Source organism: Cupriavidus basilensis OR16 (assembly GCF_000243095.1).
Classification (GTDB): domain Bacteria; phylum Pseudomonadota; class Gammaproteobacteria; order Burkholderiales; family Burkholderiaceae; genus Cupriavidus; species Cupriavidus basilensis_D.
On sequence record NZ_AHJE01000016.1, the window covers coordinates 57,672 to 238,362 of the forward strand.

General features: G+C 65.2%; 157 protein-coding genes, 1 tRNA gene and 13 pseudogenes. 88 read left to right on the plus strand and 83 right to left on the minus strand.

What is annotated here, in order from left to right; all coding sequences use genetic code 11:
• Positions 1-140: 140 nt before the first annotated feature.
• The 5 genes and pseudogenes from OR16_RS05905 to OR16_RS05925 all read right to left on the minus strand — a co-directional run bounded on the left by OR16_RS05905 (position 141) and on the right by OR16_RS05925 (position 3,392).
• Positions 141-1,378 (minus strand): annotated as a pseudogene (locus OR16_RS05905) (RNA polymerase sigma factor).
• 11 nt (positions 1,379-1,389) lie between these two features.
• Complete coding sequence (locus OR16_RS05910; RefSeq protein ID WP_006157052.1) at positions 1,390-1,797, minus strand: VOC family protein; 408 nt, start codon at positions 1,795-1,797, stop codon at positions 1,390-1,392.
• Positions 1,798-1,855: 58 nt separating this feature from the next.
• Positions 1,856-2,392 carry an SRPBCC family protein gene (locus OR16_RS05915; RefSeq protein ID WP_006157053.1) on the minus strand — a complete coding sequence of 179 codons (537 nt, stop codon included), beginning with the start codon at positions 2,390-2,392 and terminating at the stop codon, positions 1,856-1,858.
• A gap of 60 nt (positions 2,393-2,452) precedes the next feature.
• On the minus strand, positions 2,453-2,866 hold the full coding sequence (locus OR16_RS05920; RefSeq protein WP_006157054.1) for a YciI family protein: 414 nt from the start codon (positions 2,864-2,866) through the stop codon (positions 2,453-2,455).
• 172 nt (positions 2,867-3,038) lie between these two features.
• A complete protein-coding gene (locus tag OR16_RS05925) occupies positions 3,039-3,392 on the minus strand; it encodes a YciI family protein (protein WP_006157055.1) in 354 nt (117 codons plus the stop codon).
• Positions 3,393-3,618: 226 nt separating this feature from the next.
• Between OR16_RS05925 and OR16_RS05930 the strand changes: the two genes are divergently transcribed.
• The 6 genes from OR16_RS05930 to OR16_RS05955 all read left to right on the plus strand — a co-directional run bounded on the left by OR16_RS05930 (position 3,619) and on the right by OR16_RS05955 (position 9,242).
• Positions 3,619-5,136 carry a DKNYY domain-containing protein gene (locus OR16_RS05930; RefSeq protein ID WP_006157056.1) on the plus strand — a complete coding sequence of 506 codons (1,518 nt, stop codon included), beginning with the start codon at positions 3,619-3,621 and terminating at the stop codon, positions 5,134-5,136.
• A 176-nt stretch (positions 5,137-5,312) separates the two neighbouring features.
• Entirely contained in the window at positions 5,313-6,257 is a 945-nt protein-coding gene (locus OR16_RS05935; RefSeq protein WP_006157057.1) for a helix-turn-helix domain-containing protein, read from the plus strand.
• 28 nt (positions 6,258-6,285) lie between these two features.
• On the plus strand, positions 6,286-7,464 hold the full coding sequence (locus OR16_RS05940; protein ID WP_006157058.1) for a SpoIIE family protein phosphatase: 1,179 nt from the start codon (positions 6,286-6,288) through the stop codon (positions 7,462-7,464).
• 28 nt (positions 7,465-7,492) lie between these two features.
• Positions 7,493-8,062, plus strand: a complete 570-nt coding sequence (locus tag OR16_RS05945) for a SiaB family protein kinase (protein ID WP_043418714.1) — start codon at positions 7,493-7,495, stop codon at positions 8,060-8,062.
• Between the two features lie 30 nt (positions 8,063-8,092).
• Positions 8,093-8,482, plus strand: a complete 390-nt coding sequence (locus tag OR16_RS05950; protein WP_006157060.1) for a DUF1987 domain-containing protein — start codon at positions 8,093-8,095, stop codon at positions 8,480-8,482.
• A gap of 7 nt (positions 8,483-8,489) precedes the next feature.
• Entirely contained in the window at positions 8,490-9,242 is a 753-nt protein-coding gene (locus OR16_RS05955) for a GGDEF domain-containing protein (RefSeq protein WP_006157061.1), read from the plus strand.
• A gap of 73 nt (positions 9,243-9,315) precedes the next feature.
• Here OR16_RS05955 and OR16_RS05960 read toward each other — a convergent pair whose 3' ends face one another.
• The 3 genes from OR16_RS05960 to OR16_RS05970 all read right to left on the minus strand — a co-directional run bounded on the left by OR16_RS05960 (position 9,316) and on the right by OR16_RS05970 (position 12,044).
• On the minus strand, positions 9,316-10,266 hold the full coding sequence (locus OR16_RS05960) for an ABC transporter substrate-binding protein (RefSeq protein ID WP_043418650.1): 951 nt from the start codon (positions 10,264-10,266) through the stop codon (positions 9,316-9,318).
• A gap of 20 nt (positions 10,267-10,286) precedes the next feature.
• Entirely contained in the window at positions 10,287-11,396 is a 1,110-nt protein-coding gene (locus tag OR16_RS05965) for an LLM class flavin-dependent oxidoreductase (protein ID WP_006157063.1), read from the minus strand.
• A gap of 240 nt (positions 11,397-11,636) precedes the next feature.
• Entirely contained in the window at positions 11,637-12,044 is a 408-nt protein-coding gene (locus OR16_RS05970) for a hypothetical protein (RefSeq protein WP_006157064.1), read from the minus strand.
• Positions 12,045-12,304: 260 nt separating this feature from the next.
• Here OR16_RS05970 and OR16_RS05975 point away from each other — a divergent pair, with 260 nt between their 5' ends.
• The 9 genes and pseudogenes from OR16_RS05975 to OR16_RS06015 all read left to right on the plus strand — a co-directional run bounded on the left by OR16_RS05975 (position 12,305) and on the right by OR16_RS06015 (position 21,526).
• The gene (locus tag OR16_RS05975; RefSeq protein ID WP_006157065.1) at positions 12,305-13,168 is read left to right on the plus strand and encodes a hypothetical protein; all 864 of its coding nucleotides are present in this window, start codon (positions 12,305-12,307) and stop codon (positions 13,166-13,168) included.
• A gap of 233 nt (positions 13,169-13,401) precedes the next feature.
• A complete protein-coding gene (locus OR16_RS05980) occupies positions 13,402-14,118 on the plus strand; it encodes a hypothetical protein (protein WP_006157066.1) in 717 nt (238 codons plus the stop codon).
• Between the two features lie 80 nt (positions 14,119-14,198).
• Positions 14,199-15,518 carry a Rieske 2Fe-2S domain-containing protein gene (locus tag OR16_RS05985; protein WP_006157067.1) on the plus strand — a complete coding sequence of 440 codons (1,320 nt, stop codon included), beginning with the start codon at positions 14,199-14,201 and terminating at the stop codon, positions 15,516-15,518.
• A 54-nt stretch (positions 15,519-15,572) separates the two neighbouring features.
• Entirely contained in the window at positions 15,573-16,562 is a 990-nt protein-coding gene (locus OR16_RS05990; protein ID WP_006157068.1) for a hypothetical protein, read from the plus strand.
• Positions 16,563-16,612: 50 nt separating this feature from the next.
• Positions 16,613-17,473 (plus strand): carboxylating nicotinate-nucleotide diphosphorylase, encoded by an 861-nt coding sequence (gene nadC / locus OR16_RS05995; protein ID WP_006157069.1) that lies wholly within the window; start codon positions 16,613-16,615, stop codon positions 17,471-17,473.
• A gap of 12 nt (positions 17,474-17,485) precedes the next feature.
• Positions 17,486-18,478 (plus strand): PDR/VanB family oxidoreductase, encoded by a 993-nt coding sequence (locus OR16_RS06000; protein ID WP_006157070.1) that lies wholly within the window; start codon positions 17,486-17,488, stop codon positions 18,476-18,478.
• Positions 18,475-19,685: pseudogene (locus OR16_RS06005) on the plus strand (Gfo/Idh/MocA family protein). Before OR16_RS06000 ends, OR16_RS06005 begins: the two are co-directional and overlap by 4 nt.
• A 31-nt stretch (positions 19,686-19,716) precedes the next feature.
• Positions 19,717-20,708 (plus strand): annotated as a pseudogene (locus tag OR16_RS48110) (Bug family tripartite tricarboxylate transporter substrate binding protein).
• A gap of 320 nt (positions 20,709-21,028) precedes the next feature.
• On the plus strand, positions 21,029-21,526 hold the full coding sequence (locus OR16_RS06015) for a MarR family winged helix-turn-helix transcriptional regulator (protein ID WP_043418654.1): 498 nt from the start codon (positions 21,029-21,031) through the stop codon (positions 21,524-21,526).
• A gap of 161 nt (positions 21,527-21,687) precedes the next feature.
• Here the strand turns inward: OR16_RS06015 and OR16_RS06020 are convergent, their stop codons facing one another.
• Positions 21,688-22,734, minus strand: coding sequence for a Bug family tripartite tricarboxylate transporter substrate binding protein (locus tag OR16_RS06020; protein ID WP_237716946.1), 1,047 nt, complete (start codon positions 22,732-22,734; stop codon positions 21,688-21,690).
• Positions 22,735-23,060: 326 nt separating this feature from the next.
• Between OR16_RS06020 and OR16_RS06025 the strand changes: the two genes are divergently transcribed.
• Genes OR16_RS06025 through OR16_RS06035 form a run of 3 tightly spaced genes read left to right on the plus strand, consistent with a single transcriptional unit; the run spans position 23,061 to position 27,628 of the window.
• A complete protein-coding gene (locus OR16_RS06025; RefSeq protein ID WP_006157073.1) occupies positions 23,061-24,266 on the plus strand; it encodes an acetyl-CoA C-acetyltransferase in 1,206 nt (401 codons plus the stop codon).
• 51 nt (positions 24,267-24,317) lie between these two features.
• Complete coding sequence (locus tag OR16_RS06030; RefSeq protein WP_006157074.1) at positions 24,318-26,471, plus strand: 3-hydroxyacyl-CoA dehydrogenase NAD-binding domain-containing protein; 2,154 nt, start codon at positions 24,318-24,320, stop codon at positions 26,469-26,471.
• Positions 26,468-27,628 carry an acyl-CoA dehydrogenase family protein gene (locus tag OR16_RS06035; protein WP_006157075.1) on the plus strand — a complete coding sequence of 387 codons (1,161 nt, stop codon included), beginning with the start codon at positions 26,468-26,470 and terminating at the stop codon, positions 27,626-27,628. The genes OR16_RS06030 and OR16_RS06035 overlap by 4 nt, the downstream gene beginning before the upstream one ends.
• Before the next feature lie 73 nt (positions 27,629-27,701).
• Here the strand turns inward: OR16_RS06035 and OR16_RS06040 are convergent, their stop codons facing one another.
• The gene (locus OR16_RS06040; RefSeq protein WP_006157076.1) at positions 27,702-28,715 is read right to left on the minus strand and encodes an acyl-CoA dehydrogenase family protein; all 1,014 of its coding nucleotides are present in this window, start codon (positions 28,713-28,715) and stop codon (positions 27,702-27,704) included.
• A gap of 278 nt (positions 28,716-28,993) precedes the next feature.
• On the opposite strand from OR16_RS06040, the gene OR16_RS06045 reads away from it, so the two are divergent.
• Positions 28,994-31,690 (plus strand): LuxR C-terminal-related transcriptional regulator, encoded by a 2,697-nt coding sequence (locus tag OR16_RS06045; RefSeq protein WP_006157077.1) that lies wholly within the window; start codon positions 28,994-28,996, stop codon positions 31,688-31,690.
• A gap of 40 nt (positions 31,691-31,730) precedes the next feature.
• Here the strand turns inward: OR16_RS06045 and OR16_RS06050 are convergent, their stop codons facing one another.
• Together OR16_RS06050 and OR16_RS06055 are read right to left on the minus strand one after the other, a co-directional pair.
• The gene (locus OR16_RS06050) at positions 31,731-32,933 is read right to left on the minus strand and encodes an ABC transporter substrate-binding protein (RefSeq protein WP_006157078.1); all 1,203 of its coding nucleotides are present in this window, start codon (positions 32,931-32,933) and stop codon (positions 31,731-31,733) included.
• Positions 32,934-33,471: 538 nt separating this feature from the next.
• Positions 33,472-34,419 carry a LysR family transcriptional regulator gene (locus tag OR16_RS06055; protein ID WP_006157079.1) on the minus strand — a complete coding sequence of 316 codons (948 nt, stop codon included), beginning with the start codon at positions 34,417-34,419 and terminating at the stop codon, positions 33,472-33,474.
• 487 nt (positions 34,420-34,906) lie between these two features.
• Here OR16_RS06055 and OR16_RS06060 point away from each other — a divergent pair, with 487 nt between their 5' ends.
• The 3 genes from OR16_RS06060 (at position 34,907) to OR16_RS06070 (ending at position 37,245) form a co-directional block, all read left to right on the plus strand.
• Complete coding sequence (locus OR16_RS06060) at positions 34,907-35,437, plus strand: VOC family protein (RefSeq protein WP_237716947.1); 531 nt, start codon at positions 34,907-34,909, stop codon at positions 35,435-35,437.
• A 100-nt stretch (positions 35,438-35,537) separates the two neighbouring features.
• Positions 35,538-36,671 carry a porin gene (locus OR16_RS06065; RefSeq protein WP_081488696.1) on the plus strand — a complete coding sequence of 378 codons (1,134 nt, stop codon included), beginning with the start codon at positions 35,538-35,540 and terminating at the stop codon, positions 36,669-36,671.
• Positions 36,672-36,810: 139 nt separating this feature from the next.
• Positions 36,811-37,245: an FMN-dependent NADH-azoreductase gene (locus OR16_RS06070; protein WP_272942831.1), complete on the plus strand. Its 435-nt coding sequence runs from the start codon at positions 36,811-36,813 to the stop codon at positions 37,243-37,245.
• Positions 37,246-37,445: 200 nt separating this feature from the next.
• Here the strand turns inward: OR16_RS06070 and OR16_RS06075 are convergent, their stop codons facing one another.
• Positions 37,446-38,693 (minus strand): hypothetical protein, encoded by a 1,248-nt coding sequence (locus OR16_RS06075; RefSeq protein ID WP_237716949.1) that lies wholly within the window; start codon positions 38,691-38,693, stop codon positions 37,446-37,448.
• Between the two features lie 589 nt (positions 38,694-39,282).
• On the opposite strand from OR16_RS06075, the gene OR16_RS06080 reads away from it, so the two are divergent.
• Positions 39,283-40,044 carry an SDR family NAD(P)-dependent oxidoreductase gene (locus OR16_RS06080; protein ID WP_006157084.1) on the plus strand — a complete coding sequence of 254 codons (762 nt, stop codon included), beginning with the start codon at positions 39,283-39,285 and terminating at the stop codon, positions 40,042-40,044.
• Between the two features lie 114 nt (positions 40,045-40,158).
• Positions 40,159-41,073, plus strand: a complete 915-nt coding sequence (locus OR16_RS06085; protein ID WP_237716964.1) for a phosphotransferase family protein — start codon at positions 40,159-40,161, stop codon at positions 41,071-41,073.
• Positions 41,074-41,103: 30 nt separating this feature from the next.
• On the opposite strand, the gene OR16_RS06090 is transcribed toward OR16_RS06085, so the two are convergent.
• The 8 genes from OR16_RS06090 to OR16_RS06125 form a co-directional block, all read right to left on the minus strand.
• Positions 41,104-41,568 (minus strand): nuclear transport factor 2 family protein, encoded by a 465-nt coding sequence (locus OR16_RS06090; protein ID WP_006157086.1) that lies wholly within the window; start codon positions 41,566-41,568, stop codon positions 41,104-41,106.
• An 87-nt stretch (positions 41,569-41,655) separates the two neighbouring features.
• Positions 41,656-43,293 (minus strand): long-chain-fatty-acid--CoA ligase, encoded by a 1,638-nt coding sequence (locus OR16_RS06095; RefSeq protein ID WP_006157087.1) that lies wholly within the window; start codon positions 43,291-43,293, stop codon positions 41,656-41,658.
• Positions 43,294-43,861: 568 nt separating this feature from the next.
• Complete coding sequence (locus OR16_RS06100) at positions 43,862-44,632, minus strand: ferredoxin--NADP reductase (protein WP_006157088.1); 771 nt, start codon at positions 44,630-44,632, stop codon at positions 43,862-43,864.
• 246 nt (positions 44,633-44,878) lie between these two features.
• Positions 44,879-46,780 (minus strand): family 2A encapsulin nanocompartment cargo protein cysteine desulfurase, encoded by a 1,902-nt coding sequence (locus OR16_RS06105; protein WP_043418661.1) that lies wholly within the window; start codon positions 46,778-46,780, stop codon positions 44,879-44,881.
• The gene (locus OR16_RS06110) at positions 46,755-47,687 is read right to left on the minus strand and encodes a family 2A encapsulin nanocompartment shell protein (protein ID WP_006157090.1); all 933 of its coding nucleotides are present in this window, start codon (positions 47,685-47,687) and stop codon (positions 46,755-46,757) included. Before OR16_RS06110 ends, OR16_RS06105 begins: the two co-directional genes overlap by 26 nt.
• Positions 47,688-47,841: 154 nt before the next feature.
• The gene (locus OR16_RS06115) at positions 47,842-48,102 is read right to left on the minus strand and encodes a helix-turn-helix domain-containing protein (protein WP_006157091.1); all 261 of its coding nucleotides are present in this window, start codon (positions 48,100-48,102) and stop codon (positions 47,842-47,844) included.
• Complete coding sequence (gene epsC, locus OR16_RS06120) at positions 48,099-49,037, minus strand: serine O-acetyltransferase EpsC (RefSeq protein ID WP_006157092.1); 939 nt, start codon at positions 49,035-49,037, stop codon at positions 48,099-48,101. Before epsC ends, OR16_RS06115 begins: the two co-directional genes overlap by 4 nt.
• A gap of 145 nt (positions 49,038-49,182) precedes the next feature.
• Positions 49,183-49,650 (minus strand): rhodanese-like domain-containing protein, encoded by a 468-nt coding sequence (locus tag OR16_RS06125; protein WP_006157093.1) that lies wholly within the window; start codon positions 49,648-49,650, stop codon positions 49,183-49,185.
• Positions 49,651-49,934: 284 nt separating this feature from the next.
• On the opposite strand from OR16_RS06125, the gene OR16_RS06130 reads away from it, so the two are divergent.
• Positions 49,935-50,783 (plus strand): class I SAM-dependent methyltransferase, encoded by an 849-nt coding sequence (locus OR16_RS06130; RefSeq protein WP_043418664.1) that lies wholly within the window; start codon positions 49,935-49,937, stop codon positions 50,781-50,783.
• A 208-nt stretch (positions 50,784-50,991) separates the two neighbouring features.
• Positions 50,992-52,329, plus strand: coding sequence for a serine hydrolase domain-containing protein (locus OR16_RS06135; protein WP_006157095.1), 1,338 nt, complete (start codon positions 50,992-50,994; stop codon positions 52,327-52,329).
• Positions 52,330-52,343: 14 nt separating this feature from the next.
• Here OR16_RS06135 and OR16_RS06140 read toward each other — a convergent pair whose 3' ends face one another.
• Positions 52,344-53,330 carry a LysR substrate-binding domain-containing protein gene (locus OR16_RS06140; RefSeq protein WP_006157096.1) on the minus strand — a complete coding sequence of 329 codons (987 nt, stop codon included), beginning with the start codon at positions 53,328-53,330 and terminating at the stop codon, positions 52,344-52,346.
• Positions 53,331-53,476: 146 nt separating this feature from the next.
• On the opposite strand from OR16_RS06140, the gene OR16_RS06145 reads away from it, so the two are divergent.
• The 7 genes and pseudogenes from OR16_RS06145 to OR16_RS06175 all read left to right on the plus strand — a co-directional run bounded on the left by OR16_RS06145 (position 53,477) and on the right by OR16_RS06175 (position 64,071).
• Positions 53,477-54,490, plus strand: coding sequence for a tripartite tricarboxylate transporter substrate binding protein (locus tag OR16_RS06145; protein ID WP_006157097.1), 1,014 nt, complete (start codon positions 53,477-53,479; stop codon positions 54,488-54,490).
• A 6-nt stretch (positions 54,491-54,496) separates the two neighbouring features.
• Positions 54,497-56,035 carry a UxaA family hydrolase gene (locus OR16_RS06150; RefSeq protein ID WP_006157098.1) on the plus strand — a complete coding sequence of 513 codons (1,539 nt, stop codon included), beginning with the start codon at positions 54,497-54,499 and terminating at the stop codon, positions 56,033-56,035.
• A 76-nt stretch (positions 56,036-56,111) separates the two neighbouring features.
• The gene (locus OR16_RS06155) at positions 56,112-57,206 is read left to right on the plus strand and encodes an IS5 family transposase (RefSeq protein ID WP_006157099.1); all 1,095 of its coding nucleotides are present in this window, start codon (positions 56,112-56,114) and stop codon (positions 57,204-57,206) included.
• A gap of 315 nt (positions 57,207-57,521) precedes the next feature.
• Complete coding sequence (locus tag OR16_RS06160; protein WP_006157100.1) at positions 57,522-58,997, plus strand: NAD-dependent succinate-semialdehyde dehydrogenase; 1,476 nt, start codon at positions 57,522-57,524, stop codon at positions 58,995-58,997.
• A gap of 46 nt (positions 58,998-59,043) precedes the next feature.
• A complete protein-coding gene (gene hpaI / locus OR16_RS06165; RefSeq protein ID WP_006157101.1) occupies positions 59,044-59,850 on the plus strand; it encodes a 4-hydroxy-2-oxoheptanedioate aldolase in 807 nt (268 codons plus the stop codon).
• 113 nt (positions 59,851-59,963) lie between these two features.
• Positions 59,964-61,364: an FAD-binding oxidoreductase gene (locus OR16_RS06170; protein ID WP_006157102.1), complete on the plus strand. Its 1,401-nt coding sequence runs from the start codon at positions 59,964-59,966 to the stop codon at positions 61,362-61,364.
• Between the two features lie 543 nt (positions 61,365-61,907).
• Positions 61,908-64,071 (plus strand): annotated as a pseudogene (locus OR16_RS06175) (phosphocholine-specific phospholipase C).
• Positions 64,072-64,557: 486 nt separating this feature from the next.
• Here OR16_RS06175 and OR16_RS06180 read toward each other — a convergent pair.
• The 4 genes from OR16_RS06180 to OR16_RS06195 form a co-directional block, all read right to left on the minus strand.
• Complete coding sequence (locus OR16_RS06180; RefSeq protein WP_006157104.1) at positions 64,558-65,808, minus strand: cyanophycinase; 1,251 nt, start codon at positions 65,806-65,808, stop codon at positions 64,558-64,560.
• Positions 65,809-66,188: 380 nt separating this feature from the next.
• Complete coding sequence (locus tag OR16_RS06185; protein ID WP_006157105.1) at positions 66,189-67,637, minus strand: pyridoxal phosphate-dependent decarboxylase family protein; 1,449 nt, start codon at positions 67,635-67,637, stop codon at positions 66,189-66,191.
• A 9-nt stretch (positions 67,638-67,646) separates the two neighbouring features.
• Positions 67,647-68,294 (minus strand): molybdate ABC transporter substrate-binding protein, encoded by a 648-nt coding sequence (locus tag OR16_RS39560; RefSeq protein ID WP_006157106.1) that lies wholly within the window; start codon positions 68,292-68,294, stop codon positions 67,647-67,649.
• 34 nt (positions 68,295-68,328) lie between these two features.
• Positions 68,329-69,078, minus strand: a complete 750-nt coding sequence (locus tag OR16_RS06195; protein WP_043418668.1) for a substrate-binding periplasmic protein — start codon at positions 69,076-69,078, stop codon at positions 68,329-68,331.
• A 328-nt stretch (positions 69,079-69,406) separates the two neighbouring features.
• Between OR16_RS06195 and OR16_RS43965 the strand changes: the two genes are divergently transcribed.
• The 7 genes from OR16_RS43965 to OR16_RS06220 all read left to right on the plus strand — a co-directional run bounded on the left by OR16_RS43965 (position 69,407) and on the right by OR16_RS06220 (position 75,634).
• Positions 69,407-69,577: a hypothetical protein gene (locus OR16_RS43965; protein WP_006157108.1), complete on the plus strand. Its 171-nt coding sequence runs from the start codon at positions 69,407-69,409 to the stop codon at positions 69,575-69,577.
• Positions 69,578-70,679: 1,102 nt separating this feature from the next.
• Complete coding sequence (locus OR16_RS45385; protein ID WP_237716950.1) at positions 70,680-71,705, plus strand: MASE1 domain-containing protein; 1,026 nt, start codon at positions 70,680-70,682, stop codon at positions 71,703-71,705.
• Entirely contained in the window at positions 71,672-72,352 is a 681-nt protein-coding gene (locus tag OR16_RS45390) for a sensor histidine kinase (RefSeq protein ID WP_237716951.1), read from the plus strand. Before OR16_RS45385 ends, OR16_RS45390 begins: the two co-directional genes overlap by 34 nt.
• Entirely contained in the window at positions 72,333-72,725 is a 393-nt protein-coding gene (locus OR16_RS45395) for a response regulator (protein ID WP_237716952.1), read from the plus strand. Before OR16_RS45390 ends, OR16_RS45395 begins: the two co-directional genes overlap by 20 nt.
• Before the next feature lie 4 nt (positions 72,726-72,729).
• Positions 72,730-72,972 (plus strand): response regulator transcription factor, encoded by a 243-nt coding sequence (locus OR16_RS45400; RefSeq protein WP_237716953.1) that lies wholly within the window; start codon positions 72,730-72,732, stop codon positions 72,970-72,972.
• Between the two features lie 234 nt (positions 72,973-73,206).
• The gene (locus OR16_RS06215; RefSeq protein ID WP_006157109.1) at positions 73,207-73,581 is read left to right on the plus strand and encodes a DUF2946 domain-containing protein; all 375 of its coding nucleotides are present in this window, start codon (positions 73,207-73,209) and stop codon (positions 73,579-73,581) included.
• Positions 73,582-73,717: 136 nt separating this feature from the next.
• Positions 73,718-75,634, plus strand: a complete 1,917-nt coding sequence (locus OR16_RS06220) for a TonB-dependent receptor (protein WP_006157110.1) — start codon at positions 73,718-73,720, stop codon at positions 75,632-75,634.
• 210 nt (positions 75,635-75,844) lie between these two features.
• Here the strand turns inward: OR16_RS06220 and OR16_RS06225 are convergent, their stop codons facing one another.
• From OR16_RS06225 to OR16_RS06235, 3 genes are all read right to left on the minus strand, one after another.
• Positions 75,845-77,038, minus strand: a complete 1,194-nt coding sequence (locus tag OR16_RS06225) for a CaiB/BaiF CoA transferase family protein (protein ID WP_006157111.1) — start codon at positions 77,036-77,038, stop codon at positions 75,845-75,847.
• Positions 77,039-77,080: 42 nt separating this feature from the next.
• Positions 77,081-78,076, minus strand: coding sequence for a tripartite tricarboxylate transporter substrate binding protein (locus OR16_RS06230; protein WP_050982902.1), 996 nt, complete (start codon positions 78,074-78,076; stop codon positions 77,081-77,083).
• A 104-nt stretch (positions 78,077-78,180) separates the two neighbouring features.
• Positions 78,181-79,062 carry an HpcH/HpaI aldolase/citrate lyase family protein gene (locus tag OR16_RS06235; RefSeq protein ID WP_006157113.1) on the minus strand — a complete coding sequence of 294 codons (882 nt, stop codon included), beginning with the start codon at positions 79,060-79,062 and terminating at the stop codon, positions 78,181-78,183.
• Between the two features lie 95 nt (positions 79,063-79,157).
• Between OR16_RS06235 and OR16_RS06240 the strand changes: the two genes are divergently transcribed.
• Positions 79,158-80,027, plus strand: coding sequence for a LysR substrate-binding domain-containing protein (locus OR16_RS06240; RefSeq protein ID WP_006157114.1), 870 nt, complete (start codon positions 79,158-79,160; stop codon positions 80,025-80,027).
• 28 nt (positions 80,028-80,055) lie between these two features.
• Here OR16_RS06240 and OR16_RS06245 read toward each other — a convergent pair whose 3' ends face one another.
• Positions 80,056-80,961 carry a LysR family transcriptional regulator gene (locus OR16_RS06245; RefSeq protein WP_006157115.1) on the minus strand — a complete coding sequence of 302 codons (906 nt, stop codon included), beginning with the start codon at positions 80,959-80,961 and terminating at the stop codon, positions 80,056-80,058.
• Between the two features lie 158 nt (positions 80,962-81,119).
• On the opposite strand from OR16_RS06245, the gene OR16_RS06250 reads away from it, so the two are divergent.
• Positions 81,120-82,277 (plus strand): serine hydrolase domain-containing protein, encoded by a 1,158-nt coding sequence (locus OR16_RS06250; RefSeq protein ID WP_006157116.1) that lies wholly within the window; start codon positions 81,120-81,122, stop codon positions 82,275-82,277.
• Complete coding sequence (locus OR16_RS06255) at positions 82,274-83,521, plus strand: MFS transporter (protein WP_006157117.1); 1,248 nt, start codon at positions 82,274-82,276, stop codon at positions 83,519-83,521. Before OR16_RS06250 ends, OR16_RS06255 begins: the two co-directional genes overlap by 4 nt.
• A 105-nt stretch (positions 83,522-83,626) precedes the next feature.
• On the opposite strand, the gene OR16_RS06260 is transcribed toward OR16_RS06255, so the two are convergent.
• Positions 83,627-84,433: a 5'-3' exonuclease gene (locus OR16_RS06260; protein ID WP_006157119.1), complete on the minus strand. Its 807-nt coding sequence runs from the start codon at positions 84,431-84,433 to the stop codon at positions 83,627-83,629.
• 156 nt (positions 84,434-84,589) lie between these two features.
• Here OR16_RS06260 and OR16_RS06265 point away from each other — a divergent pair, with 156 nt between their 5' ends.
• The gene (locus OR16_RS06265) at positions 84,590-84,829 is read left to right on the plus strand and encodes a hypothetical protein (protein WP_006157120.1); all 240 of its coding nucleotides are present in this window, start codon (positions 84,590-84,592) and stop codon (positions 84,827-84,829) included.
• A gap of 270 nt (positions 84,830-85,099) precedes the next feature.
• Positions 85,100-85,175 (plus strand) — tRNA-Met (locus OR16_RS06270).
• Between the two features lie 114 nt (positions 85,176-85,289).
• Here OR16_RS06270 and OR16_RS06275 read toward each other — a convergent pair.
• The 6 genes and pseudogenes from OR16_RS06275 to OR16_RS48115 all read right to left on the minus strand — a co-directional run bounded on the left by OR16_RS06275 (position 85,290) and on the right by OR16_RS48115 (position 91,334).
• On the minus strand, positions 85,290-86,351 hold the full coding sequence (locus tag OR16_RS06275; RefSeq protein WP_006157121.1) for a cyclase family protein: 1,062 nt from the start codon (positions 86,349-86,351) through the stop codon (positions 85,290-85,292).
• Positions 86,348-86,981 (minus strand): annotated as a pseudogene (locus tag OR16_RS06280) (SMP-30/gluconolactonase/LRE family protein). Before OR16_RS06280 ends, OR16_RS06275 begins: the two are co-directional and overlap by 4 nt.
• Positions 86,982-87,017: 36 nt before the next feature.
• Entirely contained in the window at positions 87,018-88,019 is a 1,002-nt protein-coding gene (locus OR16_RS06285; protein ID WP_006157123.1) for a Bug family tripartite tricarboxylate transporter substrate binding protein, read from the minus strand.
• A 1-nt stretch (position 88,020) separates the two neighbouring features.
• Positions 88,021-89,004: a Bug family tripartite tricarboxylate transporter substrate binding protein gene (locus tag OR16_RS06290; protein WP_006157124.1), complete on the minus strand. Its 984-nt coding sequence runs from the start codon at positions 89,002-89,004 to the stop codon at positions 88,021-88,023.
• A 135-nt stretch (positions 89,005-89,139) separates the two neighbouring features.
• Positions 89,140-90,075 (minus strand): NAD(P)-dependent oxidoreductase, encoded by a 936-nt coding sequence (locus tag OR16_RS06295; RefSeq protein WP_006157125.1) that lies wholly within the window; start codon positions 90,073-90,075, stop codon positions 89,140-89,142.
• Positions 90,072-91,334 carry a tripartite tricarboxylate transporter substrate-binding protein gene (locus tag OR16_RS48115; protein ID WP_006157126.1) on the minus strand — a complete coding sequence of 421 codons (1,263 nt, stop codon included), beginning with the start codon at positions 91,332-91,334 and terminating at the stop codon, positions 90,072-90,074. Before OR16_RS48115 ends, OR16_RS06295 begins: the two co-directional genes overlap by 4 nt.
• Positions 91,335-91,431: 97 nt before the next feature.
• Between OR16_RS48115 and OR16_RS06310 the strand changes: the two genes are divergently transcribed.
• Together OR16_RS06310 and OR16_RS06315 are read left to right on the plus strand one after the other, a co-directional pair.
• The gene (locus OR16_RS06310; RefSeq protein ID WP_006157127.1) at positions 91,432-92,208 is read left to right on the plus strand and encodes an IclR family transcriptional regulator; all 777 of its coding nucleotides are present in this window, start codon (positions 91,432-91,434) and stop codon (positions 92,206-92,208) included.
• A gap of 144 nt (positions 92,209-92,352) precedes the next feature.
• On the plus strand, positions 92,353-92,979 hold the full coding sequence (locus OR16_RS06315; protein ID WP_006157128.1) for a LysE family translocator: 627 nt from the start codon (positions 92,353-92,355) through the stop codon (positions 92,977-92,979).
• A 27-nt stretch (positions 92,980-93,006) separates the two neighbouring features.
• Here OR16_RS06315 and OR16_RS06320 read toward each other — a convergent pair whose 3' ends face one another.
• The 7 genes from OR16_RS06320 to OR16_RS06350 all read right to left on the minus strand — a co-directional run bounded on the left by OR16_RS06320 (position 93,007) and on the right by OR16_RS06350 (position 101,440).
• Positions 93,007-94,176, minus strand: coding sequence for a xanthine dehydrogenase family Fe-S subunit (locus OR16_RS06320; RefSeq protein ID WP_006157129.1), 1,170 nt, complete (start codon positions 94,174-94,176; stop codon positions 93,007-93,009).
• Between the two features lie 8 nt (positions 94,177-94,184).
• On the minus strand, positions 94,185-94,736 hold the full coding sequence (locus OR16_RS06325) for an FAD binding domain-containing protein (RefSeq protein ID WP_006157130.1): 552 nt from the start codon (positions 94,734-94,736) through the stop codon (positions 94,185-94,187).
• 112 nt (positions 94,737-94,848) lie between these two features.
• Positions 94,849-97,698 carry an isochorismatase family protein gene (locus OR16_RS06330; protein WP_006157131.1) on the minus strand — a complete coding sequence of 950 codons (2,850 nt, stop codon included), beginning with the start codon at positions 97,696-97,698 and terminating at the stop codon, positions 94,849-94,851.
• Positions 97,695-98,741 carry a hypothetical protein gene (locus OR16_RS06335; RefSeq protein WP_006157132.1) on the minus strand — a complete coding sequence of 349 codons (1,047 nt, stop codon included), beginning with the start codon at positions 98,739-98,741 and terminating at the stop codon, positions 97,695-97,697. The genes OR16_RS06330 and OR16_RS06335 overlap by 4 nt, the downstream gene beginning before the upstream one ends.
• Before the next feature lie 31 nt (positions 98,742-98,772).
• Positions 98,773-99,618 (minus strand): alpha/beta fold hydrolase, encoded by an 846-nt coding sequence (locus OR16_RS06340; protein WP_006157133.1) that lies wholly within the window; start codon positions 99,616-99,618, stop codon positions 98,773-98,775.
• Position 99,619: 1 nt separating this feature from the next.
• On the minus strand, positions 99,620-100,372 hold the full coding sequence (locus OR16_RS06345) for a maleate cis-trans isomerase family protein (RefSeq protein ID WP_006157134.1): 753 nt from the start codon (positions 100,370-100,372) through the stop codon (positions 99,620-99,622).
• Between the two features lie 105 nt (positions 100,373-100,477).
• Positions 100,478-101,440 carry an amidohydrolase family protein gene (locus OR16_RS06350; RefSeq protein WP_006157135.1) on the minus strand — a complete coding sequence of 321 codons (963 nt, stop codon included), beginning with the start codon at positions 101,438-101,440 and terminating at the stop codon, positions 100,478-100,480.
• A gap of 221 nt (positions 101,441-101,661) precedes the next feature.
• Here OR16_RS06350 and OR16_RS06355 point away from each other — a divergent pair, with 221 nt between their 5' ends.
• The 10 genes and pseudogenes from OR16_RS06355 to OR16_RS06400 all read left to right on the plus strand — a co-directional run bounded on the left by OR16_RS06355 (position 101,662) and on the right by OR16_RS06400 (position 111,490).
• Positions 101,662-103,266 carry an MFS transporter gene (locus OR16_RS06355; protein ID WP_006157136.1) on the plus strand — a complete coding sequence of 535 codons (1,605 nt, stop codon included), beginning with the start codon at positions 101,662-101,664 and terminating at the stop codon, positions 103,264-103,266.
• A gap of 240 nt (positions 103,267-103,506) precedes the next feature.
• The gene (locus tag OR16_RS06360) at positions 103,507-104,679 is read left to right on the plus strand and encodes an ABC transporter substrate-binding protein (protein ID WP_006157137.1); all 1,173 of its coding nucleotides are present in this window, start codon (positions 103,507-103,509) and stop codon (positions 104,677-104,679) included.
• Between the two features lie 43 nt (positions 104,680-104,722).
• The gene (locus OR16_RS06365) at positions 104,723-105,499 is read left to right on the plus strand and encodes an ABC transporter ATP-binding protein (RefSeq protein ID WP_006157138.1); all 777 of its coding nucleotides are present in this window, start codon (positions 104,723-104,725) and stop codon (positions 105,497-105,499) included.
• The gene (locus OR16_RS06370; protein WP_006157139.1) at positions 105,496-106,242 is read left to right on the plus strand and encodes an ABC transporter ATP-binding protein; all 747 of its coding nucleotides are present in this window, start codon (positions 105,496-105,498) and stop codon (positions 106,240-106,242) included. The genes OR16_RS06365 and OR16_RS06370 overlap by 4 nt, the downstream gene beginning before the upstream one ends.
• A gap of 12 nt (positions 106,243-106,254) precedes the next feature.
• Positions 106,255-107,139 carry a branched-chain amino acid ABC transporter permease gene (locus tag OR16_RS06375; RefSeq protein ID WP_006157141.1) on the plus strand — a complete coding sequence of 295 codons (885 nt, stop codon included), beginning with the start codon at positions 106,255-106,257 and terminating at the stop codon, positions 107,137-107,139.
• A complete protein-coding gene (locus OR16_RS06380) occupies positions 107,139-108,197 on the plus strand; it encodes a branched-chain amino acid ABC transporter permease (protein ID WP_006157142.1) in 1,059 nt (352 codons plus the stop codon). Before OR16_RS06375 ends, OR16_RS06380 begins: the two co-directional genes overlap by 1 nt.
• A gap of 74 nt (positions 108,198-108,271) precedes the next feature.
• Positions 108,272-108,589 (plus strand): non-heme iron oxygenase ferredoxin subunit, encoded by a 318-nt coding sequence (locus OR16_RS06385; RefSeq protein WP_006157143.1) that lies wholly within the window; start codon positions 108,272-108,274, stop codon positions 108,587-108,589.
• A 9-nt stretch (positions 108,590-108,598) separates the two neighbouring features.
• Positions 108,599-109,580: pseudogene (locus OR16_RS40965) on the plus strand (NAD(P)/FAD-dependent oxidoreductase); the annotation flags it as partial.
• Between the two features lie 103 nt (positions 109,581-109,683).
• A pseudogene (locus OR16_RS06395) lies at positions 109,684-110,948 on the plus strand (aromatic ring-hydroxylating dioxygenase subunit alpha).
• A gap of 17 nt (positions 110,949-110,965) precedes the next feature.
• A complete protein-coding gene (locus OR16_RS06400; RefSeq protein ID WP_006157145.1) occupies positions 110,966-111,490 on the plus strand; it encodes an aromatic-ring-hydroxylating dioxygenase subunit beta in 525 nt (174 codons plus the stop codon).
• A 43-nt stretch (positions 111,491-111,533) separates the two neighbouring features.
• Here OR16_RS06400 and OR16_RS06405 read toward each other — a convergent pair whose 3' ends face one another.
• From OR16_RS06405 to OR16_RS45410, 4 genes are all read right to left on the minus strand, one after another.
• Positions 111,534-112,064 carry a MarR family transcriptional regulator gene (locus OR16_RS06405; protein WP_043418674.1) on the minus strand — a complete coding sequence of 177 codons (531 nt, stop codon included), beginning with the start codon at positions 112,062-112,064 and terminating at the stop codon, positions 111,534-111,536.
• A 212-nt stretch (positions 112,065-112,276) separates the two neighbouring features.
• Entirely contained in the window at positions 112,277-113,566 is a 1,290-nt protein-coding gene (locus OR16_RS06410) for an MFS transporter (protein WP_006157148.1), read from the minus strand.
• A gap of 374 nt (positions 113,567-113,940) precedes the next feature.
• Complete coding sequence (locus OR16_RS45405; RefSeq protein WP_237716954.1) at positions 113,941-114,507, minus strand: hypothetical protein; 567 nt, start codon at positions 114,505-114,507, stop codon at positions 113,941-113,943.
• Positions 114,508-114,527: 20 nt separating this feature from the next.
• Positions 114,528-115,424: a hypothetical protein gene (locus OR16_RS45410; protein WP_006157150.1), complete on the minus strand. Its 897-nt coding sequence runs from the start codon at positions 115,422-115,424 to the stop codon at positions 114,528-114,530.
• A gap of 218 nt (positions 115,425-115,642) precedes the next feature.
• Here OR16_RS45410 and OR16_RS06420 point away from each other — a divergent pair, with 218 nt between their 5' ends.
• Positions 115,643-116,764, plus strand: a complete 1,122-nt coding sequence (locus OR16_RS06420) for a helix-turn-helix transcriptional regulator (protein ID WP_006157151.1) — start codon at positions 115,643-115,645, stop codon at positions 116,762-116,764.
• Positions 116,765-116,808: 44 nt separating this feature from the next.
• Here the strand turns inward: OR16_RS06420 and OR16_RS06425 are convergent, their stop codons facing one another.
• The gene (locus OR16_RS06425) at positions 116,809-117,798 is read right to left on the minus strand and encodes a GlxA family transcriptional regulator (protein ID WP_006157152.1); all 990 of its coding nucleotides are present in this window, start codon (positions 117,796-117,798) and stop codon (positions 116,809-116,811) included.
• 94 nt (positions 117,799-117,892) lie between these two features.
• Between OR16_RS06425 and OR16_RS47205 the strand changes: the two genes are divergently transcribed.
• Together OR16_RS47205 and OR16_RS06430 are read left to right on the plus strand one after the other, a co-directional pair.
• A complete protein-coding gene (locus tag OR16_RS47205; RefSeq protein ID WP_272942829.1) occupies positions 117,893-118,018 on the plus strand; it encodes a hypothetical protein in 126 nt (41 codons plus the stop codon).
• Between the two features lie 26 nt (positions 118,019-118,044).
• Positions 118,045-118,884, plus strand: a complete 840-nt coding sequence (locus OR16_RS06430; RefSeq protein WP_006157153.1) for a dienelactone hydrolase family protein — start codon at positions 118,045-118,047, stop codon at positions 118,882-118,884.
• A 13-nt stretch (positions 118,885-118,897) separates the two neighbouring features.
• Here OR16_RS06430 and OR16_RS06435 read toward each other — a convergent pair whose 3' ends face one another.
• The 6 genes from OR16_RS06435 to OR16_RS06455 form a co-directional block, all read right to left on the minus strand.
• The gene (locus OR16_RS06435) at positions 118,898-119,599 is read right to left on the minus strand and encodes an RraA family protein (RefSeq protein ID WP_006157154.1); all 702 of its coding nucleotides are present in this window, start codon (positions 119,597-119,599) and stop codon (positions 118,898-118,900) included.
• Positions 119,600-119,656: 57 nt separating this feature from the next.
• Positions 119,657-120,859, minus strand: coding sequence for an aspartate transaminase (locus tag OR16_RS06440; protein WP_006157155.1), 1,203 nt, complete (start codon positions 120,857-120,859; stop codon positions 119,657-119,659).
• A gap of 38 nt (positions 120,860-120,897) precedes the next feature.
• Positions 120,898-121,455 carry an alpha-IPM isomerase gene (locus tag OR16_RS06445; RefSeq protein WP_006157156.1) on the minus strand — a complete coding sequence of 186 codons (558 nt, stop codon included), beginning with the start codon at positions 121,453-121,455 and terminating at the stop codon, positions 120,898-120,900.
• Positions 121,452-122,363: an aconitase family protein gene (locus OR16_RS06450; RefSeq protein WP_237716955.1), complete on the minus strand. Its 912-nt coding sequence runs from the start codon at positions 122,361-122,363 to the stop codon at positions 121,452-121,454. Before OR16_RS06450 ends, OR16_RS06445 begins: the two co-directional genes overlap by 4 nt.
• Positions 122,339-122,536, minus strand: a complete 198-nt coding sequence (locus OR16_RS45415; protein WP_237716956.1) for a hypothetical protein — start codon at positions 122,534-122,536, stop codon at positions 122,339-122,341. The genes OR16_RS06450 and OR16_RS45415 overlap by 25 nt, the downstream gene beginning before the upstream one ends.
• Positions 122,537-122,788: 252 nt before the next feature.
• A complete protein-coding gene (locus tag OR16_RS06455) occupies positions 122,789-123,562 on the minus strand; it encodes a Bug family tripartite tricarboxylate transporter substrate binding protein (RefSeq protein WP_006157157.1) in 774 nt (257 codons plus the stop codon).
• Here OR16_RS06455 and OR16_RS06460 point away from each other — a divergent pair.
• Positions 123,519-124,379, plus strand: coding sequence for a LysR substrate-binding domain-containing protein (locus OR16_RS06460; RefSeq protein ID WP_237716957.1), 861 nt, complete (start codon positions 123,519-123,521; stop codon positions 124,377-124,379). The genes OR16_RS06455 and OR16_RS06460 overlap by 44 nt on opposite strands.
• A gap of 392 nt (positions 124,380-124,771) precedes the next feature.
• Positions 124,772-125,749: an aldo/keto reductase gene (locus tag OR16_RS06465; protein WP_006157159.1), complete on the plus strand. Its 978-nt coding sequence runs from the start codon at positions 124,772-124,774 to the stop codon at positions 125,747-125,749.
• Positions 125,750-125,793: 44 nt separating this feature from the next.
• Here the strand turns inward: OR16_RS06465 and OR16_RS06470 are convergent.
• Positions 125,794-127,148: pseudogene (locus OR16_RS06470) on the minus strand (MFS transporter).
• A gap of 266 nt (positions 127,149-127,414) precedes the next feature.
• Positions 127,415-127,768, minus strand: coding sequence for a VOC family protein (locus tag OR16_RS06475; RefSeq protein WP_006157160.1), 354 nt, complete (start codon positions 127,766-127,768; stop codon positions 127,415-127,417).
• Between the two features lie 336 nt (positions 127,769-128,104).
• Between OR16_RS06475 and OR16_RS06480 the strand changes: the two genes are divergently transcribed.
• The 3 genes and pseudogenes from OR16_RS06480 to OR16_RS40980 form a co-directional block, all read left to right on the plus strand.
• Positions 128,105-128,866 (plus strand): metallophosphoesterase, encoded by a 762-nt coding sequence (locus OR16_RS06480; protein ID WP_006157161.1) that lies wholly within the window; start codon positions 128,105-128,107, stop codon positions 128,864-128,866.
• Positions 128,867-129,146: 280 nt separating this feature from the next.
• A complete protein-coding gene (locus OR16_RS44465) occupies positions 129,147-129,722 on the plus strand; it encodes a hypothetical protein (protein ID WP_050982903.1) in 576 nt (191 codons plus the stop codon).
• 265 nt (positions 129,723-129,987) lie between these two features.
• Positions 129,988-130,185 (plus strand): annotated as a pseudogene (locus tag OR16_RS40980) (IS6 family transposase); the annotation flags it as partial.
• On the opposite strand, the gene OR16_RS40985 reads toward OR16_RS40980, so the two are convergent.
• A complete protein-coding gene (locus OR16_RS40985) occupies positions 130,170-130,352 on the minus strand; it encodes a DUF1016 N-terminal domain-containing protein (protein ID WP_081488701.1) in 183 nt (60 codons plus the stop codon). The pseudogene OR16_RS40980 and the gene OR16_RS40985 overlap by 16 nt on opposite strands.
• A gap of 217 nt (positions 130,353-130,569) precedes the next feature.
• On the opposite strand from OR16_RS40985, the gene OR16_RS06490 reads away from it, so the two are divergent.
• The 4 genes from OR16_RS06490 (at position 130,570) to OR16_RS06505 (ending at position 135,102) form a co-directional block, all read left to right on the plus strand.
• Positions 130,570-130,869 (plus strand): hypothetical protein, encoded by a 300-nt coding sequence (locus OR16_RS06490; RefSeq protein WP_006157163.1) that lies wholly within the window; start codon positions 130,570-130,572, stop codon positions 130,867-130,869.
• A gap of 41 nt (positions 130,870-130,910) precedes the next feature.
• Positions 130,911-131,177: a hypothetical protein gene (locus OR16_RS06495; protein WP_006157164.1), complete on the plus strand. Its 267-nt coding sequence runs from the start codon at positions 130,911-130,913 to the stop codon at positions 131,175-131,177.
• A gap of 91 nt (positions 131,178-131,268) precedes the next feature.
• Positions 131,269-132,813, plus strand: coding sequence for a PepSY-associated TM helix domain-containing protein (locus tag OR16_RS06500; protein ID WP_006157165.1), 1,545 nt, complete (start codon positions 131,269-131,271; stop codon positions 132,811-132,813).
• Positions 132,814-132,927: 114 nt separating this feature from the next.
• Positions 132,928-135,102: a TonB-dependent siderophore receptor gene (locus tag OR16_RS06505; protein WP_006157166.1), complete on the plus strand. Its 2,175-nt coding sequence runs from the start codon at positions 132,928-132,930 to the stop codon at positions 135,100-135,102.
• A 306-nt stretch (positions 135,103-135,408) separates the two neighbouring features.
• On the opposite strand, the gene OR16_RS06510 is transcribed toward OR16_RS06505, so the two are convergent.
• The 5 genes from OR16_RS06510 to OR16_RS06530 all read right to left on the minus strand — a co-directional run bounded on the left by OR16_RS06510 (position 135,409) and on the right by OR16_RS06530 (position 140,323).
• Positions 135,409-135,729, minus strand: a complete 321-nt coding sequence (locus OR16_RS06510) for a high-potential iron-sulfur protein (protein WP_043354321.1) — start codon at positions 135,727-135,729, stop codon at positions 135,409-135,411.
• A gap of 356 nt (positions 135,730-136,085) precedes the next feature.
• A complete protein-coding gene (locus OR16_RS06515; RefSeq protein WP_043418678.1) occupies positions 136,086-136,460 on the minus strand; it encodes an RcnB family protein in 375 nt (124 codons plus the stop codon).
• Positions 136,461-136,833: 373 nt separating this feature from the next.
• Positions 136,834-138,030, minus strand: coding sequence for a methyl-accepting chemotaxis protein (locus OR16_RS06520; protein WP_006157169.1), 1,197 nt, complete (start codon positions 138,028-138,030; stop codon positions 136,834-136,836).
• A 121-nt stretch (positions 138,031-138,151) separates the two neighbouring features.
• Positions 138,152-138,880, minus strand: coding sequence for a FadR/GntR family transcriptional regulator (locus tag OR16_RS06525; RefSeq protein WP_006157170.1), 729 nt, complete (start codon positions 138,878-138,880; stop codon positions 138,152-138,154).
• Between the two features lie 120 nt (positions 138,881-139,000).
• The gene (locus OR16_RS06530; protein WP_043418769.1) at positions 139,001-140,323 is read right to left on the minus strand and encodes an MFS transporter; all 1,323 of its coding nucleotides are present in this window, start codon (positions 140,321-140,323) and stop codon (positions 139,001-139,003) included.
• Between the two features lie 338 nt (positions 140,324-140,661).
• On the opposite strand from OR16_RS06530, the gene OR16_RS06535 reads away from it, so the two are divergent.
• Complete coding sequence (locus OR16_RS06535) at positions 140,662-141,153, plus strand: ureidoglycolate lyase (RefSeq protein WP_237716967.1); 492 nt, start codon at positions 140,662-140,664, stop codon at positions 141,151-141,153.
• A gap of 48 nt (positions 141,154-141,201) precedes the next feature.
• Here OR16_RS06535 and OR16_RS06540 read toward each other — a convergent pair whose 3' ends face one another.
• The 4 genes from OR16_RS06540 to OR16_RS06555 form a co-directional block, all read right to left on the minus strand.
• A complete protein-coding gene (locus tag OR16_RS06540; protein ID WP_006157173.1) occupies positions 141,202-142,716 on the minus strand; it encodes an ATP-binding protein in 1,515 nt (504 codons plus the stop codon).
• A 380-nt stretch (positions 142,717-143,096) separates the two neighbouring features.
• Entirely contained in the window at positions 143,097-144,053 is a 957-nt protein-coding gene (locus tag OR16_RS06545; protein WP_006157174.1) for a Bug family tripartite tricarboxylate transporter substrate binding protein, read from the minus strand.
• 104 nt (positions 144,054-144,157) lie between these two features.
• Positions 144,158-144,991 carry a phosphate/phosphite/phosphonate ABC transporter substrate-binding protein gene (locus tag OR16_RS06550; RefSeq protein WP_006157175.1) on the minus strand — a complete coding sequence of 278 codons (834 nt, stop codon included), beginning with the start codon at positions 144,989-144,991 and terminating at the stop codon, positions 144,158-144,160.
• Positions 144,988-145,989 carry an ornithine cyclodeaminase family protein gene (locus tag OR16_RS06555; protein ID WP_006157176.1) on the minus strand — a complete coding sequence of 334 codons (1,002 nt, stop codon included), beginning with the start codon at positions 145,987-145,989 and terminating at the stop codon, positions 144,988-144,990. Before OR16_RS06555 ends, OR16_RS06550 begins: the two co-directional genes overlap by 4 nt.
• A 231-nt stretch (positions 145,990-146,220) precedes the next feature.
• Between OR16_RS06555 and OR16_RS06560 the strand changes: the two genes are divergently transcribed.
• Entirely contained in the window at positions 146,221-147,108 is an 888-nt protein-coding gene (locus tag OR16_RS06560; protein WP_043418681.1) for a LysR family transcriptional regulator, read from the plus strand.
• A gap of 34 nt (positions 147,109-147,142) precedes the next feature.
• Here OR16_RS06560 and OR16_RS06565 read toward each other — a convergent pair whose 3' ends face one another.
• Positions 147,143-148,228, minus strand: coding sequence for an alpha/beta hydrolase family esterase (locus OR16_RS06565; protein ID WP_006157178.1), 1,086 nt, complete (start codon positions 148,226-148,228; stop codon positions 147,143-147,145).
• A 53-nt stretch (positions 148,229-148,281) separates the two neighbouring features.
• On the minus strand, positions 148,282-148,713 hold the full coding sequence (locus OR16_RS06570) for a hypothetical protein (RefSeq protein ID WP_006157179.1): 432 nt from the start codon (positions 148,711-148,713) through the stop codon (positions 148,282-148,284).
• A gap of 192 nt (positions 148,714-148,905) precedes the next feature.
• On the opposite strand from OR16_RS06570, the gene OR16_RS06575 reads away from it, so the two are divergent.
• On the plus strand, positions 148,906-149,322 hold the full coding sequence (locus tag OR16_RS06575) for a hypothetical protein (protein ID WP_237716958.1): 417 nt from the start codon (positions 148,906-148,908) through the stop codon (positions 149,320-149,322).
• A gap of 270 nt (positions 149,323-149,592) precedes the next feature.
• Complete coding sequence (locus OR16_RS06580; protein ID WP_006157181.1) at positions 149,593-150,393, plus strand: response regulator transcription factor; 801 nt, start codon at positions 149,593-149,595, stop codon at positions 150,391-150,393.
• Positions 150,394-150,423: 30 nt separating this feature from the next.
• Here OR16_RS06580 and OR16_RS06585 read toward each other — a convergent pair.
• From OR16_RS06585 to gabT, 4 genes and pseudogenes are all read right to left on the minus strand, one after another.
• Positions 150,424-151,874 (minus strand): annotated as a pseudogene (locus OR16_RS06585) (aldehyde dehydrogenase).
• A gap of 35 nt (positions 151,875-151,909) precedes the next feature.
• Positions 151,910-153,151 (minus strand): Zn-dependent hydrolase, encoded by a 1,242-nt coding sequence (locus OR16_RS06590; protein WP_006157184.1) that lies wholly within the window; start codon positions 153,149-153,151, stop codon positions 151,910-151,912.
• The gene (locus OR16_RS06595; RefSeq protein ID WP_006157185.1) at positions 153,148-154,902 is read right to left on the minus strand and encodes a thiamine pyrophosphate-binding protein; all 1,755 of its coding nucleotides are present in this window, start codon (positions 154,900-154,902) and stop codon (positions 153,148-153,150) included. Before OR16_RS06595 ends, OR16_RS06590 begins: the two co-directional genes overlap by 4 nt.
• Before the next feature lie 99 nt (positions 154,903-155,001).
• On the minus strand, positions 155,002-156,264 hold the full coding sequence (gene gabT, locus OR16_RS06600; RefSeq protein ID WP_006157186.1) for a 4-aminobutyrate--2-oxoglutarate transaminase: 1,263 nt from the start codon (positions 156,262-156,264) through the stop codon (positions 155,002-155,004).
• A 476-nt stretch (positions 156,265-156,740) separates the two neighbouring features.
• Between gabT and OR16_RS06605 the strand changes: the two genes are divergently transcribed.
• The 6 genes and pseudogenes from OR16_RS06605 (at position 156,741) to OR16_RS06620 (ending at position 160,771) form a co-directional block, all read left to right on the plus strand.
• Positions 156,741-157,490: a FadR/GntR family transcriptional regulator gene (locus OR16_RS06605; protein WP_006157187.1), complete on the plus strand. Its 750-nt coding sequence runs from the start codon at positions 156,741-156,743 to the stop codon at positions 157,488-157,490.
• A 455-nt stretch (positions 157,491-157,945) separates the two neighbouring features.
• Positions 157,946-158,383, plus strand: a pseudogene (locus OR16_RS45420) (MFS transporter); the annotation flags it as partial.
• A gap of 91 nt (positions 158,384-158,474) precedes the next feature.
• The gene (locus OR16_RS45425; protein ID WP_237716959.1) at positions 158,475-159,197 is read left to right on the plus strand and encodes an MFS transporter; all 723 of its coding nucleotides are present in this window, start codon (positions 158,475-158,477) and stop codon (positions 159,195-159,197) included.
• 9 nt (positions 159,198-159,206) lie between these two features.
• Positions 159,207-159,428, plus strand: coding sequence for a hypothetical protein (locus tag OR16_RS45430; protein WP_237716960.1), 222 nt, complete (start codon positions 159,207-159,209; stop codon positions 159,426-159,428).
• A 24-nt stretch (positions 159,429-159,452) separates the two neighbouring features.
• Positions 159,453-159,863: pseudogene (locus tag OR16_RS45435) on the plus strand (RraA family protein); the annotation flags it as partial.
• Positions 159,860-160,771 carry an HpcH/HpaI aldolase/citrate lyase family protein gene (locus tag OR16_RS06620; RefSeq protein ID WP_006157188.1) on the plus strand — a complete coding sequence of 304 codons (912 nt, stop codon included), beginning with the start codon at positions 159,860-159,862 and terminating at the stop codon, positions 160,769-160,771. The pseudogene OR16_RS45435 and the gene OR16_RS06620, both read left to right, overlap by 4 nt.
• 28 nt (positions 160,772-160,799) lie before the next feature.
• Here OR16_RS06620 and OR16_RS06625 read toward each other — a convergent pair whose 3' ends face one another.
• Both OR16_RS06625 and OR16_RS06630 read right to left on the minus strand, forming a co-directional pair.
• Positions 160,800-161,177: a hypothetical protein gene (locus OR16_RS06625; RefSeq protein ID WP_006157189.1), complete on the minus strand. Its 378-nt coding sequence runs from the start codon at positions 161,175-161,177 to the stop codon at positions 160,800-160,802.
• A 93-nt stretch (positions 161,178-161,270) separates the two neighbouring features.
• On the minus strand, positions 161,271-162,185 hold the full coding sequence (locus OR16_RS06630) for a LysR family transcriptional regulator (RefSeq protein ID WP_006157190.1): 915 nt from the start codon (positions 162,183-162,185) through the stop codon (positions 161,271-161,273).
• Between the two features lie 201 nt (positions 162,186-162,386).
• On the opposite strand from OR16_RS06630, the gene OR16_RS06635 reads away from it, so the two are divergent.
• From OR16_RS06635 to ggt, 7 genes are all read left to right on the plus strand, one after another.
• The gene (locus OR16_RS06635; RefSeq protein WP_006157191.1) at positions 162,387-163,349 is read left to right on the plus strand and encodes a hydroxymethylglutaryl-CoA lyase; all 963 of its coding nucleotides are present in this window, start codon (positions 162,387-162,389) and stop codon (positions 163,347-163,349) included.
• A gap of 234 nt (positions 163,350-163,583) precedes the next feature.
• The gene (locus OR16_RS06640) at positions 163,584-164,138 is read left to right on the plus strand and encodes a cysteine hydrolase family protein (protein ID WP_043418682.1); all 555 of its coding nucleotides are present in this window, start codon (positions 163,584-163,586) and stop codon (positions 164,136-164,138) included.
• Positions 164,139-164,159: 21 nt separating this feature from the next.
• Positions 164,160-165,821: an ankyrin repeat domain-containing protein gene (locus OR16_RS06645; RefSeq protein ID WP_006157193.1), complete on the plus strand. Its 1,662-nt coding sequence runs from the start codon at positions 164,160-164,162 to the stop codon at positions 165,819-165,821.
• Positions 165,822-165,935: 114 nt separating this feature from the next.
• On the plus strand, positions 165,936-166,319 hold the full coding sequence (locus OR16_RS06650) for a nuclear transport factor 2 family protein (RefSeq protein WP_006157194.1): 384 nt from the start codon (positions 165,936-165,938) through the stop codon (positions 166,317-166,319).
• 245 nt (positions 166,320-166,564) lie between these two features.
• Positions 166,565-166,969: a MurR/RpiR family transcriptional regulator gene (locus tag OR16_RS45440; protein ID WP_050982904.1), complete on the plus strand. Its 405-nt coding sequence runs from the start codon at positions 166,565-166,567 to the stop codon at positions 166,967-166,969.
• On the plus strand, positions 166,936-167,370 hold the full coding sequence (locus OR16_RS45445) for a MurR/RpiR family transcriptional regulator (protein WP_050982905.1): 435 nt from the start codon (positions 166,936-166,938) through the stop codon (positions 167,368-167,370). Before OR16_RS45440 ends, OR16_RS45445 begins: the two co-directional genes overlap by 34 nt.
• 29 nt (positions 167,371-167,399) lie before the next feature.
• A complete protein-coding gene (gene ggt / locus OR16_RS06660; RefSeq protein ID WP_006157195.1) occupies positions 167,400-169,265 on the plus strand; it encodes a gamma-glutamyltransferase in 1,866 nt (621 codons plus the stop codon).
• 66 nt (positions 169,266-169,331) lie between these two features.
• Here the strand turns inward: ggt and OR16_RS06665 are convergent, their stop codons facing one another.
• The 3 genes from OR16_RS06665 to OR16_RS06675 all read right to left on the minus strand — a co-directional run bounded on the left by OR16_RS06665 (position 169,332) and on the right by OR16_RS06675 (position 173,082).
• Positions 169,332-170,375: a rod shape-determining protein gene (locus tag OR16_RS06665; protein ID WP_006157196.1), complete on the minus strand. Its 1,044-nt coding sequence runs from the start codon at positions 170,373-170,375 to the stop codon at positions 169,332-169,334.
• Positions 170,376-170,809: 434 nt separating this feature from the next.
• Positions 170,810-171,775: a LysR substrate-binding domain-containing protein gene (locus OR16_RS06670; RefSeq protein ID WP_006157197.1), complete on the minus strand. Its 966-nt coding sequence runs from the start codon at positions 171,773-171,775 to the stop codon at positions 170,810-170,812.
• 182 nt (positions 171,776-171,957) lie between these two features.
• Positions 171,958-173,082 carry an asparaginase gene (locus OR16_RS06675; RefSeq protein WP_006157198.1) on the minus strand — a complete coding sequence of 375 codons (1,125 nt, stop codon included), beginning with the start codon at positions 173,080-173,082 and terminating at the stop codon, positions 171,958-171,960.
• 338 nt (positions 173,083-173,420) lie between these two features.
• Here OR16_RS06675 and aspA point away from each other — a divergent pair, with 338 nt between their 5' ends.
• Positions 173,421-174,848, plus strand: a complete 1,428-nt coding sequence (gene aspA, locus OR16_RS06680; RefSeq protein ID WP_006157199.1) for an aspartate ammonia-lyase — start codon at positions 173,421-173,423, stop codon at positions 174,846-174,848.
• A gap of 36 nt (positions 174,849-174,884) precedes the next feature.
• On the opposite strand, the gene OR16_RS06685 is transcribed toward aspA, so the two are convergent.
• The 5 genes from OR16_RS06685 to OR16_RS06705 all read right to left on the minus strand — a co-directional run bounded on the left by OR16_RS06685 (position 174,885) and on the right by OR16_RS06705 (position 179,882).
• A complete protein-coding gene (locus OR16_RS06685) occupies positions 174,885-175,769 on the minus strand; it encodes an amino acid ABC transporter substrate-binding protein (protein ID WP_006157200.1) in 885 nt (294 codons plus the stop codon).
• A gap of 132 nt (positions 175,770-175,901) precedes the next feature.
• Complete coding sequence (locus OR16_RS06690; RefSeq protein ID WP_006157201.1) at positions 175,902-177,209, minus strand: dicarboxylate/amino acid:cation symporter; 1,308 nt, start codon at positions 177,207-177,209, stop codon at positions 175,902-175,904.
• A gap of 293 nt (positions 177,210-177,502) precedes the next feature.
• Positions 177,503-178,570 carry a PLP-dependent aminotransferase family protein gene (locus tag OR16_RS06695; protein WP_423739636.1) on the minus strand — a complete coding sequence of 356 codons (1,068 nt, stop codon included), beginning with the start codon at positions 178,568-178,570 and terminating at the stop codon, positions 177,503-177,505.
• 189 nt (positions 178,571-178,759) lie between these two features.
• Positions 178,760-178,999: a DUF2789 domain-containing protein gene (locus tag OR16_RS06700; protein WP_006157203.1), complete on the minus strand. Its 240-nt coding sequence runs from the start codon at positions 178,997-178,999 to the stop codon at positions 178,760-178,762.
• A gap of 208 nt (positions 179,000-179,207) precedes the next feature.
• A complete protein-coding gene (locus OR16_RS06705; protein ID WP_043418684.1) occupies positions 179,208-179,882 on the minus strand; it encodes a response regulator transcription factor in 675 nt (224 codons plus the stop codon).
• 540 nt (positions 179,883-180,422) lie between these two features.
• On the opposite strand from OR16_RS06705, the pseudogene OR16_RS06710 reads away from it, so the two are divergent.
• A pseudogene (locus OR16_RS06710) lies at positions 180,423-180,691 on the plus strand (isochorismatase family protein); the annotation flags it as partial.

The window sequence follows — 180,691 nt, forward strand, 5'->3', positions numbered from 1 at the left end:
TGCGTGACACTTTTTTCGGGCTCGGCTGGCAAGGCGCATGAATGCTTGACTCCGAACCACCGAAAGGACCTTATCCGCATGGCCGTCGTGCGTCCGCGCTGCACCGAGCGCTTCCTTCACCAGGCAAGCCAGGACCCGGGTCAGGACCGGGTAGCCCCCGCATCCCGCGCCCGGCCCAGCAGGAACTCGCGCTCGCGGGCGTTGCGCGTCATGGCGGCGGCGCGCTCGAACTCGGCGCGAGCCTCGTCGAGGCGGCCGAGCTTGAACAGCAGGTCGCCGCGCACGCTGGGCAGCAAGTGGTACTTCGCCAGCGAGGACTCCTTGAGCAGCGCGTTCACCAGCTCCAGGCCAGCCTCCGGGCCGAAGGCCATGCCGACCGCCACCGCGCGGTTCAGCTCCACCACCGGTGACGGCGCGACCTCCGACAGCGCGTCGTAGATGGCGGCGATCTGCGCCCAGTCGGTATCGGCCGCAGCGGACGCGCGGGCATGGCAGGCGGCCAGCGCCGCCTGCAAGGCGTAGGGGCCGAGCGCGCCGCCCAGCGCTTCGGCGCGCGCCAGCGCCGCCAGCCCGCGCCGGATCAGCAGGTGGTCCCAGCGGCTGCGGTCCTGTTCCAGCAACAGCACCGGGCGGCCTTGCGCATCGACCCGCGCGTGCGTGCGCGAGGCCTGGATCTCCATCAGCGCCACCAGCCCGTGCACCTCGCTTTCCTCGGGCGCCAGGCCGGCCAGGGTGCGGCCCGGCCCAGGCGCAGCGCTTCCTCGCACAGCGCGGGGCGCATCAGGTCGTCGCCGGCCGTGGCGGAATAGCCTTCGTTGAAGATCAGGTAGATCACCTCCAGCACGGACGCCAGGCGCGGCGCGCGCGCCTGAATGCGCTGGGCGATGGTGGGCTCCGGGGTCAGGAAGGCCCGTGCGATCTCTTCGGTGGTCAGCCCACCCAGCAGGCGCAGCGTCATGGCGACCCGCGCATCGGTGGAGAGCACCGGATGGCAGGCGGTGAAGACCAGCCGCAGCAGGTCGTCGCCGATATCATCCTCGCGCGCGGCATCGAGCGCATCGACAAAATCCGGCACGACATGGGCCTCCATCGCTTCGAGATCCTGGCCGATCTGCTCGTGCTTGCGGGCGTGCAGCGCCTGCTGGCGCAGGTAGTCGAGCGCACGGTTCTTCGCCGTGGTCATCAGCCAGGCGCCCGGGTTGTCCGGCACGCCGGTCTCGGCCCAGCGCTCCAGTGCGGCCACCAGGGCGTCCTGCGCCAGTTCTTCGGCCAGGCCCACGTCGCGCACCACGCGCGCCACGTGGGCGATGACCTTGGCGGATTCAATCCGCCATACGGCTTCGATCGCCCGGTGCGTGGTTGTCTTTGTCGTCGTCACCACCGTGTGCCTCAGGCTGCGCCGGCAGCGGACGGTTCCATATAAAACAGTTCCCAGATGTGGCCGTCGAGATCCTCGAAGCCATGCGCGTACATGAAGCCATGGTCCTGCGGCGTGCGCGGGCTCGTGGCACCAGCGGCAAGCGCCTTGGCGACCAGCGCGTCGACCTCGGCGCGGCTCTCGCAGGTAATGGCGATCAGCACCTCGGTGCTCTCCGAGGTGTCACACAGCTTGCGGCTCGTGAATCCCTTGAAGAATTCATGCTTGAGCAGCATCGCGTAGATGTTCTCGCCGATGACCATGCAGGCGGCGTTGTCGTTGGTGAACTGCGGGTTGAAGGTGAACCCCAGGGCCTTGAAGAAATCCTGCGAGCGCTGCAGGTCGGCCACGGCGAGGTTCAGGTAGATTTGCTTATGCATGATTCGTCCTTGGATTCGGTGTCGCGTGATGGGGCAGGGGCTCGGCGGGTTGCCCCGCTTACCGGGCCGCCGGCGCCTCGGCCAGCGTCTTCAGGTTGACCAGCCCTTGCTCGAAATCGTTGCCGACCATCTTGTCCATATTGAAGACCAGGTGCATCAGCTTGGCAAAGTACGGCACACCGCCTTCCATCGACCACGTCACGTTGGTGGCATCGGCCTGCGGCCTGAGCGTGAATTCGACAGTGTTGTGCGCCTCGAACGGCTTGATGAAATCCAGCCGCATCATGACCTTGGAGGCCGGCACCGCATGGAGGATTTCCATGCTGCCGACGCCCACCTTGTCGCTCTCCCAGGCGTAGGCGGCGCCCTGCCCGCTGCGCGTGGCGCCGTAGGTACCCTTCAGGGACGGGTCCTTCTTTTCATAGGGGTTCCACTGGTTGAAGTTGTGGAGGTCGTTGATGAGCGCGAACACGCGCTCCGGCGGCGCCTTGACGCTGGCGCTGCGCTCGACCCGGAAGGTATCGGGCCGCGTGGCGGTGTAGATCAGCAGCAGGGCAATGGCGGCGAAAGCGGTGAGCAGGATGGGCTTGAGCATGATGTCGGGTTCTGGCAAACGTTGGGTTGGGCTCGGGTGGAATCGGGTGGGATCGCTGACTCAGTGCTGGCCGGCGTTCAGGTCGCGAAGGCGCGCCACCGCGGGGCTCGGCGCGAAATCCTCCAGCTCGAACAGCTGCCGTACCTCGATCTCGCCGTCGGCCATATCGCCGTGCGGCGACGGGAAGCGCCGCGCCCATTCCATCGCCTCCTCGCGGCTGCGCACCTGGATCAGCGTGTAACCCGCCACCATTTCCTTGGTTTGCGCAAACGGCCCGTCGATGACGGTGCGCTGGCCGGCGGCATAACGGATGCGCCAGCCGGTGGCAGTGGGCTTGAGGCCAGCGGCGTCCAGTAGCACGCCCGCCCTGGCCAGTTGCTCGTGATACACGGCCATCGCCGCGAACAGGCTTTCGTCCGGCATCGCGCCGGCCTCGCTGTCTTGCGTGGCCTTCACCAGGATCATGAATCGCATCGCGGTTCTCCTTAGCTTGAGGTTGTCGGTGGTGAGTCGTTGCGGTGGCGCGCCGCTACCATCTCGCTGGCTCTTACCGGTACGACGAACCGCGCGCCGCCGGATCGACATCCGCGACAAACAAACCTCAATACCAAGGGTAATTACCTAGAAAAAGCCCCCACCGGCCGCCTTACAGGAAGCAAGGCCCGACCTCGCGGACTTCCACGGTGCACCATGCCGCGGCGGGACACTCGGCGGCGATGGCAATGGCTTCGTCCTGCGTGGCGCAGTCGAGCAGGAAGTAGCCTCCGATCATTTCCTTGGCCTCGGCAAAGGGGCCGTCGAGCAGGTCGTGGCGGCCTTCGCGCACCCGCACGCGCACGCCCTTGGCTTGCGAGGTAAGCGAGTTGACGCCCAGCAGCAACCCGCGCGCATTCAGGCCTTCGGCAAAACGCTGCATGCTGGCGTAGGCCTCGCGCCCTTCTTCCGGGGAACGCTCGGCGCGCTGGCCAACGGGTTCGACGATCAACAGCATGTACGGCATAGGGCCTCCAGTTCGTTCCAGTTCGATTCTGTCATTTTTGGCTTTTGCTTACCGCCCACATCCTGCACGCCTGGGCCGCTGGCCGCAAGAGGCTAGCGCGCCACATAGGGATGGAACAAATGCCTGGCCGTTAATTGCAATAGCCAAAGGCTTGGCGACCACTCCCCCGCCTGGGCGCGCAGTTTAAGATGTCGACTTTGCTCCACCCAGCACCCAACGCCTTCCCATGACCGCATCGCGCCAGCCAACCAACCATCCCTCGTATTTCATCGAGGGCAACACCGTGATCTGGTCGTACAACGACCAGGCGCTCTGGGCCAAGGACGGCAGCCCGCTGCCCATCGCCCACCCGCAGGCATTCCGCTGCATCGAAGGGCGCTGGTTCACCGATGGCGAGCACGTGATCGTGCAGGCTCAGCAAGGCAGCGGCACGGCCTGGTACTACTTCTACCGGATCGAAGATGCCGACATCGCCACCTTCGAAGTCCTCAACGAGCGCTACGCCCGCGACGCCCGCCAGGCTTACTTCGTCACCGGCAAGACCATCCGCACCCGCAGCCCGCAGGCCTTCCGGCCGCTCACCTACCAGGGCTGGCGCTGGCCGGAGAGCGGCCCGCTGGAACCGGTGGCCTGCACGCATGCCTACTACGCGGTGGACGCCGATTCGGCGTATTTCAACGGCAAGCGCGTCATCGGCGCGGACGGCGCCACCGTGGTGGGCCTCCCGGGCAACTACATCGCCGATGCCGGGCATGTCTACTACTTTGGCCAGCGCATCGAAGCCGACCGTGCCAGCCTGGTGGTGGCGCCCGCCGGCGAAGGCCCGTTACGCATGACCGACAAGCTCGGCCCGATCGAAGAGGGTAAGCGCAAGACCGCGCTCGACCAGGGCGAGGTGGAGCGCTGGCGTGACTTTTTCACCGCCCTGCCCGCGCTGCAGGATTACTGGTGGCATCGCCTGCAGGCGCCAGCCGCATCATCCGCATCCGCGCGCACGGTGGAATACGACGGCCACCAACTCGCCGGGCTTGATCCCGCTACCTTCGCCGTACGGGAACTGCCCGTTGGCCACGGCCTTGCCGGCGTGTTCTGCGGCGATGCCCATGGCATCCACTGGCTGGTCAGTTATAGCCAGGGCGAATGCGCGCTGACCCCGCTTTCCCCGCGGCCGATCACCAGCCTGCAAGCGCTGGGGGATGGCTATCTCAGCGACGGCGCCACCGTGTTCTACGCGCCCAACCACTATGAAACGCCGCAAGCCCTGCGCAAGATCGATCCCGCCGCCTTTACCGTGCTGCAGGGCCCGTGGGCCCGGGATGCCAGCCGGGCCTTCTATCGCGGCACGGCAAAGAAGGGGGTGGACCCGGATGCCTTGCGCATCGCAGGTTGCTACGCGTGGGACGACACCCAGTTGTTCTGCGACGGCAAGCCGCTCAAGGTGGCCGCGCCGCACGCTACGCTGCAGGTGCCCCACCCCAGCTTCCTGCTGGCCGGCGACCAGCTCTTCTTCGGGCGCCGGCCGGTATCGGCCAGGCGCGTGCACCTGCCCACCCTGGAATTCCTCGACGCCGACTTCGCCCGTGACCGCGCGCACGCCTACATCGTCGGCTATGTGAACCTGGTGGCAATCGAAGGCGCCGATCCGGCCAGCTTCCGCGTGCTGGAAAAGGGCCGCGCCGCCGATGCGGCGCGCGAGTATGACGCGGCCGCGCTGAAGGCAGCGAGCGCACCGGCAAGCGACTAGTCACCCAAAGCCGTCGGTACAATGCGTGGGACATTGGACGCATCGCAAGTTCCTGAACCCGACGCCATCATGACCCAGGCTTATTCAGAAACCGTCAGCCGGATCCTTGCTTCCCATCTGCGAAGGCATGTCCAACCGGCTGCGTCCGCCTGCCCTGCCGGCCCCCGCCGCTGATCGTGCACCAGCATTTCACCGTCGCGAACGAGGCGGTGGCACTGCAGTTGCCGGCTTGGCGCGACTATGTGGGCCGGATACTCGACGTCCCGGTTTCACGCGCGCAGGTTGCCAATGGCTTCCTGGGCGAACTCGATACCTATGTGCTCAAGGACCTGACCTACCTGGACAGCCGCACCGCTCCGGTGGGCCAGATTCGCACCACCGCGCGCATCTCCACCGACAGCGTGCGCGACTTCGTCTTCCACGTGGCCATGGACGGGATCGCCGAAACGGTGACGGACTTTTCCCGGCAACGGAAATCGGCCCAGTTCGTGCCGGGCATCCTGGCGCTCGACATGAACCAGCCGATGCACATGAACCGCCCCACCCGCGCCCGGGTGCTAGCCTTCTTTGTGCCGCGCGCCACGGTGGAGGCGGCCATCCCCGACGCGGAATCGATTCATGGCCGCGTAGTGACCTATACCTCGCCGCTGACGCGCCTGATCCTCGATCACGTGACGGCGCTCTGCCACAGGCTGCCGGCAATGCCCGAGGCCGAGGCGGAGAGGACCATCCGCAACTGCGCACACCTGATCATCGCCGCGTTCGGCAAGCAATCGCGCCTGGCCGGCAATGCGCGCGCGGCGGCCCGCGCCGCCATGCTGGAGCGGGTGCAACGCTACGTGCAGGCCAACCTCCACCAGGACGGCCTCTCGCCCGAGAGCATCCTGCAAGCGTTCCAGTTGCCGCGCCCAACCCTGTATCGGATGTTCGAGCACGAAGGCGGCCTGGGCGCCTATATCCGCAACTGCAGGTTGCAGGCTGCGGCCGACGACCTGGTGCGCCTTGCGCACATCGGCATCGCGGAGATCGGCTATGGGCTGGGCTTCAACAGCGCATCGGACTTTACCCGCGCATTCCGACGGGCCTATGGCATGTCGCCAACGGATTTCCGGGGGGTCTAGCGCTGGCAATGGCGCGGCCGGCCACGGGATGCCACACGATGACGTCACCACGCCATCGGTCACCACGGAACAGAACAACCAGGAAGTCCTGGATGTGTTCGGCAAGCACCGCGATCTTGCCAGCTTGCCGGTGACCGAGAACGACATGCCGATCGGCCTGATCAATCGTGCGATCTTCATGTCGCAGATGAGCAAGCCCTATCATCGCGAGTTGTACAACCGCAAGAGCTGCATCGCCTTCATGGACAAGGAGCCACTGGTGGTCGATGCCGCGATGAGCATCGAGGCCCTGACCTTCAAGGCGGTGGAATACGGCGAGAAAGCACTTGCCGACGGCTTCATCATCGCGCGCGACGGCCGCTTCCTTGGCATCGGGCATGGCTTGCAGCTGATGCGCGTGGTCGCGGACATGCAGGCCGAGAAGAACCGCCAGATCATGCACAGCATCGACTACGCCAGCACCATCCAGCGCTCGATGCTGCGCCCCTCGCGCGAGGCGCTGGCCAGGACGCTCGACGACGCGGGCCTGGTCTGGGAGCCGCGCGATGTGGTTGGCGGGGATTTCTATCACTTTGCCGCGTTCGAGGACGGCTGGTTTGCCGCGCTGGCCGATTGCACGGGCCACGGCGTACCGGGTGCGTTCCTGACCCTGATCTCCTCGTCCATCCTGACCCAGGCCATCGAGCAGCGCGGCCCGCGCGACCCCGGCGCGCTCTTGATGGCGGTAAACCGCGGCATCAAGCAGATGCTCGGGCAGCTCGATGGCAATGATGAAACACCCGGCTCGAATGACGGCATGGATGCGGCGTTCTTCTGGTTCGACAACGCAAGCCGCCGGCTCGCATTCGCCGGCGCCAAGAGCGCCTTGTTCGTGCTCCAGCCCGGCGACGAGGAAGGCGAGATCGTGGACGGCGAGCGCATGGGGGTTGGCTATGTGGACACCGACCTGGACTTCACCTGGCAGAACCGCTTTGTCCAGACCCAGCCCGGCAGCGTGGTGTTTGTGACCACCGATGGCCTGATCGACCAGATCGGTGGCCCCAAGGAAATCGCCTTTGGCAAGCGCCGTATCCGCGAAACGATCCGCGGCAGCCGGCATGCCTCGGCGGCACGGATCAACGAGGCGGTGCTGGACCAGTATCGTGCGTGGCAAGGCCATCACCGCCGCCGCGACGACCTCACCTTTTTCTGCTTTCGCGTTCAATAGTCCTGCAATGCCCTGCTATAGCACCGAGATGAACGGCAATTCGATTGACCATGAATATGGGCCATTCTTCAAGATGGCCCGGGAACGCAACGTGATCTTCTACTACGTCGGCTACTTCTCCCAGAACATCATCGCGGCGATGTCCGATGCAGTCCGGCTGCAACTGACGGTGAGCGGCGTCGATGGCTCGACCCGGCGCAAGCTGTTCTCCTCGTTCGTGGAGATGGCGCAGAACATCGTGCACTACTCGTCCGACGCACTCACGCCGCCCACCCAGGACAGCAACCAGCTGCGCCACGGCTCGGTGTGCATCTGCATGGTGGAAGACCGCTACCGGCTGATGTGCTCCAACCCGGTGGCGAACACCCGCGTGGGGCAACTGCGCGCCGCGCTGGAGCCGTTGCGCACCATGACGCTGGACCAGATCAAGCAGGCCTACAAGGAAACGATGCGCGCTGAAGCCCCGGAGGGCAGCAAGGGCGCCGGCCTGGGATTTCTGACGGTGGCCCGCGACGCCAGCGCGCCGCTGGAATACAGCTTCCAGCCCATCGACGCAGACCCGGTATCGACGATGTTCTTCCTTACCGCCACCATCTGAACGACCTGAACGGGATCGAAAGGGAACCTGATGGAAAACCTGTTCATTGCCGCCACACCGAGCTCGCCCGAGGTGAGCTTTGACTTCAAGCAGCACACGCTCTCGCTCAAGGGCGAGTCCTACCCGGAGAACGCCGCGTTGTTCTACGGCGACGTGATCCTGCGCCTGCGCAAATACCTGGCGGCCTGCGAGGGCACCGAAGTCACGGTGCACGTGGCGCTGACGTACTTCAACAGCTCCAGCACCAAGGTGCTGTTCAGCATGTTCGATGCCATGAACGATGCGGCCGACAAGGGCAACCGGGTCATCGTGCATTGGTACCACGACGTGGACGACGACACGATCCTGGAATTCGGCCAGGACCTGCACGCCGACTTCCCCGCCATCGATTTCCTCGACCACGCCACCACGGCGAGCTGACCCGCGCATGTCAGAGCCAGATCTCTTCGAGTCGGAGAACAGCGTCCTGGCAGGCGCCAGGGCGGTATTCGACGACCCCCAGGCCGGAGCCCAGGCATACCGTGACACGCTCGGCGAGCTGATCGGCTATTACGAGCGGCGCTATTACGAGCGGCTGATGCGCGAAACCCGGCGCCTGATACGGCGCAGCGACCGCGAAGAGCTGGAAATGAACCGGCTCAACCATCGCCTGCAGGACCTGGCCCGCGAGCTGGAATTCCGCGCAACGCGCGACACCCTCACCGGCGCGCTGAACCGCGGCGCCATCATCGAGCGGGCCGGCGCGCTGCTGGCCGAGGGCAGCCTGTCGTTGATCGTGCTCGACATCGATCACTTCAAGCGGGTTAACGATGCACTGGGCCACCCTGTGGGCGATACGGTGATTCGTGGCGTTGTCCATTGCCTGGAGAAGTCGGTGCAGGACGCGGGGGTGATTGGCCGAGTCGGGGGCGAGGAGTTTGCCGCGCTGCTGCCGGCACGCTCCCTGGACGCCGCTGTCGAGCTGGCGGAAGGCATGCGGCTGGATATCGAACAGCATGTGTTTCCGGTCAAGGCCGGGCTGCAGGTGACGGCTAGCTTCGGCGTGAGCTGGAGTCCTCCCGGGACGACCTTCGAGCAGGCCTATGCGCGCGCGGACGAGGCCTTGTACCAGGCCAAGCGCAGTGGGCGGAACCGGGTTGTCAGTTTGCTCGAGGGGAAGCTGGTGGTGCCGTTGCATTGAGCGCGGCACCCGTCAATTTCACGCCAACCGGCACGCCGCAGCCCCTGCGGCCCGGTCCGCTCGCCGCGTTGCGCTATGCCGCCAGCGGAAAACTAGTATCGAACGTGGTCCGCACATCCAGCCGCTGCTTGAGCAGCCCAGCCTTCAGGTAGAAATCCGCGGTGCGCTGCTGCTCGGCAACCAGCGCCGCATCGATGTTGCGCCACTGCGTATGGCGCCGCTCGAACTGCAGCCGCGCGGCTTCCGGCGCAATGCCGATGATGCGCGCCAGCGCCGCTGAGAAGCCGTCCACATGCTGGTACGACCACACCTGCGCGCGCACCACGCGCTGCAGGAAGTCGCGCAGCACCTCGCGCTTGGCGGCCAGCGCGCTATCCGTCGCCGCAAGATAGCTCAGGCCCGACCACAGCCCGCGCCCGCTGACCAGCACGCGTGCATGCCCGCTGGTCTCGGCCAGCGCGGTGTACGGCTCCCACGTGGCCCACGCATCGATCGAGCCGTTGACCAGCGCCAGCTTGGCGTCCGCGGGCGGCAGGAAGCGCAGGCTGGCGTCCTCGGGCTTCAAGCCGGCCGATTCGAGCGCCTTCAGGGCGACGAAATGGCCAATGGAGCCACGGTTGGTGCCGATGTTCTTGCCGCGCAGGTCCGCCGCCGTCTTGAGGGGCGAATTGGCGCGTACCAGCACGGCGGTGCCGAACGGGTCCGAGCGGTTGGCGCCGATGATCTTGATCGGCGTGCCGGCGGCCAGTGCGAAGATGGCCGGCGCGTCGCCGATCGGGCCGGAATCCACCGCGCCGGCGTTCAGCGCCTCGGCCAGCGGCGCGGCGGCGGGAAACTCCGTCCACTGGATGTCGTAGGCCAGGCCCTTGAGCTCGCCGGCGCTTTCCAGCAGGGCGCGCAGCCCCCCCTTCTGGTCGCCGGCCTTGAGTACCGGGCGGCCCTGGGCCGACACGGAAAACGGCAAGGCGCCGCTGGCCGCCGCCAATGCGCCGTAGCGCAGGAATTGTCTTCGGGATGCCGTCATGTTGCCCCTCGCCATCCCCTTCAGGCTGCCTTGCGGCCAGCACTGGAACCAGCACCGGCCGCGGCCTCGCGCTGCGCCACCAGCTCGCGCAAGCGGGGAATCAGCTCGCGGCCATAGTCCACGGCGTCTTCCAGCGGATTGAAGCCGCGGATCAGGAAGGTAGTCACGCCAAGGTCGTAATAATCCAGCAGCGCGTCGGCGACTTGCTCCGGCGTGCCGACCAGCGCGGTGGAATTGGAGCGCGCGCCAGTGAGCCCGGCGATCTCCGTCCACAGGCGCTTGTCCACGCGCGGCCCCTTGTCGGCTGCGGCCAGCAAGCGGCGCGCGCCCTCGCTTTGCTGCGGGCCGCCCTGCCCCAGGCCAGCCGCGTCGCGCAGCCGCCGGGTTTCCTCCAGGATGGCGTGGGCGCGCGCCCATGCCAGCGCCTCCGTCTCGGCCAGGATGGGCCGGAACGACACGGAGAAGCGCACCTGCCGGCCATGCCTGGCGGCCTCGGCGCGCACGCGCGCGGTGATGTCGCGCACCTGGTCGAGCGACTCGCCCCACAAGGCGTACACATCGGCATGGCGGCCGGCAACTTCCAGCGCCGCGTCCGATGCCCCGCCGAAGAAGATCGGCACGTGCGGCTGCTGCGCCGGCTTTACCTCGGAGTAGCCTTGCGTAAAGCGATAGTACTTGCCCTCATGGTCGAACGGCTTGTCCTCGGTCCAGATGCGGCGCAGGATGCCGAGGTACTCGTCGGTGCGCGCATAACGCGCATCATGGCCAAGGAAATCGCCGTCGCGCTGCTGCTCGGCATCGGAGCCGCCGGAGATGAAGTGCACACCAAGCCGGCCGCCGCTGAACTGGTCGAGCGAGGCGATCTGCCGGGCCGCCAGCGTGGGCGCGGTAAAGCCCGGCCGGTGCGCCAGCATGAAATGCACGCGCCCGGTCACGGCTGCGGCATAGGCAATGGTGAGCGTGGCGGACGGGCCGGTGGAGTGATGCGGCACCAGCACGCGGTCAAAGCCCGCGCTCTCGTGCGCCTGGGCAAAGGCCCGCACATAGTCGCGATCCACGACCGGTCCGCTGGCCGGATGGATCTCCGACTGCTTCTGGCTCTGGATCATGCCAATGATTTCCACGCTCATCGTAGGCTCCTGTTCCTGGTTTTGCGATGATCTGAAGCGGCTGCGCGGGAGATGCGCGCCGTATCGCCAAGACAGGAACATACGCCGTGAATGGGCGATGCTTAAGGAATAAGAACGAGGGACGATATGCGGATTTGCACGGTGGCCCGCCGCACGCTTGCACAGTTGGATCGAACCGGCGCCAGCTTGCCGATAGCGCCGGTTCGTGCGGCCGAAGGCTAGGTTTGCCAGGCTGTGCGATCAGCTGGCGGCAGCGCTTTTCAAGAAGTTCGACACACCTTGTGCCGCGTCCTTGCACCACTGCCTGGCACCAAGCTTGCTGCTTTCAATCCCTTCTTCCTTGCCGTCAGGCATCAGCACGTTACCGCGCAGCCCCGAGGTCTCGCTGGCCTCGCCAGCGCTTGTGTCCACGCCCGGGATCTCCGCGATCAAGCCCACCATCTTCCTGGCATTCTTGACGCTGTCCGCTTTCAGGAAGCCCTTTCCGACACAGTAGCTGGTGAGGCCAACGACGTTGCGGGACATGTCATACATGCCCTTGAGCGCGGCCGGATCTGCTTGCGCATGAGCCGGAGCGGCAAGCACGATCGTGCTTGCCGCCATCAGGATTGCTGACATCTTCTTGTTCATATTGCTCTGTTCATCCATTTGAATTCAGGGTTCTTTAACCCAGGCCTACTGGGCGGACCATCGCGTGAAACGCGTCGGGATGACCCCGTCGTCAGCGATGCCCGGCTTCAACTACCCGGCGCGGCCAAGTATACTGGCAGTCACATCGAGCTCCATAGCTTCCTGTCAAAAACAGACTCTCCGTAGCCCATTCTCTTGTTTGCCGGACTGACATCCCTACCTTTTTCCCACTCTGCATGGCTCTTCGATTTCGTCCCGTCCCCTGCGCTTTACTGGCCTTGCTTCTTTCCGCTTTCGCCGGCGCGCCCTATGCCCTGGCCAATGAATACGTCCTGGTCCCGACCACCGGCAGCGCGCAGGAGGCCAGGAAGGTTTCCGCCCTGGAACCGGCCGTGGTCCGATTCGCCGGCATGGCGTCCGGCTCCTACTACTGGGCGGACGGGCTGCTGGCCGAGCAACTGCTGACCGGCCTGGCATCGCGTCCCGACAGGGCCCAGCAGGCGCTGCCTGACGGCCAGCGCCTGCTATCGTCGCGCCGCGAGTTCTCCGACGGCGCCGAGCGCGCGGCCGTGCTGCTCGATGCGCGCGGCGACGTGCTGGCCGCGGCGCTGGTGCACCAGCAGTGCGGCAAGACCGGGCTCACCATCTGCCAGGACAGCCAGCACGGCGTGCTGTCGGTCTTCCTGCGGCCCGGTATCGATCGCGCCCAAGCGGAGCCGCTGGTCGCGTGGAGCCAGGATGTGCCCAAGGACCTGATGCTTGGCAGGGGCGGGAAGATCGCCACGGTGGAGACCATCACGCTGGATGCAAGCCGCACCGGCGCCAGCCCGGTCCGCCGCCCCAACGGATTCTCGCCGCAGGTGCCGCTGTACCCGAGAGCGATCCTTTATCGCACCGGGCAGGAAGCGTTGAGCAACGCCAGGGCCAGGCGCGTGGTGCGGCTGCAGACCACGGACAGCATCGAGCAGGTGCTGGCCTTCTACAAACGCCTGTCGCCGCCGCTGGCGGAGATGGAGGCCGGCGTGGATGACAACAGCGGCTACGTGAGCGGCAAGCGCAAGGGCGTGGCGTTTTCCGTCGAGGCGCAGCGCAATGAGCACTTCCCGAGCCTCACCAATGTGGAGGTGGAGATCGCCGATTGACCTCCGCACGCACGATGCCAGGGCCATTTCCAGCCTGTTGCCGCCTTCATCGGTACGCGGCTTCGATCACTCGGCATTGCCAAGTATACTTACGGTCACATCCGGCCTCTCAGCCTCCCGCCAAAGGGAGTTCGCAGGGTCCGTTTTCCTGTTTACCGGCCTGACAAGCCCCCACTTATTTCCCTTTCTGTATGGCTCTTCGAATTCGTCCTGCCTCCTGTGCCGCACTGGCATTGCTTCTCTCCACCCTCGGCGCCGCGCCCTATGCCCAGGCCGCCGATGCCGTCCTGGTCCTGGACACCAGCCGCCAGCAGGAAACCCATGAAGCCCCCGCCCTGGATCTCGCCATCACCCGATTTGCCGGCAACGCGTCCGGTACCTACTACTGGGAGGATGGCTTGCTGGCCGAGCAGATACTGTCCGGACTACAGTCGCGCACCCACCGGGCCGAGCAGGAACTCCCCGATGGCCAGCGCCTGTTGTCGTCGCGCCGAATGCTGTCGCATGGCGCCGAACGCGCGGCCGTGCTGCTCGATGCGCGCGGCGACGTCCTGGCCGCGGCGCTGGTGCACCGCGAGTGCGGCAAGAATGGCTGCCAGGACGACCAGCACGGCCTGCTGTCGGTCTTCCTGCGGCCCGGCTTCGATCGCGCCAAGGCACAACCGCTGGTGACGTGGAGCCAGGACGTGCCCGAAGACCTGGAGACCGACCCCGGCGAGAAGATCGCCAAGGTCGAGACCATCACGCTGGATGCCAGCAACACGACGGCCAAGCCAGTCAAGCTCGCCAAGGGTTTCTCTGCGCAAGTACCGCTGTACCCGCGGGCAATCGTTCATCGCACCGCGCAGGATGCCTTGAGCAACGCCAAGGCCAAACGCGTGCTCAGGCTGCAGACCACCGACAGCATCGAGCAGGTGCTGGCCTTCTACAACCCACCTCATTATGCTTAGTCAACTAAGTTTTACTATCCAAAACAACCGATGCGCACGACCGATCCCACCCGGGAGACGTCCGCCAGGAGTGCCGAAAAATGATCACCAAAGAAGACAACGAACTGCTGTGCCGAGTCGAAGGCGATGCGCCGATGGGACAGTTGATGCGCCGGCACTGGACTCCGGTATGCCTGATCGAGGAAGTTTCAGAACCTGACGGCGCCCCCGTGAAATCGCGCGTCTTCGGGGAAGACCTGGTGGTATTCCGCGACAGCGATGGCCGGGTCGGCGTGATGGATGAATACTGCCCGCACCGCCGAGCCTCGCTGGTCTATGGCCGCAATGAAGAAGGTGGATTGCGCTGCCTCTACCACGGCTGGAAGATGGACGTCGCAGGCAATGTACTGGAGATGGTTTCGGAGCCCCCCTCGAGCTGCATGGCGCAGAAGGTCAAGCACAAGGCGTACCCCAACAAGGAATGGGGCGGGATGGTCTGGGCCTACATGGGCCCGGCGGATTCGGTACCGGAATTCACGCCGCCACGATGGGCGCCGAGCGAAGAGGCACGGGTGAGCATTGCCAAGGTGCTCCTGCCATGCAACTGGGCACAAGTGCTCGAGGGCGCGATCGATTCTGCCCACAGCTCTAGCCTGCACAGCTCCGATATGGTTCCGGCGCGGGTGAACAGCGCAAAGGCCACCTCGAACCTCTGGCTCCGCCCCTCGACCGACAAGGCGCCGTGCTTGCAGGTGCAACGAGGCAGCTACGGATTCCGCTATGCCGCCATTCGCCGGCCCATCCACCAGGCGCAAACCCACGACTACGTCCGCTCGACCGTGTTCGTCGCCCCCGCGACAGCATTGATTCCTCCAAACAATCTCTACAACGTCGCCAATATCAACGTCCCGATGGATGACACGAACACGGCGTTTTACTTTATCGCCTGGGGCCATCCCGCGCAGACACCCGAGACCGAATCCTGGCGCAAGTTCCTCCGCCAGACCGTGGGCGTCGACCTGGACCCGTACTACCGGCCGCTACGCAATATGGAGAACCGCTTCTGGCAGGATCGCCAGGCCATGAAGGCTGGCAACTTCACCGGTATCTCTGGCTTTCCCAATCAGGACGTGGCGATGTGGCTGACCATGGGGCCGATTGCGGACCGAAGCCATGACCGGCTCGGCGCCAGCGATCTCGCCATCGTCGAGTTCCGCAAGCAGATGCTGGATGCCGTCAAGGCCTTTCAGGCAGGCAGCGACGCGATCGGCACCGGTGCCAATGCGATTCCCGCCGACGTCTGCGCGTTCCAGGCCATCGTGCCGAAGTCGGACGACTGGCGGACCTTCACTGTCTCCTATGTATGGGCGGATGGCCAGGACCGGCCGGAGTTCGAACCCTCGTACTCGATCACTGCGTAGGACGCTCCCCGCGCCATTCGATTCATCAGACCCAGCCCCCAGAGCCATCGCACGATGACAAAACTACGCCTTTCCGTCGCCATGGGCGACTATGACCGTACCCGCGCCCTGCTCGATGGCCGCGTCCAGATCGACGGCGTCGATCCGGTCTACATGACGCTCACCCCCGAGGAGATGTTCTTCCGCGCGATGCGCAGCCAGGACTTCGATATCACGGAGCTCTCCTTCTCGAGCTATCTGGTCAAGCACTCGCGTGGCGACTGCCCGTACATCGCCGTCCCCGTCTTTCTCTCCCGTGCTTTTCGCCATACGTCGATCTATGTCCGCAAGGACCGCATCAAGCGGCCTGAAGACCTGAAGGGCTGCCGCATCGGCATCCCCGAATACCAGCTCACCGCGATCGTATGGGCGCGAGCGATCCTCCAGGACGAGTTCGGGGTCCTCCCGTCCGATGTCACGTGGGTGCGCGGCGGCATCGATACGCCGGGCCGCCCCGAGAAGGTCAAGCTCCAGTTGCCAGCTGACGTCCGCGTCGAGCCCGCGCCGGATGGGCGCACGATCTCGGACATGCTCGACCAGGGAGAGATCGACGGCTTTATCGCCCCCCGGCCCCCTGGCGCCACGGCATTGCGTAACGAGAACATTGCCTGGCTGTTCGATGACCCTACCGCGCAAGCCAAGGACTATTTCCGTCGCACGGGTGTCTTTCCGATCATGCACGTGGTTGGCATCCGGAAGACCCTGGCGCAAGCCCATCCCTGGCTTCCCGGCGCCGTGTTCAAGGCGTTCAGCCAGTCCAAGGCCCACGCACTCGAACAGCTGTCCGACACGTCGGCGACGAAGGTGACCATGCCTTTTGTCGAGGAAATGCTGAAGGCCGCTCGCGAGACGCTCGGCGAGGACTACTGGTCCTACGGTGTCCAGGCGAACCGCCGGACCCTGGAAACCTTCGCACGGCATCACCATGGCCAAGGACTGTCCAAGCGCCTGGTCCCGGTGGAAGACATCTTCCACCCGTCCACCTACGAGTCATACAGCATTTGACAAGATCGCGCGCGCAGATCGTGCTGCGGCGCGTGCACCTGGGAGCAAGGATGTTCGAGTACAACGAGAGCCTGGAGCAGGCGCTGCATCGCAATGTCGAGGATGCCCTGCGGGAGGACATCGGCCGCGCCGACTGGACGGCGCGGCTCGTGGCGGCCGACAGGCGCATCCGCGCTCGCGTGATCGCTAGGGAATGCGCGGTGATAGCCGGCCAGCCGTGGTTCAGCGCTTGCGTACTGCGCCTCGACCCGACCACGTCGATCGAATGGCTAGTCGCCGAAGGTGCCACCGCGACGGCGGGCAAGGAGCTCGTTCGCCTGGAAGGCGATGCGCGGGCGCTACTGTCTGCCGAGCGCTCGGCACTGAATTTCCTGCAGATGCTGTCCGGCGTGGCAACGGTAACGCGCCACTATGCCGAGCGTATCGCCAATGTATCGCCGAACCCGAAGGGTTGCGCCATGCTCGACACGCGCAAGACCATGCCCGGGCTGCGCCAGGCCCAGAAGTACGCCGTTCGCGTTGGCGGCGGCGTGAACCACCGCATGGCACTGTGGGACGGGATCCTGATCAAGGAAAACCACATCGCGGCCGCAGGCGGGATCAAGGCGGCACTCGAGCGGGCCAGACACCTCGGCACCGACGTGTCCATCCAGATCGAAGTCGAGAACCTGATGGAACTGGAAGAAGCGCTCGCGGCAGGCGCTACCAGCGTCCTGCTGGACAACTTCAGCCTGGACGATATGCACCGGGCCTTCGCCCAGAACGCCGGGCGCGCGCTGCTGGAAGTATCGGGGGGTGTGGACTGGGAATCGCTGCGCGCCATCGCGAGCACCGGCGTGGACCGGATATCCAGCGGCAAGCTGACCAAGGACGTGCGCGCCATCGACCTGTCGATGCGGTTCGACGCCTGACAAGAAAGACTGATGATGATGACGACCACCACACAACCCCTCGCCGATACGCAGACGCGCATGCTCTTGCTCTTGCGTATCGCCCGCATCCATGACCCGGCGCAAGGGATCCGCAGCTTCGAGCTCGTGCAGCCCGATGGCACCGATCTGCCTCCTTTCACGCCAGGCTCGCATATCAAGGTGCAGACGCCCAACGGCCTGCTGAGAAAGTACTCGTTGTGCAATGACCCCGCGGAACGTCACCGTTACACCATCACCGTGAAGCGTGACGTCAACGGCCAGGGCGGCTCCCTATGCCTTTGCGACGACGCCAAGGAAGGCGACCTGCTTCCCGTTGGCATGCCGGAGAACGCATTCCCTCTCGTCGACAATGCCAGGGCGTTCATCTTCATCGCCGGCGGCATCGGCATCACGCCCATCCTGTCGATGATCCGCAGCTTTGGTGAACTGTCGACGGCCAAATGGAAGCTCTACTATTTCACGCGCTCACCAGAGAGCACCGCGTTCCTGGATGAGTTGCGGGCACCCGAACTCCAGGCCAAGGTAAAGATCCATCATGACTACGGGGATCCCGACAAGGCATTCGACCTGTGGCCGGTGCTGGAACGGCCGTGCGACACGCACGTCTACTGCTGTGGCCCGCGCGGACTGATGGACGCCGTGCGTGACATGTCGGGTCACTGGCCCGCCACGAAGATCCACTTTGAAAGTTTCAACGAAGGGGGCGAGGTACGCGCGGACGACAAGCCGTTCGATATCGTGTTGGACGGCACTGGGCAACGCTTCGAAGTTCCAGTAGGCATGAGTATCTTGAATGTCCTGCGCCAGCATGGCTGTGACGTGCCGTCTTCCTGCGAGAGCGGAACCTGCGGTACCTGCCGCACTACGCTGGTGGCGGGCGAGGCGGACCACCGCGACATGGTCCTGATGCCGGAAGAGATGGAGAGCCAAGTGATGATCTGCGTCTCGCGGGCGAAGAGCGCCGAATTGGTGATCAAGCTATGAAACGGAAACCGGACGGAAAGGTACGCCTAGGGGTCGTCGGACTCGGCCGCGCGTTCTCGCTCATGCTGCCTACTTTCCTTGCAGACGACCGCATCGTCCTCGCCGCCGCCTGCGACCCGCGTGACACTGCGCGCCGGCAGTTTGCGCGCGATTTCGGCGCCCCAGTTTATGAGGACCTGTCCGAGATGGCGCGCTCGCCTGACATCGATGCCGTCTACATTGCCAGCCCGCATCAATTCCACGCCGCCCACGCATGCCTTGCCGCGGCGAATGGCAAGCACCTGCTGGTCGAAAAGCCAATGGCATTGTCGACGACGGAGTGCGATCAGATGATCGAGGCGTGCGCCCGCGCAGGCGTGCAAATGATTGTCGGGCATTGCCACAGCTTCGACTCCCCCTACCTGCACACCCGTCGCCTGCTCGACTCGGGCCGCTTCGGCGCAGTGCGGATGATCCACGCGCTGAACTACACGGACTTTCTCTACCGGCCGCGGCGCCCGGAGGAGCTTCAGACCGAGGCAGGCGGGGGGGTTGCGGGGGGGTTGTCTTCAGCCAGGCGGCGCATCAGGTCGACGTGGTCCGCCTGCTCGCCGGCTCCCGGGCCAGCCGGGTCCGGGCGACGCTTGGCCAATGGGATCCATCCAGGCCGACCGAAGGCGCCTATTCCGCCATGCTTTGGTTCGAGAACGGGAGTTATGCCTCCCTGACCTATAGCGGCTATGGCCGCTTCGACTCGGACCCGTGGAACGGCGGATTCACCGAAATGGGCTTCTCAGCCCACGAAGAAGACTACGGAAAGGCAAGGCGCAGGCTGGCCGGCATCGGCTCGCCCGAGGCGGAAGCACGGCTCAAGGCGGATGCCACCTACGGCGGGCCATCCTGGACATCGCCCGCCGGCGTGTCCCCCCCGTTCGCTCACCAGCACTTCGGGCCCGTCATCATCAGTTGCGAGTACGCCGATATCCGCCCCATGCCGGACGGCATCTGGGTCTATGGCGATAGGGAAAGGGAACACATCCCGCTGCCAGCGCCGTCGGTGCCGCGTTTCGAGGTCATCGACGAACTGATTGACGCCGTCGTTCACGGACAGCGCCCGATCCACGGTGGCCCCTGGGCAAAGGCCACGCTCGCCGTCTGCCTCGCGATGCTGGCTTCGGCGCGTGAGGCCCGGGACATCGAATTGCCGCATCAAACTTACCCGGCATAGCGGCGCACTATATAAAGAGAGGAGACACACCATGAGACGCCCCCCCAACCATCTCGCACTGTGCAAGCTGTGCCTATGCCTGACGGCCGCCGCATTCGCCTCAACGGCGGCTCTGGCAAGCACCGATTCCTGGCCAAGCAAACCGATCCGGCTGATCGTTCCCTATGCGCCGGGCGGTCTGCCCGACACCGTTGCGCGCGTCCTGTCGCAGCAATTGACACAACGGCTGGGCAAACCGTTCGTGGTCGAGAATCGTCCCGGCGCCAATGGTGTGGTCGCTGCGCAGGCGCTCAAGACGAGTCCCGCCGACGGCTACACCTTTCTGGTCACCGACGGGTCGATGATGACAATCAACCCTGCGATCTACAAGGATCTGTCCTTGAGCCCAAGCGCGATTTCGTGCCGGTCTCACTGGCGGCGAGATCTCCGCTGTTTCTAGCCGTCAATGCCCGTGTGCCGGCAAACTCGCTCCAATCCTTTATTGCCCTTGCAAAGTCGAAGCCTGGCCAACTCAACTACGGCTCTTCCGGCATAGGGAGCACGCATCAACTATCGATGGAAGCGCTGAAGGCCTCACTCAAGATCGATATCAAGCACATCCCCTTCCGCGGCTCCGGCCAATCCGTCCCGGCGCTGATCGGGGACCAGGTGCAAGTGGTGTTCGCCGCTTTGCCGTCGCTATCGGGCTTCGTGAAGTCCGGCCAGGTGAAGATCCTTGGCACCAACTCACTGCAGCGGTCCAAGCTCGCACCGCAGATTCCGGCGATCTCGGAAGTGGTGCCCGGGTACGACTATGCCGTGACCGTTGGCGTGCTCGCGGCGGCGGGAACGCCTGAGGCCGTGGTGAAGCAGATGGCAGACGCCATCGCGAATGCCGTCAAGATGCCCGAAGTCATCTCGCAGCTGCACATCGCAGGCATAGAACCGGTGGGTGGGTCGAGCGCGGACTACGCCAAGGCGCTCAGCGACGAGACAGCACGCTATGCCGAAGCCATCAAGACGGCCCAGGTAGTCGCGGAGTAGCGTGATCCAGTCAACGACGGCCGAGCTGGTTGCCGCCGGGTCTTGAGCGGGGATGCATCGGCGGCCCCGCTCAAGATCCGCCACTAATGACAGCGATGCGACCGACCACATCGCTGCTTCGGATCGCACGATCTCCACCTACCGATCCATGTCTGCCCAGACTATCCCTGGCATGGTGTTAATATTAGGTTCATAAACAAATCCCGCTGGCAATGCCCTCATCCGCACGCAGCGTCTTGCCGGCCCCCGGCGCGCGGTCGATGCCACCGCCGGGATTGCGATCATCCGCTCTTCCTCTTGAAGAGCTTCCGGACCTTTCCATGCCGAGAAACACCAGAGATACGGAAATTGCCAGTCGCATGCTGCGGCACTGGCACGAAGCAGTGCCCAACGATCGGATGGCGCATCTCGTCAAGGACGCAACGCGCGGATTTTTGCGAGCGCTGCAGACGAGGCTTGCCCGCCACGATGTGCAATTGGGGCACTGGACCTTCCTGCGCATCCTATGGGAGCGCGATGGCCTGACAAAGCGCGAGCTCAGCATCGAGGCAGGCGTGATGGAACCCACCACGGTCGTCGCGCTCAAGGCCATGGAGAAACTGGGCTACGTCAGCCTCGAACAGCGGCCCGACAACCGCAAGAATATCTACGTGTTCCTGACGCCCCTGGGCAGGAAGTTGAAGAAGCTGCTTGTTCCGCTGGCCGAAGAAGTCAACGCATTGGCACTGGATGGCATTCCAGCCAAGGACGTAGAGACAACTCGCCATGCGCTGCTCGTGATGATCAACAATCTCGGTGCCGATGCCCAGGCGGAGTAGCTCCGGCTGCCCGGCCTGAGCCGCCGTGTAACCCGCATCAATTGCCATGACGCTGCCAATCGCCGGAGCAGCGCCTGCCGAACTCAGACATGGGATCCCCGAAGCAATTTCCTCCAGCGTGCTTTATTGCCCCGGCGGATATTTCATCCTCCTCCAGAAAATCATTGATCTATAACAACCTTGGAGCGATTTACCATCTCCCGCCAGGCATCCATATCCCGCTTCATTTGTGGCGCGAACGAATTACCATTAGTCCAATTTATAATAACGTCCATCTCCTCCAAATATTTTCTCTCGACCGGGTTATCGAGGACCGCCTTGATAGCCATGCTTAGACGGCCAGCAATTTCCGGTGCGACGTTCGCCGGGGCCAAAAAAGCATACCAGCCTCCCCCATAGCTCATCTCGTTGTGCCCTTGCTCGGCAAACGTCGGTACATTTGGCAGTGACGCCACTCTCTTTTCGCCTATGACGGCGATGGGCGTGAGCTTGCCGGATAGCAAGTAACTCTTGGCAGCAAACACGGAGAACAATCCCATTTCAATCTGACCACCAAGTAGATCGGTGAGGGCAGGAGTCTCCCCTTTGTACAATGCCCCGGTCATGCCCAGATCATTCTCCTTATTGAAAATCTCCAAAATCACCTGCGGCCCGGTTGACCCTGCACCATAGCTCCAGCGCTTACCTCGAGCGGCTTTAACGAATTCATCGACATTTTTTACGCCCAGGTCGGGACGAACCACAACAACCGTTGCGCTTAGTCCGATCCTGCCCAGAGGCGTGAAATCCTTCAGCGGATCATAGGCGATCTTCTTGAAATGAATTGGATTCTGGATATGGGAGGTCTGTGCCAAGAGAATCGTATAACCGTCCGGCGGCGCCTTCGCAACAGCAAGGGTTCCAATAATTGTGCTGGCGCCGGGGCGATTCTCCACGACTATCTGCTGTCCAAGCTGTTCCGCCATGTTCTTTGCGAATCGGCGCGCGATAGCGTCGGCGACTCCGCCAGGGGCGACCGGCACCACGAGCTTGATTGGGTGATCCGGCCAGGTTCCGCGCTGCGCCATTGCCGGCTTCTGCATCGATGCCAGCGCGGCAATGCTCAGCCCGCTCAAGATAAAACGGCGCTTCTTACTGACAAGATCTTTCATTCTTCCCCCTTGATTGGCCCGTGTTCGGGAAACCGGCGTTTCAGTTGCTGCGGTCATGCGGATCTCCTCACGGCGATGCGTCGCACCGTCAGCACCTGGGCCTATTGAGACAATTATGCTTATAGGCCTAACAATATCCGAATGCGGACTTACCCTAGTCACCCCCAGCGCAAGCTGCTGAAGTACCTCTTGTGGAACCTGGGAGAAGTCTGCCGACGCAGCCTCGGAGCCCTAACTGGCCGACACCCGCCGAATATTCATCCCTTTGAACGAGGCGAGTCGCCCGGACGGCACAACATAATCGTTTCGCAAAAAATGCGGTGCCGCAGAGGCCGCGCGCACGCTTGCCGCCCCGTCCGAACAAATGCAGACCAGGAATCTAGATGAACGAAGCCTTTCTATATGACGCCGTCCGAACGCCGCGCGGCAGGAGCCGCGACAGCGGCGCCTTGCGCGACATCACGCCTGTCTCGCTCGCCGCGCAGACGCTGCGGGCCCTGCGCGAGCGTCATGGGCTGGATCCGACACTGATCGAAGAGACAGGCTTTGGCGTTGTCATGCCTATCGGCGAACAAGGTTCCGATCTTCCGCGCATCGCGTTGCTGGCCGCGGGCTACGGCGAGAGCGTGCCGGGCTACCAGCTCAACCGCTTCTGTGTGTCCGGCCTCGATACTGTCAACCAGGCCGCGGCGGCGATCATGGCCGGCCAGATCGAAGCGGCGCTCGGCGGCGGCGTCGAATCGATGTCGCGCGTGGCCATCGGCTCGGATGGCGGTGCAATCTATACCGATCCTTCCGTTACTCGGGAGTTTCCCTACATGCCGAACGGCGTGGCTGCCGACCTGATTGCCACCCTGGAGGGCCTGACGCGTCACGATGTGGACGCCTACGCCTTGGAGAGCCAGAAGCGCGCGGCGCATGCGAGTCAGCAAGGCCATTTCGACCGATCGCTGATTCCGGTGCGCAACGTGATCGGCGACGTCGTCCTGGCGCGGGATGAAGCCCTCCGGCCCGAGACCAGCATGGAAGGCCTGAAGAAGCTGGCGCCCGCGTTTGCCAGTACGGGAAAGCAAGGTTTTGACACGATCGCCCTGCAGCGCTATCCGGAACTCGAGCAGATCGAGCATATCCACACAAGCGGCAACTCCAGCGCCATAGTCGATGGCGCCGCCGTGGTGCTGGTCGGCAGCAAGGCGTTCGGCGAACGCGCCGGGCTGAAGCCGCGTGCCCGCATCCGCCACTTTGCCTCGCTTGGCAGCGATCCCAACATGAACCTGGGGGGGCCGGTCCCTGTCACGAAGAAGCTGCTGGCGCGCAGCGGCTTGCGCATTGCCGACATCGATCTCTTCGAAGTCAATGAGGCGTTCTCTGTCGTTCCGTTGGTATTCATGCGCGCCTTCGACATCGACCACGCGAAGGTCAACGTCAATGGCGGTGCAATCGCGCTGGGCCATCCACTGGGTGCGACCGGTGCCATGCTGCTTGGCACGCTGCTCGACGAACTGGAGCGCCGCGACTTGCACCGTGGGCTGGTTACCTTGTGCGCTGCTGCCGGCCAGGCCACCGCGACGCTGATCGAGCGTGTTTAACCTGCGCAACATGTTCAAGCCATGCAGCACCTCAAATCAGGAAACGTACTGATGAAGCCCATTTCCGTTTCCGTCGATCAAGACGGGATTGCACTGATCACAATCGACTGCGCCGATCGGCCCGTCAACGTCTATACGCCGGCCTTGACGGCAGGGATGGGCGAGGCGGTCGAGCACGTGCTGGCCAACGACGCGATCGTCGGCGCCATCATCACTTCCGGCAAGGACAGCTTCCTCGCCGGCGCCGACCTCAACGCGGTGCTCGAGCGGCTGGAAGCGGCGCTGACACAGGGGCGCAGCGCACTGCCCGGTTTCGTCGCCGAGAACCGTTTCATGCGCCGCATGGAGACCGGCGGCAAGCCGTTCGCTGCCGCCATCAACGGTACGGCGCTCGGCGGCGGGCTGGAGCTCTGCCTGGCCTGCCACTACCGCGTTCTGTCGGATGCACCCGATACGCGCGTCGGGCTGCCAGAAGTCGGCGTCGGTCTGTTGCCGGCCGGCGGCGGAACCCAGCGCCTGCCGCGCCTGCTCGGGATTGAAGCCGCGTTGCCGCTGCTGCTGGATGGCACCCCCCTCGCCCCCGAGCGTGCGCTGGCGCTCGGCGTCGTGGATGAGATCGCACCGTGCGCGGAGCTGGTGATGCGTGCCAAGCGCTGGCTCCTCGCCAATCGCGGCGCGCGCCAGCCCTGGGACCGGGACGGCTACCGCATGCCAGGGGGCGCCGGCGCGCTGGCCGAGCATGCATTGCGCAGCTTCCATACCGGCATCGCACAGGTTCGCAGCCGTACGCACGGCAACTATCCGGCGCCGCTGGCGATTCTCTCGGCAGTTTATGAAGGCACGCAGCTGCCTTTCGAGCGCGCCATGGCGATCGAGGCTCAGTACTTCGCGCAGCTCGCGGCGGATCCGGTCGCGCGCAACCTCGTGCGCACGCAGTTCGTCAACCGCAAGCGCTACGCGCGGCTTGCGCACCGTCCGCAGGGAATCCCCCAGGGGCCGGCGCAGCGGCTCGGGATTCTTGGCGCTGGCATGATGGGGGCAGGCATTGCGCTTGCCGCCGCGCGGGCCGGCATCGAAGTGGTACTGCTCGATGCCACGCGCGAGCAAGCGGCCGCTGGCCGGCTCCGCGCCATGGAAATGGCAACCGGCGCTGGGGCGTCAATGACGCAGAGCGAACCCGCGCAGCGCGTGGGCAAGCTGATTCATGCGACGGAGCATTACGCCGACCTCGACGGTTGCGACTTCGTGATCGAAGCCGTGTTCGAAGACCGCGCAGTCAAGACCGATGTGATCGCCCGCGCGCTGGCCGTGCTATCGCCCACGGCGATCTTTGCTTCGAATACGTCCACTTTGCCCATCACCGGCCTGGCCACAGGCACCGGCAGGCCGGAGCGCTTCATCGGCATGCATTTCTTCTCCCCGGTGGCGCGCATGCCTTTGCTGGAAATCATCCTGGGTGAGCGGACCTCGCGCGAAACCCTGGCGCACGCGATGGACCTGGCTGCCCGGCTGAAGAAGACGCCAATCGTGGTCAACGACAGCCCGGGCTTCTACACCAGCCGCATCTTCTGCGCATACGTCGACGAGGCAATGGCGATGCTTGCCGAGGGTGTCAAGCCAGCGCTGATCGAGAACGCCGCCCGCATGGCCGGCATGGCGGTGAGCCCGTTGGCCGTACTGGACGAAGTGTCGCTGGACCTGCAGCAGCGCGTGGTCAGGCAGGCCGAGGCGGACGGCGTGGCCGAGCCGCTGCGCCGCGTCCACGCACAGCCGGTCATCGCCCGCATGAATGCCATTGACAGGCTGGGCCGCAAGCGCGGCGGCGGATTCTACGACTACCCGGAGGGCGGCAAGAAGCGCCTCTGGCCTGGACTAGCGCAAGAGTACCCGGCGGCGCGACAGCAACCCGGCCTGGGAGAAGTGAAGCGGCGTCTCCTGCACGCCCAGGCATTGGAATCGGTCCGCTGCTTGGAGGAAGGGGTGATCTCGGCGCCGGAAGACGCAGACATTGGCGCCATCCTTGGGCTCGGTTTCCCGGCATGGACTGGTGGCCCTCTGTCGCTGGTCGACACCATTGGCGTACGCGCCTTCGTGCTTGCGTGCGATGCGCTTGCCGACGCTTACGGCTCCCGGTTCCGGCCTACGCAGGCCCTTTGCGAGCGCGCACGGCGCGGCGAGCCGTTCTACCGCACGGAGGCGGCATGAGCACGATACGAAGAATCTTCGAGCCCGAGCACGACCAGTTCCGCGACTCCGTGGCACGCTTTATCCGCAAGGAGGTTGCGCCGCATGTCGATGCCTGGCGCAAGGCTGGGTGTTGTGATCGAACCATCTTCGAGAAGGCTGGCGAGCAGGGCCTGTTGCTGATGTGGGCCGCCGAGCAGTATGGGGGCGCCGGCATGGCGGACTTCCGCTACGAGCAGATCCTGTACGAAGAGACGATCCGGCATGGCGACATCGGCGTGTTCTTTACGCTGCATTCGCGGCTGGTGGCACCCTATATCGCACGCTTGGGCAATGATGAACAGAAAGCGCGGCTGCTGCCCGATGCGGCAAGCGGCAAGCGCATCCTTGCCATTGCCATGACCGAGCCCGGAACAGGCTCGGACCTGGCTGGCATCCAGGCGCGCGCACGGAAAACCGACGGCGGCTGGCTGCTGCAGGGCACAAAGACATATATTTCGAACGGGCTGAATGCCGATGCGGTCATCGTGGTGGCCCGCAGCGATCCGGCCCAGCCACGCGCCTTTGGGCTATTCCTTGCCGAACGCGGCATGCCCGGCTTCGAGCGGGGGCGCAAGCTGGACAAGCTTGGCCTTGACGCGCAAGACACGGCCGAACTGTTCTTCGACAACGTATTCGTGCCGGATGCCAACCTGCTGGGTGACCCCGCGAAGGGGCTTGGCTACCTGGCGGAAGGACTGGCGGAAGAACGGTTGCTCAGTGCCTGCCAGTCGGTCGCACACGCGCAGGTAGCGCTGGACCTGACGCTGGACTACGTCAAGGCGCGACGTGCGTTCGGCCGGCCGCTGGGCGCTTTCCAGAACACACGGTTCGCACTGGCGCGCAAGCATGCGGAGCTCGACGCGATGCAGTCATGGATCGACACACTGGTGATTGAGCACAATGCCGGGAGGCTGGACGCACCGACGGCCGCCTCGGCCAAGCTGTTGACTTCAGAACTGGAGAATCGCCTGATCGACGATTGCCTGCAGTTCCACGGTGGCGCCGGCTATATGGACGAGTACCGGATCAGCCGCATGTACCGTGATGCGCGAGTGTCGCGGATCTATGCGGGAAGCTCGGAGATCATGCTGGAGATTGTCGGCCGCTCGCTGGGGTTGTCGGAGCGCATGGCCTAGCGCACACAGGTCTGCTGCATACAGTCCGACAGGAGAATATGGGCGCTTCCGGCCATCGGAAGCGCCCATATTCCTATCCCCGCGCGATGCGGTTCGCCATGCTCCAGCGGTGGACTTCCGAAGGGCCGTCGTAGATGCGGAATGCGCGCATGTCCCGGAAAATGCGGGCGACGATGGTCTCGTCGGTTACGCCGCTGCCACCCAGCACCTGGACAGAGCGATCCACGATGCGCCACAGGGCTTCGGAGCAGATCACCTTGGCCTGGCTCGACTCGTGCCGGCCTTTCTCGCCCTGGTCCAAGACCCAGGCGCAATGCCAGACCGTCAGCCGGGCAATGTGCAGTTCCATCTCGTTGTCGGCAAGCATGAAGCCCACGCCTTCGTGCTCGACCAAGCTGCGGCCGAACGCGCGGCGCTGCCGGGCATAGTCAGCCGCCACGTCATGGGCGCGCCGTGCCGCGCCGAGCCAGCGCATGCAGTGGGTAAGGCGGGCCGGGGCGAGACGCAACTGCGCATAGCGAAAGCCTTCCCCCACCTTGCCGAGGACATCGGTGGCCGGCACGCGCAGGTTGTCGAACCGCACGACGGCATGCCCACCGGTGAAACAGGTGTTGATGAGGTAGTCGTCGCCATCCTGGAGCGCGACAGTCTGGAGCATGGACGGGTCCGCTCCGGCGCCTGGCGACGGCTCCGTCATGCAAAAGCAGGAGCGTGTGTGCCCGTCGATCAGCGGTTGCAGCCAGCGCTTTTTCTGCGCCGGCGTCGCCACGATTTCCATCAGGTGGATATTGCCTTCGTCGGGGGCGTGGATGTTCAGCGCAACCGGGCCAAGAGGCGAATACCCTGCCTCTTCGAAGACAATGGCCTTGTCGGCATGGCTCAGCCCCAGGCCGCCTGCTTCCTTCGAGGCGTGCGGCGTCAACAGGCCCGCGGCGCGAGCCTTTGCGACCAGTTCCGTGCGGAGCGCTTCGGTGGGTCCGTGCGCGGTCTGCCTGGGATCGCGCTCCATCGGCATGATGTGTTCCGCGATGAACGCGCGGGTGCGTGCCTGCAATGCCTGCTGCGCAGCATTCAAACTGAAGTCCATTTTCCTGTCTCGCTCTGTTGCTCTGTTGCTCTGTTGCTATGGTGCTGTGGTGACGCCTGCCGGTGTGCAGCCGGCAGGCGGGTACACACTTGGGCCGGGCCAAGCCGGGATGCCGCCAAGATTAGCGCCTGCGCACGGGCGATACTTCATCCGAAGGGACGATTTTCCCGCATTGTGGCGTTGATACCAGCAAAGCATGCCATGACTGGCACAGGATAGCGCCATGAGCGGATAGAATCCACGTTTGTCCCGCCAGTAACGAAGCCCTCCGGATTGCCATGCGTACCCCGCCCGCCAAGTTCCTTGTTCCCCAGCGACTGCGCACGCACCTGACCCGGGACCGCCTGGCGGTGCCCGTCATACAGGCCAGCGACGTGCGGCTCGTCTCGGTGCAGGCGCCAGCCGGCTTTGGCAAGACGAGCACCATGCTCGATATCCATGCGGCCTGCGTGGCCGCCGGCATGCGTACGGCGTGGTGCCAGTTGGGGGCCGCGGATAACGACTTCTCGATCTTCCTGGCATCCCTTAACGTGGCGGTGGATGCCCTGTGCGAGGGGGACGAAGACGTGATCACGGCCGGGCAAGACGGTTTGCCGACGGATACGCTGGTCGACCGGTTGACGCGCTTCCCGATGCCATTCGCCATATTCCTCGATGACTTCGAGGCGTTGCACAACCCGGCCGCACTGGAATTCCTGCGCCAGTTGGTCGGACAGATGCCGGCGCACGGCAAGTTCGTGGTCGGCTCGCGCGGCACGCCGGAACTGGGGCTCGGCAGGCTGCGGGCCCACGGCCGGCTGCTGGAGATCACGACCGACGCATTGCGCTTCACCCGCGAAGAAACGGGCGCCTACCTGCGCGAGCGCATCGGGCAGAGCGTTTCCATGGCAGACCTGCGCAAGCTGCACCTGCGCACGGAGGGCTGGGTCGTGGCGATCTGGCTAGCGGTGCTGGCCATGCAGCGCTGCGAGGATGTTTCGGCGTTCATCGGTACATTCTCCGGCTCCGATGCAGCCGTAGCCGACTACCTGGCCGAAGACGTGCTCTCGCGCCAGTCGCCGGAAGTACAGGACTTCCTGTTGAAGACATCGCTGCTGGGCCCGTTCAGCGCCGGCCTCTGCAATGCGGTGACAAGGCGCGGCGACGGCACCGCGATGCTGGAACGCCTCGCGCACGAGAATCTGTTCCTTACCAGCCTGGATGCGGCCGGCCAGTGGTATCGCTATCACAGCCTGTTCTCCGACTTTCTCAAGGCACGGCTGGCGCAACTGCACGGCAGCGTGGAGATCGCCGGGTTGCACCGCCTGGCGAGCGAATGGTTTATCGGACAGGGCCGGCCGGTGCCCGCCATCGAGCACGCGCTCAAGGCAGAAGACTTCTGCGCTGCACTGGACTTGCTGCAGCAGCACGCGGACCCGTTGCTGTGGCAGGGGCGGGTCCGCCTGCTGGCGCGCTGGTTTGAATGCCTGCCGCCCGACAGCCTGTCGAACCGTCCACGGCTCAGGCTGGTGCAGGCCTGGGCGCTGACGTTCCTGCATCGCGGCGACAAGGCGTTGCGCATGCTCGAAGACATGCACGATGCAGGCGAGCGCGATGCCGAGATAGCCGCGCACATGCTTGCGCTGCATGCCTTTATCCTGGCGCTGGGCGACAAGCTCGACCAGGCCTACGCCGCATGGCAGGACTGCTTGCGCAAGCTCTCCCCAAGCCACGTGTTTCCCTATGGCGTGCAACTCAATTCGTTGGCGTCCTGCCATATCTACCTGGGGCACTTCGACCAGGCACGCCGGATGCTGGACAGCAGCCGGCAGGTCCACGCGGGTATCGGCGGCGGGGCGAACATGCGCGTGGCGCATTGCCTGGACGGATCGATCGACCTGGTCCAGGGACGGTTGCGCCAGGCGCTGACACGCTACCGTGGCGCGCACGAACCCGACGCCAGCCGGGGCGAACAGCGCGTGGACGGGCAGGAGATCGCCGGGGCCTTCCTGGCTGAGGCCCTCTATGAATCCGGACGCAGCGATCAGGCGCAGCGCTTGCTGAGCGCCTACTTGCCGCTGATCCGCGAGGCGGCCTATGTCGACCCGCTGATCGTCACCTTTGTGCTGTTATGCCGGGGGGCGCTAGCTGACGGCCGCGAGGACGACGCGATGCTGTGGCTCCACGACTGCGAGCAAATGGGCTACCGGACCGGGCTGTTGCGCATGGTCGCCAACGCGCGGCTGGAGCGTTCGCGCATCGCGGTGCAGCGCGGCGACCGCGATGGCGCGGAACTGGAACTGGCGGCGGCGCAGGCCCTGCGCGCCTGGTCTTTCGGCCCGGCGTTTGTGCCGCATGCCAACGACGTCGAAACCGTGGAACTGGCACGTTGCAGGCTGGAGATCGCGTTTGGCAACCCTGCCGGCGCCGCGCAAGCGCTGCGCGAGGCACTGGCATGGGCCCAGGCAGCACAGCGAGGGCGCCGGGCACTGAAGCTGCGCATCCTGCTGGCAACGGCCTTGCAGGCCGCGGGCGACAGTGCGCTGGCGCAGCAGGAGCTTGCGCCGGCATTGGAATTTGGCGCTAGCGAAGGCTTCGTCAGTACGTTCATCGACGAGGGCGAGCCGGTGGCTCGCATGCTAGGCGCGATGGGCGCAGGCGGGACGCACGGCGGCGCGCCGCTGTCGCCGGCGGCCCGCGCTCTGGTGGCGCAACTCGCCGGCATGTTTGCCGAGCGTGCCGGCGCCGCGCCGGAGGGCGTAGTGCAAGCCATAGCGGACGCCCAACCGGTTCAAGACGGCCAGGGTCTGACCAAAAAGGAACTGAAGGTGCTCCGCCTGCTGGCGGACGGGATGGCAAACAAGGAAATGGCGGTCCGGCTTTTTGTCTCGGAAACGACCGTCAAGACACACCTGCGCAGCATCAATGCCAAGCTCGGCGCCACGTCGCGCACGCACGCCGTGGCCGTCGCGCGCAAGGTGGGCCTGATCACCTGACCATGCCGGCGCCGTGCAACAACGCCGGCAGGGTCACGGATCAGGTCTTCTGCGGCTTGACGTACTTGCAGCTGGACTGCGATAGCGGGCGGAAGGCCTTGTCGGCCGGGATGGTCGCGCGCAGGGTGTAGTAGTCCCACGCGTACTTGGAGTCCTCGGGCTTCTTGACCTCGAACAGGTACATGTCGTGGACCATGCGGCCGTCTTCGCGGATGCGGCCGTCCTTGGCGAACACATCGTTGACGGGCATCGCCTTCATGGCTGCCACGGTTGCCTTCGCCTCGTCGGTCCCCGCGGCATTGACGCCCTTCAGGTAGTGGAGCACTGCCGAGTAGGTACCGACCTGAACCATGGTTGGCATTTTCTTCTGCTTTTCGAAGAAGCGGCGCGACCACGCGCGCGTCTCCTCATTGCGATCCCAATAGAAGCCATCGGTCAAGTACATGCCCTTGGTCGCTTTCAGGCCCAGCCCGTGGATATCGGTGATATGGATCAGCGACGCAGCCAGGATCTGCTTGGGTGTGACGCCAAATTGCGCGGCCTGCTTGACAAGGTTTGCCGAGTCTCCGGCCGCATTGGCCATGCCGATGACCTCGGCCTTGGAGGCCTGGGCCTGCACGATCTGCGACGAGAAGTCGGCAGCGCCCAGAGGATGCTTCGCGCCACCCACGACCCTGCCGCCAGCAGCCTTCAGCGCTTCCTCGAACCCGTTGCGCAGAGCCTTGCCGCCGGCGTAGTCTGCCTCGATGAAATACCAGGTCTTGTGACCGGCTTCGGTAATGGCGCGCGCAGTGCCTTGGCCTTGGGAGTACTCGTCGTAAGCCCAGTGGAGCGTGGTAGGCATGCAGTCCTCGTTGGTGATGCGCAGCGAGGCGGGCCCGGTGGGAATGACCACGCGATTCTTCTCGGCGGCGAGGTTCATCACGGCCAGTGTCACGGCCGAGGAAGGCAAGTCCACTATCATGTCCACGCCATCGCGGTCGAACCATGTGCGCGCGATATTGGCCCCTACGTCCGGCTTGAGTTGCATGTCGCCGGAAAGCAGCTTGACGTTGAAGGCGGGCTTGGCCTGCGCCGTGAAGTCGTCGATCGCCATCTGCGCGGCCACCAGCGAGCCGCGGCCGCTCGCATCCGCGTAGATGCCTGACAGATCGCTCAGCACGCCGATGCGGACTTCCCCATCCGACAGGCCAGCCGGCTTCGCGGCGGCGGATGCCAGGCCGGGCGCCGCCCCAGCCAGCATCAACGCCAACAGGACAGACAGGGAAAATTGGGGCCGGGCTCCTGCCCTGGATTGCTGCGATTTCATGCGATAGTCTCCTTGGATTGGCGCTTTGGCCTGTTATTTGTGTTGACGGTTCTGCTGCCGCTTTTGGGTTTCGCGTCGCCTGGAGGCTGCGCTCAAGCTGCCTGCATCCGCGGAGGGACACAGCCCGCGAGTCGATTATCTGCGGGAGAGCCAAGGCATCGCCTCGTTCGAACGGATGATTCTTCGGGCGCCCCGCTGCCCGGGTTTTCCCGCGGTTGCCAGCGCGAGGGGGCTCGGGATGGTGCCGCCCGCAATTCCCTCCTTTGAACGAGGCAAGCGGGAGGCTGGCTGGAGATAATGCTATCCAGCAGGTGACTATGCACCTGGGTGCGCGGGGAAATAGCCGGAGGCTAATGTTCGAAGACCTGAACGGGAAGCGGGTGCTTGTCTCGGGTCTGGTCCTGCTTTCGGATAGCGGCCGCCAGTACGCCAGCCGAACTTGAAAGGCTGCGGCACATTGTCTATTGACGCTTCACAACGGATCCGCCGCCGGCGCCTTGCCCTTCTTCCTTGCGAAGGCAATGAGGCTGTCGCGAAAAGCAATGGAGGCCGAGGACATGGCGCGTCCACGCTTGACATAGGCCCAGTACTGTGTCCTCGCAAAAACGTGGCGAATCGGCAACGGCTTCAACACACCGGACCGTAAGTCGGCCCCCACGTACTCGAGCGGCAGGATGGCCAGTGCGTCGTAGTCCAGCAGCATCTGGCGCAGGGCCTGAAACGAATTGCTCAGCAGCGCGCGTTGCGGCTGCTCGAGCCCCAGCGCATGGAGCTCGAGCTGGAACCGCCGGTTCCAGGTGGAGGCCCACGCTGGCAGCATCCACAGGTAACGACTGAGCTCGCTCGCGTCGACCTTGCCCTTTTTCGCCAGGGGATGCTGGGCGCCCACTACGACGCCCACGGCAGATTCGGCCAGCGGGACGCCCACCACGTCGTCATTGATGTCTTCGTCCGACGGGGGCTGTATGGTGATGTCGAGCGAGCCTCGGATGAGGGCCGACATCAAGTCGTCCGGATGGCTTTCGATCAGTCCGATGTTCGTCTGTTCCTGATTTTTGTCCGTGTAGGTCGCAGCGATGGTGGGCATGATCAGCCAAGTCACCACCGAAGGTGTCGCCCCGACCCGCAGGCTCATGCGACCGGTCTGCTTGCGTTCCTGGATGTCGGTCAGACAGCGTTGCAGTTCGCTTTGTACGATGCGCGCGTGGTGCAGCAACGTTTCGCCGTAGGGCGTGGGATTGACGCCGTTGGACGAACGCTCGAACAAGGGCACGCCCAATTCCCGCTCCAGCATCTGAATGCTGCGCGACAGTGCTGGCTGCGACATATCGCGGCTACGGGCCGCCGCGTTGATCGAACGGTGCTGCTCGACCTCCAGGCAATTGAGCATGCCACCCAAGCTCAGCTTGTACAGGTCCATCGCGTCTCCTCGCGGGCTATAGGCAAACTGCATGTGCTAGCTCCGGGACTATATACCAAGACAAGCGGCAGGCGGAGTGTGGCGCACCCCAGTACCGTCATCGCGTGTCGATGGATCAGGCGGTGTCCATCCCGGGATATAGTTTTTTTGCATAGCCCTCAATGCCATGCGCATTAGTCAAAGGAACGCCCTGTTTGCATACTGACGCAAACCACGGCAATCCTCGGTGCCAGAGAAGGCGGGCAAGTGAAAGGCATCGCGATGGGCTCGTGCATCCAGCCTCTTCATGCCGAACCACCTTGATCCCACGCAAGGAGCCGGCACCGTTCGCACGCGACATCGCCATCGAAATCGCCATGACCAACGACCTGCTGCGCAGCATGGGCGTGGAGCCGCAGTAGCGGCTCGGCTGTACTCCGCCGTTACCCGCGGGTCCACACAAGAAATACAAGTCACTCAATGAGGAGAAGCAGCAATGGTGAGAAAGGTGAATACCAAGTTCGACATCCGGGGCGTGAACCATGTAGCCATGGTCTGCAAGGATATGGCCAGGACGATCGAGTTCTATCGGGACCGACTCGGGATGCCCTTGATCAAGACGATCGATCTCCCGGGTGGACGGGGCCAGCACTTCTTTTTCGACATGGGCAATGGCGACGCGATTGCCTTCTTCTGGTTTCCCGATGCCCCGCAAGCGCATCCAGGGATCGTTGCACCCGAATCTCTCCCGGGGAACGGGTCGATCACGACAGCGCATGGTTCCTTGAACCATCTCGCCTTCCACGTGCCGGCTGAGAAGTTCGATGCCTATGTTGCGCGGTTGGAGGAAGAAGGCATCGAGATTTCGCGCGTACTGAATCACGACGATTCCCCACAGAAAATCACCGAAACCATGAACGATGATGTCTTCATGCGCTCCGTCTACTTTTTCGATCCTGATGGCATTTGCCTTGAGTTTGCATGCTGGACACGTGAGCTCGATGTGATCTGCGAACCGGCATCGGTCACGCGCACTTGAGCACGCGAAGGATGGTTGTCGCATAGCTTCAGCTTTATAAATTAAAAAACAAAATAAATCGGGAGACATTAAATTGAGGAACATAGCTGTTGCTGCTGCAGTGCTCTGCGGCCTGAGTTCTTCTCTGGCGTGTGCGCAATCGAGCATCACCTTGTACGGGGTCTTCGATACCGGGATCGAGTACGTGAGCCGGGCATCGACCGCAACGAGTGTCGGTGGTCTCGTCGGAATGCAAAAATATGGGGGACTCTCCGCGTCACGCTGGGGCCTGAGAGGGGAGGAAGACCTTGGCGATGGCTTGAAGGCATCCTTCTGGCTCGAGAGCGGTTTCACGCCGGGGGACGGCAAGCTCGTCTCCGCCTCGCAGTTGTTCTATCGCCAGGCGGCAATCGGCCTGACGAAAAGCGGCTTCGGCAAGGTTTCATTGGGCAGGCAATACACCAGCCTGATGGAATCGATGGTGAACTTCCTGCCGTTCAAGACTAGCGTTGCCTATGAGCCAGCCAATACGATCGCGGGTGCAGCCTATCGGGAAGACAACATGGTCAAGTATACCGGGGATTTTGGCAGCACCCATGTGTTGGCGCACTACTCCTTCGGAACGGGATTTGCGTTCCAGGGTGGCCAGATGTCGAGCATCCCCAATGGCGAGGTACCAGGCAATTCTCGTGCTCAGGCTGCATTCGGCGGCGGGGTCTACTACCTTGGTGAATCGCTTGGAGTTGCCGCGGGTTATGACCAGATTAATAACGCGCTGACCGCGATGTCGCCGATCGGGGAGGACCGCAAGGCATTCATTGCCGCCAGCTATGAAACCGGCCCCATCCGGTTCATGGGCGGATATCGCTGGCGGGACTCCAGGTACGGTAATGGTGTCACGGCGATTCGCGACAACATCTATTGGGCCGGCATGAGCTACAGTATGACGCCCGCCATGAAGCTGATCGCGGGCTACTACTACGATCAAGTCCTGGGCGCGTCCCTCTCCCCGAACACGAAGGCTGCCGGCCTGCCGAATTTCAGCCAGTTCACCCTGATGGGGACCTACTCGCTTTCAAAGCGTACCACCGTCTACCTGGTCAGCGCCTACGCGCACAACGGTCCAGTGGACTATGACACCCTGCTGCAAACCGGTGCGTCATACGGCTACGGCAACCCCACCACAATGAACGGCCTTGCCAATGGCCAGAAGAGCCAGGTCGCCGTGGCTGCGGGCCTGCGCGTTATCTTCTGATCGGGCGCCGGCGATCGGCGCCTAACAGAACGCCTCTCGATCGGGGGCATGCTATCCGTTTTTGCACCCCGAATCGGAGGCGTATTCGAGATATGTTCGCCCTCACCCATCACACTGAAAGCCAGATGCCAAAATATCTATTCATCCAAAGCAGTATTCGTGGCGCAGCCTCGGCCTCGGGTCAACTGGCCGCCCGCCTCTCGACGAACTCCAATCGGCAGACACCGTTGTCCTGTCCGCCGGCATGTATAACTTCGGCGTGCCGGTGCAATTGAAAACGTGGTTCGATTATGTGCTGCAAGCAGGCCGCACCTTCCGCTACACGGCTTCGGGCCCGGAGGGTCTGGTGAAGGGGAAGCGCGCTATCCTGCTGATTGCCACGGGCAGTGTCTACAGTGAAGGACCCACCGCAAAGGCGGACTTCATGGTTCCGCATTTGAAACAATTGCTTGCCTTCATCGGCATCACCGATGTAACCGTGGTCCGCGCTGAAGGTCTGGCGTTTGGGCCCGATGCCGCCAAAGCAGGCCTGGAGAAGGCGGCCGCGGAAATCAGGACCCTGAAAACAGCTTAAGCCGCCTGCGGCAGACTGTAAGACCACTATTGGGCTGACATAGATCGCGACAACTGGCACGAGGCTGCCGCGCCATCTGCCCGCCCGGCTGAAAAGGCACGCGTCACCCCGACGCACCTACCCGAAGGGGTGTGCGGCAGTGATCCCTTCCGCGGCCTGATCTTTTCATTCTTATTGTGTCGGACGGATTGCGGAGCGCACTACAGCGGCATCCGTGACTCCACCCATGGCACGACTTTCGCGGTCTGGGCCAACGCGCCTGCGTTCTCGGGCTCGCCCTCATCGGGTTCGAAGTAGTGCAACTGATCTGCGAAATCCTCGAACGTTTTGTCCTGGCTTCCGAATGCGGCGAAGATTGCCTTGGAGTGCGTCTGCATGTAGCAATCCAGATCGCGTCCTGCATGGATGACCATCACCGGTTCCTTGATCGTTGGCGCGGTCTTCAGGAAATTGGCATTGCTTGACAAGCCGGACCACGTGGAAAGCCACGCATCCGGTGTTACGACGCGTGCGAAACCGAGCAGTTGGAAATTCATCAGGTCCGGGCGATCGCTGAGCAGGCTGCCGTAGCTGCGATTTCCGGGGTCGAGCGAGTTATCCGTGTAATTTGGATTCGCCATCGTTCGGTAGACCGTCATCACCGGTTGAAACGCACAGCGCTGCAAGACCGCCCGCTGCCGTGGCGGCGTCAGCGCCGAGAACTCCGGCCCGGCAGACAAGCACTCCGCATCCTTCTGCTCTGCGATCAAGGCTCGCGCTATCGCGTCGATGCGCGCAACCCGGGCGAGTTGCCCCCTACGGTAGCGCTGGATAAATTCCGAACTGTATTGCGACCACTGCGGCGCAGGCTTGAACCCGTTGATCGGGTCATACATGTCGAGGCTCGGATCGGTGAGTAGCGGATTGTGTTCGTCCACGACCGAGGGGTCGATCGTCTCGTTGATGATCAGACCTTGCCCCGTATGCGCTGCCGAGACGATCATCGCATCGAAGGTCGGCATCACCGCGGTACGCAGCGCTGTTGGCCGACCCGCAGGCGTCAATTCAAGACGTCTCGATGGCTCCAGCTGGGCCTGCGATTGGTAGAAACCGCCGAGCGAGCCCCCACCTGAGTTGCCGAGCCAGATGACCTTCTCCACCCCGCGGTGCTCCTTCAACCACCGGACTTGTGCCGCAATATCCAGGATGATCTGCTCATGGACGCAGGTCATGTCATTGTTCAGCGTACGAACATTAGCGCCGAGGCAGGCATAGCCCGCGCGCAGTAGCCCGGGAAATGCATAGTGTTGGCTAAAATCCACCCTCGGATGGGCCGACACAATGGCAACGCGAGGACGCGGATTCTTCTTTGGCGTCCAATATAGGCCTCGGCTTTGTGCGCCGTCGTTGGCGTAGGCCGTAACCTGTTCGCAAGTTGCAAATTCATCGACTGGCTCGCGAAACTTCACCCAAGTTCCATTCCAGTACGTTTTCGAAAGTAACCGCATTCATACATCTCCGAAGATATTCTTTGGTGAATTCAGGCCTTGACGCGCTCAGAGGCTTTTTGATCTGGGTGCACAGTTTCCGTCAGGCACAGTCGCGTCGGGAGGCAGCGAATTCCCGGGTGTACCTCTTGCCATTGGGTCGCTCCGGTATCGTCTCGCTTCCCATTTGTCCCCGGCTATCGTCCGTCGCGGCCGAAGTCATCGTCGCTTGCGTTGTGTTTCCGAGTCATGTGTTCGCGACGCCTCTCGTCCTGAACCCCGGGATCCATCAGATCAATTATTGTTAGTTTCCTAAACATTCTTGAATGAGTACTTACCCTAGATGCTCGCCAGCGCAAGCGGATTGCCGAAGACGGTCGCGGCAAGCTTGGGGCAATGTTGGTTCCAGCCACCTCGTTCGATGGAGTGCATTCACGCGGGCCATGTGGTCCGCTGCCTGCGGCCCACTTCCGTGTGGGCAGAAATTCATCCCTTCGAATGATGCAAGTTCCCTTGCTGACGCAGACAATCCCTGGTGCCGATTCGGCAATCACGATTACGGGAGAACAGCATGTTCGAGGATCTGCGCGGCAAGCGAGCCCTGGTGACGGGTGCTTTCGGCGGACTGGGCAGCCATTTCGCAAAGGTGCTGGCCGGTGCCGGTGTCCAGGTGGCGCTGGCTGGCCGTCGTGTCGAGGCAGGCCAGCAGATCGTGGCCCAGATCAAGCAGGATCGTGGCGCGGCCTGCGTAGTGCCCATGGATGTGACGGACGCCGCCTCGGTCGCTGACGCCTTTGACGCCGCGGAATCGCTGCTCGGCGGGCCTGTGCAGATCGTCGTCAATAACGCCGGCATTGCCGTAACGCGCCCTGCTGTCGAGTGCGATGCACACGATTGGCAGAGCGTCATCGACGTTAACCTGAACGGCGCATGGCGCGTCGCGCAGACTGCCGGCCAGCGCATGATCGCGCAGCGCGAGGGGTCGATCCTCAATATCGCCTCGATCCTCGGCCTGCGGGTGGCGCAGCAAGTGCCGGCCTATGCCGCCGCCAAGGCCGGATTGATCCATCTGACGCAGGCGCTGGCGCTCGAATGGGCCCGCCATGGCGTGCGGGTCAACGCGCTCGCGCCGGGCTATATCGAAACCGACCTCAACCGCGACTTCTTTGCCAGTGAAGCCGGGCAGGCACTGATCCGCCGCGTGCCGCAGCGCCGGATCGGACAGCCTGACGATCTCAACGGAGCGCTCCTGCTGCTGGCCTCCGATGCCGCGGCGTTCATGACGGGTGCAGTGCTCGCCATCGACGGCGGCCATCTTGTTTCCTCTCTCTGACCTTCCGGTAGACGCCCCACCATGCCCCCATCGCCATTGGCTTCCAACGTGATATCGACATCAGAGAGCCCCGCCGGCTGCGCCGACCTTGATCTTGAACGCTTGGCCGACTGGATGCGCCAGGCAGGATTGGACCCCGGCGGATTAAGTGCGCAGGTACTCTCGGGCGGACAATCGAACCCGACCTTCCTGCTCCAGACGGCGAGCGACGCCTTTGTCCTGCGTAAGCAGCCGCCAGGGACGCTGCTGCCGTCCGCGCACGCCATTGACCGGGAATACCGGGTGATGCAGGCACTGAACGGCAGCGGCGTTCCAGTGCCTCGCATGGTGGCCTATTGCGATGACGCCGCGCTGATTGGCACACCGTTCTTTTTGATGGAGTACATGCGCGGCAGGAACTTTATCGACCCCACCCTGCCCGAGCTCGCCGTGGCCGAGCGCAAGGCGATATACGCGGACATCAACCGTGTCTTGGTCGCGCTGCACGACCTGGACCACCGCGCAGCGGGGCTGGAAGCTTTCGGCCGGCCAGGCAATTACTTCGCGCGGCAGATCGAGCGCTGGAGCCGCCAGTACCGCAGATCGGGAGGTGCGCCGATCGAGGCAATGGAAGCACTGATGGCATGGTTGCCAGCGCATATTCCCGATGGTGATGAGACTTGCGTCGTGCATGGTGACATGCGCATGGACAACCTGATCATCCATCCGACCGAGCCGCGCGTGATCGCCGTGCTCGACTGGGAACTCTCCACGCTAGGGCATCCGCTGGCGGACCTCTCGTACTTCTGCATGTCCTGGTGCGTTCCACCTGACCTGTGGCGCGGCGTCGCGGGCGTCGACCTGACTGCGCTCGGCATCCCGCAGGAGCACGCGTTCGTCGAGGACTACTGCCGTGCGCGTGGTATCGACGCCATTCGGCAACCGCGCAAGCAGCCCTTTGCTTGCGTCCCCGGGGAGTACTCCAGGGAAGTGCCTATGTGGCCATTCCCGGATTGCAAGCTGATTGACGTGGGGACGGGCGGCGTGTGATCCGTGGCTGCAATCGTACGCAGGAGCAGATCAACCCTGCCTGGGTGCTTGCGCCAAGGGAGAGATCACTTCCCGCGAATAGCTGAATGCGCGCTGGACGTCCAACTGCCGGATGCGCCAGGCATGGTCGGGCTCCAGTGCGAACTGGCATGTCACATCCGCGAGGGGCGAGCCGTTGTCGTACAGATGCAAGGCCAGGCAATAGGCCGCCGTGGCGCTCTCCGCGTCCTGCCTGAGCACCGCAAAGTTGCTGACGATATGCCGCGCGACTTGCGTTGCCGATCTTCTCCTCACGGACGCTTCAATCTGCTGCGGACCGCGCAGCAGGACACCACCGCGTTCCCACAGGCAATCGGGCGCGACTTGCTTCATGGCGAGGGAATAGTCCCCCCTGTCCAGGCCATGGTAGAACAGCAGAACGCTCTGGTGGCAGGCAGTCACCTGTGCGTGGCTTTCGGACGGGCTCATGACGGCATTCTCAAGGAAGGTAGGCATGGAATTCCGGATGGAATGTACTGGCCAGGATGCACTAGCCGAAGAATGATGTGGCGCGATGTTGGAGCATGGCCTCATAGCGGCCCTCTACACCGGCATCCTGTCTACCAGGTAACTGCCATAGCGTTCGCGCAATTGCAGCTTGAAGAGCTTGCCCGTTGCTGTCAGCGGCATCTCGTCAATAAAGACGACTGCATCTGGATGCGACCATTTGACGATCTTGCCCTCCAGTTCGGCCAGCACTTCCTGCTCGGACACACTGCTGCCAGGCTTGCGCTGCACGATCAGCAGCGGGCGTTCGCCCCATTTTGGATGCGTGGCAGCGATGCACGCTGCCAGGTGCACACCGGGAATGCCAGCAGCGAAGTTCTCGATCTCCACCGAGGAAATCCACTCGCCGCCGGATTTGATGACATCCTTGCTGCGGTCCGTGAGGCGCATGAAGCCGTCTTCGTCGATCTCGGCGATGTCGCCGGTGGGCAGCCAGCCGTCCTGCAACGCGGAATCGGCAGCGCCATAGTAGCGGGCGATGGCCCACGGTGCCCGCACCTGCAAGGCGCCAGCGATGCCGCTTCCCCAGGCAATTTCCCGACCCTCGAGATCGACTACGCGCATGTCGGCGCCGGCTGCGGCACGGCCGGCGCTGCGGTAAATCGTCTCGCGCAATTCGGCCTCCGACAGCCCCGCCTGATGGTGCAGCGGGCGGGCGCAGGTTGTCAGCGCGGCAGTTTCCGTCATGCCCCAGCCCTGGTAGAGCTCGACGCCCAGTTCGGCAAAGCCTTCAATCATTGCCGGCGGTGTGGCCGCACCGCCCAACAGCAGCCGGCGCAATGTGCGGAAACGCAAGCCATGCTGCTGCATGTAGCGCAGCAGTGTGAACCACACCGTGGGCACGCCGATCGAGAACGTCACGCCCTCTTGCTCGATCAGGCGATGCAGCGATTCACCGTCGAGCCGGCCGCCCGGCAGTACGAGCTTTGCGCCGGTGAGCGTCGCCGAGAAAGGCGCTTCCCAGGCGTTGGCATGGAACATCGGCACCACTGGCATCACCACGTCTCGTGCCGACAGATTGTGGGCGTCGGGCAACGCGCACGCATAAGCGTGCAGGACCGTGGCACGGTGCCCGTATACCACGCCCTTCGGCAGGCCGGTCGTACCGGACGTGTAGCAAAGGAACGCCGCACTGCGCTCATCCAGCTCGGGCCATTCATGGATTCCTTCGTGGTGTGCCAACAAGGCTTCGAAGCTGGCCACGGCTATGCCGTTCAGCGCAAGCCCGCCGCCCGGCTCGTCCAGCATGATCCACTGCTCGACGCCAGGGCACTGCGGCGCGATTGACGAGAGCAGCGGCAGGAAGTCAGGCGAGAACACCACGAAACGGTCTTGCGCATGGTTGACGATGTGCACGACCTGCTCGGCGAACAACCGCGGGTTGATCGTGTGGCAAATTGCTCCCATGCCACTGATGCCGAAGTACAGCTCCAGGTGGCGATGATCGTTCCACGCCAGCGTGGCGATGCGGTCGCCCGGACGCGCGCCCTGCGCAAGCAGCATCTGGGCGACCTTGCGCGCGCGCAATTCACATTCGCCATAGGTCTGGCGATGCGTGCTGCCGTCGATCACCGATACGATTTCCGTCTTACGGTGGTGGCGTGCTGCCCCATGCAGCAACGTGGAAAGCAGCATGGGCATTTCCATCGAATAGGAAAGCGGCACAGTGGTCATCCGGTAGTCTCCGTTTTTGTCTTGTCATTGGCCGCAGGTATCGACGCCCTGCCGAGGGACACAGCCTGGGAGTCGATTATCTGTGGGAGAGCCAGGGCGTCGCCTCGTTCGAACGGATGATTCTTCGGGCGCCTCGCTGCCCGGGCATGCCCGCGGCTACCGGAGGGAGAGGACGCGATATGGCACCACCCGCGAATCACTGCTTTGGACGCGGCACGTGGCAGACTGGCTGGAGATAATGGCCGGATCGGTGCTGGCGGTGTGGATGGCGAGGATCCCCCCGGTGTCGGGTACGCCGTTCTTCCTGATGGAGCATGTGAACGGCCGGCATGTCGCCGATCCTGCATTGCCAGGCCTTCGGAAGGGCGAGCGGCGGGAGATCTATGCCGACGTCAATCGTGTGCTGGCGGCACTAGATGCCGTGGACTACCGTACCGCGCATGGCTGCGACCCTTCATGGCGTTGCAGCCCGTGCGGCAGGCGGGGGCCCCTTGAGATGAGCCGCAAGGTCCGCCCTTGCTTAGGCGATGGCCGAGGAGCCCCGGCCGGCGCCAAGATGGTCGGACGCTTAGCCAACAAATGCCTTTTCAAGCACAAAGTGGCCCGGTGCGCTCATATTGCCTTCCGTGAAGTGCTGCTCGGTCAGCATTGCGCGGATGTCCTTGAGCATGTCCGGGCTGCCGCACAGCATGACGCGGTCGTTTTCCAGCGAGAACGGCTCCACGCCAAGGCGCTCGAACAGCTCGCCGTTGGCGATCAGGTCGGTGATGCGGCCCTGGTTGTCGAACTCCTCGCGGGTCACGGTGGGGAAATAGACCAGCTTTTCGCGGATCAGCTCGCCCAGGTGCTCGTGCTGCGGCAGGTGCTCCGAGATCAGCTCGCGGTAGGCCAGTTCCTCGACAAAGCGGCAGGTATGGGTCAGCACGACCTTGTCGTAGCGCTCATACACTTCCGGGTCGCGGATGATCGACAGGAACGGGGCCAGGCCGGTGCCGGTGGCCAGCAGCCACAGGGTCTTGCCGGGCAGCAGGTTGTCGACCAGCAGCGTGCCGGTGGGCTTCTTGCCGACGAAGATCTGGTCACCTTCCTTCAGGTGCTGCAGGCGCGACGTCAGGGGGCCGTCGGGCACCTTGATGCTGAAGAATTCCAGCGTCTCCTCGTAGTTGGCACTGGCGATGCTGTAGGCACGCAGAAGCGGACGACCGTTCACTTCCAGGCCAACCATGGCGAACTGGCCGTTTTCGAAGCGGAAACCGGGATCGCGGGTGCAGGTGAAGCTGAAGAGCGTGTCGGTCCAGTGGTGGACGGAGAGGATGGCTTGCTGGTTAAGATTGCTCATGAATAAGGCGCTGGATGCGCTGGATGGCGCCGGCTTCGGTGGTCTGATGCCAAAAGCTTGGCGTAGCTTGCCGGTTGCGTTCAACAAGGCGGGCTCCGGTCCGAAGGCTGGAAGGCGCGCCGATCAAGGTGAGAAGATAGCGGATTTTAGAAGAAAACGCAGGGCGCGTCCCGATTCATGCATATTCAGGGGGGTTATAAGCCCCACGCCCCGCGTTTTCCACCGTGATACGGGCCCGGCGAGCCTCTAGCGGCGCCCGGAAAGCCGCCTGACCACCGAGATCAGCCGGTCCACCTCGTCCGTGGTGTTGTAGAAGGCCAGCGACGGCCGCACCGTGGTCTCCACGCCAAAGCGCCGCAGGATGGGCTGGGCGCAGTGATGCCCGGAGCGCACGGCGATGCCTTCTTCGTTGAGCGCCTTGCCGACCTCCTCGGTCTCATAGCCCTTGAGCACGAACGACAGCACGCTGGCCTTGTCGCGCGCCGTGCCGACCAGCCGCACACCCGGGATGGGCTCCAGCAGGTGGGTGGCGTACTCCAGCAGGTCGTGCTCGTAGCGGGCGATGTTCTCGATGCCGACCCGCTCCACGTAGTCCAGCGCGGCGCCCAGCCCGACCGCGTCGGCGATATTGCCAGTGCCGGCCTCGAAACGGTTGGGCGGCGGCTGGAACACGGTGCGCTCGAAGGTCACGTCGGCAATCATGTTGCCGCCGCCTTGCCAGGGCGGCATGGCCTCCAGCACCTCGCGCTTGCCGTAGACCACGCCGATGCCGGTGGGCCCGAACACCTTGTGGCCCGAGAACACGAAGAAGTCCGCGTCGATGGCCTGCACGTCCACCCGCATGTGCGAGACCGACTGCGCGCCGTCCACCAGCGCGCGGGCGCCGGCGCGGTGGGCCAGCTCGACGATCTCCTTGACCGGCACCACGGTCCCGAGCGCGTTCGAGACCTGCGTCACGGACACGATCCTGGTGCGCTCGTTGAGCAGCCGGCGGTATTCATCCAGCAGCACCTGCCCGGAATCGTCCACCGGAATCACGCGCAGCCTGGCCCCGGTCTGCGCTGCAAGCTGCTGCCACGGCACGATGTTGGCGTGATGCTCCAGGTGCGAGACGATGATCTCGTCGCCCTCGCCCACGTTCTGCGCGCCCCAGGTCTTGGCGATCAGGTTGATGGCCTCGGTGGTGCCGCGCACGAAGATGATCTCGTCGGGCGAGGTCGCGCCGATAAAACGCTGCGCCTTGCTGCGCGCGGCCTCGTAGGCATCCGTGGCGCGCCCGGCCAAGGCATGGGCGGCGCGGTGGATGTTGGAGTTCTCGTGCGCGTAGAAGTACGAGATGCGGTCGATCACCGCCTGCGGCTTGTGCGTGGTGGCGGCATTGTCGAACCAGACCAGCTGCTTGCCATTGACGCGCTCTTGCAGGATCGGGAAATCGCGCCGGATGGCGTTGACGTCGAACGGCACGCGTACCGAGGGCAAGGCCCACGGCAGCGTTTCCTCCTGCCGTCGCCCATCGCCATGCGTGCCCTGCCCTTGCTGCGGCAACTGCAGCGAGAGCGGCGCGCCGAACGATGCGATCTCGCGCAGGCCGGTTGAGCCGCCATGCAGGTCGCGCCCGGCGCCCTCCAGGAAGTAATACGCGGGCGCGGCCGATGACTGCGGCGACGGCGCCGCCGCATGCGGCACGCCCAGGGCCTGGCCGCCGAAGCGGCTTTCCATCGCGGGCACCACGGTGACTACCGTATCGGGCAGGTCATTCTGCGCCACCGAGGCCGGTCGCAAGGCCGGCGCGCGGTTGGGCAACGAGAGCACGTGCGTGGGCGCGGCGGGCAGCAGGTTGGCGCCGGGCACGTGGCCCTGCGGGATCGCGGCACCCGGCACGCCGGTGCCCGTGCCGCCAGGACCCGCCACAGGCGCGCCCGGCGGCGCCGGGTTGTTCACCACGGGCAGCGACTGCGCGGCGGCCGGCGACGTCCCCGGCAGGGCCGAGAAAAACGCCCCCGCCAGGCGTGCCAGCATCGCCGGATCGGGCAGGCCGGGCGGCACCGAAGGCGCGCCGGGCAGCGCGGCCGGCGGGTTGGCCGGCGGATTGGCCGGCGGATTGGACAACGCGCGCACCGGATTACTTGTAGGTGTCAGGATAGTCATGGTACTTGCCGATCTCCACGTCATCGAGAACCGCCAGCGCATCCGGCGCATGCACGGCCAGCGAGCAGTACAGCGAGATCAGGTACGAAGCGATTGCCTGGTCGTTGATGCCCATGAAACGCACCGACAGGCCCGGGCCCTGCTCGCCCGCCACGCCCGGCTGGAACAGGCCGACCACGCCCTGGCGCTTGTCCCCCACGCGTAGCAGCAGGATCTTGCTCTTGCCATCGGCCACCGGCACCTTGTCCGACGGGATCAGCGGAATGCCGCGCCAGGTGATGAACTGCGAGCCGAACAGGCTGACGGTGGGCGGCGGCACGCCACGGCGCGTGCATTCGCGGCCGAAGGCGGCGATTGCCAGCGGGTGGGTCAGGAAGAACGCGGGTTCCTTCCACACCTTGCTCAGCAGCTCGTCCATATCGTCCGGCGTGGGCGCGCCGGTCAGCGGGAATACGCGCTGCGCTTCGGCCACGTTGGCCAGCAGCCCGTAGTCCGGGTTATTGATCAGCTCGCCTTCCTGGTGCTCCTTGATGGTCTCGATGGTGAGACGCAGCTGTTCCTTGATCTGGTCGTGGGGGCTGCTGTACAGGTCCGACACGCGGGTATGGACGTCCAGCACGGTGCTCACCGCGTTCAGGAAATACTCGCGCGGCTGCTCCTCATAGTTCACGAAGGTGCGGGGCAGCTTGCCCTCGTCGTCGCGCTGCGTGCAGGCCACCTTGACGGACTCGGGGTCCTGCACCTTGTTGAGGCGGTAGATGCCGGCTTCCACCGGCACCCACTGCAGGAAGTGGGTCAGCCAGCGCGGCGTGATGGTCGCGAGCTGGGGGATGGTCTTGGTGGCATTGGCTAGTTGCCGTGCTGCGTTATCGCCGAGCGCCGTCTGGCCGCTCCCGTTTACCGACATGTGCTACTCCGTAGGCTATATGAGAAAAACAAGAATCGTTATTACCGTAGCGATTATCGGGAGACGGCCCGGCCCGTTCAACATGCTATAGACGGCAATGCGCGAGGTTTTTGCGCGCGAGGCGCGAGCGCCCGGCGTGGTCCGGCGAGGATGGCTAAGACCGCGTGCCGAGCGCCTCGGCATCGCGCGGCGATGCGTGCGCCATGCCCTGCCTGAACAGCCATGAGATCGGCACGCCCAGCGCGGCGGCCAGCTTCTCCACCGTGACGATCGAGGCAATCGCGCTGCCGCGTTCGATCTCGCCGATATACGAGCGGTTCATGCCCGCATGCTCGGCAAGCTCCTCCTGCGACCATGCATGCGCCTCGCGCAACTGGCGCACCGTGGCGCCCAGGCTCCGTACCAGGTCGGTCATGGCAGGATCGCCTCGACGCTGCGGGGCGGCGCGCCGGCGGTCTCGTTGCGCGAGACGGCCTGCGTGACATGGGCGGCTGCGGCCACGTCCTGCGTCACCCACACATTGCCGCCGATCACCGCGCCGCGGCCCAGCGTGACGCGGCCCAGAATGGTGGCGCCGGCGTAGATCACCACGTCGTCCTCGACAATCGGATGGCGCGGCAAGCCCTTCTCCAGCATGCCCGTGGCGTCGCGCGGGAAGCGCTTGGCGCCCAGCGTCACCGCCTGGTACAGCCGCACGCGCTCGCCGATGATGGTGGTCTCGCCAATCACCACGCCTGTGCCGTGATCGATAAAGAAACCACCGCCGATCCGCGCGCCAGGATGGATGTCGATGCCGGTCTCCGCGTGTGCCAGCTCGGCCACGATGCGCGCCAGCAACGGCAGGCCAAGGCCATAGAGCGCGTGGGCGATGCGGTGGTGGATCATCGCCAGGATGCCGGGATAGCACAGCAGCACTTCATCCACGCTGCCCGCCGCGGGGTCGCCATGGAAGGCAGCGAGCACGTCGCTGTCGAGCAGGCTGCGCACGCGCGGCAGCTCGGCCGCGAACGCGCGCACCGCCGCCAGCGCTCGCGCGCTTAGCGCGGCTTCGTCGCGTTCGGCGTGGCGTGCGGCGTAGTGGAACTCCAGCCTTGCCTGGGCCAGCAGCCCGTGCAACGCGGCGTCCAGTGAATGCGCGATATACAGGTTCTCGCTTTCCTGCCGCAAATCGGGCGGCCCCAGCCGCATGGGAAACAGCACGCCCTTGAGCGTGGCGACCACCTGCGCCAGCGCATCGCGCGAAGGCAGGTCGCGCCCGCCGGGCTCCAGCAAGCGCTGCTGGCCTTCACGCCATTGCCGGCGCACCTGCTGCAGGGCGAGCACGATCTCGCCGATCTCGAAGTCAGCCATTGCGCTACTCCCCGTTCCGCGTTGTTTTTTTGTGTTGCGAGATGACTTGCGAGATGACCTTTGCCACCCGCTGGTTCGCTCCACGCTCACCATGAGGGGAGAGGGAGTAACCGCCGTCGTCATCCCGAATGGCTTTGGTGCATCCTCAGTCCTGGATCCACGGCAAATCATGAAAGCGCCAGCCGCCGCTCTTGCCGCGCCGTTGCCGCTCGTCGAGCTCGCCCTCGAAGCCTTCGAGCACATTGAACACATGCGGCAACCCCGCCTGGGTGGCGGCTTGCGCAGCCAGCGCCGAGCGGTTGCCGCTGCGGCACAGCAGCAGCACCACGGCGGCCTTGCCGGTCTTGGCTTCCAGCTCGCGCGCAAAACGCGGGTTGCGGGTGAAGCTGGTGCCGGTGGCCCAGGGCACGTGCAGCGTGTCGGGCACGTAGCCGACAAACTTGCGCTCTTCCGCCGTGCGCACGTCGACCAGCACGGCATCGCCGGCGCTGAACAGCGCCCAGGCCTGTTGCGGCGTCACGCGGCCGGCATAGGGCAGGCCTGAGGAACGTGCCACGCCGCGCGCGGCTTCCAGCACGGGATGCTTGATCTTGTCTTCCAATGCGACTGTCATGAACCGCTCTCCTTGCAGCAAGTTGTCCGCGCGCGGGCTTGCGCCGTGCCTGCCCGATGCACGCTTTGTCGTTGACGGCAACCGCCTATAGCCATCACGCCACCACTATGAAATGACGCTGCAAGATTGAGAACGAATAAAAACGCATTTCCTAAGACGCTTGCCCCGGTGTGGCAAGCTGTAGCCGTGTGCGCTTGCCAGCCAGCTTGACAAACCACCGGTGCAGCGCCCAGATTCAGGGGGCGCCTACGCATAAACACCTCTCACCTTCAGCAAGGAAAGTCATGGCTCCCTCCCCTGCCCGGCGCCGTTTCGTGCGGCTCACCCTGCTGCTGGCAGCCGCCGGCACACTGGCCGGCGCTGCCGCTGCCGCGCCTGTCACGGGCGACGACGCGCTCGCCGCCGCCATTGCCGGTCCGCAGCGCAGCGCCGCCAACAGGGCCCGGGATGCATACCGTCATCCGTTGCAGACGCTGCGGTTCTTCGGCCTGCAGCCGGACCAGACCGTGATCGAGATCGCGCCGGGCGGCGGCTGGTACACGGAGATCCTGGCGCCGGTGCTGCGCGACCACGGCAAGCTGTACGCCGCCCACTACGATGTGAGTGCCCCGGATGCGAGCGACGAAGGCAAGCGCTCAAGGGCGAACTTCGAGAAAAAGCTGGCCCAGGATCCGGCCAACTATGCCAAGGTCACGGTCGGCGCGCTGCCGGTGCGCGCCTTTACCGATATCGCCCCGCCGGGCGGCGCTGACCTGGTGCTGACCTTTCGCAACATCCACAACTGGATCAAGGACGGCCACCTGGACGACAGCCTGCGCGCCTTCTACGCCGTGCTCAAACCCGGCGGCACGCTGGGCGTGGAGGAGCATCGGGCCACGCCCGGCACCTCGCTGGAACAGATGATCGCCACGGGCTACGTCACGGAAGACTACGTCATCGACCACGCCCGCGCGGCCGGCTTTGCGTTTGCCGGGCGCAGCGAGATCAATGCCAACCCGCGCGACAACCACGACCACCCCGATGGCGTGTGGTCTTTGCCGCCGACGTTGCGCGGCGGCGAGCGCGACCGCGCGAGCTTCATGGCCATCGGCGAATCGGACCGCATGACGCTGAAGTTCATCAAGCCGCGCTGAGGCACGCTTGTCAGGCGATCAACGCGAGGCGGTCACCCACCTTGATCGCCGAGCCGGCGCGGCAGCGCATGGCCGACAATATCCCCGCTACCGGCGCCGGCAAACGGGACAGCGGAGCACCGCCATTGGAATGGCTTAATTTGAATAATCTATATTGCCCGGGGCTGCCTGCACGCAGGCCTTTGACTTTCGAAAGAGGAGCTTGATGATGAGCAACGGCGTTCCCCGCCGCGTGGCGATCGCGCTTGCCCTTTGCGGTTTCGGGCTGATGCCCATGGCATGGGCCGCCGATACAGCGCTGCCACCGGCACCCGACGCCGCCGCCAGCGATCCCGCCGGCCTCGGCTGGATGACGGGCGCGCCACCGCCGCCCGAGCGCATCGTGCGCTTCGACGACGGCAGCTATTGGCGTTTCCCCGCCCTGCGCTGGAGCGTGTCGCACTTGCGCGAGCTGATGCCCACCGTCAACGTCTCGCGCGGGCTTGGCGCGCCGGTGCCGCTGCCGCGCGCGCAGCGCACCGATATCGATGCGCTGCGGTTCATGCCGATCGGCGCCACCCAGCCGATGACCTGGGTGCAATCGCTGGCGGCCAACTACACCGATGGCATCGTGGTGCTGCATCGCGGGCGCATCGTCTATGAGCGCTACCTCGGCGCGCTGAAGGACGACGGCCAGCATGCGGCCATGTCGGTCACCAAGTCGGTCATCGGCACGCTCGGCGCGATGCTGGTCGCCGAAGGCCGCCTGGATGCGGGCAAGCGCGTGGCGGACTACGTGCCCGAGCTGGCGCAATCGGCGTTCGGCAATGCCACCGTGCGCCAGGTGCTCGACATGACCACGGGGCTCAAATACAGCGAGGATTACGCGGACCCCGACGCCGAGGTCTGGATGCACGCCCAGGCGGGCAACCCGCTGCCCAAGCCCAAGGACTACACCGGCCCGCGCAATTACTACGAATCGCTGCAGGCCATCCAGCCGCAAGGCGAGCATGGCGCGGCCTTTGGCTACAAGACGGTCAACACCGACGCGCTGGGCTGGGTCATCGCGCGCGTGACCGGGCGCTCGGTGGCGGCGCTGCTGTCCGAGCGCATCTGGCGCCGGCTGGGCGCGGAGCAGGACGCGTACTTCACGGTGGATTCCATCGGCACGCCCTTTGCCGGCGGCGGGCTGAACACCGGCCTGCGCGACCTGGCGCGCTTTGGCGAGATGCTGCGCAACGCCGGCATGCTCAACGGGCAGCAGATCATGCCCAAGGCGGTGGTCGACGACATCCGCCGTGGCGGCGACAAGGCCGCGTTTGCCAAGGCCGGCTATCCGCTGCTAAACGGCGGCAGCTATCGCGACATGTGGTGGGTCACCCATAACGAGCACGGCGCCTATATGGCGCGCGGCGTGCATGGCCAGCGCATCTATATCGACCCGAAGGCCGAGATGGTGATCGTGCGCTACGCATCGAACCCGGTCGCCAGCAATGCCGCCAACGACCCAACGACGATTCCGGCGTTTCACGCGCTGGCGAAATACTTGCTGGCCAAGCCGCGCTGATCGCGCCCGGCTGCCTATTTCGCGCGCCGCGGCGCGCGCGCCGGCTTTTTCGCACCGGCAGGCGGCGCGGCAAACTGCGCCGCCGCCGCGCGCAGGCATTCGGCCAGCTGGATGCTGCTGGGCGTGGGCCGCCCCTCGCGCAGCGTGATCATGCCCACCGGCGGCAGCTCCAGCGCAACGTCCATGGGCAGGACATGGAAGCGGCCTTCCCGCTCGAACTGCTGCGCGACCGACCTGGCCAGGAAGCCCACGGCATCCAGCTGGGAGACGAAGGTGGTGATCGCCAGGTAGGACGACGACTCGAGCAGGCCGGTCGGCGGCTGCAGCCCGTGGCGGTAAAATTCCTGCTCGATCTTGACCCGTAGCGAGGCCCACGGCGGCGGCACCACGCAAGGCATGCCGGCCAGGTCCGCCCAGCCCGGTGCGCGCTTGCTTGCCAGCGCGTGGCCGCTGCGCACCACCGCCACCATCGGCTCGTTATAGAGCGGCTCGGTAATGAGGTCCGGCGCGGCGTAACCGGGCTCCAGCCGCCCGACAATCAGATCCAGTTCGCTGATGCGCAGCTTGGGCAGCAGGTGGGGCAGGTCGCCCTCTTCCACCAGCACGGTGGCCTGGGCCGAGCGCTGCTTGAGCAGGCTCAAGGCCTGCGCCAGCAGCGCCGGCAGGGCCGCGCCCATCGCCCCCACCCGGGTGCGCCCGGCGGCGCCGCTGGCCTCCGCGGCGATCTCGTCGCGCGTGCGCTCGTATTGCGCCAGCACCGAGCGGGCAAAGCGCACCAGCGACGCGCCCGCCGGCGTGGGCTCGGTGCCGCGCGTGGAGCGCGTGAAGAGGGTCAGGCCGAGGGTCTTCTCCACCTCGGTGAGCATCTTGGAGACGGCCGGCTGGCTGACGCAGAGGAACTCGGCGGTGTGGCCGAGATGGCGGAACTCGTCCAGCGCCACCACCAGTTGCAGGTGGCGTAGCTTGATATTGGAGCGCAGGGCGCGGTCGATCTGGGGCATGGCGTGATTTTACTTAACTTTAAGGTTATGAAGCCATTCCGATGATTGATTGGATTGTTATGAAGGGCTTTGCCACAATCCAGCCTGACCGGTGGACATTGCCACCCGCCCATGACTCCAATAACGACACCCTGCGAGGACGACACATGACCGCACCCCACGGCATCAACCACGGGCGACGCCGCCTGCTCATCAGCGGCGCCGCTGCCGCCACGGCTGGCACGGCTGGCTTGTTGCTGCCGGGCCTCGCACGTGCCGCCGACTATCCGGACCGGCCCATCACCTTCATCTGCCCATGGCCCGTCGGCGGCACCGCCGACCAGTCGATGCGCGCGCTGTGCCAGGTGGCGTCCGGCGTACTCAAGCAATCCATCGTGGTGGAAAACCGCGCCGGCGCCTCGGGCATGATCGGCACCAAGGCGCTGGCCCGCGCCAAGCCTGACGGCTACACCATCGGCCAGGTGCCGATCTCGGTGACGCGCTTCTCGCAACTCGGCATGCTGCAACTGGACCCGCGCAGCGAGCTGACCTATCTGGCGCGCACCTCCGGCCAGACCTTCGGCATCGCGGTGCCGGCGAACTCCCGCTTCAGATCGCTCAAGGACGTCGTCGCCGAAGCCAAGGCACATCCCGGCAAGCTGACCTACGCCCACGCCGGCGTCGGCGGCGCCACCCACGTGGGCATGGAAGAATTCGCGCAGGCCGCGGGCGTGCGCTTCAATGCCATCGCCTACAAGGGCGGCGCGCAGGCCTTGCAGGACGTACTCGCCGGGCAAGTGGACCTGCTGGCCGATTCCAGCTCGTGGGCGCCCCACGTGGAAGCCGGCAAGCTGCGCCCGCTGGCGACCTGGGGCGAACAGCGCACGCCGCGCTTCAAGGACACGCCGACGCTCAAGGAACTGGGCTACAACGTGGTCGTGGAAGCACCCAACGGCATCGGCGCGCCCATCGGGCTGGACCCCGCGGTGGAGAAAAAACTGCGCGACGCCTTCCGCCAGGCCGTGGCGAGCCAGGCGTTCCAGCAGGTCGCGGCCCGCATCGATGCGCCGGTGATGTACCTGGACGGCCCGGACTACAAGCGCTACATCAGCACGGTGTACGACCAGGAAACCCACCTGATCCAGCGTCTCAAGCTCAAAGAACTGTTGCAACAAGGCTGACCCAACGTGAACTCCGCCGCCCTGATCCGCCTGCATGCGAACGACAACGTCCTGATTGCCCGGGACGCCCTGAGCCTGGGCCAGCGCCTGCCCGAACTGGGCCTGCGCGTGCGCGCGCAGGTGCCCGCCGGGCACAAGATCGCCGCCTGCGCCATTGCCAAGGGCATGCAGATCCGCAAGTTCGACACCGTGATCGGCGTGGCCGAGCGCGACATCGAGGCCGGCGATCACGTGCATTCGCACAACCTGGCGCTGGTGGATTTCTACCGCGATCCGGGCTTCTGCCAGGACGTGCGGCCGGTGGACTACGTGCCCGAGGCCGAGCGCGCCACCTTCATGGGGTTCGTGCGGCCCGACGGCCGCGTCGGCACGCGCAACTTCATCGGCATCCTGTCGTCGGTGAACTGCTCGGCCACGGTGATCCGGCATATCGCGGACCACTTCACGCCCGAGCGCATGGCAGCCTATCCCAACGTGGACGGCGTGGCCGCCTTTGCGCAAAGCAGCGGCTGCGGCATGTCCTCGCCCAGCGAGCACTTCGACGTGCTGCGGCGCACGCTGGCGGGCTATGCGCGCCACCCCAACCTGGCCGGCGTGCTGATCGTGGGCCTGGGTTGCGAGCGCAACCAGGTAGCGGGCCTGATGGAGTCGCAAGGCCTGGTGCCCGGCAGCCACGTGCGCACCATGGTCATGCAGGACAGCGGCGGCACGGCGGCCACCATCCAGGCCGGCATCCGCGCCATCGAAGACATGCTGCCCGGCGCCAACACCGCCACGCGCCAGCCCGTGCCCGCCAGCCACCTGAAGATCGGCCTGGAATGCGGTGGCTCCGACGGCTTCTCCGGCATCAGCGCCAACCCGGCGCTGGGCGCCGCCATGGACATCCTGGTGCGCCACGGCGGCACCGCCATCCTGTCGGAAACCCCGGAGATCCACGGCGTTGAGTACATGCTCACGCGCCGCGCCGTCACGCCGGAAGTCGGCCAGAAACTGCTGGACCGCCTGGCCTGGTGGGAACGCTACACGGCCGGCCAGAACGCCCAGTTCAACGGCGTGGTCGGCCACGGCAACCAGCAAGGCGGCCTCGCCAACATCTTCGAGAAGTCGCTCGGCTCCGCCATGAAAGGCGGCACCACCCCGCTGCAGGCCGTCTACGAATACGCCGAGCCGATCGACCAGGCCGGCTTCGTATTCATGGACTCCCCCGGCTACGACCCCGTCGCCGCCACCGGCCAGATCGCCAGTGGCGCCAACCTGATCTGCTTCACCACCGGACGCGGCTCGATGTTCGGCTCCAAGCCTGCGCCGACCATCAAGCTAGCGAGCAATACGCCGATGTACACGCGCCTCGAAGGCGATATGGACATCAACTGCGGGCTGGTGCTGGATGGCGAATTGAGCGTGGACGAGATGGGCCAGCGGATCTTCGAACACATTCTGGAAGCGGCCTCGGGACAACCAACCAAGAGCGAAGCCCTCGGCCTGGGCGACAAAAGAGCGGAAAAGAGGGACCCATGTTTGAGTATCGCCTTAACAGGCTGCTGAAATACCTCGAACGGAAGTCAGCGCCAAGTCTGGCTGATGCGTTGAAATGAGAACCTCACACGACCCTGAACATTCGATGCGCGGCGCAGACACTTTCACTGAGAGCTTGTTCACCATGCGGCGGCTGGAAGACTTCGTCCCCCAGTCGCATCCGCTACGCTCGATTCGCGCTATGGCGAATCAGGCGTTGGCAAAGATGGACCGGCTGTTCGCCGAGATGTACGAGGCAGATATCAAGGGCGGCCGCCCCAGCATCGCGCCAGAGAAGCTGTTGCGGGCCATGCTGCTGCAGGTGTTTTACAGCATCCGTTCTGAACGTCAACTCATGGAACAGACGCAATACAACCTGCTGTTCCGCTGGTTCATCGGTCTGGCCATGGACGACGCGGTCTGGGTGCCCACGGTGTTCACCAAGAATCGAGAACGACTGATCAAGCATGACGCCGTGATCGAGTTCTTCAACGAAGTGCTGGCTATCGCGCAGAAAAAGAGCTGGCTGTCTGGCGAACACTTCAGCGTGGACGGCACACTGATCCAGGCTTGGGCTGGCCACAAGAGCTTTGTGCGCAAGGACGGTGAGGACGACGACAACGGCGGCGATTTCAAAGGCCGTCAGCGGAGCAACGAGACCCACGAGTCCAAGACGGATCCCGACGCTCGGCTGTTCCGCAAAGGCAATACTGCCAGCGCACTGCGCTACATGGGACACACCCTGAGCGATAACCGTCATGGCCTGGTGGCCAGCGCCATGGTGACAGTCGCGGATGGTTGCGCAGAACGCGAGGCCGCCAAGGTCATGATCAACGATGCTCGGCAGGCCGTTGAGGATCCTGGCACGGTGCTCACGCTCGGTGCAGACAAGGGCTATGACGCGGCGGAGTTCGTCGAGGCGTGCCTGAGAATGAGGGTCATGCCGCACGTGGCCCAAAATACCAACGGGCGACGCTCCGCGGTGCCCGATCCGATTGCCGCCAGCGCAGGCTATGCGATCTCACAGCAAAAGCGAAAGCTAATCGAGCAAGGCTTCGGCTGGGCCAAGACGGTGGGTGGCATACGTCAAGTGATGGTGCGCGGATTGAAGAGAGTCGACCAGATGTTTGTGTTGACGATGGCCGCTTACAACCTCGTGCGCATGCGATCGCTGGGACAAATCCGCCTGCAACAGCGATAGAGGCGCAAAGCGGGAGGAAAACAGGCCTCAGGCGGTCGAAAAGCCGGCGAAGTTACGCCTGAGTTTCAGAATGTGGAATAAACAGGGTCGTCGCCGCGCGAGCGGGAAAACTCACCGTTGCACGGGACGTATTTCAGCAGCCTGTTAAGGCGATGCGAGTTTGGGTCCCGGCCGCTCTTTTCGTCGAATCCCGAGGGGTAGTCGCCCCATCCGGCGCGCCTTTAGGGGTGGTGAAACTGCCGTTGATTTTGACGTTAAGCAGCTGAAGCTGATTTTGCAGTTGCAGTTGCAGTCAACCCACCAGCATCCAAAACCATGACACTCCCCCTAACCCACCCCCCCCTGCTCCGCACCAGCAACCTAATAGGCCAAGAGTGGTCCGCCGCCCACACCGGCCACCTCCTGGATGTCACCAACCCTGCCACCAACAGCGTCTTCGCCCGCGTCCCCGACAGCGACGCCCGGGACGCCGTCCAGGCAGCCGATGCCGCCGCGGCCGCCTTCCCCGCCTGGAGCCGCCGCACCGCCCGCGACCGCGCGCAGATCATCAAGCGCTGGCACGCCCTGATCCTCGAACACCAGGAAGACCTGGCCCTGATCATCTCCACCGAACAAGGCAAGCCGATCAACGAGGCCCGCGGCGAAGTGCTGTATGGCGCGTCCTACGTAGAGTGGTTCGCGGAGGAAGCCACCCGCATCAGCGGCGAGATCGTCGCCGAGTCCGTACCCGGGCGCAAGATGCTGGTGCTCAAGGAACCGGTGGGCGTGGTAGCCGCCATCACGCCGTGGAACTTCCCGCTCGCCATGATCGCGCGCAAGATCGCGCCCGCGCTGGCCGCCGGCTGCACCGTGGTGGCCAAGCCAGCGGAAGACACGCCGCTGACCGCGCTGGCACTGGTCTACCTGGCGCAGCAAGCCGGCCTGCCCGCCGGGGTGCTGAACATCGTCACCGCCTCGCGCGCCAATACGCCCGCCGTGGTCGATGCATGGCTGGCCGACAGCCGCGTGCGCAAGATCACTTTCACCGGCTCAACGCCGGTAGGCAAGCACCTGGCCCGCGAATCCGCCGGCACGCTGAAGAAGCTGTCGCTGGAGCTGGGCGGCAATGCGCCATTCATCGTGTTCGACGACGCCGACGTCGATGCCGCCGTCGATGGCCTGATGGCCGCCAAGTTCCGCAACGGGGGCCAGACCTGCGTTTGCCCGAACCGCGTCTATGTGCAGGCTGGCGTGCACGACTATTTCGTCGCGCGCCTATCGCTGCGGGTGGCCGCGCTGCAGGTCGGGCCCGCCACCGAGGACGCGTCGCAGATCGGCCCCATGATCAATGCGCGCGCTGTGGAAAAGATCGCCCGCCATGTCGCGGACGCCGTCGCCAAGGGCGCCGTGGTGATGACCGGCGGCGAGCGCGTGCGCCTGGCGGACGGCCCGCATTACTACGCGCCCACCGTGCTCACAAACGCCACGCCGCAAATGGCGCTGTCGTGCGAGGAAACGTTTGGCCCGGTAGCCGCCGTGTTCCGCTTCACCGATGAGGCCGAAGTGATCCGCGACGCCAACGACACGCCCTTCGGCCTGGCCGCCTACTTCTACTCCAATGATGTGCGCCGCATCTGGCGCGTGGCGCAGGCGCTGGAGACGGGCATTGTCGGCGTCAACGAAGGGGCCATCGCCTCGGAGGCCGCGCCCTTCGGCGGCGTCAAGGAATCCGGCTACGGACGCGAGGGATCGCGCCACGGGCTGGACGACTACATGCACACCAAATACATTTGCCAGGGCCAGCTCGGCTAAGACCGCGCGGCACCCGACCCACGCCCACGACAATCCTCGGAACACCATGCCCGCACAAAACGCATTCAAGGCCGCGCTGGCGGCCAGCCAGCCGCAGATCGGCCTGTGGCTCTCGATGGCATCGCCCTATCTCGCCGAAGTCTCGGCCACGGCCGGCTTCGACTGGCTGCTGATCGATGGCGAGCACGCGCCCAACGAGCTGCGCGGCACGCTAAATGCGCTGCAGGCCATCGCCCCGTACCGCTCGCAACCGGTGGTGCGCTGCGTGGCGGGCGAAGTCCCGCTGATCAAGCAGTTGCTGGACATTGGCGCGAAGAACCTGCTCGTGCCAATGGTGGATACCGCCGAGCAAGCCGCGGCGCTGGTGCGCGCCACCCGCTACCCGCCGCAGGGCATCCGTGGCGTGGGCAGCGCCGTGGGCCGCGCCTCGCAATGGAGCGCGCGCGCCGACTACCTGGACGTGGCCGACGATGAGATCTGCCTGCTGGTGCAGGCCGAAACCGCGAAGGCCCTGGCAAACCTGGAAGCCATCTGCGCTGTCGACGGCGTCGACGGCGTCTTTATTGGCCCGGCCGACCTGGCCGCCTCCATGGGCCATCGCGGCAAGCCGGGCCACCCCGAGGTGCAGGCCGCCATCGAAGGCGCCATGCGCACCATCGTCGCCAGCGGCAAGGCCGCCGGCACGCTCACCTCCGACCCCAAGCTGGCGCGCCGCTACCTGGATCTGGGCTGCACCTTTATTGTGGCCACTGGCGTGGATGTGCTGCTCTATGCCGGCGCGGCACGCCGGCTGGCCGCGGACTTCATCGGCACCGGCGCCGCACCCGCGGCAGGGCCGTCTGCCGCATACTGATGCCCGCCGCCGCAATCACAGAACACGACAGAGCCCCACAGAGCACCACAGAGCACGCCAACATGCCAACTGATTCCCACGCCGCCCCTGCCACCGGCACCACCCTCGCTGCCATGCAAGCCATCGTCGGCGCCGGCGCCTGCCTGAGCGGCGATGCCGATACAGAGTCCTACGTCACGGATTACCGCCGCATCTATCGCGGCAAAGCCCAGGTGGTGGTCATGCCGTCCACCACCGAACAGGTCAGCCAGGTCATGGCCTGGTGCCACGCGCACGACGTGCCGGTGGTGCCGCAAGGCGGCAATACCTCGCTGATGGGCGGATCGGTGCCCGACGACAGCGGCACCGCGGTGCTGCTCAGCCTGGGCCGCATGAACCGCGTGCTGGCCGTGGACACCATCAACGACACCATGACCGTCGAGGCCGGCGTCACGCTCAACGCGGCCCGCGCCGCCGCCGAGCAAGAGCAGCGCCTGTTCCCGTTGCGCATCGGCTCGGAAGGCTCCTGCCAGATCGGCGGCAACCTGGCCACCAACGCCGGCGGCACGGCCGTCCTGCGCTACGGCAATATGCGCGACCTGGTGCTGGGCATCGAGGCCGTGCTGCCCGATGGCCGCATCTACTCGTCGCTGCGCGGCCTGCGCAAGGACAACACCGGCTACGACCTCAAGCAGCTCTTCGTCGGCTCGGAAGGCACGCTCGGCATCATCACGGCGGCCGTGCTCAAGCTGATGCCGCAGCCGCGCGCCAATGCCGTGGCCTTCGTGGCCGTGCAAAGCCCGCAAGCCGCGGTGCGCCTGCTCGGCGTGGCCAAGCAGCACGGCGGCCAAGCCGTCACCGCGTTCGAGCTGATCTCGGCGCCCGCGCTGGACCTGGTGCTCGAATACCTGGGCGACGTAGCCTCGCCGCTGCCCGCGCGGCACGACTGGATGGTGCTGATCGAACTAAGCTCGGGCGGCAGCAACGAAAGCCTCAACGCCACGCTGATGGAAATCCTCGAGGCCGGGCTGGAGCAGGAGCTGGTGCTGGACGCAGCGGTAGCCGCCAGCCTCGCCGACGCGCAGCGCTTCTGGCGCATCCGCGAGGAAATCTCGGACGCGCAGACCCGCACCGGCGGCAGCATCAAGTGCGATGTGTCCGTACCGCTGTCGCGCATCGCCGCATTTATCGGCGATGCCTCGGCCAAGGTGCTGGCGCTGGAGCCCGCCGCGCGCATGGTGATCTACGGCCATATGGGCGACGGCAACGTGCACTTCAACCCGCTACGCCCCAAGGACCGCAGCGCGGCGGACTTCCTCGGCCAGTGGTACGCGCCGATCTCCGAGGCCGTGGATACGCTGGCCCATGCGGAGAACGGCTCGATCTCCGCCGAGCACGGCATCGGCGTGGCCAAGCGCGATGACCTGAAGCGCTACAAAGCACCGGTGGAGCTGGAGCTGATGTGGCAGGTCAAGCGGGCGCTGGACCCGAAGAACCTGCTCAATCCCGCCAAGATGCTGCCGAAGCTGGACTGACGGCAAGGCGTTTCGGCGGGTGCCGTCGCCCGCCATGAACGGCCGCCTCAGTCTCAGCTTCAGCCGCTGCCACCGGCGCTACCGCCCCGCCAGTCCCCCCTGCCCCTCTTCTCCCCTTTCCCTCTCTAACTCTCCAAAGCAGCCGGATGCCCGCCAGTGCGGGCACATCGCCTCCTGCTGCCGCGTAGCGCAGACCGGCGCCGCTTTTCTCCCCCTCCCCCTCGCTTGCACTGGGTCATGCCCGTGTCACATCGCGTTCTTACACTCGCGGCTTTCCTATTGTCTTTGCTTGCAATCAAGCAGACATTTTTATTTCACATTCACAAGACACCCCATGCCACCCAAGCGCCTTGCAAGAACGCTCGCGGCCGCCTTCGCCGCCTTGATCGTAGCCGCGGCTCTCGCTGCGTGCGGCGGTGACAGCAACGATACGTCCACCGCAAGCCCGCCAGCATCCGGTACGCCCGAGCAGCCCGCCGCGCGGGAAATGCGCTGCGCGCCTTGATGAACGATCACGCATCCAACGAACGCAAGATCCAGACGATGAATTCACGCCGCAATTTTCTACGGGCAGTCACCGGCACGGGCTTTGCCGCCGCCGCGCTGGCCGCCTTTCCGCCCAGCATCCGCAAGGCCTTGGCGATTCCCGCCAACAACGCGACCGGGACGATCAAGGACGTCGAGCACGTAGTGATCCTGATGCAGGAGAACCGTTCGTTCGACCACTACTTCGGCACGCTCAAGGGTGTTCGCGGCTTCGGCGACAGGTTCACCATCCCGCTGCCCAATGACCGTAAAGTATGGCAGCAGCAGCGTGCCAGCGGCGCCGTGCTCACGCCCTATCACCTGGACGGCAGCGCCAACAACGCGCAACGCGCTGCCGGCACGCCTCATGCCTGGGCAGACAGCCAGAAAGCCTGGGATAGCGGGCGCATGGCAAACTGGCCTACCCACAAGACAGATACGTCCATGGGGTACTTCAAGGAGAAGGAGATCCCGTTCCAGTTCGCGCTGGCCAATGCGTTCACGCTGTGCGATGCATATCACTGCTCGATGCATACTGGCACGGATGCCAACCGCTCCTTCCACCTGACCGGAACCAACGGCGCCGCCGCCGGCGTTGCCTTCGTCAATAACGAGTGGGACTGGATCGACGGCCTGCCGGCCAGCTGGGCGCGTTCCGGCCGTTCCGCCTCGCCAACATCGCGTCCGGCTTCCCGGTGTCTAGCGGCGGCGCGCCCGGCGTACCCTATGCCAATACCGGCCAGGCCCTGCCGTACCACGGCTACGACGCTGCCACGGACAATGCCGCAAACCCGCTTTACAAGGGCATCGCCAATACGCTACCGGGGATCGGCCCCGAGAACTACCTGGATGCGTTCAAGCGGGACATCCGCGAGGGCAAGCTGCCCCAGGTGAGCTGGATGAATGCGCCCTCGATCTATTGCGAGCACCCGGGGCCGTCCAGCCCGAGCACCCGGGGCCGTCCAGCCCGGTGCAGGGCGCGTGGTTCCTGCAGGAAGTCCTGGATGCGCTCACTGCCGTGCCCGAGGTGTGGAGCAAGACCGTACTGCTGGTCAACTTCGATGAGAACGACGGCTACTTCGACCATATGCCCTCGCCGTCGGCGCCGTCACGCAACGCCGACCTGTCGCTGGCTGGGAAGTCGACGCTCAGCGATGCCGACATGAGCGCCGAGTACTTCAGCCATCCCGCGCCGGCAGGCAGCAGCGGCCAGCCGGCGGCGGATGGCCGCGTCTACGGTCCGGGTCCGCGCGTGCCGCTGTTCGCGATTTCGCCGTGGAGCCGCGGCGGCTGGGTCAACTCGCAGGTGTTCGATCACACGTCGGTGCTGCGTTTCCTGGAGGCCCGCTTTGGCGTCGCGGAGCCCAACATCAGCCCGTTCCGCCGCGCCGTTTGCGGCGACCTGACGAGCGCCTTCAATTTCAAGACGCCCAACGACGAGGCCCTGCCAACGCTGAGCGGCCGCAGCACGCGCGCCGCAGCGGATCAGTTGCGCAGCGCGCAGCAAGCGTTGCCCGCCGTGCCGTTGCCGCTCGATATGCAACTGCCGATCCAGGCCAGCGGCACGCGGCCATCACGCGCCCTGCCTTACGAACTGCACACCAGCGCGCGTTGCAATGCCTCGGGCATGGTGGAGCTGCTGTTCTCCAACACCGGCTCGCAGGCCGCGGTGTTCCACGTCTACGACCGCTACAAGCTCAGCCGCCTGCCGCGGCGCTACGTCGTCGAAGCCGGCAAGTTGCTGAGCGACAGCTGGAACGCGTTGCAGGACAACCTCGGCATGTACGATCTCTGGGTTATCGGCCCGAACGGCTACCACCGGCACTTCAAGGGCGATACCAGCCGGATCGCCGAGACCGCGACCGCACCGGAGATCCGCGTGTGCTACGACATCACCAGCGGCGACGTCTATGCCGAACTGATGAACGCCGGCGACAAGGCCTGCAGTTTTACCATCAGGCCGCAGGCATACCGCAAGGACGGCCCGTGGCCCGTCACGGTCGCCGGCAAGGGCAGCGACTCCCGCCATTGGTCCCTCGCGGCAAGCGGCCAGTGGTATGACTTCTCGGTGACATGCGACAGCGACCCGGCGTTCTACCGGCGCTTTGCGGGGCGGGTGGAGACGGGCAAGCATACGGTGAGCGACCCGGCGATGGGTGTGAACGGGGACACATTAGGCTAGCCGGTTGCGCGGCGGCGCTACGGCGTCAAAGTGGCGCGATTCGGCGCTGAATATGGCGCCTTGTATGAGGCACGTGGCGCGATTTGCCGAATCGCGCCACGTCCAATGGGAGTCGCACCAACCCAGGGGACTGACGCAAGGGAAGCTCGCGATGAAAAGCGCGAGGCGTGCCCGCGCCTCCATCGCCTTGTCGGCTGGCAAGGAGGGCTAAGCGTCGTGGAAGGTGCCGCCTGCATCATGCAATACGTCCTGTTCATGCACCGCGCGGGCGAGATCAAGACCGCCCCGACGAAATGGAGCGATCTGTTCGTACCCGATCTCGCCAGCCGTAATGGCAATTGACAGCGCTCGTCCGGACGATGACCGGCGCCGGGAATTTCTGAATGTCCAGAGCGCTCGGCATTCGAACGCGACATAGGATGACTCAGGCAGCGCACACCAGCTTCGACTCCATGAATCCCGCCATGGACTCACATCGTGAAAATCTCAATACGGAATGGTGGTCGGGCTCTGAACGCCAGCATTTTCATTCACGATGTAATTTGGAAGATTGGGGTTACCACCGCCATTCCACCAGTTGGTAATGTCGAACGCAATCGTCGAATCGGTTAGTTTTTGGACAAAAACACCCTGCATGGTCAATGGTCTGCCTGGCGCACAGGTGGCTGGCAACGTCAGTGGGCTCAGGAAATGGACGGCGCTGCTTGTTGTCGTTGAAATGTTCGTCACTCGCTGAGCAAAGTAATGCGTTGTATTCTTATCGTAGTGAATTTCTAGCGCGGTCTCGACGTCAATACCGATACCTCTGGCGCTTGACGGAGTCAGAATCCCGCCTGCGCACCCTGAGTTGCTTGATCCAGGGGCGATGCTTCTCGAGACGAACGTGACCAGTCGGCCCATGCGATCGCGCGAGTCGAAGTGGGGGTCAACAAACGTGTTGCCCAACACCGGAATACTCATGAAACTGGTACCCGAAAACGGGGTCGGGTCGAAGGTCATTAAATTGTTGTACGGGTCGCCCAGCGCCTGTGTCGACGTGACGCTTCCATTCAGGGCGGAGAAGACGAACTGGCCCAGGACGTTAGCCCCGGCACTGGTTCCGCCAACGGGGATATTCTTCCGCATGAGCGCGGCGATCGTCGCGTCAAGCTTTGTGCCTTTCCAAAGATTGATGTACGTACTCTGATCACCGCCGGCAATCCACAAAGCGTTTGCGGTGCTGACAACGGCATTGACAAATGGGTCGTTGGCCCCCTCTCTGCTGGTAATGATGAGGGTTTCAGCCGAGGTCAGACCCAGATATGCACCACCGACAAATCCATCTACTGCGGGAATATTGGTTGAGTCATGCTTGTCGCTGTAGAGCAAATAGGGATCATATGCATCGGTACCAGTGGTGCGGATCACGACGAAGCGCCCCCCAGAAGCGGAGTCTTTCGAAATGCCTGCTTGCTGAATCATCCACCGGTAAGCGTCATCAACATCGGGCCCGCCGCCCATCAGAACCAGAGGCTGCTCGGCCTGTGGCCGCGGCGTGGGAAGCGTCCTCACTGGCGTGGTGTTTCCCGCCATGAAATACTGCGTTCCGGTCACAAAATAACTATAGGAGGCTACGGTCTTGTTGCCTGCGATGGCCAGGGCCGGCAACACGCCGAATACCAGGCCAAGTCCAACAGAGGCTGCCGCGCAGCGCGCAAGGCCGCCACAGCGCGAAGCGAATTTGGTAAGGGATTCCATAAGATATCGCTCCCTGCTGATGGTTGGTACGCGCGAGGTGGACCGGGAATTTCAAGGGCAGCGGGCTTTCACCGAAGCGGTGCCCGGGACGATGAGTATCCATGCCTGAATGGACCTATGCCGAATGGAAATCCGAATCGCACGAGTGTGCCGACAGCGATAGCCGACTCTGGATCGCGAAAGACGATGGATGAAGCGTGCCATCTGGGTCTCCCGCATGGCTACTGGCCAACTGGCCTCGCTCTCTTTCTGAGGACTGGCGGAGGCAAAGTGTTTTGCAGTGTAGCCCACGATTGCCCTCCGACCAACCCTGAAATGTACGGCGGGAGACAAAGGAACGATCAGAAAAGAGTAAATACCGCGCGGCGATTTCGCTGGCGTTATTGCGTACTGCCCGGGCTGATCTCGCTTGCCGCCATCATGCCCGCGCCAACCTCCCGCCACGCCACGATGATGGATTCGGCAGACCGATCGATATCGGCCTCGGCGGTCGCCCAGGAAATCACGGAGAAGCGCATCACCACGCGCTCATGCCAACTGGCTTCACCTACATAGCAGACCCCTGCCGCCTGAACGCACTTTATGACCGCCCTTGTTAATTGATCTCGTTGCGCCGGCGGTAGTCCTGTGCCGAACTGCACAACAAACTGGTTCAGTTCTACCGGATTGAGTATCTCCACGCCTGCTTCGGACGCAAGCCGTTCCGCCATGCGCCGGGCCAGCAGACAGTGTTGTTCGATCATGTCTGCAATGCCGCTGCGCCCGAGCGCGCGGATAAGCGCCCACGTCGCGAAGCCACGTGCGCGCCTTGAGAGTTCTGGCACGTAGTGAAAAGGCTCCCGGCATTCGCCGCCGGCTGCGGGCAGATAGCTCGCTTCGTATGCCATCGCACGCCGATGGGCGTGTGCGTCCCGGACGATGGCATAACCACATTCGTAGGGCAATTGGAGCCACTTGTGTCCATCAGTCGCCCAAGAGTCCGCTTGCTCAATGCCTTCGGTCAAATGGGTGAACGTCGGACACGAGCGCGCCCACAAACCAAAAGCACCGTCGATGTGAAGCCAACCGCCATGGCGATGCACGACGTCCGCCATCTCATGGAACGGGTCGAACGCACCTGTGTTGATCTGGCCGGCTTGCCCGATTACGATCAGCGGCCCGCCACAGGACGTCAATGTCATGGACAACGCTGCAACCTGCATGCGGCCTGCATCATCCGTCGGGATTTGAATGACACGATCATGGCCGAGTCCGAGATAACGCAACGCGGCAAAGATCGCTGCATGCGCATCGTTGCCGATGCATACGTTGATCGGAGGCGCGCCGAACAAGCCCTGCGCATCGGCATTCCAGCCGACCTTTCGCAAGACCTCGCTTCTCGCTGCAGCGAGGCAAACGAAACTTGCCATTGTCGCGCCGGTTGTGAAGCCGATCGAGCAGTCCGATGGTAACGACAGTAGATCGAGCAGCCAAGCTGCTGCTATCTGCTCAACGACTGCATTTGCCGGAGACCCAAGGTAGCTCCCGCTATTTTGCCCCCAGATGCTGGTCAACCAGTCAGCCGCAACGCCAACCGGATGCGAGCCCCCCGTGACCTTGGCGAAGTAACGCGGCCCAGCCGCCCCCATCAGGCCAGCGTCTACCCCCTCGGCCAACTGTCTGATGACGTCGGCGGGCGCCATGCCGTCCGTGGGCGTCGGGCCGTTCAGGGCCGCCCACAATTGTTCGAAGCTGGCAGCCGCCGCAGGGCTTCTCTTCGCGCGCAAGCCATGGAAATCCATGGCCAGCGTGTAGGCCTGTTCAAGTGCTGCACGATACGCATCCGGCATGGTCGTAGTTCATCCGTGAAGTCGTTCATTTATAGAGTCCACAAGGCAAAAACTCCAGGTGATCGCTGCGCGCATCTTGATCAGATGGAGCACACGCCGATAGAAAGACTCTGATTGTGAGCAGACTCCACGTTGAAGCACGGGATGGCCCACTACGTCGAGGCCGGAGGCTCGGTGCCCATGCTCGTTACGGTGCAGGTCCGTCCAGTCCATGGGACTTAAGTACTGATATCGGGTGCTGACGTCGGGCCTGGGCGCGCCCGCCTGTATTGCCACCCCCACGGCAGTCCGGGCGATGTCGCGACGCGTGCCTGCTGCGATCTTCCCTTGCATCGTCAGGTCATCAATCATCGCAGGCAGCAGAATGGCCACGTCAAATGGCTCACCTGCTTCAATCTGCCGCTTGAGCGGTGCCACGCCTTCGAACTTGAACACGAGCTTGTGGCCGGATGCAAGCTCGAATTGCGGAGCCAGCGCTTCCAGCGAGGTTTTCAGCGTCGGAGTGCTAAGAACCTTTATCTCAGCACTTGCGGCCAACGCGGCCTGTGTCAGGAAAACGAGCGCGGCAAACCTGGCGAGTGCAGAAAAAACATCTTTAAGCATGCCTGACTCCTTCTTGCCGATGATCGCCGGCTCCGGGGCGCCGCCGGCGGTCATGCTGGCTGTCGTCATGTTCAGGGTACGCAAAACCTCAATTGAGCCCCCACCTTGTGTAGATCGCCTTTACCGTACCGTCAGCCTGTAGCTTCGTTAGTGAGGCATTCAGTTTAGCGATCAACTCAGCGTTACCCTTTCGCACGGCATACGCCAATTTTGCCTCCTGTATCGGCTGGTATGAGTCCACGAGCTTGAGGTCGGGATGGGCATTGTTCCGCATTCGATACGCTACCTGCAGCCCATTGTCGACAACGCCAGCTACGCGGTGGGCTTCTAATTCGCTGATCGCTTCCGGTGGCGTGCTGACAAGAGTCAGATTTGCTCCGGCCTCCTTCAGGGCATCGACATACGCGCTCCCTTTCGGTATTGCGATCGACATACCTTTGAAATCTGCCACCGAACGGTAAACCTTCGTATCTTCGGATCGAACAATAAGCAGATCCCGGTAAGAGCCGTACCCTTCGGTAAAGTCTACGATCCTCTGCCTTGCAGGAGTTACACCATAGGCAGCCGCAATGATGTCAATCTTGTTGTCGAGCAGAGCTGGTTGAAGCTCGCCAAAAGTCATGGGCTCAAATTCAATCGCTAAACCAGCGTCTCTGGCGACCGCTCTAAGCAGTTCCACCGATATTCCCTCTGGCAGCTTCGTTTGTGGATTGAGACCGGAGGTAGGCTGCCCGGCCGTGGTGGTGCCGACCTTCAACACTTGTTGTGCATAGGAGGTACTCGGAGGGGAAAACAGTAATGCAAGAGATGCAAGCGTTGCCGCCACGAATCTTTTCACGGGAATCCTTCAACGTTCCATCTAACAGCGGGAGTGGAAACATCCTTTTCTTCCGACGATGCGGCAATCTCTCGATCGCCTGAACGAGCATAGCCACGATGCTTCCAAAATCAAGGAGCATGCGGATCTGGTGACCGCGTTGGTCTGTTCGAGTCGTCTGCATCCACCGAGTGAATCCTCACCGGGGCGCGGACATTTGAGCCAAGGCCGCAGTGTCACCCGAGCGTCCGCAGATGCGGCACGAAGGTGAGCGGATGATCAAGATGGACGAAGACGTGATTGCTGCACTCCGCGCCGGCACGCCGAGCCCGATGCACAGTTTGAAGCAATGCATCCTTCTACGGCGATTGTGTTCGGCGAATGCGGCTTCGTGCCGACGCCGGATGTCGACGCCCTCCCCGCAGCAAGCTACATGCGCCAGAACATCCTCGACGTGATCCGCGGGGTTGCGAAGAGAGTCATGGGCACCTCGACGAACCACATCGTCCATACCGAATAGGAGCATGACGGGATTGCGAGAAGCCGCCTTCGTGCAAGTGGCTTGCCTCACTGCACGATCTGTTTCAGTCCTGCAACAGCTTGATTCGGGAACTGACGAAATAGGCACGCCGCGAACGCTGCTGCCCCCTTCGAGTGGCAGGGGCGTGCTGGTTTGACCTTTCTCCGGCAGTGAGGCCACTGTAAAAAAGAATCCCCCGAGGCTGTTGCCCGGGGGAGATGCTTGATTTGCGGCAGTGGATGCCGGGCGCCGGCCACGTGTTCTCTTGCCGCCCCTTCGGTCGTTCCTTACCTGCCGTCCTCAACCAGTCCATCGCGGTTGGTGGTTCTCGCGCCATCGGTGAATTGGTCTCGTCTATCTGTGACTCTCGCCCCATCTGAATAGACGTCAAACTTTGCGCTCTTCCCCCCATCTGAATATGGGTCTCGCGGCCCCAACACGCTGGCGCCGTCGGTGTATATATCTCGCGCCCCGATGCCGGCATAGGCTACCCCGGCGCCAAGCGCCGCACCCGCCGCAGCGAGCAGTAAGACTGTTTTTACCATTTTTCACCTCCATTTCAGGTGGTTGCAAGAACACCGAAACGAATTCCCTTCGCTCCAGTTTTGTGCGCCGCAGCTTTATACGACTCCAATGTATGCGCTGGCGGTGAGCGTATGAATAAGGTCTTCTTCCGAAAAATGGCTAGGGGATTGCCCTACTGAATGGGCAGGGAGGACGCCGCCCTGATGGGCACGGCTGCCGAGGTCGACGATGTCACGCAAGCGCGCGCATTGCGGCACGGCAAGGAGAGCGACCTGTTCACCCACGCGCAAAAGCCGGCATGGCAATGCTCGCGCTCATACGGATCTGGCGTCCAACCCAAACGGGTTAGCGCATCGAATCCATCGGCTACGCTTACCGCACGGGGGAGTTCTGGCGTAGATTCATAGTAGTCTGCAGCACCATGGATTCGCAGCACTTCGCCTGGCACCGATTCGGTGCCAACTCGTGAATTGCCACAGGGGCATCGGGCACCAACTTTCGCAAGAATATTGTCATTGCGGCTAACGAGAAAACGACTGGATGTGGCAGGGGCTGTCCCCAGAATTTGAAGCGAACAATGGTCATCATTCCACGCAACTCCAGGCTTAGACTCCTCGTTCACACCGGATTTGTCGCAGTGGCGTACTACGCAGGAGCAAAGCTGGGACTTGCTTATGCGGTAGTGGGCGGGGCAGTGTCTCTGGTGTGGCTTTCCAGCGGCATCGCCCTCGTTGCGATGCTAGTCATGGGCTTCGCCGTTGCCCCCGGAATTGCCATTGGCTCCATTTTGGCCAACATGTCGGTGGGCGTGCCCCTACCGGTGGCTGCGGTGATTGGCCTCGGCGCAACGGCTGCAGCCTTGACGGCTACATTATTGTTAAAGCGGGTAGCCCGATTCCAGATCACCCTGGACCGCATCAAGGACGTGTTAGCTCTCATCATCCTGGCAGCGACAGTCAGCACGGCAGTGAGTGCGCTGATCGGTGCGACCGCCCTCCTTGGAGGGGGCTTGCTATCCGTCACCGAGTACGGCGCAGCCATCCTGAAATGGTGGCTCGGTGACATGATGGGGGTGCTCGTGGTGGCCCCGCCGCTGCTCAGCTTGCTTACGTATCCGAGCCCTATCCGCTCAGCAAAGCAGGCCGTGGAAGCGTGCGGACTGACCGTTGCGATCTTCTGGGTGAGTTACGTCATCTTCGGGGCCACCGAACTTACCGGGCACGGCTACTATCCGGCAGCCTTGGCGATCTTTCCGTTCATTATCTGGGCGGCTCTGCGCTTCGACCATTTGGGCACCAGTCTCTCAACCCTGCTGGTCTCAATCGTGGCCATCTGGGGCACCACGAACGGCACCGGTCCCTTTGCCGCCGAATCCCCGGTGGACAGCCTTGTGAGATGGTGCGCCTTCGCGAATGTCGTGGCAGTAACCGGACTGCTGCTGGTGGCGGCACATGCTCAGGAGAAGCGCGTCCATAGCCTCCTGCTGGCATCCCATGTCGAGTTGGAACGGCGCGTGCAAGAGCGAACCCAAGACGTGGAGCTAGCAAGCAATGAACTGAAAGCAGGAGGATGGCGCGACGTCGTCTGCTGGAAGCNGAACTGATTCGAATCGGCGACCAGCAGCAGAGACTCATCGGCCGAGAACTGCACGACGGCCTCGGGCAGCACCTCACCAGCTTGGGCTTCTACTGCGCCACCTTGAATCAGGAACTACAGAAGCATAACCACCCAGCCGCCGCGAAGGCGGCTACCATTGTCGAATTGGTGAAGCAGGCGTCCTTGATGACTCGCAAGATTGCCCATGGCCTGGATCCGGTCGCCATGGAATCTGGCGGCCTTGCGGTCGCCTTGCAAGGGTTGGCACAGACGACCAGCGCGCTGAATGGCATAGGCTGCACGCTCCGCATTGAGTCAAATGTGGACTTGCTGGATCCGCCGATGCAGATCAACCTTTACCGTGCGGCACAGGAAGCGGTCAGTAATGCGCTGAAATATAGCCAGGGCCGCCATATCTGGATCGACCTGGAGCGCGAAGGCGGAATGCAGAGGCTTTCCATCAGTGACGACGGGATGGGGGTCGACCTGGAACAAATGGAGCGTGCCTCGGGACTGGGCCTTCACAACCTGCGCCACCGGGCGAGCCTCCTGGGCGGCTCTTGCATGGTCGCCCGCAATGCTTTGGGGGGCACCACGGTTGCCATCAGCTATCCGATACCGGAGAGTCGGGGACATGAAAGGGAAGCCATCTAGCCTGGGCAGCGCGACTCAGATCCTGATCGTGGATGACCACCCCATCATCCGGGAGGGGTTAACCCACCTGCTGAATCTGCATGAGGATCTGCACGTCTGCTGTGCGGCCGGCTGTGCCGAAGAAGCGCTGGCGGTGATGGCCTGCCAGCCTGACATGGCCATTGTGGACCTCAGTCTGCACTCGAACTCCGGCCTGGATCTTGTCAAAACGCTCCGGCAACACTATCCAAAGCTGGCAATCCTCGTCCTCAGCATGCATGACGAAACCCTGTTTGCCGAACGCGCACTGCGGGCAGGAGCAAACGGGTATCTGATGAAACTCGAGGCCATGGAGCATGTCATGAACGCTATTCGCGAGGTGCTGGCAGAATGAAAAGTTGGCGCGGGCTCTGACGGCTCCCCAAAAAATTCCGACGGGTTCAATCGCGAGCCTTTCGGAACGGGAGTTCGAGGTCCTGCACCTGATCGGACTCGGCTTCAGCACCCGCGAGATTGCCGAGAAACTGAGTCGGAGCGTCAAGACCATCGAGGCACATCAGGCCAACATCAAGGAAAAGCTGGGTATTCCCAACGGCAAGGAGCTGATGCGCTTCGCCATTCAATGGATCGAGAACCAGTAGGGTGGAGTCCGGGCGATCGACGCAAGAGTGCCTGTCCATCACGCAATCCGTGGCAGAACCGGATCCGGCGCGCCCGCGCTGGCGTGAACGGATCAAGCAGACCATCCGCGAAGTGGTAACCCTGCTTGACGCCCCGGTTCCGGTCCTTGCCTGTGTCAAAATGACGCATGGCCGGCCAGATCCCACTTGGCCTCGCCTGGAGTAGACTGCGCCGCGCCCGCTCGCACAATAACAATGACGCTTATCCGCCGCATCCGCTTGACCGCATGGCTTGGCCTGATCGCCATGTGGCTCATCGTGCTTGCGCCGGCAATCAGCCAGTTCGTGGCCGCGGCCCAGGCCAATGATCCCGAAGCCGTCATCTGCTCGGCCGCCCACCCCGGCGACGCGCCGCATCAAATGCCGGGCAATGCGCTGAACGCCTGCGGCTATTGCGATTTGCTGGCGGATCATGTGCCGCTCCCTACCCTGGCGCCTGCGGCGCTGTCGGCAATCCCGCTACTGGTGATCGCCACGTCGCACGTGCTGGTCACCCGCTTCACGCCACTCGGGGCCTTTCCGTCCGGACGCCCCAGGGACCCGCCGGCTTTACCTCAATCCAGTCTGTAAGCAACGCACGCCCTTTGGCGTGATCGTGGCGGCCGCGCGCAACTGCCCGCGGCCGCCGGACAATGATTTGAGGTAGACCCAATCATGCGCACGCTGCTGCAGCCTGATCTATGCCGACGGGATCCTGCTGTCGACCTTGATCAACAACAATAATGGCAACGGCTCACCGCAGTGGTTCATGGTGGCGCCGCAATCGATCGAGCGGATCGATGTCATGTACGGCCCGTTCGCCGCCGCCTATCCGGGCAACTCGTACGGTGCCGTGACCGAGATCACCACACGGATGCCGAAGACGTTCGAGGGCAGCCTGGAAGTCACGGGCGCCGTCCAGCAGTTCAGCAAATATGGCACCGACCAGAACGAGCCGGCACAACAGGCCAGCGCCACGCTGGGCGACCGCAGCGGGAAATTCTCGTGGTGGCTCAGCGCGAACCACCTCAACAGCTTCAGCCAGCCGCTCAGCTTCGCCACGGTCAACCAGTCGGCGACCGCCGCCGGCGCCGGCCTGCCCGTGATCACCGGCGCGTATGCCGAGCGCAACCGGACCGGCGGCGCCATCCAGGTGATCGGCGCGGGCAATTTCGTCCATACGCTGCAGGACAACGCCACGGTCAAGCTGGGCTATGACTTCACGCCGTCGTTGAGCGCGGTCTACACCTTGGGCTATTGGCAGAACAGATCCAAGGCGAGTGCGCAGACCTACCTGAGCACGGCATCCGGCTCTCCTTACTATGGCGCGCAGAGCGGCAGCGTCAATATCGGTGGATTCGCGTACGGCGCCAACACCATTGCGGGCCAGTTCTCGAGCAACAACGTGGATCAGGAACACCTGATGCAGAGCCTGAAGGTCGGAACCCGCACGCAAGACCTGTTCGACTGGGAGGTGGTTGCCAGCAATCTGTACTATCTGCAGGATGCGAGCCGCTTGTCCACCGGGCTCTATCCGGCGGCGCTGACCGGTGGGCCCGGCCGGACCACCGACATGAGCGGCTCCGGCTGGTCCACCTTTGACGTCAAGGGCATCTGGCGGCCACAGGGCATCGCCGGCGCGAACGTCGTCAGCTTTGGCGCCCACTATGACCAGTTCAAGCTGAGCAGCCCGACCTACAGCACCACCAACTGGGTGTCCGGCGGCAATGGCGCACTGTTCAGCACCTCGCAGGGCAAGACGCAAACCAGCGCGCTCTGGCTGCAGGATGTCTGGCGCATGACACCGAGCCTGCAGGCCACGCTGGGCGGCCGCTATGAGATGTGGCGCGCTTATGACGGCTTCAACTACGCCATCGGCAGCAATGGCGTCGGGGTGCCGATCCAGCAGCCCAGCCTCGACAAATCGGGCTTTTCCCCCAAGGCTTCGCTCACCTGGGAGGCCAGCGAGCTGTGGTCGGTGACCGGCTCCTTCGGCAAGGCGCTTCGCTTCCCGACGGTCGGCGAGCTGTACCAGAGCGTGCAGACCGGGACGACGTTTACCCAGGCCAATCCGTTCCTGCAACCGGAGCGCGTCCTGTCCAGCGAGCTCGCCATCGAGCGTCACACCAGCGCGGGCAAGCTGCGCATGTCCGCCTTCAGCGAATACGCCACGAACGCGCTGATCTCCCAGACCTCGACCATTGCGGGATTCGCCACGCCCGTCTCCTTCACGCAGAACGTGGGCAAGACCCGGCAACTGGGCCTGGAGTTGGCCGGCCAGCAGGACAATGCGCTGATCAACGGCCTGACGCTCTCGGGCAACGTCACCTATGTCAACTCCCGGATTCTCTCGGACGACAGCTACGTGCCGACCACCGCTGGCGCGACGGCGCTCGGCAAGCGCGTGCCCTACGTGCCCACGTGGCGCGCAACGATGGCGGCGACCTACCGGCCAGACAACAAGTGGGCCTATACGCTGGCTGCGCGCTATAGCAGCCGGGTGTACGCGACAGTCGACAACACCGACATCAACCCTGCGACATACCAGGGCTTCGAGAGCTTCTTCGTGATGGATGCGCGCGTGCATTACCAGCTCGACAAGCATTGGGGTGGTGCGCTGGGCGTGGATAACCTGAAGACCTGAACAATCGCAAGTACTTCCTGTACCACCCCTTCCCGCAGCGAACGTTCTACCTCAGCCTGAAGTACACCCTTTGATAGGCGCGGTGTTCCCGATGATGGGCGCGGCGCCAGCCCCAGGTTGGAGCCCGTGGATGCCTGCCCGCGCAGCGCGGACTCCAGCGTCGCGCAGACGGTCACCGGCGCAAGCGCATCGAACGGGCCAGCTAGTCAACTACGTGCCGTCCCCCATCAACCTGTCCGCCTCCGCCTTCACCAGCTCCCCATGCTGATCCAGCACCGGCGCCGCGAACGGCTGCGGCCCCGGCGTGCGCCCGAACTTGATGGCACGGGTAAAGCCGCGATACCGGCCCACGGTAGGATGCTCGAACGTGGTCACCATGCCTTCTGCCCGCACCTGCGGGAAGTCGAACATGTCTTCCACGGAGCGCGCGGCGGCGCAGGGGACCGCTTCGCCGAAGTGCGCTTCCCATTCCAGCGCGGTGCGGGTTGCCAGCGCGCGGTGCAGCGCGGGAACAATCTCATCCTGATGCTGCGCGCGCTTGCGCACGCTGTCGTAGCGCTCGGTGGCGAGCTCCGCCAGGCCGGTCTTCTCGCACAACGCGGCCCAGAAATGCGGCGTGTTGGCGGAGATGTAGAGATAGCCTTCCTTGGTCGGATGGATGCCGGTGATGCCGCCGGAGCGCATGTCGCGGCCAACCTCCCTGGGTTCGTTGTCGGCCCAGACCATGCGGGCGGACTGCATGGTCAGTGCCGCGCGCAAGAGCGAGATGCCGACGTACTGGCCTTCGCCGCTTTTCTCGCGTTCGTAGAGCGCGGAGGCCACGCCGCCGGCGACCAGCGCCGAGCCGTAGTAGTCGACGACCGAGCCGTAGAGGATCTCCGGCGCGCCGCCCTGCTTGCCCTGCAGCGTGCACATGCCGGTCATGGTCTGCAGGACCTGGTCGTAGCCGGCTTTGTCCTTGAGCGGGCCGTCTTCGCCATAGCCCGTCACCGCGCAATAGATCAAGCGCGGGTTGACCAGCTTGAGCTGTTCGTAAGCGATGCCCAGCCTGGGCGGCACGGTGGGCCGGAAGTTGTGCACCAGCACGTCGGCGGTACGCACCAGCGCCATCAGCCGCTGCAGGTCGCCGGCCTGCTTGAGGTCGAGCACCACGCCCAGCTTGCTGCGGTTGACGCCCAGGAAGGCGCGGCTCTCGGCCTCCAGCGAGGAAGGATACTTGCGCAGGTTGTCGCCAGCGGGCGGCTCGATCTTGATGACCTCGGCGCCCTGGTCGGCCAGCAGGGAGCAACCATAGGGGCCTGCTATGTAGGCGCTCAGGTCCAGCACGCGCAGGCCGGACAGCGGGCCCGGCTTGCCGGTGCGCTCGCTCAGCGGCGCGGCGCGGTCATCAGGGGGGGAACGCATGGAAATCTCCGGGAAATTGGCAGTAGAGGCAAGGCGCGCGCATCAGTCCACGACGATGGTCTGCCGCTTGGCGAGCGTCTTCCACCGCTCCACGTCCTGTCCGATGGTGGCGGCGAACTGGGCCGGCGTGACGGGCCGGGCTTCGGCGCCTTCCTTCAGGAAGGCCGCCTTGATCTCGGGCTTGGACAGGACGGTGTTGACGGCGGCGTTGAGCTGGTTCACGATCGCCGGCGGCGTGCCGGCCGGCGCCAGCAGGCCCCACCAGAGCTCGAATTCATAGCCCGGCACCGCACTGGACATGGGCGTGAGCTCCGGCGCGATCGGGCTCGGCTTGAGGCTGGTGATGCCAACGGCGCGCACCTTGCCGGCACGGACCATCGGTAGCAGCGAGGGGCCGCTGGAGATCAGCAACTGCGTCTGGTTGCCGATCAGGTCGGTCACGGCGGGACCCATGCCACGGTACGGGATATGCGTGATGAACAGGTTCCCGGCCCTGGCCTTGAGCAGCTCGGTGCCAAACTGGTTGACGCTGCCCGGCCCGCTTGAGGCGTAGTTGTACTTGCCCGGCCTGGCGCGGATCGCCGCGATCAGTTCCTGCGGCGTCCTGGCGGGAAACGCATTATTGACCGCAACGATGAACGGCCCTTGCGCAAACATCGCCACCGGCACGAAGCTCTTGACCGCATCGAACGGCAGCTTGGCCTGCACCGCGGCATTGGTCGTCATGCTGGACGACACGGCGACCAGCGTGTACCCGTCCGGGGCCGACTTGGCCACCATACCCGTGCCGGTATTGCCACTGGCGCCGGGCCGGTTGTCGATGACCACGGGTTGCTTGAGCTCCTCGCCGATCTCCTTGGCGACGATGCGCGCGAAGATGTCGTTGGAGCCGCCCGGCGGATAGGGCACGACGATGGTGATGGGCTTGCCTGGATACCCGCCCTGCGCCAAGGCCGCGCCGGATACCAGGCTGGCGACGACCGTGGCGGCCAACGCCACGCTACGGGAAATGGATACGGATGCGGATGATGTTTTCAAGCTGTCTCCTTCTGTTTTCTTGTCTGTCTTCTTGTCTGTCTTCTTGCCTGTTTTTGCTTGTCCCGCGTGGCGCCGCCAGATCCCGGCAGCGGATCCCGGCGGGGTCAAGCTGGCAGCAATCCAAGGCGCCTGGCGGTCGCCACGATGGCTTCCGCCCGCTTCACGAATGGCGGGTCGATCATCTTCCCGTCCACCACGTAGGCGCCCACGCCCCTGGCCTCGGCATCGCGCGCGGCCTCCAGTACCCGCGCCGCATGCCCGATCTCCTCATCGCTCGGGCAGAAGGCCTGGTTGGCCAGGGGGACCTGGCTGGGATGAATGCAGCTCTTGCCGAGAAAGCCCATGCGCCGCGACAGTTCTGCCTCGGCGCGGAACCCGGCTTCATCCTTGATGTTGGCAAACACCGTGTCGTAGGCGAACACGCCGGCCTCGCCGGCTGCCAGGCGCACCGCGTACATCGCTTGCTGGATCGCCGCGCTTTCGCGCCGGGCGATGCCCAGCGGCTCGAACAGGTCGCCAAGTCCTAGCTGCAAGCCAGCCACGCACGGGTGGGCTGCGGCCAGTTCGCCGGCCAGGCGCAGCGCCTTGGGTGTTTCGATGTTGAGCAGCAGGCGGATCGGCTTGTCCACGCCATGCGCAAACCCGTTGGCGCGCGCCGCCTGCTCGATGGCGGCAGCAGCGCGGCGCACGTCGTCGGCGCACTCGGGCTTGGGCAGGTTGATCAGGTCCAGGCCGGGCTGCGCCACCGCGGCCACGTCGGCCGCAAAATGCGCGGTGTCCAGCGCGTTGACACGCACGATCAGCGTCTTGCCGCTGGCGCGGGCCTGGCCCGAGCGCAGCAGCTCGCGCAGTGCCTCGCGCGCTTGCGGCTTGCGCGCCTCTGCCACCGCGTCCTCGAGATCGAACGAGAGCCCGTCCGCGGCGCTGGCCAAGGCCTTGTCGAACAATTCCGGGCGGGAGCCGGGGACGAACAGTTTGCTTCTCATGGCAACGTGGACCGATGGCTTTGGAGTGCGCCAGTGTGGGTCACGCCAGAACAAAGATAAACTATCTATGTCTTTCTTTAATCAATAGGAAATGTATGGAGACAGCCTACCTCAACGCGTTCCTGGTTGTCGTCGATACCGGCTCTCTCGCGCAAGCCGCCCGGCGGCTCAACGTGACGCCCGCCGCCATCGCGCAGCAGGTCCACGTCCTGGAGCGGGAGTTGGGCACGTCCTTGCTGGGCCGGGCCGGCCGCACCGTGGCGCCGACCGAGTCGGGTGTACGGCTGGCCGAACGCGCCCGCTCCCTGCTGCGGGACTTCAACCACTTGCGCGATTGGGTGAATGAGGCGGAGGCACCGCGCGAACTGCGCCTGGGCACGATCAACACCGCGCTGCACAGCCTGCTGCCGGAAACGCTCTCCGGGTTCGCCGCGGAGCATCCGGGCGTCTCCGTGTTCATCCAGTCCGACAAATCCGCGGCGCTATACGACGCCGTGAAGAACGCGGAGCTAGATGCGGCCGTCTGCCTGCATCCGCCCTTCGCGCTGCCCAAAACCATCGTTTGGGAACTGCTGCGCGAGGAGCCCCTGGTTGTGCTGGCGCCCGCCCGCCTGGCCAGGCGCGATCCGCACGAACTGCTGCGCACCGAGCCGCTGATCCGCTATGACCGCAGCGTGGGCGGCGGCAAGCAGGCCGACCGCTACCTGCGGCAGGCCGGCATCACCGCGCACGAGCGGTTCGAACTCAGTTCGCTGGTGGCGATCGCCATGATGGTCGACCGGGGGCTAGGCGTGTCTCTCGCGCCCGATATTGCGTCGCCGCTGACCGCGGGCCTGCGCATCGCCAAGCTGAAGCTGCCCGAAGCGACGGAGCCGCGCAGGTTCGGGATCTTGTGGCAGCGCGCTTCTACCCGCACGCCGCTGATCCTCTCGCTGCTGCGGCATGCGCGGCAAGCTGCCGGCTGATCGCGTACTGGCGTTGATCCGGCGCGGCTCATGCGGATGGATCCTGGCCGCCCGGAAACACCCGCTCGCCCAGGAAGTCGATCAACACGCGCAGCTTGGGCGACAGGTGCCGGCTAGCCGGCCACAGCACGCGAAAGGTGCCACTACGGTCCACGTAATCGTCCAGCACGGTGCGCAGACGGCCGTCAGCCAGTGGTTCGCGGATGGCGAAGTCCGGCAGGCAGGCGATACCGAGGCCCTGCAAGGCAAAGCTCACGCGGGTCTCGATGTTGTTGCAGATCATCGAGGCGGGCAGGTTGAGCTCCGGCTCCCGGGCAACGCGGCGCAGCGGCCAGGCTTCCAGCTTGCCGCTGTTCGGGAAGCGGTATTGCAGGCAGGCATGCCCGGCCAGGTCCGCGGGCTGCCGGGGCTCCCCGCGCCGCGCGAGATACGCTGGCGACGCCACCAGCAGGATCCGGAACGCGCCGAGGCGCCGCGCCGCTAGCCGGGAGTCGCTTGGCTCGCCGGTGCGCACCACGGCATCGAAACCCTCTTCGATCACGTCCACCATGCGGTCGGTGAAATCCAGGTCCAGCTCGATCTCCGGGTACTGCCGCATGAAGTCGCCCAGCACTGGCAGCACCAGCGAGCTCACCAGCGGCAGGCTGACGCGCAAGCGCCCGCGCGGCGCTTCGGCTGCGCGCGACAGCTCCTGCTCCGCCGCCTCGATCTCGGCCAGGATGCGGCGGCTGCGCTCCAGGAACAGCGCGCCTTCCGCCGTCAGGGTGATGCTGCGCGTGCTGCGGTGAAACAACCGCGCGCCGAGCTTTTCCTCCAGCCTTGCCACGCTCTTGCCCACGGCCGATGCCGACACGCCCATCAGGCGGCCAGCGGCCACGAAGCTGCGGGTCTCGGCGACCTGCACGAACACGGTAAAGCCACTCAGGCTGTCCATCGGCTTTCCCCCATGCCATTCATCTCATTCATCTCGATCCTCGATTACGGACAATTCTGTCCGTATAACAAGGAACTCTATCCTACTTTTTCCCGAGTCAGATGTTCCCTATCGTTCGCCTGATCCCCTCAACATTCTTGCGACGAAGGAAAACACGCATGCCCTCCCTCCTGCCCGCCCGCGTCGACGCGGTCATCGGACAAGCCATTGCCGACCACCGCCTGGTCGGTGCCGTAGTACTGGTCGCCCGCCATGGCGAAGTGATCCACCGCCGCGCCGCCGGCATGGCCGACCGCGAAGCCGACCGCCCCATGCGCGCCGACACGCTGTTCCGCCTGGCATCGGTGTCCAAACCGATCGTGTCGGCCGCGGCGATGGCGCTGGTGGCGCAAGGCCGGCTGGAACTCGACGAGGCCGTGACCCGCTGGTTGCCGGATTTCACGCCGCGGCTAGCCGACGGCAGCGCCGCCATCATCACCGTGCGGCAACTGATGACCCATACCGCGGGGCTGGGCTACCGCTTCTTTGAAGCCGACGAGCATGGGCCCTATGCCCGCGCAGGCATCTCGGACGGCATGGACCAGGCGGGCATCACGCTCGCGGAGAACCTGCGCCGCATCGCCAGCGTGCCCTTGCTCTACAAGCCGGGCACCGCCTGGGGCTATTCGCTGGCGACGGATGTGCTCGGCGCCGTGATCGAGCGCGCCTGTGGCGCGCCGCTGGCCGACGCGGTGCACGCGCTGGTCACGGGTCCGCTGAACATGGGCGACACCGGCTTTACCGCGGCCGATGCCGGGCGCCTGGCCACCGCCTACGTCAACGACCTGCCGGTGCCGCGCCGCATGCTCGCGCACGATGTGGTCCCCGTCGTCCACGGCACGGCCGGCATCCACTACGCGCCGGCGCGCGCATTGGACAGCCATGCCTTTCCCTCCGGCGGCGCCGGCATGGTTGGCAGCGCGGGCGATTTCCTGCGCTTGCTGGAAGCCCTGCGCCAGGGCGGCGAGCCGTTGATGCCCGCCGCCTGGGCCGATGAAATGGGCCGCAACCAGACCGGCGAATGGGGCCCGCCCGATGCGCCAGGCACCGGCTTCGGCCTGGGCTTCTCGGTGCTGCACGATCCGGCGGCGGCCCGCTCGCCGGAGTCGGCCGGCACCTGGCGCTGGGGCGGCGCCTACGGGCACGCCTGGTTCGTCGACCGCGCCCAGGGCCTGAGCGTGGCCGCGTTCACCAACACCTTGTACGAAGGCATGTCCGGACGCTTCGTTGCGGATCTGCGCGATGCCGTCTATGGGCAGGAGGCGGTGGCGCGATGAGCGATATGGCACCCAGGAAGGCCATCGATGCCGGCCGCTCCCTGTTCTTTATCGCGCTCGGCCTGTTTGGCCTTTACGCCATTGAATTCGGCGTGGTCGGCATCCTGCCGGCTATCGTCGCGCGCTACGGCATCACGGTGGCCCGGGCAGGCTGGCTGGTCGGCCTGTTCGCGCTGGTGGTGGCCATGTGCGGGCCGTTCATGGTGCTGTGGCTGTCGCGCTATGCCCGGCGCAAGGTGCTGGCGGGCTCGCTGTTCGTATTTGCCGCGTGCAGCGTGCTGTCGGCGTGGGCGCCGAACTTTGCCGGGCTGATGGCGCTGCGCATCGTCCCTGCGCTGCTGCATCCGGTGTTTTTCTCGCTGGCGTTCGCGGCGGCCGTGTCGCTGTACCCGAAGGAGCGAGCCGCGCATGCCACGGCGATGGCCTTCGTGGGCACCAGCATGGGCCTGGTGCTGGGCGTGCCGATCACCGCGTGGATCGCGGCGCGCTTTTCTTATGAAGCATCCTTCCTGTTCTGCGCCGCCGTCAACGCGGCGGCGGGAATCGGCCTGCTGGCCATGCTGCCCGATGCGGCGCGGCGGCACGCACCCGCGCAGGCCACCCCCGCCGGCCGGCCCTCGGCCATCCTGCGCAAGCCGCCGTTGTGGCTCAACCTGATCGCGACCGTGTTCATCTTCGCAACGATGTTCTCGGTGTACAGCTATGCGGCCGAGTACCTCGCGCGCGAGGCCGGCATGCGCGGCGAGGCCATCAGCGCGCTGCTGGTGGTGTTCGGCATCGGCGGCGTGGCGGGCAATCTGATCGCCGGCCGGCTGCTGCGCAAGAGCCTGGCGCGGACCGCGCTGCTGCACCCGGCGGTGCTGGGCGGAGCCTACCTTGTGCTCTACACCTGCGGCAACGCCTCGTTTGTCACGATGATCGCGGTCTGCCTGCTATGGGGCGCCGCGCACACCAGCGGCCTGATCGTCAGCCAGATGTGGCTGGCATCCGCCGCGCCGGCAGCCCCGGAGTTCGCGACCAGTCTCTATATCTCGGCCGCCAACCTGGGCGTGATGGCCGGCTCGGCGGCTGGCGGCTGGTGCATCACCGCATTGGGCATGACGGGCGCGCTCTGGAGCGGCTGGCTGTTCGCCGTGCTGGCAACGCTATGCATGGCACTGAAGCTGATGCTGTTCGACCGCAAGCCCGATCGCACCAGCGTCATGGCGGCTAAACCGCGGGAAGCAGCAGCAGGTACGCCTTGATCACGATCGCATTGGCCAGGTCGATGAAAAACACGCCGACCATGGGCACCATCAGGAACGCCAGGTGCGACTTACGCGCTATTCTGACCAGCCGCTGCCCGGTCCTTACTCAGCCGATTCGCCCACACGCAGCATGTTCCATGTCAGGCCAAGCTGGGCATCGGTCTTCAGCGAGAGCAACTGGCGGGAGAGCCGCGCGAGATGCGCCTGTTCCGCCAGGTTCTTGCCGACCACGCCTTTTTCCTCGGCGGCGTTGGCGAGCACGCCCTCCAGGTCGCCGTAGCGCTGCAGCAGCTTGGCAGCGGTCTTGGCCCCGATCTTCTCGACGCCAGGGATATCGTCCGAGCTATCCCCCAGCAAGGCGAGATAGTCGGCAAGCTGGTGACTACCCACGCCGAATTTATCGACGACGTAGCGTTCATCGAACCAGGACGGCTCGCCGTTCTTCGCGGTGGCAAAGTGATTGCGCACGATGGCGCCGTCGGCGATCAGCTGCAGCACGTCCTTGTCCGTGCTCACCGGGATCACCTGGCCCTCCTTGCTCGCGGTCCAGCGATAGAAAGCCGTGGCGATGATGTCGTCGGCCTCGTAGCCATCGATCATGGCGGTCTGCAGCCCCAGCACTTCGGTCAGCGTCAGCCGGAAGTCGGGCAAGACCTCCGCCAGTTCCGGGTCCATGGGCTTGCGGTGCTGGCGGTACTGGGGATAGAGCGCGTGCCGCCAGGTCTTGCCGCCCGTATCAAACGCCGCCAGCGCGTGCGTGGGCTTGCAGTCGGTCAAGGCCCGGCGAAACGAGGCCAGCGCCGAAAGCACGGCGCCCTCGACCTTGGTCGGGATGTCTTCGGCCGGGTTGGCTTCGTAGACCCGGCGCAGGATGTTCAGGCCGTCGATCAACAGTAGTGTGTGCTTCATTGTTCTTGCGAATCTAGCGATGCGTACAGTCAGACCCTCTATTCTGACGTGCGACGCCCGCCGCGCAACCTTTTCGGGGGGCGAGTCCGCAAGAATGCGGGGTTGCGTCGGCGGGCCACCTCGTCTAGTCTGAGCAGATTCAACCTACACCCGGAAATGAACAACAATCACGACACTCGCCAGGCAGTAATCGACGCCCTGCAAAAGACAGGCACCCCGATGGATGCATATCAGGTCGCAAAGGCCACGGGCGTCAGCCCCATCCAGGCAGCGCGGACACTCACGAAGCTCGCCGCAAAAGGCCTCGTGCAGACCGACGCCCAGCTTGGCGCCGAGGCCGACCTTTCCGCGCAGTTCCGCCTGGCTCCGGCGCCTAAGGACGCCGCCGGGGGGTAAAAAGCGGACGTTGTTGTTGGCTGGCCGGCGCCGGGATGTGGTTGATGCGCGCTGGCAATCGCACGGACAATGGTGGCCGTTGATGTTGTGCGTGCGGCGAATGCGCCGCTTGGGTCAGCTATCGGACATCGGCCGGATGCTTGGCAAGCCGCAAATGCCGTGCTCATTCTTGCAGCAACCGCATTGATTCCGGTAATCCGCCTCGACCATTTCGGCAAATAATCCCAATCAGGGCTATCCACGAGGCGCCAACCCGCGTATATTTCTGCCCGCGGGGTGGAGCAGTTGGCAGCTCGTCGGGCTCATAACCCGAAGGTCGCAGGTTCAAGTCCTGCCCCCGCAACCAGAATCTAAAAAAGCCCGTACGGTTCACGCCGCACGGGCTTTTTGCATTCCGGGGCCAGCAGGCAAGCGTCAGGCGTAGCTTGCGACGGTGCACGCCGAAGATAAGACGGCCGGCTTAGACCGTGGCTATCGGCGTCGCCGGTGAGCCAACCGCGCCTGGCAGGCGCAGCGGCGGCGCGGTCAGCAGGAAGCGGCTGCGGCCGTGCGCGCGCAGCCAGCGTGCCAGCGGCGTCAGGTACCACAACTCGCCAAGATGAATGCCGTTCTTGAACAGGCAATGTGCGTGCAGCGGCAGGCGCGGGCCGCGGATCGGCGACGGCGTCAGCGGCTTCGGCACCACCAGTTCCACCGCCGGGTTGTCCGCCAGCAGGCAAGCCAGCCTGGTGTCGACAATCCAGTTCAGCAGCTTGCTATCGTAGCCGTCGAGGCCGCTGCCACTGTCATGCAAGTGCTTGACGTCCGGGTTGCCGTTCATCGCCAGCAGCATGTCGGCAAAACCGGTGTGGATGCAGACCATGTCGCCGGACTCCACCTGGATGCTGTCGGCATCGAGGATGCGCATCAGCTCGTCGTACCCGACGGCATGGCGCTTGCGGCCAATATGGTGCTCGAGGTCCAGCATCACGCCGCGCCCTTGCGCCCCATGCTCCGCCAGCACGGCGATGCTGAGCGCTTGCGCCACCGGATCCTGGTAGCGCGCCCAGGGCTCGGCGCTGCTGACTTCATGGCCAGGCCGGATGTGCTCTCCCGCCTTGAAGCCGTTGTAGAAGACCGCCTCCGGCTCGCCGTCGCCATCGGCATCGAAGTGGCTGCCAACGTGCGCGAGGCTGTCCCACTGCGTGGAATACTGCAGGCTCATGAGCACCACGTCGTCGTTGACCACATCGGTGATGCTCGGGTCCTCGGACGCGTACGACCAGCAGAATCCCTGCTGCCCCGCGCTCTTGCCGTCCCGCAGGACCGAGAAGCGGCGCGGCGGCTGCCGGCGCGGATTCATCGCCGAGCCGCCCGGCACGTCCAGCGGCAAGGACAGGCAGAACGTCCTCCCCACCTTCACTTCGGCGATGCCTTGCAGCACCTTGGCCTCATCCACCAGGTTCATCCGGCCGCGCTGGTCGTCGTCTCCGAACTCGCCCCAGTGGCTGCCCTCCGGGCTATGCTTCCAGCGTTGCGTCATGCTTCGTCTCCCATCGAAATCTTGTTCGGGCCGATCGGCAGGCCCGCCACATCCATGTCGATGCGCAGGATGTCGCCCGCCGTGGAGTCCGTCACGAACAGCGTCTTGCCCGCCGCGCCGCCAAAGGCGAGATTGGTCAGGGAATGCCCGGCGGGGCCACGCAGCACCTGCAGCGGCTCGGCGCGGTGGTTCAGCACCCAGACGTAGCCCAGCCCCGGGTTCGCCACCAGCAGCCGGCCGCTGGCATCCATGGCCAGCCCGTCCGGGCCGCTCGGGCCGTACGACGTAAAGAACTGGCCCGCCTTGGAGACGCCGCCATCGGCAAGGATCGGCATGCGCCAGACGCAATTGCCGCGGGTCACCGCCACGAACAGGACTTTCTCGTCGGGGGACAGCACGATGCCGTTGGGGCTTGGCACATTGCTCAATCCGAAAGACGCGGCCATAGGGGATGTCGGTGACATAGAGATTGCCGGCGCCGTCGACCACCGGCCCCTCCAGGAAGGCATCGATCTCGCGCCCACCCTGATTGGCATCGGCCCAGACCGTGCGCCTGGGCTGGCGGTATCGCATCGGCATGCGGATAAAAGTATCCAGCTCACGGACTTCCGGGGCATTCAGCAAGAACATGGCAATAGCGCAGCGCGCGATGAGGTTGACGCGAAATCAGTCGGCTTTGAGCCCAAGCTCCTGGGCGATCTGGCTATAAACGGCGACTTCACGGCGGATCTGGCGGGCAAACTCCTCGCCGCATAGCGCCTTGGGTTCCAGCCCGAGCGCGCGCAGCCTCTCGGTCGTGCCGGGCGCGGCCAGGTAGGCCTGCACCTCGCGCTCGAGCAGGCGCACGTGCGCATCCGGCATGCTTGCCGGCGCAAGCACGCCGTACCACGCATCGGCGGCATAGCCCTTCACGCCGGCTTGCTCGAAGGTGGGCACGTCCGGCAACTGCGCGGAGCGCGCCGGACTGGCGATCGCCAATGCCCTCAGCCTGCCCGACTTGATCTGCGGCAAGACGGAGCCGAGCGACGCGAACGAAGCATCCACCTGCCCGGCCATCAGGTCATTGACCACCTGCGCCGCTCCTTTGTACGGCACGCCGGTCATGCGGATCCCCGCCTCGCGCGCGAACAGCTCGCTGGCGAAGTGCACCGAGCTGCCGACGCCAGGCGTGCCATAGGTGACCGACAACGGTTTTGCCTTGGCCTTCTGCAGGAACTCGTCCAATGTCCTGACGTGCAACGAAGGCCCGACCACCAGCACCGTGGGGGCGACGGCGACCACGCAGACCGGCTTGAACGACCTGACCGCGTCGAAGTTGACGCGGGTGCTGTAAAGCGCCGGGATCATGGCGTGATTGGTGGCGGCCATCAGCAACGTGTGGCCATCCGTGGCGTTGGCTACCGCTTGCGCCGCGATGATGGTGTTGGCTCCGGGCTTGTTGTCCACCACCATCGGCTGCCCCAGCCCTTTGCCCGCTTGCGCGGCGAAAGCGCGCGCCACCACATCGGTCGGGCCACCGGCGGAGAAACCGACCACCAGCCGCAGTGGCCTGCCCGGCCATGCCTGTGCTTGCGCGTGCACCCCGGCTGGCAATGCCAGAGCGCCCACGGCCAGCAGCAGGCTGCATGCCGGGATGCGGCGTGGAGTTGAAATGTGCCGTAGCGTCATGTCATTGCTTTTCAAATGCGGTGTTGGCCGCTACCTTGCCCCAGAACGCCGTGCGCTCGGCAAGCTGCCGGGAGAACGTCGACGCATCCCAGTAGCCCGGATTCGCGCCGATGCCTTCGGCAAAGGTCTTCATGTCCTGAGAGGCCATGGCGGTCGCCACTTCTTTCTGAAGGCGCTCCAGTACCTTCGGCGGCGTGCCCTTGGGTGCCCACAGGCCGGTGAAGTTGACTACACCATAGCCCTTGACGCCAGCCTCGGCAAAGGTCGGCACATTGGGCAGCGCTGCCAGGCGCTTGTCGCCGCTCACCGCCAGCAGCCGGAGGCTGCCGCCTTTGACCTGCCCGATGACGCCGGGCGTGGAAGCAATCTGATAGTCCACCGTGCCGCCGAGCAGCGCCAGCGTGGCCTCGCCCGCCCCCTTGAACGGCACGTGCATGAAGTGCGCGCCGGTGGCCACGCCCAGGGCTTCGCTGGCAAAGTGCGGCGTGGTGCCGGCGCCGCCCGATCCGTAGCTCACCTTGCCGTCGCCCGCGCGGGCCGCGGTGACCAGGTCGTTCATGGTCTTGAACTTGCCGTCGGCCTTGACCGCCACGGCCATTGGCGCGAACACGAAGGCGGCCACTGGCTGCAAGTCGTTGGCGTAGTCGAACGGCAACTTCTTGAAGATATGCGGCAACAAGGAATACGTGGTGTCGTTGGCGAGCAGCGTGTAGCCGTCGGCCGGGGCGCGCGCCACTTGCGTGGTGCCGATGGTGCCGGTGGCGCCTGCCTTGTTTTCAACGACGAAGCTCTGGCCGGTTTGCTCGGTAAGACGTTGCGCCATCTTGCGGGTGACTGCGTCCACGGCGCCGCCCGGGGGGTAGGGAACGACAATTCTGACGGGCTTGTCAGGCCAGGTCTGCGCGTGTACCGACATGGCGATAAAGGCGATCACTGCTAGCACGCAGCGGTGCGGAACCGACGCGCGCTTTGATTTGGTGTTCATGGTTGTCTCCTGCAGTTTAGTTCTTGGGGCCGATCGCGCTTTCGTACGTCTTGCCCTCTACGCTGGTTTGCCCTCGGCTCCCCCTGACGGGAGTGGGAGCGACAGCCGTCGTCGTAGCACGCGCCTTCGGCCCGCTCAGCCGGCTTCGTTCAACGCGGCCAGCACGCCTAGCGTGTTCTGTGCCGCTGCCACGCCCATGTTCACATAGGCGGCGCTGGTCACGCCGCCGATGTGGGGGCTGAGCACAAAGCCGGGCTGGCCGTGGAAGATATGCGGCACCGTCATCGGCTCGACCGCGAAGCTGTCCAGCCCGGCCACGGCCACCTGCCCGGACTGCACCGCGGCCAGCAGCGCAGGTTCGTCGATCAGCCCGCCGCGCGCGGTGTTGACCAGCATCAGGCGGGGCTTGCAGCGAGCGAGCGTCTGGGCGTTGATCATCGCCCTGTTCTCGGGGGTCAGCGGGCAGTGTAGCGAGATCGCGTCGGATTCGCGCCAGATCGCTTCCAGCTCCACCGGTTCAATGCAGGCAGGCAGATCGGCGGCGAACGGATCGAAACCGATCACGCGCATGTCCATCGCATCGCACATCCTGGCAAAGCGCCGTCCTATGGCGCCGAGGCCGATCAGGCCGATGGTGCGGCCCGCCAGCTCCACGCTTTTGTGCGTGGCCTTGTCCCAATGGCCGGCATGCATGCGTTGGTTGAGCTGCACCACGGATTTGGCGCAGCCCAGCAGCAGGGCCAGCGCCTGTTCCGCCACCGCGGCCGCGTTGGCGCCAACTGCGGCCGTTACCTCGATGCCGCGCGCCGCGGCGGCGGGCTTGTCGATGGTGTCGGTGCCGCTGCCGTGCTTGGAGATGACCTTCAGTGCCGGCGCGGCGTCCATGATTTCCGGCGTCACGGCGCCGTAGCGCACGATGATGCCGACCGGGTTGTGGCGCTGCGCCAGTGCCACCAGATCGGCGGCCTGGGGAGTCTTGCCGGCGTAGATGATCTCAAAATTGCCGAGCAATGCCTCGGCTTGTGGCGCGAGGTCGGCCGCGGTGACGAGAATGGCTGGCTTGGCGCTCACAGCGTCTCCCCCTCTTTCAGCACGCCGGCGGTGACAAGCGAGGCAAGCAGCCACGGGGCATTGGTCTTGCCTTCCTTGATCTGCGCGATGCGGCGGGCTTCGGCGGCCTCCTTGTGCTCGGCGAGCGGCAGCAGCGATGCGATCTTTTCACGCTCGACCACCACCAGGCCATCGGCGTCGCCGCAGATGAAGTCGCCGGGGTGGACCGTCACGCCGCCGACCGAGACCGGGTGGCCGATGCGCCCGCCCACTTCCTTGGTCGGGCCGTTGGGGTTGGTGCCCACCGAGAACACCGGGTAATCCATTTCGTCGATCTCCAGGCTGTCGCGCACCGCGCCGTCGACCACCACGCCGGCGATGCCGCGCTGGCGGCATGCATTCATCATGATGGTGCCCATCAGCGCGCTGCTCTGGTCACCCTTGCCGTCGATCACCAGCACGTCGCCGGGCTGCGCCAGCGCCATCGCGGCATGGATCATCAGGTTGTCGCCGGGGCGCACTTCCACGGTGAAGGCCGTGCCGGCCAGCTTCATGTGCGGGCGCAGCGCCCGGATACGGCCGTGCAGCGCGCCACGGCGGCCGGCCACGGAGGTCACGGCCAGCGCGCGCATCTTGCCATTGCGGATATGGCCGATCAGCGTCGGCACCGACGACAGGTACAACTGCACCTGGCCGCCGATCAGGTCGTTGACCGCCTGGGCCGCGCCCTTGTACGGCACGTGGGTAAGCTTGATGCCGGCGGTCTTCTGGAACAGCTCGCTGGTCAGGTGCGCCACGGTGCCGTTGCCCGGCGAGGCCACATTGATGGTGCCCGGATGCGCCTTGCTGGCCGCGACCACGTCGGCCAGCGTCTTGTACGGCGAATCCACGTTGGTCACCAGCACCAGTGGCGCGCTGGCAACCAGGCCCACCGGCGTGAGGTCCTTCGCCACGTCGTAGGGCAGCTTGCGGTAGAGCGTGGGATTGATGGCCAGGTTGCTGGTCTGGCCCAGCACGATGGTGTAGCCGTCGCCGCTGGCCTTGGCCGCGGCATCCACGCCAAGGTTGCCGCCCGAGCCCGGCTTGTTGTCCACGACGAAACGCCAGCCCCGGGCCATCGCCACCTTGTTGGTGACCTCGCGGGCAATGATGTCCGTGCCACCGCCGGCCGGGAACGGCACGATCACGCGGATGGGCTTGGCGGGATAGGTCTGGGCCAGGACCGGGAGGGCCAGGGCGCAAAGGATGGCGGTGGCCAGGCCACGGCGCAGCAGGGTCATTGCTTGTCTCCATATCTCGTTATTTGTTGAAACGGATTCTGGATCTTCGTTGCACGCAGTACAATACGGTTTCACTGTATGCAACCCGTTCCACACCATGGACCCCTCCTCCTCTCCCATCGCGGGTGACGCTGGCGACGACGCCAGCGGCGGCGTGATCGCTGTACGGCGTGCGATGCGCGTCCTGGAAGCCTTTGGCGTGAGCGACGCGCAGCTCACGCTCGCGGAACTCAGCCGCCGCACCGGCTTCCACAAGACCACCGTGCTGCGCCTGGCGCGAACGCTGGCGAGCGACGACTACCTGGTCCAGAAGGAAGACGGGAGCTGGCGGCTAGGGCGTGCGGCGGGCTGGCTGGGTGCCTGCTACCAGGCCACCTTCAACGTGTACGAAGTGGTCGAGCCGGTGCTGCGGGAGTTGACGATCAAGACCGGGGAAAGCGCATCGTTCTACGTGCGCGAGGGCCAGCAGCGCATGTGCCTGGTGCGTGTGGAGGGGCCGCAGGCCATCCGGCACCACGTGCGCATCGGTTCGGCGCTGCCGCTGGACAGCGGTGCGCCGGGGCGCGTCATCCTGGCGTTCTCAGGAGAGCCGGGCGAGCCTTATGAATCGATCCGGCGGCGGGGTTATCACTTGTCGATGGGCGAGCGCGAGCCCGAAGTCTCCAGCGTTTCCGCGCCGGTGTTTGGCCTGCATTGGCGGCTGCTAGGGTCCGCCTGCATTTCCGGGCCGACTTCGCGGCTCAGCGAGGAGCGGCTGATTGCCCTGGCGCAGACGGTGGTGGACGCGGCCAACCAGCTATCCTATGCCATGGCCGGGAGCCATCGGCCTGCGCCGGCAGCGGCCTCGGGCAGTCCGGCGACGTGGCATCCGTAACCTGGCAACGGATACGCCGCGCTGGCGCAAGACGTTGCCAGGGTGGCAGTATTCGGGGGGCCGTCCTGCTGCCCCGGCCACGGCTTTTTCCCGATACGGGATCCCACCCGACAACGCGATATCCGCGGCAAAGGAGTTAAGCGCATGCCACCGATCGAGATCCTGTTGCCATTTTTTGGCATCGCCGTGGCGCTTGGACTGACGCCCGGCCCGGACAATGTCTTTGTGCTGCTGCAATCCGCCATGCGGGGGCCCCGCGCCGGCATGGTCGTGGTGCTTGGCCTGTGCACCGGGCTGCTCGTGCATACGGCCGCGGTCGCCTTTGGCCTGGCCGCGCTGTTCGCCGCGTCCAAGGTCGCGTTCATGGTGCTCAAGATCGCTGGCGCGCTGTACCTCGCCTATCTTGCCTGGCAGGCGTTCCGCGCCCCGGTGGGCGCGATGAGCCAGGGCAACGCCGACAAGGCCGGCGCGGGGCGGATGTATCGGCGGGGCGTGGTGATGAACCTGACCAACCCCAAGGTGGTGATCTTCTTCCTCGCGTTCCTGCCGCAGTTCGTCGCGCCAGACCGTGGCCATATCGCCCTGCAGATCATGGTGCTGGGCGTGGTGTTCATCATCGCCACCCTCCTTGTCTTTTCCGTCATCGCCTACTTCTCCGCCATGTTCGGCGCCCTGCTGCTGCGCTCGGCACGCGCGCAGCGCGCGCTGAACTGGTTTGCGGGCGTGGTGTTCCTTGGGCTCGCCGCGCGGCTGGCGTCGTCGCGGCTGTAGGCCAAGGGCGGCGATGGCCGCCCTCTCCTAGTCCCGCCCACCTCCAAACAGCCGCTTCACCCTCTCCCACATCACCCCCAGCATCATCGATACCGGATTCATCTGCGTGACCTGGCTGCGCTCGCTCTCCGACAGTGACGGGTCCATCTTGCGAGTGACGTTCTTGCCGAAGTCCGCCATCATGCGGCGGACAAAATCGCGCACCAGCCCCGAGCGGGAGAACTGCGCGAGCGGGCCTTGCAGGGAATACTGCAGGTCAATCAGCACTTCCGTCTCGCTTGCCGATATGGCCTGCAGCACATAGGTGATATCGCCCGCGGCCTTGGAGTTGCTCAGCGAATCCTGCCCCGCGCCCTTCAGCACGCCGCGCCGCTTTGCCTCGTCCCGCTCGAGCCGCGCCGCGCCGTTGAAGCGCGCCGCCATCGGGCCGAACTTGATCGCCACGTGCCCCTTGACGCGGTCGCCGTCCTGCTCGGTCAGCGCCGCGCCCGGCAGGCAGCTTGCCACCGCCGGCAAGTCCGCCATGAAGCGCCACACGTCGTCGACCGGGAACGGCACCTTGAAGCCGCCGTCGATGCGGGACCAGCCCTTCTTGTCGGCACTGCGTTCGGCTTCTTCCTTCGCGGCAGGCGCGGCTGGAGACTGGCTGGCGCTGTCGGGCGCGGGCGTGAAGCAGACGAACTCGCGTTTCACGGCCGCCACGGCGGCTGGCGCTGCGCTGCCCGCAGCCTGCGGCCTGCGCTGCGCCAGCACCGAGCCGATCGCGGCCACGATGCCCATATAGCCCGTGCAGCGGCAAAGGTTGCCGGAGAGCTCATGGCGGATCATGGCCTCATCGGCATGTGGCAAGCGCAGCACGATATCGCGCGCGGTGGCGAGCATGCCGGGCGTGCAGTAGCCGCATTGCAGCGCGTGGTGCTGGTTGAACGCGGCGCGCAGGTCGCGCATCACGGGGTCGTCGTCATAGCCTTCGATGGTCACCACCTTGCTGCCGGCGCAGGCGCTGGCAAAGGTGATGCACGAGCGCACGGGCTTGTCGTCGACCAGCACGGTGCAGGCGCCGCAAACCCCGTGCTCGCAGCCCAGGTGGGTGCCGGTCAGGCCTTGCCCGTCGCGCAGGAAGTCGCCCAGGTGGGTGCGGTGCGCGCAGGCGCCGGCGGCGGCGCGGCCATTGATCGTCAGTGCGATGGTTTCCACTGCGGCCCTCAGTTAAAGAATTGTTCGATGCAGCGAGTGACGGCAGCGCAGTAGAGCTTGCGGTCGATCGCGTCCTTGCCAGGCGTGGCCTCTGTCACGGCGGCCAGCACGGCCTGCGGCGTGAGCGCGGCAGGGCCTTGCGCGGCGATGTCGTGGGCCAGACCGCGCAGCAGCGCCGGCGCGCCGTCGAGCGCGCCCAGCGCAATGCGGGCGAAACGCGCGGACGGATCGAAGTAAGCGGCGCAGCTGGCTTCGGCGAACTCGCCAGTCTTGCGGCACAGCTTGTGGTAGCCCCAGCGCGCGGCGTCGGGCTGGCGTGGCACATGGACCGCGCAGATCAGCTCGCCGTCGGTGAGCGCCGTGGTGTAGGCACCCAGCATGAACTGCGTCATGGGCACCGCGCGGGTACCGGCCTTGGAGATGAGTTCGATCTCGGCGCCGACGGCGCTCAGCACCACCACCCAGTCGGCGGCGGGATCGGCATGTGCCAGGCTGCCGCCGATGGTGCCGCGATTGCGGATGGCGCGGTAAGCGATGCCGCTCGCCACCGATTGCAACATATTGCCCGCCGCCCATGACCTTGGCGTTGTCGGTGCGCCCGGCCAGCTCGGCACAGGTTGCGGCCAGCGTGGGGGCCGCGTGATAGGTGAATGCAGCTGCTTTCATGATGGCTCAGGCCGCCTCTCTGGTTTGCGTGGCTTGCGGCTGTTGCGCTTGCTCGGCGCGGGCCAGCGCTTCGAGCACCTTGCGCGGCGTGAGGGGCGTCTCCAGCAACTCCACGCCGAACTGCCCCAGCGCGTCGTTGACGGCGTTGAAGATGGCGGCCGGGGGCGCAATGGCGCCGCCCTCGCCCATGCCCTTGGCGCCGAACTCGGTGTGCGGCGATGGCGTCTCGAAATGATGGATGCGGATCGAGGGGATCTCGGTCGGGCCGGGCAGCATGTAGTCGGCCAGCGTGGAGGCCAGCGGCTGGCCATTGCCGTCGTAGCGCATCTCCTCGAACATGGCCGTGCCGATGCCTTGCGCCACGCCACCGTAGGTCTGGCCTTCCACCACCATCGGGTTGACCATGGTGCCGCAGTCTTCCACCACTACGTAGTCGAGGATCTCGACGTGGCCGGAATCGGTGTCCACCTCCACCAGCGCGGCGTGGGTGGAGTACGTGAAGCTGCCAGTATCCACGTTGGGCTTGTAGCCCATGGTGGTTTCCAGCCCGGTGGGGTCCACGTCGGCGGGCAGCCGCTGTGGGTTGATGTACCAGGCGTTGGCGATCTCGCTGATGGCCACGGCGGCGGCGCCGGCCTTGACCGACCCGCCGGCCAGCGCGGCCTCGCTCTCGGGGCGTTGCAGCAGATGCGCGCCGATCTTCAGCAGACGCGGCACCAGCGCCTTGCAGGCGCGCGACACGGCGCCGCCCGACATCACCAGTGAGCGCGAGGCATAGGTGCCGGTGGAGAACGGCGTCACACCGGTATCCCCGTGCACGACCTTCACGCGCGCCACGTCAATGCCAAGGATCTCGTGCGCGATCTGGGCAAAGGTGGTTTCCATGCCCTGGCCATGCGAGTGCACGCCCACGCGGACTTCCAGCCCGCCGTCCGGCGTGATGCGCACGGTGGCGGAATCGAAGCCGGGAATCACCGGCGTGCCCCAGGCGGCGAACACCGAAGTGCCGTGCGCCGATTGCTCGGTATAGGTGCCGAAGCCCACGCCGAGATGGCGCGAGCCCGCCGAGGGATCGTTCTGCCGATCACGCTGGCGCTCGCGGATGCGCGCCAGCCCGATCATCTGCGCGGCCTTGCGCACGCTGGCCGGATAGTCGCCGCCGTCGAAGTGCTTGTTGGTGACGTTGATGTAGGGCATGGATTCCGGCTGGACCAGGTTCTCGCAGCGGATCTCCCACGGTTCGCGCTTGACCGCGCGCGCCAGCGCATCGATCAGCAGTTCCATGGCAAAGCACACGCCCGTGCGCGCCACGCCGCGGTACGGCACAAAGCCGGGCTTGTTGGTGGCCACGCATTCGGTGATGCAGCGGTAGCCGTCGAAGGCGTATGGCCCCGGCAGGTTGCCGATGGCCTGGCCGGGTTCGAGGCCGATGGTGAAGGGCCACACCGAATACGCGCCGCCGTCAATGGCGATCCTGGCATCCAGCGCCAGCAGCCGGCCACGCGCGTCGGCATAGGCCGTGACCTCGTAATGGTGCTCGCGCGAGTTGGCGCCAGCGGTCAGATGCTCGCGCCGGTCCTCGATAAAGCGGAACGGCTGGCGGTACGTCATGGCCAGCCAGGCGATGCACAGCTCTTCTTGCTGCAGCACGCACTTGTAGCCAAAGGCGCCACCCACGTCCGGCGAGATCACGCGGACCTTCTCCTGCGCCAGGCCCAGGCAATGGCTCAGCACCGTGCGGATCATGTGCGGCACCTGGGTGGCGCTGTAGACGATCAGCTGGTCAAACTGGTGGTCCCAGTAGGCCAGCACGGCCTTGCCTTCCATCGGCACCATGCACTGGCGCGCCAGGTCGATCTTGCGGCTGACCACCACGGAGGCGGCCTTGCTGAGCGAGTCGAAATTCTTGTCGGCGCCCAGCGTGAGAAAGTGGTTGTCCTTCCAGTGCTCATGCACCCGCGTAGTGTCACTGGCCTGCCGCGCGCCGTCGACGTCGGTCAGCGCCGGCAGCTCATCGAGCTCCGCGACGATGCGCTCGGCGATGTCCTCGGCTTGCGCCCGGGTCGGCGCGAAGGCCATGGCGATCGGCTCGCCGACAAAGCGCACCTTGCCGGCGGCCAGCGGCGGCTGGGCCGACGGCTGGTACGACGGGAAGGCCGAGTCGGCGACGATGTCGAGCGCGCCATGCATATCGTCACGCCCGATCACCGCATGCTCCAGCCCTTGCGGCTTGTGCAGCGCCAGCAGCCGCGCATGCGCCATGGGGCTGCGCAGGAAGGCAACCTCCTGCAGGCCGGGCATGGCGATGTCGGCGACGAAGCGGCCCTTGCCATGCAGGTGGCGCGCATCCTCCTTGCGCGCCACGCGCGCGCCTACGCCCTGCCCGCCCCTGGCGCGCACGCAGCCACTGGTGACCGCGCCGGCCACCACCAGGGTGCGCACGCCGCGCTGCGTCAGCCACGCCGCGAGCGACGTGCCGAAGAATGCCGAAGGCACGGTCTTGCGCACCACCAGCTCGCCAGCGCGCGGGGCAAGCTGCGCAACGATGGCGCTGGCCGCCCCGCGTTCCTTGAGCGCCAGCATGCCCGGCACCTTCAGGGTGAAGATATTGTGGTCGCCGTCGTCGTCGGCAAATACGATGCGGCTGTGCGCCACCGCCCAGCCCTGCTCCCGCGCCCTGTCCAGCAGTGGCACCGTGTTGGCGATGGCCTCGGCGATATTGCCGCCGCCGAACATCGCCGGATCGGCGAAGCCATTGACGAAATCGACGATCAGCAGGCCCAACGGGCCTTGCAGCGGCAGCTGCGAGCCGAAGCCCTGGCGCTCATAAGTGGGGAGTTCGCGATGTCTCGTCATTGGCTGTTCCATCCGTCCAGTACCTTGCCTTGCCTGACCACGTCCTCGCCGTCCAGGCGCACCGTGCAGTTGCGCAGCGGGATATCGATGTGGCAGGCGGTGGTGCGGCTGCCGCCTGCCTCGTTGTTGGGACCGAGCGAGAACAGGAAATTACCCTCGTAAGCACGCGCATCCATGCCGATCGAGGCCTCCCTGTCATACAGGCCCAGCGTGGACCAGCGCGCGCGCGGCTGCAGGCCCCAGCCGATGTGCGAGATGGCATAGGCTTGCGGATCGTTGAACGACGCCATGTAGTCGCTCAGCAGCTCGGCATCCAGGCCGCCTTCGATGCGCGAGGCGTAGCCGCCTTCCACCGTCAGCTCGACCCGATCCGCCACGTAGCCCTTCTGCGGCAGCAAGATGTCGCCGCGGTCCAGCACGATGCGCCCGCTCGCGCCGCCTTCGTTCGGCCACGTCAGCACGAAGCCGCTGGGCCAGTGATCCCAGCGGCCCGGCTCGTCGACAAAGCCGTACTCGCTGATGGCGGGAAACTCGCCGAGCGGGCAGCGCAGGTCCGTGCCCGCGTCGGATGTCACAACCATTTCCCTGGCTCGCGCCAGCCGCGCGTTGGCGGCGCTCACGCGCTCACGATCGGCTTCGGTCGGCACCATGCGCACCAGCACTTCGGGCGGCTCCACCGCCAGCAGGATCTTGGTGCCGGTCTTCAGGATGTCGTGCTGCTCCGGCGAGAACAGCAGCGTCATCAGGTCCAGCACCAGGTCGCTTTCCTTGAGCGCGGCAATGGCCGCGCGGTTGCCGGTCAGCGCCGTGGTGCCGAGGTAGGCCAGCGGGTCACGGCTCAGGGCCTTGTCTGCGTTGACGGGCGGCAGGTCAAGACGATTCACGATGGCGCCCATCGCCTGCGTGGCGACCAGCGCGCACGACAGTGTCTGCGCGTTGGTGGCGGCGCTGGTGAGGATGGTGACGGTCTGCCCGGGGGCGAGCCGGGACAGCGTAAGGACTTGTTTCCAGGCCTGGATCAAGGCGTGGTCGCTGACTGGCATGTTCTCTCCTGGTGATCGGTGGATCAGTAGTTCAGGCCGCGGCCTGTTGCCGGGGGACAATGTCGGCGCCGAGGAATCCGCCCAGCGCCCGGTAGAATCCAGCCTCGTCATCCCACGGAATCATGTGGCCAGCGCCTGGCACATGGCTGACTTCAAGCTGCGGCAACAGCCCGCGAAGCTCTTCGATATCCCCGGCGCGAACCACATCGCCACGGCCGGCCACCATCAGCAAGGCGGGAATGCCGATGCCCGGCAGGTCGGCATGCACGTCATCGGTATGGAAGCCCTGGAAGCTGGCCAGCACCGCGCGCTCGTCGCAGGTGTGCAGCCATTCGGCGCGCAGCGCGAGTTGCTCGTCGGTCCAGGTGGGACAGAAGCGCCGCATGGTCTCGATGTCCACGCCATGGCGCGCTACCGCCATGGAGTCCACATACCAGGCGAGCTGCGCCGGGTAGTCGCGCCGGCCCGGGCCCGAGACCGGCGGATCCACCATGACCAGCCGCGCCAGCCCCGCTGGCCGGCTGCGCGCGGCGCGAATGCCGATGCGCGCGCCCATCGAATGGCCCACCACGCTGTAACTTGGCAGGTTCATCGCCTGCGCGAATGCCAGGACGTCGGCGGCCTGGGCGTCCAGGCTGTAGTCCAGCGTGTCCGACGCGGACGACAAGCCGCGCCCGCGCACATCCAGCACATAGGTATCGAACTGCTCGCCAAGGCGCTCGCCAACGAAGCCCCAGGTGATGGCCGGGCTGGTGATGCCCGGCACCACGATCACCGGATCGCGCGTGACGCGCGCGCCGTTGTGGCCGCCATAGCGCAGGTAGTGCTGGCGGATGCCGTTGGCATGGACGTTGCCGCCACAAACAAAGGTGCTCATGTCAGTAGGCTCCCGAAAGCAATGCGCCCGCGCCGGGCACGATCGGCTCCAGGTCGAGCTGCTTGAGGAGCGCGTAGGTGGTGGCGATGGCGGCGGTGATCACCGGCTTGCCGGTCATGGCTTCCACCTTGGCCACCGCCGGCAGGGACGGCATCTGCACGCAGGCCGACAGCACGATGGCGTCCACGTCCTTGGTGTTCATCTGCGCGACGATGCCGGGCAGCTTGGCCGGATCATGGCGGCCCACTTCCAGGTTGTCCGGGATTTCCAGCGCGCGCCAGTCCACCACTTCATAGCCTTCGTTGCGGATGTAGTCCACCACCAGCTCCGTCAGCGGCTTCATGTACGGCGCGACCACGGCGATGCGCTTGGCGCCGATGACCTTGAGCGCGTCAATCAGCGCGCCGGCGCTGGTGATCACGGGCGCATCAGCGCCGTTGGCAGCGGTATGGGCCTGCAGGCGCTTTTCAGAGACGCGATGGTAGCCGTGGCCCATCGCCATGATGGCCACCAGGCAGGCATAGCCCAGCACGTCGACGCGGGCGTCGCTCAGCTCCAGCGCGCAGCGGTCGGACTCGGCATCCATGGCCGCGAGTTCTTCCTTGACCACCTTCTTCATGCGCATGCGGCTGGAGTGGAAGGTGAACCGCTCGGGCCGCACCTGCTGGCGCAACGTCAGCATCGCGGGGATTTCGGTTTCCATCGTGGTGTTGGAACTCGGCACGATCTGGCCGATCCGGAAGGTCTTTTGCACGGGGCGCTCCGTAATGTCGGAAGTGAATGGTCGGAAGTGAATATTCAGGTTCGTCGGACTGCTAAGGGCCATCGTCTACCGTCAGTCAATCTTCAAAGCTTGGGTTCACAGCTTGAGAATGCGTTCGGCATTGCCATGGCAGACAAGGCTGCGGGTGGCCTCGTCCATGGGTGCCTGCTCGATGAAATCCGCGGCAATCGCGGTGGATTCGTAGGGATAGTCGACCGAGAACAGCACGGCCTCGGCGCCCATCTCGGCGATGGCGCCGTTCAGCGCGGCCGGCGAGCACACGCCCGACGTGGTGATCACGATATTGCTGCCGATGTACTCCGACGGCTTCTTCGCCAGCTTGATGCCGTGCGAGTACACGGCGAAACGGCTGTCGAAGCGCCAGCGCTGGAACGGCAGCCCCTCGCCCATATGGCCAAGGATGAGCTTGAGCCGGGGGAAGCGGTCGAACACGCCGCCGAACACCAGCCGCAGCGCGTGGCTGGCCGTCTCCACGCCCCAGCCCCATGCCGCGCCGCTGATTTCGGGATGGCCCGAGTACGCGTGCGGCGCGACAAAAGCATCGGTCGGGTGCAGGTACATGGGCACGTCGAGCTCCTGCATGCGTTCCCAGAAAGCGTCGTAGGCAGGGTCGTCGTAATACACGCCCTGCGTATGGCCGTTAACCAGCGAACCCTTGAAACCGAGCTGCTTCACGGCGCGCTCCAGTTCATCCGCCGCCACCGCGGGATCGTGCATGGGCAGCGCGGCAAAGCCCGCGAAGCGCGTGGGATGGCGCGCCACCTGTGCCGCCAGGAAGTCATTGTTTTCGCGGGCACGGCCGATGGCCGCGGCGCGATCCGTCTCGCCCTGCACGCCCGGGCCAGTCTGGGACAACACGGTGAAATCGATGCCTGCGCGGTCCATCTCGCCGATGCGGATGTCGTCGAAATCAGCCAGGCGCTTGGCAAGGTCGGCCATGACCGCTGCGTCGATGTGCTGGAGGTATCCCTTCGAATAGGCCTGGAAACCGGGGGCCATGAAGTGTTCTTCCAGGGCAATCTTGCGAATTCTCGTCATGCTGTGGCGACTCCTGTTTGGGTGGTGGCTTACCTAATTGATCAGTATGCTGAGCATTTTTAATATAGCAACGAGGTTGGGGAATGTCTAGGCGGAGTCAAAAGGGTTAACCCCCATAACACTGATAAATTCTGCTCAGTACACTGATTGAAATTACTCAGCATGCTGACAGTGTAGAGCACATACACGCGCAGGCTGGGCCGCCCCCGGAGAGAGAGACCATGACGATCAGCCTGACCAATGACGGTGCCGCCGTGCGCAAGCAGGGCATGACAAGGGAAGAACGCAAGGTGATCCTCGCGTCGTCCTTCGGGGCGCTGATGGAGTGGTACGACTTTTATATCTACGCAGCGCTGGCGGTCTATTTTGGTGCATTGTTCTTCCCGCCCGGCAACGAGACGACCGCCTTCCTCGCCAGCCTGGCCACCTTCGGCGCGGGCTTCCTGGTGCGGCCCATCGGCGCGCTGCTGTTCGGCCGCCTGGGCGACAAGATCGGACGCAAGTACACGTTCCTGGTCACGATCCTGCTCATGGGGATCGCCACGGTGGGAGTCGGATTGCTGCCCACCTACGGCCAGATCGGCATCACCGCCACCATCCTGCTGGTGGCGCTGCGCCTGCTGCAGGGCCTGGCGCTGGGCGGCGAGGTGGGCGGCGCGGTGACCTACGTCGCCGAGCACTCTCCGGTGGAAAAGCGCGGGCTCTACACCAGTTCCCTGCAGACCACGGCCACGCTCGGCCTGCTCTCCTCGCTGCTGGTGGTGTACCTGCTCAAGACCTTTCTCACCGAGGCGCAGTTCCGCGAATGGGGCTGGCGCCTGCCGTTCCTGGTCTCGTTCCTGATGCTGGTGGTGTCGGTCTATATCCGCGGCAAGCTGCATGAGTCGCCGATCTTCGCGCGCATGAAGGCGGGCAATGCCACCTCGAAATCCCCGATCCTGGACAGCTTCACGAACTGGGCCAACCTGAAGTACGTGCTGCTGCTGTTCGTGGTGGCGTCCGGGCTCGGCGCCATCTTTGGCACCGGGCATTTCTACACGATGTTCTTCGTCAACAAGACGCTGCACGTCCCGCTGGAACTGGTGCACCTGCTGATCGGCATCGCGCTGGTGATCGCCACGCCCTGCTACCTGTTCTTCGGCTGGCTGTCGGACCGGATCGGCCGCAAGTACATCATGATGGCCGCCTGCCTGCTGGCGGCGCTGACCACCCAGCCCATCTTCAAGGGCCTGACCCACTACGCCAACCCGGCACTGGAGCAGTTCCAGCAGCACAACACCGTGCGGCTGCGCGCCGGCGATTGCCACTTCCGCCTGTTTGCCGAGCCGGTATCGGCCTGCGACAAGGTCAAGGGCTACCTGACCGATCTCGGCGTCGGCTACGAGTTCACGCAGGATGATGTCCGCACGCAACCCGACCTGCGCATCGGCGGCACCACGCTGCAGGGCTTTGACAAAGCGGCAATCAAGCAGGCGCTGGTGGCGGCCGGCTGGCCGGAGCACGCGGACCCGGCGGCCATCAACCGCCCGATGCTGTTCCTGATGCTGCTGATCCCCATCCTCTTTCTCGCCATGGTGTACGGCCCGCTGGCGGCGTTCATGGTCGAACTGTTCCCCGCGCGCATCCGCTACACCTCGCTGTCCCTGCCCTTCCACCTGGGTGCGGGCTGGGTCGGCGGCATGCTGTCCTTCGTGGTGACGGCGATGAACGTGTCCAGCGGCAATGTGTACTTTGGCCTCTGGTATCCGGTCTCGATCGCCGCCATCGCGTTTGTGATCGGCCTGATCTTCGTGCCCGAGACCCGGGGCCGCGACCTGGATACCTGATCCGCCCCCGGCTTCGTCATCTGGCCCGAAATTTGCTCAGTACACTGCTGTTTATATTCAGCATACTGATCGACGCACCAAGACGAAGCCGGCCGGTACACAAACGATGCATGGCGAAGTGTGCCGTTTTTACCTTGATTGTTTAATCCCATTCACCCTGTCTGGAGCGCCCCCATGAAGTCTCTGCACAACGCACGCCGTACCCCTGTCTCTGCCTTAGTCCCTGCCCTGATCCCCGCCTTGATCGCCCTGCTATGCAGCACCGCTGCGCTGGCGGATGCCACCGGCGTGAAGGTTGGCGTGATCACCGATATGTCCGGCTCCTACGCCGATCTCTCGGGCCGCGGCTCGGTGCTCGCGGCGCAGATGGCCGTGGAAGAGTTCGGCGGCAAGGCGCTCGGCAAGCCGGTCACGGTGCTCTCCGGCGACCACCAGAACAAGGCGGATATCGCCTCGTCGCTGGCTCGCCGCTGGTTCGACACCGATGGCGTGGACATGGTGATCGACTTCCCCAACTCCTCCACCGCGCTGGCGGTGCAGGAAATCGCCAAGCAAAAGCAGAAGATCAATATCGTCTCCACCGGCGGCGCCATGGCGCTGACCAACCAGAACTGCTCGCCCACCGGCTTCCACTGGGGCTGGGATACGTATTCGGTGTCGGCGCCGCTGGTCAAGCGGCTGATCGCCGACGGCAAGAACAGCTGGTACTACATCACCGTGGACTACGCGCTGGGCCAGTCGCTGGAATCGGACTTCCGCAAGGAGGTGGAGGCCAGCGGCGGCAAGAACGTGGGCAGCACCAAGCATCCGCTTAACGCCAGCGATTTCAGCAGCCCCATCGTGGCGGCCTCCGCCTCCAAAGCCAAGGTAGTGGTGCTGGCCAACGCCGGCAACGACATGATCAACGGCGTCAAGGCCGCGGGCGAGTTCGGCCTGATCAAGGGCGGCCAGACCGTGATCACGCCGTCGACCTTCATCACCGACCTGAAGAGCCTCGGCCCCAGCGTGGCGCAGGGCCTGACCTATGTGGACCCGTTCAAGCTCGACCTCGACGCCAAGTCGAAGGCCTTCGTGGAGCGCTTCTACGCCAAGCACAAGGCTTACCCGACGCACGGGCAGATCGGCGTGTATTCCGGTGTGCTGCACTACCTGAAGGCGGTTGAGGCGGCCAAGACGGTGGATGGCCCGGCCGTGGCGGAAAAGATGCGTGCCCTCGCCGTCAACGACGACTTCGTGCACGCTGGCAAGGTGCGCGTGGATGGCCGCATGGTGCACGACATGTACCTGGCGCAAGCCAAGACGCCGGCAGAATCGAAGGGCCCGTGGGACCTGGCCAAGTACATCGGCACGATCCCGGGCGACTCGGCGTTCCGTCCGCTGTCCGCCAGCGAATGCGCCCTGGTGAAGAAGTGAGCCGCGATGACCAACCGCTATGCAATGACAACACGGAGCACGCATGAGCCAGGCTGACGTCATCCTTGAAACCCGGGGACTCACCAAGGAGTTCAAGGGTTTCACCGCCGTCAGCAAGGTCGACCTGCGCATTCGGCGCGGCGCCATCCACGCCCTGATCGGGCCCAATGGCGCCGGCAAGACCACGTGCTTCAACCTGCTGACGAAGTTCCATACGCCCTCCGCCGGCACCATCCTGTTCAACGGCGAGGACATCACGCGTGAGCGCCCCGCCCAGATCGCCCGCAAGGGCGTGATCCGGTCCTTCCAGATCTCGGCGGTATTCCCGCAGCTCACCGTGATGGAGAACGTGCGGGTGGCGCTGCAGCGCAAGCTCGGCACCGCCTATCACTTCTGGAAGAGCAAGCGCTCGCTCGACGAACTCAACGACCGCGCTGTCGCGCTGCTCAAGGCAGTCGGCCTGGAAGGCTTCGCCGAACTGCCGACCGCCGAGCTGGCCTATGGCCGCAAGCGCGCGCTGGAGATCGCCACCACGCTCGCCATGGACCCGGAGCTGATGCTGCTCGACGAGCCCACCCAGGGCATGGGGCACGAGGACGTGGAGGTGGTGACCGCCTTGATCAAACAGGTTTCCGCGGGACGCACCGTGCTGATGGTCGAACACAATATGAGCGTGGTGTCGTCCATCGCCGAGCGCATCACCGTGTTGCAGCGGGGCGCCATCCTGGCCGAAGGGCCGTACGAGGAAATGGCGCGCAACCCGCAGGTGATGGAGGCGTACATGGGCACCGCCGATGCCGCACTGACGGAGGCCACATGATAAGCCAACCCATCAGCCAGCCCACTCCGGCCTTGCAGATCCAGGACCTGCACGCCTGGTATGGCGAATCCCACATCCTTCACGGCGTGGACCTGACGGTCGATCCAGGCGAGGTCGTCACCGTGCTCGGCCGCAACGGCGCCGGCCGCACCACCACCATGCGCGCCATCATGGGGCTGGTCGGGGCCCGCAAGGGTTCGATCCGCGTCAACGGGTGCGAGACCATCGGCATGAAGACGCACCGTATCGCGCCGCTGGGCCTGGGCTATTGCCCGGAGGAACGCGCGATCTTCTCCAGCCTGTCGTGCGAGGAGAACCTGATGCTGCCGCCGGTGTTCAAGCCGGACGGTGCAACGCCAGGCCGCGAGCCAATGCCGCTGGACGAGATCTACGCGATGTTCCCCAACCTGTGGGAGCGCCGCAAGAGCCAGGGCACGCGCATGTCCGGCGGCGAGCAGCAGATGCTGGCCGTCGCCCGCATCCTGCGCACCCGCGCGAGCGTGCTGCTGCTCGATGAAATCTCGGAAGGGCTCGCGCCGGTCATCGTGCAAACCCTCGCAAGAATGATCACCACGCTCAAGAAGCGCGGCTACACCATCGTGATGGTGGAGCAGAACTTCCGCTTCGCCGCCCCGCTGGCAGACCGCTTCTACGTGATGGAGCACGGCCGCATGGTGGCGTGTTTCGACGCCGGCGAGCTCGAGCGCAAGATGCCCACGCTGAACGCCCTGCTTGGCGTGTAAGGAACTATCGTCATGGAATTCTTTGGCATACCCATGCCCGCCCTGCTGAGCCAACTGCTGCTCGGACTTGTCAATGGCTCGTTTTATGCCATCCTGAGCCTCGGGCTGGCAGTCATCTTTGGCCTGCTCAACGTCATCAACTTCGCCCACGGCGCCCTGTTCATGCTGGGCGCCGTGCTGGCGTGGATGGGCCTCACCTACCTGGGCCTCAATTACTGGCTGATGCTGGTGCTGGCCCCGCTGGTTGCCGGCGTGCTGGGCGTGGTGCTGGAGCGCACCATGCTGCGCCGCCTCTATCGCTTCGACCACCTCTATGGCCTGCTGCTGACGCTCGGCATCAGCCTGCTGATCGAGGGGCTGCTGCGCTCCGGCTACGGCGTCTCCGGCCTGTCCTATGCCACGCCTGCGGCACTGGCCGGCGCCACCGATGTGGGCTTCATGGTGCTGCCGAACTACCGCGCCTGGGTGGTCGTGGCCTCGCTCTCCGTGTGCTTCGTCACCTGGTACGTGATCGAGAAGACCCGGCTTGGCGCGTACCTGCGCGCCGGCACGGAGAACCCGCGCATGGTGGAGGCATTCGGCATCAACGTACCGCTGCTGGTGACGCTGACCTACGCCTTCGGCGTGGGGCTGGCCGCCTTTGCCGGCGTGCTGGCCGCGCCGGTGATGCAGATCTCGCCGCTGATGGGCCAGAACCTGATCATCACCGTGTTTGCCGTGGTGGTGATCGGCGGCATGGGCTCGATCCTCGGCTCCATCGCGACCGGGCTGGGCCTGGGCGTGTTCGAAGGCATGACCAAGGTGTTCTACCCGGAGGCCTCGGCTACCGTCGTCTTCGTGGCCATGGTGTGCGTGCTGATGGTGCGCCCCGCCGGCCTGTTCGGAAAGGAAAAATAATGACTCTCGATTCTCGCGCAAGACTGACCGGCGCCTTGCTGATGGCGGCCGTCGCGCTGGCGCCGTTCCTCGGCGCCTACCCGGTGCTGGCGATGAAGCTGATGTGCTTTGCCCTGTTTGCCTGCGCCTTCAACCTGTTGCTGGGCTTTACCGGACTGCTGTCCTTCGGCCATGCCGCATTCTTTGGCGGGGCGGCCTATGCCTGCGGCTTTGCGATGAAGTCCCTGCACGTCACGCCGGAACTCGGGCTGCTGGCGGGTACCGCGTTCGGCGCGCTGCTCGGCCTGGCCTTTGGCGCACTGGCGATCCGGCGCCAAGGCATCTACTTTGCGATGGTCACGCTGGCGCTGGCGCAGATGTTCTACTTCTTCTGCCTGCAGGCGCCAGTCACCGGCGGCGAGGATGGCTTGCAGGCGGTGCCGCGCGGCAGCCTGTTCGGGCTGCTCTCGCTGGAGAGCGACCTGACGATGTACTACGTGGTGTCCATCGTGGCCGGTGCCGCGCTGCTGCTGATCGCGCGCGTGGTCAACTCGCCGTTCGGGCAGGTGCTGCGGGCCATCAAGGAGAACGAGCCGCGCGCCATCTCGCTGGGCTATGACACCGACCGCTTCAAGCTGCTGGCCTTTGTGCTGTCTTCCGCGCTGGCCGGATTGGCGGGCGCCATGAAGACACTGGTGCTCGGCTTTGCGACGCTGACCGACGTGCACTGGGCCATGTCCGGATCCGTCATCCTGATGGTGCTGGTGGGCGGCATGGGCACCTTGTCCGGGCCCATCCTGGGCGCGCTGGTGATCGTCGCGATCGAGAACAAGCTGGGCGACGCCGGCAGCAGCCTGGCCGCGATGACAGGCGTGGACTGGTTCAACACGTTGGGCGAGTCGGTCAGCATGGTCACGGGCCTGGTCTTCGTGGTCTGCGTGCTCACCTTGCGCCGCGGCATCATGGGCGAAGTGCAGGCCCTGCTGGCGCGCCGGGCCGCACTGGCGCGCCCAGCCCCGGCCAGCGCCGCCACGGCCTTCCACGGCCATCCCGCCGCCTCGGGCACCCCCAAGGGTTAACGCTGATTCAGTCAGCAATTTAATTCAGTACACTGACAATTAATATTCAGCATACTGATTAAAGGAGATGCATCATGGCTTGGACCAAGATCGCCACGACCGGCCAGCTTCAGGACGATGAAGTGATGCCGCTCACGCTCGGGGACGCGCAACTGGCCCTCTACCGCAGTGAGGGCGAGTTCTTCGTCACCGACAATGTCTGCACGCACCAGTACGCCCTGCTGTCCGACGGCTACCTGGAAGACGGCTGCATCGAATGCCCGCTGCACCAGGCGCGCTTCGATATCCGCACCGGCCAGCCCATGTGCGCGCCCGCGACCCAGGCCATCAAGGTCTACCCGGTCAAGATCGTGGACAACGACGTCATGGTCGATGTCATGGTCACCGCCTGAGCGCCGGCCATGTCTCAAGACGCCCCCATCCTGATCATCGGCGCCGGCCAGGCTGGCGCCACGGCCGCCGCCACGCTGCGTTCGCTGGGCCATGACGGCGCCATCGTCATGGTCGGCGGAGAAGCGCACGCGCCATACGAGCGCCCGCCGCTGTCCAAGTCCGTGCTGGCTGACGAACAGCAGGACGCGCGCATCGGCGTGCATGCGGCGGGCTTCTATGCGGAGCAAGGCATCGACCTGCGCCTGGGCACCACCGTGGCCTCGCTTGATCCCGCCCGCGCCACGGCGCATTGCGCCGATGGCCAGGCGCTTGCCTTCAGCCACTGCCTGCTGGCCACCGGCGGGCGCGCCCGCACCTTGCCCGCCCTGCCCGAGGGGCAGCCCCGGGTGCATTACCTGCGCTCGCTCGCCGATGCGCGCGGCTTGCGGGCCGCTCTGCGCCGCGAGCGTGCGGTGCTGGTGATCGGTGGCGGCTTCCTCGGCCACGGTGGTCGAAGCCGCGCCGCTGTTGCTGCAGCGCGCCGTGCCCCCGGTGTTCTCGGACTGGCTGGCGCAACGTGTGCGCAGCCTCGGCATCGACCTGCGCCTGGGCTGCGGCATCGCGTCGATCCCGCCGGCCGCCAATGAGGTCGCGCTCACGCTGACGGACGGCAGCGCGCTGCGCGCCCCGCTGGTGGTGGTGGCCATCGGGCTGCATCCCAATGTGAGCCTGGCGCAGGCGGCCGGGCTTGCGCTCCACCCGGCAAACGGTGGCATCCAGGTCGACCTGCACTGCCGCACCAGCGCGCCAGGCGTGTTTGCCGCTGGCGATTGCGCCAGCCAGTTCCAGCCGCTGTTCGGCCAGCAGATGCGCCTGGAGTCGTGGCAGAACGCCAACGAGCAGGCCCGCATCGCCGCCGCCGCCATGCTCGGCGTGGAAACCGCCCCCGCCGCCGTGCCCTGGTTCTGGACCGACCAGCTCGGCTGCAACATCCAGATGCTGGGCGCCGTGGACCCCGCGCTTCGCTACACGCTGCGCGGCAGCATCGAAGCCCCCGACGGCGGCAAGCCACCCGGATTCCTGCTGCTCGGCATGGCCGGCGCGCAACTGCGCCATGCCATTGCCTGCGCTCATCAACCGCACGCCGCGCGCCAAGGATGCCGAACTGGCGGCCTGCCAGTGGCCGGAGGATGCCCTGCATTTCATCCCGGACTGGGTGTACACCAGCAACGCCGTGTACGACCTGGAACTGGAGAAGATCTTTCGCGGCCGCACGTGGAACTTCGTCGCGCTGGAGGCCGAGATCCCCAACACCGGCGACTTCAAGCGCTCTTACGTCGGGCCGACGCCCGTCGTCGTGGCGCGCGCGGAAGACGGCTCCGTCAATGTCTTCGAGAACCGCTGCGCGCATCGCGGCGCGGAATTCTGCCGCCATGGCCAGGGCAACGCCAAGGAGTTCGTCTGCCCGTATCACCAGTGGTCCTACGACCTGAAGGGCAACCTGCAGGGCGTGCCGTTCAAGCGCGGCGTGAACCGGGCCGGCGGCATGCCCAAGGACTTCCGCAACGAAGACCATGGCCTGGTGAAGCTGAACGTGGCCACGCGCAACGGCGCGACATGGAGCCGCTGGACGTGTACTTGACGCCGGAAATCCTCAAGGATTTCGATGTGGTGTTCAATGGCAAGCCGCTCAAGATCCTCGGGTACTACAAGAACGAGTTGCCCTGCAACTGGAAGATGTACCACGAGAACCTGAAGGACCCGTACCACGCCACGCTGCTGCACTCCTTCCTGGTGGTGTTCGGCCTGCTGGTGGCCGGCAACGACTCGGCCATGATCGCCGACCCGGTGCACGGCCGCCACGGCACCATGGCCTCGGCCAAGAAGGAGGACAAGTACGCGGCGGTGAGCGACGAGAACAAGAAGGAAATGCGTTCCTACCACGAGGGCATGCGCTTGCAGGACGACCGCTTCCTGGAATACATCAAGGAGTTCGACTCGCCGTGGTCCGTCACCATGCAGACCATCTGGCCGAACCTGATCGTGCAGCGCGAGATGAATACCCTGGGCGTGCGCCAGATCGTGCCCAACGGCCCGGACAGCATGCTGATGCAGTGGACCATGTTCGGCTATGAGGATGACACCGAGGAAATGACGCGGCACCGCCTGCGCCAGGGCAACCTGATGGGCCCGGCCGGCTTCCTTGGCCTGGAAGACAACGAGGCGATGAAGTTCGTGCAGGAGGGTGTGCGCCGCTCCAGCACCGAGCGCAATGTGCTGAAGCTCGATCCCGGCCACGTCGGTACCGCCAACTCGCTGATCTCGGAATCCGCGATCCGCGCCATGTACCAATACTATCGCAACGTAATGGGGTTCTGAACAGCATGACACCAACCATGACACCGACGGCGCACAGCCTCTTTCGGCCCTGCAAGCTGGCCGCCGCGCGCGCGCAAGCGCTGCGCATGGAGATCGACGCCTTCCACAGCGAATACTGCGCCGTGCTCGACGCCGGCATGGTGGAATCGTGGCCGGAGTTCTTTACCGAGCATTGCATCTACCGCGTCACGGCGCGCGAAAACGTGGAGCTCGGCATGCCGGTTGGGCTGGTCTACGCCGAAGGCCGCGGCATGATGCACGACCGGGCGGTGGCAATTGCGCGCACCCAGATGTTCGCGCCGCGCTATATGCTGCATCTCGTGACCAATACGCGCGTCACCGATGAAAGCGAGTCTGGCGAGATCCAGGCTCAGGCCAGCTTCCTGCTGCTGCAAACGCTGGTCGAAGGCGCCACCACCATCCACATGGCAGGCACCTATCACGACCGCTTCGCCCGTATCGAGGGCAAGCTGCTGCTGGCCGAGCGCCAGGTCGTGTACGACACCACCATCATCGCCAACGACCTGGTCTATCCGGTCTGAGCCGGCATGATCCGAGCGCCGGCACCGGGCCGGCGCGCCGCCATTACATGATGCGCAATACGGTGCGGCTATAGTCGTTGTTAGCCTCGACCAGCGTCGACAGCAACTCCATGAACACCTTGCGCTGCGCGGGGCGCAGCGGCGCCAGCATGCGTTCCTGCGCACGCTCCATATCGGCGCGCAGCGACGCCACCACCGTCTGCCCTTCTTTGGTCAGGTGCACGTGACGCGTGCGGCGGTCGGCCGGATTGTCCTTGCGCTCGACCAGGCCACGCTCTTCCAGCCGGCGCACCACGTCGGCGGTGGTGGTGCGGTCGAACCCGACTTCCTGCCCCAGCGCAGTCTGGTCCAGGCCCGGCAGCACCGATAGCACCGTCAGGATGGCGTACTGCACCGGCGTGATGCTGGGCGACTTGCATTCCTCGAAAAACATGGCCACGTGGATCTGGTGCAGGCGACGAACCAGGAAGCCGGGCCGCGCCCAGAGCAACTCCTTCGCCGGGTCTGCTTCGGACTGCACCGGATCCTCGTCCGGAGGCGCGGAGCGCGTCGTTTGACGTTTTGCAGAGGACATTCAACTCACCAAACCTGTTAGCATGCTGACAAGTATAGACGACTGTCCCCGGCCTGCGCCGAAACGCACCGCTTCAGGGCGCTGGTGGCGTCCGCGCTGGCGACCAACAACGTCCTCGCCATTACCGCCCTGCGTTTCGAGCGCGCCCGGCTGCGCGCCGGGCTGTTGAACGAACTGATCGACATCTCCAGCCAACGGCTTGGCGATCCGGGTTACTCCAGCGCGGCGCCCTTGCGCTCCGGAATCAGGAACAGCGTAGCAAGGATATCCAGCACATAGATCGACGCCAGCACGGCGATGGCGGTGCCGAACGAGTAGCTGGCAGCCAGCGCGCCAACCACCAGCGGGCCAAATCCGCCCACCCCGCGGCCGATATTGAACAGCACGTTCTGCGCGGTGGCACGCGCCTGCGTCGGATACAGCTCCGAGATCAGCGCACCGTAGCCACCGATCATGCCGTTGACGAACAGGCCCATCACCGCCCCGCCGAACAGCAGCGCGTAGGGGGTTGAGAGCTGGGAGTAGACAAAGACCATCACCACCGCCCCGACCTGGTAGATCAGGAAGGTGGGCCGGCGGCCGATGCGGTCCGCGAGCTGGCCGAACACCCAGATGCCGATGGCCATGCCGATGATGGTCACAGAGGTCCACAGCGCGGATTTGGTCAGCGAGTAATTGAACTGCTTGGCCAGGTAGGTCGGCATCCAGATCATCAGGCCGTAGTAGCCGAAATTCTGTACCGAGCACAGCACCACCACGCCCAGGCTGGCCCGCGCCGTCGCGGCGTCGGCCACCAGCATCTTGAGCGGATTGCCCTTGCGCGCCACCTTGCTGCCTTGCACAAATACTTCCGGCTCGCCGATAAAGCGGCGCACCACGAACGACGCCACGGCGGGCAGCACGCCGATGGCAAACATGCCGCGCCAGCCGATATAAGGCAGCAGTACCGGCGTGAGCAGCGCCGCGGCCAGCACGCCCGCCTGCCAGCCAAGGCCCACATACGAGGAAACGCGGGCACGCTGGCCGGGCCGGCAGGCCTCGGTAGCCAGCGCCATGCCGATGCCGAACTCGCCGCCAAGGCCAAAGCCGGCGATGGTCCGGTAGGCCAGCAGGTCCCAGTAGCCCTGCGCGAGCGCGCACAGGCCGGTGAAGACGGCAAACAGCAGGATGGTCCAGGTCAGCACCTTCACCCGGCCCACGTAATCGCTCAGGATGCCGAAGACGATGCCGCCGGCGACCGCGCCCACCAGCGTCCAGGTGACCAGCGAGCCCGCCTGGGTGCTGGTGAGCCCAAGGCCGGCAGAGACCGCGCTCAGGATAAAGCCGAGGATCAGCAGGTCGAAGCCGTCCAGCGCGTAGCCGACCGACGAGGCGATCACGGCTTTGCGGGCGTAGGCGTCCTGCTCTTGTTCAGTGAGGCCTTGCCGGCCGTGCGGTGGATTTGCCACCGCGGCCGGCTCCAGCCCGGTCACCGCGGCGGCGTTGGCATTGCCCTGTGTCATGTCGATTCCCGTGCGCCACAAGCGAAAAATTTTGCGAGATTCTACTCTCGTGGCTGGCCGGGCGTGGCTGGCCGGGGCCGGCGAAGGGGCAACGGGAAACACCGGGGAGTATCTGGCACGCAGGCCCTTGGCGCGCAGCACGCGCATCGCGCTGCGCTGCGCGACTTGCCTGAAAGGGAAGAAGACAGCCGCCAGGCGATGGCGGAAATTGCCGCAGCCACCTCACAGCCACCTCAAGACGTCGCATGGAAAGGAGGCCCTCAGGGGCGCCGGCGCCAACTCGCGACTTACCGTGGTGACACAGAATCGAAATGAGCTGGCACCGGCTCATCACAAGCCGGTGCCAAGCGCCCCAGACATCGGGCACAGGGTGCTTACAAGCTGCCGGGCTTGGTCACCGAAATCGAAACGCGATAGCTCGCTCCGGACCCCGACCACGCCAACGTCATGCCGCCCATTGGCAGTTGCAGTGTCGCGCTACAGTTCTGTGCGGCACCCGTTGAGGTGGTGCAGGCATTCGCGGCACGGTGACGCATCCCGTTGAACGGATCGTTGAAACTCAGCACGTCCGAATGGCTATCCGAAGCAAAGGTACGCGTGACGGTTGACCCATTCAGCGCAGTAATGGTGTGACTATCTTCAGTGACCGCGCTCAGGCCCGTGGTGTTGTCAACAATGCGTTGCCAAAAGGCGCTTGCGGTACCAACCGCCGGCAGAGGCAGTGTCGTTTGCGGGACAAAAACACCTACGCCTCCTCCTTGGCCCAACACTGTGGCAATCCAGAGGATGTTTCCTTGCGCGTTTCTGAATCCAACCGCGTGGAACTGTGCGGTGCCCGCCTGGCTGCCATCGTCAATCCAATCCGCGCCGCCATCGGGCGTGGCGACCAGATGCCCATATGGCGTGACGGTATCGACTGCGCAGCTGCCGTAGCCACTCAAGCAGTTTGTGGCCGATGTGGTTACGCCTTTGGTATAGCCGTGGGTACCAAACTGGTTTGGAAATCGCAGCTCGTCGCGCCTTTGGTGAGCTGATAGGTTGTGCCGCTGATGGCGACGGTCAATTTCGTCGCATCCACCGTCGCCAGCTTTGCAGATCCGTCGGACAGCTTGATCAGGCGGTGATCGCCGCTCTTCAGCGAGGTGCAATCGGCGTTCGCAGGCGCCAGAATGGTGCCGAGGGTCGAGGCGGCGGCAGTGGTGCTGCCCGTGCTGTTGGCAATGGCGGCGCTCAATTCACTCAGGCTGGTATTTGCGCTCGCAATGGTTGATTGCAGGGTATCCAGAATCGCGTCATAGCCCTGATGGCTCCCCGCAGCGATCGCGCCTGCGATAAAGTCGCCGACGCTGGAAGGATCGAATCCGGCCTTCTTGAGTACGGAGACCAAGGCCGATTGGGCGCTGCTGACCGCGGTCGCGCTCACAGCCGTCGTCGGGCCGAACGCTGCCACAAACTGAGCCGGGTTTTGCCCGCCCAACTGGGCAACCAGCAGTTCGGTGAGCGGCGTGATATGCGCGGTCGCGTTGCTGCTGCCCGACCCGGCGCCTGGCACCACTGAATGCAGGATGATCTTGCTGTCGCTGCTGGTGGCGGTCAGCACGCAGGGCAGGACTGCGCCCTTGACTGCGACCGAATAGCTGCCGTCCGTGGCCGTCGTTGTAGCTCCGGAACCTGACGCGCAGGTCATGTTGACTGCGGCACCGGACAACGGCAAACCAGTGGCGACCACACCGCTGACGGTCTGCGCCGCCGGCGTTTGCGTGGCCGTTCCGCCCGACGTGGATGCGGAATCCCCGCCGCCGCCGCAGGCGGCCAACGAAAGCGCTACAAAGCTGATCGCTAAAGGCTTGAGCTTCATTTTTTTCCTCCCTGACCCGTTCTAGTTAGTGGCCCGGATTTTCCGGAAGCCCATCTCGCCGGTCATCATTCAGATGGATGAAATTCAGGGATTTTCGCGGTGCCCCCCGCAGAAAAGCTGTGATAAATTGGCAAAAAGAGATGGTTCTGGCATGGCCCGTGAAGTTTTAGGCCGAATACACCACAATTAAATTGCACTGCTTTTTGGGGAGAAAGCAATTGCTCGGAGACCAGCTTATCGGGGACCTCTATGAGGCCGCGCTGCACCACGACAGCTTTCTTGAGGTGTTCCACCAGGTCACCGAGACTCTGGGTGCCAATTTATTCCACATGTTCAGTTGGGATGCGGCAAGCAACGCCCCCCATCTTTCGGTGTACTCCCCTCGAGGGGAGTTGGATGACGTCATTGCCCGCTACGACCAATACTATGGCGCGCTCGATCCTCGCCGCGGCTTTGTCGAGAAGGCGGCTATCGGCCAGTTCGTCTGTTGCCAGGATCATCTCACCGATCGGGATGTCGAGCGCAGCGAATTCTTCCAGGACTATCAGATCCCGTCGGGTATTCGTTATCTGATGGGCGTTCGCCTGGCTCGCCCAGGCAGCGATGACATCCTGCTCGGCCTGCTGCGGGCATATGGCAGAACGCCGTACTCGCAGAAGGAACGCAACGCCGCAGCGGGCATGACCGGGCATCTACAGCGCTCCATTAATCTCTGGCAGGATGCAAGAATCCTGCACCGCGATGCCGCGCTCGGTGCCGAACTGATGGAGGAACTGGGGCTTGCCGTATTGGCCCTGGACAGAAACTCGCGTGTCGTCTCTGTCAATCAGGCCGCCGAATCCATGTTGCGTGCGACCGCCTGCCTAAGGCTGGCGCACGGTCGCCTGACTGCGGTGGTCTCGGCGGAGAATGATTACCTTCAGGCGGCCATTGCATGCGTAGCAAAGACAAGAAAAGGCGAAAGCTTAGCCTTGCAAGGCGCATTGGACACCCCGCACGAGATTTTTCTCAGCATCACCTCCCTTCCCGCACAAACGCTGCGCGCAGCGTTTGGCGATGCCACCATCATGATTACCGCTAGACGGCGGCGGTGCGCAGGCGCGCTGGTTGTGGCGCAACAGTTGCGGCAGGCTTTTGGCTTGTCCAAGGCGGAAGCTGCGGTGGCAGAGGCGCTCGTCCGGGGCGAGACGCCCGACGAATGCGCGGCCAGCATCGGTGTTTCACTTGCCACGATCCGCACGCAGCTGAGAGCGATCTACGAGAAGACGCACACCCGAACCCAGGCTGAGGCAGTCAGTGCGATGCTGTGGGTACTTCCACGACGTACTCCTTCTGACTAACGGCCGCAGTTCAGTGGCCTTTGAGTACTCCGCCGAATCCCGCATCAAGGCGCTTCGCCCGCCGTTCGATACTGGCTGGGGGTGACACCCGCCCGCTTGCGCATCAGGCGCCTGAGCGCCGTGGCATCCTCATAACCCACCTGCTCGGCCACTTGCTCGACGGACATCCGGCTCGATTCGATCAGCATGCGGGCGCGATTGAGCCGCACACTCTGCACCAGCGCCAAGGTGCTTTTGCCCGTGGCCTCACGGACATGGCGCGACAACGTTCTCTGGGACATGGCGAACTCGTCCGCCAACGCCTGGACGCTGGGTGGATGCGGCAACGCGGATTCGATCCGTGCCACCAGGCGGCCGACCAGCGCGTTGCCATTGGACAGCATGGCCGGTACGACAAAGCGGGCTTGTGCTTGCCGGCCGTCGATCAGCAGAACCCGGCTCACCGCGTCGGCAAGGGCAACGCCAAACCGGCGGCGCAACAGGTGAAGCATCAGATCGGTCTGTGCAAACGCGGCGCCGGCCGTGCTTACGTGATCATCCGCGCAGACCATGCGGTCGGCATCGACGATGCAGCGCGGCTCCAGGCGCTGCAACTCGGCCGCCAGCCACCAGGACGTCGTGACCCGGCGCTGCGCCAGCAGGCCCGCGGCCTGAAGCAAGAACACTGCGGAGCAAGATGCCGCGACATGGCCGCCGGACGCGGCATGCGTGGCAACAGCCCGGGCCGCCTGCCGCGCATCCTCGTGCGCCAGGCGGGCCGCGATGGCATTGGCATCGTCGATGCCCAGCCCCGGCACGACCCAGGTCGTCGCCTGCTTCGCCTCCGTACGCAGCCGCCCTGGCAAGGCTGCGGCTTCGATATGCATGCCGCCGCTCAACGGCACCGAACGGCCCGATGTCGAGACAACACGCCAGGTAGGCCGGGGCAGATGCATGCGCGGCGCGAGCAGCGACGCCGCGCGCAGGATATCGATCGTCGCGGCCACGCTGGTTGAATAGGCGCCGGACAGCGCCAGGACCGTGAAATCCTTCATTGGCTGAAAACGCATTAAACATGTCTAAATTGACACTCGAAGTCTAACGGATCGAAGCGTCTAATGCACCTACCCCAATGACAACTACGCTTCGATGCCCAATATCCTCATCAACATTCCCAAAGGAGCGTTTGCCGGCCCTGCCCGCGCGGATCTCGCCCGTCGCATCAGCGACGCCACCGGCTACGCGCACCTGCGGCATCTGGTGGATGCGGCCTGACTATCCAGCGCACGGGAGACGATGCAATGGTGAACCGCAGCATGAATGAGGATGATCGCCTCGAGGATTTCACACGCCGCACGATCACGATCGACGGCGTCGCCAAGGTAGTCCATATGGCGGGCTCGGGGCCGGCCGTGATCGTCATGACGGAGATGCCGGGCATCAGCCCGCAAGTCGCACGCTTTGCCCGGTGGGTTCGCGATGTGGGCATGACCGTCTACCTGCCGTCGCTCTTCGGCCGCGACGGGGCCGTGCCGGATGCCGAGGCAGGCGCGGCGGTGTTTCGGCGCGCCTGCGTCAGCGCTGAGTTCCGCGCATTCGCGGCCAATCAGTCAAGCCCGGTGACGCAGTGGCTGAGGGCGCTGGCGAGGCTGGCGCACAAGGAGCGCGGTGGCCCCGGCGTTGGCGCCATCGGCATGTGTTTCACCGGCAACTTCGCCCTGTCGATGATGCTTGAGCCCGCGATGCTGGCACCAGTGATCTGCCAACCCTCGCTGCCATTGGACGATCCGGTTGGCATCGAGATGGCGCCTGGCGATCTCGCCGTGGTGCGCGAGCGGCTCAAGCGGGAAGATCTCACCGTGCTGGCCTATCGCTTCGAGGGCGATCGGTTTTGCAGGGCCGAGCGCTTCGCGGCCTATGCCGAGGCGCTGGGCGACCGATTCGTAGGACGCGCGCTGCCGGACAGTGCGGCCAACCCCGATGTCCCGCCCTTCTTTGCCCAGCACGTGGCCTGCCCCCACAGCGTCGTCACCGCCCACCTGATTGACCAAGCGGGCGAGCCGACAGCGGCCGCCCGCGACGAAATCCTGTCGTTTTTTGTGCGGCGCCTGCGCTGCGCGGAGGAAGACGAGAAGGGCTAAGGCCCTCCAGCCTTCAAACCGGCAAGCCTTTCGCCCTCAACACCGCGTCAAAGCGTTCCTGGTCCGTGGTGCCGGTGCGGTTGCCCTCACGGATCGTGGCCTCTTTCTCCAGGTGCGCGCGCGTTTTGCGCAGCACGTCCGCCACTTCGGCAGCCGGCACCGCGATCACGCCATCGGCATCTCCCACCACCAGGTCGCCCGGCATCACCACCAGCCCGGCGCAGGAAACGGGCACGTTGATCTCGCCCGGGCCGTCCTTGCTCGGGCCGCGATGCGTGTGCCCCCGGGCGAAGATCGGCATGCCCTCCTGCGCCCATTCGCACAGGTCGCGCACCGCGCCGTCGATCACCAGGCCGCCAAGCTTGCGGGCGATGCAGGTGGTACGCATCAGGCCGCCTACCAAGGCCTGCGTCACATCGCCGCCGCCATCGATCACCAGCACGTCGCCGGCTTCGACCATCATCAGGGCCTTGTGGATCATCAGGTTGTCGCCGGGCCGCACGCGCACGGTCAGCGCCGGGCCGCACAGCACGGTATCCAGCCGGGCGTGGTACTGGCGCAGGCCAATGGCGCCCACGTTACGGCTCATGGCATCGCCGATGGCGGCCACCGGCATCTCGCGCATGGCGGCAACGAGGTCGGCGGCCGGGCCCGCCACGCGTGGGTTGATGCGATAGCCAGCCGGCCACTGCAGTTGCCGGGAATCGTTACTCATGGCGAAACTCCGAATCGGGTGTAGCCAGCGCCGGGCTCGGCGCTGGCGGGTAGGTTGTCAGCGCAATGCCTCGCACGCCAGGCTCAGCCGCCGCAGGCCCTCCTGCAGCAGCGCAACAGACGTGGCAAAGGATATGCGGAAGAACGGCGACACGCCATAGGCACCGCCCTGTAGCACGGCCAGGTTCTGCGCCTCCAGCAGGTAGAGCACGAAATCGGCATCGGTCTCGATCCGCTTGCCTTCCGGCGTCAGCTTGCCGATCAGGGCTGCGCAGGAAGGATACACATAGAATGCGCCTTCCGGCGAGTGGCACTGGATGCCCGGGATGCGGTTGAGCTGCGCCACCACCATGTCGCGTCGCGCCTGGAAAATGCGCGTGCGTTCGGCGATGAAGTCCTGCGGGCCGCTCAGGGCTTCCAGCGCGGCGGCCTGGCTGATGGACGATGGGTTGGACGTGCTCTGCGACTGCAACTTGACCATGGCCTTGACCAGCGCCGCCGGCGCGCCGCCGTAGCCGATGCGCCAGCCTGTCATGGCGTAGGCCTTGGACACGCCGTTGATCGTGAGCGTGCGCGCCTTCAGCGCCGGCTCCACCTGCGCGATGGTGCAGAATTCGCGGTCGTCATAGAGGATGTGCTCGTAGATATCGTCCGTCATCACCCACACCTGCGGGTGGCGCAGCAGCACCTCGGCCAGCGCCTTGAGTTCCGCGCGGGAATACGCCGCGCCGCTCGGGTTATTGGGAGCATTGAGCACCAGCCAGCGCGTGCGCGGCGTGATGGCGCGCTCCAGGTCTTGCGGGCGCAGCTTGAAACCATTCTCCGGCGGGCAGTCCACGAAGACCGGCGTGCCGTCGGCCAGCAGCACGATGTCGGGGTAGGACACCCAGTAGGGCGCCGGCACGATGACCTCATCGCCCACGTCCACCGTGCACATCAGCGCGTTGAAGATGATCTGCTTGCCCCCGGTGCCGACGATGATCTCGCTGGCCGCGTAGTCCAGGCCGTTGTCGCGGCGGAACTTGTCGGCAATCGCCGCCTTGAGTTCCGGCGTGCCGCCGACGTCGGTGTACTTGGTCTTGGATGCCGACATGGCGCGGGTGGCGGCCTCGCAGACGTGCTGCGGCGTGTCGAAATCCGGTTCGCCGGAAGTGAGGCCGACGATGTCCCGGCCGCTGGCGCGAAGCTCACGCGCGCGTTGCCCTGCCATCGAGCTGGGCGATGGCTTGATCCGCTTGAGGCGGGCTGCGATGATTGTCATGGTTTGGGCGCTGTCTTGGGTAGCGTGAATGGATAAGGTCAGGCGAGCTTGCGATGCTCGCGCAGGTAGGCAACAAGCCCGCCTGCCGCGCGGATGGCCAGCACGATGTCCGGCACGGGTTCGCAGCGAATGCGGCGCGCGGGCGCGCCGCAGGCGTGGCCCACCGTCAGCTCGGCGCTGGCGCCGTCCAGGCACAGGGTCAGCGCGTTGCCTTCGGCAATGCCGGCGGTATCGGCGGTGACCAGCAGCAGGCCGTTGTTGATGGCATTGCGCCAGTAGGTGCGCGAGAAGCTGCGGGCCACCACTACGCGGATCCCGGCGGCGAGCACCACCGTGACCGCCACCTCCATCGCCGAGCCGCAGCCGAAGTTGTGCCCGGCCACCAGGATGTCGCCATCCGCCACGCTGGCGGCAAAGGCGGGATCCACGTCCTCCAGCAGGTAACGGCGCAGCACCTGCGGGTCCAGGCTGTCCTTCTTGCGGCTGGAGGCGATCAGGTAATCGGTATTGATGTCATCGCCTAGCAGGCGGGCGCGGCCGTGGATGACGGACGCGGCGCCGGCTGCGGCGTTGGATGCGGTCTGCTGCAATGTCATTGCGCCACCTCGCGCGGATCGACCAGGTGGCCGGTGACGGCGGCGCTGGCGCAGGCGCGCGGCGACGCCAGGAAAATCTCCGACGCTCGATTGCCCATGCGGCCCTTGAAATTACGGTTGGCGGTGGAGATCACGCGCATGCCGTCGGCGGGAATGCTGCCGCAGGTGCCGCAGCAGGCGCCGCAGCCAGGCGGCTGGATCTCCGCCCCGAACGCCGCGAACTCCGCCAGCAGGCCGTCGCTCTCCAGCTCCGCGCGGACCGCTTCCGATGCGGGCGTCACCACCAGCCGCACGCCAGGCGCCACGCCACCGCCCGCGCGCAGTACGTCCAGCGCTTCGCGGTAGTCCTTGCTGCGCCCGCCGGTGCAGGTGCCGAGGTAGACCATGCCAATCTTCAAGGCCGGCGCCTGCGCCAGATCGAGCACATCGTCCACGCGATGCGGCAACGCCACCTGCGGCGTGACGGCTGACAGGTCGAAGTCGAGCGTATCGACATAGGTCGCGTCATCATCCGCCGCCACCGGCACATAAGCCTGCGCAGTGCGCCCGGCGAGATAGGCCGCCGTGCAACCGTCGAAGGGAAACAGGCCCGCCTTGGCGCCCATCTCCACCGACATATTGGCCAGCACGATGCGGTCGTCCATATCGAGCGCGGCAAGACCGGGCCCGCCGAACTCCAGCGCAAGGTAGCTCGCGCCGCCCGCGCCGATGCGACGCGCCATGGCCAGCGCCAGGTCCTTGGCCGACGCGTACGCCGGCAAGGCGCCTTGCAGCCGGATACGCAGCGAGCCGGGCACCTTGAGCCAAAGCTGGTTGCACTGCAGGACGCCGGCCAGGTCGGATGAGCCGATGCCCGTTCCGAACGCGTTGAGCGCGCCGTAGCTCACCGCATGCGAGTCGGCCCCCACACGAGCTGGCCGGGCAGCGCCCGGCCGCGCTCCAGCATGAGCTGGTGGCCGATGCCCTCGCCCACCTCGAACACCCCGACGCCATGCGCCAGGGCGTAGTCCCGCGCGACGTCCTGCAGGGCCAACGCGCGCGCGCCGGAGCTTGGGCCGTAGTGATCCAGCGCAAAGACCACGCGTTCGGCCGAGCCGGTCCCGGCAAGGCCTCGCCCTGCGGCTGCATCTGCCGCAGGTAGTCGAGCGCCATGGGGATCGAGCCATCCGTGCCCATGGTGGCATCCGGCTCGCAGATCGCCAGGTCGCCGGCGCGCAGGTCGCGGCCGGCGGCGCGGGAGAGCAGCTTCTCCGCCAGGGTCCTGCCAGTGCGCGGCGTATCCGATGTCTTCATCGCCTTCATCGCCTTCATCGCCTTCATCGCCATCAGCGGATCAATTCAGCTTGAGGTTGGCGCTCTTGACGACCTTCCCCCATTTTTCATGTTCGGATTGAATCTGGCGGGCGAAGACTTCGGGCGAGCCGCCAACGGGCTCCACGCCAAGCTGCACCAGCTTGTCCCTGACCTCCTCGGTGGCGAGGATGTGATCGATCGCACGGTTGAGCTTGAGCACGATCGCGCGCGGCGTACCGGCAGGGGCCACCACGCCGCTCCATGACAGCGACTCGTAGCCCTTCAGCCCTGCCTCATCCACGGTCGGCACATTGGGCAGGCCAGGAAGGCGCTTGCGACTGGTCACCGCCAGCGCGCGCAGCTTGCCCTGCTGCACAAAGCCGATGGAGGAAGGCGCGTTATCGAACAGCATCGTCACCTGCCCGCCGAGCAGGTCAGTCAGCGCGGAGGCGCTGCCCTTGTAGGGCACATGCAGGATGTCAACGCCAGACATGGACTTGAACAGCTCGCCCGACAAATGCGTGGAGCTGCCCGGCCCCGACGAGGCAAAGCTGAGCGAGCCCGGCTTGCTCTTGGCCAGCGCCACCAGTTCCGGCACGGTGGTCACCGGCAGGCTCGGCGACACCACCAGGATGTTCGCGTTTTGCGTGACGTAGCTCACCGGCACGAAATCCTTGGCCACGTTGTAGCCCATGCGGCTGTACAGATGGTCGTTGATCGACAGCACGCCGGTAGCGCCCATCAGCAGCGTGTAGCCATCGGCCGGGGACTTGGCCACCAGTTCCGCGCCGATATTGCCGCTGGCGCCGGTCATCCAGCAGCTGGAAGAAGCGGTAGACCTGAAGATGTTCGACCGCACCACCCGGCGCGTGGCCCTGACCGAACACGCCGAGCGCTTCCGGGCCGAGGCGGAGAAAGTCGTCAACGGCTTCGACAGTTCGGTCTACGACCTGATGGCGCTGTCCCAGGGCAGCCGCGGGCATATCCGCATCGTCGCCGCCGCCTCGGTCATCAACCACTTCCTGGTCCGCGCCATCCCCAGGTTCCGCGAGAGCTATCCCGGCATCACCATCTCCCTGCGCAACCCCGTCGCCCGGCAAGCCGAGCGGCTGGTGCTGGAAGGCGAAGTGGATTTCGCCATCGACAGCAAATACCAGGGCCATGAAGGCCTCGACTACACGCCACTGGTCGCCGACTGCTACGGCGTGGTCTGCCACCGCGACCTGCCGCTGGCGCAACTGGAGCGCCCCGTGTGCTGGGCCGACCTGACGCCCGAACAATATGTCGGCTTCAGCGCGGACACCGGCATCGGCCACTTCCTGCGCAGCCACGCCGGCAACTGGCCCGTGCTCGGCGGCCAGCACGATGAAGTGGAAAGCACCAGTTCGCTGTTCGCCATGCTCAGCATGGGCAAGCAATACTCGGTGCTGCCGGCGCTGGCGAACAAGGGACGCGAGTATCCCGACCTGGTCTTCAGGGAATTGCACGAGCCGCTTTTGTCGCGGGAGATTTGCGTGATCACGCGGCCGTTGCGGTCGCTGTCACCGAGTGCGCAGCGGCTGCTGGGGATCTTGCTGGAGCAGATTCGGGGACAGGCCATGCCGGCAGGGGTGTCGGTGCAAGCAACATAGCAACGTCCCAGGCCCCCGGTTGAATGCCTCGTTGACAACCCTCGAGAGCGCAATGCCGTTCAGGATTGACTGAACGGCATAGCGTGAGACGCGCTCGATGCGGACCTCGCCCGCATCGAAGCCGCCGGCGGCACCGCCTCCGGCCACGTCGTCGACATGGCCGAGCGCGAATCGGTGGCGGCGTTCTTCGCCAGGCTTCCCCGCCTCGACTAACTCTTCGCACCCGGCGCCACCTACCAGGTCGCGTCCATCCACAGCGATGACCACGACGCGGTGCAAGCGGCGCCGCGCGGCGCGTCGTCGTCCTTCCCCGAATTCGCATACCATGCCGGAGTGCGCCGCGGGCCCGCCGCTCAGGATCGACGGCAGCGACGCTTAAAAGGAGAGGCAAGATGGACTATGTAAGGTTTGGCTCGACGGGGCTGACAGTCTCCCGGCTGTGCCTGGGCTGCATGACCTACGGCGTGCCCGAGCGCGGCAACCACCCCTGGACGCTTGGCGAAGAAGCCAGCCGCCCGCTGATCCGGCAGGCGATCGAGGCTGGCATCAATTTCTTCGATACCGCCAACGTGTATTCCGACGGCACCTCCGAGGAATTCGTCGGGCGCGCGCTGAAGGACTTCTCCAGCCGCGACGACGTGGTGATCGCCACCAAGGTGCATGGCCGCATGCGCCCCGGCCCCAATGGGGCCGGCCTGTCGCGCCGCGCCATCCTGGCCGAGATCGACAACAGCCTGCGCCGCCTCGGCACCGACCACGTCGACTTGTACCAGATCCACCGCTGGGATCCGCATACGCCCATCGAGGAAACCCTCGAAGCGCTCCACGACGTGGTCAAGGCGGGCAAGGCACGCTACATCGGCGCATCCTCGATGTATGCCTGGCAGTTCTCCAAGGCCATCCACACCTCGCGCCTGCACGGCTGGACGCAGTTCGCCAGCATGCAGGACCATGTGAACCTGCTCAACCGCGAAGAAGAGCGCGAGATGCTGCCGCTATGCGCCGCCGAGGGCATCGCGGTAATGCCGTGGAGCCCGCTGGCGCGCGGGCGCCTGACCCGGCCTTGGCATGCCGGCAGCGCCCGCGAGGAAAGCGACACATTTGGCAAGACGCTGTACCGCAATACCGAGGAGTCGGACCGCAAGGTGGTGGAGCAGGTGCACGCCATTGCGCAGGCGCGCGGCGTGCCGGCTGCCCAGGTGGCGCTGGCGTGGTTGTCGCAGAAGCGCGAGATCACCTCGCCGATCATTGGCGCGTCCAAGCCGCACCATATCGAGGACGCCGTGGCAGCACTCTCGCTCGGCCTCACGCTTGAGGAAATCGCCGCGCTGGAGGCGCCCTACGTGCCGCACGCGCCCGTGGGCTTCTGAAGCGGCAATGGCAACGACGGCCCCGGTGAACGACCGGCGGCCGGTCATTCGCCGGAGGGCTGCAAGGCCCCCGCGCCCGGGTCGCGCGTGAGCAGCCGCAAACCGCTGGCAATGCTGGCCACGCCCGCGAAGCCCGCACCAATTGCCAGCGCCAGCGTGGGGCCGTGGCGGCCCGCAATGCCGAAGCTGAGCGCGACCAGCGCCGCGCCGGTCGCCTGGCCAAGCAGGCGCGCGGTGGCAATCACACCGCTGGCGCCGCCGGCGCGCTCACGTGGCGCGCTCGACATCAGCGCCTTGAGGTTGGGCGACTGGAAAAAACCGAAGCCCGCGCCGCAGATGGCCATGCGGATGCCGATATCCAGCGCGCTGGGATGCGCCGGCAGCAGCGCCAGCGACGCCATGCCCATGCACATCACCGCCAGCCCCGCGCCGCCAAGCAAGCCCGGCGGATAGCGGTCCGACAGCCGCCCGGCCAGCGGTGCCATCAGCGCCACCACGGCCGACCACGGCGTCATCAGGAAGCCCGTCTCGATCGGGCTGCGCCCCAGCACGCTCTCGAAGTAGAACGGCAGCGACACAAAGGCCAGCCCCTGCGCGGCGAAGGAGCAGATCGCGGTCATGGTCGACAGCGCGAACATGGGCCGCTTGAGCAAATAGCATCGGCGCGGGATGGCCGCGCTCGCGGCGCAGCAGCAGCACGAACGCCACCAGGAACAAGGCCGCCGCCGCCAGCGACTGCGCCAGCGGCGCGCGTTGGGCCCCTCCCCAGCGCGAAGATCAGCGAAGCGAACATCACCACGTTCAGCCCCGCCGCGACGCGGTCAAAGCGATGCGCGCCACGCACTGTCTGGGGCAGCGCGGGCCAGGCGATGTAGAGCGCCAGCAGGCCGATCGGCAGGTTCACCGCGAACAGCCACGGCCACGGCCCCAGCGACAGGATGATCGAGGCCACCGTAGGCCCGACGGCAAACGACACGCCAACCACCAGCGCGTTGAGCCCGACGCCGCGCCCAAGCCGGTGCGGCGGAAAGATCGCGCTGATCAGCGCCGCGTTCACGCTCATGATGGCGCTCGCGCCCACGCCCTGCAGCAGCCGGGCGGCGACCAGCGTGGGCAGCGACCAGGAGAGTGCGCAGACCACCGACGCGACAATGAACAACATCAACCCGCCGAGATACACGCGCCGGTGCCCGACGATGCCGCCCAGCGCCGCGAACGGCAGCAGCGTGGCCACCATGGCAAGCTGGTAGGCATTGATGACCCAGACGGATGCCGCCGGGGTGGCGTGCAGCGAGGCCGCGATGTTGGGCAGTGCGGTGTTGGCGATCGCCGTATCGAGCGTAGCGAGTGAGACCGCCACCAGGATCGCGGCCATGCCGCGGCGCTCCAGCGCCGTCATGGGCGCGTCCGCCGCGCGAGGGTGGAGATTGGGTTCTGCTGTGTTCGACACTGTCTTTGCCGGTTACCGCCGCGCCCGGGCCGCGGCGCGCGATGCGCCTGCGCCCTGCGCGATTGTCTGATACATGCGCCCTGACCCGCCCTCTCGATGCGAGCGGGACCATGGCAAGCCGACACGATACGGGAAAACGCGAATACCTGCAGGCGGCGGTGGCGCCCGCGGATAGGCAAATCACGGCTAGAACGGTGCCTGGAGATGCACCGGCACTACGCTGCCGACCACACCGCCAGTTCGTAGCCATCCGGGTCCCGGAAGTGAAAACGCCGCCCGCCCGGGAACGAGAAAACCGCCCGGACCACGGTGCCGCCGGCTGCCTCCACGCCCCGCTGCGCCTGTGCCAGGTCATCCGCATACAGGATCACGAGCGGCCCGCCAGGGCGGATCGCTTCGCCCGTGGTGAAGCCACCGGTCAGCCGGCCATCGCTGAACTCGCAGTAAGCGGGGCCATAATCGGTGAAGGTCCAGCCGAAGGCGGCGCCATAAAATGCCTTGCTACGCGCGATGTCGCTGACGTTGAACTCGATGTTGTCGATCTGCCGGTCCTGGCCTCTGGTGCCCATGGCGAACTCCCTGGTGATGGATGAGAAACCGCATTTTCACCCGGATGCCGCGGCAAAGCTTGAACAGAAGGGCCACTCAATCCCCTGGCGCGCGCGACTGGCGCAGCAGGGCCAGCTGGCAAGGCGCTGGTCCGCACGCACTGGAAATGCGGCCGGAGCTCAGGCCGGGGCTGGGTTTCGCCGTAGCGCCCGACGGTGCCGGCGAGCGCGGGAGCGTCCAGCGCATTCCGCGAATCTGGCTGTTGCATTACTCTGTAGGTAGGTTCCCGAAGACGTTTTCGACGCTCGGGCATCGCGCCGGGATTGGCATCGCCCGATCCGCCCAAGGAGAAACGCATGAAAATTGGTTTGGTTTCGGACCTGCACCTTTCGGTCTATCCGATGGACTTTCCGACTCCCGATGTCGACGTGATGATACTGGCCGGCGACATCTGGCGCCCGCGGGAAGCCATGGCATGGGCCGCGGGCGCCAGCCTGCCAACCCTGTACGTGGCAGGCAACCACGAGTTCTACGGCAGCGACCTGGCCACCACCATGGACGCCCTGCGCGCCGGCGCGGCCGGCACGCGGGTGCAAGTGCTGGAGCGCTCGGAATGGCATTACCGCGGCGTGCGCTTCCTCGGTTGCACGCTGTGGTCCGACTACCGCTTGTTCTCCTCCCCGCAGCAGCGCGAAGACGGCCTGCGAGATGCCCAGTTGCTGATGCGCGACTTCTCCCGCATCCGCGTTGCACCGGATTTCGAGGAGCGCTTCACGCCCGCCACGTCGCAGGCGCTGTTCGCGGATTCGGTAGCCTGGCTGGCCGAGCGGTTCCACGCGCCCCACGACGGCCAGACCGTCGTCATCACGCACTTCGCGCCGTCACCGCTGAGCATCAGCCCCAAGTTCGCCGGCTCGCACCTGAACGCCAGCTTCGTCTCCGACCTGCGCCAGGAAATCTCGGCATGGCAGCCCGCCCTCTGGGTGCATGGCCACACCCATGACAGCTTCGACTATCAACTGGGCGCCACCCGCGTGGTGTGCAACCCGCGCGGCTACGCACGTGAAGGCAAGCTCGAAAACCCGCGCTTCAACCCTAACCTTGTCATCGAACTGTAATACCACGCCGGCCGGGGCCGCACCGAAGTTCGTGGCGCGAACACCGGCGTGATGCGCACCGGACAAGCTACCTGGGATTTTCCCTTGGTTTGAGATGCCCAACGCACTGTCAGACCTTTCGGCCCGCAGGGGCACTACGCCACGGCGGAAGTTGTCTGCTAATGTCTGCTCCGCAGGAAATCAAGGCAGGCGACGCCCGCCGCATCTCCTGCGCCGCCCGGGCCGGTCAAGCACCGGCCCCCTGGTCTGGCGGCAAGCTCGAAAGACAGGAGACAAAACAATGCAGCCTAAGGCTCTCGAACCGACGGAATCCGTAGTTCTTGCCTTGCTGGACAGCGTACGCGAATGGCAGCGCGTACTCGACCAGACGCTTTCCGACGCTGGTCTCGACTACCCGAAATGGATCTTGCTGCGCGCTATCCGCCAGCAGGAATTCGTTCGCCATGAGCCCTACCTGGGTCCGATGCTGATTTCCGCGACGCAGTCGGAGAGCCTGCTGGACACCTTGCACGCCGGCGACTGGATCGCATACGATCCTGCCGGCCAGCCATTCATTCCGGTCGAAGCCGAACCTCGGGTAGACCGTGTCTGGAAAGGGTTGAAGGCACTCCACTCCGTCTCGGTGGCCCCCTTCAGCGCTGAGGAACGCAGCGCGCTTACCGCCTCGCTCAGGCGCATGAAGGACACGTTGCGCGACCACAGCTTGCGGCTCGGGCGCCAGGCGGAACGCCGGGTCGAACCGACGCACGAAGGCGCCACCGCAAGCTCGCCCTCTCTCGCTTCCCCCCACCAAACAACGGCGACGCTTCGATGCGCTCAAGCATGCCGCGTGCCGCGCGGGTCGGTGGCCGGTTAGCCCTGACGATCAGGCGCGGCTGCGCAGCCTCGAAGATGGGGTTGGTGGTGCGCAGCGCCACCAACTCGCCCCTGGCGACTTCCTTCACCACGGAGTTCGAGGAGGTGAAGGTCAGGCCAAGGCGACACTCGACATAGCGCTTGAGCGTGAGGATGGAATTGGCGACGAAGCTGGGCGTGAGAACGATGTTCTCGGAGAGCTCGGCCATCTGGATCGGCTCTGTCACGTTGACGTAGCTGACGTAGCGGTCGCGTAAGCTGACGCGATGACGAGAACGAAATCGCTCTATCACGGCCACCAGTTCCCGGCGGCGGTCATTAGCCAAGCGGTGCGCTGATATTTTCGCTTCAACCTGAGCCTGCGCGACATCGAGGAACTGCTGTTTGAGCGCGCCGTGGTCGTGACCTACGAGACCATTCGCCACTGGTGTCACAAGTTTGGCGCCGGCTATGAAAGCACGGTACCCACCGAAATCGCAGACAGTGCCTGCGATTTCCGAACGCTGGGCAATTTCGCAGACGCTGTCAGCGAAATCCGCTCAGGGGGCCACGCCAGGTAAAAGGAACGCATCTGCTCCAAGTTGCGCTCGGAAAATCCTCGCCCGAATCGGGTGGACAAGTCGGCAGACAGCCGCTCGAAGTACCTTTCCCGCTATCGCCTCCACGGCACCTGGGACCGCCTTCCGCGGCCCCTCCCTCCTCGGCCCCTCCTGGCCGCGCCATTGCCCGCTTTGCACGCCATTCATCCGTCAAGAAAACCCCCACAGCGCGAGAGCGTCACTTCGCGGCACTTGAGAATTTAAATACTAATCATTATCATTTGCTTTTAGGAATTTTCGGAACCTGTCATGCAAGTGCTCGCCGCGCTGCTGGGACTGGGCGGCGCGGGGTGCCTCTATCTCGCGTCACCCAACCAGCGCCTACTGCCATCCGTTGCAACCACACAAGCGCCCGGCCGCGGCACGCGTCTGTGCTGTGCTGCGACGCTTGCTGTCGCCATCTCCGGGTGGGCCTGGAGCACGACGCAAGGCTGGCCCTCGGCCATCGCGGCCACGCTTGCCACCGTTGGCACCGGTCTGTCGCTGTGGCCATTCATGGGTGCGTGGCTCGATGCCCGACGCCAGCGCCGCGCGAAGGCCTCCCGATGAGGGCGGCCACATCGCGCGTGCCGCGAAAACCTCAGTCGGGCATGGGCACCAAATGGCTGGCCGGCTCGCTGCTCGGCTTTCCGCTGGCCGTGGCGCTGTGCGCGCTGGCCGTGATAGGGCTGCCAGGCGGCTGGCAGAGCGGCGCCGTCGGCGCGTTGCTTGCCTGCTTGCCACTGTGGGTAGCGATCATCAGCGCCGCGCTGCTCTTTCGCAGCAGCCGCGCGGCCTGGTTCTGGCTGGCCGTCGCCAACGTAGCGGCATACGCAGCGCTCTGGGCCTGGCGCCTGCTGGCGGCGGGCACGGCATGAAACGGCACACCGGGAACTACGCATGAAAGCCGCCATGCTGCGCCTTTACCGGACGCTTCACACCTGGGTCGGCCTGATGGCTGGCTGAGCCTTGTTCATCGCCTTCTTCGCGGGCGCCATCACGGTTTTCCACGAGGAACTGCACACCTGGCAGTCGCCGCACCGCTCAGTAGCCGACCGGCCCCTCTCGCAGGAAGCCGATCCCGCCGCGCTGGACCGCTTCATGACCGCGCTGGTTACGGCCCACCCCAAAAGCGCCGACAGCGCCTACGTGACGCTGCCGACCGTGCATGAGCCCGAATTCACAGCGTACTGGCAGGACAAGGACGGCACGTGGATGACCAGCAGTTCCACCAAGCTCGGAGCCGGCCGGAATTCGCCGGAGGACACCGCGCTCGACGCCATCCAGGGCGAACTGGCCGCGTTCCTCAACAGCCTGCACTACTCACTGGGGGTGCCGGTGGCCGGCAACTACTTCATGGGCGTCATCTCCGTGCTCTACGGCCTGGCGCTGGTGTCCGGCGTGCTGCTGCACTTGCCGCGCCTGAAGGCGGACCTGTTCGCGGTGCGGCACGGCCGCAACCTCAAGCGGTTCTGGATGGACGCCCACAACGTGGTGGGCCTGTTCAGCCTGCCGTTCCACCTGGTCTTCGCCATCACCGGCGCGTTGCTGTGCCTGGCGATGGTACTGGTCATGGTATTCAACGTGCTCGCGTTTGATGGCAAGCTGTTCGAGGCGCTGCCGCGCCTGACCACCGCCTCGCCGGAACTGAAGGCCGCGGGCCAGCCGGCGCAGATGCTGCCGGCGGCCACGCTGATGTCGGCGGCACGCGCGAGCGCTGGCGAGCGTTTCACCCCCCTGTCAATCCGCTACCAGCACTACGGCGACGCCAACGCACTGGTCGAGATCCGCGGCGACACCACGCGCGCGCTCGGCAACTACGGCTCGGTCTCGGTCCATGCCGCCGCCGCCCGGGCCGACAGCGGCAACGTGCTGGCCGACCAGACTCCGCAGGGGCGCGACGCCAACCACGCCATCTACAGCGCGATTTACGCGCTACATTTCGGCACCTATGGCGACCTGGCGGTGCGCCTGGTCTACCTGCTGGCCGGCCTGGCCGGCGCATTCCTGTTCTATTCCGGCAACGTGCTGTGGATCGAGTCGCGCCGCAAGACGCACCAGCAAGCGCAGCCGCGCGTGCACCGGCTGCTGGCGCAGGCAACCGTGGGCGTGTGCATAGGCTGCTGCATCGGCGTGGCCGCTGCGTTCTGCGGCGCGCTGATCTGGCCTGAGCACACAGCTGGCTGGCACTACTTCCCGGCGTTCTTCGCCGCCGTGGCATGGGCGCTACTGCGCCCGCCCGCGCGCGCCGCCACCGAGTTGCTGACGGTCGCCGCCATCGGCGCGCTGCTGGTGCCGGTGGTCAATGCGGCGGTCACGGGTGACTACCTGTGGACCGCAGCTCTGGCGGGCCACTGGGCCGTGGCCAGCTTCGATTTCGGTGCGCTGACGCTGGCCTGCGGCTTTGCGGCGCTGGCCCTGGTCACGTGCCGCCGGGCCCGCAATGGGCCGCGGCACTCGGTGTGGGCGCTGCCGGCACGCGGCGATCCCGCGCCCAACAAGGTACCGGCCTGAGTGGCCGAACCATCCTGAGCGCGGCTCCGGCCGCGTTCCCAAGCGATTCGTCGCACCCCTCGGGGCCTGCTGCCGCGCCGGTCCTACCTTAACGTTTCCCAGGAATCTTCTCCCATGTCCTCCCTCCGCCCTTCGCAATGGCGCGCCGCTGCACGCGCGCCTGCACTTCGTCTCTCGCCGATTGCGAGCGCCGTACTGGGCCTGACATTGGCCTTGGCCGCGCTACCGGCACTGGCCCAAGCCCAGGCCAGCGCGAGCGCTGACACTACACTGCCGACCGCCACCGTCACCGCGACGCGCAGCACGGAGCCGCCCAAGGTGGAACGCGTGAGCGGCGGGGCGCTGGGCGACCGCAAGCCGGTCGACACGCCGTTCTCGGTAGTCGGGGTCACCAGCGAGGAGCTCCAGGACCGCATGGCGCTGACCGCCAACGATGTCTTCAAGTACGACCCGTCGGTATCCATCCTTGGCGACAACACGCGCACCGAGAACTCGTACTTCGCCGTGCGCGGCATGCGCGTCGACCAGCTCAACGGCACCAAGGTCGATGGCCAGAACTTCGTCAACTGGGACACCGACATCCCGCTCGAGCCGTTCGAACAGGTGGAACTGCTGAAGGGACTTTCCGGATTCATGTACGGCTTCGGTTCGCCGGGCGGCATCATCAACTACGTGGTCAAGCGTCCAACCGACACCCCCTATCGCCAGTTCACGTTCGGCTACCAGGCCAACAACATCTGGAGCGAGAAGCTGGATCTTGGCGGGCGCTTCGGCGTGGATGACCGGTTCGGCTACCGCATCAACGCGGTCAACGAGGATGGCAATTCGGTCGACCCGAACGTCCACGTGCGGCGCCAGGTGTTCTCGCTGGCCACGGACTTTCGCATCACACCGGACCTGACGTGGTCGGCCGACGTCATGCACTGGAAGCGCAAGACCAGCGGCGCGATCTTCGGCATGTCGTTTGCCTCCGACGTGTCCGTGCCAAGCGCCAGCAAAGTGGCGCGCAACCTGGCCCAGCCGTTCTCGACCCACGAAACCGACATGACGACGGTCGGCACCGGCCTCGACTACCGCATCAACGACGCCTGGAAGGCCAGCTTCAAATACCGTTTCGTGCGTCAGAACCGCCTGAACGCGGACAGCTTCCTGTTTGTCGAGGACGCGGCGGGCAACTTCTCCGACACGCAATACAAGTGGAAGACGGCCTACTACTACCAGGCCTACGATGCCATGGTGCAAGGCAAGTTCGACACCGGCGGCATCAAGCATGAAGTGGTGGCCGGCGTCGGCTACCAGACGCAGGTGCGCGAACTGGACTCCGGCATCGGCGGCAACGGGATCTACCTGGGCCAGAACAATCTGTACAACCCCGTGCTGCTGCCCGAGCAGCCGGGCGTAGGCACTGGCTACATGCCCTACCGCGACTACAAGATCACGCAGAAGTCGCTCTACCTGAGCGACACCATCCAGTTCACCCAGCGCTTCTCGGTCCTGGCCGGCCTGCGCTACACGGACTTCGACCAGAGCAACTATGATCCCTCGGCACAGACCACGTCGCGGTACAAGGCCAGCCCGGTCTCGCCAACCGTGGCGCTGATGTACAAGACGGATGACTTCTCTACCGTGTACTTCAGCTATGTGCAGGCGCTCGAGCAAGGCGGTTCGGCGAGCATCACCAACGCCAACTACCCGCAGGTCTACGGCCCGCTCAAGAGCAAGCAGTACGAACTGGGCTTCAAGACCGATCGCAGCGGCTGGGGCGCCAACGTGGCCCTGTTCCGCGTGGACCGCGGCTACGAGTACACGAACACGTCGAACGTGTTCGTGCAGGACGGCACGCAGCGCTTCACCGGTCTCGACACCAGCGGCTGGGTGCGCTTCGCGCGCGATTTCCGCTTGCTGGGCGGCGTGATGTGGCTCAACGCCAAGGCGACCGGCGTCGACGATCCGGCCATCAACGGCAATCGCGTGTTCGCCACGCCGCAGTACATCGCCACTGCACGCATCGAGTACGACAGCCCGTTCCTGCGCGGCCTGACGCTGTCTGCGGGCGCCAAGATCACCGGCGACATGTACGTGAACTCGGCCAACACGCAGAAGGTGCCTTCGTACACCACGATGGACCTCGGCGCCCGCTACCTGACGAAGGTTGCCGGCAAGGCCGTCACGCTGCGCGCCGCCGTCACCAACCTGACGGACAAGCGCTTCTGGACGACCACTTACGACGGCTTTGTGTTGCCAGGCGCATCGCGCACGTTCCTGGCCAACGCGAGCGTGCAGTTCTGATCTTGCATCGTTTCCTCCCATGAAGAACGACGCATCGAAGATCTTCTGGCCAAAGGCTGCTCGCGCTTGCTCCGGCTCGCTCAGCCATTCGCTGTAAAGCGTGTACAAGACCGATTCGGTGCTGTAGTTGAGCGCACCGGATTTGCGCTCCCTGCCCTATCGGCACATTCGCCGGCCCAAATGGCCGATCGATGCCTGAACAAAAAAAGGCGGCGGACGCGCCCAGACGCGCGCCCGCCGCCTTCACGGCATCAAGCCTCCATCAAGCCATCTTCAGACCTTCTTCAGACCTTCTTCAGACCTTCTTCAAGCCTTCTTCACCCACGCGCTGCACCAGCCCTTGGTCGCGACCTGCTTGCCGGCAAACAGCGGGCAGCCGCCGCTTGCGTCCGCCGCCTTACCCTGGAAGAGCTGGCAGTTGCCGCAATGCTGGCTGGCGTCATGCTTCGGGTACTTGGCCTTGTCCACCTTCGACGAATCCGCCTTGTAGCCAAGGCCGACCGCCTGCGGGTCCTTTTCATCCACCATCGGGCCGCTGCCCTGCGCCCGGGCCGGCAGGGAAACGCCCAGCGCGCCGGCCGCCGCGATGATCGGAATGCCTTTCAAAAAATGACGACGAGTTGACATCTTTATTCCTTTTTTCTGTGGGGGACAAACCGGACAGGGCCGCGCCTCGTGCAACCACGCAAGCCACCGTCCGTCAAGCATCGGCGCGCCCAGGACGGCGGGCGCCGGATACCAGCCCGGACGCAGGCCGCGCCCCGGCAAGAAACCAGGTGCCAGACACGCCGATTCAAAGTGCGCGCGGCCGGCACCCGGAACCGCCGTCATGGCCGGCTCCAGGCTGGTATCCCGATTGAGTTTAGACGACGGCGATTACGTTGACGTTGCGCGTAGTCATGGACGCGATGGATCGATGACTACGCGCACCCGCGAACCGGCGGCCCACTCGCGGGGGACTGGATCAGGCTGGCCAGAACGTTCTAGCGCTCTGCGCCCTTATCGACTATCGCGCCGTTGGGCGCGACCAGGTAGAAGTCCGCGCCGACGCCCACCCAGTGATGGCCCTTCGATGGCTTGGGCAAATGGTATGAATGCCAGTCATCCACTACATATTGACGGTCACGGTACTCCGCGGGGAGCCTGTCGCCCTTATGCCACTGGCCGGGCCCGCTACGCGCGTTGTTGCGGTCATCACCCTGGGCCCCGCGGGCATCAAAGGGCGGCTCCGACTGGCCTCGATATTGGTAACCACGGTCGGGGCCGCGGTCCGGCTGCGCAAAACCCTGGGCCGAGACCAGGAACCCGCCGGCGAGCATCACGCTCAACAGCAGTTTGCTTTTCACGGTTTTCGTCATCAGGCACTCCATTTTATTGGCCGCGATGCCCGCAGTGGCCACGTTGGCCCCAGCAGGGCATCCTCAACAGGGCGGGAAGCGCGAGCAGTCCACGCGCATGGCTAGCCGCAATGTCCTGGCTCGCATCTTCGATGCCCGGCTTAAGAATAGTGGCTGCGGCGCAGGATGGAGTACGAGAAGCGCCGGATCAGGCGCTCGTCGTGCTTACGCGGAGGAAAACAGCGGCGCCGAAGGGCACTGGCAGGAACACGGTGGCGGTAGATACCCGCCATCCGTGCACGCATTTCAACCCGGCAGGGCCGGTCATACGCCCCATGCTACGACCTGAACGGCGCGAAAGCAGCGCCGGCATCACAGGCCATGGCACCAGCGATCAGGCGTGCGCGCCGTGCGCCGAGCCGCCAAAACGGTGTTGCCCCGGCGCCAAGTCGTCGGGGGTCGGGTCCAGCTTGAACTCGCCCACCGCGTTCTGCAGCTGGTGCGCCTGTTCCGCCAGCGCCAACGCGGCGGCGGCGGCTTGCTCCACCAGCGCGGCGTTCTGCTGCGTGACCGCGTCCATTTGCATCACGGCTTGATTGACCTGCTCGATGCCGCCGCTCTGCTGCGCCGACGCTACCGAAATCTCGCCCAGGATGGTGGTGACCTGGCGGGACGCCGTGACGATCTCGCGCATGGTCTGGCCAGCATGCTCTACCCGCGCGGAGCCGTTGCGCACCTGCTCCACCGAGTCACCGATCAGGCCGCGGATTTCCTTGGCCGCCGCGGCGCTGCGCTGCGCCAGCGTGCGCACCTCGCCCGCCACCACGGCAAAACCGCGTCCTTGCTCGCCGGCGCGCGCGGCTTCCACGGCAGCATTGAGCGCCAGGATATTGGTCTGGAACGCGATGCCCTCGATCACGTCGATGATGTCGACGACCTTCTTGGAACTGGCGCTGATCGCCTGCATGGTGTCCACCACCTCGCCAACCACGGTGCCGCCGCGCTGCGCGATTTGCGAGGCATTGGCGGCCAGTTCGTTGGCCGCGTGCGCGCGCTCGGTATTCTGCCTGACCATGGCGGTCAGTTCGCCCATGCTCGACGCCGTTTCCTGCAGCGCCGAGGCCTGCTCCTCCGTGCGCTGCGAGAGGTCGGTATTGCCGGCCGCGATCTGCTTCGAGGCGTCGGTGATGGAATCGGTCGATTCCTTGATGCGGGTCACCAGGTCCGTGAGCATGTCCTCCATCTCACCCATGCCGGCCAGCAAGCGGCCGAACTCGCCCTTGCGCTCGGTTTCGAATTCCTTGCTGAGGTCGCCGGAGGCCACGGTCTCTGCGATATAGACGGCCTCGCCTAGCGGCTCGGAGATGCTGCGCGCGATGCCGTAGGTAAAGGCGGCGCCAACCAGAAACGCGACAAACCATAGGGTAAACATCAGGGTGCGTGCGCCGTCGATGGCCTGTTGCGCGTCGCCGCCGCTCGCGCCAGGCAGGCGGTCCAGCCCGGCCGCGATTGCCGCGGCCATCAAGAGCAAAACCACCGCGTATCCCAGGCCGAGGCGTGTACGGATGGTCAGGTTGGCAAATGACATCATTGCTGCATCTCCCCTTTTTTATGTGGACTTCGCCTGCTTCGTCGCTTGTATATCGGCGATGCGCGAAGAAACTTTAGGAGAAATGCTGGATGCCCGAATCCGCTCCGTGCGCGAGGCCCGCTCAGCCGGGGAGATGACCCGGCTGAGCGCCGTCGCCCGCGCGGCTGCCCGCGGGGAAATGCACGCCGGCGCGCTGGGCCGCCCGCACGATGTGATCGGACATGGCACGCTGCGCCAGGCTGGCGTCGCCCGCGGCCAGCGCGTCGATGATGGCGCAATGCTCCGTGTAGGTGGCATGGCGGCTGCCGCGCTGGTAGAACGGCAAGCGCTGGCTTTCCTGCATCACGTCGGTGCTGTTGCGCAGGATGTCGGCGATGGCGCGGTTGCCGGCGATCGCGATGATGCGCATGTGGAAATCAAAGTCCAGCCGGGCGGCCTGCGTGAAGTCGGATGCGTCGATGCAGCCCCGCATGGCCTCGGCGTTCTCGCGCAGCGCGTCGATGTCTTCCGGCAGCAGCGCGGCCGCGGCCAGCCCCACGGTGAAGCCCTCCAGCGCGAAGCGCAGCTGGTAGATATCGGTCAACGAATGCGACTTGGAGAAACGCCACGGCGGCGGCGTGCCGTCGCCGGCATCGGCGGCCACATACACGCCCTTGCCAGGGCGCGACACCACCAGCCCCAGCCCCTGCAACGTAGACAACGCCTCACGCAGCGAGGTGCGGCTGATGCCGAGTTGCTCCGACAGGTCGCGCTGCGAGGGCAACAGCGACCCGGCCGGATACTTGCCGCCCTCGATCCACTCGCGGATCAGGTTCGCGGCATTGGCGGAGATGGCGGTAGCTGTGACCATTGGGTGCGATGAAGTCCTGCGCGGGATAGTGAACGTTGGGCGGCCAGCGCTGGCGCCGGATCGACGGCAAATTGTACTCGACGGCCTGCCCCGGGGCAGGCCGTCGCGCACCTGGCTGGCTTACCTGTTCACCAGCCGCGCCGGCACCGTATAGGTCAGCGCCGCGCCGCAAAGCAGCACGCCAGCCAATACGAACATGGCCAGGTTGGTGCTCTGCGTCGCATCCTTGATCAGGCCAATCATGTAGGGGCTGACAAAGCCCGCCAGGTTGGCGAACGAGTTGATCATGGCGATGCCGGCAGCGGCGCCCGCGCCGGACAGCAGCGCGGTCGGCAAGCTCCAGAACAACGGCGACGTAGCCAGGCTGCCGCCCGCGGCCAGCGCCAGCGCCGCCAGGGAGAGCACCACGTTGTCGCTGAAGATCGCGCTCAGCGCCAGGCCGGCGGCGCCGCAGCAGAACGGCACGATCAGGTGCCAGCGGCGTTCACGCATGCGGTCGGAGCTGCGGCTGACCAGGATCATCGAACACACCGCGACGGAGAACGGGATGGCCGTCAGCAGGCCAATGTTCAGCGCGCCGCTCACGCCGGATTGCCGGATCAGGGACGGCAGCCAGAACGTCAGCCCGTACTGGCCCATCACCGTGCAAAAGCAGATGCAGGCCATCTTGATGATGCGGCGGTCGGAGAAGAGCTGGCGCATCGTCATGTGCCCGCCCTTGGCCGCGTTCTCGTTGGCGATATTGCGCTCCAGCAGGTCTTTCTCGCCCTGCGTGAGCCAGCGCGCCGAGCGGATGTTGTTGTCCAGGTAGGCCAGCACGGCAACGCCGACCAGCAGCGAAGGCAGCGCCTCGATCAGGAACATCCATTGCCAGCCGCGCAGCCCCGCCACGCCCTGCATGGACTCCATGATGAAGCCGGAGAGCGGACCGCCAAAGATGCCCGACACCGGGATCGCGCACATGAACAATGCCACCATGCGCGCGCGGCGGTGCGACGGGAACCAGTAGGTCAGGTACAGGATCATGCCGGGATAGAAGCCTGCCTCGGCCGCGCCGAGCAGGAAGCGCAGCACGTAGAACTGCGTGGTGCTTTGCACGAACACCATCGCCGCGGAGATCACGCTCCACATGATCATGATGCGAGAGATGGTCGCCCTGGCGCCGATGCGATGCATCAGCACGTTGCTCGGCACTTCGAAGAAGAAGTACCCGATGAAGAACAGGCCAGCGCCCAGCCCGTAGGCGGACTCGCTGAACTGCAGGTCGCCCAGCATATGCAGCTTGGCAAACCCCACGTTGACGCGGTCCAGGTAGGCCACGACATAACAGAGCATCAGGAACGGCAGCAGGCGCCACGCTACCTTGCGGTAGACGGCGTTTTCCTGCGCCGCCGTCGCGTGGGCGGCGGCGGGCTCGGGGGCTAGCGATGGGGCGGTGGTCAAGGACACAGCGGTTTCCTCCTCGGGTGGCTCGGCTTGTTGTCTCAACTGGTATTACCAGTCTGTTTTCTAATGAATGACGAAGGATACGTCCCAGGCAAAACCAGGAAAACCGGCGTAAACCCTGCATAAAATGCGCCTTGACGCCAATCATGGGCAACTGGATACTAGCACTACTGGTATTACCAGTTGATCGGCCAGCTGATTTGCAAGTTGATCCATCAGGTGAATTTCACGGGTTGGCCAGCCGCCTGCCCGGCCACTCATTACCCATGACGAAGAGGAAAAACGTGTCTGCTCCCGACGAGACGGCGATCCAGCCGCCACCGCCCTCCCAACCGCTGGTGCGCCTGCAGGTGGAGCCGCTCACCGTGGCCGCCTTCGCCCCGTTTGGCGATGTCATCGAAAGCGAGGGGCGCACGCCGATGGTGATCAACGGCGGCATGACGCTGCGTTACGACGATCTCGCCGGCGTCGATGTCGGCGCGCGGGGCGGCCGGGCGCTGATCAACTTCTTCGATGCGCAGCCCTATGCGCTGCCACTCGGCATCCGCACCATGGAGCGGCACCCGCTGGGCAGCCAGGCTTTCGTGCCCCTGGATGAGGCCGCCTTCCTCGTGGTCGTGGCACCGATCGGCGACGAGATCGACGAAGCGGCCATCCGCGTATTCGTCACCAACGGCCGGCAAGGCGTGAACTACAAGCGCGGCGTCTGGCATCACTCGCTGATCGTCACGCACGGCACGGCGCGCTTCCTGGTGGTGGATCGTGGTGGCGAAGGCCACAACTGCGACGTCACCGAACTGCGTGGCAATTACCAGGTAGCGGGGTAACGGCGCCGCCGCCGGCCGCGAGCGGGTTGCGGGACTGCACCGGCCGGGTTAGCGGGACGATCGTGGAGACGCGAGCATCCTTGCGTACGCCGGCAGGTCCAGGCACTGGTAGCCGGCGGCCGTCAGTGCTCGATCCTCTTCCGCGGAGAACGCCGGCGAAAACAACGCCTTGGTCAATGTCCAACCTTTCACCCGACGCCCTTCCTTGGTCGACATGAAGCGCTCGATGTGTCGCTCGAACTCGGCGAGCGAGGACCGGGAGTGCTTGCTTGCAGTGCGCTTGCAGGAGCCAAAGCGGATACGTCGCGTGTCTTCGTCGAGTGCGACGACATCGATCTCGATCGCGTTCTGCTCGTCCCGCGGCCGGTTCCAGTAGCCTAGTTCGATCGCGGTCAGCGAGAAATCGCCCACCCCCTTTCGCGAGCACTCGACGTGCAGTTGACGAACCAGCTTCTCGAAGGCGTATCCCTCGTGTCCGTTCAGCCGAGGGAGCGTCAGATCGATCGCCTTGGAGAGCGGGCGCATGCGGGAAGCGTCCCGCGCCGGCTTCACGACCCACAGCCATGCCTGCAGGAAGTTGTCGGTAATGTAGTAGCGGGCATTGCGGCTCTTGCTCTCGGAGAACACAGGGTGGCGCTTGTCGACCATGTGGTAGCTCTCGACCAGGCGCCTGACGGTGACCTTCAGCGACGCTTCGTCCTCATCTCGCAGCAGTGTGTCGACCAATTGCCCGTGGTTGGAGCCTGGACGCTCCGCAAGAAAAGCCAGGACCGAGAGAAGCCTTCCCTTCACCTCGCGAAGGAAGGACGTGTCCGCCTCCTCGGCAAGAGGGCTGCCTTCGCGCAGGAACATCCGTTCGAGCAAGGCTTCCTGAAACCCGGCGCCCACCTGAAACAGGCCTTGGTCATAGGCATCGCGGTAAAACTTGGGCACGCCTTCGAAGCAGCTCCAGAGCGTCAGCCAGTGGTGTGGGTCGCGGATGCCGTGCGCACGGTACACCTCGGTCAGGTCCTCGAAATCCCAATGCTGCAGATCGATAGCCGCGGTGAGCCGCCCAAAGAGCGGCGCGCCGTTGTCGTCGAGCAGAGCACTCATTTCCGACTGCAGGGAGCCGAGGACAAATAGCCCGCCCCCTTGCGTATCGCGCAGCCGGTCCACTTGCTCCTGCAGGAACGAGTTGAAGGCGTAGAGCCTTGCGTCCGTGAAGTACTGGAATTCGTCCAACACGACAATCAAGCCGCGGCGGCAGAGCTGGCCGATGGCGCCTGCCATCGAGGCAAAATCCGTGACCTGCGCGGCTAGTGCATTGGCGAACTGGGATTCGCAGTCTTCCAGCGCCCGGCGAAACCCGGCCGCTACATCCCGTTCGTCCGAATCCGGTATCTGCATGTAGACCATCCGGGCGAGCAAAGACGGCTCGCTCCTGGACAACTCACGCAAGAGGGTCGTCTTGCCGATGCGTCGCCTGCCTTGGATGCGACAGAAGAACCAGTTGGGGCTCCGGACGATCCGGTCCAGCGTCTCCAGCGTCCCCGTGCGCCCGTAGAATCCCCAGGAAGTCATGCAATTCCTTTTAGTTACACTGATGCATCTTATAGACACACCGGGCGCATGACTAGGCAGGAAGCCGGCTTCTGGTCAAAAACCCGCTGCCGTGGCCACGACGAATGTCCCCGGCAGCGCCGGAATTCGTCGTCCATATCTATAAGATGTATAAATGTATCTTAATCAACTACCTAAGCAATTCCTCAATCAATATCTCCATATAAGAGCCCTAAGAGACTCTTCTTGATTTAACGGAGGTCGATGACAGCTCCCCCGCAGGTTGCGGCTGACACGGATCATGCTGCCCGTGCCGTCGTGATCCTTGAGAATCGGGCTGCAGGAAAACGCGCAATCAGTCTCTTCCGAGACTGGATGGTGCTGGCCGCCTCGCAACGCCCTCAATCCACCGTAATCTGCCGCTTGCGAATCACGCCAGCCCAGCGCGCGCTGTCCTGCTGGATCGTGGCAGCCAGTTCCTGCGGCGTGCCGCCGCTGGTGTCCATGCCCAGCGTGGCCAGCTTCTCCTTGAGCGCCGGGTTCGCCAGCACTTCCTGCGCCTGGTGATTGATGCGGGCGATCACGTCCTTGGGCGTGCCTGCCGGCGCCATCAACGCATACCAGGACACGGCCTCGAACTTGGGGAAGCCCTGCTCGGCAATGGTCGGCACGCCTGGCATCGCCGCCAGGCGCCTCAGGCTGGCCACGCCAAGCGCGTGGAGCTTGCCCGCCTTGATGTACGGCAACGCCGACGAGACCTGCGCGAACATCATGGTCACCTGCCCCCCCACCAGGTCGGTGATTGCCGGGCTCACGCCCTTGTAGGGAATGTGGTTGAGCTTGACCTTGGCGTCCAGTTGCAGCAACTCGCCCGCCAGGTGCGCCTGGCTGCCGGCCCCGGGTGAGGCAAAGCTCAGCTCGCCGGGTTTTTGCGCCGCCAGCTTGAGCAGGTCGGCAAGGGTGCCGGCCGGCACGTTGGCGCCGACCACCAGCACGTTCTCCGCCGTGGCCAGCATCGTTACCGGCACCAGGTCTTGCGCCTTGTACGGCAGGCTGTGGAACAGCGAAGGGTTGACTGCGATGTTCCCCACCGGCACCACGGCCAGCGTATAGCCGTCCGGCGCGGCCTTGGCCGCCTGGTCCACGCCGATGGTGCCGGCCGCGCCCGCCTTGTTCTCCACCAACACGCTTTGGCCCCACGCCTTGGACAGGCCCTCGCCCACGACCCTGCCGAGCACGTCGGCGGGGCCGCCCGCCGGGAACGGCACGATCAGCCGCACGGGCTTGGATGGATAGGCCTGGGCGCTGGCCAGCATCGGCAAGCCGATGGCCAGCAATGTCATCAGGAAACGCTTCATCGACAATTCTCCACGTTGGTCGGACTATCAGAGCATCAAAGAACAGGTTTCGGGGCGCGATCAGGATCAGCGCCACGCGCAAGCCGCGCATGCTGCCGTGGCGGTCATGCGCGGCTCTCCTTGGCGCCGCGGGCGCCAGTCAGCGTAAAGCCGGCCTGGTCGGCCTCGCTGGCGTAGCAGGCCAGCACGTCATAGTCCTGCGCGCTGACTTGCGCAAAGCGCGCCAGCCGCAATTGCGCGAGCCAGCCCGTGCAGGCCGGGTCAAGATGCAGGTCCAGCAGCACGGCCCGCACGCGCACCACGGTATCGTCATCGGTCAGCGGCGAGGCCACCAGCGGCGGGATCGGGGAAGCCGGCGTCACCGCCACGGTGCGCACCTGCGCCATCAGCGCGGGCGCGTGCATGCGCAACAGGTCCAGCACATAGCTGTCCACCACGCCAACCTCCGCCTCGCCGCGGATGACCGCGTCGATCACCTGGCGCGGCGTGGGGGTTGGCGCCGCCGTTGGCCGGAATAGCGTGCCGGCGCTGGCCGCGGCCTTGGCCATCAGGTAGTGCCGCGGCGCGTTGTAGCCTGAGTTCGATTCCGGCAGCATGCAAGCCAGCCTGCCACCGAAGGCGGCCTCCAGCGTGGTGAACGCCGCATCGTCGCGCACGATGAACTCGGTGAAGTACGCCGGCCGGTCCGCATAGCGCGGCAGCGATGGCACCGGCGCCGCCAGCAGGCGATGACGGCTACCCGCGCTGACAAACGGAAACCCGCACATGAAGACGCAGCCGCAGTCAGGCCGCGCCCATAGCGCGCTGAGCGGCGCCGGCGCGGCATGCTCGACGTACGCCCACGCCACGCCGGCCCGCTCGCCCACGTAGGTGAGCAAGGCCCGCCACACCTGCCCGACCGGCGCGGCCACCGCATACATGCGCGCGTTGGCGATCATGCGTAGACGAGCCGCTGGCCCACGCCCATGCGCTCGGCCTTCTTCATGATGGCGTGGCCAAGCGCGATATCGCTCAACGACAAGCCACGGTGCCAGAACAGGTTGGTCTCGTCATCGCTCTGCCGGCCCGGCTTGCGGCCCGCGACGATTTCCCCAAGCTCGGCGTGCAGGGTCTGCTCGGACAGCTTGCCCACCTCCACATGCGCGCGCAGCGAGCCAAACATGCCGCCCTTGCACTGGGTCCAGTCGTCCACCACCAGCTTGCTCATGATGTCGGTCAGCGACAGCTCCACCGCGCTCATGGTCCCGTATGGCACCACGAACGCGCCCGGCTTGATCCACTCCGTCTTGAGCAGAGGCGTAGGCTTGTCCAGCCGCGATGCCTCGACCACGATGTCCGCGCCCCGCACGCACGACTCCCAATCCTGCGTGACGATGATCCTCTTGCCGAGATCCTTCTCCAGCCGCGCGGCGAAGGCATCGCGGCTCTCGGGGCGCCGCGAATGCACGCGGATCTCGTCGAAGTCGAAGATGCTGTCAAGCAGGCGCACGTTCCAGTACGACGTGCCGCGCGCGCCGATATGGCCAAGCACCTTGCTGTTGCGGCGTGCCAGGTGGCGCGCGCCCAGCGCGGTCACCGCGCCTGTGCGCGCATCGGTGATGAAGGTCGCGTCGATCATCGCCACCGGCATGCCGGTGCGCGGATCGAACAGGTTGAGCATGGCCATCTCCGACGGCAGGCCCAGCTTGTAGTTGTCGACGTAGTCGCCAACGATCTTCACGCCGGCCAGCCCGAGCGGCGCCACATAGCCGCGCAGCACATTGAAGTGGCCATTGAATGCCGGGTCCGGAATCAGGTGCACGCGCGGCTCGATCACCGTCTGGTTGTTGCCTTGCGCCAACAGGCCTTGTTCGACCGCGTCTAGGATTTCCTGGTCGGTCATCGCGAGCTTCGCGATGTCGCGGCCGTTGATGTAAGTCAGATGGATATCGCTCATGTGTTTTTCCTCGTCTCCTGCTGTGAACGTTGAGTCGACGCACCGGCATGCATCAGAATGCCCCCGCATCGTGCCGCGCATCCCCATCACGGTGCTCACGCCGCAGCGCCCTGCGCAGCCTTGGTGCACGTGATGAAGCGCGCTGTCAGAAGCCAGTGTAGGCACCAGCATATTTACTGTCATATGCTTATATGTCCGTACTATTTAACATCAGGTTAATGGATTGAAATCATGAAAATGAACCTCCGGCAGATCGAAGTGTTTCGCGCCGTGATGCTCACGGGCTCGATCAGCGGCGCATCCAAGCTCCTGTATGTGTCCCAGCCCGCCATCAGCCGGCTGATGTCGCACACCGAGCAGCGCCTGGGGCTGGAGTTGTTCCGCCGCGTGAAGGGACGCCTTTACCCGACACCGGAAGCGCGGCGGCTGCTGAACGAAGTCAATGCGGTGTATGAAGGGATCGAGCGTGTGAACGAGATCGCCGAAGACCTCGCCACCAACCGCACGGGCAGCCTGCGCATCTCATGCAGCCCCAACCTCGGCCAGACTGTGCTGCCCCAGGCAATCGCCTCGTTTCGCGCCGCGCATCCGGCGGTGCGCATCGTGGTGCGCACGCAGATACCGGGCAACATGCTGCGCGCGCTGCTCTCCGGGCAGGCCGAGCTGGCCGTGTCCAACATGCCGCTGGTGCATCCCAGCCTGGAGTCCCGGCTACTGGTGAAGAACCCGATGGTGGCGCTGGTGCCCGCGGGGCACCGCTTGAGCGGGCGCAGCTATGTGCGCCCGTCCGAGCTCGCCGGCGAGCCGCTGATCGGCTACGGCGCGGATGTGCCATTCGGTTTGCTGGTGCGGGAGATGTTTGGCAGCGGCTTCGATGACCTCGACATGCGGATCGAGGTGGAGCAGGCGCACGTGGCGCGCGCGCTGGCGCAGGCCGGGGCCGGCATCGCGCTGGTCGATGCCATGACGGTCTTCGGGCAAGCGTGGCCCAATGTCATGGCCATTCCGATCCGGACCAAGGTCAACGCCTCGGTCCAGATCTTCAATGTCCAGTCCGAGCCGTTGTCGCGGCTAGCGCTGGTGTTTGCGCAGGAGTTGATGGCGCGGATGAAGGCTTGAGGTATGGGGACAACCGTCTACCCTATCCCCCCGCTTACTTCTTCAACGGATGCGCCAGGAAGAACCGCACCATCTCCGCGCTGGCGTCTGGCCCGCTCGCATCGGTGTACGTGCCGCGCGCACTGCCGCCCGCCCAGGCGTGCGGTGCGCCATGAATCAGCCAGTGCTCCGCCTCGACGCCACTCGCCGACCTCAACCGGCGGCAAGTGACGGTGCGTCCGTTCTGCTTGCTGATGCGCGGGCTGTCGCCGGAGGTGGTGTCCTTGAAATCCCGCAGCAACCGCTCAGCGTTGGAGACGTGGACTGTTGCGTCCGCATCGCCGTGGAACACGATCAGCGGGCGCACCGGCGCGGTGTTCCCGGCCGGCATCTTCGCGCCCATCTTGCCGCCTTTCATCGCAGCAAGCGCCGACGGCAAGTCATGCGCGCTGCCATACGGCAAGCCGGAGTGAACGCCGGCGGCTGCATACAACTCCGGATAGGTATGGACCATCACGGCGGCCATGGCGCCACCGGCCGACAAGCCGGCCACGTACACGCGATCGGGATCGACCGGGTGGTTGGCCATGACTTCCCGCGTAATGCCTGCGATCAGCGCTGGCTCGCCCAGCTCGCGCTGCTGGTCGCCCGGCTTGAACCAGCTCCAGCACCTGGACGGGTTGGCCGTCGCGGGCTGGATGGGATACGCGACCAGGAAGCCATGCTGCTCGGCGAGTGCGTTCATCCGGGTGCCCGCCGCGAAATCGTCAGCGTCCTGGGTGCAGCCGTGCAGCATCACCACCAGCGCAAGCCGCTTGCCTTCGAAGCCGCTGGGCACATAGAGCTTGTAGGCGCGCTGGCCAGCGTGGCCGGTATAGCGCCTGGCGGCGAAGTGGCCGGCGTCGTGCGCTTCGGCCTGCGGCGGCGGTTGCAGGTCTTGCGTGGGCTGTGCGCGGGCATCCCGCGCTTTGCGCGGCAGCAATGCCTCAACCACTTGCGCGGGCTGGAATCCGGCAACGCAGCCTGCGCCGTTGCCACGCAGCGCGCGTTGAATCGCCTCGGTGGCCTCCATCGGCCCCGCGGTGCGCAGCAACGCCATGGCTTCCTGCATGGAGGCCAGGAATTCTTCATTCATTTTCATCATGGTGTCCTTCGGTGTGCCTTCGGCAACGTGCTCCTTGGCCGCCGCCCGGCTCAGCGGATACGGCCGGCCAGCGCGGCCTTGACCGCGGCGGAGGCATGGAACGCGCCCAGCACCACGATTGACTGGATCGTGGCGAGGGCGAGTTCGGGCGTGACATCGGATGCGATGCTGGCGAGTCCCAGCACATGGATATCCAGGCGCTGGCGGGCGGCTTGCGCCGCCTCCAGGTCCTGGCGGGAGAAATGCTGCAGGCCGAGCACCAGCGCGCGCCGTGTCACGGTCTCGCTGACAGCCTGCGCGTGGATCGCAAGCTGGTTGCGGATCGCGGTACGGATCAGGTCGGTGCGGTTCGAGTAAAAACCCTCCTCGACCAGCAGGTCGATCTGGCCGAGATCCACGGGGCCGAGATTGATCGTGATCTTCTCGGTTTCGCCGCCTTTAGGGCGGGACGGGGGCGTAAGTGCCCCTTGCTGCTCGCTCATGATTACTTACCATCCGTATAACATCCAACTGGATGGTTATAGGATGGCACGCGAGGCAGGTCAAGCGGATTGGACAGTTTGTTACATGCGAGTTCAGGCGTTTCCCGGCGCCATATGAAATATTTCAGGCGCATGGGGAGAAAGTGCGGTTCCAGCCTATGCTTGACGCTCGGCGAGCCCTACAGGACCGATATGCCCAGCCTTTTCCCCGACACACGCAGCAGCATCCCCGCACTCCCGCTCGCCATCGCCACCTGCGCCGCCTTGCTACTGGCCGCCTGCGCGCCGGACTCGGTGCGCAACTTCGAGGCAAAGGGCTTCGACGCCTACCTGGACAGCGTGCAGCGCGGCTGCCCGAACATGAGGATCGGGAACAACAACATCAGCGATTGGCTGCGCACCGACGGCGGCCGGAACGACAGCGACTACGTCTACTGGCTCGACCAGACCTCACGGCTCTACTACAAGCGCATCACCCCGGCGCAGTATCGCGACTCGGTTGTTGGCGCGCTAGGGCAAGGCAAGTCGGACACGCGCGCGGTGGATTGCATCATCGGCAAGCTACCGGCGCAGCGCCCTACCAGCCCGGCCGGGGATAAGCGGCCGTAGAAGCTGTTGGGGTTAGCGAGCGCGCCGCGGCTCGCGGGCCGGCGAGGCACGAGGTGCCTCGCACCCTGCCATCCCGCATGAAGAGAACCAAAAGCCAGCATTTGACATGCATATTGAGCACGTTGCAGTTTCATCCATGCAACATGCCCACTTGATTTCAAGCACAATACGAATCTAATATCCTGCGAGATGGATAACTATTAGAAATTCGGGCAGGCTCTAGCCTGTCTCCATGACATCTGCATTTGCATTGGTACGGGGAGTTGCGGCATGAACGTGGTGCTCGTCGAAAGCCATCCATTGATCCGGATCGCAATGCTCAAGCTGTTGGAGGGTATTGCAGGTATCGCCCATGTCCTTGCCATCGACCCCGGGGAAATCCCCGCGCACCGGCATGCCGGTGGTGACATTGACCCCGACCTTGACCTCGACCCCGACCCCGACCCCGACCTTGAAACTGACGTTGATCTGATCATCTTCGGCATGCCCGGCGATGCCGACACTGGCTGGGAATGGCTCGGCAAGGCGCGCAGGCTATGGTCCGCGCCGCGCCTGCTGCTGCTCTGCGATGCCGTACCCCTGCAGATGCCGCAAAGCGGGATCACGGGAGGTGTCGGCGGCTGCCTGCCGAAATCGGCCTCGCTTGACGTCCTCAGGACGGCAATCCGGCGTATCGCCAACGGTCAATCGGAGAATGCCGGCGCAAGCCAGCTTTCGCTCTTCCCCGCCTTGCCCGTGGCGGCGCAGGCACCGCAACGCACCGCCGGGAGCGAACGGGTTGCGCATGAGGCAGCACTGCTGGGACTGACGCAACGCCAGTATGACGTGCTGGCATTGCTTTCCCGAGGGAATGCGATCAAGACCGTAGGCCGTTTGCTGAATATTTCAGTGCCTGCTGTCAAAACGCATGCTCGCGCCATGTACAGGCATCTCCAGGTGACTGGCAGGGAGGAGGCCGCCTACAAGGCACGGCAACAGGGCATCAGCCTGGCATGGCCGGTTGGCGGTGTGCCGCCGTTGAAGCTGGCCGGCCACCGCCCCCCCGTAATCCGGCAGATGGAATTGATCTGACTGGAATTGACTGGCCGGCTCATCGCCTGGTCACGCCAGGCTGATCCACGTCGTCTTCAGATCCGTGTACTTGTCCAGCGCATGCAAGGACTTGTCACGGCCCGAACCCGATTGTTTCACGCCACCAAATGGCACCGTCACGTCGCTGTCCATATAACAGTTGACCCACACCAGCCCCGCCTGCAGCTTGCGCGAAACGCGGTGCGCGCGCGACAGGTTGGAGGTCCAGAGTCCCGAGCCTAGCCCGTAAGGCGAGTCGTTGCATGGCCGAAGATCTCCTCACGCACGATGGTGAGTGACTGCGTCGGGCATTCGAAGATGGTCGGCTGCATGTAGAAGCCGCCGCTGTCCGTGTGCGCGCGCTTGCCACCGGCGCGCAGGCGGGCGCCTTCGTCCTCGCCGCTCTTCACATACGACATCACCCGCTGCAGTTGCGCGCCGTCGACGATGGCCCCCATGGCGGTGGCGGGGTCCAGCGGATCGCCCGGTTGCATGCGCGCGGCGTGCGCTTCCAGCTTCTCCATGAACGCATCGTAGATGCCGCTTTGCACATAGAGGCGCGAGCCGGCGATGCAGATCTCGCCCTGGTTGCTGAAGATGCCGATGGCAGCGGCTTGCGCGGCGCGGTCCAGGTCTGGGCAATCGTCGAAGACGATGTGCGGCGACTTGCCGCCGCACTCGAGCCAGACGCGCTTGAGGTTGGACTGGCCGGAATACTCCATGAAACGCTTGCCGGTGGCGGTCGACCCGGTAAAGGCGATGCAGTCCACATCAGGATGGCGGCCCAGTGCCTGCCCGGCAGTGGCGCCAAGGCCCGGCACGACATTGAAGACCCCCGCCGGCATGCCGGCTTGTTCGGCGAGCGCCGCCAGCCGCAGCGCGGTGAGCGGGGATTGTTCCGCGGGCTTGAGCACCACGCTGTTGCCGGCGGCCAGCGCGGGCGCTACCTTCCAGCTAGCCATCAGCAGCGGGTAGTTCCAGGGCACGACCGCCGCCACCACGCCCAACGGCTCGCGCGTGATGGTGGCCAGCACGTTGGGGCCGGTCGGCGCGATCTCGTCGTAGATCTTGTCGATGGCTTCGGCGTACCAGGCGAAGGTGCGGGCGGCTTCGGGGATGTCGTATTGCAGGGTCTCGGCAATGGGCTTGCCCATGTCGAGCGTTTCCAGCAGCGCGAGCTCATCCCGGTGCGTGTCGATCAGTTGCGACAGCTTGAGCAGTGTCGCCTTCCTGGCGCTGCGCGGCAGGTCCGACCAGACGCCGGACTGAAACGCCTTGCGCGCCGCGGCGACCGCGCGGTTGACGTCCTGCGCGCCGCAGGCCGCAACGCTGGCGAGCGTCTTGCCGGTGGCGGGGTTGATGCTCTCGAAGGTCGCGCCGTCGGCGGCGTCAGCCCAACGGCCGTCGATATAGGCTTGCGAACGGATCGATAGCGTCGCGGCCTGTTTTTGCCAATAGGCGAGATCTCTCAAATCGCTCATCAAAGGATCCTGGCATTGATTGGGTTTGGGCATGCTCAGGCGTTCGCCTGTGCCACCATGGCGCCGAGCAGCACGTTGGCCCCGGCTTCCAGGTGCTCCGGCTTGGCGTCTTCGATCTCGTTGTGGCTGATGCCGTCCTTGCATGGCACGAAGATCATCGCGGTGGGCGCGATGCCGGCGATATAGACAGCGTCGTGGCCAGCGCCCGTGACGATGTCCTGGTGGCTGTAGCCCCGCGCGGCCGCTTGCTGGCGCACGCGGCTGATCAGCTCCGGCGCGAACGGCGTGGGCGCGAAGTACTGCACGTCTTCCACCGCCACATCCAGCGCCGCGCCGGTGGTGGTGCCATCCGCGACAGCCGCGCAGGCCGCGCGAAAGCGTGCATCCATCTCGGCCAGCCGCGCCGGGTCGAGGTGGCGCAGGTCGACGGTGAACTTCACCGCCCCGGGGATGACGTTGCGCGACGACGGATGCACATTGACCACGCCCACCGTGCCGCGCCCGTGCGGCGCGAAGTCGTTGGCGATGCGGATCACCGCCTGCATCAGGAAGCTGGCGCCATAGAGCGCGTCCTTGCGCAGCGGCATCGGCGTGGGGCCGGCGTGCGCCTCCATGCCGGTCACGGTGACGTCGTACCAGCGCAGGCCCAGCGATCCGGTCACGACACCGATCACGTTGTCCTCGGCCTCGAGCACCGGCCCCTGTTCGATGTGGGCCTCGAAGTAGGCGCCAACCTTGTGGCCAACCTCCGCGCCGCCGGCATAGCCGATGGCGGCCAGTTCATCCGCCACGCGCTTGCCCGCCACGTCGGTGGCCGACAGCGCGGTCTCCAGCGCAAAGACGCCGGCGAACACGCCGGAGCCCATCATCACCGGGACAAAGCGGGAGCCCTCTTCATTGGTCCAGATGGCCACCTCGAGCGGGGCCTCGGTGGTGATGCCGTGGTCGTCCAGGGTCCGCATGACTTCCAGGCCCGCCAGCACGCCGTAGCAGCCGTCGAACTTGCCGCCAGTGGGCTGGGTGTCGATATGGCTGCCCGTCATGACCGGGGCCAGCGCGTTGTTGCGCCCTGCCCGGCGGGCAAAGATATTGCCGACCTTGTCGACCGTCACGCTCAGTCCGGCTTCGCGCATCCAGCCGGTCACCAGGTCGCGCCCCTGCCCGTCCAGCGCCGTCAGTGCCAGGCGCGCATTGCCGCCCTTGGGCGTGGCGCCGATGGCGGCCAGGTCCATCAGCGAGCGCCACAGGCGCTCGCCATTGATTGCCAGCGTGTTCATATGCTTTCTCCTTGCGCCGTCATGGCCATTACCTGGCGTGCGCGCGGCCGGGCAAACGCGTCCGCGCGGATCTGCGACAGGGTCATGCCTGGCGCGATGCCGTCGGCGTCGTAGCGCAGCTCCAGCAAGGCTGGCAGTTGCTCGCTGTTGGCAAACGCCAGCGCGCGCGCGAAGGCGGGGCCGAACTCGGCGTCGCTGGAAACCACTTCGCCATAGCCGCGATAGGCGCGGATCAGTTCGCTGAACTCCGGATTATCAAAGCCGAGGGCCACGGTGCGGCCCGGGAACTCGCGCTCCTGGTGCGCGCGGATGGTGCCCCAGATGCCGTTGTTGAACACCAGCACCACGATGCCGACCCGGTACTGCATGGCCACGCCGAGCTCTTGCAGGTTCATCTGGAAGCAGCCATCGCCCGCATAGCAGACCACGGTGCGACCGGGATCCTCGAGCTTGGCGGCGATGGCTGCCGGCAGGCCGTAACCCATCGATCCCACGGTCGGCGCCAGGCTGGTGCCGACGCCCTTGAAGCGGTAGTAGGCATGCGGGTACAGCGCGTAGTTGCCTGCACCAACGGTGATGCAGGTGTCCTCCGGCACGTTGTCGCGGACGTGGCAGGCGGCCACGTTGAGGTTGAGCGCGCCCGGCGCGGCCTTGGGTTCCTGCTCGCACAGATAGGCCTGATGGGATTCGTGGCCGGCATTGCGCGCGCCCTGCGCGGCCGATGGCGAGAGCTGGCTCACCGCGGCGGCGAACGAGACGACATCGGCGGCGATGGGCAACGTGGGATGAAACACGCGGCCAAGCTCGATGGCGTCAGGGTACACATGGACCAGGCGCTGCTTGGGCAGCGGGCTTTCCACCACCGTGTAGCCCTCGCTCGTGGCCTCGCCCATGCGCGTGCCGACAGCGATCAGCAGGTCGCTTTCCCGTACGCGCTTGCGCAGCGATTCGGGCATGGCCCAACCCACGTGCCCGGCAAAGTTGGGATGATGATTGTCGAAGCACTCCAGCCGGCGCCAGGCCACCCCGACCGGCAACGCAAAGCGCTCGGCAAACCCTTCCATCTGGCGCGAGGCCTCCGGCGTCCAGCCCGATCCGCCAACCAGCAGGAATGGGCGCTCGGCCTGCTCGATCAGCTCGGCCAGCGACGCCATGGCGCCAGGCGTCGGCGCGCTGTAGGCACGCCGGTAGCGCGGCACGTCGGCCACCGCTGCCTTGCCCCACAACGTGTCTTCCGGCAGCGCCAGCACGACCGGGCCGGGCCGTCCGCTGGTGGCCACCGCGAAGGCGCGCGCGATGAATTCGGGAATGCGGTCCGTGCGGTCGATCTGCGCCACCCATTTGGTCATCTGGCCAAACATGCGGCGATAGTCGACCTCCTGGAACGCCTCACGCTCATAGAAGTCGTTGCCGACCTGGCCGACGAACAGGATCATCGGGGTCGAATCCTGGTAGGCGGTGTGCACGGCGATGCTGGCATTGGTGGCACCGGGGCCGCGCGTGACGAAGCAGATGCCGGGCTCGCCGGTCAGCTTGCCTTGCGCCTCCGCCATATAGCCCGCCCCGCTTTCCTGCCGGCAAACGATGGGCTGGATCTTGTCCTGATGGTCGTACAGCGCATCGATGCAAGGCAGGTAGCTCTCGCCCGGCACCAGGAAGACGCGTTTCACGCCCTGGATAATCAGCTGGTCGATCAGGATCTGGCCACCGTTGCGCTCGGGGCGCGCCGGCGATGCTTGCGGCTTGGTCATGGTAGTGAATTCCGTTGTGCGTTTCGCCGCCGCTTCAGCTTTGGCGCGGCGATGCTGCGATTTCTTCAATGCGATGCCTGTCGGCGTGCCGTGCGGCGATTACTGCAGCAGCGCGGCTTGCAGGATGTCCAGCCCTTCGGCCATCACGGCGTCCTGAATGGTCAGCGGGAACAGGAAGCGCACCACATTGCCGTACACGCCGCAGGAGAGCAGCAGCAGGCCGCGCTCCAGCGCGCGGTCTTGCACCTGCCGGGTGAATTCGGGATTGGGGCTGCCGTCGGCCTTGCGGAACTCCACGGCAATCATGGCGCCCACGCCGCGGACCTCGCCGATCTCCGGCACGCGGGACTTCAGTCCATCGAGCTTGTCCTGCAGCCGCTGGCCGAGGGCCGCGCCGCGCTCGATCAGCCCCTCGTCTTCCAGCACGTCCAGCACCGCCAGCGCCGAGGCCACCGCCAGCGGGTTGCCGGCGTAAGTGCCGCCCAGCCCGCCGGGAGCCGGCGCGTCCATGATCTCGGCGCGGCCGCACACCGCCGACAAGGGCATGCCGCCGGCCAGGCTCTTGGCCATGGTGGTCAGGTCCGGCGTGACGTCATAGTGCTCCATGGCGAAGAGCTTGCCGGTGCGGCCAAAGCCGGTCTGCACTTCATCGGCGACCAGCAGGATGCCGTGCTCGTCGCAGATGCCGCGCAGCGCGCGCACGAACTCGGCGGGTGCTACGTTGAAGCCGCCCTCGCCCTGGACCGGTTCGAAGATGATGGCCGCGACCCGCTTCGGGTCCACATCTGCCTTGAACAACTGGTGCAGCGCGTTGATCGAGTCCTGCACGCTCACGCCATGCAGGCCGTACGGGTACGGCGCGTGGAACACGTCGCCTGGGAACGGGCCAAACCCCACCTTGTAGGGCACGACCTTGCCAGTCAGCGCCATGCCCATCATGGTGCGGCCATGGAAGCCGCCGGAGAAGGCAATGACGCCGGGGCGCCCGGTAGCGGCACGGGCGATCTTGATGGCGTTCTCGACGGCTTCGGCGCCGGTGGTGAAAAACGCGGTCTTCTTGGCGAACGCGCCCGGCGCGCGGGCGTTGATCTTCTCGGCCAGCTCGATATAGCTGGCGTAGGGAACGATCTGGTAGGCGGTGTGCGTGAAGCGCTCCATCTGCGCCTGCATGGCCTGCACCAGGCGCGGGTGGCGGTGGCCGGTATTGAGCACGGCGATGCCAGCCGCGAAGTCGATGTAGCGGTTGCCCTCAACGTCCCACAGCTCCGAGTTCTCGGCGCGCTCAGCATAGAAGTTGCACATCACACCAACGCCACGGGGCGTGGCGGCATCTTTGCGGCGTACCAGGTCTGCGTTCTTCATTACATGCTCCATTGCATGGGTGTCTTGCTGTCTTGTTTGAATCCGGGCGGTCGGCGCCGCGCGGGGCCGGCCGGGAAATCGGGGGGAAAGCGCTTCGGGTCAGACCAGTTCGACCCTCCGGATGGCGTTTAAGCCGCTTTTTGTGCCGCCAGCGTTGCAACCCAACCAGTGGCCGGACCAATTCTATGGGCTTCGCAGGAAAATTGCCAAATCTTTTGATATTTTGATTGGGTGGTCCGTCCAATTGAGGGCGATTGCATCATGTCGCGCCCTGGATGCGCATTGCGATGTGCAGAAAAGACGACTGAAACGCCCCGAGCGCAGGGCCGGCTTGCCGCCAATCCGAGGGCATATTGGCCGGACCACTCCCGCCGGCACCCCGGAAGACCGGGAGAAACCCACCCCGCCCCTTGAACAGACACCGGGTTTTGCTGTATTGATCTGACCACCAGTCAATTTGCAGCGGCCTTGCCCTCATGTCCCTACTTCAAGCGGTTTCAGCGCAGCGCCTTTACCGGCTGATCGCCGACCAGATTGCCAAGAAAATCAGCGCAGGCGAGTTCGCCCCCGGCGAGCGCCTGCCCGCGGAGCGCGAGTTGGCAGAGCAACTCAACGTCGCGCGCTCGACGTTGCGCGAAGCATTGATCGCGCTCGAGATCGGCGGCTATATCGAAGTGCGCGTCGGCAGCGGCGTATTCGTGCTCGACCCCAAGGAAAACGGGCAGGCGGCCGCCAACGGTGCCGAGCCCGATCCGGCTGCCGGAATCGATGCCCGCCTGGGCGCGGCCCTGGAAGCCAGTCCGTTCGAGCTGATCGAGACGCGCACGCTGTTCGAGCCGGAGTGCGCGGCGCTGGCGGCGCAGCAAGGCACCCCGGAGCAGATTGCCGCCATCGAAGAGGCGCACCGGAAAATGAACCCCGATCAGTCGCCGGAGGCTGGCGACTTCGAGCATGACCGGGCCCTCCACCAGGCGATCGCCGATGCTTGCGGCAATGCGGCGCTGGCATCGGTGGTCACGCACGTATGGGATTTGTGCGAGGCCAGCCCCTTGTATAAGCGGCTCGACAAGCATTTCGTCGACGCGTCTGCCTGGCGCGCGGCAGTTGGCGAGCACGACCGCATCGTCCGCGCGATTGTGGCCCGGGACCCCATCCGGGCGCGCCACGCCATGTCGTTCCACCTGCTGGCAATCGTGTCGCGCTTGTCGGAAGACATCGCCGAATAGGCAAGGCAGGCAAGGCAGGCAAAACGGGCCAGGCAGGCCGGACCGGCCTGCGCCTGGCCTGGGCAATCCGGGCCCGGTTGCACATCACTGGTGCAAACCCAGCCCCGCCACGGCTCACCCAGCCGTTCCCGTTCGCACCAATCCCACGCTTTGAGCCCGAACAAAGTGATAATTAATCACTTTTATGCTGGCACGTGGCTTGCGTTTATGAAACCAAAGCCCTGAAATACGCCTCAACAGGCCGGACCACCCGCCCACCAGACCTAGAACAACTACCAATTACGCACAACATCCTCGTCGTCTACGCTATATTGGTCTGACCACCAGAACACCAAGCAAGCAAAGCATCACCCTGACCCAACGCGGGCCCAAGCCTGCCCGCATGACTGGAAAGCCCCATGAACCCCGACCACGCCCCCAACCACCAGCCCGAAGCCGGGCAACCGCCGCGCAGCATGAAGAAGATCGCCGTGGCCAGCGTCATCGGCACCACGGTCGAGTGGTATGACCTGTTTATCTTCGCCACGGCGTCCGCCCTGGTCTTCAACAAGGTCTTCTTCCCGGCCTTCGACCCGCTCACCGGCACGCTGCTCGCCTTCGGCACCTTCGCCTCGGCCTACGTCGCCCGCATCCTCGGCGCCGCGCTGTTCGGGCATTTCGGCGACAAGGTCGGGCGCAAGTCCATGCTGCTGATCTCGCTCATCATGATGGGCTCGGCCACCTTCGCCATCGGCCTGTTGCCGGACTATCGCTCGATCGGCATCTGGGCACCTATCCTGCTGCTCACCTTGCGCGTGATACAGGGGCTGGCCCTGGGCGGCGAGTGGGGCGGCGCGGTGCTGATGGCGGTGGAACACGCGCCGGCCGACAAGCGCGGCCTGTACGGATCGTGGGTGCAGATCGGCGTTCCGGCCGGCACGCTGATCGCCAACCTGGCGTTCCTGCTCTGCAATGCGGTGCTCTCCAATGAGGCGCTGCTGTCCCATGTACATCCGCCTGAACACGTCGGAAACGCCGTCGTTCACCAAGGTCAAGGCCACCGCGGCGCAGGTCAAGGTTCCGCTGATAGAAGTGCTGACGAAATCGTGGAAGCAGGTCTTGCTGGGCGGCATCGCAACGATGTCCACCGGCACCGCCTTCAACCTGATCGTAGCGTTCGGGCTCACCTATGGCACGCAGACGCTCGGTTTCTCCCGCAACCAGATGCTCTCGATCGCGCTGATCTCGTGCGCGCTGTGCGTCGTGCTGCTGCCGCTGTTTGGCCTGCTGTCCGACAAGGTGGGCCGCAAGCCTGTGATCATCGGCGGCATCATCGCCGAGGCACTGCTCGCCTTCCCGCTGTTCTGGCTGCTGGACACCAAGGTGTTCTCGTTCGCCCTGCTCGGCTACCTGCTGATGATGAGCGCCTTCGCGGCCAACTACGGCCCGATCGCCACGTTCCTGGCGGAGCTGTTCGGCACCAAGGTGCGTTACTCGGGCCTGTCGATCAGCTACATGCTGTCCGGGCTGCTGGGGAGCGCCGCCACGCCGATCATCACCACCGCGCTGCTGTCCGCCACGGGCCGCGGCTCTTCCGTTGCCTGGTACATGATCGGCTCCGCGCTGATTTCCGCCGCCGCGCTGTTGCTGCTGGCGGAGACGCTCAGGAAGAATGCCCCGGCGGCAGCGCCGGCCCCCGGGGTGGATGCCAATGCCTCGCTGTCCTGAGCACCGGCCATGCAAGCCAGTCTCGACATCGCGCTGCTGCGCCAGCTTGAACGGGTGAGCTTTCCCACCCTGGGGCACTTCCTGGAAGATGGCTTTGCCAGCCATCACATTCGCGCGCTCGCGCCCAACGTGAAGGTCGCCGGCCGCGCCGTCACGCTGCGCCTGGCCACGCCCAACGCCATTGCCGTGAACCGGGCGCTGGCCGCCTCACGCCCGGCGACGTGCTGGTGATTCGACGCCTGCGGCGACCACGCGCATGCGCCCGTTGGCGCCGTCACCGGCACCGCGGCCTTGTGCGCGGGCGCCAGGGGAATCGTCGTCGACGGCGTGGTGACGGACATCCTGGAGCTGCGTGCCATGGGGATGCCGGTGTTCGCACGCGGCACCAGCGTCCTGACCACCAAGCGCATCGACGACGGCGGCAGCGCCGTCAATGTACCGGTGATCTGCGGCGGCGTCACCGTCAACCCGGGAGACATCGTGCTGGCGGATGACAACGGCGTGCTGTTCCTGGCACCTGGCGTCGCCGCCGGCATCATCGGCCAGGCGCTGGCTTCCGATGACGCCGAGCCGGCGATCCTGGCCCGGCTGCAGGCGGGCGAGCCGGCCGGTGACGTGCTGTACCAGGGCGACCCGCACGCGCCCGCTGCGGGAGACACACCATGAGCGCCCAAGCAACAAGACGGCCACCGGAACTGCGGCGCAGCTGGCTGTTCGTGCCCGGACTGGACCCCGTGCGCCAGCAAGCGGCCCTCGAGAGCGGCCCGGATGTGGTGGTCGCGGACCTGGAGGAGTTCACCAGCCCCGCGCACCGTCCGGCAGCGCGCGCGCGGATCGCCGCGCTGATGGGCGAATGCCGGGCGCGCGGCATTGTCGGTGCCGTGCGCGTCAACAAACTGGATGGCGACGGGCTCGATGATCTTCGTGGCGTGCTGCCGGGCGCGCCCGCGGCAATCCTGCTGCCGCACACCGAATCGGCCGCGCAAATCCTGGCGCTCGACCAGCACATCACCGCCCTAGAGCACGAGCTTGGCCTGCCGCATGGACAGACCGAGATCGTGCCAACGCTGGAATCCGCGCGGGGCATCGTTGCCGCGCCGGCCATCCTGTCGGCCAGTCCGCGCGTCAGTGCCTGCCTGCTGGTGGCGGAGGACCTGAGCGCGGATCTCGATGCGGTGCGCGGCCCGGACGGGATCGAGCTGCACCATGTGCGGGCGCGCTTCCTGGTCGACTGCGTCGCCGTGGGCTGCGTGCCGATCGATTGCCCGTTCAACTACCAGAACACAACGGCGCTGGCGGCCGACCTGGCCTGGGCCCGGCGGATCGGGCTGAAGGCAAAATGCACGGTGTTCCCGCATCAGGTCGCGGCCATCCACGCCGCGCTGACACCATCCGCGCAGCAAGTCGCGCAAGCGCAAGAGGTGGCTGGCAGGTACGAGGCAGTGCGCGACGGCAAGCCAGCGCAGGGCCCGCGCGTCGATCCGCCGGACTACAACACGGCGCGCAGGCTGCTATCGCGCCATGCCAGGTTCGTGCAATGGGCACAGACCGCCGGCGATACGATGGCCCGCTAGCCGGCGTTGCGGGAACGGCAGCCGGCAGTCAGTCCGAGCGTCCCGGCAGCATGATGGGGTCTGCCTGATCGACGCTGCCGTCCATGACCACCACCGCGTCGCCAGCCCAATGCACCTCCGCCACCGGCACACCGGACGCCCGGGCCTGGCCGATCTGTTCTCCCGCGGCGGTGTACACCCGCACATAGCCGTTCACATAGTAGAGCTTGTCCGAGCCTTGCCCCGGAAAGGCCATGGTCGGCACCCAGTTCCTCCAGCTGGCCAGCTTGTATTTCTGATAGTAGAACGCCCCGTTGGGGCTGTATTGCTTGCTCCCATAGGCCACGCCGTAGTAGCAGTAGAGATACGCGGGGTAAGCCAGGATGACGGCTGCCAAGGCAGCCATAAGGAGCGAGCGGTTCTTCATGTCTTGTCTGGTGATTGCCTGAACATATGCGTCAACGCGACGCTACCCGGCGCGTACTTTTTTTTGGAATAAGCCGGCAGAGCGGAGAGCTGGTCAGGGCCCGCCGGCCTGCCGGAGATGCTCCCCGAGAAGCCGCGCGGCGGACGACAAAGGCACGCCCGAGCGCGTTGCCAGCAGCAGCCGCCGGCTGGCCCAATCGTCGGACAAGGCAACCATCTGCAGCCCCAGCGCCTTGGCCTGGGCGCGGCACACAGCTTGCGGCAGGACCCCGACGCCAAGGTCGGCTGCAATCATCTGGCACATCGCATCGAAGCTGCGGACCTGGATGCGAAGCCGAAGCGGCCGCCCGGCCTGCTCCGCCGCACGTGAGATCAGCTCCAGCAACGCACTGCCGCGATTGAGCCCGACCATGTCGTACTCCAGGCAGCTGGCGAAATCGATACGCCGTTTGCGCGCAAGGGGATGGCGGCGCGAACACAGCAGCGCCAGCGTGTCGGTCTGGAAGTCGCTGATATCCAGGCCATCGGTGGGCGTGCCTTCCGAAAACACGCCGATATCGGCCAGGCCTTCCACCAGCGCGCGGGCGATATCGCCGCTGAGCTGTTCCTCGACCTCGACGTGAATCCCCGGGTGCTGCGACAGGAACGTGGCGAGCCTGGCGGGCAGGAACTCCGTCAGGGCGGACATATTGGCCCACAACCGCACATGGCCCAACAAGCCGCGCGAATGGTCCTGCAGCTCCGCGCTGAAGCGCTCGAAGCCCTGGAACAGCCGCATGGCGTGCTGCATGGCCATATGGCCCACGGGCGTGAGCGTCACGCCCTTTGACGTGCGCTCCAGCAACTGGAAGCCGATGGTCTCCTCGAAATCGGACAGGCGCCGGCTGGCAGCGGACAAGGCGAGGTGGCAGGCGGCGGCGCCTTGCGTGATGCTACCGGTCTGCACGACCGCGCAGAACAGGCGCAGCGTGACGAAATCTACGCGGGCGGGATTGAGGGGCCAGGTCATTGGCGCATTCTAGCGCGGCTCCTTCGCGTTCTGCGAAGCCGGATTGTGGAGATCGCAATTCCGCCGGCGGCGCCGCGCCCATAGAGTGGCGGGAACGACCCGAGCCATGACGGCGGCATCACGGCTTGGCGAACACAACCAGGATCAAGCCGCCGGTGGCTGGCCGGCGCGTCATCCGCAACCCGCAAAAGGAGTGCAAGCATGCATCACGGCGAAGGCATCCGCCTGCAGTTCAATGAAGTGGCGACCCGCGACGGTTTCCAGATGGAGTGCGATTTCATCGAGACGGATGACAAGGTCGCCCTGCTCGACGCGCTGGGCGGCCTGGGCTTCGCCAAGATCGAAGTCACGTCGTTCACGTCGCCCAAGGCCATCCCGGCGCTCAAGGATGCCGAGGCGGTCATGCACCGCATCCGGCGCGCGCCCGGCGTGGTCTACACCGCGCTGGTGCCCAACGTGCGCGGCGCGCAGCGCGCGCTGGAGTCCGCCACCGACGAGTTCAACCTTGTCATGTCGGTAAGCGCGACCCATAACCTGGCGAACCTGCGCATGACGCAAGCGCAGTCGTTCAGCCAGTTGCAGGACGTGATCGCGCTCGGCACGCGGCACGGCGTGCCCGTGAACGTCTCGCTGTCCTGCGTATTCGGCTGCCCGATGGAGGGCGAGATCGCAGCCGAGGCGGTGTCCGGATGGATCGCCCGCTTTGCCGGGCAGGGCGTGCGCGGCATCACCCTGTGCGACACCACCGGCATGGCGTTTCCCAGCCAGGTGCAGGCACTGTGCGAGGCCGTGCAGGCACGCTTCCCGGCGCTGGCATTCACCGCCCATTTCCACAACACGCGCGGCATGGGACTGGTCAATGCCGTCGCTGCGGCGCAAAGCGGCATCCGCCGCTTCGACACGTCCCTCGGCGGCATCGGCGGCTGCCCTTATGCGCCTGGTGCCACCGGCAACGTCGCCACCGAGGACATGGTGCATATGTTCGACTGCATGGGCTATGACACCGGCATGGACCTGCCCGGCCTGCTGGACGCCGCTGCCACCCTGCGCCAGCTCCTGCGGCACGACCTGCCCGCGCAGGTATCGCAAGCCGGCCCGCGCCTGACCCGGCATGCCCCGCCATCGGATTTCGAGGACATTCGCGAGCGTGCGCTTGCGCGCTGAGGCCACGGCGTATATTGACGCCCCGCCCGGCCTGCTGCATGATCCGCCAATGCACTTCCCGGCTCTCGACACCGCAACCACCAGCAGGACCACTACCACGACCGCGCACGGCGGGTCGTGTGGTCGGACCATGAGCCCGGGATAGCCCACTCAAGGATTCACCCCAAGGCCCCGCCAGCGATGGACGGGGCCTTTTGGTTTCTGCGCCCGCGCTGGCCTCCCAGGAGAAACACCATGCCTAGCAGTGCAAGCCCCGGACGTTCCGCCCTGTTGATCATCGACATGCAGGTCGGCATGTTCAACGGCCCGCAAGCGCCCTATGAAGGGCCACGCGTCCTCGCCACCATCAACGCGCTCATCGCTAAAGCCCGCGAAGCGGGCGCGCCCGTCTTTGCCGTGCGCCACACCGGCCCGCAGGGGTCTGCGCTGGAGCCCGGCAGCGCGCTGTCGCAACTGCTTCCCGAGCTTGCGATAGATGCCGTGGTGGACACGGTGTTCGATAAAGCCCGGCCCAACTGCTTTACCGGTACCGGGCTGGCAGGCTGGCTGGCGGATGCCCGCGTTGCCGAACTGGTCATTGCCGGCATGAAGACGGAGTACTGCGTCGACACGACTTGCCGCGCCGCCGCTGAGCTAGGCTTCAGGCCGGTGCTGGTCGCGGACGGACATACCTGCATGGACACGCCGGTGCTGCCGGCAAAGGCCATCATCGCGCATCACAACCGGACTTTGAGCGGGCCGTTCGTGAAACTGGTGAACGCAGCGGAATGCCGGTTCACGGAACAATAAACACAGCAATCAACAACAACAATGCAGTCACCGAAAACCTGCTTCCTGATCCTGGCCCTGTCGCTGGCCACCCACGGGCAAGCTGCCGAGCCCAGGATCTCGGCCGGCCGCTACCACAACCTGGCGATCGCAACCGACGGGGCCGTCTACTGGTGGGGTAACGATTTTGGCGTGTCCTTCCGCCTGCATCAGCGTGAAGCGCCAAAGGGTCCGGCGCGGGTGGCGGGCTTGCCGCCGATACGGGCGGTCGCGGCGGGCTACGAGCACAGCGTGGCGGTGGCCGAGGATGGCGCGGTCTACGAATGGGGCTTCAGCCCCTACCAGTCGCACCTGGTCATGATGTTGCAGCCCGTACTCGGCCTGTGTGAGATCACGCGCATCGCTTCCGGCGGCCACGGTAAGGACCCCTGCACGCAAGCGCAGATCGCGCGCGCCGCCCGCATGCAGGTGCTCGAGCCCCAGCGCATCCCGGGGCTACCGCCGGCGAGCGATGCGGCGGCGACGGACAGTGTCACGGTCATGCTGAGCCGCGACGGCGATGTCTATTGCTGGGATCCCGGCACGTCGCCCCAGCGCATTCCTGGCCTGGAGAAGATCAAGGCGGTAGCGCTGGGCCAATTCCATGGCGTGGCCTTGCGCGAGGACGGTGCTGTGCTGACCTGGGGCGGCAACGCCAGCGGTGAGCTCGGGCACCCCTCGTCCAGCGCGGAGTCCATCTGCCGCAACCCCGATCCGCAGGTCGCATTCACGCAAGCCGTGGGCATCGGGGCCGGCGTCAAGAATACCTACGCGCTGCGTGCCGACGGCTCGATCTGGGGATGGGGCAACAACTGGAGCGGCCAGTTGGGCATCAAGACCGTGGTCAATAGCATCGAGCCGAACATCCCGGCACCTCGCCGCATTGCCACCCTGCCCGATGTCCGGCAACTGGCCGCCGGTTCGTCGCACGTGATCGCCAGGACCGCCACCGGCGAACTCCATGCCTGGGGCGGCAATACCTGGAGCAGGCTGGGCGTGGCGCGCATGCCGGAGAGCTTGCCGCCCATTGCCATTGCCCCGATGGACACGGTGAGCGCTATCTCCGCCTACGACCACAACCTTGCCTTGACGCGCGAGGGCTATCTTTGCACCTGGGGCGGCAATACCTATGGCGAGACCCGGCCAGATAGCAAGCGGCGCGATATCCCGGGCCCGGTGCCGGTGATGATGGCCGATGGTGTCACGCCGCTCAACCTCCTCGCCGCCGAAGGTGCCACCCGCCCGGCACCCGCGCGCGTCTGCGGCGACGCGCAATGGCAAACGCGCTTTGCCCTCTGGGACCAGGCCGAGCTGCAACTCAGGCAGCGAGCAGAGCGCGAGCGCGCACTGGCGAAGAGGACCGATTTCAGATCGCCGATCGCGCTCGACACCACGGCCTTGATCGAGGCCACCGCACGGCGCAACCAGGCAGCGGTGGAGCGCCTGCTGGCCACGGGCGAAGCGGACCTCGATGCGCGGGACGGCAAGGGCAATACGGCCTTGATGGTTGCGGCCAGCGGCAAGCAGCTTGACACCGTGCGCCTGCTCCTGGCGAAAGGAGCCAACCCGCAAATCAAGAACCTGAGCGGCGACACCGCTTTGTCCCTGGCGCAAAGCCGCGGCGACAGCGAGGCCGTGCAGGCCCTGCAGTCCGCGGCCAAGTAGTGGCGAGCGCGCCGCGCCGCGCCGCCTTCTGGCATCATGAGTGCGCTTTGGCCTCGGCCTGTGCAGCGGCCAAGGCGCAGTCGATGCGACCCACATTGAAGGTGATCACACACCATGCCCACGCCAGAAACCATCGAGAAGTTCATCGCAAGAGTCGAGCAGAATGCGCACGCCGAGGCCGTCGAGGAGTTCTATACCGAGAACGCTTCGATGCGGGAGAATCAGGCCCCGCCCAGGGTGGGCCGCCACCTGCATGTGGCCAACGAACGCAAGGTCATGTCCAACACCGCGTCCCTGACCTCGACATGCGTTCGCCCGGTATTCGTGAATGGCGACAAGGTAGTCGTACGCTGGATATTCCGTTTCGAATGGCGCGATGGCACCGTCACCGAGATGGAAGAACTGGCGTATCAGCGGTGGGAAGGCGAGCGCATCGCCGAAGAACAGTTCTTCTACGACCCGGCGCAACGCGTGCCAAGGCGGCCCGCAGCCGCGTGAGAAGCGCCTCGCGTTTGCCATCGAGCACCTTGTAACGTATGCCACAAATTGACCCAAGGACTGAGCCGAGCGTTTCACTGAAAGGCCATGCCCGCAGCGACTGCCAGGTGAAATAGAGGGTTAACACGCGGTTTTTGCCAAGCTACCCAAGTGATATTCTCCGATTTGTTTCGCAATATGTAATGTTTATTACGTCATACGGCCGCACCACAAAGTGACAAGGCAGTCCCTTTTCGGAGAACGGCTTGGCCAGGTCATCAATCAGGGAAAGGCTGGCCGACCAGGCCCCCGGCTTCACCACGTCGGAGATGAAGGTAGTAGATACGCTGCTCGCCAGCTACCCGAGCGCCGCGCTGACTTCCATCTCGAACCTCGCGGGGCAAGCCGGGGTCAGCGATCCGACGGTGTACCGGCTGGTCGTGAAGCTGGGATTCGATGGCTACCCGTCATTCCAGCGAGCGCTCCTGGCGGAGGTCGATGAGGCCATGAACTCGCCGCTCTCCCGGCTCGGCGCGCGGGGCAACACGGCACCCGGAGAGGATTTCCAGAAGGCTTCGCTGGCAAGCCTGGCGATGTCGGTCGAGCGTGTGGCGCAGCGCGCTTTGGACGATCGAGCTTGTTTCTGGCCTCGCGGCTCGCGTCGCACCTGACGCATATCCGGCCCAAGGTCCGTCTCGTCGAGCCTGCCCTGGAGCGGGCCAACGAGGTACTGGTCGACATCGGGCCAAACGATGCGCTGGTCGTCTTCGACTACCGCCGCTATCAGAAAAGCGTCATCGAATTTGCCGCCGCGGCGCATCGCCTGGGCGCCAGGATCATCCTGTTTACCGACGAGTGGAAGTCGCCGATTGCCGGCTTCGCCACGGCCACGCTAAGCAGCTTTGTACAGACCGGCTCACCGTTCGATACCAAGGTACCCGCGCTGGCGCAGTGCGAGACCTTGATTGCCGCGCTCATTGCCCGCTTTCCCGAGGAGGCAAAGCGCCGGCTCGAAGCCATCGAGGCCGTGCGCAGTTCTGCCACGCCCGAGGGTGCAAGCATCGATTTCTAGGATGTCTTTCCTTTCCGGAGAATATTGAAATGGCCACTCAGCAGTTTTCATTGATGCGCCGGGGCAGCCCACTGGCCGTGGCGCTCGCCCTGCTAAGCGCATGCTCGACGCAAACCGGCGTGTCCCCGACGCCGCTGGCCACTGCCGCCCCCACGGCAACCGCCCTGCCCGCGGCGCCGGAAGTCTCGTCCGGCTACCGGCAGGGCATGACGACCACTTACGCCGACAAGCACATGGCTGCGGCCGCCAATCCCCTCGCTACCGAAGCTGGCCGCAAGATCCTGCGCGCGGGTGGCACCGCCATCGACGCCGCCGTTGCCATGCAGGCCGTGCTGACGCTGGTGGAGCCGCAGGCCACCGGCATCGGCGGCGGCGCCTTCATCATGTACTGGGATGGCAAGCGCGTGCAGGCCTATGACGGCCGCGAGACCGCGCCCGCCGGTGCCGACGAGAACTTGTTCATGCGCCCCGACGGCAAGCCCATGAGCTTCAGCGAAGGGCAGATCGGCGGGCGCTCGGTGGGCACCCCCGGCGTGCTGCGCGCGCTGGAACTGGCGCATCGCCAGCATGGCAAGCTGCCCTGGGCCAAGCTGTTCGAGCCGGCCATCGCGCTGGCGGAGCAGGGTTTCCCGATTTCGCCGCGCCTTTATACGCAGATCGCCGCCGACAAGTTCCTCCCGGCCTCGCCCGAGATGGCGGCCTACTTCCTCACGCCGGACGGCAAGCCCAAACCCGTTGGCACCATGCTGAAGAATCCGGCGCTGGCCAAGACGCTGCGCGAGATCGCTCACCGCGGGTCAAACGTGCTCTATACCGGCCCGATTGCCAGCGAGATCGTCAAGCAGGTCAACGGCAGCGCCAACCCGGGCTCGCTCTCGCTGGTGGACCTGCGGGATTACCGCGCCAGGGAGCGCGCGCCCATTTGCAGCGACTACAAGCGCTGGACGATCTGCGGCATGCCCCCGCCCTCGTCAGGCGGCATCGCGATCGCGCAGATGCTCGGCACCTTGCAGGCGCTGGAGGCAAAGAACCCGAAATACGCGCTCGCCGCGCTCAAGCCGAAACAGGTGGCGACGCCTGCCGGTACCGAGCCGGGCATCGACGCCGTGCACGCGCTTTCCGAAGCCGGGCGCCTGGCCTATGCCGACCGCGGCCTCTATGTGGCGGACGCGGATTTCGTGCCCGTCAATGTGGCGGGGCTGCTGAACCGTGACTACCTGGCAAGCCGCGCGAGCCTGATCGGCGACGAGAGCATGGACAAGGCGGAGGCCGGCTTGCCACCCGGCGCCACACTCGCGCTGGCGCCGGACCGCTCGCCGCCGCGCGTGTCCACCTCGCAGATCGTCGCGGTGGACAACACGGGCGGTGCGATTTCCATGACCACCACCGTGGAGAGCTATTTTGGCTCGCACCTGATGGTGCGCGGCTTCGTGCTAAACAACCAGCTCACCGACTTCTCCTTCGTGCCGAGCGAGAACGGCAAGCCCGTCGCCAACCGCGTGCAGCCCGGCAAGCGCCCGCGCTCGTCGATGGCGCCCACGCTGGTGTTCGACCGCGAGAGCGGCAAGCTGGTCGCAACCGTGGGCTCGCCCGGCGGCTCGCAGATCATCGAATACGTGTCCAAGACGCTGGTGGGCCTGCTGGACTGGAACATGGATGTGCAAGCTGCCATCAACCTGCCCAACTTCGGCAGCCGCAACGGGCCGACGGAACTGGAAGCCGGCCTGGTCAGCCCGGCCCTGGTGCAGGGCCTGAAAGACCGTGGGCATGAGGTCGCGCAGATCGAGATGACCAGCGGCACGCAGGCCATCATGCGCCGCCAGCGCCCCGACGGCACGTGGGCCTGGGCCGGCGGCGCCGACCCGCGCCGCGAGGGAGTTGCACTGGGAGATTAAGCGCCGGGACTGCGACGCAAAAGGCCGGCCCTCGGGCCGGCCTTTTGCTTTGCGGCCTGCCAGCCGTTACTCGTAGGAGAAGAAGCTGCCGAGCTTGTCCATGCGCTCGAGCGCCATGCCCGCGCCCCGCACCACGCAGGTCAGCGGGTCATCAGCCACCAGGACCGGCAGGCCGGTTTCCTCGGCCAGCAGGCGATCCAGGTCGCTCAGCAGCGCCCCGCCGCCGGTGAGCATCATGCCGCGCTCGGCAATATCGGCGCCGAGCTCCGGCGGGGTCTGCTCCAGCGCGATCTTGACTGCCGACACGATCTGGTTGAGTGGTTCGGTCAGCGCTTCCAGGATTTCGTTGGACGATACCGTGAACGCGCGCGGGATGCCTTCGGACAGGTTGCGGCCCTTGACTTCCATTTCGCGGACTTCGGAACCCGGGAAAGCCGAGCCGATGGTCTTCTTGATGGCCTCGGCGGTCTGCTCGCCAATCAGCATGCCGTAGTTGCGCCGGATGTAGTTGACGATGGCCTCGTCGAACCTGTCGCCGCCCACGCGGATGGAGCCCTTGTAGACCATGCCGCCCAGCGAGATGACGCCGACCTCGGTCGTACCGCCGCCGACATCCACCACCATCGAGCCGGACGGCTCCGACACCGGCAGCCCTGCGCCCAGCGCGGCCGCCATGGGTTCCTCAATCAGGTAGACCTGGCTGGCGCCTGCGGCCAGCGCGGATTCGCGGATGGCGCGGCGCTCGACCTGGGTCGAGCCGCACGGCACGCAGATGATCATGCGGGGCGACGGCCGCAGCAGCTTGGTGTCGTGCACCATCTTGATGAACTGCTTGAGCATCTGCTCGGTGACCCGGAAGTCGGCGATCACGCCGTCTTTCATCGGGCGGATGGCCTCGATGTTTCCAGGCACCTTGCCCAGCATCTGCTTGGCTTCCTTGCCTACCGCCTCGATGGTCTTCTTGGGATTGGGGCCACCCTGCTGGCGAATCGCGACGACCGAGGGTTCGTCCAGGACGATGCCCTTGTCGCGCATGTAGATCAAGGTGTTGGCAGTGCCGAGGTCGATCGCGAGATCGTTGGAAAAGTAGCTACGGAGAAATCCAAACATCGGGAAACTTTCATCTGGTGGTCCGCAAGCATGCGAACCGGCGGGCGCCACTTCTGGCGACAAGCAGGCTATGAATAGCGACGCATGCAGGAAGCCTTCACGCGTCACGCGTCGAGCGGAGCGGCCTTCGGCGGTGGCCTGCGCTCCGTCACTTGGTATGGGCGGCAACACTCCGGGGCGGCCACGGCCGTCGTGTGGCTTGGTGGCGAAATCAGCCACCGGGCAACCGCTGAATAAACCACATACTTGAGACCGCGCCGGAATCACAAAACGCCTGGCGCGCCTCAACCGGAACATCCTTGGCCTGGCGAGTGGCGTGCGCCGTACTTACGCCACTCCAGCGCGCGACCTGAGTGTTCACCGGGAACGAATGATACCTTGTGGCAAGGGCTTGCTGCCCAAAAAATAGCGCGGCAGCGGCCCCACCGGCATGCCTACCGCGTCGCGCAGCCGCTCGATTCCGTGGCCTTGCCCGTCAGCATCAGATGCGGGTCCGGCGCGTGGCTGATGAACGACCAGAGCTCGTCGACCAGCGGCTTCGGGCTGGCCGCCGAGCGGTACAGGCGGATGTCGAGGCTGGTTGCCCACGATGCAGGCCCTGCCAACACCAGCTTGCCCTCCTTCAGTTCGTCGCTGACGCAGCTCTCCGGCAACCAGCCCACGCCGTGCCCGGCGACGACCATGGCTTTCAGGGCCTCCGACATGTGCGTCTCGAAGCAGCGCTGCAAGCCGTACGGCTCCGGAGCGTTGAGCAGTATCATCTCGACCACGTTGCCAAGGAACGCGCCGGATGAATAGGCCATGAATGGCAAGGGATTGGCGCTCGTGCCCGGCAGCCGGAAGATCGGCTGCCCCTGCTGGTCCGGCGCGGAGAACGGGAGGATCCGCTCCACGCCCAGCATCAGGAACGGGAAACCGTTCGGGTCCAGCAGGATCGGCAATTGCTGATGGTGGTAGCCCAGCAGGATGTCGCAGTTGTCGTCCACCAGTTGCTGGACGCCCTCGGGCACGTTCACCGCATGCACGCAGGCGCTCAGCGAGCCGAAGCGCTCATGCAGGTACTTGAGCCAGGCCGGGAAGAAGGGAAAAAACAAGGTGTGCGCCACCGAGAAACGGATCACCTTATCGCTCTCGGCGAGGGGCTGGCGGCTGCTCAGCAATGCGCGTGCGGCATAAGCGTCGCGCAGCAGGTCCGCGGCCAGGCGCCGGAACAGCCAGCCCGCCGTGGTCAATGTGGCCGGATGCACGCTGCGATCCACCAGGCTGGCGCCAAGCCACTCCTCAAGGGCCATGATACGGCGGCTGAACGCCGACTGGGTGATATGCCGGTCGCCTGCCGCGCGCGAAAAACTGCGCGTTTCAGCCAAGCACAGGAAGTCTTCAAGCCACTTGGTTTCCATAATGGAATGTACTCAACATCAGGAGGAGGGGACGCGCTGTCTATAGCACATCTTACGGCAATGCGGCGCTGCCCAGACCGGGGGAACCCCGATGGCACCATGAGAGGTTTTTGCCACATTTATCCGAATCTGCCACGTTCCTCCCCGGCCTCCCGTGGCAAGCGGAAGGCCTTGGCACTCGCTTAGTACTTCCAGAGGATCTTCTGCAGTTCCTTGGTGTCGTTGGTTTTGGTCAGCGCCAGCGCCATCAGGATCCGGGCCTTCTGCGGCAACTGGTCGTCGGTGACCAGCCAGTCGTACTTGTCGTCCGGCTGCTCGGCGTTGCGGATCACCACGCCGCCGCCGGTGCGCGAGGCGCGCACGATCTGCACACCCTTGGCGCGCGCGGCCTTGAGCGGCTCGACCATGTAGTCACCCACGCTGCCGTTGCCGGTAGCGGCATAGACGATGGCCTTGGCGCCGTTCTTCACCGCGGCGTCGACGCTGGCCGGATTGACGTTGCCGTAGGCGTACACCACCGCCACTTCAGGCAGCTTGTCGAGCTTGTCGATGTCCCATTCGGTCTGCATGGTGTGCGGACGCGCCGGCAGGCGGAAGTACAGCGTGCGGCCTTCCACCACGTAGCCGAGCGGGCCGAACGGCGAGCGGAAGGTCTCGACCTTGAAGGTATTGGTCTTGGTGACGTCGCGCCCGGTGTGGATCTCGTCGTTCAGCACCGCCAGCGTGCCCTTGCCTCTGGACTCCGGGCTGGACGCCACCAGCACCGCGTCATACAGGTTCAGCGCGCCATCCGCGCCCAGCGCCGTGCCCGGACGCATCGACCCGACCACCACGACCGGTTTATCGCTCTTCAGCGTGAGGTTGAGGAAGTAAGCGGTTTCCTCGATGGTATCGGTGCCGTGGGTGATCACGATGCCGTCCACGTCCGGCTGCCTGAGCAGCTCCGAGACGCGCTTGCCAAGCTTGAGCAGGCGCTCGTTGTTGAAGCTCTCCGAGCCGATCTGGAAGACCTGCTCGCCCTTGACGTTGGCGATCTTGGCGATCTCCGGCACCGAGGCGATGATCTTGTCCACCGGCACCACGGCCGACTGGTAGGCCGCGGTGTTGGTGGCGGCGGCGCCCGCGCCGGCAATGGTGCCGCCGGTGCCAATGATCACGATGTTGGCCTTGCGGGCTTCGCTGGGCGCGCCAGCCTGGGTCGGCGCCGCGGAAGCGGAGGGAGCAAGCTGGGCATGGGCAACGCCGGTGGCCAGGCTGGCGGCAAGCAACAGGACGCTGAGGGTGTTGAGACGTGCAAAACGTTTCATGGTTTTCTCCAGGCGTTGGATATCGGGCGCTCGATCGGTGCACGCCAAATAGGGATGACAGGTGATGAGCGGGCGATGATACGGCAACGAAAACACGCCCGTATCCGTATAAGCCCTGATAGGGCGATGCAAAATTCGCGACGAAGTATTCGGAAAAATCATCACCCGGCGAGGCATCCCGCCCGCCGCGCTCCCCTGCCTTTGCCACCGGCGGATAGCGCGGATGCTGCATGCGCGTTTCGCGGCGCGCCATGACAAATTCGCATCATCATCGCTACCTGCCGACGGATTGCCTAGAGTCAACTCCTCCCTGACGTGAATTTGCGAGGAGCCATTCGATGACCGCAGGAACCTTTAGAACCGAACATGACCTCCTGGGCGATCGCGAGATCCCGGCCGATGTCTACTACGGTGTACACACGTTGCGCGCGGTGGAGAACTTCCCGATCACCGGCACGCCTATCTCGATCTACCCCGAGCTCATCAAGGCCCTGGCCTACATCAAGCAGGCAGCCGCGCACGCCAACCACGAGCTGGGCCTGCTCGACGGGCCCCGCTGCGATGCCATCGTCGCCGCCTGCGCGGAACTGCTCGGCGGCAAGCTGCACGACCAGTTCGTCGTCGACGTGATCCAGGGCGGCGCGGGCACCTCGACCAACATGAACGCCAACGAGGTCATCGCCAACCGCGCGCTCGAACTGATGGGCCACAACAAGGGCGAGTATCAGTACCTGCACCCGAACGAGCAGGTCAACATCGGCCAGAGCACCAACGACGTCTACCCGTCCGCCCTCAAGGTCGCGACCTGGTTTGGCATCCTGGGCCTGGTGGATGCCATGGGCGTGCTGCGGCGCGCCTTCGAGCGCAAGGCCGAAGAGTTCAAGCATGTCCTGAAGATGGGCCGCACCCAGTTGCAGGACGCCGTGCCGATGACGCTGGGGCAGGAGTTCAGCACTTACGCCGTGATGCTCGGCGAGGATGAGGAGCGGCTGCGCGAGGCCGCCCTGCTGATCTGCGAGATCAACATGGGCGCCACCGCGATTGGCACCGGCATCACGGCGCACCCGGACTATGCGCCGCTGATCCTCAAGCGGCTCAAGGAGATCACCGGTATTCCGCTGATGACCGCGCCGAACCTGATCGAGGCCACGCAGGACTGTGGCGCCTTTGTGCAGCTCTCCGGCGTGCTCAAGCGCGTGGCGGTCAAGCTCTCCAAGACCTGCAACGACCTGCGGCTGCTGTCCAGCGGCCCGCGCGCCGGCCTGGGCGAGATCAACCTGCCGGCCATGCAGGCAGGGTCCAGCATCATGCCCGGCAAGGTGAACCCGGTCATCCCGGAGGTGGTCAACCAGATCGCGTTCGAGGTCATCGGCAACGACATCACGGTCAGCTTCGCGGCCGAAGCCGGCCAGCTGCAGTTGAACGCCTTCGAGCCGATCATCGCACACAGCCTGTTCAAGAGCGTGAGCCATCTGCGCAACGGCTGCCTGACGCTGGCCGAGCGCTGCGTCAGCGGCATCACCGCCAACGAAGCGCGCCTGCGGGCCACGGTCGAGAACTCCATCGGCATCGTCACCGCCCTCAACCCGTACATCGGCTATGCCAACGCCACCGCCGTGGCGCAGGAGGCCCATGCCACCGGCGGCAGCGTGTACGAGATCGTGCTGCAAAAGGGCTTGCTGACCCGGGAGGAACTGGACCAGATCCTGCGCCCGGAAGTGCTGACGCAGCCGGCCCCGCTGACCCTGGCTCCCCGCGCCCGCTGAGCCGGCGGGCAAGACGTGCCCGGCGTCGGCCGGGCCTTATTCCGCCTGCTCCGGGATGGCCCGGATCAGTTCATCGAGCTGTGCGCTCATGGGCAAGCCGAGCCGCTCGCCGCTGGGCAGCTTGTTCATGAACCATTGCTTGTACATGCGATCCAGCTCTCCGGACACCGCCAACTCGCGCACCGCGCGCTCAACCACCGTGGCGAACTGTGGGTCGCCCTTGCGGAACATGATGCCGTAGGGATCGTACGAGAGGAAATCGCCGGTGATCTGGAACTTGCCGCCAACCCCGCTGCTGCGCAGAAAGCCGTACAGCAGCACATCATCCCCCGCATAGGCGTCCGCGCCGCCGTGCTGCAGTACCCGGAACGCATCGGCATGGTCCCGTGCCCTGATGATGTTCAGTTGCAGGCCAAAGCGGGCGGATAGCCGTTCCAGCGCTTCCACATTGGTGGTGCCGCCGGTCGCGACCACGGTCTTCCCCTTCAGGTCCTTGAACGTCTTGACCGGCGATCCCCTTGGCACCATCAGCTTGGTCCCGGCCACGAAGATCACCGGAGAGAACGAAACGCGCTTCAGACGCTCGACGTTATTTGTGGTCGAGCCGCATTCCAGGTCGACCTTGCCGGACGTGACCGCGTCGAAGCGGCTCTCCGAGGTCACCGGCGCCCAGCTGATGCTGAGCTCGCGGCCTACCTCGGCCGCTGCCGCGTCGACAATCGCGCGGCAGATGTCGATGGAATAGCCGACCGGCTTGCCGAGCCTGTCAAGGTAGGAAAAAGGCAGGGACGACTCGCGATAGCCGATGGTCAGGGTGCCGCTTTCCTTCGCCTTCTTCAGCGTGCCGGCCAGCTCTCCCGACTGTTGCGCCGACGCCGCGCCGGCGGCCAATGCCGCGCATAGCACAAACACCGTCCACATCGCGATCTGCCGGCACCCGCGGCGGCGGCGAGCGTCACGCGCGCATACTCCATTTGAAAGCATTTTTTGCGCTCCCACGTTGATCGTTCGCCACATGCCGGGCACAAGCCGCGGGGCGGCCTGGCCCCTGGATCATGCCTGGGCCGCCTCCGCCTTGCCGAGCGCAGCGCCCGTGGCTGCCTCATCGCCCTCGCCTTCCAGGTCCGACTCGCTCGCCAGCTGGCCCTCCCACTTCGCCACCACGGCAGCGGCAATCGAGTTGCCCACGGCGTTGGTCGCCGAGCGGCCCATGTCCAGGAACTGGTCGACCCCCATGATCAGCAGCAAGCCGGCTTCCGGAATGCCGAACTGGTTCAACGTGGCGGCAATCACCACCAGCGATGCGCGCGGCACCCCGGCCATGCCCTTGGAGGTCAGCATGAGCAACAGCAGCATGGTGATCTGGGTGCCGATCGGCAGGTGGATGTCATAAGCCTGGGCGATGAACAGCACGGCGAACGTGCAGTACATCATGGTGCCGTCGAGGTTGAACGAGTAGCCCATCGGCAGCACAAAGCTTGAGATCTTGCGGCTCACGCCGAACCGGTCCAGGGCGGTGAGCATCTTCGGATAGGCTGCCTCGGAGCTGGCGGTGGAAAAGGACAGCAGGAAGGGCTCGCGAATCAGGCGGATCAGCGTGAACACCCGCTTGCCCAGGAAGAAGAACCCGGCCGCCACCAGCAGGCTCCATAGCACCACCAGGCCAAGATAGAAGCTGCCCATGAACTTGGCGAAGGTGAGGAGGATGCCCAGGCCTTGCGTGGTCACGGTCGATGCGATTGCCGCGAATACAGCGACCGGGGCCATCCACATCACGGCGCCGGTGATCTTGAGCATGGTCTGCGCAAGGTCGTCGATGACGCCGGCCAGCCGCTTGCCCGTCTCTCCCAGCGTCGACAGCGCAGTGCCGAAGAAGATCGAGAACACCACGATCTGCAGGATTTCATTGGTGGCCATGGCCTCCGCCACGGACCTCGGCACCAGGTGCGTCACAAAGTCCTTCAGCGTGAAGGCGTTGGTCTTCAGGTTGGTCGCCGCCCCCACGTCCGGCAACGGCAGGCCGATGTTGTGGCCGGGCTGCAGCAGGGTGGCAAGTATCAGGCCCAGCGTGAGCGAAAGAAACGAAGCCACGATAAACCAGCCGAGCGCCTTCACGCCGACGCGGCCAACGGTACTCGCATCGCCCATGTGTGCAATGCCGACCACCAGCGTGGAGAACACCAGCGGCGCGATGATCATCTTGATCAGGCGCAGGAAGACATCGGTAAAGATCGAGATATAGCCGGCAATCTCCTTGGTGGTACCGGGATCCGGGAAGGCCTGGTGGCAGCTATAGCCGACGATGACGCCTAGTATCATCGCGATGACGATGTATGTGGTGATTGGGCGCTTCTTTGTCATGACTGCTCCTTGGCTTCTGGCGAGCCTGCTATCCGAAGCCGCCACCCCGGATATGGTCAGGCGAAAAAGGCCCCCCACGATCCAGAACGGATCGCGTCCTGCCTATGTTTCGGCGTGTTGGATGCTTAGCGTCTGGCCAAAAGCAGCCCGCAATCGACGAGCATGCCTTCCCCCATGACTATGAGACTAGGAAACGCATTGGAAACTGACAACATCGATGAGCATCCCGCGGCGCGCCGGCGCCACCGCGTGCGGCAGCGCCGCAATCTCCACGCCGATTGCCGATCCATGGGCTAAACCACGATTTCCCCGGACATGAGCGGCCTGCGCACCAGCAGTTCGGCCAGCTTCTTCAGCGCGGCGGCGAGATGGGCGCGGGTTTCCACGCCCCCCAGCGAGATGCGGATCGCATTGGGCGGCGTAGGGCCAGCATAGAACGCATCGGAAGCGGTAACACGCAGATCTTCCGCACGCGCGGCCTGCGTCAGCGCCAGCGAAGTCCAGTAGCTCGGCAAGGTGTGCCAGACGTGTATGCCGCTGGGCGGAGCCTGGTCCGCGCTGAACAGCAACTGCCGCGCGAGCTCGCGCCGCGCGAAGGCTTCCGTGCGGATCCCGGCCAGCAGTTGCGCGGCGGAGCCTTCGTGAATCCACTGCGTGGCCAGGGCCGTTGACAGCGGCGTAGACATCAGCGCGAAGGAGCGCAGCGCGGCCAGCACGCCGGCCCGGCTGCGGGCATGCGGCAAGCGGATATAGGCCGTGCGCAGGCCCGGGCTCAGGCATTTGGACAGCGTGGCGACGTAGTAGACCTGCCCTGGCGCGAAGCAGGCTACGGGCGGCGGCATACTGGTGCCCAGCAGCCAGTAGGGATCGTCCTCGATAATCAGGGCGCCGTGCTTCTGCGCTGCCAGCGCGACATCGCGGCGCCGGTGCGCGGGCATGGTCCGCGTGGTCGGGTTCTGTATGGTCGGGTTGAGATAGATCGCGCGAGCGCCATGTTCGCGGCACGCTTGCTCCAGCGCATCGGGCCGCATCCCTTCGTCATCGGTGGCCACCGTCACTACGCGGCGCCCGAGCTGTTCGGCCGCCGCGCGCAGGCCGGGATAGGTCAGCGGCTCCGCAAGGATCGCCTCGCCTGGCTGCGTGAGCGTGAGGATCAGCGCCGCCAGCGCAGCCTGCGCTGCTCGCTCGGGCTGGCCCTGACCGAGCAGCGCGAGGCAAGCCGCGAGGCCGCTTGCGCTCTGCTCGCCTTGACTTAACATCGGACAACGCGGATCGGACTCGGACAGCAGAACCAGCACATCGGCCGCGTGGCGCGGTGACGCCAGCACGATGCGCTCATAGGCGAGACCGGCGTCTCGCATGCACAGCTCAAGCGCGGTGCAGGCCGGACATCCGGCCAATACAAATAACTGGTACTTCATGGCTGCGGCAGTTTCCCCTGGCGCCAACAATGACGCGTGTTCCGAGGGATGTTGCCGCACCGCAGCAATGCGGAACAGGAGCAGAAGCAGGCTATTTGGAGCGGAGCAGACGCGAATTTCGCCGCGGCATTATGCGGGCACCCGCAGCGCGGCATTCAACTGGTCGACGACCTCTGCCCAGTCAGCGTCTTCCAGGATCTCCTCGCGCAGCAGCGATGCCTGCGCTGGCGTCCAGAAAGGAGCATCGGCAAGCGCGATCTCGGGGGCCAGGGGAGAATGCGCGGCCAGGAATTCGCGGATTCCCTGCTCATCGGCAGGCAGGCCCAGTTGCGCAAACAACTCGGAAAAATGGTGGAAGGCATTGTCCATGGCGAGCACACCTCCTGGTGCACGTGCATCACTATTTAACCCTGCACACTGGAACGGACTCATCGCGCCCCTTCCCGCCCTGGTCCAGCACGGGCGTCAAACTGAAGGCTATCGTCTTGCCTCGCCTTGCTTCGACTTCCGATTGGGCCATTGCGGCCATGCAGGATAGATTGTAGGCGAGGCAGGCCGCCCGGCGCGAGGCGCGTGGCTATCCCGGCGTGGCTAACAAATCGACGTGGCAGACGCCAAGTTGCTGGGCCATCAGCACGAGATCGGCAAACGTGCGCGCCTTCATCTTGCGCATGGCCTGCCCGCGGTGGATCTTTACCGTCACCTCGCTAATCCCGACGCGGCCGGCAATCTGCTTGTTCATCAGCCCGGATGCGGCCAGCGCCATCACCTCCGACTCGCGCGGCGTCAGTGTCTCGAAACTGCTGCGCAGCGCCTGGGCCCTGCGCATTCCCTCGCGTCGCCGGCGGTCCTTCTCGAGCGCGGCCGATACCGCGTCGAGCAGATCCTGATCGCGAAACGGCTTGGCCATGAAATCCTCCGCGCCGGCCTTCATCGCTGCCACGGTCATGGCTATATCGCCATAGCCCGTCATGAAGATGATCGGGACGCGGATGCCCGATTGCCTCAGGTGCGCCTGCAGGTCCAGTCCGCTCTGGCCGCGCAGCCTGACGTCGAGCACCAGGCAGCAAGGCGCGTCCGGCAACCGGTACTGAAGTAATTCCGCGGCCGAGCAGAACAGCGCGGCACGCATGCCGACCGAGCGGAACAGGTTACCCAGCGCACCGCGAAGCGGCGCATCATCGTCGACGACCAGCACTAACGCTTCGTCCCGGGTAATCGTCTCGACAGGCTCCAGGCTTTGAGATGTCACGGTCAGTTTCTCCAGTCGGCTTCAATGGCGCCAGTAAGAACGCGGACTATGTCAATTGCTGTGTGGGGCTGTGTGGCTTCCCGCGGGCACTTTACGCTTTTACCGTGCCGGCGCATTGTCAATTTGTGCCGGCTTTTGTCTACTGTTGCCGATTAAAACGTGAGCCATATTGGATGTTAACTAACAGGCACTTCAGGAGGATGGAAGCGTTTGCCCAAAAACCCGCTGACCCATACCAAAAGACAATAGACGCTCCCCAGCCCGCGAGACAGACCCAATATTGGCGCGAAAGAACAGAAACCCCACTGGATTCCCGCCAACGACACGACGAGCTTGTCCGAATCCGGTCACTGATCGCGCGTGGCAGCGCGGCAAATCCGTCTAAGTACACGCCAGGCCGTTTCTGATCCGACGCACCTCGGAGGCAACGAACTAATACGAACAGACAATGGCCGTGGCTAGACGGCAGGTATAGCCTTCCATCGGGTTGTCTGCCCATGGATGCAGCCCCCGCCCACCCAACGTCAGGAGAGTAGAAAGATGAGCAATCCCAAGCTAGAAGTGCTGACCCCGCAGAACAGCCAGCTGATCTTCATCGACCACCAGCCGCAGATGGCCTTCGGCGTGCAGTCGATGGACCGCCAGGCCATGAAGAACAACGTGGTGGGCCTGGCCAAGGCCGCCAAGATCTTCAACATCCCCACCACCATCACCACGGTGGAGAGCGAATCGTTCTCTGGCTTCACCTACCCGGAACTGCTGGACGTGTTCCCCGGCCAGAAAACGCTGGAACGCACCTCGATGAACTC

What these genes read in the sequence shown, in the direction of transcription:
- OR16_RS05910 (WP_006157052.1), bottom strand. Translation starts at nt 1,797, where the DNA reads ATGCATAAGCAAATCTACCTGAACCTCGCCGTGGCCGACCTGCAGCGC.
- OR16_RS05915 (WP_006157053.1), bottom strand. Translation starts at nt 2,392, where the DNA reads ATGCTCAAGCCCATCCTGCTCACCGCTTTCGCCGCCATTGCCCTGCTG.
- OR16_RS05920 (WP_006157054.1), bottom strand. Translation starts at nt 2,866, where the DNA reads ATGCGATTCATGATCCTGGTGAAGGCCACGCAAGACAGCGAGGCCGGC.
- OR16_RS05925 (WP_006157055.1), bottom strand. Translation starts at nt 3,392, where the DNA reads ATGCCGTACATGCTGTTGATCGTCGAACCCGTTGGCCAGCGCGCCGAG.
- OR16_RS05930 (WP_006157056.1), top strand. Translation starts at nt 3,619, where the DNA reads ATGACCGCATCGCGCCAGCCAACCAACCATCCCTCGTATTTCATCGAG.
- OR16_RS05940 (WP_006157058.1), top strand. Translation starts at nt 6,286, where the DNA reads ATGCCACACGATGACGTCACCACGCCATCGGTCACCACGGAACAGAAC.
- OR16_RS05945 (WP_043418714.1), top strand. Translation starts at nt 7,493, where the DNA reads ATGAACGGCAATTCGATTGACCATGAATATGGGCCATTCTTCAAGATG.
- OR16_RS05950 (WP_006157060.1), top strand. Translation starts at nt 8,093, where the DNA reads ATGGAAAACCTGTTCATTGCCGCCACACCGAGCTCGCCCGAGGTGAGC.
- OR16_RS05955 (WP_006157061.1), top strand. Translation starts at nt 8,490, where the DNA reads ATGTCAGAGCCAGATCTCTTCGAGTCGGAGAACAGCGTCCTGGCAGGC.
- OR16_RS05960 (WP_043418650.1), bottom strand. Translation starts at nt 10,266, where the DNA reads ATGACGGCATCCCGAAGACAATTCCTGCGCTACGGCGCATTGGCGGCG.
- OR16_RS05965 (WP_006157063.1), bottom strand. Translation starts at nt 11,396, where the DNA reads ATGAGCGTGGAAATCATTGGCATGATCCAGAGCCAGAAGCAGTCGGAG.
- OR16_RS05970 (WP_006157064.1), bottom strand. Translation starts at nt 12,044, where the DNA reads ATGGATGAACAGAGCAATATGAACAAGAAGATGTCAGCAATCCTGATG.
- OR16_RS05985 (WP_006157067.1), top strand. Translation starts at nt 14,199, where the DNA reads ATGATCACCAAAGAAGACAACGAACTGCTGTGCCGAGTCGAAGGCGAT.
- OR16_RS05990 (WP_006157068.1), top strand. Translation starts at nt 15,573, where the DNA reads ATGACAAAACTACGCCTTTCCGTCGCCATGGGCGACTATGACCGTACC.
- nadC (WP_006157069.1), top strand. Translation starts at nt 16,613, where the DNA reads ATGTTCGAGTACAACGAGAGCCTGGAGCAGGCGCTGCATCGCAATGTC.
- OR16_RS06000 (WP_006157070.1), top strand. Translation starts at nt 17,486, where the DNA reads ATGATGATGACGACCACCACACAACCCCTCGCCGATACGCAGACGCGC.
- OR16_RS06015 (WP_043418654.1), top strand. Translation starts at nt 21,029, where the DNA reads ATGCCGAGAAACACCAGAGATACGGAAATTGCCAGTCGCATGCTGCGG.
- OR16_RS06020 (WP_237716946.1), bottom strand. Translation starts at nt 22,734, where the DNA reads ATGACCGCAGCAACTGAAACGCCGGTTTCCCGAACACGGGCCAATCAA.
- OR16_RS06025 (WP_006157073.1), top strand. Translation starts at nt 23,061, where the DNA reads ATGAACGAAGCCTTTCTATATGACGCCGTCCGAACGCCGCGCGGCAGG.
- OR16_RS06030 (WP_006157074.1), top strand. Translation starts at nt 24,318, where the DNA reads ATGAAGCCCATTTCCGTTTCCGTCGATCAAGACGGGATTGCACTGATC.
- OR16_RS06035 (WP_006157075.1), top strand. Translation starts at nt 26,468, where the DNA reads ATGAGCACGATACGAAGAATCTTCGAGCCCGAGCACGACCAGTTCCGC.
- OR16_RS06040 (WP_006157076.1), bottom strand. Translation starts at nt 28,715, where the DNA reads ATGGACTTCAGTTTGAATGCTGCGCAGCAGGCATTGCAGGCACGCACC.
- OR16_RS06045 (WP_006157077.1), top strand. Translation starts at nt 28,994, where the DNA reads ATGCGTACCCCGCCCGCCAAGTTCCTTGTTCCCCAGCGACTGCGCACG.
- OR16_RS06050 (WP_006157078.1), bottom strand. Translation starts at nt 32,933, where the DNA reads ATGCTGGCTGGGGCGGCGCCCGGCCTGGCATCCGCCGCCGCGAAGCCG.
- OR16_RS06055 (WP_006157079.1), bottom strand. Translation starts at nt 34,419, where the DNA reads ATGGACCTGTACAAGCTGAGCTTGGGTGGCATGCTCAATTGCCTGGAG.
- OR16_RS06080 (WP_006157084.1), top strand. Translation starts at nt 39,283, where the DNA reads ATGTTCGAGGATCTGCGCGGCAAGCGAGCCCTGGTGACGGGTGCTTTC.
- OR16_RS06085 (WP_237716964.1), top strand. Translation starts at nt 40,159, where the DNA reads ATGCGCCAGGCAGGATTGGACCCCGGCGGATTAAGTGCGCAGGTACTC.
- OR16_RS06090 (WP_006157086.1), bottom strand. Translation starts at nt 41,568, where the DNA reads ATGCCTACCTTCCTTGAGAATGCCGTCATGAGCCCGTCCGAAAGCCAC.
- OR16_RS06095 (WP_006157087.1), bottom strand. Translation starts at nt 43,293, where the DNA reads ATGACCACTGTGCCGCTTTCCTATTCGATGGAAATGCCCATGCTGCTT.
- OR16_RS06100 (WP_006157088.1), bottom strand. Translation starts at nt 44,632, where the DNA reads ATGAGCAATCTTAACCAGCAAGCCATCCTCTCCGTCCACCACTGGACC.
- OR16_RS06105 (WP_043418661.1), bottom strand. Translation starts at nt 46,780, where the DNA reads ATGACTATCCTGACACCTACAAGTAATCCGGTGCGCGCGTTGTCCAAT.
- OR16_RS06110 (WP_006157090.1), bottom strand. Translation starts at nt 47,687, where the DNA reads ATGTCGGTAAACGGGAGCGGCCAGACGGCGCTCGGCGATAACGCAGCA.
- OR16_RS06115 (WP_006157091.1), bottom strand. Translation starts at nt 48,102, where the DNA reads ATGACCGACCTGGTACGGAGCCTGGGCGCCACGGTGCGCCAGTTGCGC.
- epsC (WP_006157092.1), bottom strand. Translation starts at nt 49,037, where the DNA reads ATGGCTGACTTCGAGATCGGCGAGATCGTGCTCGCCCTGCAGCAGGTG.
- OR16_RS06125 (WP_006157093.1), bottom strand. Translation starts at nt 49,650, where the DNA reads ATGACAGTCGCATTGGAAGACAAGATCAAGCATCCCGTGCTGGAAGCC.
- OR16_RS06130 (WP_043418664.1), top strand. Translation starts at nt 49,935, where the DNA reads ATGGCTCCCTCCCCTGCCCGGCGCCGTTTCGTGCGGCTCACCCTGCTG.
- OR16_RS06135 (WP_006157095.1), top strand. Translation starts at nt 50,992, where the DNA reads ATGAGCAACGGCGTTCCCCGCCGCGTGGCGATCGCGCTTGCCCTTTGC.
- OR16_RS06140 (WP_006157096.1), bottom strand. Translation starts at nt 53,330, where the DNA reads ATGCCCCAGATCGACCGCGCCCTGCGCTCCAATATCAAGCTACGCCAC.
- OR16_RS06145 (WP_006157097.1), top strand. Translation starts at nt 53,477, where the DNA reads ATGACCGCACCCCACGGCATCAACCACGGGCGACGCCGCCTGCTCATC.
- OR16_RS06155 (WP_006157099.1), top strand. Translation starts at nt 56,112, where the DNA reads ATGCGCGGCGCAGACACTTTCACTGAGAGCTTGTTCACCATGCGGCGG.
- OR16_RS06160 (WP_006157100.1), top strand. Translation starts at nt 57,522, where the DNA reads ATGACACTCCCCCTAACCCACCCCCCCCTGCTCCGCACCAGCAACCTA.
- hpaI (WP_006157101.1), top strand. Translation starts at nt 59,044, where the DNA reads ATGCCCGCACAAAACGCATTCAAGGCCGCGCTGGCGGCCAGCCAGCCG.
- OR16_RS06170 (WP_006157102.1), top strand. Translation starts at nt 59,964, where the DNA reads ATGCAAGCCATCGTCGGCGCCGGCGCCTGCCTGAGCGGCGATGCCGAT.
- OR16_RS06180 (WP_006157104.1), bottom strand. Translation starts at nt 65,808, where the DNA reads ATGGAATCCCTTACCAAATTCGCTTCGCGCTGTGGCGGCCTTGCGCGC.
- OR16_RS06185 (WP_006157105.1), bottom strand. Translation starts at nt 67,637, where the DNA reads ATGCCGGATGCGTATCGTGCAGCACTTGAACAGGCCTACACGCTGGCC.
- OR16_RS39560 (WP_006157106.1), bottom strand. Translation starts at nt 68,294, where the DNA reads ATGACCGCCGGCGGCGCCCCGGAGCCGGCGATCATCGGCAAGAAGGAG.
- OR16_RS43965 (WP_006157108.1), top strand. Translation starts at nt 69,407, where the DNA reads ATGCATCCTTCTACGGCGATTGTGTTCGGCGAATGCGGCTTCGTGCCG.
- OR16_RS45395 (WP_237716952.1), top strand. Translation starts at nt 72,333, where the DNA reads ATGAAAGGGAAGCCATCTAGCCTGGGCAGCGCGACTCAGATCCTGATC.
- OR16_RS06215 (WP_006157109.1), top strand. Translation starts at nt 73,207, where the DNA reads ATGACGCTTATCCGCCGCATCCGCTTGACCGCATGGCTTGGCCTGATC.
- OR16_RS06225 (WP_006157111.1), bottom strand. Translation starts at nt 77,038, where the DNA reads ATGCGTTCCCCCCCTGATGACCGCGCCGCGCCGCTGAGCGAGCGCACC.
- OR16_RS06235 (WP_006157113.1), bottom strand. Translation starts at nt 79,062, where the DNA reads ATGAGAAGCAAACTGTTCGTCCCCGGCTCCCGCCCGGAATTGTTCGAC.
- OR16_RS06240 (WP_006157114.1), top strand. Translation starts at nt 79,158, where the DNA reads ATGGAGACAGCCTACCTCAACGCGTTCCTGGTTGTCGTCGATACCGGC.
- OR16_RS06245 (WP_006157115.1), bottom strand. Translation starts at nt 80,961, where the DNA reads ATGGACAGCCTGAGTGGCTTTACCGTGTTCGTGCAGGTCGCCGAGACC.
- OR16_RS06250 (WP_006157116.1), top strand. Translation starts at nt 81,120, where the DNA reads ATGCCCTCCCTCCTGCCCGCCCGCGTCGACGCGGTCATCGGACAAGCC.
- OR16_RS06255 (WP_006157117.1), top strand. Translation starts at nt 82,274, where the DNA reads ATGAGCGATATGGCACCCAGGAAGGCCATCGATGCCGGCCGCTCCCTG.
- OR16_RS06260 (WP_006157119.1), bottom strand. Translation starts at nt 84,433, where the DNA reads ATGAAGCACACACTACTGTTGATCGACGGCCTGAACATCCTGCGCCGG.
- OR16_RS06265 (WP_006157120.1), top strand. Translation starts at nt 84,590, where the DNA reads ATGAACAACAATCACGACACTCGCCAGGCAGTAATCGACGCCCTGCAA.
- OR16_RS06275 (WP_006157121.1), bottom strand. Translation starts at nt 86,351, where the DNA reads ATGACGCAACGCTGGAAGCATAGCCCGGAGGGCAGCCACTGGGGCGAG.
- OR16_RS06285 (WP_006157123.1), bottom strand. Translation starts at nt 88,019, where the DNA reads ATGACGCTACGGCACATTTCAACTCCACGCCGCATCCCGGCATGCAGC.
- OR16_RS06290 (WP_006157124.1), bottom strand. Translation starts at nt 89,004, where the DNA reads ATGAACACCAAATCAAAGCGCGCGTCGGTTCCGCACCGCTGCGTGCTA.
- OR16_RS48115 (WP_006157126.1), bottom strand. Translation starts at nt 91,334, where the DNA reads ATGACCCTGCTGCGCCGTGGCCTGGCCACCGCCATCCTTTGCGCCCTG.
- OR16_RS06310 (WP_006157127.1), top strand. Translation starts at nt 91,432, where the DNA reads ATGGACCCCTCCTCCTCTCCCATCGCGGGTGACGCTGGCGACGACGCC.
- OR16_RS06315 (WP_006157128.1), top strand. Translation starts at nt 92,353, where the DNA reads ATGCCACCGATCGAGATCCTGTTGCCATTTTTTGGCATCGCCGTGGCG.
- OR16_RS06325 (WP_006157130.1), bottom strand. Translation starts at nt 94,736, where the DNA reads ATGTTGCAATCGGTGGCGAGCGGCATCGCTTACCGCGCCATCCGCAAT.
- OR16_RS06330 (WP_006157131.1), bottom strand. Translation starts at nt 97,698, where the DNA reads ATGACGAGACATCGCGAACTCCCCACTTATGAGCGCCAGGGCTTCGGC.
- OR16_RS06335 (WP_006157132.1), bottom strand. Translation starts at nt 98,741, where the DNA reads ATGCCAGTCAGCGACCACGCCTTGATCCAGGCCTGGAAACAAGTCCTT.
- OR16_RS06340 (WP_006157133.1), bottom strand. Translation starts at nt 99,618, where the DNA reads ATGAGCACCTTTGTTTGTGGCGGCAACGTCCATGCCAACGGCATCCGC.
- OR16_RS06350 (WP_006157135.1), bottom strand. Translation starts at nt 101,440, where the DNA reads ATGACGAGAATTCGCAAGATTGCCCTGGAAGAACACTTCATGGCCCCC.
- OR16_RS06355 (WP_006157136.1), top strand. Translation starts at nt 101,662, where the DNA reads ATGACGATCAGCCTGACCAATGACGGTGCCGCCGTGCGCAAGCAGGGC.
- OR16_RS06365 (WP_006157138.1), top strand. Translation starts at nt 104,723, where the DNA reads ATGAGCCAGGCTGACGTCATCCTTGAAACCCGGGGACTCACCAAGGAG.
- OR16_RS06370 (WP_006157139.1), top strand. Translation starts at nt 105,496, where the DNA reads ATGATAAGCCAACCCATCAGCCAGCCCACTCCGGCCTTGCAGATCCAG.
- OR16_RS06375 (WP_006157141.1), top strand. Translation starts at nt 106,255, where the DNA reads ATGGAATTCTTTGGCATACCCATGCCCGCCCTGCTGAGCCAACTGCTG.
- OR16_RS06380 (WP_006157142.1), top strand. Translation starts at nt 107,139, where the DNA reads ATGACTCTCGATTCTCGCGCAAGACTGACCGGCGCCTTGCTGATGGCG.
- OR16_RS06385 (WP_006157143.1), top strand. Translation starts at nt 108,272, where the DNA reads ATGGCTTGGACCAAGATCGCCACGACCGGCCAGCTTCAGGACGATGAA.
- OR16_RS06400 (WP_006157145.1), top strand. Translation starts at nt 110,966, where the DNA reads ATGACACCGACGGCGCACAGCCTCTTTCGGCCCTGCAAGCTGGCCGCC.
- OR16_RS06405 (WP_043418674.1), bottom strand. Translation starts at nt 112,064, where the DNA reads ATGTCCTCTGCAAAACGTCAAACGACGCGCTCCGCGCCTCCGGACGAG.
- OR16_RS06410 (WP_006157148.1), bottom strand. Translation starts at nt 113,566, where the DNA reads ATGACACAGGGCAATGCCAACGCCGCCGCGGTGACCGGGCTGGAGCCG.
- OR16_RS45410 (WP_006157150.1), bottom strand. Translation starts at nt 115,424, where the DNA reads ATGAAGCTCAAGCCTTTAGCGATCAGCTTTGTAGCGCTTTCGTTGGCC.
- OR16_RS06425 (WP_006157152.1), bottom strand. Translation starts at nt 117,798, where the DNA reads ATGAAGGATTTCACGGTCCTGGCGCTGTCCGGCGCCTATTCAACCAGC.
- OR16_RS47205 (WP_272942829.1), top strand. Translation starts at nt 117,893, where the DNA reads ATGCCCAATATCCTCATCAACATTCCCAAAGGAGCGTTTGCCGGCCCT.
- OR16_RS06430 (WP_006157153.1), top strand. Translation starts at nt 118,045, where the DNA reads ATGGTGAACCGCAGCATGAATGAGGATGATCGCCTCGAGGATTTCACA.
- OR16_RS06435 (WP_006157154.1), bottom strand. Translation starts at nt 119,599, where the DNA reads ATGAGTAACGATTCCCGGCAACTGCAGTGGCCGGCTGGCTATCGCATC.
- OR16_RS06440 (WP_006157155.1), bottom strand. Translation starts at nt 120,859, where the DNA reads ATGACAATCATCGCAGCCCGCCTCAAGCGGATCAAGCCATCGCCCAGC.
- OR16_RS06445 (WP_006157156.1), bottom strand. Translation starts at nt 121,455, where the DNA reads ATGACATTGCAGCAGACCGCATCCAACGCCGCAGCCGGCGCCGCGTCC.
- OR16_RS06455 (WP_006157157.1), bottom strand. Translation starts at nt 123,562, where the DNA reads ATGACCGGCGCCAGCGGCAATATCGGCGCGGAACTGGTGGCCAAGTCC.
- OR16_RS06465 (WP_006157159.1), top strand. Translation starts at nt 124,772, where the DNA reads ATGGACTATGTAAGGTTTGGCTCGACGGGGCTGACAGTCTCCCGGCTG.
- OR16_RS06475 (WP_006157160.1), bottom strand. Translation starts at nt 127,768, where the DNA reads ATGGGCACCAGAGGCCAGGACCGGCAGATCGACAACATCGAGTTCAAC.
- OR16_RS06480 (WP_006157161.1), top strand. Translation starts at nt 128,105, where the DNA reads ATGAAAATTGGTTTGGTTTCGGACCTGCACCTTTCGGTCTATCCGATG.
- OR16_RS44465 (WP_050982903.1), top strand. Translation starts at nt 129,147, where the DNA reads ATGCAGCCTAAGGCTCTCGAACCGACGGAATCCGTAGTTCTTGCCTTG.
- OR16_RS06490 (WP_006157163.1), top strand. Translation starts at nt 130,570, where the DNA reads ATGCAAGTGCTCGCCGCGCTGCTGGGACTGGGCGGCGCGGGGTGCCTC.
- OR16_RS06495 (WP_006157164.1), top strand. Translation starts at nt 130,911, where the DNA reads ATGGGCACCAAATGGCTGGCCGGCTCGCTGCTCGGCTTTCCGCTGGCC.
- OR16_RS06505 (WP_006157166.1), top strand. Translation starts at nt 132,928, where the DNA reads ATGTCCTCCCTCCGCCCTTCGCAATGGCGCGCCGCTGCACGCGCGCCT.
- OR16_RS06510 (WP_043354321.1), bottom strand. Translation starts at nt 135,729, where the DNA reads ATGTCAACTCGTCGTCATTTTTTGAAAGGCATTCCGATCATCGCGGCG.
- OR16_RS06515 (WP_043418678.1), bottom strand. Translation starts at nt 136,460, where the DNA reads ATGACGAAAACCGTGAAAAGCAAACTGCTGTTGAGCGTGATGCTCGCC.
- OR16_RS06520 (WP_006157169.1), bottom strand. Translation starts at nt 138,030, where the DNA reads ATGATGTCATTTGCCAACCTGACCATCCGTACACGCCTCGGCCTGGGA.
- OR16_RS06525 (WP_006157170.1), bottom strand. Translation starts at nt 138,880, where the DNA reads ATGGTCACAGCTACCGCCATCTCCGCCAATGCCGCGAACCTGATCCGC.
- OR16_RS06540 (WP_006157173.1), bottom strand. Translation starts at nt 142,716, where the DNA reads ATGACTTCCTGGGGATTCTACGGGCGCACGGGGACGCTGGAGACGCTG.
- OR16_RS06545 (WP_006157174.1), bottom strand. Translation starts at nt 144,053, where the DNA reads ATGAAGCGTTTCCTGATGACATTGCTGGCCATCGGCTTGCCGATGCTG.
- OR16_RS06550 (WP_006157175.1), bottom strand. Translation starts at nt 144,991, where the DNA reads ATGATCGCCAACGCGCGCATGTATGCGGTGGCCGCGCCGGTCGGGCAG.
- OR16_RS06555 (WP_006157176.1), bottom strand. Translation starts at nt 145,989, where the DNA reads ATGAGCGATATCCATCTGACTTACATCAACGGCCGCGACATCGCGAAG.
- OR16_RS06560 (WP_043418681.1), top strand. Translation starts at nt 146,221, where the DNA reads ATGAAAATGAACCTCCGGCAGATCGAAGTGTTTCGCGCCGTGATGCTC.
- OR16_RS06565 (WP_006157178.1), bottom strand. Translation starts at nt 148,228, where the DNA reads ATGAAAATGAATGAAGAATTCCTGGCCTCCATGCAGGAAGCCATGGCG.
- OR16_RS06570 (WP_006157179.1), bottom strand. Translation starts at nt 148,713, where the DNA reads ATGAGCGAGCAGCAAGGGGCACTTACGCCCCCGTCCCGCCCTAAAGGC.
- OR16_RS06575 (WP_237716958.1), top strand. Translation starts at nt 148,906, where the DNA reads ATGCCCAGCCTTTTCCCCGACACACGCAGCAGCATCCCCGCACTCCCG.
- OR16_RS06580 (WP_006157181.1), top strand. Translation starts at nt 149,593, where the DNA reads ATGAACGTGGTGCTCGTCGAAAGCCATCCATTGATCCGGATCGCAATG.
- OR16_RS06590 (WP_006157184.1), bottom strand. Translation starts at nt 153,151, where the DNA reads ATGAACACGCTGGCAATCAATGGCGAGCGCCTGTGGCGCTCGCTGATG.
- OR16_RS06595 (WP_006157185.1), bottom strand. Translation starts at nt 154,902, where the DNA reads ATGACCAAGCCGCAAGCATCGCCGGCGCGCCCCGAGCGCAACGGTGGC.
- gabT (WP_006157186.1), bottom strand. Translation starts at nt 156,264, where the DNA reads ATGAAGAACGCAGACCTGGTACGCCGCAAAGATGCCGCCACGCCCCGT.
- OR16_RS06605 (WP_006157187.1), top strand. Translation starts at nt 156,741, where the DNA reads ATGTCCCTACTTCAAGCGGTTTCAGCGCAGCGCCTTTACCGGCTGATC.
- OR16_RS45425 (WP_237716959.1), top strand. Translation starts at nt 158,475, where the DNA reads ATGTACATCCGCCTGAACACGTCGGAAACGCCGTCGTTCACCAAGGTC.
- OR16_RS45430 (WP_237716960.1), top strand. Translation starts at nt 159,207, where the DNA reads ATGCAAGCCAGTCTCGACATCGCGCTGCTGCGCCAGCTTGAACGGGTG.
- OR16_RS06620 (WP_006157188.1), top strand. Translation starts at nt 159,860, where the DNA reads ATGAGCGCCCAAGCAACAAGACGGCCACCGGAACTGCGGCGCAGCTGG.
- OR16_RS06625 (WP_006157189.1), bottom strand. Translation starts at nt 161,177, where the DNA reads ATGAAGAACCGCTCGCTCCTTATGGCTGCCTTGGCAGCCGTCATCCTG.
- OR16_RS06630 (WP_006157190.1), bottom strand. Translation starts at nt 162,185, where the DNA reads ATGACCTGGCCCCTCAATCCCGCCCGCGTAGATTTCGTCACGCTGCGC.
- OR16_RS06635 (WP_006157191.1), top strand. Translation starts at nt 162,387, where the DNA reads ATGCATCACGGCGAAGGCATCCGCCTGCAGTTCAATGAAGTGGCGACC.
- OR16_RS06640 (WP_043418682.1), top strand. Translation starts at nt 163,584, where the DNA reads ATGCCTAGCAGTGCAAGCCCCGGACGTTCCGCCCTGTTGATCATCGAC.
- OR16_RS06645 (WP_006157193.1), top strand. Translation starts at nt 164,160, where the DNA reads ATGCAGTCACCGAAAACCTGCTTCCTGATCCTGGCCCTGTCGCTGGCC.
- OR16_RS06650 (WP_006157194.1), top strand. Translation starts at nt 165,936, where the DNA reads ATGCCCACGCCAGAAACCATCGAGAAGTTCATCGCAAGAGTCGAGCAG.
- ggt (WP_006157195.1), top strand. Translation starts at nt 167,400, where the DNA reads ATGGCCACTCAGCAGTTTTCATTGATGCGCCGGGGCAGCCCACTGGCC.
- OR16_RS06665 (WP_006157196.1), bottom strand. Translation starts at nt 170,375, where the DNA reads ATGTTTGGATTTCTCCGTAGCTACTTTTCCAACGATCTCGCGATCGAC.
- OR16_RS06670 (WP_006157197.1), bottom strand. Translation starts at nt 171,775, where the DNA reads ATGGAAACCAAGTGGCTTGAAGACTTCCTGTGCTTGGCTGAAACGCGC.
- OR16_RS06675 (WP_006157198.1), bottom strand. Translation starts at nt 173,082, where the DNA reads ATGAAACGTTTTGCACGTCTCAACACCCTCAGCGTCCTGTTGCTTGCC.
- aspA (WP_006157199.1), top strand. Translation starts at nt 173,421, where the DNA reads ATGACCGCAGGAACCTTTAGAACCGAACATGACCTCCTGGGCGATCGC.
- OR16_RS06685 (WP_006157200.1), bottom strand. Translation starts at nt 175,769, where the DNA reads ATGTGGACGGTGTTTGTGCTATGCGCGGCATTGGCCGCCGGCGCGGCG.
- OR16_RS06690 (WP_006157201.1), bottom strand. Translation starts at nt 177,209, where the DNA reads ATGACAAAGAAGCGCCCAATCACCACATACATCGTCATCGCGATGATA.
- OR16_RS06695 (WP_423739636.1), bottom strand. Translation starts at nt 178,570, where the DNA reads ATGCGAGACGCCGGTCTCGCCTATGAGCGCATCGTGCTGGCGTCACCG.
- OR16_RS06700 (WP_006157203.1), bottom strand. Translation starts at nt 178,999, where the DNA reads ATGGACAATGCCTTCCACCATTTTTCCGAGTTGTTTGCGCAACTGGGC.